At 63.8% G+C, this 170,078-nt stretch carries 154 protein-coding genes, 1 tRNA gene and 1 pseudogene; 99 read left to right on the top strand and 57 right to left on the bottom strand.

Annotated features, from left to right (window positions below; translation table 11 throughout):
- Window positions 1-248: 248 nt before the first annotated feature.
- From GGD61_RS32645 to GGD61_RS32635, 3 genes are all read right to left on the bottom strand, one after another.
- On the bottom strand, window positions 249-1,460 hold the full coding sequence (locus GGD61_RS32645; RefSeq protein ID WP_183231887.1) for an acyl-CoA dehydrogenase family protein: 1,212 nt from the start codon (window positions 1,458-1,460) through the stop codon (window positions 249-251).
- Window positions 1,461-1,491: 31 nt separating this feature from the next.
- Window positions 1,492-2,604, bottom strand: coding sequence for a glycoside hydrolase family 172 protein (locus GGD61_RS32640; protein WP_092252524.1), 1,113 nt, complete (start codon window positions 2,602-2,604; stop codon window positions 1,492-1,494).
- 106 nt (window positions 2,605-2,710) lie between these two features.
- Window positions 2,711-4,336, bottom strand: coding sequence for a long-chain fatty acid--CoA ligase (locus GGD61_RS32635; protein ID WP_183231886.1), 1,626 nt, complete (start codon window positions 4,334-4,336; stop codon window positions 2,711-2,713).
- Window positions 4,337-4,512: 176 nt separating this feature from the next.
- Here GGD61_RS32635 and GGD61_RS32630 point away from each other — a divergent pair, with 176 nt between their 5' ends.
- From GGD61_RS32630 to GGD61_RS32565, 15 genes are all read left to right on the top strand, one after another.
- Complete coding sequence (locus GGD61_RS32630; protein WP_092252526.1) at window positions 4,513-6,372, top strand: NAD(P)/FAD-dependent oxidoreductase; 1,860 nt, start codon at window positions 4,513-4,515, stop codon at window positions 6,370-6,372.
- Between the two features lie 5 nt (window positions 6,373-6,377).
- On the top strand, window positions 6,378-7,184 hold the full coding sequence (locus GGD61_RS32625) for a shikimate dehydrogenase (RefSeq protein WP_092252528.1): 807 nt from the start codon (window positions 6,378-6,380) through the stop codon (window positions 7,182-7,184).
- A gap of 114 nt (window positions 7,185-7,298) precedes the next feature.
- The gene (locus GGD61_RS32620; protein ID WP_018319782.1) at window positions 7,299-8,117 is read left to right on the top strand and encodes a lytic transglycosylase domain-containing protein; all 819 of its coding nucleotides are present in this window, start codon (window positions 7,299-7,301) and stop codon (window positions 8,115-8,117) included.
- A gap of 141 nt (window positions 8,118-8,258) precedes the next feature.
- Window positions 8,259-8,480: a hypothetical protein gene (locus tag GGD61_RS32615; protein ID WP_018319783.1), complete on the top strand. Its 222-nt coding sequence runs from the start codon at window positions 8,259-8,261 to the stop codon at window positions 8,478-8,480.
- 12 nt (window positions 8,481-8,492) lie between these two features.
- On the top strand, window positions 8,493-8,915 hold the full coding sequence (locus tag GGD61_RS32610; RefSeq protein WP_092252530.1) for a hypothetical protein: 423 nt from the start codon (window positions 8,493-8,495) through the stop codon (window positions 8,913-8,915).
- Between the two features lie 387 nt (window positions 8,916-9,302).
- Window positions 9,303-9,749 carry a MaoC family dehydratase gene (locus GGD61_RS32605; RefSeq protein WP_018319786.1) on the top strand — a complete coding sequence of 149 codons (447 nt, stop codon included), beginning with the start codon at window positions 9,303-9,305 and terminating at the stop codon, window positions 9,747-9,749.
- Between the two features lie 91 nt (window positions 9,750-9,840).
- Window positions 9,841-10,341: a hypothetical protein gene (locus GGD61_RS32600; protein ID WP_183231885.1), complete on the top strand. Its 501-nt coding sequence runs from the start codon at window positions 9,841-9,843 to the stop codon at window positions 10,339-10,341.
- A gap of 304 nt (window positions 10,342-10,645) precedes the next feature.
- Window positions 10,646-11,797 carry a LuxR C-terminal-related transcriptional regulator gene (locus tag GGD61_RS32595; protein WP_092252534.1) on the top strand — a complete coding sequence of 384 codons (1,152 nt, stop codon included), beginning with the start codon at window positions 10,646-10,648 and terminating at the stop codon, window positions 11,795-11,797.
- Window positions 11,798-12,034: 237 nt separating this feature from the next.
- Window positions 12,035-13,000, top strand: coding sequence for an AraC family transcriptional regulator (locus tag GGD61_RS32590; RefSeq protein WP_177236939.1), 966 nt, complete (start codon window positions 12,035-12,037; stop codon window positions 12,998-13,000).
- 122 nt (window positions 13,001-13,122) lie between these two features.
- On the top strand, window positions 13,123-13,371 hold the full coding sequence (locus tag GGD61_RS32585) for a DUF6894 family protein (RefSeq protein WP_092252538.1): 249 nt from the start codon (window positions 13,123-13,125) through the stop codon (window positions 13,369-13,371).
- 43 nt (window positions 13,372-13,414) lie between these two features.
- Window positions 13,415-13,543, top strand: a complete 129-nt coding sequence (locus GGD61_RS41305; RefSeq protein WP_283806117.1) for a hypothetical protein — start codon at window positions 13,415-13,417, stop codon at window positions 13,541-13,543.
- Between the two features lie 145 nt (window positions 13,544-13,688).
- Entirely contained in the window at window positions 13,689-14,807 is a 1,119-nt protein-coding gene (locus tag GGD61_RS32580; RefSeq protein WP_092252540.1) for a helix-turn-helix transcriptional regulator, read from the top strand.
- Between the two features lie 104 nt (window positions 14,808-14,911).
- Entirely contained in the window at window positions 14,912-16,030 is a 1,119-nt protein-coding gene (locus GGD61_RS32575; protein ID WP_183231884.1) for a helix-turn-helix transcriptional regulator, read from the top strand.
- A gap of 232 nt (window positions 16,031-16,262) precedes the next feature.
- Complete coding sequence (locus GGD61_RS32570; RefSeq protein ID WP_183231883.1) at window positions 16,263-16,520, top strand: hypothetical protein; 258 nt, start codon at window positions 16,263-16,265, stop codon at window positions 16,518-16,520.
- 190 nt (window positions 16,521-16,710) lie between these two features.
- On the top strand, window positions 16,711-17,433 hold the full coding sequence (locus tag GGD61_RS32565; protein WP_183231891.1) for a sulfite exporter TauE/SafE family protein: 723 nt from the start codon (window positions 16,711-16,713) through the stop codon (window positions 17,431-17,433).
- Here GGD61_RS32565 and GGD61_RS32560 read toward each other — a convergent pair.
- Together GGD61_RS32560 and GGD61_RS32555 are read right to left on the bottom strand one after the other, a co-directional pair.
- A complete protein-coding gene (locus tag GGD61_RS32560) occupies window positions 17,430-20,630 on the bottom strand; it encodes an efflux RND transporter permease subunit (RefSeq protein WP_183231882.1) in 3,201 nt (1,066 codons plus the stop codon). The two genes, GGD61_RS32565 and GGD61_RS32560, sit on opposite strands and share 4 nt — an antisense overlap.
- Window positions 20,631-20,795: 165 nt before the next feature.
- Window positions 20,796-22,037, bottom strand: a complete 1,242-nt coding sequence (locus tag GGD61_RS32555) for an efflux RND transporter periplasmic adaptor subunit (protein ID WP_018319797.1) — start codon at window positions 22,035-22,037, stop codon at window positions 20,796-20,798.
- Between the two features lie 198 nt (window positions 22,038-22,235).
- On the opposite strand from GGD61_RS32555, the gene GGD61_RS32550 reads away from it, so the two are divergent.
- A complete protein-coding gene (locus GGD61_RS32550) occupies window positions 22,236-22,841 on the top strand; it encodes a TetR/AcrR family transcriptional regulator (protein WP_028145193.1) in 606 nt (201 codons plus the stop codon).
- Between the two features lie 33 nt (window positions 22,842-22,874).
- Here GGD61_RS32550 and GGD61_RS32545 read toward each other — a convergent pair whose 3' ends face one another.
- Window positions 22,875-24,356 (bottom strand): amidase, encoded by a 1,482-nt coding sequence (locus GGD61_RS32545; protein ID WP_183231881.1) that lies wholly within the window; start codon window positions 24,354-24,356, stop codon window positions 22,875-22,877.
- A 520-nt stretch (window positions 24,357-24,876) separates the two neighbouring features.
- Here GGD61_RS32545 and GGD61_RS32540 point away from each other — a divergent pair.
- The 4 genes from GGD61_RS32540 to rnz are packed head-to-tail and all read left to right on the top strand — an operon-like array spanning window position 24,877 to window position 29,458.
- On the top strand, window positions 24,877-26,112 hold the full coding sequence (locus GGD61_RS32540; RefSeq protein WP_183231880.1) for a multidrug effflux MFS transporter: 1,236 nt from the start codon (window positions 24,877-24,879) through the stop codon (window positions 26,110-26,112).
- Entirely contained in the window at window positions 26,109-27,506 is a 1,398-nt protein-coding gene (gene guaD, locus GGD61_RS32535) for a guanine deaminase (protein ID WP_183231879.1), read from the top strand. The genes GGD61_RS32540 and guaD overlap by 4 nt, the downstream gene beginning before the upstream one ends.
- 10 nt (window positions 27,507-27,516) lie before the next feature.
- Window positions 27,517-28,500: an antibiotic biosynthesis monooxygenase gene (locus tag GGD61_RS32530; RefSeq protein WP_183231878.1), complete on the top strand. Its 984-nt coding sequence runs from the start codon at window positions 27,517-27,519 to the stop codon at window positions 28,498-28,500.
- 52 nt (window positions 28,501-28,552) lie between these two features.
- Complete coding sequence (gene rnz, locus GGD61_RS32525; RefSeq protein WP_183231877.1) at window positions 28,553-29,458, top strand: ribonuclease Z; 906 nt, start codon at window positions 28,553-28,555, stop codon at window positions 29,456-29,458.
- Window positions 29,459-29,499: 41 nt separating this feature from the next.
- Here rnz and GGD61_RS32520 read toward each other — a convergent pair whose 3' ends face one another.
- Together GGD61_RS32520 and GGD61_RS32515 are read right to left on the bottom strand one after the other, a co-directional pair.
- Window positions 29,500-30,231, bottom strand: a complete 732-nt coding sequence (locus tag GGD61_RS32520; protein ID WP_018319804.1) for a DUF3750 domain-containing protein — start codon at window positions 30,229-30,231, stop codon at window positions 29,500-29,502.
- A gap of 134 nt (window positions 30,232-30,365) precedes the next feature.
- Entirely contained in the window at window positions 30,366-31,217 is an 852-nt protein-coding gene (locus GGD61_RS32515) for an IclR family transcriptional regulator (protein WP_245283258.1), read from the bottom strand.
- 104 nt (window positions 31,218-31,321) lie between these two features.
- On the opposite strand from GGD61_RS32515, the gene GGD61_RS32510 reads away from it, so the two are divergent.
- The 9 genes from GGD61_RS32510 (at window position 31,322) to GGD61_RS32470 (ending at window position 39,955) form a co-directional block, all read left to right on the top strand.
- On the top strand, window positions 31,322-32,242 hold the full coding sequence (locus tag GGD61_RS32510; protein ID WP_177236923.1) for a dihydrodipicolinate synthase family protein: 921 nt from the start codon (window positions 31,322-31,324) through the stop codon (window positions 32,240-32,242).
- A gap of 24 nt (window positions 32,243-32,266) precedes the next feature.
- Window positions 32,267-33,706 carry an FAD-binding oxidoreductase gene (locus GGD61_RS32505; protein WP_092252569.1) on the top strand — a complete coding sequence of 480 codons (1,440 nt, stop codon included), beginning with the start codon at window positions 32,267-32,269 and terminating at the stop codon, window positions 33,704-33,706.
- 2 nt (window positions 33,707-33,708) lie between these two features.
- A complete protein-coding gene (locus GGD61_RS32500; RefSeq protein WP_092252571.1) occupies window positions 33,709-34,815 on the top strand; it encodes a four-carbon acid sugar kinase family protein in 1,107 nt (368 codons plus the stop codon).
- A complete protein-coding gene (gene pdxA, locus GGD61_RS32495) occupies window positions 34,812-35,849 on the top strand; it encodes a 4-hydroxythreonine-4-phosphate dehydrogenase PdxA (RefSeq protein ID WP_092252572.1) in 1,038 nt (345 codons plus the stop codon). The genes GGD61_RS32500 and pdxA overlap by 4 nt, the downstream gene beginning before the upstream one ends.
- Window positions 35,806-36,993, top strand: coding sequence for an iron-containing alcohol dehydrogenase (locus GGD61_RS32490; protein ID WP_092252574.1), 1,188 nt, complete (start codon window positions 35,806-35,808; stop codon window positions 36,991-36,993). The genes pdxA and GGD61_RS32490 overlap by 44 nt, the downstream gene beginning before the upstream one ends.
- Before the next feature lie 60 nt (window positions 36,994-37,053).
- Window positions 37,054-38,025 (top strand): tripartite tricarboxylate transporter substrate binding protein, encoded by a 972-nt coding sequence (locus GGD61_RS32485; RefSeq protein WP_092252576.1) that lies wholly within the window; start codon window positions 37,054-37,056, stop codon window positions 38,023-38,025.
- Window positions 38,026-38,041: 16 nt separating this feature from the next.
- A complete protein-coding gene (locus GGD61_RS32480) occupies window positions 38,042-39,175 on the top strand; it encodes an acyltransferase (RefSeq protein ID WP_183231876.1) in 1,134 nt (377 codons plus the stop codon).
- 175 nt (window positions 39,176-39,350) lie between these two features.
- Window positions 39,351-39,424, top strand: a tRNA-Gln gene (locus GGD61_RS32475).
- Between the two features lie 168 nt (window positions 39,425-39,592).
- Window positions 39,593-39,955, top strand: a complete 363-nt coding sequence (locus tag GGD61_RS32470) for a DUF1428 domain-containing protein (RefSeq protein WP_026202257.1) — start codon at window positions 39,593-39,595, stop codon at window positions 39,953-39,955.
- Between the two features lie 210 nt (window positions 39,956-40,165).
- Here GGD61_RS32470 and GGD61_RS32465 read toward each other — a convergent pair whose 3' ends face one another.
- The 3 genes from GGD61_RS32465 to GGD61_RS32455 form a co-directional block, all read right to left on the bottom strand.
- Window positions 40,166-40,732: an invasion associated locus B family protein gene (locus GGD61_RS32465; RefSeq protein WP_183231875.1), complete on the bottom strand. Its 567-nt coding sequence runs from the start codon at window positions 40,730-40,732 to the stop codon at window positions 40,166-40,168.
- Window positions 40,733-40,798: 66 nt separating this feature from the next.
- Window positions 40,799-43,945 carry a multidrug efflux RND transporter permease subunit gene (locus GGD61_RS32460; RefSeq protein WP_092252580.1) on the bottom strand — a complete coding sequence of 1,049 codons (3,147 nt, stop codon included), beginning with the start codon at window positions 43,943-43,945 and terminating at the stop codon, window positions 40,799-40,801.
- Window positions 43,942-45,123 (bottom strand): efflux RND transporter periplasmic adaptor subunit, encoded by a 1,182-nt coding sequence (locus GGD61_RS32455; RefSeq protein ID WP_183231874.1) that lies wholly within the window; start codon window positions 45,121-45,123, stop codon window positions 43,942-43,944. Before GGD61_RS32455 ends, GGD61_RS32460 begins: the two co-directional genes overlap by 4 nt.
- Window positions 45,124-45,501: 378 nt before the next feature.
- On the opposite strand from GGD61_RS32455, the gene GGD61_RS32450 reads away from it, so the two are divergent.
- The 6 genes from GGD61_RS32450 to GGD61_RS32425 all read left to right on the top strand — a co-directional run bounded on the left by GGD61_RS32450 (window position 45,502) and on the right by GGD61_RS32425 (window position 51,317).
- Window positions 45,502-45,741 carry a hypothetical protein gene (locus GGD61_RS32450; RefSeq protein WP_092252584.1) on the top strand — a complete coding sequence of 80 codons (240 nt, stop codon included), beginning with the start codon at window positions 45,502-45,504 and terminating at the stop codon, window positions 45,739-45,741.
- Window positions 45,742-45,967: 226 nt separating this feature from the next.
- Entirely contained in the window at window positions 45,968-48,367 is a 2,400-nt protein-coding gene (locus GGD61_RS32445) for a TonB-dependent siderophore receptor (protein ID WP_092252586.1), read from the top strand.
- Between the two features lie 2 nt (window positions 48,368-48,369).
- On the top strand, window positions 48,370-49,059 hold the full coding sequence (locus GGD61_RS32440) for a Fe2+-dependent dioxygenase (RefSeq protein WP_018319819.1): 690 nt from the start codon (window positions 48,370-48,372) through the stop codon (window positions 49,057-49,059).
- Window positions 49,056-50,033 carry a tonB-system energizer ExbB gene (gene exbB, locus GGD61_RS32435; protein WP_092252588.1) on the top strand — a complete coding sequence of 326 codons (978 nt, stop codon included), beginning with the start codon at window positions 49,056-49,058 and terminating at the stop codon, window positions 50,031-50,033. The genes GGD61_RS32440 and exbB overlap by 4 nt, the downstream gene beginning before the upstream one ends.
- A gap of 3 nt (window positions 50,034-50,036) precedes the next feature.
- Window positions 50,037-50,495 carry a TonB system transport protein ExbD gene (gene exbD, locus GGD61_RS32430; RefSeq protein WP_092252590.1) on the top strand — a complete coding sequence of 153 codons (459 nt, stop codon included), beginning with the start codon at window positions 50,037-50,039 and terminating at the stop codon, window positions 50,493-50,495.
- A gap of 9 nt (window positions 50,496-50,504) precedes the next feature.
- On the top strand, window positions 50,505-51,317 hold the full coding sequence (locus tag GGD61_RS32425; RefSeq protein ID WP_028145170.1) for an energy transducer TonB: 813 nt from the start codon (window positions 50,505-50,507) through the stop codon (window positions 51,315-51,317).
- Here the strand turns inward: GGD61_RS32425 and GGD61_RS32420 are convergent.
- From GGD61_RS32420 to GGD61_RS32410, 3 genes are all read right to left on the bottom strand, one after another.
- Window positions 51,305-51,727, bottom strand: coding sequence for a hypothetical protein (locus GGD61_RS32420; RefSeq protein ID WP_092253054.1), 423 nt, complete (start codon window positions 51,725-51,727; stop codon window positions 51,305-51,307). The genes GGD61_RS32425 and GGD61_RS32420 overlap by 13 nt on opposite strands.
- A 64-nt stretch (window positions 51,728-51,791) precedes the next feature.
- Window positions 51,792-52,472: a site-2 protease family protein gene (locus GGD61_RS32415; RefSeq protein WP_092252592.1), complete on the bottom strand. Its 681-nt coding sequence runs from the start codon at window positions 52,470-52,472 to the stop codon at window positions 51,792-51,794.
- 75 nt (window positions 52,473-52,547) lie between these two features.
- On the bottom strand, window positions 52,548-53,411 hold the full coding sequence (locus GGD61_RS32410; RefSeq protein ID WP_092252594.1) for a LysR family transcriptional regulator: 864 nt from the start codon (window positions 53,409-53,411) through the stop codon (window positions 52,548-52,550).
- An 89-nt stretch (window positions 53,412-53,500) separates the two neighbouring features.
- Between GGD61_RS32410 and GGD61_RS32405 the strand changes: the two genes are divergently transcribed.
- Window positions 53,501-54,412, top strand: coding sequence for a DMT family transporter (locus GGD61_RS32405; protein ID WP_183231873.1), 912 nt, complete (start codon window positions 53,501-53,503; stop codon window positions 54,410-54,412).
- Between the two features lie 2 nt (window positions 54,413-54,414).
- Here the strand turns inward: GGD61_RS32405 and GGD61_RS32400 are convergent, their stop codons facing one another.
- From GGD61_RS32400 to GGD61_RS32380, 5 genes are all read right to left on the bottom strand, one after another.
- Window positions 54,415-54,807 carry a GFA family protein gene (locus tag GGD61_RS32400; protein WP_092252598.1) on the bottom strand — a complete coding sequence of 131 codons (393 nt, stop codon included), beginning with the start codon at window positions 54,805-54,807 and terminating at the stop codon, window positions 54,415-54,417.
- Window positions 54,808-54,814: 7 nt separating this feature from the next.
- On the bottom strand, window positions 54,815-55,561 hold the full coding sequence (locus tag GGD61_RS32395; protein WP_092252600.1) for an SDR family NAD(P)-dependent oxidoreductase: 747 nt from the start codon (window positions 55,559-55,561) through the stop codon (window positions 54,815-54,817).
- Between the two features lie 17 nt (window positions 55,562-55,578).
- On the bottom strand, window positions 55,579-56,310 hold the full coding sequence (locus GGD61_RS32390) for an SDR family oxidoreductase (protein ID WP_018319829.1): 732 nt from the start codon (window positions 56,308-56,310) through the stop codon (window positions 55,579-55,581).
- Between the two features lie 135 nt (window positions 56,311-56,445).
- Window positions 56,446-58,275, bottom strand: a complete 1,830-nt coding sequence (locus GGD61_RS32385) for an IlvD/Edd family dehydratase (RefSeq protein ID WP_018319830.1) — start codon at window positions 58,273-58,275, stop codon at window positions 56,446-56,448.
- 122 nt (window positions 58,276-58,397) lie between these two features.
- On the bottom strand, window positions 58,398-59,498 hold the full coding sequence (locus GGD61_RS32380) for a LacI family DNA-binding transcriptional regulator (protein ID WP_092252602.1): 1,101 nt from the start codon (window positions 59,496-59,498) through the stop codon (window positions 58,398-58,400).
- Between the two features lie 202 nt (window positions 59,499-59,700).
- Between GGD61_RS32380 and GGD61_RS32375 the strand changes: the two genes are divergently transcribed.
- The 14 genes from GGD61_RS32375 (at window position 59,701) to GGD61_RS32310 (ending at window position 72,539) form a co-directional block, all read left to right on the top strand.
- Window positions 59,701-60,768: an ABC transporter ATP-binding protein gene (locus tag GGD61_RS32375; RefSeq protein ID WP_091954325.1), complete on the top strand. Its 1,068-nt coding sequence runs from the start codon at window positions 59,701-59,703 to the stop codon at window positions 60,766-60,768.
- Between the two features lie 46 nt (window positions 60,769-60,814).
- Window positions 60,815-62,134 (top strand): ABC transporter substrate-binding protein, encoded by a 1,320-nt coding sequence (locus tag GGD61_RS32370; protein WP_018319833.1) that lies wholly within the window; start codon window positions 60,815-60,817, stop codon window positions 62,132-62,134.
- A 100-nt stretch (window positions 62,135-62,234) separates the two neighbouring features.
- Window positions 62,235-63,152 (top strand): carbohydrate ABC transporter permease, encoded by a 918-nt coding sequence (locus GGD61_RS32365; protein ID WP_177236940.1) that lies wholly within the window; start codon window positions 62,235-62,237, stop codon window positions 63,150-63,152.
- Entirely contained in the window at window positions 63,145-64,080 is a 936-nt protein-coding gene (locus tag GGD61_RS32360) for a carbohydrate ABC transporter permease (RefSeq protein WP_018319835.1), read from the top strand. Before GGD61_RS32365 ends, GGD61_RS32360 begins: the two co-directional genes overlap by 8 nt.
- A gap of 68 nt (window positions 64,081-64,148) precedes the next feature.
- Window positions 64,149-65,135: a D-erythronate dehydrogenase gene (gene denD, locus GGD61_RS32355; RefSeq protein ID WP_092252606.1), complete on the top strand. Its 987-nt coding sequence runs from the start codon at window positions 64,149-64,151 to the stop codon at window positions 65,133-65,135.
- A 24-nt stretch (window positions 65,136-65,159) separates the two neighbouring features.
- Window positions 65,160-66,134, top strand: a complete 975-nt coding sequence (locus GGD61_RS32350; protein WP_092252608.1) for a sugar kinase — start codon at window positions 65,160-65,162, stop codon at window positions 66,132-66,134.
- A gap of 26 nt (window positions 66,135-66,160) precedes the next feature.
- The gene (eda, locus tag GGD61_RS32345; RefSeq protein WP_092252610.1) at window positions 66,161-66,811 is read left to right on the top strand and encodes a bifunctional 4-hydroxy-2-oxoglutarate aldolase/2-dehydro-3-deoxy-phosphogluconate aldolase; all 651 of its coding nucleotides are present in this window, start codon (window positions 66,161-66,163) and stop codon (window positions 66,809-66,811) included.
- A 61-nt stretch (window positions 66,812-66,872) separates the two neighbouring features.
- A complete protein-coding gene (locus GGD61_RS32340) occupies window positions 66,873-68,042 on the top strand; it encodes an acetyl-CoA acetyltransferase (protein ID WP_092253057.1) in 1,170 nt (389 codons plus the stop codon).
- Window positions 68,043-68,165: 123 nt separating this feature from the next.
- Window positions 68,166-68,372 (top strand): hypothetical protein, encoded by a 207-nt coding sequence (locus GGD61_RS32335; RefSeq protein ID WP_018319840.1) that lies wholly within the window; start codon window positions 68,166-68,168, stop codon window positions 68,370-68,372.
- Between the two features lie 126 nt (window positions 68,373-68,498).
- Entirely contained in the window at window positions 68,499-69,698 is a 1,200-nt protein-coding gene (locus GGD61_RS32330) for a CaiB/BaiF CoA-transferase family protein (RefSeq protein ID WP_092253059.1), read from the top strand.
- 10 nt (window positions 69,699-69,708) lie between these two features.
- The gene (locus tag GGD61_RS32325; protein ID WP_092252612.1) at window positions 69,709-70,845 is read left to right on the top strand and encodes a thiolase family protein; all 1,137 of its coding nucleotides are present in this window, start codon (window positions 69,709-69,711) and stop codon (window positions 70,843-70,845) included.
- Window positions 70,842-71,201, top strand: coding sequence for a Zn-ribbon domain-containing OB-fold protein (locus GGD61_RS32320; RefSeq protein ID WP_092252614.1), 360 nt, complete (start codon window positions 70,842-70,844; stop codon window positions 71,199-71,201). Before GGD61_RS32325 ends, GGD61_RS32320 begins: the two co-directional genes overlap by 4 nt.
- A 481-nt stretch (window positions 71,202-71,682) precedes the next feature.
- The gene (locus GGD61_RS32315) at window positions 71,683-72,210 is read left to right on the top strand and encodes a carboxymuconolactone decarboxylase family protein (protein WP_018319845.1); all 528 of its coding nucleotides are present in this window, start codon (window positions 71,683-71,685) and stop codon (window positions 72,208-72,210) included.
- A 26-nt stretch (window positions 72,211-72,236) separates the two neighbouring features.
- The gene (locus tag GGD61_RS32310) at window positions 72,237-72,539 is read left to right on the top strand and encodes a nucleoside triphosphate pyrophosphohydrolase family protein (protein WP_028145149.1); all 303 of its coding nucleotides are present in this window, start codon (window positions 72,237-72,239) and stop codon (window positions 72,537-72,539) included.
- Between the two features lie 6 nt (window positions 72,540-72,545).
- On the opposite strand, the gene glsA is transcribed toward GGD61_RS32310, so the two are convergent.
- The 4 genes from glsA to GGD61_RS32290 all read right to left on the bottom strand — a co-directional run bounded on the left by glsA (window position 72,546) and on the right by GGD61_RS32290 (window position 78,288).
- Window positions 72,546-74,393 (bottom strand): glutaminase A, encoded by a 1,848-nt coding sequence (glsA, locus tag GGD61_RS32305; protein WP_092252617.1) that lies wholly within the window; start codon window positions 74,391-74,393, stop codon window positions 72,546-72,548.
- A gap of 21 nt (window positions 74,394-74,414) precedes the next feature.
- Window positions 74,415-76,490, bottom strand: coding sequence for a TRAP transporter permease (locus GGD61_RS32300; RefSeq protein ID WP_183231872.1), 2,076 nt, complete (start codon window positions 76,488-76,490; stop codon window positions 74,415-74,417).
- Window positions 76,491-76,731: 241 nt separating this feature from the next.
- Window positions 76,732-77,898, bottom strand: a complete 1,167-nt coding sequence (locus GGD61_RS32295; protein WP_092252621.1) for a TAXI family TRAP transporter solute-binding subunit — start codon at window positions 77,896-77,898, stop codon at window positions 76,732-76,734.
- A gap of 168 nt (window positions 77,899-78,066) precedes the next feature.
- Window positions 78,067-78,288, bottom strand: a complete 222-nt coding sequence (locus GGD61_RS32290; RefSeq protein WP_091954359.1) for an acetyl-CoA carboxylase biotin carboxyl carrier protein subunit — start codon at window positions 78,286-78,288, stop codon at window positions 78,067-78,069.
- A gap of 94 nt (window positions 78,289-78,382) precedes the next feature.
- Between GGD61_RS32290 and GGD61_RS32285 the strand changes: the two genes are divergently transcribed.
- From GGD61_RS32285 to GGD61_RS32275, 3 genes are all read left to right on the top strand, one after another.
- Window positions 78,383-79,357: an IclR family transcriptional regulator gene (locus GGD61_RS32285; protein ID WP_092252623.1), complete on the top strand. Its 975-nt coding sequence runs from the start codon at window positions 78,383-78,385 to the stop codon at window positions 79,355-79,357.
- Window positions 79,287-80,846, top strand: a complete 1,560-nt coding sequence (locus GGD61_RS32280) for an acyl-CoA carboxylase subunit beta (RefSeq protein ID WP_092252625.1) — start codon at window positions 79,287-79,289, stop codon at window positions 80,844-80,846. Before GGD61_RS32285 ends, GGD61_RS32280 begins: the two co-directional genes overlap by 71 nt.
- Window positions 80,847-80,953: 107 nt before the next feature.
- On the top strand, window positions 80,954-82,651 hold the full coding sequence (locus GGD61_RS32275; RefSeq protein ID WP_092252627.1) for a GMC family oxidoreductase: 1,698 nt from the start codon (window positions 80,954-80,956) through the stop codon (window positions 82,649-82,651).
- A 997-nt stretch (window positions 82,652-83,648) separates the two neighbouring features.
- Here GGD61_RS32275 and GGD61_RS32270 read toward each other — a convergent pair.
- Window positions 83,649-85,124 carry an FAD-binding oxidoreductase gene (locus tag GGD61_RS32270; protein ID WP_092252629.1) on the bottom strand — a complete coding sequence of 492 codons (1,476 nt, stop codon included), beginning with the start codon at window positions 85,122-85,124 and terminating at the stop codon, window positions 83,649-83,651.
- Between the two features lie 281 nt (window positions 85,125-85,405).
- Between GGD61_RS32270 and GGD61_RS32265 the strand changes: the two genes are divergently transcribed.
- The 6 genes from GGD61_RS32265 to GGD61_RS32240 all read left to right on the top strand — a co-directional run bounded on the left by GGD61_RS32265 (window position 85,406) and on the right by GGD61_RS32240 (window position 90,311).
- Window positions 85,406-86,002, top strand: a complete 597-nt coding sequence (locus GGD61_RS32265; RefSeq protein ID WP_210189089.1) for a TetR/AcrR family transcriptional regulator — start codon at window positions 85,406-85,408, stop codon at window positions 86,000-86,002.
- A gap of 4 nt (window positions 86,003-86,006) precedes the next feature.
- The gene (locus tag GGD61_RS32260; RefSeq protein WP_092252634.1) at window positions 86,007-86,582 is read left to right on the top strand and encodes a peroxidase-related enzyme; all 576 of its coding nucleotides are present in this window, start codon (window positions 86,007-86,009) and stop codon (window positions 86,580-86,582) included.
- Window positions 86,583-86,638: 56 nt separating this feature from the next.
- Window positions 86,639-87,853, top strand: a complete 1,215-nt coding sequence (gene acdA / locus GGD61_RS32255) for a 3-sulfinopropanoyl-CoA desulfinase (protein ID WP_092252636.1) — start codon at window positions 86,639-86,641, stop codon at window positions 87,851-87,853.
- Between the two features lie 56 nt (window positions 87,854-87,909).
- Complete coding sequence (locus GGD61_RS32250; RefSeq protein ID WP_177236926.1) at window positions 87,910-88,716, top strand: CoA transferase subunit A; 807 nt, start codon at window positions 87,910-87,912, stop codon at window positions 88,714-88,716.
- Window positions 88,713-89,459, top strand: a complete 747-nt coding sequence (locus GGD61_RS32245) for a CoA-transferase (protein WP_092252638.1) — start codon at window positions 88,713-88,715, stop codon at window positions 89,457-89,459. Before GGD61_RS32250 ends, GGD61_RS32245 begins: the two co-directional genes overlap by 4 nt.
- Window positions 89,460-89,816: 357 nt before the next feature.
- Window positions 89,817-90,311: a hypothetical protein gene (locus tag GGD61_RS32240; protein ID WP_092252640.1), complete on the top strand. Its 495-nt coding sequence runs from the start codon at window positions 89,817-89,819 to the stop codon at window positions 90,309-90,311.
- A 52-nt stretch (window positions 90,312-90,363) separates the two neighbouring features.
- Here the strand turns inward: GGD61_RS32240 and GGD61_RS32235 are convergent, their stop codons facing one another.
- The 5 genes from GGD61_RS32235 to GGD61_RS32215 all read right to left on the bottom strand — a co-directional run bounded on the left by GGD61_RS32235 (window position 90,364) and on the right by GGD61_RS32215 (window position 94,799).
- Complete coding sequence (locus tag GGD61_RS32235) at window positions 90,364-91,131, bottom strand: amino acid ABC transporter ATP-binding protein (protein ID WP_092252642.1); 768 nt, start codon at window positions 91,129-91,131, stop codon at window positions 90,364-90,366.
- 23 nt (window positions 91,132-91,154) lie between these two features.
- Window positions 91,155-91,847, bottom strand: coding sequence for an amino acid ABC transporter permease (locus GGD61_RS32230; RefSeq protein ID WP_018319862.1), 693 nt, complete (start codon window positions 91,845-91,847; stop codon window positions 91,155-91,157).
- Window positions 91,844-92,638 (bottom strand): amino acid ABC transporter permease, encoded by a 795-nt coding sequence (locus tag GGD61_RS32225; protein WP_183231871.1) that lies wholly within the window; start codon window positions 92,636-92,638, stop codon window positions 91,844-91,846. The genes GGD61_RS32230 and GGD61_RS32225 overlap by 4 nt, the downstream gene beginning before the upstream one ends.
- Before the next feature lie 62 nt (window positions 92,639-92,700).
- Window positions 92,701-93,609 carry an amino acid ABC transporter substrate-binding protein gene (locus GGD61_RS32220; protein ID WP_092252646.1) on the bottom strand — a complete coding sequence of 303 codons (909 nt, stop codon included), beginning with the start codon at window positions 93,607-93,609 and terminating at the stop codon, window positions 92,701-92,703.
- A 29-nt stretch (window positions 93,610-93,638) separates the two neighbouring features.
- Window positions 93,639-94,799: an aminotransferase class V-fold PLP-dependent enzyme gene (locus GGD61_RS32215; protein WP_177236927.1), complete on the bottom strand. Its 1,161-nt coding sequence runs from the start codon at window positions 94,797-94,799 to the stop codon at window positions 93,639-93,641.
- Between the two features lie 234 nt (window positions 94,800-95,033).
- On the opposite strand from GGD61_RS32215, the gene GGD61_RS32210 reads away from it, so the two are divergent.
- Window positions 95,034-95,801, top strand: coding sequence for an IclR family transcriptional regulator (locus tag GGD61_RS32210; RefSeq protein WP_092252650.1), 768 nt, complete (start codon window positions 95,034-95,036; stop codon window positions 95,799-95,801).
- 321 nt (window positions 95,802-96,122) lie between these two features.
- Here GGD61_RS32210 and GGD61_RS32205 read toward each other — a convergent pair whose 3' ends face one another.
- The 3 genes from GGD61_RS32205 to GGD61_RS32195 all read right to left on the bottom strand — a co-directional run bounded on the left by GGD61_RS32205 (window position 96,123) and on the right by GGD61_RS32195 (window position 99,213).
- On the bottom strand, window positions 96,123-96,398 hold the full coding sequence (locus tag GGD61_RS32205; protein ID WP_018319867.1) for a DUF3303 domain-containing protein: 276 nt from the start codon (window positions 96,396-96,398) through the stop codon (window positions 96,123-96,125).
- A 155-nt stretch (window positions 96,399-96,553) separates the two neighbouring features.
- Window positions 96,554-96,979 carry a DUF4440 domain-containing protein gene (locus tag GGD61_RS32200; RefSeq protein ID WP_244550601.1) on the bottom strand — a complete coding sequence of 142 codons (426 nt, stop codon included), beginning with the start codon at window positions 96,977-96,979 and terminating at the stop codon, window positions 96,554-96,556.
- A 1,058-nt stretch (window positions 96,980-98,037) separates the two neighbouring features.
- Window positions 98,038-99,213 (bottom strand): patatin-like phospholipase family protein, encoded by a 1,176-nt coding sequence (locus tag GGD61_RS32195; RefSeq protein WP_183231870.1) that lies wholly within the window; start codon window positions 99,211-99,213, stop codon window positions 98,038-98,040.
- 198 nt (window positions 99,214-99,411) lie between these two features.
- Here GGD61_RS32195 and GGD61_RS32190 point away from each other — a divergent pair, with 198 nt between their 5' ends.
- The 3 genes from GGD61_RS32190 to GGD61_RS32180 all read left to right on the top strand — a co-directional run bounded on the left by GGD61_RS32190 (window position 99,412) and on the right by GGD61_RS32180 (window position 102,718).
- Window positions 99,412-100,191, top strand: a complete 780-nt coding sequence (locus GGD61_RS32190; protein WP_092252657.1) for an acetoacetate decarboxylase — start codon at window positions 99,412-99,414, stop codon at window positions 100,189-100,191.
- 109 nt (window positions 100,192-100,300) lie between these two features.
- Window positions 100,301-101,317 carry a transporter gene (locus tag GGD61_RS32185; RefSeq protein ID WP_092252659.1) on the top strand — a complete coding sequence of 339 codons (1,017 nt, stop codon included), beginning with the start codon at window positions 100,301-100,303 and terminating at the stop codon, window positions 101,315-101,317.
- Window positions 101,318-101,371: 54 nt separating this feature from the next.
- Window positions 101,372-102,718, top strand: coding sequence for a carbohydrate porin (locus tag GGD61_RS32180; RefSeq protein ID WP_409362479.1), 1,347 nt, complete (start codon window positions 101,372-101,374; stop codon window positions 102,716-102,718).
- Here GGD61_RS32180 and GGD61_RS32175 read toward each other — a convergent pair.
- The 3 genes from GGD61_RS32175 to GGD61_RS32165 all read right to left on the bottom strand — a co-directional run bounded on the left by GGD61_RS32175 (window position 102,715) and on the right by GGD61_RS32165 (window position 106,231).
- Window positions 102,715-104,010 (bottom strand): MFS transporter, encoded by a 1,296-nt coding sequence (locus tag GGD61_RS32175; RefSeq protein WP_092252663.1) that lies wholly within the window; start codon window positions 104,008-104,010, stop codon window positions 102,715-102,717. The two genes, GGD61_RS32180 and GGD61_RS32175, sit on opposite strands and share 4 nt — an antisense overlap.
- A gap of 114 nt (window positions 104,011-104,124) precedes the next feature.
- Window positions 104,125-105,321 (bottom strand): acetyl-CoA C-acyltransferase, encoded by a 1,197-nt coding sequence (locus GGD61_RS32170; protein ID WP_092252665.1) that lies wholly within the window; start codon window positions 105,319-105,321, stop codon window positions 104,125-104,127.
- A gap of 139 nt (window positions 105,322-105,460) precedes the next feature.
- Window positions 105,461-106,231 (bottom strand): enoyl-CoA hydratase, encoded by a 771-nt coding sequence (locus tag GGD61_RS32165; protein WP_092252667.1) that lies wholly within the window; start codon window positions 106,229-106,231, stop codon window positions 105,461-105,463.
- A gap of 153 nt (window positions 106,232-106,384) precedes the next feature.
- Between GGD61_RS32165 and GGD61_RS32160 the strand changes: the two genes are divergently transcribed.
- On the top strand, window positions 106,385-106,918 hold the full coding sequence (locus GGD61_RS32160) for a PaaI family thioesterase (protein ID WP_018319877.1): 534 nt from the start codon (window positions 106,385-106,387) through the stop codon (window positions 106,916-106,918).
- A 64-nt stretch (window positions 106,919-106,982) separates the two neighbouring features.
- Window positions 106,983-107,600, top strand: coding sequence for a TetR/AcrR family transcriptional regulator (locus GGD61_RS32155; protein ID WP_092252669.1), 618 nt, complete (start codon window positions 106,983-106,985; stop codon window positions 107,598-107,600).
- A gap of 110 nt (window positions 107,601-107,710) precedes the next feature.
- Here GGD61_RS32155 and GGD61_RS32150 read toward each other — a convergent pair whose 3' ends face one another.
- Complete coding sequence (locus GGD61_RS32150; protein WP_092252671.1) at window positions 107,711-108,619, bottom strand: LysR family transcriptional regulator; 909 nt, start codon at window positions 108,617-108,619, stop codon at window positions 107,711-107,713.
- 102 nt (window positions 108,620-108,721) lie between these two features.
- On the opposite strand from GGD61_RS32150, the gene GGD61_RS32145 reads away from it, so the two are divergent.
- The 8 genes and pseudogenes from GGD61_RS32145 (at window position 108,722) to GGD61_RS32110 (ending at window position 118,043) form a co-directional block, all read left to right on the top strand.
- Window positions 108,722-110,218, top strand: a complete 1,497-nt coding sequence (locus GGD61_RS32145; protein WP_018319880.1) for a CoA-acylating methylmalonate-semialdehyde dehydrogenase — start codon at window positions 108,722-108,724, stop codon at window positions 110,216-110,218.
- Between the two features lie 22 nt (window positions 110,219-110,240).
- The gene (locus GGD61_RS32140) at window positions 110,241-111,386 is read left to right on the top strand and encodes an isobutyryl-CoA dehydrogenase (protein ID WP_092252673.1); all 1,146 of its coding nucleotides are present in this window, start codon (window positions 110,241-110,243) and stop codon (window positions 111,384-111,386) included.
- Complete coding sequence (locus GGD61_RS32135; RefSeq protein WP_092252676.1) at window positions 111,383-112,450, top strand: enoyl-CoA hydratase/isomerase family protein; 1,068 nt, start codon at window positions 111,383-111,385, stop codon at window positions 112,448-112,450. The genes GGD61_RS32140 and GGD61_RS32135 overlap by 4 nt, the downstream gene beginning before the upstream one ends.
- A 6-nt stretch (window positions 112,451-112,456) precedes the next feature.
- Window positions 112,457-113,365 (top strand): 3-hydroxyisobutyrate dehydrogenase, encoded by a 909-nt coding sequence (gene mmsB, locus GGD61_RS32130; protein WP_312012759.1) that lies wholly within the window; start codon window positions 112,457-112,459, stop codon window positions 113,363-113,365.
- 128 nt (window positions 113,366-113,493) lie between these two features.
- The gene (locus GGD61_RS32125) at window positions 113,494-115,209 is read left to right on the top strand and encodes an AMP-binding protein (protein ID WP_092252680.1); all 1,716 of its coding nucleotides are present in this window, start codon (window positions 113,494-113,496) and stop codon (window positions 115,207-115,209) included.
- Window positions 115,210-115,689: a MaoC family dehydratase gene (locus GGD61_RS32120; protein WP_092252682.1), complete on the top strand. Its 480-nt coding sequence runs from the start codon at window positions 115,210-115,212 to the stop codon at window positions 115,687-115,689.
- A 221-nt stretch (window positions 115,690-115,910) separates the two neighbouring features.
- A pseudogene (locus GGD61_RS32115) lies at window positions 115,911-116,826 on the top strand (SDR family NAD(P)-dependent oxidoreductase).
- Window positions 116,823-118,043 (top strand): TIGR03862 family flavoprotein, encoded by a 1,221-nt coding sequence (locus GGD61_RS32110; RefSeq protein ID WP_092253061.1) that lies wholly within the window; start codon window positions 116,823-116,825, stop codon window positions 118,041-118,043. The pseudogene GGD61_RS32115 and the gene GGD61_RS32110 overlap by 4 nt, the downstream one beginning before the upstream one ends.
- A gap of 96 nt (window positions 118,044-118,139) precedes the next feature.
- On the opposite strand, the gene GGD61_RS32105 is transcribed toward GGD61_RS32110, so the two are convergent.
- The 3 genes from GGD61_RS32105 to GGD61_RS32095 all read right to left on the bottom strand — a co-directional run bounded on the left by GGD61_RS32105 (window position 118,140) and on the right by GGD61_RS32095 (window position 121,603).
- Window positions 118,140-119,219: a D-TA family PLP-dependent enzyme gene (locus GGD61_RS32105; protein ID WP_092252684.1), complete on the bottom strand. Its 1,080-nt coding sequence runs from the start codon at window positions 119,217-119,219 to the stop codon at window positions 118,140-118,142.
- A gap of 67 nt (window positions 119,220-119,286) precedes the next feature.
- The gene (locus tag GGD61_RS32100; RefSeq protein WP_092252686.1) at window positions 119,287-121,098 is read right to left on the bottom strand and encodes an ABC-F family ATP-binding cassette domain-containing protein; all 1,812 of its coding nucleotides are present in this window, start codon (window positions 121,096-121,098) and stop codon (window positions 119,287-119,289) included.
- A 1-nt stretch (window position 121,099) separates the two neighbouring features.
- Window positions 121,100-121,603, bottom strand: coding sequence for a YaiI/YqxD family protein (locus GGD61_RS32095; protein WP_092252688.1), 504 nt, complete (start codon window positions 121,601-121,603; stop codon window positions 121,100-121,102).
- 104 nt (window positions 121,604-121,707) lie between these two features.
- On the opposite strand from GGD61_RS32095, the gene GGD61_RS32090 reads away from it, so the two are divergent.
- Window positions 121,708-122,505: a hypothetical protein gene (locus GGD61_RS32090; protein ID WP_092252690.1), complete on the top strand. Its 798-nt coding sequence runs from the start codon at window positions 121,708-121,710 to the stop codon at window positions 122,503-122,505.
- A gap of 175 nt (window positions 122,506-122,680) precedes the next feature.
- Here the strand turns inward: GGD61_RS32090 and GGD61_RS32085 are convergent, their stop codons facing one another.
- Window positions 122,681-125,053, bottom strand: coding sequence for a xanthine dehydrogenase family protein molybdopterin-binding subunit (locus GGD61_RS32085; RefSeq protein WP_092253063.1), 2,373 nt, complete (start codon window positions 125,051-125,053; stop codon window positions 122,681-122,683).
- 209 nt (window positions 125,054-125,262) lie between these two features.
- Between GGD61_RS32085 and GGD61_RS32080 the strand changes: the two genes are divergently transcribed.
- The 3 genes from GGD61_RS32080 to GGD61_RS32070 all read left to right on the top strand — a co-directional run bounded on the left by GGD61_RS32080 (window position 125,263) and on the right by GGD61_RS32070 (window position 128,191).
- Entirely contained in the window at window positions 125,263-126,336 is a 1,074-nt protein-coding gene (locus GGD61_RS32080) for a Ppx/GppA phosphatase family protein (RefSeq protein WP_018317671.1), read from the top strand.
- Between the two features lies 1 nt (window position 126,337).
- Complete coding sequence (locus GGD61_RS32075) at window positions 126,338-127,018, top strand: RlmE family RNA methyltransferase (protein ID WP_092252692.1); 681 nt, start codon at window positions 126,338-126,340, stop codon at window positions 127,016-127,018.
- 84 nt (window positions 127,019-127,102) lie between these two features.
- Complete coding sequence (locus tag GGD61_RS32070; RefSeq protein WP_143109016.1) at window positions 127,103-128,191, top strand: hypothetical protein; 1,089 nt, start codon at window positions 127,103-127,105, stop codon at window positions 128,189-128,191.
- Window positions 128,192-128,686: 495 nt separating this feature from the next.
- Here GGD61_RS32070 and GGD61_RS32065 read toward each other — a convergent pair whose 3' ends face one another.
- Entirely contained in the window at window positions 128,687-130,177 is a 1,491-nt protein-coding gene (locus GGD61_RS32065) for an MFS transporter (RefSeq protein WP_092252696.1), read from the bottom strand.
- 452 nt (window positions 130,178-130,629) lie between these two features.
- Here GGD61_RS32065 and guaB point away from each other — a divergent pair, with 452 nt between their 5' ends.
- The 3 genes from guaB to GGD61_RS32050 all read left to right on the top strand — a co-directional run bounded on the left by guaB (window position 130,630) and on the right by GGD61_RS32050 (window position 133,860).
- Window positions 130,630-132,123 (top strand): IMP dehydrogenase, encoded by a 1,494-nt coding sequence (gene guaB, locus GGD61_RS32060; RefSeq protein ID WP_018317668.1) that lies wholly within the window; start codon window positions 130,630-130,632, stop codon window positions 132,121-132,123.
- Window positions 132,124-132,367: 244 nt separating this feature from the next.
- Entirely contained in the window at window positions 132,368-133,390 is a 1,023-nt protein-coding gene (locus GGD61_RS32055; RefSeq protein WP_092252698.1) for an NADP-dependent oxidoreductase, read from the top strand.
- 170 nt (window positions 133,391-133,560) lie between these two features.
- The gene (locus tag GGD61_RS32050) at window positions 133,561-133,860 is read left to right on the top strand and encodes a hypothetical protein (protein ID WP_092252700.1); all 300 of its coding nucleotides are present in this window, start codon (window positions 133,561-133,563) and stop codon (window positions 133,858-133,860) included.
- 15 nt (window positions 133,861-133,875) lie between these two features.
- On the opposite strand, the gene GGD61_RS32045 is transcribed toward GGD61_RS32050, so the two are convergent.
- Together GGD61_RS32045 and GGD61_RS32040 are read right to left on the bottom strand one after the other, a co-directional pair.
- Window positions 133,876-134,718: a metallophosphoesterase gene (locus GGD61_RS32045; RefSeq protein ID WP_092252703.1), complete on the bottom strand. Its 843-nt coding sequence runs from the start codon at window positions 134,716-134,718 to the stop codon at window positions 133,876-133,878.
- A 69-nt stretch (window positions 134,719-134,787) separates the two neighbouring features.
- Window positions 134,788-135,402: an acriflavin resistance protein gene (locus GGD61_RS32040; RefSeq protein WP_177236928.1), complete on the bottom strand. Its 615-nt coding sequence runs from the start codon at window positions 135,400-135,402 to the stop codon at window positions 134,788-134,790.
- A gap of 170 nt (window positions 135,403-135,572) precedes the next feature.
- Here GGD61_RS32040 and GGD61_RS32035 point away from each other — a divergent pair, with 170 nt between their 5' ends.
- Together GGD61_RS32035 and GGD61_RS32030 are read left to right on the top strand one after the other, a co-directional pair.
- A complete protein-coding gene (locus tag GGD61_RS32035) occupies window positions 135,573-135,995 on the top strand; it encodes an MAPEG family protein (RefSeq protein WP_092252705.1) in 423 nt (140 codons plus the stop codon).
- Between the two features lie 32 nt (window positions 135,996-136,027).
- Complete coding sequence (locus GGD61_RS32030; protein WP_183231869.1) at window positions 136,028-137,329, top strand: RsmB/NOP family class I SAM-dependent RNA methyltransferase; 1,302 nt, start codon at window positions 136,028-136,030, stop codon at window positions 137,327-137,329.
- 212 nt (window positions 137,330-137,541) lie between these two features.
- On the opposite strand, the gene GGD61_RS32025 is transcribed toward GGD61_RS32030, so the two are convergent.
- From GGD61_RS32025 to GGD61_RS32015, 3 genes are all read right to left on the bottom strand, one after another.
- Complete coding sequence (locus tag GGD61_RS32025) at window positions 137,542-137,751, bottom strand: cold-shock protein (RefSeq protein WP_008141931.1); 210 nt, start codon at window positions 137,749-137,751, stop codon at window positions 137,542-137,544.
- Between the two features lie 266 nt (window positions 137,752-138,017).
- Window positions 138,018-138,350 carry a DHCW motif cupin fold protein gene (locus GGD61_RS32020; RefSeq protein WP_092252709.1) on the bottom strand — a complete coding sequence of 111 codons (333 nt, stop codon included), beginning with the start codon at window positions 138,348-138,350 and terminating at the stop codon, window positions 138,018-138,020.
- A 174-nt stretch (window positions 138,351-138,524) separates the two neighbouring features.
- Window positions 138,525-138,896, bottom strand: a complete 372-nt coding sequence (locus GGD61_RS32015; protein WP_092252711.1) for a nuclear transport factor 2 family protein — start codon at window positions 138,894-138,896, stop codon at window positions 138,525-138,527.
- 147 nt (window positions 138,897-139,043) lie between these two features.
- Here GGD61_RS32015 and guaA point away from each other — a divergent pair, with 147 nt between their 5' ends.
- Window positions 139,044-140,642, top strand: a complete 1,599-nt coding sequence (guaA, locus tag GGD61_RS32010) for a glutamine-hydrolyzing GMP synthase (RefSeq protein ID WP_092253065.1) — start codon at window positions 139,044-139,046, stop codon at window positions 140,640-140,642.
- A 309-nt stretch (window positions 140,643-140,951) separates the two neighbouring features.
- On the opposite strand, the gene GGD61_RS32005 is transcribed toward guaA, so the two are convergent.
- Window positions 140,952-141,962, bottom strand: a complete 1,011-nt coding sequence (locus GGD61_RS32005) for an NAD(P)-dependent alcohol dehydrogenase (protein WP_183231868.1) — start codon at window positions 141,960-141,962, stop codon at window positions 140,952-140,954.
- Window positions 141,963-142,252: 290 nt separating this feature from the next.
- Between GGD61_RS32005 and GGD61_RS32000 the strand changes: the two genes are divergently transcribed.
- The 4 genes from GGD61_RS32000 (at window position 142,253) to GGD61_RS31985 (ending at window position 147,400) form a co-directional block, all read left to right on the top strand.
- Complete coding sequence (locus GGD61_RS32000; protein WP_183231867.1) at window positions 142,253-144,244, top strand: NADPH-dependent 2,4-dienoyl-CoA reductase; 1,992 nt, start codon at window positions 142,253-142,255, stop codon at window positions 144,242-144,244.
- A gap of 53 nt (window positions 144,245-144,297) precedes the next feature.
- Complete coding sequence (locus tag GGD61_RS31995) at window positions 144,298-145,929, top strand: AMP-binding protein (protein ID WP_183231866.1); 1,632 nt, start codon at window positions 144,298-144,300, stop codon at window positions 145,927-145,929.
- Window positions 145,930-145,958: 29 nt separating this feature from the next.
- Entirely contained in the window at window positions 145,959-146,726 is a 768-nt protein-coding gene (locus GGD61_RS31990; protein ID WP_183231890.1) for a glucose 1-dehydrogenase, read from the top strand.
- Window positions 146,727-146,836: 110 nt separating this feature from the next.
- Entirely contained in the window at window positions 146,837-147,400 is a 564-nt protein-coding gene (locus GGD61_RS31985; protein WP_210311265.1) for a MarR family winged helix-turn-helix transcriptional regulator, read from the top strand.
- 27 nt (window positions 147,401-147,427) lie between these two features.
- On the opposite strand, the gene GGD61_RS31980 is transcribed toward GGD61_RS31985, so the two are convergent.
- A complete protein-coding gene (locus GGD61_RS31980) occupies window positions 147,428-148,627 on the bottom strand; it encodes an ABC transporter substrate-binding protein (RefSeq protein ID WP_183231865.1) in 1,200 nt (399 codons plus the stop codon).
- Between the two features lie 240 nt (window positions 148,628-148,867).
- Between GGD61_RS31980 and GGD61_RS31975 the strand changes: the two genes are divergently transcribed.
- The 4 genes from GGD61_RS31975 (at window position 148,868) to GGD61_RS31960 (ending at window position 151,935) form a co-directional block, all read left to right on the top strand.
- Window positions 148,868-150,034: an acyl-CoA dehydrogenase family protein gene (locus GGD61_RS31975; protein WP_183231864.1), complete on the top strand. Its 1,167-nt coding sequence runs from the start codon at window positions 148,868-148,870 to the stop codon at window positions 150,032-150,034.
- 52 nt (window positions 150,035-150,086) lie between these two features.
- On the top strand, window positions 150,087-150,896 hold the full coding sequence (locus GGD61_RS31970; RefSeq protein ID WP_183231863.1) for an enoyl-CoA hydratase/isomerase family protein: 810 nt from the start codon (window positions 150,087-150,089) through the stop codon (window positions 150,894-150,896).
- Between the two features lie 104 nt (window positions 150,897-151,000).
- Complete coding sequence (locus GGD61_RS31965; RefSeq protein ID WP_183231888.1) at window positions 151,001-151,639, top strand: AzlC family ABC transporter permease; 639 nt, start codon at window positions 151,001-151,003, stop codon at window positions 151,637-151,639.
- On the top strand, window positions 151,636-151,935 hold the full coding sequence (locus GGD61_RS31960; RefSeq protein ID WP_183231862.1) for an AzlD family protein: 300 nt from the start codon (window positions 151,636-151,638) through the stop codon (window positions 151,933-151,935). Before GGD61_RS31965 ends, GGD61_RS31960 begins: the two co-directional genes overlap by 4 nt.
- A 599-nt stretch (window positions 151,936-152,534) precedes the next feature.
- Here GGD61_RS31960 and GGD61_RS31955 read toward each other — a convergent pair.
- From GGD61_RS31955 to GGD61_RS31935, 5 genes are all read right to left on the bottom strand, one after another.
- Window positions 152,535-152,948, bottom strand: coding sequence for an MAPEG family protein (locus GGD61_RS31955; RefSeq protein ID WP_183231861.1), 414 nt, complete (start codon window positions 152,946-152,948; stop codon window positions 152,535-152,537).
- Window positions 152,949-152,994: 46 nt separating this feature from the next.
- Entirely contained in the window at window positions 152,995-153,480 is a 486-nt protein-coding gene (locus GGD61_RS31950; RefSeq protein ID WP_183231860.1) for an SRPBCC family protein, read from the bottom strand.
- The gene (locus GGD61_RS31945; RefSeq protein WP_183231859.1) at window positions 153,477-153,794 is read right to left on the bottom strand and encodes a helix-turn-helix transcriptional regulator; all 318 of its coding nucleotides are present in this window, start codon (window positions 153,792-153,794) and stop codon (window positions 153,477-153,479) included. The genes GGD61_RS31950 and GGD61_RS31945 overlap by 4 nt, the downstream gene beginning before the upstream one ends.
- Before the next feature lie 105 nt (window positions 153,795-153,899).
- Complete coding sequence (locus GGD61_RS31940) at window positions 153,900-154,724, bottom strand: nucleoside phosphorylase (protein ID WP_183231858.1); 825 nt, start codon at window positions 154,722-154,724, stop codon at window positions 153,900-153,902.
- Between the two features lie 20 nt (window positions 154,725-154,744).
- A complete protein-coding gene (locus GGD61_RS31935) occupies window positions 154,745-155,413 on the bottom strand; it encodes a metalloregulator ArsR/SmtB family transcription factor (protein WP_183231857.1) in 669 nt (222 codons plus the stop codon).
- A 73-nt stretch (window positions 155,414-155,486) separates the two neighbouring features.
- Here GGD61_RS31935 and GGD61_RS31930 point away from each other — a divergent pair, with 73 nt between their 5' ends.
- The 4 genes from GGD61_RS31930 to GGD61_RS31915 are packed head-to-tail and all read left to right on the top strand — an operon-like array spanning window position 155,487 to window position 159,004.
- Window positions 155,487-156,227: an MBL fold metallo-hydrolase gene (locus GGD61_RS31930; protein WP_183231856.1), complete on the top strand. Its 741-nt coding sequence runs from the start codon at window positions 155,487-155,489 to the stop codon at window positions 156,225-156,227.
- A gap of 4 nt (window positions 156,228-156,231) precedes the next feature.
- Window positions 156,232-157,491, top strand: coding sequence for an MFS transporter (locus tag GGD61_RS31925; protein ID WP_183231855.1), 1,260 nt, complete (start codon window positions 156,232-156,234; stop codon window positions 157,489-157,491).
- Complete coding sequence (locus tag GGD61_RS31920; RefSeq protein WP_183231854.1) at window positions 157,488-157,874, top strand: GFA family protein; 387 nt, start codon at window positions 157,488-157,490, stop codon at window positions 157,872-157,874. Before GGD61_RS31925 ends, GGD61_RS31920 begins: the two co-directional genes overlap by 4 nt.
- An 8-nt stretch (window positions 157,875-157,882) precedes the next feature.
- Window positions 157,883-159,004, top strand: coding sequence for a cysteine desulfurase family protein (locus tag GGD61_RS31915; RefSeq protein ID WP_183231853.1), 1,122 nt, complete (start codon window positions 157,883-157,885; stop codon window positions 159,002-159,004).
- 9 nt (window positions 159,005-159,013) lie between these two features.
- Here GGD61_RS31915 and GGD61_RS31910 read toward each other — a convergent pair whose 3' ends face one another.
- From GGD61_RS31910 to GGD61_RS31900, 3 genes are all read right to left on the bottom strand, one after another.
- Entirely contained in the window at window positions 159,014-159,634 is a 621-nt protein-coding gene (locus GGD61_RS31910; RefSeq protein WP_183231852.1) for a class I SAM-dependent methyltransferase, read from the bottom strand.
- Between the two features lie 1,097 nt (window positions 159,635-160,731).
- Window positions 160,732-161,559, bottom strand: a complete 828-nt coding sequence (locus GGD61_RS31905; protein ID WP_183231851.1) for a GIY-YIG nuclease family protein — start codon at window positions 161,557-161,559, stop codon at window positions 160,732-160,734.
- 9 nt (window positions 161,560-161,568) lie between these two features.
- Entirely contained in the window at window positions 161,569-162,294 is a 726-nt protein-coding gene (locus tag GGD61_RS31900; RefSeq protein ID WP_183231850.1) for a metallophosphoesterase family protein, read from the bottom strand.
- Between the two features lie 150 nt (window positions 162,295-162,444).
- Between GGD61_RS31900 and GGD61_RS31895 the strand changes: the two genes are divergently transcribed.
- The 3 genes from GGD61_RS31895 to GGD61_RS41500 all read left to right on the top strand — a co-directional run bounded on the left by GGD61_RS31895 (window position 162,445) and on the right by GGD61_RS41500 (window position 165,619).
- Window positions 162,445-163,698 carry an MBL fold metallo-hydrolase gene (locus tag GGD61_RS31895; protein ID WP_183231849.1) on the top strand — a complete coding sequence of 418 codons (1,254 nt, stop codon included), beginning with the start codon at window positions 162,445-162,447 and terminating at the stop codon, window positions 163,696-163,698.
- Complete coding sequence (locus GGD61_RS31890; protein ID WP_183231848.1) at window positions 163,676-164,707, top strand: hypothetical protein; 1,032 nt, start codon at window positions 163,676-163,678, stop codon at window positions 164,705-164,707. The genes GGD61_RS31895 and GGD61_RS31890 overlap by 23 nt, the downstream gene beginning before the upstream one ends.
- Window positions 164,708-165,418: 711 nt before the next feature.
- Window positions 165,419-165,619 carry a hypothetical protein gene (locus GGD61_RS41500; protein WP_312012758.1) on the top strand — a complete coding sequence of 67 codons (201 nt, stop codon included), beginning with the start codon at window positions 165,419-165,421 and terminating at the stop codon, window positions 165,617-165,619.
- A 311-nt stretch (window positions 165,620-165,930) separates the two neighbouring features.
- Here GGD61_RS41500 and mddA read toward each other — a convergent pair whose 3' ends face one another.
- The gene (gene mddA / locus GGD61_RS31885; protein ID WP_183231847.1) at window positions 165,931-166,710 is read right to left on the bottom strand and encodes a methanethiol S-methyltransferase; all 780 of its coding nucleotides are present in this window, start codon (window positions 166,708-166,710) and stop codon (window positions 165,931-165,933) included.
- A gap of 497 nt (window positions 166,711-167,207) precedes the next feature.
- On the opposite strand from mddA, the gene GGD61_RS31880 reads away from it, so the two are divergent.
- Complete coding sequence (locus tag GGD61_RS31880) at window positions 167,208-168,851, top strand: winged helix-turn-helix domain-containing tetratricopeptide repeat protein (RefSeq protein WP_183231846.1); 1,644 nt, start codon at window positions 167,208-167,210, stop codon at window positions 168,849-168,851.
- Window positions 168,852-170,078 lie beyond the last annotated feature (1,227 nt).

Here is a 170,078-nt window from a genome sequence, read left to right as displayed (position 1 = left end):
GAGGGCGAACACTAGAGACCTCGCTGGCAATTGCCGTGACCGCGCCCCTCTCTCCTCATGTCCTCAGCCTCCAAGACCGATAACGCAACAGGCCCCTTGTGGGAGAGGGCATCTCCGCTGTTGAGGCGCGTTCATTCGGGTGAGGGGTCTGTCTCCATGGATGCAGACCCCTCATCCGGCGCTTCGCGCCACCTTCTCCCACAAGGGGAGAAGGGAAGATGGCACCGTGCTCTCGGTGAGTAAGCGCTCTAAGCGTTCGAATATTTCTTCAGCTCGAACCGGGCGATCTGGTTCCGGTGGACCTCATCCGGTCCATCGGCAAGCCGCAGCAAACGCGCAGTGGCATAGGCCTGGGTCAAACCGAAATCGTTCGAGGTGCCGCCGCCGCCATGGGCCTGGATCGCCCAGTCGATGATCTGGCAGGCCATGTTGGGCACGGCGACCTTGATCATCGCGATCTCGGCCTTCGCGACCTTGTTGCCGACCGTGTCCATCGCGTAGGCCGCGTTCAGCGTGAGCAGCCGGGCCTGCTCGATCATGATGCGGGATTCTGCAATGCGCTCTTGCGTCACCGTCTGTTCGGAGACCGGCTTGCCGAAGGCGACGCGGCTGCGCACGCGGCGGCACATCTTCTCCAGCGTGCGTTCGGCAAGGCCGATCAGCCGCATGCAGTGATGGATGCGGCCGGGCCCCAGGCGGCCCTGTGCGATCTCGAAGCCACGGCCTTCGCCGAGCAGCATGTTCTCCTTGGGGACCCGCACATTGGTGAAGACGACTTCGGACGCCCGGTCGGGCACGCCGTAGAAGCCGAACACGGGCAGGGGACGTTTCACCTCGATGCAAGGCGTGTCCATCGGCACCAGGATCATCGATTGCTGCTTGTGGCGGTCCGGATTGTCAGGATCGGTCTTGCCCATGAAGATGCAGATCTTGCAGCGCGGGTCGGTCGCATTGGTCGTATACCATTTACGGCCGTTGATGACGTAATGGTCGCCATCGCGCAGGATCGAACTCTCGATGTTGGTCGCATCGGATGAGGCGACCGCAGGCTCCGTCATGGCGAAGCATGAGCGGATTTCACCTGCGAGCAGCGGCTTCAGCCAACGCTCCTTGTCCTTCTCCGAACCGTAGCGCTCCAGCACCTCCATGTTGCCGGTATCGGGCGCCGAGCATTTGAACACTTCGGGCGCCAGATGCGATCGGCCCATCACCTCGCAGAGCGGGGCATATTCGAGATTGGTCAGGCCTGCGCCATGGCCGGACTCCGGCAGGAACAGGTTCCAGAGGCCTTCCGCACGTGCCAGCGGCTTCAACTCCTCGACGACAGGATAGACCTTCCAGGGTCCCAGCTCTTCCGCCTCGCGATAGAAGCGCTCCTCGTTCGGGTAGATGTGCCGGTCCATGAAGCTCTCGAGCTTGCGCTTGAGCTCGACGACTTTTGGCGACATCGGGTAGAGCATCTCTGGTCTCCTTGATTGATCGGCGGCAGGATCAGCCGATTTCGAGATAATCCGGGCCGGGCAGTTTCGGGAAAGGCGCCGTCGGCAGGGTCTGATACCAGAACGCGACGGAGGCGATATCGTCCTGCAGCGGAAGGTATTTGGCTTCCTTGGTGCCCGGCAACCAGCCCAGCGCCTGGATCGTCACGCGCAGATCGGAGCGGAAGCGCACGGGATCGGGGATGTGCCAGCGATACATGCCGAAGCGTTGCTGCGATTTGTAGACGCCGTCGGGGCGGATCACCTGGGGCAGGCCGGCATAGGGCGTGGTGAATTCCTGGTAGCGCGATTGCTGGCCCTGGCCGGAATGGGCGACATAGGGATCGAAATTATAGGCACCGCAGAAATAGTCCTCGGTGCCGGTGCCGCAGATCGTCGGGAAGTCACCGTCGCCGTCGATGTAGAACTTGATTTCGCCTTCTCCCCACCAGCCGTTGTTGTTGACGCCCCAGGCCATGTAGGTGCCGACATAGTGGCCCGCGCCGCTGATGCCGTCGAGGATGGTATAGACCGCCTTGTAAGGCAGCGGGTTGGTGCGGCGGAACTGGGCATGGAAGTAGGCGCAATCCTCCGGCACGTCGGTCAGGGTGTAGTTGATCTGGTAGTAGACGGTGAGTTGCTCCTCGCTGCGGTTCTCCAGCGTGACGCGCGCGCGCTTGCGAAACGGCATCTCCCAATAGCAGTTGAAGGCGCGGCCGGGATTGACGCAGACCGCGAGGGAGGACACCTGCGCGAACTCCTCCCATCCGCAGGCGAAGAAATCGCCGGCCGGGCACTCGACGCTCGGCAGCGTTTGGTCGTCCCAGTAGATGCGCAGGATCGAATGCCGCAGCCGTCCGCGCGCCAGCGTCATCCAGATCTGCTGGATCGCGCCTTGCCCGGCGATGTCGCCGAGCGCGAAGGTCGTGCCCGGTTCGATGACGACATAGGGCGAGACCTTCCAGCCCTGTCCGAGATCGCGCGCCTGGCGGGCGGCGGGGCCATCGACGGACATGCCGCCCTTGCCCTTCTCGCCGGTGAAGTTCTCGGGGCTGATCGAACGCGTCTGCGCGTTCGACAGGCGCGACAGATTGCCGAGATGCAGGCCCAATCCGGAAAACGCCATGATGTCCTCGATGAGCGATTAGCGACGTTTCGCTATATCGCCCCCAAATCCACCAAAAGATGAAGACGATCGGATACGGAACGGCCCGCATGTGATCGCGTGCCGTTCATGCGACGCGATACTCCCTGAACTTCTCGCGCAGAGCCGATTTCAACACCTTGCCGGTCCCCGTCATCGGGAATTCGTCGAGGAATTCGACGGCGTCCGGCATCCACCAGCTCGCGACCTTCGGGCGCATGTGGTCGAGCAGCGTCTTGCCGTCGACGGTCGCGCCCTTCTTGCGGACGACGAGGAGGAGGGGACGCTCCTGCCATTTCTCATGGTTGATCGCGACCACGGCTGCCTGAAGCACATCGGGGTGAGACAAGGCGACGTCCTCGAGCTGGATCGAGGAGATCCATTCGCCGCCGGACTTGATCACGTCCTTGGAGCGGTCGGTGAGCGTGACGTGGCCCTGCGGGTCGATCACCGCCATGTCGCCGGTGATCAGCCAGCCGTCGCGGTCGAGACCTTCCTCCAACTTCATGTAGCCGGAGGCGACCCAGGGACCGCGGGCGCGCAAATGGCCGACGGACTTGCCGTCGCGTGGCAGCTCGACGCCGCTGTCGTCGACGATGCGAAGAGTTGTACCGAAACAGGCGCGGCCGGACACCTGGCGCCGGTCGAACTTCTCCTTGTCGGTGAGGTGCTCCGAGCCCGGCCGCAAGCCCGGCATGGAGCAGCCCAGGGCCTCGGTCATGCCCCAGGCCTGGATGTAGTCGATATTGTAGTCGCGCTTCAGCTTCTCGACCATCGCGCGCGGCGGCGCCGAGCCCGACGACAGCGTTGCCCGCAGCGTGGAGAATTTGTTGCCGGTGCGCCCCAGCCAGTCGAGCAGGATCAGCCAGAAGCTCGGCATGCCCGCCGACAGCGTCACCTTCTCGCCTTCGAGCAATTCGTAGAGCTTGTCGGGCTCGTAATTGCGGCCGGGCAGCACCAGCTTCGAGCCGGTATAGGGGGCGGTGAACGGCATGTTCCAGCCATTGCCGTGGAACAGCGGCGCCATCGGCATCATCACCTCGCGCACGCCTTCGACATGCCCCGGCAGGAAGTCGAAATTGCAGCACGTCATGGTCTGCAGGATCGCGGCGCGGTGCGAATAGATCACGCCCTTGGGATTGCCCGTCGTGCCTGAGGTGTAGCAGATGGTCGAGGCGGACTTTTCGTCGAACTCCGGCCAGACGAAGCCGGCGTCGTTCTCTTTTTCCAGAAGCTCCTCGTAGCAATGCACGTTGGCGAGCTTGGTTTCGGGCATCCGCTCGCGCGACGACATCACGACATAGGCTTCGATCGTCTTGAGCTGCGGCGCGATCGCCTCGACGATCGGCAGCGTGGCGCGGTCGATGAACAGCAGGCGGTCTTCGGCGTGGTTGATGATGTAGATGAGCTGCTCGGGAAACAGTCGCGGGTTGACGGTGTGCAGCACATAGCCCATGCCCGGCGCGGCATAGAACATCTCGAAATGACGATGCGTATTCCAGGCCAGCGTGCCGACGCGATCGCCGGGATTCATGCCGAGCCGCTTCAGCGCCAGCGCCATGCGCTTGATGCGCGGATGGGCGTCGGCATAGGTGTAGCGATGGATGTCGCCTTCGATCTCGCGCGCGACGATCTCGGCCTCGCCGTGATAGTCCGCGGCATACTGGATCAGGCCGCTGATCAGAAGCGGCATGTCCATCATCAATCCCTGCATGGTCTCCTCCACGGCCACGTCGTTGCGTGGCGTTGTGCTTGTGATTTGCGCGTGAGGTTAGCGGAACGTCGCGCGGCGTTCACGCAAAAAACATTGGACGCGATTGCATGCGTCACTTTTTCAGGGCTAACTGATCCGAGCTGCCGGCGAAGCAGCGTTCTCCGTGGAGGAAATGCATGTCAGCGGAAAGACACAAGACCGGTGCAGCCGGCGAACCTACCGTCGATATTGCAGCCCTCCGCGCGCGCTATCGCGACGAGCGCGACCGCCGTTTGCGTGCCGAGGGCAAGGCCCAGTATGTCGAGGTAACAGGGGAATTCGGCCGCTACCTCGACGACCCCTGGGCCGATCCCGGATTTGCGCGCGCAGCTGTCAGTGAAGAGACTGAAGTGCTCATCGTTGGTGGCGGCTTTGGCGGGCTTCTCTGTGCCGCGCGTTTGCGCGAAGCCGGCATCGATGATTTCCGCATCGTGGAAAAGGCTGCCGACTTCGGCGGCACCTGGTACTGGAATCGCTATCCTGGCGCCGCCTGCGATACCGAGAGCTACATCTATCTGCCGCTGCTGGAAGAGACCGGCTACATGCCGGTGCGCAAATATGCGCGCGCGCCGGAAATCTACGAGCACTCCCGCCGCATCGGCCGCCATTTCGGCCTCTACGACCGCGCGCTGTTTCAGACCGTCATCTCGCGGATGGCATGGCAGGAGCAGGAGGCGCGTTGGCTGGTCGAGACCGATCGGGGCGATCGCATCCGTGCGCGCTTCGTCATTCTCGCCGGAGGTCCGCTCAGCAGACCGAAGCTGCCGGGCATTCCCGGCATCGAGACCTTCAAGAGCCACAGCTTCCATACCAGTCGGTGGGACTACGCCTACACCGGCGGCAATGCGGATGGTGGTCTGACCGGACTTGCCGACAAGCGCGTCGGCATCATCGGCACCGGCGCCACCGCCGTGCAATGCGTGCCGCATCTCGGACGCGCTGCGAAGGAGCTCTATGTCTTCCAGCGCACACCGTCGGCGATCGGCGTGCGGGACGACCGGTCGACGGATCAAAACTGGGCGCAGAGCCTCAGGCCCGGCTGGCAGCGCGAGCGCATGGACAATTTCACCGCCGTGATCTCCGGCGAGCCGGTCGAATGGGACCTGGTGCAGGACGGCTGGACCGGCCTGCTCGGCGAGATCCTGCTGGCGCCGCGCCGTCAGCCGCAGCCGGTGACCTCGATGGAAGAGGCGCTGAAAGTCATCGAGCAGGCCGACTACCGCAAGATGGAGGAGATCCGCGCCCGCGTCGATGCGGTGGTCAAGGACACGGCGACCGCGGACGCGCTCAAGCCCTGGTACAAGGCGTTCTGCAAGCGGCCGTGCTTCCACGACGAATATCTCGATGTCTTCAATCGTCCCAACGTGCATCTCGTCGACACCAAAGGGCAGGGCGTCGAGCGCATCACCGAGAACGCCGTCGTGGCTGGCGGCAAGGCTTACGAGCTCGACTGCCTGATCTATGCCAGCGGCTTCGAGGTCGGCACCGATTACGCCCGCCGCATGGGCTTCGAGGTCTACGGCCGCGACGGCATGAGCCTGACCGAGCGCTGGCAGGGCGGCGTCAAGACGATGCATGGATTCTACAGCCGCGGCTTTCCGAACTGCTTCCTGATCGTTACGGTGCAGGCTGGCCAGAGCGCCAACTTCCCGCACATCATCGACGAGCAGTCGCAGCACATCGCCTATGTGATCGCCGAAGCGCGCAAGCGCAAAGCCCGAACGCTGGAGCCGACGCTGGCCGCGGAAAACGCCTGGGTCGAGGAGGTCGTCAAGGCCGCGCTCGGCCGCCAGACCTATCTCGCCGAATGCACGCCCGGTTACTACAACAACGAGGGCGTGTTCGATCCGATCGCGGCAAGAAACAGCCAATATTGGCGCGGGCCGGTGGCGTTCCTGCGGCTGCTCGACAAATGGCGGAAGGAGGGCAATCTGGACGGACTGGAGTTGACCTATGGGACCGCGGCGGAGGCAGGCGGCTCTCCGTTGTCGGCTTGAGCGGCATGATCCCGCCACCCGCGGGCGCCACGCGCCTCTATGTCATCGTCGGCGATCCCATCGCCCAGGTGCGCTCGCCCGCAGGCGTGACCGCAGCCTTCGCGGCCCGCGGCCATGACGGCATTCTCGTTCCGGTTCAGGTCTCGGTCGCGGATCTGCCGGATTTCCTCTCATTGGCACCGCGCCTGAAGAATCTCGACGGCCTCGTCGTGACCATCCCGCACAAATTCACCTGCTACCAGGCTTGCACGAGTGCGACGGAGCGCGCTCACTTCCTGCGCAGCGTCAACCTCATGCGCCGGCGCGCCGACGGCGCATGGCATGGCGACATGGTCGACGGCCTTGGCTTCGTCGGTGCCGCGCGGGCGAAAGGGGTCAACCCTGCGGGCCTGCGGGCGCTGCTCATCGGCGCTGGCGGCGCGGGCTCGGCCATCGCGCTCGCGCTGGTGGAGGCCGGCGTGAGCAAGCTCGCCATTCACGATAGCGCAACTGAGCGCCGCGACGCGCTGATCGGGCAACTCAACGGGCTCGGCAAGGCGCTAGTGCGGGCCGGCACCACGGATCCCACCGGCTTTGAATTTGTCGCCAATGCGACACCGGCAGGGATGAAAGAAGGCGATCCGCCGCCGGTCGATGTCGCTCGGCTTGCGCCCTCGGCCTATTGCGGCTGTGTCATCACCAAGCCCGAAATCTCGCCCTTCATCGCGGCGGCCCGACAGGCCGGCTGCGTGACCGGGACCGGCACGGACATGTACGAGCAGCACCAGGGGATCATGGTGGATTTCCTGCTCGGCCGTGGCGAAGGGCGGTGATCCGCCCGGATGTCAAGGCGCCCGTTGCGCTCCGCGGGGCTTGAGCGATCAAAGCCGACGTAGGATCATGCGCTCGCGCGAGCCGGTCGCGTATTTGAGGAGAGGATAAGAGGAATGACCAAGGGCAGGACCGTTGCGACGGCCATGATCGGCGCCACAGCGCTGGTGCTCTCTCTGGCGCCCCGCGCCGAGGCCGCCACCTGCGGCAACGGGCCGGGCGGGTTCGAAGCCTGGAAACGCGAGTTCAGCGCAGAGGCGCAGGGCAAGGGCATCGGCCAGACCGCGCTCTCGGCGCTGATGCAGACCAACTACGCCAGTGCCACCATTGCGGCCGACCGCGGCCAGCGCAGCTTTTCGCTGACGCTCGACCAGTTTCTCGCCAAGCGCGGCGCCACCACTATCGTCGCCAAGGGGCGCCAGCTCAAGCAGTCGCAGGCTGCCTTGTTCGCCTCCATCCAGCAGCGCTATGGCGTCCCGCCCGGCCCGCTGATCGCGATCTGGGGCATGGAGACCGGTTTCGGCAGCCAGCGCGGCAACCAGAACATGCTGTCGTCGATCGCAACCCTGGCTTATGACTGCCGCCGTCCCGAATTCTTCACCGACCAGCTCTACGCGGCCTTGAAGCTGGTCGACCGCGGCACGCTGTCGGGGGCGACCCGCGGCTCCATGCATGGCGAGGTCGGCCAGACCCAGTTCATGCCCAAGAACATCCTGGCCTATGGCACCGGCAACCTCGAGGTGGCCGCCAACGCGCTGAACTCGACGGCGAATTTCCTCAAAGGTCATGGCTGGAAAGCAGGAGCCGGTTACCAGCCGGGCGAGCCGAATTTCGCCGCCATCGAGGCCTGGAATGCGGCCGGTGTTTATCAGAAGGCGATCGCGCTGATGGGCCGGCAGATCGACGAGGGCGGCGGAGCGGCGGCCTCGCGCTGACGAAAACCCGTCCACTTCGCTCGAAAACGCTCTTGCTCAGCAAGGCGTGATAGGCCGGCATGAGAAAGTTGTTGCCATCAGGAACCGAGGGCACGAGGTTTGCTTTGATCAGATTCAGGGCTGGGCATGAGGAGACTCAACATGGCAACCCAGATCGTGATGGACCAGACTGGCGATACGCGCCACGAGTTTGATCCTGGCAATGCCGAAGCGCTGGCGCGAGCCGAACGGCGCTTTCGGGAGCTGACCGGAGCCGGCTTCACCGCGGCCCTTCGCAACGGACCCGGCGAAGTCACTCGTATCAGATCGTTCGACCCGACCGCGCAGGAAACCCTGTTCTATCCCCGCCTGGTCGGCGGTTGATCTGAGCTGCTCATGATTACGGCGGTTTGGCTCCGCGCGCCGGCGCGTGCGCGTCTGCATGCGCTGCGTGAACTGTACCGGCGCTTCTTCGGCGAGAACACGCCGGATGCCCGTGGCCGCCGGCTGCTCTTCGATTGGCTCTCGCCCGCACAGCGCGCCCAATTCGAAGAGCACCGGTATTTCGACGTCATCGGATGCGACACCGGCAAGATCTACCGCATTCACTACGGCACCGCCGCCAATGTCCACGAAATCGACGGCGAAGGCCGCGCGACGATGGGATGGTGCTTCGTCCCGTCAGGCTTCCTGGTGCCGGGCGACGTCATGCTGGCGCAGAAGATCGCGCTCGAGACGGATGAGACAGGCGCGCTCTCTCTCGCCAACCGCTTTCCGCCGGCAACGCATTCGGAGCACTTCTACCGGCGGCCTTTCTAGCGGCTGAAACAGCGAAGCGGTCGGTGGTTAGTGGTGCGTGGTGCGGTAGGCGTCCAGCGCGTGCGCCGCGAAGACACCGGCGCTGCAAAGGGCGAGCAGGCCCGAGATCAGCTCGATCATAGCTCGTCCTCCCGTAGTGAATGGGCAACGAGGTTGCGGCAGCAGGAATAGTCGTAGATCAGGTCGAGAAGGAATTGCATGGTAGCCGTCCCTGTATTTATTTTGACAACGACTTAAGCGGCGATCTGTTTCAGCGGTGTTTCGTCGCCTCGGGAAAGGGGTTTCGCGGGGAACCTCGGGGCTGGTTTTGTGCGCTGCGGTCCCGCTATTGCTGGAGCCCTTTGGCCGCCTCTTCGAAGGCGGCGCAAGACATTGCGAGGCAAAATCATGGCGCAGGTCGAATGGTTCGATGATCTGGCGATCGGAATGCGGTTTAGGTCGCCCGAGGTCGTGGTCACCGAAGCCGACATCAAGCGCTTCGCGGCCGAGTTCGATCCCCAGCCCATGCATCTCGACCACGAGGCGGCCAAGGCGACCCTGTTCAAGGGCCTTGCTGCATCGGGATGGCACACCGCGGCGATTGCCATGAACCTCGCGATCCAGACCCGCCCATTCGGCCCGCACCCGCTGATCGGCGCCGGCGTCGACGGCCTGCGCTGGACGATGCCGGTGCGGCCCAATGATCGCCTGCATCTGGTCGGGGAGGTCATGAGCCTGACGCCCTCGAAGTCGAAGCCGCAGGGTATCGCGCTGGTGAAATGGACCATGTTCAACCAGAGCGGCGAGGAGGTTTACACCTTCACCCCCATCGCGATCGTGCCGCGACGAGGATAGGCACAGGCGCCGCCGTTCTGTCCCGGGTAAGCCCTTGCGGCCCTCCCGCGGAGGTGGTCATCTCGGCCCGGGGAACGCGCTGGAGGCTGACATGAAACGATTCCTTCTTGCCGCTTTGCTGATCGCGACGGGCGCCTTAAGCGCCGGGCCGGCGCATGCGCAACAATCCAGGGTCGGCGACTGGACCATCGAAAAGCGCACGCAGGACACGCATTGCAATGCAAGCCGCGGCTACAAGGACAAGGATGACGAGAACCGCGACTACGTCATCGTGATCACCTATTCCGAGAAGGCGATCGTGATCGTGATGATCTACGATGGCTGGGAATGGGAGAATGTCGGCGAGATCCTTCGGGCCGATGTGGGCACTGATGATGCGGACATCATGAAGAAGGCGAAGTGGGAGGTCATGGACAAGACCACCGTGCGCGGCATCTTCGAGTACGACCAGTCGATGATGGACCGCCTGTCGAAGGCGAGGCGCCTGACGCTCGATTTCGAGGACGATGACGACGACAGTATCGAGATGCAGGTACCGCGTGCCGGCGAAGCGCTGGCGGCGTTGAAGTTCTGCGAGGAGAACCGGAAATAAGTTGCCGCTGCCGGCCGTGAAAGCGGCAGGACGTCGGCAACGAAGTAGGTGGCAACGAACCGGCGCGTGACTCATCGCACACAGTCCGCGCGCTGTTCGCATTTATCCTAGTCTTTGGCGAAACAGTCCAAGCCGCACCCTGCGGTTGACGTTACGCAAGGACGATGTTCGATATTCCAGCATCTGGCTGCAACGTTTTTTCCTCGTCGAAGGCGGCAATTGACCGGCCCGTCTTCTCCGTCAGTTCCCGGATCGCGAGCTCTCCGTCCCGGACGGGCCGCACGCTGATGGCGTCGTCCGTCCGATGACGACCCATCAGGCAAATCGGTTCTCGTCTCTGATCGGCGAGATCTACGACGCGGCGGTTGACCCCGCCTTGCGCAGCGGCGCGTTGGAGCAGGTTTCGCAGTTCGTCGGTGGTTGCGCCGCGATGATCCTGTCCAGGGACTCAGCGCGGCTTTCGATCGAGATTCACCAGCATTTTGGAACCGACGCCCGCTTCCGTCAGCTTTATCGCGACCGGTATGTGGAGCTCGATCCTCTGCTCGACCGTCATCTCACCCTCGCGCCCGAACAGACGATCGGCGTGACCGACATCATGCCCCATGCGGACTTCCTCGAGACGAGCTTCCACCGCGAGTGGGTGGAGCCGCAAGGGGCGATAGACCTTGCGACCGTCGCGCTCGAGAAAACGGCCGCGCGCACCACGATCCTGCAGGTGTTGCGCCATCGCTCCCGCGGAACCGTCGACGAGGCGATGCGCGAGCGCATGCGGCTGCTCGCTCCGCACATCCATCGGTCGCAGATCATGGGCCGTCAGATCAGGGCACGCTCGCATACGGTGGACGACCTTGCCGACGTCCTCGACGGATTGAACACCGCGATCTGCCTGCTCGACGCGGACGGCCGCGTCGTCCATGCCAATGCGGCATGCCGTCAGTTGTTCGCCGATGCCAATCTGCTTGCGATCGTCGGCGACCGGATCGTGGCCCGCAACACCCGAACCGACAAAATATTCCGCGGCCTGTGCGAATTCGATGAAGGCACACATTCCGCGGCTCGTCGTCAGATCGAACTTGCGACGTCGGCCGATGGGCAGCATTATCTGCTCCATGCTTTTCCACTGAAGCGGGATCGCAGCCTGCCAAGGGACGTTGCAGCCACGATGCTCTTCGTTCAAAGAGCTTCCATGCTGCCGCTGCTCGCAGCCGACGCGATCGCCGCAGCCTTCAGGCTGACGCCGTCCGAATTGCGCGTGCTGATGGCGATCATCGAGATCGGCGGTGTCCCCAACATCGCCGCAAAACTCGGCATCGCCGAGACGACGGTGAAGACGCATCTCGGTCGCCTGTTCGAGAAGACGGGCGCCGGCAGGCAGGCTGATCTGGTGAAGATCGCCGCCGGCTTTGCCGTGCCGTTCGCGCGGCGAACGAGCGGCGATGACGGCGCCGCGTGATTCATTTCACATGCCTCGATGTTACGTGCCGCGTTCTCAATCCATTGTGATGATCGGCGCTCGCGGGTCATCCGAATGCAGGACGCGAGTCATTCAGGACTTTCGTATATCGCGCTTCGGATAATTGAAGAGCAGCGAGCGCCGCGAAGCTTGCCACAACGGCACCGAACGCGCGTCTGAGGAAACGACAGCGTGTGGCCGGTCTGCTCGTCGGCTGGAGAGATTGCAGTGAGCAGCATGGTTGATTTTTCCGTTCTCAATGTTTCAACGAACGAAATTCCCGAAAACGAGCGCATCCCGTTGCTCCGCGATTTCTACTGCCGCGGGGTGCTGAAGGCGGAGGTCGAGGCAAGGGATGGAAAGCCGGCCGCGGCGAGCTTCACCTCTCATGTCTTGCCGGAAGCCCAGTTGTTGATCGGGGGCCTGTGCGGCGCGCGGGTCATTCGCACCAAGCAACTGGTGGCCGATGGCGACGACAGCCTCGCGCTGATCGTGAACAGGTCCGGCGTTCTCGGCATATCCGAGCGGGGGCACGATCTGAGGCTTCATGCAGGGGAGGCGGTGTTGACGAGCGCGGAGGACGTCACGACGTTCGAGCGGCTGTCGCTGGGAAGCTGCTTCTCGCTGCGCGTGCCGAGGCGCGTGCTGGCGCCGATGATCGTGGACGTCGACGATGCCGTGATGCGCGTCATGCCGGAAAGCTCCGCCGGACTGAGGCTGCTGGTCGACTATGCGGTGACGCTGGTACGGGAGAAGGCGTTCGTGACGCCTTTGCTGCGGCAGCTCGGGGTCGGGCATCTGCACGATCTACTGGCGCTCGTCCTCGGTGCCACCGGTGAAGCGCGGGAGCTGGCCGGACGGCGTGGCGTCAAGGCGGCGCGGCTCCAGAAGGCGAAAGTCTCCATCGCCAACAATTGCTGGCGGCAGGATCTGTCGGTGGCCTCGGTCGCCCAGGAACTCGGCGTGACGCCGCGCTATCTGCAGCGCCTGTTCGAGGCCGACGGCAAGACGTTCTCCTCATTCCTGATCGAACAACGCGTCAAGCGCGCGCATCGCATGCTGCGGGAGCCCGGATACGCCGAGCGAACGGTGAGTTCGATCGCCTACGACGTCGGCTTCGGCGATCTCTCTTATTTCAACCGCTGTTTCCGGCGGACCTATAACGCGACGCCGAGCGACATCAGGAGCGGCGAAATGTCGTGACCGCGCGCGACTGAATTGCAGCCAACTGCCGATTTCAGCCAGCAGACAGGGGTCCGACGTGATCCTTGATTGCGAAGCCATGACCCAAGCGTTGCGTGCGGCATCCGCAGCCGGAGTATTGAATGCGCCGTTTCTTTTTCGACCTCCTGGTCGGCAACATCGTGAAGATCGACCCGGGCGGCATGGTGTTCGAATGTGCGGAAGCGACATTCGTGGTGGCCAACGAGATGGCAAACCATCTGTTCGTCTGGCGTGATGATCTGCGTGACCGCGACGCCTGGATCCGCGTCAGGGACAACAGCGGCCGCGAAATCTATCGCGCCCCGGTCTGGTCGGAATGCGCGGAGAAGCGGGGCTGGGACCAGGCGTGAGCGCCGCTTCGGTGCAGCAACTCTGCACCAGTTCGACGCCGCGGTGGCCGGCCTCGGCTTCGACTACCGCACCGGGGCCAATTTGTCCGTGTTCGGCGCGGTCGAGGGCATGATGATGTCCGACCAGAGCCGCACCGGCACGGCCAAGGGTGGCGTTCGCGTCGCGTTCTGAGCCGGCATCAGCCCTGGCGGCTCGAACGCGATGCCCGCCGGCCGGGCTCCATCCGCCCGGCCGGCGCCTCCTCCGATCGGAGGATGTCGCATGCTACGGTTGTGTTAGGTTCGCCGGCATTGATCATTCAGTGCCATTTTGAGCCATGCACGGATCGCAAAAGCTGCCAGATCTCGTCGAGTCCATCTACGATGCCGGGCTCGATCCCTCGCTGTGGAATAACGCGGTGGCCGGCATCCGGGATTTCGTCGGGGGCCAGGCCTGCGGGCTGTTCTCGAAGGATTCGATCAGCAAATCCGGTGTCACGCATTACTATTGCGGAGCGGACCCGCACTACATCCAGCTCTATGCCGAGACCCATTCGAAGTTCGATCCGCTGACTGTTCTGCCGCCACACGGCAAGATTGTGAGCATTCCGGATCTCGTCAATTTCGAAGAGTACCGGCGCGGCCGCTTCTATCAGGAATGGATGCAGCCGCAGGGGTGCAGCGATGCGGCCAATGTCGTGCTCGAGATATCGAATGCGAGCTGCCCGGTGATGATGACCGTGCTGTCGGGCCGCCGCATGGTCGATCGGGGCATGAAGCAGCGCCTCTCGCTGCTGGTGCCGCACGCCAGCCGCGCGCTGCTGATCAACCGCGCCATGACCGCGCAACTGACGCTGGCGACGGCACTGGCTGACGTGCTCGACAGTTTGACGGTCGGGATCTTCCTGCTCGATGGCTTCTGCCGCCTGGTGCATGCGAATTCGGCCGGTCAGGTCCTGCTCGCGGCCGATGATATGGTCCGGTCCGTTGCCGGGCAACTCGTGACCGGCAGCGCTGAAGCCAATCAGATCCTGCGCAAGGCGTTTGCGGACCATCGCGACGGTGCAGTGCGTGCCGCAGGCGGCCATGCGATTCCACTGTTGTCCGCCACCGGCGAGCGTTACGTCGCTCACATGCTGCCGTTGTCGTCCCTGCTGCGCAACGGCAGCGAGCGCGTGGCCGACGCCGCCGGTGCGCTGCTTGTGCGCAAGGTATCGCTCGGCGGACAGTCCTGTGGCGAATTGATCGCGCGGACTTTCGAGCTGACGCCGGCGGAGCTTCGCGTGTTCCTGTCGATCGTCGACGTCGGCGGCATCCCCGAGACGGCGGCAGCGCTCGGTATCGCAGAGACGACTGCTAAAACGCATCTGCATCGCGTCTTTGCCAAGACCGGCGTGTCCCGGCAGGTCGATCTCGTCAAGCTCGCCGCGGGTTTTGCCAATCCGCTCGTCCACTGAAGCTCGCCGTCGGCGTTGAACCTTTTTCTCCCGCGACAGACTCACAGGAGCCGCCGGGCACGAAGAAATCCGCAAATCTTCGAATTTGACCATTGGCTCTTCCGATGCCCCGACTTCCAAGACATTCCGACCTGATCGAGAGCATCTATGATGCCGGGCTCCACCCTGAGTTGTGGACCGAGGTCGTCGTCATGCTCAATGCCTTCATCGGCAGTCAGGCCTGCGGCCTGATTTCGAAGGATACGGTCAGCAAGTCCGGGGCGACCCATTATTATTGCGGGGTCGATCCGCACTACATCCAGCTCTATTCAGAAACCTACTCCCGGTACGATCCACTCGCCCGGCTTCCTGGGTATGGCGAGGTGCGCAACATCCCGGACCTCGTGAATTTCGACGAGTACCGCCGGGGGCGATTCTACCAGGAATGGCTGCAGCCCCAGGGCTGCGTCGACGTCGCCAACGTGGTGCTGGAGCAATCGAAGTCGCCGTGCCCGATGTTGCTGACCGTCATCCCGGGCAGGGAGATGCTCGATGCCGAGCAGCGCGCGCGAATGCAGTTCCTGGTCCCGCATGCGAGCCGGGCGCTGATGATCAACCGCGCGATCGAGCGGAAGCAGCAACGCGCGACCGCACTGGCCGACGTCGTGGATCGCCTGAATGCCGGCGTCATCCTGCTCGATGCAGCCTGTCGGATCGTCCACAGCAATCCGGCGGCCGAGACGATCCTGGCCGCAGACGATGTCCTGCGCTCCATCTCGGGCCGGCTGGTGACGAGATCCTCCGAGGCCAATCTGGCCCTTCGCAATATCTTCCGCGATCCGGGAGAGGTGGCTCTGGCTGCGGCCGAAGGTCGAAAGATCCCTCTGACGTCGCACGACGGTTCGCACTACGTCGTGCACGTGATTGCACTGCCCTCGCTGCTCCGCGATGGTGCGACCGAGCGCACCTTGGCCGTCGGAGCCTTGCTGGTCTGGAAGGCGGAACTCGACAGCCGCTCATGTGCCGGCCTGATCGACCGCACGTTCGAACTGACGCCCGCGGAACTGAGGGTTCTGCAATCGATCGTCGAGGTCGGCGGTGTGCCGGAGACCGCGGCCGCCCTCGGGATCGCCGAGACCACGGTGAGGACGCATCTGCACCGTGTATTTGCCAAGACCGGCGTGTCCCGTCAGGCCGATCTGGTCAAGCTTGCGGCGGGATTTTCCAATCCGCTTCTGCACTGACGCGCACGCGCCTCGCGTCGCTCTTCGCGGCAGCACGCGGATAGGTTCAAACAGAGACATCATTAGAAAGTTATCGCGCGTCATTCGATCGAATGACGCGTTTTTTTGCGTTTCCTTCTACAGACGCGTCACACGATTTCTTGTTCGACGTATCAGACTTCTTTGTGAAGCAACTCACAGCAGGCTGGGGTGAATCTCACCATTCTCGCGCACAGGTTGAGAGGAAGTCGTCATGCGAAAGACGTCACTTGCGATGGCCGACAGGTTCCGCGACATCGTCGCTCGCGTCGGCGCCGTTTTCCGTGAGCAGCGCAAGATCGACGCGCAGCGCGCATTGCAACGCTATCACCACTTGCTGGCCCAGCCCGGCGAAGCATTGCCTTTGAACGAAATCATTCCGGTCAGCAAGCAAGAGGATGTTTCAGGAAATGCCCACGGATCTGATGCGCGCGAGCACGCCGCCGGCGAGCCCGCCTACGAGCGCGCTTAATTTCAACATCGTCGCGATCGCGCTGACCGCGGCGCTCGTCGCTCTTCAACTGGTCGGGCTGGCGCTTCTGGAACGATCCCACGCTCATGCGATGCAAATGTCGTTTTCGAGCGAGGCGGCCGCATGCACCGAGAGCCCGGATGCTGTCGTTCCGCAGATCCCCTATGATTGACCGGAGGACGGTCCGTGCCTGACGTCGACTCTGATTCTGCTTAGCGTTGCCGTATTCGCCGGCGCCTTCGTATCAGGACTCTCGGGTTTCGCGTTTTCGGCCGTCGCGGGCGCGATCCTGCTGCGGGTATTTCAGCCGCTCGAAGCCGTGCCGTTGATGATGGCGTGCAGCATCGGCGTGCAGGCGACCAATCTGTGGGCGCTCCGGCGCAGCATCCGCTGGGAAGGCAGTCTGCTGCTGATCGTCGGCGGATTGATCGGTGTGCCCATCGCGGTGTCGCTGTTGCAGAGCGCGGATACGCATCTGCTCAGGCGCGGCTTCGGCATCATCGTCGCGCTCTATGCGGCCTATATGCTGCTGCGGCCGACGCTGGTGACGGCAGGCGAGGCGGTCGGCCGGCACTGGGTGGCGCTGATCGGATTCGGAGGAGGGCTCGTCGGCGGACTCACCGCGATGCCGGGCGCGATCCCGACGATCTGGTGCGACATGCGCGGCATGCCCAAGAGCGAGCAGCGCGGCCTGGTGCAGCCCTTCATCGCGGCAATGCAGCTGTTTGCCATCGCACTGTTGGTCGGGCATCAGGACCTGTCGTCAAAGGTCTTCGTCGACCTTGCCGTCAGCCTGCCGGCGTTGTTCGCCGGCTCGGCGCTCGGCGTGATCGCTTTCCACCGGGTCAACGAGACGGTCTTTCGCAAGACCGTGCTCGTTCTGTTGCTCGTGTCGGGGATATCCCTGATTTAGTGTCCTTGGACTTCGTGAAGTCCTTGGACCGGCGCCGCGCTGATGTCGCTGCCGTGATGCACCAGCGGCTTGTTACCGGTCACGGTCCGCAGCAGCACATAGAACACCGGCGTCAGGAACAGGCCGAAAACGGTGACGCCGATCATGCCGGAGAACACGGCCACGCCCATGGCTCGCCGCATCTCCGAGCCCGCGCCGGTCGACAGCACCAGCGGCAGTACGCCCATGATGAAGGCCATCGACGTCATCAGGATCGGGCGAAGCCTTAAGCGGCTCGCCTCGATCGCGGCGCGGATCGGCGTGCGCCCGGCGAATTCGAGCTCACGCGCGAACTCGACGATCAGGATCGCGTTCTTGGCCGAGAGTCCCACGAGAACGATCAGGCCGATCTGGGTGAAGACGTTGTTGTCGCCCTTGGAGATCCAGACGCCGAACATGGCGGCAAGCAGGCCCATCGGCACGATCATGATGATCGAAAGCGGCAGGGTCAGGCTCTCGTAGAGCGCGGCCAGCACCAGGAACACCAGCAGGATCGCCAGCGGAAACACCCAGAGACCGGAATTGCCCGCGATGAACTCCTGATAGGTCAGGTCGGTCCACTCGAAGGCAAAGCCGGGTGGCAACGTCTCCGCCGCGATCCGGGTTGCTGCCTCCTGCGCCTGGCCCGACGAGAAGCCGGGCGCGGCGGCGGCGTTGATGTCGGACGACAGGAATCCGTTGTAGCGGATTGCGCGCTCCGGTCCCGCGCTCTGGCGGATATTGAGCAGCGCCGACAACGGCACCATGTCGCCCGAGGACGAGCGCACCTTCAACTGCCTGATGTCATCGGCGCGTGCACGGAACGGCGCGTCGGCCTGCACATAGACCGAATAGGTGCGGCCGAACTTGTTGAAGTCGTTGACGTAGTAGGACCCCAGATAAATCTGCAGCGTGTTGAACACCTCAGTCACCGGCACGCCAAGCTGCAGCGCCTTGGTGCGGTCGATGTCGGCGAAGAGCTGGGGCACGTTGACCTGGAAGCTCGAGAACACGCCGGCGATCTCCGGCGCCTTCTGCATCGCCGCCATGAACGCTTTCGTCGCTTCGTTCAGCGCCTCATAGCCGAGGCCGGCACGGTCCTCGATCTGGAGCTTGAAGCCGCCGATGGTGCCGAGGCCGTTGACCGGCGGCGGCGGGAACATGGCGATGAAGGCCTCCTGGATGCCGGCATATTTCTTGTTCAGGTCGGCCGCGATGGCATTCCCGCTCAGGGCCGGGCCCTTGCGCTCGTCGAATGGCTTCAGCGTCGAGAACACGATGCCGGCATTGGACGAGTTGGTGAATCCGGAGATCGACAGGCCGGGGAAGGCCACGGAGCTCTCGACGCCAGGCTGGGTCAGCGCGACGTCGCTCATCTTGCGGATGACCTCTTCGGTGCGGTCGAGCGTTGCGCCATCGGGCAGGCGCGCAAAGCCGACCAGATATTGCTTGTCCTGGCCCGGCACGAAGCCGCTCGGCACCTGCTGGAACAAGAGGGCGGTGAGGCCGACCAGGACCACGTAGAGCCCCATCACCGCGGCCTTGCCCGAGATCACCTTGGTGACGGTGCCGCTGTAATTGTCCGAGGAGCGCGTGAAGGCCTTGTTGAAGCCGCGGAAGAACCAGCCAAGGCTCTTTTCCATGACGAGCGTCAGCCGGTCCTTCGGCTCGTTGTGTCCCTTGAGCAGCAGCGCCGACAGCGCCGGCGACAGCGTCAGCGAGTTGACCGCCGAGATCACGGTCGAGATCGCGATCGTCAGTGCGAACTGCTTGTAGAACTGCCCGGTGAGGCCGGAGATGAAGGCCAGCGGCACGAACACCGCGATCAGCACCATGGCGATGGCGATGATCGGACCCGACACCTCGCGCATGGCCTGATAGGTGGCGTCGCGCGGCGACAGCCCGGCCTCGATGTTGCGCTCGACATTCTCGACCACGACGATGGCGTCGTCGACGACGATGCCGATCGCGAGCACGAGACCGAACAGGCTGAGCGCGTTGATGGAGAAGCCGAACACGTGCATCACCGCGAACGTGCCGACGATCGACACCGGCACGGCCAGCAGCGGGATGATCGAGGCCCGCCAGGTCTGGAGGAACAGGATCACCACCAGCACCACCAGCGCGATCGCTTCGAGTAGCGTGTGGATGACGGCCTCGATCGAGGAGCGTACGAACTGGGTGGGGTCGTAGACGATCTGGTAGGACACGCCTTCCGGCATGTTCTTCTTGATCTCGGCCATGGTGGCGCGGACGTTGTCGGAAATCTGCAGCGCATTGGAGCCCGGCGCCTGGAAGATCGGAATCGCGACCGCCTGCTTGTTGTCGAGCAGCGAGCGCAGGCCATATTGCGAGGCGCCGAGCTCGATCCGCGCGACGTCGCGCAACCGCACGACCTCGCCGCGCGTGCCGGTCTTGACCACGATGTCGCCGAACTGCTCTTCGCTGGACAGCCGGCCTTCCGCATTGACGGACAGTTGCAGGTCGATGCCCTGCACGTTCGGGGAGGAGCCGACGACTCCGGCGGCGGCCTCGACGTTCTGCGCCTGGATCGATTTGACGATGTCGCTCGCAGTCAGGCCGTGCTCGGCCGCCTTCTGCGGATCAACCCAGACCCGCATCGAATAGTCGCCGGCGCCGTAGAGCTGGACGTCGCCGACACCGTCGATCCGCGCGAGCCGGTCCTTGACGTTGAGCACCGCGTAGTTGCGCAAATACGTCATGTCGTAGCGGCCGTTCGGCGACAAGAGATGCACGACCATGGTGAGGTCGGGCGAGGACTTCTTGGTGACGATGCCGAGCTGGCGCACCACGGCCGGCAGGCGCGGCTCGGCTTGCTGCACGCGGTTCTGCACCAGCTGCGTCGCCTTGTCGGGGTCGGTGCCGAGCCGGAACGTCACCGTCAGCGTCATCGCGCCGTCGGTGGTCGCCTGGCTCGACATGTAGAGCATGTTCTCGACGCCGTTGATCTGCTCCTCGATCGGGGTCGCTACCGTCTCCGCGATCACCTTGGGATTGGCGCCGGGATAGGTGGCGCGCACCAGGACCGATGGCGGCACCACGTCCGGATATTCCGAGATCGGCATCGCGAACAGCGAGATCAGGCCGGCAAGGAAAATCAGGACCGACAGCACGCCGGCAAAAATCGGACGATCGATGAAGAACTTTGAGAGATTCATGGCTTTGCCCTGGGCAGTATCCTGCGTGTCTCCGCCAACTCACCCCGTCATTCCGGGGCGCGCGCTCAGCGCGCGAACCCGGAATTCGGAGGTGAGATGGATCGGAGTTTCCAAACTGCTGGATTCCGGGTTCGCGCTACGCGCGCCCCGGAATGACAGAGAACACTAGCGTTGCACGACGTCCTGGTTGCTGTGGTTCGAAGCCTGCTGCCCACGCGCGCCCATCGCTGCGACCTCCGTCTTGAGGAGGGCGCCGGGACGCACGCGCTGCAAGCCGTTGACGACGATACGATCGCCGGACTTCAGGCCCGAGGTGACGATGCGAAGCCCGTCGACGGCGCTGCCGAGCGTGATCGGACGGTAGACCGCGCGGCTGTCGTCGCCGACCGCCATCACGAACTTCTTGTCCTGATCGGTGCCGATCGCGCGCTCATCGATCATGACCAGCGTCTGCTGCTTCGGCTGGCCCATGCGCACGCGGGCGAACTGGCCGGGGATCAGACGCCCGTCCTCGTTCCGGAATACCGCGCGCACCCGGATGGTGCCGCTCTGGCCGTTGACCTGGTTGTCGATGAGCTGGATGTGGCCTTTTGCCGAGAGGCCGCCGGAGGTCGCCATCTCAACCGGGATCTGGTCGAGCTTGCCGCGTCCGCCCTTGGCGTCCGCGATCGAGTTCAGCGCACGCAGCACGACCTCTTCGTCCGCATCGAATGACGCATAGATCGGATTGACCGAGACCAGCGAGGTCAGTACCGGGGAGGCGGTGCCCGCAGCGACGAGATTGCCGACGGTGATCTCGATCTTGCCGACGCGACCGTCCACGGGCGCGCGCACCTCGGTGTAGTCGAGATTGAGCTTTGCGGTCTGGAGCGTTGCCTCGGCCGCCTTCACGCTGGCGATCGCTTCGCGGTTGGCGTTCTCGCGCTGGTCGAAATCGCGGCGTGTCACGACGGCGTTGCCGACCAGCTGCGCGCCGCGTTCGACCTCGCTGGTGGTGAACACCACGCGCGCCTTTGCGGCCTCGAGTTGGGCGTTGGCCTTGTCGACCTCGGCGGCGTAAGGCGCCGGATCGATCTTGAACAGCACGTCGCCAGCCTTAACCAGCGCGCCTTCGGTGAAGTTGGTGGAAAGGATCGCACCGGCAACGCGCGGGCGGAGCTCGACACGGTTGATGGCTTCCAACCGGCCGGAGAAGTCGTCCCACAGCGCCGTCTGCCGCGGCTCGATCATGGCGACGGTGACGGGCACCGCCTGTTCAGCCGCGGCGGCGGTTGCGGTTGCCTGGGCGGAACGAAGATAGTGGCCGGTCGCGATCGTACCGGCTACGGCGAGGGCGCCCACGATGGCGACGCCGCCAAGAAGGCGGCCAAGGCGGCCGGCGCGGGAGGTATTTTGGGAGGGGGGCATTTGCGCGCTCCAGATATGTAGTGTTCACTACAGATGTGGAGCTGGATGTCGCAGTGCAAGATACTTATGTACCATTCACTAAGAAAAATGTACGCCGATACCGCGACGATTGGAAGACACAAGAAAAAGAAAGCCAGAACAAATAGATAGGACCGGCGTTAAGTTGATACAGGCCGCCGATTCCGAGGAGACAGGCACATGCGCATGGGACGCCCCCGCGAATTCAACGCCGAAACGGCGTTGGACCAGGCGATGGAAGTGTTTTGGCGCCATGGCTATGAGGGCGCCACGATCGCGCAGCTGACCGAGGCCATGGGCATCAATCCGCCCAGCCTCTATGCCTGTTTCGGCAACAAGGAAGGTCTGCTGAAGGCTGCGCTCGATCGCTACACCAAGCTGCGCGGCGTCTGGATGGACGAGGTGGTGGCCGCGTCCACCGCCCGCGACGTCGCCGAACGGATGCTGATGGGCATCGCCGAGAAGCAGACCGATCCCGCCAATCCGCCCGGCTGCCTGCTCGTGCAGGGCGGCATCGCCTGCGGCACCGGCTCCGAAAACGTCCCGTTCGAGCTCGCCGCCCGCCGCGCCCAGAACGAGGACCAACTCCGGGACCGTTTTGTCCGTGCCAAGGCCGATGGCGATCTCAAGGAGAGCGCCGATCCCGCCGCGCTCGCGCGCTACGTCTCGGCCGTCGCGGTCGGCATGGGCGTGATGGCATCCTCGGGCGCAGATCGCGAAGCGCTGCGGCAGGTGGCGAGCGTCGCCGTGCAGGCGGTCGAGGCGCAGTCGGCCGACCGAACGTGATGGCCGTAAGCGCCGCCCGCGTCATCCCGCAGCTTATGCAGACAGCGCCGGCGGCGGCACGAAGCCGCCGAACTCGCGTTCGATCAGGTCGGCCAGCGCAATCGTCGTACGATCCTCCAGATAGGGCCCGATGATCTGGACGCCGACCGGGAGACCCGTCGCTGTGCGCTCGATCGGAACGGCGGTTGCCGGCAAACCGCAGGTCGACGCGGGGTCGGCCCAGATGAAGCACGCATCGGAGTAGTTGTAGAGCTTGCCATCGATGTCGAGCTGCCGTGCGTCGAACGGTTCGGAATGGTCATGCGGAAAGGCCGGCACGGCGGCGGCCGGGTAGATCACGGCGTCGAACTCACGGAATAGCTGCTGCCACCGTCGTTGCAGCTGCAAGCGCGCCGCATCGGTCGCGAGCCATTCGCGATGGATCATGCCCCAGCCGCGGGCGCGCTCGGCCTGCAGGCTGCGGTCGTCGGGGGAGAGTGCGGCGGCAGCTTCTTGCGCCTCGGCGAGGGCGATCGCTGTCAGGCGCGGGCTTCGCGCGGCGTTGAGCAGCTTCATGTAGAGCCGCGCAGACTCGGCGAGATCGGGCAGCAGCGTGCTCGAGCGTCCCACCTGCGCGCCCGAACTGCCGAGCCGCTCGGCCAATCGTCCAATGGCTGAACGCACGGCCTCGCCCGTCGGCATCAACGGGTGCGTGTCGACCACGAGGATCCTGAAATCCCCGAGATGATCATGGCGCGGGGCGGGCAGCGCAAGCCGATAGCCGATCCCGTCGCGCGTCTCGTCCGGGCCGGCAATCACGTCGAGCGCCAGCGCGAGGTCCGAGGCTGTGCGCGCCATCGGCCCAACGACCGCGAGATCGCCCTGGCCGGGGACGGGCGGTGCCGGCGGCAGGCCATATCCGCGCAGCGGGACCAGGCCGAGGCTTGGCTTGTGGCCGAACACGCCGCAGAAATGCGAGGGGACCCGGATCGAGCCGCCGATATCCGAGCCGATCGAGAGTGGACCGAAGCCAGCAGCCAGTGCCGCGCCCGATCCGCCCGAGGAGCCGCCGGGCGACCGGCCGAGGTCCCACGGGTTGTTGGTCGTCCCATAGATCTCATTGTAGCTCTGGAAATCCCTGAGGCCGATCGGGATGTTGGTCTTGCCGATGACGATGGCGCCGGCCGCCTTCAACCGCGAGACGACGAGGGCATCCTCCACCGGCTGGAAGTCCCTGAAATGCGGAAAGCCCCAATTCGTCGGCAGGCCGGCGACGTTGAACGGCTCTTTCATGGTCACGGGGATGCCGAGCAATGGCTGCCGCTCGCCGCGGCCAAGCGCGGCATCGGCAGCGCGCGCGGCCGCTCTCGCGCGATCGAAATCGCGCACGATGATCGCGTTGATCCGCCCGTCCAACGCCTCGATGCGCGCGATGGTGTGCTCGAGCAATTCCAACGCAGATATCTTGCGCGCGTGCAGGGCGCTCGCCAGTGCTCTGATCGAGCCGTAGGTCAAGTCAGCAGCATCTGCGGTCATCACGAACTCCAATGTATCTCATCGCGGTGTCGACGCTACCCCGCTGCAGATCGCTCGGGGCACCGAACATGCGATTTTGAAAGGGGGATGAGGAGGCGGCGCAACGGACATCAGATCTGCTTGCCGGGGGCACCGATGCGGAAGCTGGGCTTCGAAGCAGCTATGCCTTCCGACCCGTTAACGGACCGGCGCGCTGGCGGGATTCCCAATCGGCCATCAGGCGAGTCAGCGCCTGCTTTGCCCGACGTGTCAAACGTCCGCGCGGGCAGGCCTCGGCGACGTGCGGCGCGAAATTCTTCAATGATTTGTACTTTGCATGGGGTTGTTTTCGCGTTTTTTGTTTGGGCGTCCCCCGGGCCAGGGCATCAGCCGTCAAAGGCCGTCTCGATACGGGCGCTCCTAAGAATTCTTACACACAGTTCTGGCACGCTCCCGCGCGTCAAGTTCCGCAACCTGCATCGTCGCGTCTCATTGCGCGCACGAAAAGATGGGGCCCGCGGAGATCAAAGGGGCGTTGCTCATGATTGCATTTGCTTCGGACGCCGGTTGCGCGAAGCGGGGGATCGTGCCGATCCTGCTGTGCGTCGTGCCGTTCAGCCAAATTCCGCTCGATGCCTATACGCCCGGCCTGCCGCAGATGGTGGTGGATCTCGCCGCCGATCCCGCCTCGATGCAGAACACCGTCACCGCCTACATGCTCGGCATGAGTCTGGCGCTGGTGCCGGTCGGCATCGCCTCCGACACGCTGGGCCGCCGCAACGTCCTGCTCGCAGGCCTGTCGGTGCTGATCGCGATGAGCATCGCCTGCGCGCTCGCCACCAGCGCCTCGCTGCTGCTCGGCTTGCGTTTCCTGCAAGGGATCGGCGGCTGCACCTGCCTTGTCGTGGCCTATGCGGTTGCGGCCGATTGCTATCGCGGCCGTGAGCTCACGGCGATCTCCGGCCTGCTTGGCGCGGCCTGGGGGCTCGCGCCGGTGCTAGCGCCCGCGGCCGGCGGCTTCATCGTCGAGTTGACGTCATGGCGTGGTGTCTTCGTCATCATTGCGATTGCTGCGGTCATCGTTTATGCGATCGTCGTGTTTCTTCTGCCCAAGACGTTGCCGGCCGAGCGGCGCGCGCCGTTCGATCCGCGCCGCACCGCGGGTATCTTGCGCGAGGCGGTGGTCCGCCCTGGCTTCCTGGCTTTCGTGCTGGTGTTCGCTGCGGCCGCGAGCGCGCAGCTGGCATTCGGCGTCGTCGCACCGTTCTTCTACCAGACCGGCCTCGGTTACTCGGCGGCGATCTACGGCCTCGTCGCGCTCGGCCTTGGCGGGGTCAACCTCGCCGGCGAGCTCGGCTGCGCGCATTTTGCGCGCTTCATGCCGGCCCGCATGCTGGGCTTCGGCGCCTTCGCGCTGTTTCTCGCCGGCTCCGCGGTGCTGACCGTGACAGGCATGGCCGTCGGTCTCGATTTCGCGTCGATCACGATCGGCGGCGCGCTGGTGCTCGGCGGCTGCGGCGTGCTGTGTCCGATGATGTACGGCATGGCGCTCGGCCTGTTCGAACGCGACCACGGCCTGATCGGCGGCCTCATCAGCGCGCTCTGCTATCTCGCCGTGAGCGGCGCCATGGCGATCGCGGCGGTGTTGCCTGAAGCAACGCAGGCGCCGATCGGATGGCTCTATCTCGGCCTCTGCGCCATCGCGGGCACGCTGCTCGCGATCTCCTTGCCGTCAGTGCGCCAGCCAAACAGTCTTAAGGAAGGGACCCAATCATGACCACGGTCGGTATTCGCGGCACGTTCTTCGACTTCGTCGACGATCCATGGAAGCACGTCGGCAACGAGCAGGCCGCCGCGCGCTTTCATCACGACGGCCTCATGATCGTCACGGACGGCGTCATCAAGGCATTCGGTCCTTACGAGACGATCGCCGCCCGCCATCCGGGCGTTGAGATCACCCGTATCAAGGACCGGATCATCGTCCCCGGCTTCATCGACGGCCACATCCATCTGCCGCAGACCCGCGTGCTCGGGGCCTATGGCGAGCAGCTGTTGCCGTGGCTGCAGAAATGGGTCTATCCGGAAGAGCTCAAATACCGGGATCGCAACTACGCGCGCGAGGGCGTCAAGCGTTTCCTCGACGCGCTGCTGGCCTCCGGCACTACCACCTGCCAGGCCTTCACGAGCTCCTCGCCAGTTTCAACCGAGGAACTGTTCGAGGAAGCGGCCCGCCGCAACATGCGCGTCATCGCGGGCCTCACCGGCATCGATCGCAACGCGCCAGCCGATTTCATCGATACGCCGGAGAATTTCTATCGCGACAGCAAGCGGCTGATCGCAGAGTATCACAACAAGGGCCGCAACCTCTACGCCATCACGCCGCGTTTCGCCTTCGGCGCTTCGCCGGAATTGCTCAAAGCCTGTCAGCGCCTCAAGCACGAGCATCCGGACTGCTGGGTCAATACCCACATCTCCGAGAACCCGGCTGAATGCAGTGGCGTGCTGGTCGAGCACCCGGACTGCCAGGACTATCTTGGCGTCTACGAGAAGTTCGACCTGGTCGGGCCGAAATTCTCCGGCGGCCACGGCGTCTATCTCTCCAACAACGAATTCCGGCGCATGTCGAAGAAGGGCGCGGCGGTGGTGTTCTGCCCGTGCTCTAACTTGTTCCTCGGCAGTGGCCTGTTTCGCCTCGGCCGCGCCACTGATCCGGAGCATCGCGTGAAGATGTCGTTCGGCACCGATGTCGGCGGCGGCAATCGCTTCTCGATGATCTCCGTGCTCGACGACGCCTACAAGGTCGGCATGTGCAACAACACGCTGCTCGACGGCAGCATCGATCCCACGCGGAAGGACCTCGCGGAGGCCGAGCGCAACAAGCTCTCGCCCTATCGCGGCTTCTGGTCGATCACGCTCGGCGGCGCCGGGGGCCTCTACATCGACGACAAGCTCGGCAATTTCGAGCCCGGCAAGGAAGCTGATTTCGTCGCGCTTGATCCGAATGGCGGGCAGATCGCGCAAGCGTGGCACCAATCGCTGATCGCCGAGGGCGCCGGCCCGCGCACGATGGACGAGGCCGCGAGCATGCTGTTCGCGGTGATGATGGTCGGCGACGATCGCTGCGTCGACGAGACCTGGGTGATGGGCAAGCGGCTCTACAAGAAGAGCTGAAGCCGCCGCGATGAGCACATCTCCCGACACAGCCGGCAAGCCGGTCGCCCTCGTCATCCAGCGCCGCATCGCTGATGACGGCTTTGCCGCGTTCGCGCGGTGGAACGGCGAGGTGGGCGAGGCGCTCAAGGCCTGGCCCGGTTTCCTGGGGCAGGAGGTGGTGCCGCCACAGCCGCCGGCGCATGTCGACTGGGTGACGATCCTGCGCTTCGCCAGCCCGGCCGCCGCGCGCGCCTGGCTCCAGAGCGAGGTGCGGGCGAAGCTGATCGGAGAGGTGCAGCGCTTCTTCGTCGGTTCGGAGGATGTTCATATCCTGCCCGACACCGGCGTCCAGCGCGACAGCGCGGTGTCGGCCGTCATCTCCTTCAAGGTGCCGGATGGCCTGGAGGACGCGTTTCTGAAATGGCAGCAGCGCATCCAGGCTGCCGAGGCCGAGTTCAAGGGGTTCTTGCGCCACAAGATCGAGCGGCCGATTCCGGGCTTGCGCGACGAATGGATCGTCATCCTGTCGTTCGACAGCGATGCCAACCTCAATGCATGGCTGGGCTCGCCCGTCCGGCAGACCCTGCTGAAGGAGGGCGAGCGCTTTAACGCGGGCATGAACGTGAAGCGCGCAAGCTACGGCTTCAAATTTTGGTTTCCCGCCGGCAAAGCCCAGGCGCCGGAGCAGGGCCCGGCCCTGATCTGGAAGAGCAACCTCATCGTCCTCTTGGTGCTCTATCCCGTGGTCTATCTCTGGGGCACTTTCATCAGCCGACCGCTGATCGACAGTCATGGCGTGCCGATCTGGCTGTCGCTGTTCGTCGGCAATCTCGTCAGCACCCAGTTGCTCGGCTGGTGGCTGGTGCCCGCCGCCTTCAAGGCACTCGACTGGTGGGTCGCGCCGAAGGCGGCGATCAGTCGCCAAATCGCGGGCTACGCACTTCTTGCCGCACTCTACGCCGCGTCGATGGGGCTGTACGCGCTGTTGCTCGCGTGGCATTGGGGACGGTGAGACCGTTCACCGTACCGTCGCGGAGAGGGGCGGTCGCTGGACATCGACGACCATGTTTGCCCTGACATTCCTCGGCACCTCGGCGAGCGTTCCTTCCGCGGAGCGCAACCATCCGGCCCTGCTGATCGAGGCCGCCGGACATCGCATGCTGGTCGATTGCGGCGAGGGCACGCAGCGCCAGTTACTGCGCAGTGGCGCAGGTTTTCGACGGCTCGACCGCATTCTGCTGACGCATGCGCATCTCGATCATGTGCTCGGCATCCCCGGCCTGTTCTCGACGCTGCGCTTGCGGCAGAGCGCCGAGGTGATGATGGTTCATGGCGGTCCAGCGACGCTCGAGACGGTCATTCAGATGCTGGCCGGCTTGTGGGGTGCGGGCAGGGCGCCGCTTCCGGTGGAGTTCGCCTCGTTGGCCGCAGGACGGTTCGTTGACGCCGGCGACTTCACCATCGACTGTTTTCCGGTCCGCCATCGCGACACCGACAGTTTTGGATTCGTCTTCCAAAGCCCCGCTCGCCGCCACCTTCAGCCAAATCTGCTGGCGGCGCTGGACGTTCCCGACGGTCCCTTGCGCGGCGAGTTGGCCGCAGGCCGGGCGGTCGTGATCGACGGCGATCGAACGATCGATCCGGAAGATGTCCTGGGACCGCCGAGCGGCGGCAGGAACCTTGTCGTGATCGGCGACACCGAAACCACCGAGGGGCTGGCGCAACACGTCGTCGACGCCGACATGTTGGTGATCGAGGCAACGTTCCTCGATCGTGACGCCTCGACCGCGCGGGATTACGGCCATCTCACCGCGGCAGAAGCGGCGTCGTTTGCGGCAGCGCGCAATGTGAAGCAGCTCGTGCTGACCCATATGTCGGGACGCTATGAGGACGAAGAGATTCTCGCCGAGGCGGCGAGGATCTTTCCGAACACCCGGATCGCCGCCGACTTCGATCACATCGTGGTCTAGCCGTCGCTACGAAACATCGCCAGTCGCGGTCTCGTCCGGCGCTACAGACCGGCGGCAACACCGAGGCGGCCGATGCCCGGCAGCTTGACGGCGGGCCGGCGGATGTCGAGGCCGAGCACGGCGCCGAAGAAGTTGATCTCGAGGCCTTCGACCCAGCCGAGGGTCAGGCCGAGATAGCCGAAGAGCGAGGCATAGAAGCCGGTGCGCGAGGCGGTCAGCCCAATCCATTCCCCGGAATAGGGATAATCCTTGCCGATCGCGGTCGGTGGCAGAACCGCGCGAAGTTCCGGCACGGCATCAAGAGCGGCTTGAACGAAGGTGTTTGAATTCGGTCCCGGCCAGGCGCTGTAGTCGCCGTAGGTTCGAAACTTGTAGGTCTCGATCACAGTCCGAATCCTGGGAATGAGGAGCTCGGCCCGTGACCCATCTACCGCGACGACGGTTTCCGGCAGGGCGCCGAACCACCTTCCATCGGGAGCGAAGCCGTTGCTCCGGATCGGTTCGCCCCAGGCGGTGTAGTCGTATCGGCTGTAGCTGGTCGCATCCTTTTCCTTGACGACGATCCACGTGTGGACGGCGAAGATGCTTCGCCACCGGACCGTTCGGGCCGCATAAACCCGGATCAGGGCATCGGGATGGGAAGAAGCCGGCGGCAGCAGGCCTGCGCTGGAACGGTCAGCCGTCTGCCAATTGCCGCGGCCATCTCCAAGCCAATAGTACCGTGCGGCCGATAGGCCGATCGGCACGAACAGGAGCAGGAAGAAAATGAGCACGGCTCTTCGCAAGGGGAAATCGGGTTTCGGAAGGAAGCCTTGACGATATAGGTCGCGAAAGCGTTTTCACAATGATCTTCGGATGCAGATCGTCAGCTGTGACGTCGCACGGGACACGCCCGCGAAGAGATCGCTCAGCTCGTCAATCCCGACTTGATCGCGAGATCCTGTACCTGACTGGTCAGCTCCATCAGCCGCGGCAGCGCCTGGTCGCGGAAGGCCGCCATGTCCATGCGCATGGCATCGACCGTGATGCTCAATCCCCCGATCACCGAGCCCTGGGCGTCGAAGATCGGCGTTGCCAGCGTGCGCAGGCCGTAGGCGTTCTCGCCGTCGGAGACGGCATGGCCTTTTCTCTTCACCTGATCGAGCCGGGCGAGCAAGGCATCGAGATCGGTCAGCGTCCGCTCCGACAGTTTGACGCGAGGGCGCGATTCCAGTCGCTCGATCTGCTCGTCCCGCGCCAGATGCGCCAGCATGACGTGACCGAGCGCGGCGCTGTAGGCTGGAATGCGCGTGCCGGGCCGGCGATCCATCTTGTGGCGGTCGAGGCCCGCGCCGACGCGCGCGAGATAGACCACGTCGCCGCCGTCGAGGATGCCGAGCGAAGCCGCATCGCCGACATCGGGCACGAGATCGCGCAGCAACGGCTCGACCATTGGGCGCAACGACCCATGCGATAGCACGGTGTAACCGAGGTCGAGGCAGGCAACGCCGAGGCGGAACCGGCGGCTCTGCGGCACGGCCTGGAGATAGCCGATCTCGGTCAGGGTCTGAATCAACCGGAACGCCGTTCCGCGATCGAGATCGGCCCGTGCGGCAATCTCACTCAGGGTGAGCTCGAAGGCCTCGCTGCTGAAGCTCTTGAGCACGGCAAAGGCCTTGCCGACGGACGCCACATGATTCTTGGGGTTTTTCGGGGGCGATTCCGATTTGCGCTTTGTGGCCTTCTTTTCGACCTTGGCCATGCCCGAATGCCTTGCCATGACAGCCACCGCCCTTGACGCGGCGGCAAGCTGATTTTACGACTGGTCGAAGCCAATAACAAATGTTCGCATTCCGAACAACTGATTTGACGATCGGAGGAAGTTTGTCGACACCATCGCTGCACCCTCATGGCGTGTTTTCCGCCGCGCTGACCCCGCTCGACGCCCAGCTCGCTCCCGATCATGCGCGCTTCATCGCGCATTGCCGCTATCTCCTCGATGAGGGCTGCGACGGTATCGCGCTGCTCGGCACGACGGGCGAGGCGAACTCCTTCTCCGCGGCGGAGCGCATGGCGCTGCTCGAGGCGGTGGTGGCTGCCGGCATCGCGCCGCAACGTCTTCTGCCGGGCACCGGCGTGGCCGCGCTCAGCGAGACCATTGTCCTGACGCGCCACGCACTCTCGGTCGGCGTCGACACCGTCGTGATGCTGCCGCCGTTCTATTACAAGGGTGTCACGGACGACGGCGTTTACGCGTCCTATAGCGAAATCGTGCAGCGCATTGGCGATGCCAGGCTCAAGGTCGTGCTCTATCACATCCCGCAGATGTCGGCGCAGCCGATCTCGCATGCGCTGATCGAGCGGCTGCGAACGGCTTATCCGGCAACGTTCGTGGGTATCAAGGATTCCTCCGGTGACTTCGCGAACATGACCGCGATGGTCGAGCGCTTCCCCGGCTTTTCGGTTCTGGTCGGAGCCGATCCGTTGCTGCTGCCGCTGCTGCGCAAGGGCGGCGCCGGCTGCATCACGGCGTCCTCCAATCTGGTCGCGCGGGACCTTGCCTATGTCTACAAGCATTTTCGCGATAGCGACGACGACGCGGCGCTCAAGACGGCGCAGGCGCGCATCGTGAAAGCGCGCGAGCTGGTCTCGCGCTTCCCGCAGATGGCCTCGCTGAAGACATTGGTGGCAGAGCGCACTGGCCACGCAGGATGGCAGCGCCTGCGACCGCCGCTGGAGTCGTTGCCGCCCGAGCAGGTGAAAGAGCTGCTCGCGAATGCTGCGGCATTCGCAGCCGCTTTGTAGCCGGCGCGACGACGAGGCGATCCGATGTCGGACTCCTTCCAGGACGCGCTTTCCGGGCTTGCCGCGATCGTCGGCGACAAGCAAATCATCGCGTCCGGACCCGACCAGGAGCCTTATGTGGTGGACTGGCGCGGGCGTTATCACGGCCGCGCGGTTGCGGTGGTGAAGCCCGGCTCCACCGCCGAGGTCGCCGCCGTCGTCAAATTCTGTGCGGCACGGCAGCTCGCGATCGTGCCGCAGGGCGGCAACACCGGCATGTGCGGGGCGGCAACGCCGGACGATCGGGCCGGCAATGTGGTGATCCGGCTCGACCGGATGCGGGCCGTGCGCGACGTCAGCCCGCTCGCGAACACGATCACAGTCGAGGCCGGCTGCATCCTCGCGGAGGTGCAGAATGCGGCGCGCGAGGTCGATCGCTACTTTCCCTTGAGCCTGGGTGCCGAAGGCTCCTGCCAGATCGGCGGCAATATCTCGACCAATGCCGGCGGCACAGCGGTGCTGCGCTACGGGCCGACGCGCGATCTCGTGCTCGGGCTGGAGGTCGTGCTGCCCGACGGGCGAATCTTCAACGGCCTGCGCGCACTGCGCAAGGACAATACCGGTTACGCGCTCAAGCAGCTGTTCATCGGGGCGGAGGGGACGCTCGGCATCGTCACCGCGGCGGCGTTGAAGCTGTTCGCGCCGCCGCGCAGCTCGGCGCTGGCGCTGCTGAAATTGCAGGGCGTGGAGCAGGCGCTCGAGATCATGCAGCGTCTGCGCGGCACGGTCGGCGACCGGCTCGGCAGCCTCGAGATCATGTCGCGCGCGCAGATCGAGGCGATCGCAGAGTCCGTGCCGCATGTCACGATCCCCTTCGAGCTGACGACGCCGTGGTATCTGATCGTCGAACTGACCGACACGCTCGCCGGCGTCGACCTCGACGAGCCGCTCGCCACCGCGCTGGCGGAGGCGATGGAGGCCGGCCTTGCCGACGACGTGATCCTGGCCTCCAACCTCGCACAGGCGAAGGCGATCTGGGCTGTCAGGCACAGCGTGTCCGAAGGCAACAAGCGTAGCGGCTATGTCGTCTCGCACGACAGTGTCGTTCCGCTGGAGCGCCAGGCCGCCTTCGTCACCAATGTCGAGGCCCGGATCAACGCCGCGGTACCGCACGCGCGGGTCGTGATGCATGGCCACATCGGCGACGGCAACATCCACGTCATCGCCCTGATCGACCGCGCGCGTTGCCAGGATCCGGCGGCGACGGCGGCGCTGGTGGCCGAGATCAACGAGATCGTTGACGACGAGACCGCAGCGCAGGGCGGTGCGATCAGTGCCGAGCACGGCATCGGCATCACCAATCGCGGCCGGCTTGCCCGTGTTGCCGATCCTCTCGACGTCGAGCTGATGCGCGATATCAAGAAATTGCTCGATCCGAAGGGCTTGATGAATCCCGGCAAGATTTTTGGTGCGGGAGCGGCATAACCATGACGAGCGTCCGCCTGCTTGCCGACGATCTCACCGGTGCGCTCGACACCGCGGCGGAGTTCGTCGGCCTGTGCGGTCCGTTCGATGTCGTCTGGTCGGGCGCGCTTGCGCCGCTGGAGTCCGGGAGCCTGGCAATCGATAGCGGCACCCGTGAGCGGTCGAAGGCCGAGAGCGTCGAAATCGTTGGGCGACTGGCGTCCCACCTTCAGGGCGGGACGATCGCCTACAAGAAGGTCGATAGCCTCCTTCGGGGCGCGTGGGCGGCTGAGCTCGACGCCTGCCTGCGCAGCGGCCATTGGGCTTCTTGCGTGGTCGCGCCGGCGTTCGATTATCAGGGACGCCGCACCGTCGGTGGCCAGCAATTCGCCCGCACCGTGCATGGCGATTGGCACAGGGTCGGCGACAATTTGCTGGATCAGTTGCGGCAAGACGGCATCGAAGCACGACAGGGCACGGCCGAAACGCTCTCGCAAGGCGGCGTTCAGGTGTTCGATGCCGAGAGCGACCTCGACCTCGATCGCGTCGTCGAAATGGCGCGGCGCATGCCGGGGCCCGTGTTGTGGTGTGGCAGCGGCGGCCTGGCCGGTGCGCTTGCCCGCGGTCAAGGCGCCGCTGCGCCGTCGCAACTGAAGCGGCCGGTGTTGGGGCTGTTCGGCTCCGACCAGGCTGCCACCGCATCCCAGCTCGCGGCATGTGGTCACGCCACCATCGCGCTGGCCGAGGGGGAGGGCGGCGCGGGCGTTCGACGCAAGCTGGCCGACGAGGGCGTGGCGCTGGTCAAATTCGCCCTCGCTGACGGCTTGACGCGGGCCGAGGCGGCGCGGCGGATCGCGCACGAGATGACGCGGCTGATCGCAGCACTCGAACCACCGGGCACGCTGGTTGTTGCCGGGGGAGAAACACTGAAGGCCGCTTGCGTTGCCGTTGGCGCGCATGCGCTCGAGGTGACAGGACGTATCGTGCCCGGATTGCCGCGCTCGACCTTGCAAGGCGGCCGCTGGGCCAGCGTCGATGTCATCTCGAAGTCCGGCGCGTTCGGTCCCAGCGAGCTGTGGCGCGACCTGCTTCGGGATAATCATTTGCTCAGCAAGGGGAGTCCGACATGACCTCTCGTCATCTTGCCATCACCATGGGCGATCCCGCCGGGATCGGACCGGAGATCATCGTCAAGGCCTGCGTCGGGCTGAAGGACCGGATCGCGAAAGGCGATCTGCGGATCCTCATCATCGGCAACGGCGCGGCGCTCGATGGCGCGAAAGCCGCGCTCGGTGCCGGCATTGCGATTCCCGAAGTGCGCGCCGAGGATCGCGACTGGCCGAACCTCTGCTTCCTCCAGGCCGACATCGAGGGCGACCCGATCAAGCCCGGAGTGCTCAGCGCCGATGGCGGCCGCTTTGCCTACAAGGCGATCGAGCAGGGCGTGCGTCTGACGCAGGCGGGCCGGACCGCGGCGATCGTCACGGCGCCGCTCAACAAGGAAGCGCTCAACAAGGCCGGCTATCATTTCCCTGGTCATACCGAGATGCTGGCGCATCTCACCGGCGTGCGCGGCTCGGTGATGCTGCTCGCCCATGGCAACATGCGCGTCAGCCATGTCTCGACCCATGTGGCGCTGGAGGACGTGCCGAAGCGCCTGACGCCGGAGCGTCTGCGCATGGTGATCGACCTCACCAACGATGCCCTGCTGCGGCTCGGAATTGCCAAACCGAAGATCGCGATCGCGGCGCTCAATCCGCATGCCGGCGAGGGCGGCCTGTTCGGCCGGCAGGACATCGACGTGTCTGCACCGACGATCGCGAAAGCGGTCGCCGACGGCCTCGACGTCGTCGGGCCCGTGCCGGGCGATACCATCTTCGTCAAGCTGCGCGCCGGCCAGTACGATGCCGCCGTCGCAATGTATCACGACCAGGGGCACATTCCGGTCAAGCTGCTCGGCTTCCAGGTCGATCCCGCGACCGGCCGCTGGCAGGAATTGTCCGGCGTCAACATCACGCTGGGCCTGCCGATCATCCGCACCTCCGTCGATCACGGCACCGCCTTCGACATCGCCGGCAAGGGCATCGCCAACGAGCACAGCCTGATCGAGGCCATCGACTATGCCGAGCGGCTCGCCGCTGGCGCCTCCGTATCCAAATCATGAGTTCGAACGCACGATGACCAACGCCTTCACGCCCATCGAAATCCAGCGCCCCACCATCCTCGAGTTCGGCAACGGCACGATCGGGGCTGCGGCGCGCTACGCCGAGCGGATCGGCGCCAGGCGGCCGCTGGTGATCTCGGATCCGTTCAACGCACGCCGCGTCGACATGCTGGCGCTGCCGGGTGCGGTGAAGGTGTTCGGTGACGTCAAGCCCGAGCCGGACCTGCCTAATCTCGAGAAGGCGGTGGCGATGGCGAAGGACGTCAAGCCCGATCTCGTCGTCGGCTTCGGCGGCGGCAGCGCGATGGATCTCGCCAAGCTGGTCGCGGTGATGTGCACGAGCGACGTGCCCTTTGCCGACATCGTCGGGCCGGAGAAGGTGGCCGGCCGCAGCGTCGCGCTGATGCAGATTCCGACCACGTCGGGCACCGGCAGCGAAGCCGGCACCCGTGCGCTCGTCACCGATCCCGTCAGCCAGAACAAGCAGGCGGTGCAGAGCCGCTTCATGCTGGCCGACATCGCCATCGTCGATCCGGATCTGACGATGACCGTGCCGAAAGAGGTCACCGCGGCAACCGGGGTCGATGCGCTGGCGCATTGCGTCGAGGCCTATACCAGCCGCAAGGCGCATCCGACGATCGACCTCTACGCGCTCGAAGGCGCGCGGCTGGTCGGACGTTATCTCAAGCGCGCGGTGGCCGATGGCGGCGATCGCGAGGCGCGTGCGGGCCTCGCGCTGGCCTCGCTCTATGGCGGCTATTGCCTGGGACCGGTGAACACGACAGCCGGCCACGCGGTGGCGTATCCGCTCGGCACGCGGCACCACGTGGCACATGGCCTCGCCTGTGCGGTGATCTTCCCGCATACGCTGGCGTTCAACATGCCGGCGGTGGAAGCGAAGACGATCGCGGTGCTCCAGGCGCTCGGCCTGCCGGAGCAGGGCGATCCGAAGCTCGCGTTCGAGGCAAGCTACAAGTTCTGCAGCGATCTCGGCATCGAGATGCGGCTGTCCGCGCTCGGCGTGCCTCGGGACGATTTCGGCGTGATGGCCGACGAGGCGCACGCCATTCGCCGCCTGCTCGACAACAATCCGCGCGACCTCGGCCGGGATGCGATCCTGAACATGTACGAGGTCGCGTTCTGACCGTCTCCGCGGCTCGCGCGCGGCAACCAATCAACAACACGGAAAACAGAGGAAACTTCTATGAGATCGATGTGGCTTGTCCTTGCCTCAGCCTTGGTGCTGGCGGCCTCACCCGCAAAGGCGCAGGACGGCTATCCGTCCAAGCAGGTGACGGTGGTCGTTCCCTTCGCCGCCGGCGGCACCGCGGACATCTTCGCGCGGATGGTCTCCAACCATTTGCAGGCGAAGTTCGGCAAGCCCTTCGTAGTCGAGAATGTCGGCGGTGCCGGCTCGATCCTCGGCGTGACGCGGGTGGCGAAATCGACGCCGGATGGCATCACGCTCGGCCTTGCCAGCACGTCCGCGCTTGCGATCAACCCGTCGCTCTACGGGCCGAAGCTCAGCTACCAGCCGGACAAGGATCTGGTGCCGGTCGCCCAGATCAGCGTCGTGCCCAATGTTCTCGTCGTCAATCCCAACAAGATCAAGGCGCGTACCGTGCCGGAGCTGATTGCCTATCTGAAGGCGAATCCGGACAAGGTCTCGTTCGGCTCGGCCGGCGTCGGCACCTCGCAGCACCTTGCCAGCGAGCTATTCCAGCAGATGACGGGCACTAAGATGGTGCACGTGCCCTACAAGGGCTCCAGCCAGATGCTGACGGACCTGCTCAGCGGCCAGATCGATCTCGCCTTCGACAACGTTCCGCTGCTGCTGCCGCAGGTGAAGACCGGCCAGCTCGCGCTGCTCGCGACCGCAACGCCGAAGCGCGCCGCCTTCGATCCCGAAGCTCCGGCCGTGGCCGAATTCCTGCCCGGCTTCGAGGCGGTGGCCTGGCACGGTTTCATTGTGCCCGCGGGCACGCCCAAGCCGATCGTCGAAAAGCTCTCGGCCGAGATTCGCGCCTTCATGGCGCAGCCGGAGACGGTGCAGAAGATGGCCGAACTCGGTGCCACCGCGGTCGCCGTGGATTCCGAACCGTTCGCTGCCTACATCAACGCCGAGACGGCGCGCTGGAAGAAGGTGATCGAGGCCGCCAACATCAAGCTGGATTAGGGCGGCACGCGATGAGATGAGCCGGCCGCCGCATGCAGATGGGGCGGCCGCTTGTTCAGCGCCGGTCGTCGGTCTAAGTTCGCATCAGCCAACGGGTGCGGGGCTGATGGGGACTGTTCGTTTTCTGCTGGCGGCGATCGTCGTTGGATTTCATTGCCAATTTGGCGTCATTCACCAGACAATCGGAGGTTTGGCCGCTGTAGAAGTCTTCTACATCATCAGTGGCTTCTACATGGCCGCCGCCTATGAGCGGCACTATCCGGGACGGCCTGCTGCATTCTTCGCCAGCCGCTTCGCGAGGCTTTATCCGTTCTACCTCGCTGTCCTGGTAGCTACGTTCGCGCTACACCTGTGGAACCCGGCGAACGAGAGCGGCATCTTCAATTCCCTCCGAACGGAAGAGCGGCCCTATGTGATCAACCTGTCGCTGCTGGGTCTCGATCTCTATTCGGCCATGCACAGCACCACGTATCTCCTGGTTCCGCAGGCGTGGTCGATCAGCGCGGAGATCGTCTTCTACGCGTTGCTGCCTGCCTTGCTTCTCCTGAACAGAAAATGGCTCGCCGGGTTGGTTGTCGCCGCCTTCGCGATCAAGATGACCATTCTGCACGTCTACGAATGGAAATGGGCTTACTTCCCGTTTTACAGCCAGATCGGCTATTTCGGCACCGGCGTTGTGCTCTTCTCGTTGCGAGATCGCCTGACATGGTCGACGCGTGCGGGCTACTGGCTCGCGGCTCTCTACTGCCTCTATCTCCTCGCCGACGTCTATGCCGACGTCGACTATCACGGGGGCATCGTTCAGGGCGTGCCGCTGCTTATCGCAACCTGCATCGTTATTCCGACGCTCTTCTCAAGGATCAACGGACCCCTGTCGACCGCGTTGGGCGATGCCTCCTATGGCGTCTATCTCTCGCATTTTCTCTTCATCCAGATCGCGATCAATCTGCAGGTCTTTGATCCGATCACGCTGACCAATCCGCACATTGTGAGCCATTGGCGAATTCTGTTTCAGACCTTGGGCATCCTGCTCGCATCCACGGTCGTCGCGCTCGCCTTCGAGTTCACGGTGCAGCGATGGATCGATCGGGCGCGCCGATCGCTGTTCTACAACCGCAAAGGGCCGCAGGATTCCTTCGGGAAGGCTTGAGACAGTCCGTCTGTCGGTGCGAACGCAGCCAGAACAAGCCGAGATGTTCACAGAAGGGCTGGACCGCGAAGGTCAGCGCGGCTATATGAGCGGCCTGCGAGCCGCTGATTTGCAAAGCTGTCAGCCCGCCCTCGCAGAACTTCCGAAGAAAGCTTAGCGATTTCAAGCGCTTCGGTGGGGAATGGTGTAACGGTAGCACAACAGACTCTGACTCTGTTTGTCTTGGTTCGAATCCAGGTTCCCCAGCCAGTTCCGGGCATGCCCAAAAGTCCAGATCTTCAGGTCCTTCGGTGACAGTGACGGTCCACGGGCCGCGCCGCCGGTCGCGACCGTTTGCCTCATCTGAAATCGCATTTCCCCGGTCGGATCGCCGTGGTCTGCATCGTCCTTGGGTCACACAACTCAAGGAGATTCCTGATGCCCTATGTCGATGGTTTCGTTCTGGCTGTGCCGAAGGACAAGATCGAGGCCTACAAGACGCTGTCGACGACCGCCTGCGCGCTCTGGATGGAGCACGGCGCGCTCGATTATGTCGAATGCGTCGCTGACGATGTCCCCTATGGCGAGCTCACCTCGTTTCCGCGCGCGGTGATGGCGAAGGAGGACGAGGTCGTGGTGTTCGCCTGGATCGTCTACCGCGACCGGGAGACCCGCGATGCCGTCAACAAGAAGGTGATGGAGGACCCGCGGCTGAAGATGGAGGGCATGCCGTTCGACGGCAAGCGCATGATCTATGGCGGCTTCACGACCTTGCTCCGGGCGAGCGACGTCGTCAGCTGACAGGCGGGGGAGAAAGCCTATCTCGGAGGCGCGCGGTCGACTTCGGCCTGCAGCAGCAGCAACAGGCAGCCGGCGAGCCGCGCCTCCATCACCGAATACACGCTGCTGATCGACGGGGCTGCTGCACGCCGTCACCATCACAATGACCAGCGGCTCGATGGCGATGCCGTCGGCAACGCGCAGATGGCGAGGCAGTAACGGGGACTTGCGTTACTTGATCTTGTCGTAAGCGGAAGCGAAATCGCCCAGCGGCATCGGAATCGCGATCGTCTCCTTGGCCATGTTCTGGAAGGAGACTTTGAGCTGCTTGCCCGACCGCAACGCGGCAAGCAGATCCGGCGCGATCGGCGCCGAGGCGTAGCAGCCGCGGTTCTCGCAGGTCTGGATCTGGAGATCGACCGTCTTGCCCTCGTCGACCTGGAGCTTGGCGCCGATGGGAAGGTTGAGGCCGAGCGGCAATTGCAGCAGCGCCACCGGCGTGCGGGTGTCGGGCGCGATGCGGATGTTGATCAGCACGATGGTCTGGCCGGTCTTTGTCAGCACCGCGTTCTGCTCCATCGCACATTCGAGCGGCGCGTCACGGCTGGCGCTGGTGCAGCGCACGATCCAGCCGGGCTGTTGCGCCGGCGCGCCGTCAGCCTGTGGCTGCGTCGGAGCCGGTGCCGGCTGCGCCGCAGGAGCGGGAGCGTTCTTCTTGGCGGCTTGTTGGGCAGGCGCGGCGCCCAAGGGCAACAGGACAGCTGCGGTGAGGGCGACAAGTCTGGATTGCATGAGCATGGCGAAACCGCGTTGGCGTGAACCGGGGGCCTCGCTGTAGCGTCGCCGGAAGCGCCGTGCAAGCCGCTACTCGGCAGCTTCCTTAACGGTGCCGTGCTCCACCGCCTCGCCGCCTTCGCCGTCACCCGAACGGCCCCAGCCCGAGAACCAGTTGTTGAGCTCGTCGAGATAGAGATAGACCACCGGCGTGGTGAACAGCGTCAGCGCCTGGCTGACGATCAGGCCGCCGACCATGGCGTAGCCGAGCGGCTGGCGGATCTCGGCGCCGGTGCCGTGACCGAGCATCAGCGGCACGCCGCCGAGCAGCGCGGCCATCGTCGTCATCATGATCGGGCGGAAGCGGAGCAGGGCGGCCTGGCGGATCGATTCCGCCGGCGTCTTGTGCTCGTCGCGTTCGGCGGCGATGGCGAAGTCGACCATCATGATGCCGTTCTTCTTCACGATGCCGATCAGGAGAATGATTCCGATCAAGGCAATGAGGCTGAAGTCGAACCCGGCCGCCATCAGGATCGCGAGCGCGCCGACGCCGGCCGAGGGCAGCGTCGACAGAATCGTGATCGGATGGATATAGCTCTCGTAGAGGATGCCGAGGATCAGGTAGACCACGACCAGCGCCGCAAGGATCAGCAGCGGCACGGTGCCGAGCGATTGCTGGAACGCCTGCGCCGTGCCCTGGAAGCTCGAGTTCAGCGTCGGCGGCGCGCCGAGCTCGGCCATCGCCTTCTGCACGGCTTCCGTCGCCTGGCCGAGCGCGACGCCCTGGCCGAGGTTGAAGCTGATGGTGATCGCCGGGAATTGGCCCTGGTGGCTGATCGAAAGCGGACGGACCGGATCGGTGGTCCAGGTCGCGAAGGTCGACAGCGGCACCTGGTCGCCGGTCAGCGGCGACTTCAGATAGAGCTTGTTCAGGCTGTCGAGATTGCCCTGCATCTCCGGCAGGATCTCCAGGATCACCTTGTAGGTGTTGAGCTGGGTGAAATACTGCGTGACCTGTCGTTGTCCGAAGGCATCATACAGCGTGTCGTCGATCAGCTGCGGCTGGATGCCGTAGCGCGCGGCGGTGTCGCGGTTGATCTTGAGCTGGACCGTGGTGCCCTGGGTCTGCTGGTCGGTCGCGACGTCGCGCAGCTCCGGCAGCGTCTGCATCTTGGCGAGGATTTTCGGCGCCCACTCGTTGAGCTCGGCGAGGTCGGCGTCCTGCAAGGTGAACTCGAATTGGGTGCGCGTCGGCCGCCCGCCGAGCCGCACGTCCTGGGCCGCCTGCATGTAGACGCGGGCGCCCTCGACCTTGTCGAACTGCGGACGCAGTCGCGCGATGATCTGCTGAGCCGAGGCATCGCGCTTGTCGCGAGCCTTCAGCGTGATGAATATGTTGCCGTTGTTGCCGGCGCGGCCGCTGCCGCCGATCGACATGGCGACGCTGGCAACATCGGGATCGGCGAGGATGATCTTACCGAGCTGTTCCTGACGCCGGGTCATCTCCTTGAACGAAATGTCCTGCGAGGCTTCCGAAGTCGCCGTGATCAGGCCGACATCCTGCTGCGGGAAGAATCCCTTCGGGATCAGGACGAACAAATAGATCGACAGTCCGAGCGTGGCGAAGAAGATCGCCAGCGTGGTGCGCCGCCAGGCCAGGGCGTGATCGAGAACGTATTCGTAGCCGCGCAGCATCGCATCGAAGGCGCGCTCGCTCCATTGATAGAAGCGACCGTGGCGCACCTCGCCATGGGCGCGCAGGAAGCGCGAAGCCATCATCGGCGTCAGGGTCAGCGACACGAACATCGAGACGAAGATGGTCATCGCCAGCACGACGGCGAATTCGCGGAACAGGCGCCCGATGATGCCGCCCATCAAGAGCAGCGGGATCAGCACCGCGACCAGCGAGATGCTGATCGACACGATGGTGAAGCCGATTTCCTTCGAGCCACGGAAGGCAGCCGCCATCGGCGATTCGCCTTCCTCGATGTAGCGCGTGATGTTCTCGAGCATCACGATGGCATCGTCGACGACGAATCCGACCGCGATGGTGAGCGCCATCAGCGACAGATTGTCGAGCGAATAGCCGACGACCCACATCAGCGCGCAGGCGCCGAGCAGCGCCAGCGGAACCGTGATGGCGGGAATGACGGTGGCCCAGAAGCTGCGCAGGAAGATGAAGATGACCATGACCACGAGCGCGATGGTCAGCAGCAAGGTGAACTGGACGTCCTCGACCGCGGCGCGGATGGTCGTGGTACGGTCGCTGATGAGCTCGATCTTGATGGCGGGCGGGATCGCCGCCACGAGGCGGGGCAGGGTCGCCTTGATCCGATCGACGGTCTCGATGACGTTGGCGCCCGGCTGCTTGAAGATCACCAGGAACACGCCGCGCTTGCCGTTGGCCCAGGCCGCCTGCTTGGCGTCTTCAGCGGCGCTGACCGCTTGGCCGATGTCGCGGATTCGCAACGGAGCGCCGTTGCGATAGGCGATGATGACGTCGTTCCAGTCCTTCGCGTGCGTGAGCTGGTCGTTGGCGTAGATCGTGTAGGCGCGCTTCTCGCCGTCGATATTGCCCTTCGGACTGTCGACCGTGGTGATCGCGATCTGGCTGCGTACGTCCTCCATCGACAGGCCCTTGGCGACCAGTTTCGCGGGATCGACCTGAACGCGGATGGAGGGTTTCTGCTGGCCGCCGATGAAGACCTGGGCGACGCCGGAGAGCTGGCTGATCTGCTGGGCGAGCTGGGCGTCGACCGCGTCGCTGACGCTGGTCAGAGGCAACGTCTCCGATGTCGCCGACAGCAGCAGGATCGGCGCATCGGCCGGGTTGACCTTGCGGTAGGTCGGCGGCGAGGGAAGATTCTTCGGCAACTGGCCGCTGGCGGCGTTGATGGCACCCTGCACGTCATTGGCAGCACCGTCGATGCTGCGGTTGAGATCGAACTGGATGGTGATCGACGCGGTGCCCAGATAGCTCGTCGAGGTCATCTGCGCGATGCCGGGAATCTGGGCGAACTGCCGCTCCAGCGGCTGCGCCACCGACGAAGCCATCGTCTCGGGACTGCCGCCCGGCAAATTGGCGGTGATCTGGATGGTCGGGAAGTCGACCTGCGGCAGCGGTGCGACCGGGAGCAGGGGATAGGCGACGAGACCGACGAAGAGGATGCCGGCCATCAGCAGCGAGGTGCCGATGGGATAACGGATGAAAGGTGCCGAAATCCCGCCCTCGGTCATTCCTGTCGTACCTTGTTCTGGGCGTTCTGGGCCGGGTTCGAACTCGCCACCGCCGTCGAGACGAGGCTTCCGGGCTGCACCTTGAACTGGCCGCCGGTGATCACCTGCTGACCGGGGCTCAGCCCTTCTTCGATGACCGAATGTCCATCGATAGCGTAGGTGACCTTGACCTTGTGCACCTCGGCCTTGTTGTCCTGATTGACGGTATAAGCGTAGAGGCCGTTGGTCGAATGCTGGACCGCGTCATCCGGAACCACGGTCGCATCCTTCAGCGTCCGCACCAGAAGCCGCGTCGAAACCGACTGGCCCGGCCACAGCGTGTGGTCCCTGTTGTCGAACACCGCCTTGAGCCGGATCGTTCCGCTGCTGGTGTCGACCTGGTTGTTGATGACCGCAAGCTTGCCCTCGGCCAGCGTCTTCTTGCCGTCGGTGGTGAAGGCGATCACCTTGAGCGCGCCGCTCTTCTGGCCTTCGGTGATATAGGGCAGCTGGTCTTCCGGCGCGGTGAAGATCACGGAGATCGGCTCGACTTGCGAGATCGTGACGATGCCCGTCTGCGTCGAGGCGTTGACGATGTTGCCGATGTCGACCTGGCGCAGGCCGGCGACGCCGGTGATCGGCGCCTTGACCTGGGTGTAGTCGAGCTGGGTCTGGGCGTTGGCGATCGCGGCGTCATCGGCGGCGATCTGGGCGGTGAGCTGGGCGACGGTCGTGCGCTGGGTGTCGACCCGCTGGGCGGTCGCGAATTCGCCGAGCTTCGTGGCGCGCTGAAGTTCGAGATTGGCGTTGGCCAGACTAGCCTCGTCCTGCGCCTTCTTGGCCTTGGCTTGGTCGAGCGTGGCTTGATAGGGACGGGGATCGATCGAGACCAGAAGCTCGCCCTGCTGGACGATCTGGCCTTCGCGGAAGGCGAGCTTGTCGATCTGGCCATCCACGCGGGTGCGGACTTGCACGGTGTTGAACCCCTGAACCGTGCCGAGACCGGTCAGATAGACCGGGAAATCGACCTTCTGGACCGGGGCAACGCTGACGGGGACGGCGGGCGGGCGGGGTGGACCCTTCTGGGCGGTCTGGGTTTTTCCAGCCTGGGAGGCGTCGAATTTCTGCCAACCATAGTAACCCGCGGAGGCCACGGCCGCGATGATCAGAATCCAGAGGATCGGCCGGGACTTTTTCATATCGTCTCGTGTCGGCTCTTGTGCCCTCAGCTACGAATTATTGGGGCAATCGTAGGGTTCCAGAGCGTTTGTATAATACACGCCAAGTTCCAGTGTAAACAGCACTATCAGTTGAGAATCCTAAACAATTGGAAAGCTTTGCACCGTCTGGGCAGAGGTCTGGCGCGGCGGTGTGCAGTGCTGCATTTTCCCGGCAGGCGCGATCGGCGAACACACCTCAAGCAGCACTCCCGGACGGTGTGCTCGGGCCGAATGGCGCCGGGTCGAGCCGCCGGTCGGTATCGGTAACAAGAATGGTTCTAAGTCGGGCGGAAGCCGTTTCGGTTGTCAGGGATTTCAGCATCGTCCATATCGGCGCCGCCACAACGGGAGCGCAGGATGGACGAGCTGAACGGCAAGCTGATCGCGTGTCAGATTCTGATCACGGGATTGATCGCGCGTGTCGCCAATGAGCAGCGTGATCCCTTGCGCTTCCTCACCGACTTCCGGGACGAGATCAAAGCGGTCGTGAGCGGCGTCAACATCGCCGGCATGGACTCAACCGATCGCGTGCGCGCTGTTGCGCTGAAAACCGTCGACGAATTGTTTTCGCTGATGAAGCCGCCGAGCAGCGATTGATGCTGTGAGCGAGCCATCGATTGCCCGGCCTTCGGTGCGCTGTTTTTTAGAACGAGTCCAATATCAGTTTAGAACGATTTCAAACTGTAATTTAGAATTGTTTTGAACTGGACCGATTCAAGGGTTCTTGCGAGGCGCTCGCATTGACCCGCTATTTTGCGGCCGATACCAACAACTCATCGTTCGTCAAAGTGAGTGAGCGAACAGGAAGATGGGGCGTTTGGTAATGGGGCAGGTGGTCGCACCGAAGTCGTTGCGTTCGGTCGCAGCATTCGGTCTGGTGGATGAAAAGTTCGCAGGTGTTTCCGGCAAGAAGGTCTCGGCAGTTGCGAGCTTGATCGCGGTGGCGTCGGTGTCGAGTGGCGCGCAGGCGCAGCAGTCCAACCTGCCGCCGGTAACGGTCGATGCTCCCGTCGAACGTCCGCGTCCAACGTCGTCGAAGCCTTCGCCGGAGCAGGTCCGCGCCCGCAATGCGATTCGTCGCGCCGCGCAGCGCGAGCAGGCGGCACAGCAGACGGCGCCGACCACGCCGTCAGGCGCTCCCGACGGCAATCCCTATGCCGATCCGGCCGCGCCCTACAAGGTCGACCACGTCCAGGCCAGCGGCAAGTTTCCCGAGAAGATGCTGAACACGCCCAAGTCGATCACGGTGCTCAGCAAGGAAGTGCTCGAGGACAAGAACGCGACGACGCTGAAGGAGATCGGGCGCTCGACCGCGGGCGTGACGCTCGGCTCGGGCGAGGGCGGCAACGCGTTCGGCGACCGTTTCTTCATCCGCGGCTTCGATGCGCGCAACGACGTGTTCATCGACGGCATCCGCGATCCCGCGGTTTCCATCCGCGAGAACTTCTTCACCGAGCAGATCGAGATCCTGCGCGGGCCCGCATCCTCCTACGCCGGCCGCGGCACCGCCGGCGGTGCCATCAACATCGTCACCAAGCAGGCTGGCGACGTCAACTTCAAGCGCATGGACTCCGAGTTCGGCACCGATCAGACCAAGCGCGTCACGCTCGACGTCAACCAGGTCATCGACCCGACCTTCTCGGTGCGCACCGGCGGCCTGTTCCAGGATGCCAACGTCGCCGGCCGCGACTACGTGACCGACAATCGCTGGGGCACCTTCATCTCGACCAAGTACACCCCGACCAACGACATCAAGATCACCACGAACTACGTCCACACCGACCTCAGCGGCCTGCCGGATTTCGGCGTACCCTATTACAAGCAGGGCAATGTGCCGGTGACCTCGGCCGGCATTCCGCGCGGCAATTGGTACGGCTTCCTCAATCGCGACTTCCAGACGGCGCGGCAGGATTTCGGTACCGGCACGATCGAGTACAAGGTCAACGAGGCCATCACGCTGACCAGCAAGGTGCGCGGCGAGCACTCGGTGCTCAACTATATCGGCACGCTGCCGCAGAATCCGAATACGACCAGCCCCAATCCGCTGCTCTGGACCACGACGGCGAGCGCGCAGAGCCGCTACCAGACCGTGGACGTGTGGGCCAACCAGAACGAGGCCACGTTCAAGCTCGACACCGGCGGGGTCAAGCACACCGCCGTGTTCGGAGTCGAATATTCGAACGAGAACATCTCGATCGACCGCTATGCCGGCCTCGCGTCGGAGCTGTCCGGCTCGCCCTTCACGAGCAACGGTGCCGTGACAGGGGTCAATCTCTACTCCCCGCAATACACCAACATTCCCTTCGGCATTCCGTCACTCCTCGGAAACCCGACGCGCTACGGCGTCAACACCAGCAGCGTCTATGTCATGGACACCGCGAACTGGCAGGACACGATCATCGTCAATGGCGGCGTGCGCTACGACGGCTACAGCCAGAGCGCGTCGAACAATTCGAGCTTCGTGAAGCAGAACGCGGATCTCGTGAACTACAACGTCGGCCTGGTCTACAAGCCGATGTCGATCGGCAGCATCTATGCAGCCTATGCGACCTCGGCCAATCCGTTCGGTTCGGAGCTTGACGCGACCGGCACCGATTACGGCGGCGTTCCGCCCAACTCGACCCTCTTGCTCGGGCCCGAGCGCAACAAGGCGATCGAGCTCGGCACCAAATGGGAACTCGCCGACCGCCACCTGCTGGTGACCGGCGCGCTGTTCCAGACCACCAAGGACAACGCGCGCGAGACCGTCAACGGCCTGCTGACCTCGGGCGCTGCCTACAGGATCCAGGGCATCGACATCGAAGCCGAGGGCAAGATCACCGATCGTTGGAGCATCTTCGGCGGCCTGGTGCTGATGCAGTCCAAGGTCACCCAGAGCGGGGTTGCCTCCAATCTCGGCCTGCAGCTCGCCAACATTGCCCACCAGTCGTTCAGCATGCTGACCAAGTACAAGTTCGATGACGGCTGGGAGCTCGGCGGGCAGGCGGTGTACCGCTCGAAGGTTTACGGCGGCACGTTCGCGGCCAACACCAACGAGCTGCCGAGCTATTGGCGCTTCGATGCCTTCGTCGAGAAGAAGATCGACAAGAACTGGACCATGAAGTTCTACGCTCAGAACCTGACCAACAAGCTCTATTACGACTCGTTCTATCGCAGCAACGTACCGTTCGTAGCGGTCGCGCCCGGGCGCGCGTTCTATGTCGTGACGACAGCGAAGTTCTGATCATGTTGACGTGCCTGCCAGGCGTTCTCAGCAAGGATGATGTGGCGGATTTCCGCCGCATCATGGACGCCAGCGAATGGGAGGATGGCCGGTCCACCGCCGGCGCGCAGTCGGCGATGGTCAAGCGCAACGAGCAATTGCCGCCCGATAGCGAAGTCGCGCGAAAACTCGGCAACCGCATCATCTCGGCGCTGACATCGAACCCGCGCTTCATCGCGGCGGCTATACCGCTCCAGATCTTCCCGCCGCTGTTCAACCGCTATGCGGCGGATAGCGGCCACCATTTCGGCCTGCATGTCGACAATGCGATCCGCGGCGACCGTCTGACCGGCCTTCGCATCCGCACGGACCTCTCGGTGACGCTGTTCCTCGCCGAGCCGGAAGAGTACGACGGTGGCGAACTTGTGATCGAGGACACTTACGGCTCGCACGAAGTCAAGTTGCCAGCCGGCGACTGCGTGCTCTACCCCTCGACCAGCCTCCACCTCGTCACGCCGGTGACCAGGGGAACACGGGTTGCGTCTTTCTTCTGGCTTCAGAGCATGATACGGGACGATCAAGCCCGGAGCATGATCTTCGACCTCGACACCGCGATTCAGGCGCTGGTGGACCGGCTCGGGCGTGACGATCCCGAAACGGTCAAATTGACGGGTATCTATCACAACCTCATTCGCTACTGGGCCGAAGTATGAAGACCATGACCTTCCAAGCAAGCCTTGCCGCAGCCTTGATGCTGGCGGCCGCCTGGCTCGCATCCCCCGTTTCCGCCCAGACACAACCCCCCTCGGCACCGGCGCAGTCGACGGCTCAGCCGGCCCCGGTCGCTCCGGCTCCGGCGGCGCCCGCGGCGACCACGCCTGCGGTCCCGGCGCCTTCGGCTTCGACGGCAGCCACCCCGGTTGCTCCGACGGCGCCCTCCGCGGCCGCCGTTTCGACCACCGCCAAGCCTGATGCCGCGGCTGGCATCGCGCCGGCGATGAAGGAATTGTCGCCCTGGGTGATGTTCATGTCGGCGGACGTCATCGTGAAGGCGGTGATGATCGGGCTCGCCTTCGCATCGCTGATGACCTGGACCGTCTTCATCGCCAAGTCGATCGAGCTGTCGGTCGCATCCTCCAAGCTTCGTTCGGCGCTGAAGAAGGTTGCGGAGACGCGCTCCCTCGCCGAAGCGCAGATGGCGCTCGGAGCCAAGGAGGGTATCCTGCCGTCGTTCCTGACGGCGGCCCTGCGCGAGGCGCGGATGTCGGCCGGCCTGTCCAGCGACGCCGGCATCAAGGAGCGCGCAGCCTCCAGCTTTTCCGAGATCGTGCGCGCCGAGGCGCGGCGGATCCGCATCGGCATGGGCGTGCTTGCGACCATCGGCTCGACCTCGCCCTTCGTCGGCCTGTTCGGCACGGTCTGGGGCATCATGAACAGCTTCATCGGCATCTCGAAGTCGCAGACCACGAACCTCGCCGTCGTCGCGCCCGGCATCGCCGAAGCGCTGCTCGCCACGGCGATCGGCCTCGTCGCCGCCATTCCCGCCGTCATCATCTACAATCACTTCTCGCGCGTGACGAAGGGCTATCTCGAGCTCGTCAGCCGCGCCTCGGGTGCGGCGGCGCGGCTGCTCTCGCGCGATCTCGACCGCAGCCACGGCAGCGTGCATTCGCGCGCAGCGGAGTGAGCCATGGGCGTTTCGCTCGCAGACAACGACGGCGACGACGACGATTTCTCGGAAACGCATGACATCAACGTCACGCCGTTCATCGACGTCATCCTGGTGCTGCTGATCATCTTCATGGTCGCAGCGCCGCTCTCCACGGTCGACCTGCCGATCGATTTGCCGACGTCGAGCGCGACGCCGCAGAAGAAGCCGGACAAGCCGACCTATCTCAGCATCAAGCCCGATCTGACGCTTGCCCTCGGGGAGAACCCCGTTCACCGGGCCGAGCTGATCGGGACGCTCGACGGACTGTCCGACATGAGCAAGGACAAGTACGTCTTCCTGCGCGCCGATCGTTCGGTGCCGTACGGGGAGTTGATGGGCGTCATGGAGCTCCTGCGCTCAGGCGGCTATACGCGGGTGAAACTGGTGGCGCTGGAAGGCGCACCGGGAGCGCCTGCGGCAGGCACCGCTCAGCCTTAGAGGCCCGCTATGTCGGACGAACACAGACCATCCCGGAAGCTCTGGATCCTGGCGGCGGTGGCCGCGCTCGTGCTCCATCTGGGCGGTGCTGCGCTCGCGCTGGCTCATTTGCGTGCTGACGACGACGGCGATGGCCTCGGTGCGAACGGTGCGGAATTCGCCGTGGAGATGGCATCGCCCAAGGCGCCCGAAACCGATCTGCCGCCCGGGCCCGACAGCGAAGCGATGCAGGAGCAGCAGGCGCTTCCCGAGCAAAAGGCCGAGACCAAGGAGACGGAGCTTCCGAAGGACCAGTCGCAGCAGGTCGAGGATCCCGATCGCGTCGTGACCGAGAACAACGCGAAGAAGCCGACGGAAGACGATCCGAAGATTCAGGCGGTCGAAACGCCGGCCGCCGAGGCCTCGCCGAAATCGGTTGCGACGGCACGGCAGACGCTCGAGGAGGACGCGCGCGAGGCCGAGAAGGCGCTGGCGCCCGTCATCGGCATCGGCAAGGACATCCTGAAGCTGACCGCCGACTGGAACCGCAAGATCAGCGCGCATTTGTCGCTGCACAAGATCAATCCGGAAGGCAAGCAGCCCAATAACCAGAAGGTCAAGGTGAGCTTCGCGATCAACCGGAAGGGCAACGTGCTGTCGGTGGATGTCGTGGAGTCATCCGGGGATTCAGCCTACGACGCGGCCGCGGTCTCGATTGTCCGCAAGTCCGATCCGATCCCGCAGCCGCCTGCCGGGCTGACCGAGGATCGGTTCGAGCGGACCGTCGATATCATCTTCACGCCGGCCGACGCGAAAAAGAAGAAGACGGCTCAGCGCCAGTAGAGCCGGATCCCGACATAGACGACGACGAGGCAGGCGAAGATCAGCGCCACCGGGAGCGGCCGTTTCTGGGTTCCAGCTGCCGCGCCAGCCCCGAAAAAGCTGGTCGTCTTTGGCTTCGGCGCCGGGCGGCGGAAAGCGGTAACATTGTCCGCCGCTGCTTCAGGCGGGCGAGGGCGGACGTCGGGTGCCGTTCCCGCGCCACCCATCTCGGCATAATAGGCCTTGTAGATCGCACCGATGGTCGCCTCGGTGGCCTCGCCCTCGCTCATCTGCGCCAGCAGGTTCTGGTAGCTCGCCAGAAACTCCTGGGCCTCCGGTGGGAGCGCGGACGCCCCATTGAGCTTGGCCATCATCTTCCAGGTGGCAAAATCGGCGCGGGCGCGGGTGTCCGCGCGTCGCGCGATCAGCATATCGGCAGCTTTGACCAAGTCGGCCTCTGGCCCTTCGGCTTAAAGTTCGGGTGCGGTTGTTCAACTACGCATTGCCGGTCAGGAACAGAACAGCCTGAATCACATAACCGGTCAACGTTCGCAGTATTGCTGAAATAACATCAAGATTTAGACCGAACTGGGAACCTGCAAGGGGCAGCAGGATCAACAGGCCGATCAGGATCAGCATCCCGAATGGCTCGAGCCGGGCCAGTGGCATGGCGAGCGGGCGCGGCAACAGCCCGACCGCAACGCGCCCGCCATCGAGCGGCGGGATCGGCATCATGTTGAAGACCGCGAGGATGGCGTTGATGATGAGCGCATTCTTGAGGTTGTCGGCGACCCATTTCGCCGAGCTTGCGGGGACAAGGGGCAGGGCGTGGAAGGCGAGGGCCACTGCAAGCGCCAGCAGGATGTTGGTGACAGGCCCCGCCAATGCCACCCAGACCATGTCCAGTTTGGGGTTGTTCAGCTTGCGGAAGTTGACCGGCACCGGCTTGGCATAGCCGAACAGGAACGGCGAGTGCGCGAACAGCAGCATCGCCGGTAGGATCAGGGTGCCGAACGGGTCAATATGCCTGATGGGGTTGAAGCTGACGCGGCCGAGCTGTGCGGCTGTGTTGTCGCCAAGCCGGTCGGCGACGAAGGCGTGCGCGGCCTCGTGGAAGGTGATGGCAAGCACCAGCGGCAGCACCCAGACGGAAAGGTCATAAAAGGAAATGTTCACGGCTCGTCCGTCCTGGTTTGCCTGCGCGCTTCGCAAAGCAGGCCGTATAGGGCCACAATCCTTCACGATCTAGCGTTATATGGCGCCCAATTCCGAAATTGCCCGTTGCAAATGATCTGCAAGGAGGGCGCCTGCGGTCGACAGGTCGTTCGCGCGGTGGAGGCGGATCTCCGCCGCCGGCAACGGCGGCATGCCGTCACGATCGGACAGCGCACGAAGGCTCGGCGGCAAGGTCCCGGCCTTTACCACCGTCACTGCGAGACCTTGAGCCGCGATCGTCTCGACCGCAGCGAGCGTCCGGCTGACATAGGCGAGACGCCAGGGCAGGTCCGCGGCGTCGAGCGCTTCCGCAGCCCACTGGCGAAACAGACAGCCCGGCGGGTAGAGCGCCATGGGAAGGGGACACTGCGCCGCTGTCCGATAGGATGGGGCGGCGGCCCAGACCGCCTGTTCGCGCCTCAATAACTCGCCATCGCCGCATCCTTGTGGATGCATGGCGATGACGAGGTCGTAGGCCTCGCCGAGCCGCGCCGGCATCGTCGCGGTCAATCCCGTCTCGATCTCGACCCTGACCAGTGGATGGTGCCTGGCAAAGCTCGCCAGCAGGGGCGGAATGACGATGGTGCCGTAATCGTCCATCACGCCGAGACGGACGACGGCGTCGGCCTTGCGTGCGCGGAGCGCCCCGACGGCCTCCGCGTTGAGTGCGAGAATGCGCCGCGCATAAGCGCGCAACTCTTCGCCCGTCGCGGTCGGCACGACCCCAGCCCTGGTGCGCTGAAACAGCTTGGTGCCAAGCCGCTCCTCCAGCCGCCTGATCTGGACGCTCACCGCCGATTGCGTGCGATTGAGCACATCGGCCGCGCGCGTGAACGAACGATGCTCGTCGACCGCGAGAAACGCCTTCAGCAGCTCGGGATCGAGATCGGGTGCGCTCATGACGAAAACTTATCCCAGCATCACGGAAATTCCATTCCCTGTTTCGGCGTGCCTCGTATGCTGCCTTCGAAGTATCGACGGGAGGAAGCGTGGGCGAAATCTCCGGCGTTCTGGCCGCCATGCTGTCGAGCGGTCTTGGCGGCACCTCGATCGGCGCCACGCGCTATCTCGTGAGCAACCTCGACCCGCTGGCGATCGGTTCGTTCCGCTTCGGCATCGGCTTTCTCCTGCTGTTACCACTGACGCTGCTGCGCGCAGATCGCTGGCCACTGCGAGGGGACTGGGCCGCCGCAATCGGGCTCGGCATGCTGTTCTTCGTTTTGTTTCCGATCCTGTTCAATGCATCGTTGATCTTCACGACTGCCGCGCGCGGGGCGCTCGCCTTATCCACGCTGCCGCTGTTATCCCTCGTGATCGGCGCCGCGCTCGGTGCCGAAGCGCTGACCTGGCGCAAATCGATCGGCGTGGTGATTGCGACATTGGGTGTTGCTGTAGCGCTTCTCTCCGACCTGACCTCGGCACCGCCGGGCGCCTGGCGCGGTGATCTCCTGATGATGGCGGCCGCACTGTGCATGGCACTGTATGGTATCTGGTCGAAGCCACTGATCCGGCGCTCCAGCCCGATCGCCTTCACCACCATGAGCATGGCGGCGGGCGCTGCCTGCCTCATCCTGCTCTCTTGGATCCGCGGTAGCTTTGCGCCGGTCGCGGGCTTCGGCGCGCCGCAATGGCTGGCGGCTCTCTATCTCGGTGCATTCGGCGCGGCGCTGACCTTCTATCTCTGGGCTTTCGCGCTGGAGCGGACGACGCCGACGCGTGTCGCGATCTCGGTGACGGTCAACCCGATCACGGCGTCGCTGGTCGGCGCTTGGCTGCTGAACGAGCCGTTGCGCTGGAATCTGGCGGCCGGCATCGTCGCGGTGTTTGGCGGGATCTGGATCGCGACGACAACGGGCCGGCGGGCGCCGGCGGCAAGCGCGTCTGCGTCAGGCCAAGCCTGACATCACGCCGGGATCGTTCCCGGATATTGCACCAGGCCGTCGTCGAGCTTCAGCCAGATCGGCTTCTCCGAGACCCAGATGTGCTCGGTCGGCGCGAAGGCATTGCGATCATCGAACACGGAGAGGGCGACGCCCGCGAGCGTGCCGTTGCGCCGCCAGGCGAACAGGCGGGTGCCGCAGCGTTTGCAGAACACGCGGTCGATCGCCTCGGACGATGCATAGCGCTCGGTCTCGCCTTCGACGCTCAGCGCGCGCTGGTCGAACTGCGCGCGGGCGAAGAAGGGCGAGCCCATCGCCTTCTGACAGTTGCGGCAATGGCAGACGCGAACGTTGAGCGGCTCGCCCTCCGCCTTGAACCGGACCGCGCCGCACAGGCATCCGCCTTCCCGGATCATGCTGCCCTCAATAGGTTGCGCGTCCGCCCGAGATGTCGAACACCGCGCCGGTCGAGAAGGCGCAGTCCTCGGACGCGAGCCAGGCCACCATCGCGGCGAGCTCTTCGACCAGCACGAAGCGCCCCTTCGGGATCTTCGACAGCATGAAGTCGATATGCTGCTGCGTCATCTGGTCGAAGATCGCGGTCTTGGCCGCGGCCGGCGTCACCGCGTTGACGAGGATGTCATGCGCGGCGAGCTCCTTGCCGAGCGACTTTGTCAGCGCGATCAGGCCGGCCTTGGACGCCGAATAGTGCGAGGCGTTCGGGTTGCCTTCCTTGCCGGCGATCGAGGCGATGTTCACGATGCGCCCGTATTTCTGCTTGAGCATCGCGGGCACGATGGCCTTGCAGACGATGAAGGGACCGTCGAGGTTGATGCGCAGCACCTTGCGCCATTCATCGAGGTCGGTTTCCCAGACCGGCTTGTTGACGCCGGCGATGCCGGCATTGTTGACGAGGATGTCGATCTTGCCGAACGCGGCGAGCGTCGCATCGCGCGCCTGCTCGACGGCCGCGGTGTCGGTGACATCGACCTTGAAGACCTTGGTCTTGCCGCCGATCTCTTTCGCCGTCTTCTCGGCCAGCGCGGAGTCAAAATCCCAGATCGCGACCTTGGCGCCGGAGGCGGTGAGGCGCTCGGTGATGGCGCGGCCAAAGCCCTGCGCGCCGCCGGTGACGATGGCGACGCGGCCGTTGAGGTCGATCTTGTTCATGCCGGGTGCCTCTGGGATCAGAGCATGTAGCCGCCGTCGACGACGAGGTCGACGCCGGTGGTGAAGGCGCTCTCGTCGCTGCCGAGATAGACCGCCATGGATGCGATCTCGTCGGCGGTGCCGAGCCGGCCCATCTTCTGGCGGGAGATGAACATCTCCTTGCCTTGCGGTCCCTGCGCGGCGGCGCGGTCGAGCATCGAGGGCGTCTCGACGGTGCCGGGGCAGATCGAGTTGCAGCGGATGCCCTTGGTGATGAAATCGAGCGCGACCGCACGCGATAGCAGCGACACTGCCGCCTTCGACGAGCTGTAGACGTAGCGGTTCGCCGGCGGCCTCAAGGCCGCGCAGGAGGAGATGTTGACGATGCTGCCGCCGCCGCCCGCGATCATGTCGGGCAGGAAGGCCCTGATGGTCCGGTGCATCGATTTGACGTTGAGGTCGAACGAGAAATCGAAATCCTCTTCCGAGCATTCCAGGATGGTGCCGTGATGCACGAAGCCGGCCGCGTTGAGCAGGATGTCGATTTTGCCGATACGCTTGGCGAAGGCGTTGACGTCGGCGGTGTTGCGGACGTCGAGCTTTGCGACCTCGGCGATGCCTTCCTTGGTCAGGCCGGCGATGCCGGCTTCATTGATGTCGGTGGCGATGACGGTTGCGCCTTCACGCGCGAATGCGAGGGCGCATGCGCGCCCGATGCCGGCGGCCGCAGCCGTGACGACGGCGCGTTTGCCCTTGAGGCGGTCTGCCATTTTCTTGTTCTCCTCGATTTCTTCATTGCCGTGACGCCGTAGCCCGGATGGAGCGCCAGCGTAATCCGGGATCCTGCGTTCGCGGATGGTGAACCCGGATTTCGCTACGCTCCATCCGGGCTACGGGTGCCCAGTTCAGTGATTATCCCGCGCCACACCAAACGTGCCGGCGACGTTCTGGTAGCGTGTGGCGAGTTCCATGCAGGCGCCGGTCGATTGCTGGCCGACAGTGTTGCGATAGATCTCCTGCCACGGCGTCTGGTTCTGCGGATGCTTGAAGCCGCCATTGGCCTTGAGCTCGGCGTGACGCTTCTTCAGCTCCTCGTCCGAGATCAGGATGTTGGCGCTGCCCTTGTTGAGGTCGACGCGGACCTTGTCGCCGGTCTTGAGGACCGCAAGCCCGCCATTGGCGGCAGCTTCCGGCGAGGCGTTCAGGATCGAGGGCGAGCCCGAGGTGCCGGACTGGCGGCCGTCGCCGATGCAGGGCAGGGACAGGATACCGCGTTTGATCAGCGCTGCCGGGGGCTGCATGTTCACGACCTCGGCTCCACCAGGATAGCCGATCGGCCCGGTGCCGCGGATGAACAACACGCAGTGCTCGTCGATATCGAGCGAGGCGTCGTCGATCCGCTCGTGATAGTCCTCCGGACCCTCGAACACGATGGCGCGGCCCTCGAATGCGTTGGGGTCTTTCGGATTGCTGAGATAGCGATCGCGGAATTCCTTGGAGATCACTGAGGTCTTCATGATCGCGGAATCGAACAGATTGCCCTTCAGCACCAGGAAGCCGGCGTCCTTCACCAGCGGCTTGTCGTAAGCCCAGATCACGTCGTTGTCGGGGACCGGCGCGTCCTTGCAGTTCTCGCCGATGCCGCGGCCGTTGACGGTGACGGCGTCCTCATGGATGCGCTTGTGCTTCATCAACTCGCGCACCACCGCAGGTACGCCGCCGGCACGGTGGAATTCCTCGCCGAGATAGAAGCCGGCCGGCTGCATGTTGACCAGGAGCGGCACGTCGTGGCCGACCTTCTGCCAGTCCTCGATGGTGAGCTCGACGCCGATGTGGCGGGCCAGCGCGTTGATGTGGATCGGCGCGTTGGTCGAGCCGCCGATCGCCGAATTGATCACGATGCAGTTCTCGAACGCCTTGCGGGTCAGGATGTCCGAGGGCTTGAGGTCTTCCCAGACCATCTCGACGGCGCGCTTGCCGGTTTCGTAGGCGATCTGGCCGCGCTCGCGGTAGGGGGCGGGGATCGCCGCGCACCCCGGCAGCGAGAAGCCGAGCGCTTCGGCAAGACCGTTCATGGTCGAGGCGGTGCCCATGGTGTTGCAATGGCCGACCGAGGGTGCCGACGAGGCCACGATCTCCATGAACTCTTCATAGTCGATCTCGCCCGCGGCGAGCCGCTCGCGCGACTTCCAGACGATGGTGCCCGAGCCGGTGCGTTCGCCGGCATGCCAGCCGTTGAGCATCGGGCCGCCCGACAGCACGATCGCGGGCAGGTTGACGGTCGCAGCCGCCATCATGCAGGCCGGCGTGGTCTTGTCGCAGCCGGTGGTGAGCACGACGCCGTCGAGCGGATAGCCGTAGAGGATCTCGACCAGGCCGAGATAGGCGAGGTTGCGGTCGAGCGCGGCGGTCGGGCGCTTGCCGGTCTCCTGGATCGGATGGGTCGGGAATTCCATCGCGATGCCGCCGGCCTCGCGGATGCCCTCGCGGACGCGGTGGGCCAGCTCGATATGGTGGCGGTTGCAGGGAGAGAGGTCGTTGCCGGTCTGGGCGATGCCGATGATCGGCTTGCCGGATTGCAGCTCGGCACGGGTGAGGCCGTAATTGAGGTAGCGCTCCATGTAGAGCGCCGTCATGCCCGGATTATGCGGGTTGTTGAACCATTCCTGGGAGCGAAGGTGGCGTCGGGAGCCGTTGCCGGCGGGCGCATGCCCATTGGTCGGTTTTTTTGTCATTGGTTTCTCCTGCAATGCAAACGCACTGGCGTCCGTCCTAGGGTGTCGGCTTGTGCGATGCCCAACGGCGCGAATGACGGATCGCTGGCCCGCTGGCGGGTCGTTTCCTCACAAATGCGATACTAGTCATGGCTACTTGGTAACGCTACCATTTTGTTCGCCGTGCCCACGCCCGAGACAGTCGGCCGGCTGTCTGAATGGCGCGGCGACGAGCTTTGCCGCTCGATCACCCGGAAGCCGAGATCGAGCACCGGCTGCTCCGGGCGCCGTCCGTCGATCGCCTCGATCAGCATGGTGGCGGCCGTTTTGCCCATCTCGTAGCGGTTGGTGCGCACGCTGGTAAGGGTGGGGACGGCGGAGGCCATGAATTCGAGGTCGTTGAAGCCGACGATCGCGATCTGCTCGGGGACAGCGATCTCCCGGCGCCGGCATTCGAACAGCACGCCGAGCGCAAGGTCGTCATTGGCACAGAACACCGCATCGAGATTCGGCTCGCGCGCCAGGAGATCGGTGAACAGGGCGCCGCCCAGCGTCACGGAGGTCGGTGTCGCCGTGGTGACGACGAGGCGCTGCTCGAACAGTGCGGCATCCTTCATCGCCGAGACATATCCGTCCAGCCGCCGCTGCACCCGCGGGTCCATGCGCGCACCGACGAAGCCGATCTTGCGGCGGCCCTGCTCGAACAGGTGCGCAACCGCTGCGCGGGCTGCATCATAGTGCGAAAAGCCGATCATCATGTCGACCGGGTCGGGGCCGATCTCCATGATCTGCACGATCGGGCAATCGGCGGCCTCCAGCATGGCGCGCGATTCCGTGGTCTGGTCGATGCCGGTGACGATCAGCCCGGCCGGCTTCTGCGCCAGAAACAGTCGCAGCAGCTTCTCTTCCTGGAGGATGCTGTAGCGCGTGTTGGACAGCTGGATCGAGTAACGGCTGCCTTCGGACGCGTCGTAGATGCCGCGCAGCACGTCCGAGAACACGTTGTTGGTGAGGGAGGGGATCAAGACACCGATCACCTCGGTGCGTTGCGAGGCCAGCGCGCGGGCCGCAAGGTTCGGCACATAGCCGAGCTCCTTGGCGGCGCTCTCGACCCGTGTCCGCTTGGCAACCGAGAGGGCCTCCGGATTACGGAAGAAGCGGGACGCCGTAATCGGGCTGACGCCGGCAAGCTCGGCGACTTCCGCCAGCCGGATCTTGCCTGACTTGGTGCGTTTTCGACCCATTTGCTGCTCTTAACACAGTCAGTCCCGCAAACAAAGGAACGTTGACAGCGCTACCAGCAACGACTAACCAAAGACAAATTGCCAAAACCGCACAAACTGCCGACAATGTTGCCCGCTAAGATCGGGCCGAGTTCGGTGAAGTCTGAAAAAACAAGACGGTCGCGGCGCTCGAGGCGCCGTGGACTTTCGAGGAGGGAGCTAGATGTCGTCTGTGCAAATCCGCGACGTGCGGAAATCGTTCGGCAATTTTGAAGTCCTGCACGGCGTGACTGTACCGATTGAGGACGGCCAGTTCGTCGTTCTGGTCGGCCCCTCCGGCTGCGGCAAGTCGACGCTTCTGCGCATGCTCGCCGGTCTCGAGAACATCACCTCCGGCACGATCTCGATCGGCGACCGCGTCGTCAACAATGTCCAGCCCAAGGAGCGGGACATTGCGATGGTGTTCCAGAACTACGCGCTCTATCCGCACATGACGGTCGCCGACAACATGGGCTTCTCGCTGAAGCTGCGGAATGCGGGCGCCGACGAGATCAACAAGCGCGTCAAGCGCGCCGCCGAGATCCTCGCGCTGTCGCCGCTGCTCGATCGCTATCCGCGCCAGCTCTCCGGCGGCCAGCGGCAGCGCGTCGCGATGGGCCGCGCCATCGTGCGCGACCCGCAAGTCTTCCTGTTCGACGAGCCCTTGTCCAACCTCGACGCCAAGCTGCGCGTCGCCATGCGCACCGAGATCAAGGAGCTGCACCAGCGGCTGAAGACGACGACCGTCTACGTCACCCACGACCAGATCGAAGCCATGACCATGGCCGACAAGATCGTCGTCATGCATGACGGCATCGTCGAGCAGATGGGCACGCCGCTCGAGCTCTATGACAAGCCCGACAATCAGTTCGTTGCCGGCTTCATCGGCTCGCCCGCGATGAACTTCCTGAAGGGGCATGTGCGCGTCAACGGCGTTGCGACCTTCGAGGGACCGAACGGTGTCAAGCTGCCGCTCAAGACCGCGCCCGCGGCGTCCGACGGCCGTCCCGCGGTCTATGGCGTGCGGCCCGAGCATTTCACCATTGCCGACGACGGCGCCGAAGCCGAGATCATCGTGGTCGAGCCGACCGGCTCGGAGACGCAGGTGTTTGCCAAGATCGGCGGCGAGCAGGTCGTCGCGGTCTTCCGCGAACGCCACCAGTTCAACCCGGGCGACAAGGTCCGGCTGAAGCCGGACCCGTCACTGGTGCATCTGTTCGACGAGGCGACGGGAAAGCGCCTGAACGCGTAGCGTAAGTTTAAGTCAAGACAATAAAAAGCATCACAGGGAGGACGACATGCAAGACTTTACCCGCCGGACTCTGCTTCAAGGCGGAACGGCACTGGCTGCGACCGGCATGCTCACCGGGCCGGCACTGTTCGATTTCGCCAAGGCCTGGGCGCAGAGCGCGCCCTGGAAGGCGGAGCCCGGTGCCAAGCTGACCGTGATGCGGTGGAAGCGCTTCGTGCCGGCTGAGGACGATGCGTTCAACGCAATGGTCGCGGCGTTCAAGGCTGCCACCGGCACCGAGATGAACGTGTTCAGCGAATCCTTCGAGGACGTGCAGCCGAAGGCTTCGGTTGCGGCCAATACCGGCTCCGGGCTCGATCTCGCCTGGGGCCTGCACACGCTGCCGCAGCTGTTCCCCACCAAAGTGCTGAAGATGAACGACGTCGCCGATTATCTCGGCAAGAAGTACGGCGGCTGGACCGATGCGGCCGCCAAGACCTGCAAGCAAGGCAATGACTGGCTCGGCATTCCCGTCGCGACCAACGGCGGTTACATGACGTACCGCAAGTCGGCGCTCGACAAGGCGGGGTTCAAGGAATTCCCGAAGGACTTCCCCAGCTTCCTCGAGATGTGCAAGGCGCTGAAGGCGAACAACACGCCGGCCGGCTTCGCTCTCGGGCACGCCTCGGGCGACGGCAATTCGTGGCTGCACTGGGTGCTGTGGGGCCACGGCGCCTACACGGTCGACCAGAACGACAAGATCATCATCAATTCGCCGGAGACGGCAAAGGCGCTTGAATATTGCAAGTCGCTGTACGATGCCTTCATCCCGGGCACCGCGTCCTGGAACGATTCCTCCAACAACAAGGCGTTCCTCGCCGGCGAGCTCTATTGCACGGCGAACGGCATCTCGATCTACGTCGCCGCCAAGACCGATGCGAGCAAGAAGGAGCTCGCCGAGGACACCTATCACGCGCTCTGGCCGGTCGGGCCGGTGGGCAAGCCGACCGAGCTGCAGCTTGCGCTGCCGATCCTCGCCTTCAACTTCACCAAATATCCGAATGCGGCGAAGGCCTTCGTCGCCTTCATGCTGGAGAAGGAGAACTACGAGAAGTGGCTGGACGGCGCGCAGGGCTATCTGACGCAGACCTTGAACGCTTATGAGTCGGCGCCGATCTGGACGGCGGATCCCAAGAATGCCGTGTTCTCGCAGGCCTCCAAGCGCACTTTGCCGGCGGCCGGTATCGGTTCGGTCGGCGAAAAGGCGGCGACGGCCATCGCCGACTTCATCGTCGTCGACATGTTCGCCAACTACTGCACCGGCACCAAGGATGCGAAGGGCGCGATGGCGGAAGCCGAGCGCCAGCTGAAGCGCATCTACCGCTGAGCGTCACGGGGCGGGCGGCCATTCGGCCGCCCGCTCGTCAACATTTCGATCAGGGATATCGGGCATGGCTGATGTCGCAATTCCCCGGGCCAAGCCTCAGATGAGCGAGGACAGCGCCTGGACCCAGCTCAAACACAATCGCAACTGGCTCGGCTTCTGGTTCATGGTGCCGGCCATGGCCTTCCTGATCTTTTTCCTGGCTTATCCGCTGGGCCTAGGCATCTGGTTGTCCTTCACCGACACCCGCATCGGCAGGGTCGGGCATTTCGTCGCCACCGAGAACTATGAGTGGCTGTGGGACGATTCCATCTTCTGGCTGTCGGTGTTCAACACGCTGCTCTACACCTTCATCGCCAGCGCCCTCAAATTCGCGATTGGGCTTTATCTCGCGTTGCTGCTGAACGAGAACATGCCGTTCAAGGCGATGCTGCGCGCGATGGTCCTGATCCCCTTCATCGTGCCGACGGTGCTCTCGGCGCTGGCGTTCTGGTGGATCTTCGATTCGCAATTCTCCATCATCTCCTGGTCGCTGAGGCATCTCGGCCTGATCGACCAGAACATCAACTTCCTCGGCGACACGACCTGGGCACGCATTTGCGTGATCTTCGCCAATATCTGGCGCGGCGTGCCGTTCGTCGCGATCACGCTGCTGGCCGGCCTGCAGACGGTGTCGCCCTCGCTCTATGAAGCCGCAACGCTCGACGGCGCCACGCGCTGGCAGAATTTCCGCTTCATCACCTATCCGCTGCTGACGCCGATCATCGCCGTCGTGATGACCTTCTCGGTGCTGTTCACCTTCACCGACTTCCAGCTGATCTGGGCGATGACGCGCGGCGGACCGGTCAACGCCACCCATCTGATGGCGACGCTGTCCTACCAGCGCGCGATCATCGCCGGGCAGCTGGGCGAGGGCGCCGCGATCTCGAGCGCCATGATCCCGTTCCTGCTCGCCGCAATCATGGTCTCGTGGTTCGGCCTCCAGCGCAGGAAATGGCAGCAGGGAGAGAACAATGACTGATCTGCCCACCAGGTCCGTTGATCTCAAGGCCGTGCTATCGGGATCCTCTCCGACGGTGGCGAAGGACGATCACAGCGAGGGCATGAGCTATCTGCAGTCGGTGCCGCGCCGGATGGTGACGCTGTACCTGCCGCTCGCGATCATCGTCATCGTTCTGCTGTTCCCGTTCTACTGGATGGCGCTGACCTCGGTGAAGCCGGACGAGCAGTTGCTCGATCTCGACAGGTACAACCCGTTCTGGACCTGGAATCCGACCTTCAAGCATTTCCACAAGCTGCTGTTCGAGAGCTACTACCCGTACTGGCTCTGGAACACGATGTACGTGGCCGTCTGCGCGACGGTGCTTTCGATCATCGCGTCGGTGTTGGCTGCCTACGCCATCGTGCGCTTGCGCTACAAGGGCGCCAATCTCGTCGGCGGGCTGATCTTCCTCGCTTATCTGGTGCCGCCGTCGATCCTGTTCATCCCGCTCGCCACCGTCGTGTTCCAGTACGGGCTGTTCGACTCGCCGCTGGCGTTGATCCTGACCTATCCGACCATCCTGATCCCGTTCTCGACCTGGCTGCTGATGGGCTATTTCAAGACCATCCCGTTCGAGCTCGAGGAATGCGCGCTGATCGACGGGGCGAGCCGCTGGCAGATCCTGGTCAAGATCGTTCTGCCGCTCGCAATCCCCGGCCTGATCTCGGCCTTCATCTTCTGCTTCACGCTGTGCTGGAACGAGTTCATCTACGCGTTGACCTTCCTGCAGTCGACCAGCAACAAGACGGTGCCGGTCGCGATCGTCAACGAGTTCGTGGACGGTGACATCTACCGCTGGGGTTCGCTGATGGCCGGAGCCTTGGCCGGCTCGCTGCCGCTCGTCATCCTTTACGCCTTCTTCGTGGAGCATTATGTGTCCGCGATGACCGGCGCCGTGAAGGAATAATCGCGGGGTCTGCCACGGGAGCGCGCCGGAGGCTGCGCGCTCGGGCCAATAACCAAGGAGTTAAGCTCTTGCACGTTCTGGTTCTGGGCGCCGCCGGCATGGTCGGCCGCAAATTGTGTGAACGGCTGTTGCGTGACGGCCGGCTGGGCAAGAGCGACATCACCAAGCTCACCATGCATGACGTGGTCGAGCCGAAGAAGCCGGAGAAGGCCGGTTTTCCCGTCGAGACGGTGTCGGGCGATTTCGCGGTGCCGGGCGCTGCCGAAAAGCTGATCGCCGGCCGCCCGGACGTGATCTTCCATCTCGCCGCGATCGTCTCGGGCGAGGCCGAGCTCGATTTCGACAAGGGTTACCGCATCAATCTCGATGGCACGCGAATGCTGCTCGATGCCATTCGGTTGGTCGGTGGCGGCTACAAGCCGCGCGTGGTGTTCACGTCCTCGATCGCGGTGTTCGGCGCGCCGTTCCCGGATGCGATTGGCGACGAGTTCTTCCACACCCCGCTGCTCAGCTACGGCGCTCAGAAGGCGATCGGCGAATTGCTGCTGGCCGACTATTCGCGCCGCGGCTTCCTCGACGGCATCGGCATCCGGCTGCCGACCATCTGCATCCGGCCCGGCCTGCCCAACAAGGCGGCATCAGGCTTCTTCTCCAGCATCCTGCGCGAGCCGCTGGCCGGCAAGGACGTGATCCTCCCGGTGTCCGAGGACGTCCGCCACTGGCACGCCACGCCGCGCTCGGCCGTCGGCTTCCTGCTCCATGCCGGCACCATGGATCTTGCCGCGGTGGGCCCGCGACGCAATCTGACCATGCCGGGACTTTCGGCAACGGTCGGCGAGCAGATCGCCGCCCTGAAGCGGGTTGCGGGCGAGAAGGTCGCCGCGCGCATCAAGCGCGAGCCCGATCCCTTCATCGTCGGCATCGTCGGCGGTTGGCCGCGCAATTTCAATGCGAAGCGGTCGCTCGAGCTCGGCTTCACCACTGCCGAGAAGACCTTCGACGACATCATCCGCATTCACATCGAAGACGAGCTCGGCGGCAACTTCGTCGCATGATCTCCGACTGAGCGGGCCCTGGTGATGGCGAGCGTTGCTTGCATCGGCGAATGCATGGTCGAGCTCAGGCAGGCGCAAGGCGGCGCGTCTGCCGGGCAAGGGCAGGGCGGCGGGCTGTATTCGCGCGGCTTCGGCGGTGACACCCTCAACACCGCCGTCTATCTGGCGCGGCTCGAGGTCAAGGTCGATTATTTCACCGCGCTCGGCGATGACGGCCTCAGCGACGAGATGATCGCGGCCTGGAACGCGGAGAATGTCGGCACGAGGCGTGTCATGCGGCTGGCCGGCAAGCTGCCCGGCCTCTACATGATCCAGTTGGATGCGAAGGGCGAGCGTCAGTTTTTTCACTGGCGCGACAGCGCGGCGGCGCGGCAGCTGATGAGCCTGCCAGAGACCGATGAGCTCCTCAACTCGCTGATGAGCTACGACATCGTCTATCTCTCCGCGATCACGCTCTCGATCTACGATGCGCCCGGCCGCGAGCGGCTGTTCGCGGCAATCAAGCGCGCACGCCTGCTCGGCACTCGCTTCGTGTTCGACACCAATTTTCGCGCGCGGGGGTGGCCGGACCGCGACGTCGCGCGCGAGGTATTTGCGGCTGCTTTCACCGCCGCCGACATCGTGCTGACCTCCACCGAGGATCTGCTCGCGCTCTATCCCGACGAGAGCAACGATCAGCTGATGGCACGTATCCCGACGCCCGAGCTGGTGTTCCGGCTCGCCGAGCCCGTGAGCCTGCTGCGCTTCCCCGGCGGAACGAGCGAGGTCCGTGCCGAACCGATGACCAAGCCCGTCGTCGACACCACGGCGGCCGGAGACAGCTTTGCCGCGGCCTATATCGCGGCCCGGCTCGCCGGTTCCGATCCGGTCGAGGCCGCCCAGGCCGGGCATCGCCTCGCCAGCCTCGTGATCTGCTATTCCGGTGCCATTATTCCGGGCTATGCCATGCCGCCGAAGAAACGACACCGGCCGGCGACCTCCCGCCAGGCGACCAAGTAGAAGCGACCAAGTAAAGATCGAGACCTATGACCACGACTGCCCAACAGAACCATCTCGCCGCGCTGTTCAAGGCAGCGACCGTCATTCCCGTGCTCACCATCGAGCGCATCCAGGATGCCGTGCCGCTGGCGCGCGCGCTGGTTGCCGGCGGCGTCCGCACGCTGGAGGTGACCATGCGCACCCCGGTTGCGATCGAGGCGGCGAGGGCGATGATGGCCGAAGTCCCGGAGGCGGTCGTCGGCATCGGCACGATCCTCAATCCGGCCGACTTCACCCGTGTCGAGAAGCTCGGCGTCGCCTTCGGCATCAGCCCCGGCCTGACCCCCGATCTCCTGAAGGCCGCCGCCCACAGCTCCCTGCCGTTCGCGCCGGGCATCGCCACGGCGTCCGAGCTGATGCTGGCGCTGTCGCACGGCCTCGACGTCGCAAAATTCTTCCCGGCCGAGCAGGCCGGCGGCATCAAGGGCCTGCGTTCGCTCGGCGGACCGTTCCCGAACGTGCGGTTCTGCCCGACCGGCGGCATCGGTGAGGCCAACGCGGCGAGCTGGCTCGCCGAGCCCAACGTGGTCGCGGTCGGCGGTTCCTGGCTGTGCCCGACGGCCGAGATCAGGGCCGGGAACTGGGCCGGCATAACTGCCATCTGCCAGCGCACCCTCAAGGCCCTGAAACCTGCGTGAAGTCTTGCCATCCCTGCGCTAAGACTTAGCTCAGGAAGAGAGACCCCAGGGAGACATGACCATGACCGCCAGCATCGTCGGATGGGCGCATACGCCGTTCGGCAAGTTCGACACCGAAACCGTCGAAAGCCTCGTCACCCGCGTCGCCAATGAGGCGATGGCCGATGCCGGCATTTCGGCCGGCGATGTCGACGAGATCGTGCTCGGCCATTTCAACGCCGGCTTCTCGGCGCAGGATTTTACCGCCTCGCTGGTGCTCCAGGCCGACCCGAAGCTGCGCTTCAAGCCGGCGACCCGTGTCGAGAACGCCTGCGCCACCGGTTCTGCCGCCGTGCACCAGGGCCTGCGCGCGATTGCCGCAGGCGCCGCCAAGATCGTCCTGGTCGTCGGCGTCGAGCAGATGACCCGCACCCCGGGCGCCGAGATCGGCAAGAACCTGCTGAAGGCGTCCTACCTGCCCGAGGACGGCGACACCGTCGGCGGCTTTGCCGGTGTGTTCGGCAAGATCGCCAGCTCCTATTTCCAGAAATACGGCGACCAGTCCGACGCTCTGGCGCTGATCGCGGCCAAGAACCACAAGAACGGCGTCGCTAATCCCTTCGCCCAGATGCGCAAGGATTTCGGTTTCGACTTCTGCCGCGCCGAGAGCGAGAAGAACCCCTACGTCGCCGGCCCCCTGAAGCGCACCGATTGCTCGTTGGTCTCCGACGGCGCCGCCGCGCTGGTGCTGGCCGACGCCGAGACCGCCAAGGGCATGGCCAAGTCGATCGGCTTCCGCGCCACCGCGCACGCCCAGGATTTCCTGCCCATGAGCAAGCGCGACATCCTCCAGTTCGAGGGCTGCACCGTCGCCTGGCAGCGTGCGCTGGAAAAGGCGGGGGTCACGCTGTCCGATCTCTCCTTCGTCGAGACCCATGACTGCTTCACCGTGGCCGAGCTGATCGAATACGAAGCGATGGGCCTGACGCCGCGGGGGCAGGGCGCCCGCGCCATCAAGGAAGGCTGGACGCTGAAGGACGGCAAGCTGCCGGTCAATCCGTCCGGCGGCCTCAAGGCCAAGGGCCATCCGATCGGCGCCACCGGCGTCTCCATGCACGTGATGACCGCGATGCAGCTCGCAGGCCAGGCGCCCGAGGGCATGCAGCTCAAGAACGCCAAGCTCGGCGGCATCTTCAACATGGGCGGCGCCGCGGTCGCCAACTACGTCTCGGTGCTGGAGCCGCTGAAGTAGGCTCTCGTAGGGTGGGCAAAGGCGCGAAGGCGCCGTGCCCACCATCTTCCTTGCGTTAGATCATGGTGGGCCCGCTTCGCCTGGCCCACCCTATGGCTCCTGATTGATTGGCGGAAGAGCATCATGAGCACTGACTACGAAGACTCGCTGTCGATGGACGCACTCAACGGTCGGATTGCGATCCTCGAGGACAATATAAGGCAGCTCATCGAGCAGGCCGCGGCCGCTTCAGGCGAGCAGAACGAGTCGCGCATCGCCGACCGGATCAACCAGCAGAACGAAGAGCTCGACCGGCTCCTCAAGATCCGCGAATCCCGCCAGAAGAAATAGCCGCCGATATCACCGCACGGCGCATGCGGCCATACGCCGGCCGCCCTTGTGCGCGCGGCTTTGCTGCCTTTAGCTGGACCGAAATCGCGGGGCCGCGCCTGGCCCCCGCGCAATCGGGAGCCAATGATGGGGCCACTAAAGGGCATCAAGGTCATCGACATGACCACCGTGCTGATGGGGCCTTATGCGACCCAGATGCTCGGCGATTACGGCGCCGACGTCATCAAGGTGGAATCGCTCGATGGCGACGTCACCCGCCTGATCGGCCCGATGCGCCACGCCGGCATGGGCCCGGTGTTCCTCAACACCAACCGCAGCAAGCGCTCGATCTGCCTCGATCTGAAAAAGCCGGCGGGCCGCGAGGCCGTGTTGCGACTGCTGAAGGACGCCGACGTTCTCGTCTACAACGTCCGCCCGCAGGCGATGGCGCGGCTTCAGCTCGGCTACGACGTCGTCTCGAAAATCAACCCGCGCCTCGTCTATGCCGGCGTGTTCGGCTTTGGCCAGGATGGCCCGTATGCCGCAAAGCCCGCCTATGACGATCTGATCCAGGGCGCCACCGCGCTGCCGGCGCTGATGGCGCAGACCGGGGACGGCGTGCCGCGCTATGTGCCGAACGCGCTGGTCGACCGCATCGTCGGCCTTACCGCCGTCGGCGCGATCTGCGCCAGTCTCGTGCATCGCGACCGCACCGGACGCGGCCAGCGGGTCGATATCCCGATGTTCGAGACCATGGCCGGCTTCGTCATGGGCGATCACATGGGCGGTCTCACCTATGAGCCGCCGCTCGACAAGGGCGGCTATGCCCGCCACCTCTCGCGCGACCGCAGGCCGTACAAGACCTCGGACGGCTATCTCAGCGTCATCGTCTACAACGACAAGCAGTGGGACAATTTCTTCAAGGCGACCGCGCGCGACGACCTCCGCGCCGATCCCAGATTTGCGACCTTCGCCGGCCGTGCAGCCAATATCGATGTCGTCTATGCCGAGCTCGCGCGCATCTTCGAGACGCGCACGACCGCCGAATGGATCGATCTGCTGACCAAGGCCGATGTCCCCGTGATGCCGATGCACGACCTCGCCTCGATCCTGCACGACGAGCATCTGGAGGCGACGAATTTCTTCCCCGTCGTGACCCATCCGACCGAGGGCCCGATCCGCAGCATGAAGGTGACGGCGACCTGGTCGGAGACGGAGGCCGAGCCGGTGCGGCTGGCCCCGCGTCTCAACGAGCACGGCGCGGAGATTCTTCGCGGGATCGGATACTCCGCCGACGAGATCGCCGCCATGGTGCGAGACGGTGTTACGCGGTCGGTGCCGGAGTAGGGGAGGCACCATGAGCTTCATCACCGGCGTCGGCCTCACATCCTTCGGCAAACATGAAGGCTCGTCCTCGCTCGACCTGATGAGCCAGGCCGCGCAAGCCGCGCTCGACGATGCCGGGCTGAAGCGTGCGGACATCGACGGCATCCTCTGCGGCTATTCCACCGTCTCGCCGCACATCATGCTGGCGACCGTGTTCGCCGAGCACTTTGGCATTCGCCCGTCTTACGCCCACGCCGTGCAGGTCGGCGGCGCCACGGGGCTGGCGATGACGATGCTGGCGCATCACCTCGTCACCTCGGGCGTCGCGCGCAATGTGCTCGTCGTCGCCGGCGAGAACCGCCTCACCGGGCAGAGCCGCGATGCCTCGATCCAGGCGCTGGCGCAGGTCGGCCATCCCGATTACGAGGTGCCGCTGGGGCCGACCATTCCCGCCTATTACGGCCTCGTCGCCAACAGGTACATGCACGAATACGGCGTCACCGAAGAGGATCTCGCCGAATTCGCCGTGCTGATGCGCAGCCACGCCTGCACCCATCCCGGCGCGCAATTCCACGAGCCCATCACGGTTGCCGACGTCATGGCCTCGAAGCCGGTGGCGATGCCGCTCAAGCTGCTCGACTGCTGTCCGGTCTCCGACGGCGGCGCCGCCTTCGTCATTTGCCGCGAGCGGACCGGGGAGGCGGGCGTGCGCATCCGCGGCTGCGCGCAGGCGCATACCCATCAGCATGTCACGGCCGCGCCCGCGCTCATTGAACTCGGCGCCGAGATCTCCATCGCCCGCGCCAAGAAGGCCACGGGCCTTGCGATCTCCGACGTGCGCTACGCCGCGATCTACGACAGTTTTACCATCACGCTCGCGATGCTGCTGGAAGACCTCGGCCTTGCCGGCCGCGGTGAGGCCGCAGCCCGCGTGCGATCAGGCCATTTCAGCCGCGACGGCGCGATGCCGCTGAACACGCATGGCGGCCTGCTCAGCTACGGTCATTGCGGCGTTGGCGGCGCCATGGCGCATCTGGTCGAGGCGCATTTGCAGATGACGGGGCGGGCGGCGAGCCGCCAGGTGCGCGACGCCTCGATTGCGCTGCTGCATGGCGACGGCGGCGTGCTGTCGTCGCATGTGAGCATGTTCCTGGAGCGAGTGCGATGAGTGGGCGTCTGGCAGACTGGACCAAGGGCGAAGCGGCCATCACCTACCAGACCTGCAACTCATGCGGGCATGTGCAGTACTTCCACCGCGCCTTCTGCGCGGCTTGTGGCGAATCGGATCCGCGCGAACAGCGCGCCAGCGGCAAGGGCAGGGTCTATGCCACCTCGCTGGTCTGCCGCGCCGCGACGCCCGAGACGCGCGCACACGTGCCCTACAACATCCTGCTGGTCGATTGCGCCGAGGGCTTTCGCATGATGGCGCATGGCGACAACGGACTCGCCATCGGCGACTCGGTCGTTGCGAGCTTCAAACCGTTCGCCGGGGAGCTCGTGCCGTTCTTCACGAAGGAAATGTAACGGGATTCGTCATTCGGGGGCGGTCATGGACCGAGCCTGGAACGGGTATTCTGGGCCTGGCCTGTGCGAGGGGCCACCCCGGAATGACGAAAACTCTAGAACTCCAACTAACGCCCGTAGAACAAGATGCTGGCGATGACGAGCATCGCCGTCACCGCCAGCATATGCGCGATCGCTCCCGAGGCCGCCCCCTTGGTGGCTTCCTTCATGCCTTTTTCTCCCTAGACTTGGGCGTGACTCATCGTTGTGCGGCTAGCGCACCCGATGGCCAATTGTTTTACTCGGAACACCCCATTTGCGAGTACTCACCGCGATTTGTCCCCACGCGGCGAATATCGACTGTGTCAGGGTCGATCAGCAATGCGGCGGCAATTTGACTCGATAATGTTGCTCCTGCGTCCTCGCGCGAATAGAGTCTTTGGGAACTTGCGCGGACGACGACAAAAAGCATCAAAAAATCAGGGAAAACTTCAGGAAAATCATGGCCCGCATCAGCTACAGCGACCCGTCCAAGGCATCCGACCGCACCCGCGAAATTCTCGACAAGAACCGCAACGCCAACATCTTCCGCATGATGGCGCACTCGCCCAGCTATTTCGAGCAGTACTGCCGCTTGGGGGGCGCCATCCGTCACAAGGGCGAGCTCGATCCGGTCGTGCGCGAGCTTGCGATCACCCGCACCGGAATCTTGTGCGAGGCGCCGTACGAGATCGTCGCGCACAAGCGGATCGGCAAGAATGTCGGCGTCACCGACGCGCAGAACGAGGCGCTCGAAAACTGGCAGGCGGCGACGTGCTTCAACGAGGTGCAGCGCGCCGCGCTCGCCTTCACCGACGAGATCGTGAAGCTCAGGAAGCCGACGGATGCGACCTTCAAGGCGATCGCAGCGAAGCTGACGCCGGCCGCGCTGGTCGAGCTCCAGCTCTCGGTCGGCTTCTACATCATGACCTCGAAATTCCTGGAGACGTTCGAGATCGATCTCCAGCCCGTCACCGAAGTGGTGGGCTGATCGAAGCACCGCGGCGAGGGATGCCAATGACGATCGATGAATATGCGGCCTGGGCCGCGAGCGTTGCGAAAGTCGATGAACATCCGTCCAACGAGCGGCTCTCCTATCTCGGTCTCGGCCTCGCGGGCGAGGCCGGCGAGGTGGCCGAGCACATCAAGAAGCTGTTGCGCGATGACTGGCTCGACAAGGCGGGCCTCGTCGATGAGCTCGGCGACGTCATCTACTACTGGGCCTGCCTCTGCGCGACGACCGGCCAGAAACCGTCCGAGCTGCTCGAAAGGAGCGCGGCAAAGATCAAGCGGCGGCTGAGCGAGGCGGCGAGCCGGTAGGCTCGCTCACGTCGACGTCAAGATATCCACCTTCGCGTTCGCCACGATCAGGCGATCGGCGAGGAGCTGGGCGAGATTGCGCATGATGCGCTCGCTGGCGTGCGGGTGCTGCTGGCGGAAGCGTTCGAATTCCTGCAGCGGAGCCTCATAGGCGGTCGCCGCCATGTCGGCGAAGACGTCGGCCGAGCGCGTGGACTCCAGCAGTGCCATCTCGCCGAACGCCATGCCCGCGGTCAGCGTCGCGAGCCGCACGCCGTCGGGTAGCGTGACGTGCACGGCGCCGCTGCGCAGGAAGAACAGGGAATCGGCGCGATCGCCGGTGGTGAGAATCTTCGCGCCGGACTGATAGGTGCGGATGGTGCAGATCGAGGCGAGATCCGCCAGCTCGTCCTCGCCGAGGCCCTCGAGCAGCGGCTGCTCGGCAAGCTCGGTGGTCTCATGAAAGTCGATCGAGCCGCCGTAGCGGTAGACGATCTGATCTTCGGCCCATTCGATCGCGGTGTCGAGCAGGTAGAAGTCGCGGACGTTCTTCAGCTCGGCCGTCCATTCCCGCAACGTGTCCCACTCCCTGGATGCGCGCCTGACGCCCGACAGCACCACCGTGACATTCAGAGCGGCGAGCTCCTCGAACGCTTCGGCGACCAGCCGCGCGCCGGCGCGCGTGGTGGAGGTGACGCGATGCAGATCGAAGATCACGAATTGGGGGCGGGGCCGGGCAGCGAGCCGCCGGGAGACGTAGTCGACCGCGGACAGCGACAGCGTGCCGACCAGCTCGATGATCCGCACCTCCTGCTCATGCGCGGCGAGAATCTCGCGCTCCTGCGGCCGGCGCACGCGGCGTGACGGGCTCTTGCCGATATCGTAATCGGCGATGACGGCGTTGCGGGCATCGTCGCTGCGGTTGAGCATGTGCAGATCGTAGTGCGAGGACAGCGCCTCGCAGACCTTGATGCCGCGCACGCTGTTGCCGTGCTTGTCGAGCTTCGGCGAATAGCTGCCGAGCCCGAGGCGGGCGGGGAGCGCGGCGAGGATGCCGCCTCCGACGCCGCTCTTGGCGGGAATGCCGATCCGGTAGATCCATTCGCCGGCATAGTCGTACATGCCCGACGAGGTCATCACCGAGAGCGTGCGCGAGATGGCGTAAGGCGTCAGCACCTGCTCGCCCGTGACCGGATTGACGCCGCGATTGGCAAGTGTCGCCGCCATCACCGCGATGTCGCGTGCGGTGACCAGCACGGCGCATTGCCGGAAATAGACGTCGAGCACGGCTGCAACGTTGTCGGAGATCACCGCGTTGGTCTTGAGCAGATAACCGATCGCGCGGTTGCGGTCGCCGGTCTGGCTCTCCGAGCCGTAGACGGCCTCGTCCACGGCGAGATCGCGGCCCGCGAAGCGGCTCAGCGCGAGCCGAATTTGCTCGAAGGCATCTGCGCCCTTGCTGTCGTAAATCAGCCCGGTGCAGGCGATCGCGCCGGCATTGACCATCGGGTTGAACGGGTGGTTCTCGGAATTAAGCCGGATCGAGTTGAAGGGATCGCCCGACGGTTCGACGCCGATCGCGCTCTCGACCCGGCCTGCGCCCAGAAGGTCCAGCGCCAGCGCGAACACGAACGGTTTTGACATCGACTGGATGGTGAAGGGCACCCTGGAGTCGCCGACCTCGTAGACGTGGCCGTCCAGTGTCGCGAGGCTGATGCCAAAATAGGCAGGATCAGCCTTGCTCAGCTCGGGAATGTAGTCGGCGACGCTGCCCGAAGTTTCGGCGGAGAATTCGTTGAGGCAATTGTCCAGAAACCGCAGCAAGGGCGGCTTCGAGCGGGTCCAGGCGGCGGCGAGAGGCGAGAGCGGGGTCATCGCCTCTCTTGTGCAACGCAATCAGGGCTCGCGCAACCCGTTCGGAACCACGGTCTGCCGCCGGACCAGCAGCAGGGCGAGCAAAGCCGTGGGCACAAGGATGGCAAGGCCCAGTAGCGCCACCTGCATCTGCGACAGCGGCATGATCCCGCCGCCCGGTGTCGCCACCACGAAGCCGCCGATCACCAGAAGCACGCGGATCGGCCATTCCAGCGCGCCGGCGCGGCGGAGGTCACCGACGAAGGGCTGATAGCCCTGGATGCCGCCGCAGATGAAGAGCGTGCCGAACGCCGCAAGTCCCATCAGGCCGAGACCGGCGAGATACGGGCTCGGCCCTTGCAGCACCAGCGCCGGATTGAGCACGAAGAAGAACGGGATGAAATAGATGATGCTGCCGACCCACATCGACTCCCAGCCCGTCTTCATCGCCGGCGAGCCGGCAATGCCTGCGGCCGCGAAGGACGCGATCGCGACCGGCGGGGTGATCGAGGACAGCATGCCCCAATAGAAGATGAACATATGCACGGCCATCTTGTTCAGCCCGAGCTTCTCCAGCGCTGGCGCGACCAGGATGGCGAGGAAGATGTAGCAGGCCGTCGTCGTCAGCCCGAGGCCGAGGATCAGGCTGGTGAGCGCACACATGCCGAGCAGCAGGAAGGGATTGTCTCCGGCAATATGCAGGAGGTCGTTGGCGAGGCTCGACACCACGCCGGTCATCGAGAACGCGCCGATCAGGAGACCGCAGCCGGCGAGGATGCCGACCAGCTCGACGAAGGTGCGGCCGTTGACCTCGAGGAATTTGCCGATCGTCGCAAAGGTCCAGCGCGTGTCCTTGGAGAAGAACTGGTTGAGCACGAGCAGCAGCGCGGTCGCGTAGAACGGCGCATGGCTTTCGCGCTTGAAGTAGAGCAGCATCACGATCAAGAGCGCGATCACGAAGACGTAATACCAGCCGTCCTTGATCGTATCCATGATGCGCGGCAGCTCGGCGCGTGGGATGCCTTTCAGCTTGTGGCGGGCAGCATAGGCGTCGACCTGCATGAACAGGCCGATGTAGTAGAGCACAGCCGGAATGATCGCGGCGAGGGCGACGTCGGCGTAGCTTACATTGAGGAACTGCGCGATCACGAACGCGGTCGCGCCCATCACCGGCGGCGCCAGCACCGCACCTGTCGAGGCGCAGGCTTCGATCGCGCCGGCATAGGAGGCGCGGAAGCCGCTCTTCTTCATCACGGGGATGGTCATGGTGCCGGCGGTCAGCACGTTGGAGATGATCGAGCCCGACATCATGCCGAACAAGCCGCTGGCGAAGATGCAGACCTTGGCCGCGCCGCCGCGGAAGGTGCCGCACAGCGCGAAGGCAAGGTTTATGAAGAATTTTCCGGCGCCGGTCATCATCAGCGCGGTGCCGAACACGAGGAAGCCGATCACGGTGTCGGCGAAGGCCTGGATCGGAATACCGAGCAGGCTCTCGCCCGACAGCACGTGATAGGCGGTCGCCTGCTCCAGCGTCGATTGCGTGCCGCGGAACGGGCCGAGCCAGCTGGATTCGGCGAACAGCGGATAGACGGTGAAGGGAAGCACGCTCAACAGCAGGCTCCAGCCGCCGGTGCGGCGCAGTGCCTCCATCAGCATCGCCCACATCACGAGGCCCGCCGCGATCGCGTTGTTCGGCGCGCCGCCGAACTCCCAGCCGGCCTCCGCCGCCTTGCGCACGTTCGACATCAGCAGCAGCGCTGCGGCGAAAGTCGCGACGAACAAGACGAGGTCGTACCAGGGGATCCGGTCGAGCGGGGCGCGCTCGGTGCCGGGAAAGATCAGGAAGGTGAAGGGAAGCATCAACGCGATCAGGAGATAGAAATACTCCGTGTTGAGCTGGGTGTAGCCGATGAAGAAGCGCAGCGAGAACTGCTGGTTGATGCAGAGCAGGATCGTTGCCGCGGTCGCTGCGACCAGCGTCCAGCGCCAGACGCCGCGCAAGGTGCGCACGCGCGTGACTTCGGCCTCCTGCATGTTGCCGGCCGCGCCATGGGGATCGTCGAACACGATCCGCTTGGTCTCGTCTTGCGGGGCAGTGGAGGTGGAAACAGAAGACATCGTCGACCCCGCGCGTGGGCTGGTAACTAACTAAGCGAATGGCCGTTGGTTGAATCGATCAAGCCGCGGGCTCCTCAACCTTTCCCGCTTGCGGGAGAGGTCGGCGCGTAGCGCCGGGTGAGGGCTGTCTCCTCTGGGGGAATCCCACTGCGGAGATGCCCTCTCCCCCAACCCTCTCCCGCAAGCGGGAAAGGGAGCGCACTTCTCGCGCGGCGGCCATCAAGCCCAACAACATCGCGCTTCAATCCTCGAACCCGTTCGGCATGTCGGCTTTCGCAAGCGCTGTTGCGCGAGCCTTCATCCAGCCGTCGAGGAACGCCTTGTCGTCCGACGGCGGGTTGGACTTGCCGTAATCGGCCCACGCGGCTGCCAGCACCTCCTGCCGCTTGATCAGCTTGTTGTTGTGCACCTCCTGCGCGTCGCTCCACTGTCCGACTTCCTTCAACGCCTTCACCGAGCCAGGATGCACCGGCACCACCCAGTTCTTGGTCTGGCGGTCGGCCGCGAGCCCGCCGGCACCGGGCGCCGAATCCTTGTAAGCGTCGTAGTTCGTGATCATCGCCTTGGTGATCGCATAGACCTGGTCGGCCGGCTGCGAGGCATAGGCGACGAAGATCGGGTAGGGGTAGTTGCCGAGCTCGACCGGCTTGTCCGGCGAGATGCCGGCCCCGCAGGTCGCCACTTGTGGGAAGAAGAACGATCCGACCTTCTGCATTCGCGCCCAGCCTTCCTTGTCCTTGGCAGGCAGCGGCGGCCAGATCAGGCCGCGCGGCGAGGTCTCGGCTTCCTTGGCGGGGCCGGTGATGGTGGTGCCGAATGCGGCATCGACGTCGTTGTTGATCAGCCCTTTCCACATCGCGCCGTAGCTTGCGAATTCGACGGCCTTGATGTCTTTTTGCGTCAGCCCGGCGAAGGCGAGCACGGCGAGCGAGTTCTGGTTCAGCGCGGGTGAGCCGACCACGAAGCCGACACGCTTGCCCTTGAGGTCCTTCAGCTCCTTCACGCCGGTGTCGGCGGCGACGCCGAGCGATCCGCAATTGCAGTCGACGCTCGAAAGCAGGATCTGAAGCAGCTGCGGACCCCATTCCTTCGCGCCGAACTCGAACATGCCTTCCTGCGCGAAGTAGGTGCCGGATCCCATCGCCGAGGATGCCGCGCGCTTGGCGCGCAGCGGCGCGAGACGGGCAACGTCGTTGCCTGCGGGCAGCACGCGCACGTCGGTGCCGTATTTGTCCTTCATCATCTTGCCGACGCCGACCGCGATGTTGAAGCCGGCGGTTCCGGTGTCATAGGCGGTAAACGTCAAAGTCGCCGGCAGCTTGATGTCTTCGGCGAACGAATAGCGTGTAGACGCAAAAGAGATGCCCGCCACCAAGGCAGGCGCGAGCACGAGCAGCCCACGAAGCATGTTTCCCTCCAATGATCTTTCGCGTTTGCCGCGAAGATTTTCGTTCTTTGTTTGAAACAGAGTTTTGTTTGCGATGGATCATGTCACCCGCGTCAGGCGATGGCAACGCCGTACCGCGCATGCGGGAACACAACTGACAGATTGCCGCGGAAGCGACGGATAACGCTGTCAGCACGCGACAATCGCGACCGCCTGTCCCTCCGCAACGACGTCGTCGAGCTTGACGAGAAGCGATGTGATCGTGCCGCTTGCAGGCGAGAGCACCGGTATTTCCATCTTCATGGCTTCGACGATTACAATTTCATCGCCATCCGCAATGGTTCCTCCAACTTGCACGGGAGTTGCGCAGACGCGCCCGGCGACCTCCGTGACGATCTTAATTTCTGGCATGCCATCCCTTTTTGTTGTCGTCGCAAAATGCCTGAGGTAGCGTCGTCTGCAAGTGGAATTTAATTCCGCAGAGCGGAACAACGGTAGGGAACACATGGGACGACGATCGGAGCGGTTGAGTAGGCAAGGCGTGCTCGCTGGCGATGCCGGTGAGGGTGATGTCATCCAGGTGGTCTCGCGCGCGTTCGACGTGTTGCGATGCTTCGAGGGCCACGAGGCAAGGCTCGGCAATCTCGAGATTTCAAATCGCTGCGGCTTGCCGCGCTCGACGGTGTCGCGGCTCACGCATACGCTGACGCGGATGGGCCAGCTCGTCTATCTGCCGCGCGATCAGAAATATCGCATCGGCCCGAGCGCGGTTGCGATGAGCGCTTCGATGATGAAGGGCGCGCAGCTGCGCAGCATGATCCGCCAGCGGCTCCAGGAAGTCGCCGAGCAGCTGCCGGGCACGGTGGGGTTCGTCGTGCCCGACCGCTTTCATCTGGTCTATCTCCAGTTCGCACGCTCGCCCTCTGCGCTGGGCCTGCATGAGGGCACCGGCAGTCGCATCTCGATGGCCTCGACCGCCGCGGGCGCGGCCTACACCGCAGCGCTCGCGCCGGAGATCGGCGATGCCTTCATCGCGGACTTCGAACGGGAGGCGCCCGAGGCCGCGAAGATCCTGAAGCCCCGCATCGAGGCCAACCGGCAGATGTTGCGAGAGCGCGGCTATGTCGTGGCCTGCGGCTTGTGGAGTCCGCACATCAACGGCCTCGCGGTGCCGATCTGGTCGCCGCAGTACCAGACCTTCGTGGTCATCACGATCGGCCTGCTCTCGGCGATGTATGACGAGCAGCGTCTGCATGACGAAGTCGCGCCGCTGATGCTTACGCTCGGTCGCTCGCTCGGCAGCCTGATGGAAGGCTCCGAGGGCGACGCCTTCGCCAACCGTATCCCGCGTAAACCGGTCGCAATGGCCGTGCATAACAATAACAAGCCGATCCATTCGGAGGGAGTGAATGAACTGGAAGCCGGAACTCGACGAGCTCGCCCGGCGCGAAGCCTTCGCGCGGGAGATGGGCGGCGTTGACAAGGTCAAGCGACAGCATGACCAGGGCCGGCTGACTGTTCGGGAGCGTATCGACAAGCTGATCGACAAAGGCAGCTTTCACGAGATCGGTGCCGTCTCCGGCATCGGAGAGTACGATTCCAGCGGCGATTTGAAAAAGCTCACGCCGGCGAATTGCGTGTTCGGCCGTGCGCGCGTCGACGGCCGCACCGTGGTCGTGGTTGGCGATGATTTCACGGTGCGCGGCGGTTCGGCTGATGCGTCGATCTCGGCAAAGCCGTTGATGGCGGAGGAGATGGCGCACGATTTCCGTCTGCCCATCGTCCGCATCATCGAAGGCTCCGGCGGCGGCGGCTCGGTCAAGACCATCGAGACCAAGGGCGCGGCGAATCTGCCTGGAGGCATCGGCGGCACGCGCTGGTATCGGTTCACGACGGAGAATTTGTCGCGCGTGCCGGTGGTCGCACTCGGCCTCGGCTCGGTCGCAGGCCTTGGCGCCGCCCGCCTTGCCGCCAGCCACTATTCCATCATGACCCGGAAGTCCGCGATGTTCGTCGCGGGGCCGCCGGTGGTGAAGGCGCTGGGGCAGGACCTCTCGAAGGAGGAGCTCGGCGGCGCCGACATCCAGACCCGCGCCGGCGCGGTCGATCATGCCGTCGACACGGAAGAAGAGGCCTTTGCCTGCGCGCGGCGTTTCCTGTCTTATCTGCCGTCGTCGGTCTACGAGCTGCCGCCGACCTTGCCCTGCACCGACAATCCGGAGCGGAGCGAAGAGGCGCTGATTAATGCGGTGCCGCGCAACCGCAAGCAGGTCTACAAGATGCGCCCCATTATCGAGTCCGTCGTGGACAAGGGCTCGTTCTTCGAGATCGGCAAGAATTTCGGCAAGCCTGTCATCGTCGGCCTTGCGCGGCTGGAGGGCAGGGCGGTGCTGCTGCTTGCCAGCGACAGCTTTCACTATGGCGGCTCCTGGACCGCGGATGCCTGCCAGAAGGTGGTGCGCTGGGTCGACTTCGCCGAGACCTTCCATCTGCCGGTCGTCTATCTCATGGATTGCCCGGGCTTCATGATCGGTCTCGATGCCGAGAAGGCGGCCACGATCCGCCACGGCGTTCGCGCCATGGCTGCGGTGAACCAGACCACCGTGCCCTGGTGTACCGTGATCCTGCGCAACGCGTTTGGTGTTGCAGGTGTCGTGCATCAGCCGGCCGACCGCTTCTCGATCCGCTACGCTTGGCCGTCGGCCTATTGGGGCTCGCTGCCGCTCGAAGGCGGCATCGAGGCCGCCTATCGCGCCGACATCCACGCGGCCGAGGACAAGGCGGAGAAGCTCAAGGAGATCGAGGTGCGCCTCAACAAGCTGCGCTCTCCGTTCCGCTCGGCCGAAAAGTTCTGGGTCGAGGAGATCATCGATCCCCGGAAGACGAGGTCGCTGCTGTGCGAGTTCGCGCGCCTCGCCGAGCCGCTGCGAAAGCCGGGGCCGCCGGAGAACTTTTCGATCAGGCCTTGATATTGGCCATCGCTGCCGCGCGACAATCTTGTCGCGGCTGCGATGGCGTGACCTCAAAACAATTACGCGCTACGTTCCCCGAACAAGAACAAGAGGACGCGCCAATCGTGTATGACTTCATTATCGTGGGCGGCGGCTCGGCGGGGTCCGTGCTGGCCCACCGGCTCTCCGCGAAGAGTGCCAACAAGGTCCTGCTGTGCGAAGCCGGCCAGGACACGCCGCCCGGTAACGAGCCGGCCGAGATCAGGGACAGCTATCCGGGCACGGCCTATTTCGATCCGCGCTTCCACTGGACCGAGCTCAAGGTCACGACGCAGGTCGTCAGCCACAACAACCCACACGTGGGCCGGCCTCCCTTGCGCAAATACGAGCAGGCGCGCGTGCTCGGTGGCGGCTCGTCGATCAACGGCCAGATGGCCAACCGCGGCGCCCCCACCGATTACGACGAATGGGACGCGCGCGGCGCCGAAGGGTGGACCTGGAACGACGTGCTGCCCTTCTTTAAGAAAGTCGAGCGCGACCTCGATTTCGACGGACCGTACCATGGCAAGGATGGCCGGATCCCGGTCCGCCGCATCCCCAGGGAGCACTGGACGCGGCATTCGCAGGCCTTCGCCGATGCTTTCCAGCAGGCCGGCCACCGATTCCTGCCGGACCAGAACGGCGAGTTCGTCGACGGCTTCTTCCCGGTGACGCATTCGAACCAGGCCGAACAACGCGTCTCCGCCGCGATGGGCTATCTCGATCGCGACACCCGCCAGCGCGCCAATCTCACCATCTCCACCAACACGCAAGTGCGCGAGCTGCTGTTCGAGGGCACGCGCTGCGTCGGCGTCAAAGCGATGGTTGACGGACGCGAGCAGGAATTCCGCGGACGCGAGATCATTCTGTCCAGCGGCGCCATCCATTCGCCGGCGCATCTGTTGCGCGCCGGCATCGGGCCGGTCGGCCACCTCAAGGATCTCGGCATTCCTGTGCTGATGGGACTGCCGGGCGTCGGCCAGCGCCTGATGGATCATCCCTCGATCTCGCTGTCGTCCTTTGTCCGCCGCGGCGCGCGCATGAACGAGCACACCAGGCGCCACATGCAGCTGGGCCTGCGCTATTCCTCCGATCTCGCAGGCGTGCCGAAGGGCGACATGTTCGTCGTCCTGCTCTCCAAGTCGGCCTGGCATGCGGTCGGCGAGCAGATCGGCTCGCTGCTGACCTTCGTCAACAAGACCTATTCGGAGACCGGACAGGTCAAGCTCGCCTCGCGCGATCCGTCGGCAGAGCCGGTCGTCGAGTTCAATCTGTTGTCCGACCGGCGCGATCTCGATCGCCTGATGAGCGGCTTCCGCAAGATGGCGGCGGTGCAGATGAGCGACGTGGTCAAGGCGGTGACGGACAAGCCGTTCCCGGCCGCCTATACGGACAAGGTCCGCAAGATCGGCGTGGTCAACACCAAGAACAGGATCTTGACCAAGATCGCCGCGACGCTGATGGACGGGCCGGCGGCGCTGCGCCACTACATGATCGACAATTTCGTGGTCGAAGGTTTCACCTTCGATCAGGTGATGAACGACGACGAGGCGCTGGAGGCCTTCGTGCGCAAGGCGACGATCGGCGTGTGGCACGCCTCCTGCTCATGCCGCATGGGCCGCGCCGACGATCCGATGGCGGTGGTCGACAATCAGGGCCGCGTCAAGGGCATCCAGGGCCTGCGCGTCGTCGACGCCTCGATCTTTCCGGTGGTGCCATGCGCCAACACCAATTTTCCCGTGTTGATGTCGGCGGAGAAGATCGCGGCTGCGATGATGCAGTGAATAGCGGCGTCGTGCCGATCAGGGGCAGCGCAGTGACGGGGAGAGCTTGCTGCAGAAGCCTCGACCATTGCGAACTGGACTTGGTTGCATGCAGTGCGTTGAACGCGCGGAGCGCTCATTCGTTCTCTGCGAGTTAATCATTTCGCTCGCTATTTGTAGGCTATGATGATTGCAGACAGCGTCGCGCAGATGCAGCCATTTTCAGCCGCTCTTTAGGCCCATTTCAGCCAAACTGTTATTGGTTTCTCGTTGCCTGGGGCAGGACCACTCTATTTTGGAGTCCTGCAATGTACAGGCTAGTAATTTCTGCGTACCTCTTCGTTGTCTTGAGCTCTATCCCTTCGGAAGCGCGACCTTATCGCATTCATCATGCTTCCGAATGCAATGTCACCATGCCCTGCGACTTCTCGTATTCGCAGATGCAGCGCGAGCGGACTTCCAGGTCCTCACTAACTTCCAGATACTCACTAGCTTCCAGATCCTCACTGAATTCCACGCCGTCACTGCAAGCGTACCGCTCGACGCAGCTGACAGTGACTGACGCAGGGGGCGCCGCCACGCCGGCGACCGTCTCCGGTGTTTCCGGGGCTCGCGTTGTCGGCGGTCGTCCGGCAGGCTGCCCTTCGTCCTTCTGCGGCTGCGGCGCGGCTCTGCGCGTGTTCGGTCGTATCGTGCCGGAATTGAATCTTGCGGCCAATTGGCTGCGCTTTCCGCGGACATCACCCGCGCCGGGAATGGTTGCTGCGCGCCGAGGACACGTTTTCGTTCTGGAGCAGCACCTCGGAGGCGATGTCTGGATGGCCTATGACGCCAACTCGGGCGGACACGCTACGCGAATCCACGCACGTTATTGCGAGGGTACGCGATCGTGAATCCGCGCGGCGGTTCGGCGGCTTGAGGGCCGCGGACACCACTCTCGACAAGATCGCGGACGGGTCGCAACATCGTTGCGACCTGCCCACGCTCGACCAATCGTTGACGCGGGGCGCAGCGTCGGTCACAGCCGCAGCACCTTGCCGGGATTCATGATGTTCTGCGGATCGAGCGCGCGCTTGATGGTCCGCATGATGTCGAGCTCGGTCTTCGAGCGGTAATGGCTGAGCTCGTCGAGCTTGTCGATGCCGATGCCATGTTCCGCCGAGATCGAGCCGCCCATCGAGGTGACGAGATCGTTCACGGCCCGAGTGATGGCGCCCTTGTATTGGGTCAGCGTCTGCTGATCCATGCCGGTCGGCCCCATGAACGAAAAATGCAGATTGCCATCGCCGATGTGCCCCAAAGGATAGGGCCGGATGGTCGGGAGAATGTCGAGCACCGCCGTGGTGCCCTTGGCGATGAACTCCGGAATCCCTGAGATCGCCACCGACACATCGAAGCTGAGCCCCGGACCTTCGGCCCGGGAGGCCTCGGCGACACTTTCGCGGATGCGCCACATGTTGCGCGATTGACTGACCGTGTGAGCGATCACCGCATCGAGCACGCGGCCGGCCTCGAGTTGATCGGCGAGAAACTGCTCCATTTTCTCGGACATGCCCTCAGTGCCGTCCTGGCGCGCCCGCGAGGACGACCATTCCAGCAGCAGGTACCACGGCGTGTCGGCCTTGAGAGGATCCTGGGTGCCGGGAATATGGCGCAGCACCATGTCGATCGCGCTGCGGCTCATCAGCTCGCAAGAGCCGACATTGTCTCCGGATGCCGCGTGCGCTTCCGACAGGATCTCCAGGGCCGCGCGTGGATCGCGGATCGCGAGCCATGATGTAGAGACGTCCTTCGGCGCCGGCCACAGCTTGAGCACGGCCTTGGTGATGATGCCCAGCGTGCCTTCAGCGCCCATGAAGAGGTGCTTGAGGTCATAACCGGTGTTGTCCTTCTTGAGCGCGCGCAATCCGTCCCAGACCTCGCCGTTTGCCAGGACGACTTCGAGCCCCAGCACGAGATTGCGGGCATTGCCGTAGCGCAGCACCTGCACGCCGCCAGCGTTGGTCGACAGATTGCCGCCGATCATGCACGAGCCCTGGGCGCCGAGGCTGAGCGGCAGGAACCTGTCGTGCCGGCTTGCCGTCTCCTGAAGCGTCTGCAGCACGCAGCCGGCCTCGACCGTCATCGCGTAGCCGACGGGATCGACGTTCAGCACGCGGTTCATGCGGCCGAGCGACAACACGATGCCGGTGTGTGCAGGCCAGGGCGTCGCCCCACCCATCAGGCCGGTGTTGCCGCCCTGCGGCACGATGGCGACGCCGTGCTCATGGCAAAGCCGGACCACTTTCGAAACTTCCGCGGTGCTGCCAGGACGGACGACGGCGCCGGCACCGCCAACCAGCAATCCCCGCCAATCCGTCACGAACGGTTGCTTGCCGTGCTCATCCTCGATGAGGCCCTTGTCACCCACGATCGCGCGCAACGCATCGCGCATCTCGACAGTCAAGGGAGTGGTTGGAATAGCGGGTTCGGACGACGGGAAGGCAGCCGGCATTTTCGTTTCCCCTGGCGCATCTTGGTGTGCACTGCGCACGTGACGTGCCTGGGTATTGTCCACGTTTGGCGCAGGGAGTCTAACGGCAAGATGTCTCGAACTGCAGCCGGTGACGAAGGCGCTCCGCGAGAGATCTGAGCCTTGGGAGGAAGAGGGTTGATTTGACAAGACGATCGGTCTAATAAACCTTCATGAACAGAGCAGCCTCGGTATCAGAGCCGCGCCGACGGGGCCGTCCTCCCAAGGACCAGTCGCAACCGAATGCGCCGCGCGCGCGTCTGTTGCGCACGGGCGTTGCGATTCTGACCGAAAAGGGATTCAGCGCCGTCGGCGTCGAGGAGATCCTGGACTCCGCCGACGTGCCGAAGGGTTCGTTCTATCACTACTTCGGCAGCAAGGAGGCTTTCGGCCTCGAACTGATCGATGCTTACGCCGCCTATTTCGCCCGCAAGCTGGATCGATGGTTCGACGATGCAGCGCGGGCTCCGCTGGACCGCCTGCGCGATTTCATCGCGGACGCGCGGTCGGGCATGGCGCGCTACGGCTATCGACGCGGCTGTCTCGTCGGCAATCTCGGGCAGGAGATGGGGGCGCTGCCGGAGCCGTTTCGAAAGCGCCTCGCTGCCGTTCTCAGGGATTGGGAAGCCCGGACCGCCCGCTGCCTCCACGCGGCGCAGCAGGCGGGCCACATTCCGAAAGACGCCGATTGCGACAGCCTCGCGCATTTCTTCTGGATCGGCTGGGAGGGCGCGGTGCTGCGGGCGAAGCTGGAAAGACGCCCCGACGCACTCGACGTCTTCGCGCGAGGATTTATCGCGATGATCCAGGCCAAGGAACGCGTGATCGTACCAACTTCCATCGACGAGTACCGAGGATAACGCCATGACCCAGGCACTTGCAGTCAGCCGCTTCCCTGTCCCTGATCTGGCCGACATGCCAGACGACATCCGCGCCCGCATCGTGGCGGTCCAGGAGAAGTCCGGCTTCATTCCGAACGTCTTTCTCGTGCTGGCGCACCGGCCGGACGAGTTTCGCGCGTTCTTTGCCTATCACGACGCGCTGATGGACAAGCCCGGCAACCTCAGCAAGGCCGAGCGGGAAATGATCGTGGTTGCGACCAGCAACCTAAATCAATGCCAGTATTGCGTTATCGCGCATGGCGCGATCCTGCGCATCCGCGCCAAGGATCCGCTGATTGCCGATCAGGTCGCGGTCAATTACCGCAAGGCGGATATCACCGACCGGCAGAAGGCGATGCTCGACTTCGCCGTGCGCGTTTCGACCGAGGCCTACAAGGTTTCCGAATCCGATTTCGCCACGCTGAAATCGCACGGGTTCACGGAAGACGACATCTGGGACATTGCCGCGATCTCGGCCTTCTTCGGTCTCTCCAACCGGCTTGCCAACGTCACCAGCATGCGTCCGAACCCGGAATTCTATAACATGGGACGCGGCTGATCGGGCTGACTGACCTGTTCGGCAAGCACGCTCGTCCGCGGACATGGAGAACGGACATGGAGCTCTCAACCCAGCAGCTGGCGCTGAAGGAGAGGGCTGCTGCGCTCTCCAACGAGACGATCCGCAAACGTGCCGCCGACATCGACCGGTCGCGTGAATATCCATGGGACGTCGTCGAGGCGCTGAAGGTCGAGCGCTTCATGGGAATGACCATTCCGGTCGAATATGGCGGCCAGGGTCGGAGCTTCCTCGACACGGTGCTGGTCATCGAGGAGATCGCCCGGTCCTGCACCGTGTCTGCGCGCATCGTGGTCGAGGCCAACATGGGCGCCATCTCGACCGTGATGGCCTACGGGACCGACGCGCAGAAAAAGCGCGCGGCCGATCTCGTCCTGGATGGCGACAAGCCGGCCATCTGCATCACGGAGCCGGATGCGGGGAGCGACGCGAGCGGAATGACGACGCGAGCCGACAAGCGCGGCAACCGCTATGTGCTCAACGGCAGGAAGCATTGGATCACCGGCGCCGGGGTGTCTCGTCTCCATTTGATCTTTGCGCGCGTGTTCGACGAGAGCGGAGAGGAGCTGGGCGTCGGCGGCTTCCTGGCGGTGCGCGGCGAGGCGGAAGGGCTCCGCGTCAGCAAGCGCGAGACGACGATGGGGCTGTGCGGCATGCCCGAGGGCGAGCTCGTGTTCGAGGACCTCGAGATCACGCCGGACATGGTGCTGCTGCCGCCGTCGGGCTTCAGGCGCGGCTTCGCCGACCTCATCAATGCCTACAACAGCCAGCGTGTCGGCGCCGGCACGGTCGCCATGGGGATTGCGGCCGGCGCACTGGAGCACGCCATCGCATGGGCCAAGACGCGCGAGCAGTTCGGCCGGCCGATCGGCGAGTTTCAAGGTCTGCACTGGATGCTCGCCGATATGCAGACGCAGCTGACCGCATCGCGCCTGATGCTGCACGCGGCGGCGGCTTCACGGGGGCCGGGCGGCAGCGCATTCCCCGATCCCATGCTTGCCGCTCAGGCGAAGATCTTCGCCTCGGAAGCCGCCATCAAGATCGTCAACGACGCGCTGCAGGTGTTCGGCGCCCGCGGCTATTCGCGCGACTTTCCGCTCGAACGGATGGCGCGCGATGTCCGCATGTTCACGATCGGCGGCGGCACGGCCCAGGTGCTGCGCACCTTGGTTGCCAGCAAGGTCCTGGGCTGGAAGCTGCCGCAGACGCGCGATGGCTACGTCGTGTCAAGGGACCTTGCGGCAAAGGACTAGGGCGCTATCGTACGCGACACGGCGTGTTGATGGGGACCCGAGGGAGAGGTGAAGACATGACAGACTTCGTAACGCCGCGAGAGATGGCGGAGATGATACCCTCCGGGTGCAAGCTCGGCCTGGCGCCGGACGACTACGCCGCGGCCCCCGGACTGGTCCGGATGCTGATCGATCGCGGCATTCGCGATCTTCATGTGGTCTGCGCGCCGATTGGCGGCATGCAGGTCGATATGCTGATCGGCGCCGGCGCCGTGGCGACGCTGGAGACGAGCGCCGTCAGTCTCGGCGAAGCGGGCGGCGCGCCTTGTTTCAGCCGGGCTGTGCGCGACGGATCCATCCGCCTCCGTGATGCCACTTGTCCGGCGGTGTTCGCAGGGTTAACGGCCGCGGAGAAGGGGGTGCCGTTCATGCCGATCCGCGGCATCATCGGCAGCGACGTCCTGGAGAAGCGCGACGACTGGAAGGTGACGTCCAATCCGTTCGATGACGCTGAGAAGATCGTCGTGGTCTCGGCGATCCAGCCCGACATCGCCTTGTTTCATGCACCTGAAGCGGACCGGTTCGGCAACGTCAGGCTCGGGCGCCGGCGCGAAACGATGCTGCTGGCCCATGCGTCGAAGAAGGCTTTTGTGACCGTCGAGCGCATCTCCGAAGTGTCGCTGCTCGACGACGAGAAAATGGCAGCGGGCGTGCTGCCCGCAATCTACGTGAGCGCGGTGGCGCAGCTCGAGAAGGGTGGGTGGCCGACCGGGCTCTACGCCGAATATCCCAGGGACGGGCAGGAAATCGAGAAATACGCGCGCGCGGCGCGCTCGCCGGAAGGCTTCCAGGCCTACGTTCGGGGCCTGGGGAGCGCGGCATGAGCGAGGCGTGCACCAGCCGTGAGTTGATGATCTACACGATCTCGCGGCTGCTGAAGGGCGTGCGGCATGTTGCGGTCGGTCAATCCTCGCCGATGCCGGCGGCGGGAGCGATGCTTTTGCGTGCGCTCAACCAGCGTGACGGATTGGAGCACGTGCAGGTCTCGATCCTGGGGTCGGTCAAGCACAATTCCTTCACCGGCGGTGCCGAGGAGCTGTTCGATTGCGCCGCGCAGGGACGTCTCGACGCCTTCTTTCTCGGCGGCGGCCAGATCGACGGCCGGGGCAACGTCAACCTTGTTGGCACCGGCGACTATCCGAACAATCCGGTCAGATGGCCCGGCTCATTCGGCTCCGCCTATCTGTATTTCCTGGTGCCGCGGGTCATTCTGTTCCGTGAGGAGCACAGCTTGCGATCCCTGGTGGAGCGCGTGGACTTCGTCTCTGCGCCTGGAGTTACCGACGAGACGGTCTATCGGCGAGGCGGTCCTCATGCGCTGCTGACCAATGCGGCGCTGTTTTCCTTTGACCGGGAGGCGGGACGTTTTCGCCTCGAGAGCACCCATCCGGGATATGGTTGGCGCGACATTCGAGGCACAACCGGCTTCTCGTATGACAACGAGCAATGCGAGGTCACGACGCCCTTGCCGGACGAGGCGACGTTGTCCTTGATCCGGGGCCGAATTCGCGAGGAGCTGCGGGAGTGCTATCCCCAGTTCGCGGGCAACATGCCCGGTCCGGGGTGAGGCGGGTTTCGCTCCGATCTGCCGCGACTCTCTCCCGCTTGCAGGCAGGGCAAGCGCATTTGGCGACTTCTCTGTGGCCATCCTTCGAGACGCCCGCCGTTGGCGGGCCCTCAGGATGAGGACGGAGTGTGCGGCAGCACTCTTAACGAGCTCCGATGCCGCTTAGCCTCATCCTGAGGAGACCGCTGAAAGCGGTCGTCTCGAAGGGCGAGGCGCGCGCTCAGGTCGCCAAGTACCAAAATGCCGATTGCGGCAACGTTCGGACAATCTCTGCAACGTTTCTATACATCTTCGACAACTTCCCGCGACTGTTCGGGCGTAGAACGCGCTCGGACTTTTCAGATCGGGATTGATGGAATGCGATTGAAGTTTTCGGCGGCGCGCATGGGCATCGGCGCGGCCTGCCTCGTGCTTGGCGGCGTCAGCCCATTGTGCGCAGAGCCGGTGTTCGACAGCCTGGCCGGTGCCTGGTCGGGCATCGGCACGATGAAGCCGTCGGACGGTCCGCGAGAGAAGGTTCGCTGCAAGGTGGCGTACAACGTGACCAGGCCGGGGCGGTCGTTGACACTCGACCTGCGCTGCGCGAGCGATGCGTACAAGATGGTCCTGTCCGCGAACATCGAGCAGAGCGGGACGGAGCTTTCCGGCAACTGGTTCGAGAGCGAGTACCGGCAGGGCGGCAAGGTCTACGGCACCAACAAGGACGGCCTCATCGAGGCGCGAATAGAGGGAAATACGGTGGCCGCGCTGGTGACGATCCAGACCAGGAGCAACCATCAGTCCTTCCTGATGGAGGCACCGGGCTCTTGGATGGCGGAAGTCGCGATCGAATTGAACAAGGATGTGAAGTAGCCAAACACCAAATCAAAGCGCGATGACGATTCATCCTGATCTCATCGCGCCTTTAGTGGATGATCTGGTTCAGAAAGCCCTTCGCTCGCTCCGTGCGGGGAGCCCGAAAGAATGTTTCCGGATCTGCCTCCTCGACGATGCTTCCGCGATCCATGAAGACCACACGGTCGGCAACCTCGCGGGCGAAGCCCATCTCGTGTGTCACGCAGACCATCGTCATTCCGTCCCGCGCCAACTCGACCATGGTGTCCAGCACTTCCTTGACCATCTCGGGATCGAGCGCGGATGTCGGTTCGTCGAACAGCATGATCTTGGGCTGCATGCACAGCGCTCGGGCGATGGCAACGCGTTGCTGCTGACCGCCTGACAATTGTGCAGGATATTTGTCCGCCTGATCCTGAATGCGAACCTTCCGCAGCAAGCCCAGTGCGCGATCGCGGGCATCTGCCTGCGAAATGCCGCGAACCTTCATCGGGGCCAGCATGCAGTTCTCGGCGACCGTGAGGTGCGGAAACAGGTTGAAACTCTGAAACACCATCCCGGTTTCGCAGCGCACGCTGTTGATGTCGGCGAGGCGGTTGCTCAGTTCGGTGCCGTCCACGATGATCCGGCCTCCGTCGTGCTTCTCGATATGGTTGATGCAGCGGATCAGCGTCGACTTGCCGGAGCCCGAAGGTCCGCACAGCACGATCTTCTCGCCTTTGCCGACGCTGAGATTGACGTCGTTCAGCGCGGTGAATGCGCCGAACCGCTTCACCAAGCTCTCGACGACGACGATCGCACCGGACTGTGCGGCATTGCTGGAGGTCTCTCGATGCATGTTCGTCTCCCGGACTAGAGGCGTTATCGCGATGTGGCGAGCGCGTATCGTTTGCGAAGGACAGCGACACACTGGGAAGCTGCCGAGCTGATGGCGAGATAGGCCACTGCGACGACGAGGTACATTTCGACGAGGCGGCCGTTGAGCTGTGCAAGCTTGGAAGCGGCACCCAGAAGATCCGTCAGGGAAAGGACGTAAACGAGCGAGGTGTCCTGAAAGAGGATGATCGTCTGGCTGAGGATGATCGGACTGGCCACGCGCAGGACCTGCGGGAGGACGATGTGGCGGTAGGTGTCGTAGGTGGACAGCGCGAGCGCTTGGCAGGCCTCGAACTGGCCCTTGTTCACCGCTCGCAGCCCGACACGGATGATCTCGGAGTAGTAGGCGGCCTCGAACAGGCCGAAGGTGATGAAGGCCGTATAGGTGGCGCCGATCGGAATCGGGCGGCCGTTGCCGCTGAGATGCCCAAGCACGATCGGCACCAGGAAGAAGAACCAGAACAGGACGAGGATCAGCGGAATCGATCGGATGACCGCAACGTAGCCGCGGATGATCTGGGCGAACACCGGAATCTCGAAATGCTGAACGAGCGCCAGGCAGGTTCCGAGAACCATGCCGATGACGAATGCGGCGGCCGTGAGCGCAAGCGAGAAGAGCAGGCCCGACCAGAGATAGGGCCACGATTGCGTTACGATCGAGAAATCGAGGGTGTTCATTTCACGACCTCCATGGCGTTGGGCACGGCGCCGCCTTGCCGCATCTCAGTGGCCAGATCCTCGTCAGTCCCGGGCTTGACGGGAGCGCTGCCCGGAATGCGGACGGCTTTGTCGATGAGGGTCATGGCCTGATAGGCGACCAGCGCCAGACAAAGGTAGATGATCGTCGCTGCGCCAAATGCCGTAAATGTCTGGAACGTGGCCTCGCTGATCTGGCGCGCCTGGGCGGTCAGCTCCATCAAGCCGATCGTGAAGGCGACGGAGGTGTTCTTGTAGATGCCCATCACCTCGCTGGTGAGGCTCGGCACGATGAGGCGCAAGGCCTGCGGCACGATGACGTATCGATAAGTGAGATAGCCATTGAGGCCGAGAGCGTTGGCCGCTTCGATCTGTCCCCTTGGGAGCGCTTCGATGCCCGCCCGGACCTGCTCGGCTATTCGGGACGCCGTGTAGAGTCCCAGGCAGAGGAGCGCCGGGAAAAACGACGCCCAGGGTGGCGGGATCTGCTTGATGGCATCGCCCAGCGCGCTGGGCACGACCTCCGGGAAGACGAAGTACCAGAGGAACATCTGCACCAGGACAGGGATGTTCCGGAATATCTCGACATAGAGCCGGGCCGGGACGGAGAAGAAGCGATTCTGCACCGTGCGGCCTACGCCGACGACCACACCGATGCCGAAGGCGATCCACCAACCGAAGAAGGCCAGGGCCAACGTCCAACCGAGACCCGACAGAAGCCAGTCGATATAGCGCTGGCCGTCCGCCGTCTGTTCAAAAAGCACTCCGAACATCGCGAGCCCTCAGGTTGCAGGTGCGAACGAGGATTTCCGTGCGGGACGGTCAGCTCCGTCAATCAGTCGACAGCATCGCTGGGATGCGCGATCCGCGCCATCAACTCGTCCGTGAGGGGGAATGCGAGGTTCTCACCCTTGGGCGGAATCGGCTTGGTGAACCATTTCGCGTAGGTCTTCTCGAACTGGCCGGATGCCATTTGCTTGGAGAGGACGTCGTCGACGAGGCCCTTGAAGCCGGCATCACCCTTCGTGAACATCAATCCATAGTAGATCTTTGCGTAGCCCTCGGGAAGGAACAGGAGCGCGTCCGGATTTGGCGCGGCGGCCTTGAGCCCGGCGAGGAGGATATCGTCCTCCATGAAGGCGGCCGCACGGCCGGTGTTCAACATCAGGAAGGATTCCGCATGGTCCTTGGCCTGGACGATGTTGAGGCCGAGTTGCTCCCTAGCGTTGACGCTCTGCGCGAAACCGACTGCGTTGGAGCCTTGGGTGACGACAATCGTCTTGCCTTTCAGGTCGCCGGCGGTCTTCACGCCGCTGGTGGCCTTGACGAGCCATCGCGGTTGGCTGACGAACGTCGCGACCGAAAACGAGACTTGTTCCTGCCGCTTCTTGTCGTTCGCGGTGCCGCCGCACTCGATGTCGACGGTCCCGCTCTGGATCAGCGGAATCCGGTTCGAGGAGTTCACTGGCGTGTAGTTGACTTTGAGGTTGGGCAACTTCAGCTCCTCCTTGATGCGATCGACGATCGCCGCGCAGAGATCGAGCGAGAAGCCGATGGGCTTCTGATCGGGCCCGAGGTACGAGAACGGTATGGAAGCCTCGCGGTGGCCGATCGTGATTGCGCCGCTGGATTTGATCTTATCGAGCGTCGGGCTGTCGGCTGCCGCGGAGGGACTTGGGCTGACGGCCAGGAGGACGGCCAGGAGTCCTGAGAGGCGTCCGAGCATCTGAACAAGCGTCTTCATGGTTTTTCCCTTCCCATCGGTTCTCGAGGTCAAGCTGCGGCGGAAGGGCGTCCGAGCCCTCGCCGGCGGATGACGTCGATCAGGCGATCGATGTCGGTGGCGGTGTTGAACATGCCGAGTGAGACGCGAATGCCATCCCGTTCGGGCGACACGCGCACACCGTTCTCCTCGAAATGGCCAAGCCAGTCCGATGCCGGCAGGGCGATGACGTAGATGTGCGGAGCGCGATGCTTGCGCTCGCGCGGGCCAACGAGGCCGACGCCCAGCTCGTCCAGGCGCGTGATCAGGTGATCGCCGAGGTCGAAGCAGTGGTTCTGGATGTTCTGGATCCCGATCTGCTCGATCATGTCGAGCGAAGCACTCAGCGCATGGACCGCGGGCAGATTGAAGTTGCCGAGCTCAAAGCGCCTGGCGGCGGGCGAGGGCGCCATTCTGTCGGCACGCGCGATGAGATCATCAGGGACCTCGGCGAGGCTCGCGGCCGCCAGATAGGCCGGCTCCAGCTCTTTGAGCGTCTTGTCCCAATAGAGAAGCCCGAGTCCTTGCGGAACCAGCAATCCCTTGTGGCTGCCGGAGCCGATGAAGGTTGCGCCAATCGCCCTCGCGTTGACCGGCACCACGCCGATTGCCTGCATCACGTCCACCACGAAGTAGAGCTTCTTCCTGCTGCACATCGCGCCGACGCTCTCGATGTCAAAGCGGTGACCGGCGTGGAAGGTCACGTGCGACATCGAGATCGCACGCGTGTTCTCGTCGATGAAGGGCGCAAAGCTGTCGGCATCGACGACGTCAGTCATCGGGATGAAGCGGACCTCGACGCCCTTCCGTTGCAGGTGGAGGAATGCGTAGGCGTTGTTCGGATGATCGCCGTGGATCATCAGGACATTGTCACCGGCCCGGAGCGGCAGTGCGTTTGCCGCGACATTCATGCTTTCCGACGTGTTTTTCGTGAAGGCGATTTCATCCGCCGTCACGCCGAGGAAGCGAGCGACCTTGGCGCGGGTCTGCTCCACCCGGTCGAGCCAGACGCTCTTCGGTCCGGCCGTCTCGAAGCCCTCGCGAAGGAAGAGCTCGATCGCGGCCTTCACCGGGCGTGCAAGCGGGGTTTGAAACCCGGAGTCCAAATAGACCATCCGCTCGACAGCGGGGAATTCCTTCCTCACGGCGTCCACGTCGTAGTGACGAGACATGCACATCTCCTGTTGGCGCCCCGCCAGCGACTTGGCTCTCGGCCAAGCGGCGGAGCGAGATTCTGGGAACGGCGAGACTGCGTTGCACAATTTCTGGTCAGTCACCGGCCGCGCCGAGAATATGAGCTTTAGGAGTTTCGACAAACTTATTTTTCGATTTTCAATATCTTTCATTCCGAAAAATGATAATATCATGCGAAATCTTGATTTCGCTAGCTAATTTGGCCGGGGGCAATGACGAAGCGCATTCAGAAGGACGGGCCATTGGATCGTGCTTTCGCGATCGTTCGGCACGTCGCCGACCAGCGCAAAGCCGTCTCGGCGGCCGAGATCGCAAAGGCTCTCTCGCTGCCGCTGCCGACGGCGCACAGGTTGATCGGAAATCTCGAGGACCGCGGACTGCTTCAGAAGGCGTTGGGGACCAAGCGTTACGTTGTCGGAAACCAGCTCGTCACACTGTCCGCGACCGTCATCGGAGCGGCCTTCCGCACCGCGCGACGGCACGCGGTGCTTCGGGCGGTTGCGGGAGAGATCGGCGAACAGTGCGAGATTGGCGTCGTCCGCGACAATGTCGTTGCCTATGTCGACAGCGTTCGCGTTTCGGAGCCGCAAGGCCTTCAGTTCAATCCGGGAGAAGCGGCGCCGCTACACTGCACGTCGACCGGAAAGATCTACATGAGCAGACTGCCTGAGCGGACGAGGGCGAATTTGTGCCGCGCACTCCCTCTGACCAGATACACGGACACGACGATCGTCGATGTCCACGGACTGATGAAGACCCTCGAGGACACGCGGCAGAAGGGCTGGGCCAAGACAAACGAAGAATACGTCAAGGGCGTTGTGGGGTGCGCCGTCCCCATTCTGTCACCCGATCGAGAATTGATCGCTTGCCTGGGCGTCTCGGTGCCGGTGGCGCGCGTGAGCTTCGTCGAACTGGACCGGTTCATCGCGCCGCTTCAAAAGGCAGCCGCCCTGTTGTCGGAGACCATTCTGCAGGATTGAGGACGAAGATGGCGCAAGTGCCCAATGATGGCATCAGCGGTCTCGCTGGCGCGCCGGTTCTCCTCATGATCTGGCTGGGCCAGCACGAACGGCCGCGCGCCAATCGACCGCTCGAGCGATGGGAGATTCGGCCCCTGTCTGAGCGCTAAAGCATGAGTCGGAAAAGTGCGCAGCGGTCTTCCGAAAAGATCATGCTCAAACAACAACTCAAAGCGCGATGACGAATCATCCTAATCGCATGCGCTTTAGCGGCGACTTCACCACGGTTGAACACGTCACCACCGCCGGTTTCAGCGGCGGCAGCGACGTGAGTATTGATGATCAACGCTTGGGGAGCGACGCCATCACCTCGCCCGCGTCCCCGTCCTCGAGGCAGGGCGTGACGGTCAACGGGAGCAGGTCAGACCATTGCGCGAGCCAACGATACATGGCTTTTGGATCACTCGATTCAGAGATCGCAAATCCCTGTCCATTCATGCCATGCCAGCGACCCAGCATCTTGACGCCCTCGGGTGGTGCGCCACCGGTCTCGAGAAAGCGGGCGACGGCTGCATTGAAGGTGCCTTGAGGTACGCTCCAGGTGGTTATGAATTTCATGCGATTCTCCCATGACTAGAATTATCGGATGAATGTCGCGGCTGCGCCGCATGCGCACGATAGCGCCTGCGTATCGAATGACAACGGCGAATGAACACGCGCGTCGGTTTGATCACTCCTGCTTCTGCGCAAGCGCTGGCTTGGAGGTAAGACGGCTACTTGCCGTCGTTCCAGATGTCGGTGGCGAGCTTCCAGTCGTTTCCGACCTTCTCCCAGACGACGACATACTTTCCGGTCACGTCCTGCGGTGTCGATCCCTTGGTCTTCAGGACGAACGTGCCGATCTCACGGGCCGCGGAAGAACCGAGTGACTTGACATCCACCGTTGTGAGCTTCGGATCGCTCACTTGTTCAGCCATGCTTTTCCACATGACCTCGATGGCTGGTCGGCCCTGCACCATCGCGGAGCCGGGCGGGAGCGCGGTCGCATCGGCACTGTAGAGGGACGCAATCCCGGAAAAATCTCCCTTGTTGAACATCTCTATCCATTTCGCGTTGTTTGCTTCGATCTCGGCCTTCTGAGCCAAAGCCGGCGCGCTCAACGAGATCACGATTGCAATCGCCGATGCAATGTTGCGCATGATCATCTCCAGACTCAATGTACGATACAGATACAGGGGCAGTCGTCTGTCTCGAAGTGGATGCATTGAATGGTCCATCCCAGACCGGGGAAGACGCAACAGCAATTCCGGAGAATTACCGTCAGCACCGTTGACGAAGCTGCGCAGTGGAAATTGACGGGCAATTGACCTGACGAGTACTCCATGTCGCGGCTCGAACGCTTGACCAGGCGCGCGCTCGCCGCCCGTCGGGCAAAACACCCCTGTCAATCCCTCGACGCAAAAACATTCCTATTTACCGAATTTCGGATATGTCGTATCAATGGCCCATCCCGCCCGTCGCAAGGGGCGTTTCGCGATCGTCACGAGACGCGGGCCGGGAGGCGGTGGCCGCGACGGCGTCGGCGCGCTGGGCTGGCTGCAGGGCGGGAATCCCGTGAGCAGCAGCACGCGCGATACGACACGGCGCTGACGGCGTCCTCGGTTCGGCCTCGATGGTGAGCGCACGCAAGCCATCGGGGACAGGAACGGGGATGTGCGCGGACGGCAAAATCGTGTGGTCCTGACGCCCGGGGTCTGTGCGTCAAGTGTTGCGGTGATGTTGCGGCCCAACCGGGTTCGTACATCAGTCATCCGCAAGGCGACGGGGGCAATAGTGCATCGCTCCCCGGGGAGAGCGCGACATAAGCCGTAAAGCCATTCGCGCAGGGAAGGCCGGTCGCACGGCTACACCTGTAGTCCACCCCGTGCGCGTCTTGTTCGCACACGGGACCGCGGGTGCCAGCCGGCGCCCGGCCTTCCCTGCGCCCTTTCTGAACAAGAAGGGCAACGAAGAGAGCAAAGCTCAGGCGAAATGAGCCGCGAGATTGCGACAGTGTGTCTTCTGAATGGATCATGTTTTATGGGCAGTCTCGTGCCCCGGACGTAGCGCGGCGTCCCCCTGGCGATGCAAAGCATCGTCCAGAACGACGATGCGGCTGCAGAGCCGGGGCCTATGTTGCGACGGATCGCGCAGTGTCTGGGTCCCGGCTCTGCGCAGCAATGCTACGCATTGCAGCGCGTCCGGGACACGAGGGCTCCTACGCGCTCTCCGTCTCCCGGTGCACGTCGTGCACCACGAGGCCCATGCCTTCCTCCGGCATCTTGATCCAGTCGCGGCGCTTCAGGGTGCGCTTGGTGTCCTCATAGCCGCTGGTCCAGTGCTCGCGCATCGAGGTGCCCGAGAATTCGTGGTCCTTGGCGTCGCCCTCATAGGCCTTCTGCTGGTAGATCAGATGCAGGATCGCGATCTCCGGCATGTGGCACAGGCTCGCCTTCAGCTTGCGCTCCTCGTCGGACAGCTGCTCGTCCGGCAGCTTCGCCAGCGCCTTGTGGAGCAGGACCTTGAGATTGTGGGTGCGGCGATAGACGTCCGTGTTGTGGCGCGTGCGCGAGGAATACATGATGTCCTTGTGGCGGGCCATCACGTCCTGGATCGAGCGCGGCAGCACGCCGCGCGCGCTGAACAGGTCGACCTGGAACACCAGCGAGTTGAGCGCATCCTCCTGGTCGAGCAGATGCTGCAGCGGTGTGTTGGAGACGATGCCGCCGTCCCAGAAATGATCGGTGCCGATCCGCACCATCGGCAGCGCCGGGGGCAGGGCGCCGGAGGCCATGATGTGCTCCGGCTCGATCTCGTCATGGGAATTGTCGAAATAGATGAAATTGCCCGAGAGCACGTTGACTGCACCGACCGCGAAGCGGACCCTTTTCTCGTTGATGAGATCGAAGTCGACCAGCTCGAGCAGGCTCTCCTTCAGCGGCATCGTGTCGTAATAGCTGGTCGCGGTGCGCGCGCCGACCGGGCTGAACCAGGGATTGACCTGGTGCGGGGTAAAGAAGCCGGGCTGGCCCATCGCCGAGGTCATCCAGGCGCTGGTGAGGTTGCGCCACTGGCGGAAGACGTCGCCGTCAGGGGTGTAGTGCCAGATCTTGCGGTTGGTGATGCGCTCCCAGAAGATGCGCAGCGCCTCGAGCCGCTTCTCCGGCTTGTTGCCGGCGATGATGGCGGAGTTGATCGCGCCGATCGAGACGCCGCAGACCCAGTCGGGCTCGATGCCGGCCTCGTGCAGCGCCTGATAGACGCCGGCCTGGTAGGCGCCGAGCGCGCCGCCGCCCTGCAGCACCAGCGCGGCGCGATCGCAGCGCTCGGGCCGCCAGCCCCGCGAGGGCGCCTGATGTGTCTGATATGTCGGTTGCGACGTGCGGGCGTCCATGGCGATGCCTCCTGCTTGCGCCAGACGATTGCGTCCCGTGGTGACGGCGTGATGACAAGGCGGCACCGATGCAGCGCCGGCAACGCAGACCGACCACGCTGCAACGGCAGGGGTCGTGCGGCTGACGGAAAAGCTTCACATCGCAGTCAATGAGGATCGCTAGCAATTGCCGCCGATCAGGATCACAGGAGACCTGCGATGCGTAGCGAAGACGTGCTGAGACTTCCGTCCATGCCGGCGGCGGGGCCGAGCTATCCGGCCGGGCCGTATCGGTTCGTCAACCGCGAATTCCTCGTCATCACCTACGAGACCGATCCGGAGCTGATCCGCGCCGGCCTGCCCGAGCCGCTGCAGCCGATCGACCAGCCGATCGTGCATTACGAATGGATCAGGATGCCTGACTCCTCCGGCTTCGGCAGCTACACCGAATCCGGCCTCGTCATCCCCGCGCGCCTCAATGGCGAGGAGGTCAATTTCGTCTCGCAGATGTATCTCGACGACGATCCGCCGATCGCCGCCGGCCGCGAGATCTGGGGCTTTCCCAAGAAGTACGCACATCCCAAGCTCGAGATCGTCAAGGACACGCTGACGGGCACGCTGGAATATGCCGGCCAGCTCGTCGCCATGGGCACCATGGGCTACAAGCACGAGAGCATGGCCGGCAACGGCGATCTCACCCGCGCCACGCTGTCGAAGACGCAGATCAATCTGAAGATGATCCCGGGCGTCGACGGCCGTCTCGAGGTCTGCCAGCTGGTCGCGATCAACCTCGTCGACATCGTGCCGAAGGGCTCCTGGATGGGGCCGGGACGGCTGCATCTGGTGCCGCATGTCAACGCGCCGGTCGCGGATTTCCCGGTGCGCCGCTGCCTCGGCGCGCATCACTACATCGCCGATCTGACGCTGCCGTTCGGCCGCGTCGTGCACGACTACATCAGGCAAGCCGAGGCGGCCGCGACCGGGCTGGCGGCGGAATAGGGCGGCATCATCAAACTGTAACACTGGCGTAATTGAGTACCGCCTGGGTCCGGAAGATGCCGTCAGCCATCGTCCGGAATGGGGCAGTTGTTGGCGGTTGGGGTTGGCCATGGCTGAGCCGGCAAAGCTTGTCAGCGCCTTATCGAGCACTGATCCCGCCATTCCCGGCCTGGTCTGGGCCTTTCGCCTGCACAGCGACGGCAGTGCCGAGGCGCTGCCGATCGACCAGCCGATCGAGTTCAGCCATGACGGCCGGCTCTGGCTGCATTTCAACCTGACTGACGCGCGGGCACGGCCTTGGATCGGAGCGTCGCAGCTGCCGCCGCTGGCGCGCGAGCTGCTGCTGTCGAGCGACACCTTCCAGCAGCTTCACGTCATCGACCACTGTGTCTACGGCGTATTCTCCGACCTCGTACGCGAGATCGACAGCGCGACGGAGGAGACCGCGTTCCTCCGCTTTGCCATGACCGAGCGGCTGCTGGTCTCCGGCCGCCACCAGGCACTGTGCTCGGCGGACGCCACGCGGCGGGTGCTCGAAGGCGGCTACCGCGTCGACAACGTCGCTCATCTGCTCGAAAAGATCGTCGACGAGGTCGCCGACACGCTGGACCGGATGGCCGACAAGCTCGGCCAGGAGATCGACGATATCGAGGAGCGCATCCTCGCCGATGACGCCAGGCCCGAGATGCGCCGCAACCTCGGCCGGCTCCGCCGCACCTGCGTGCGGCTGCATCGGCAGCTCACGGGATTGCGCACGCTGTTTCACCGTCTCGATCAGAAGAACACCGATCATTTGTCGCCGGCGTTGCGGATCCAGGCCGGCAAGCTCGCGCAGCGGCTCGATGGCCTCGATCACGACATCGTCGAGCTGCGCGAACGCAGCCGCCTGCTCGAGGAGGAGCTGCGGTTCAAGAACGAGGAGGAGAGCAATCGCCATCTCCACACCCTCTCGATCGTGACCTCGCTGTTGCTGCCGCCGACGCTGATCACCGGCATCTTCGGCATGAACACCAAGGGCCTGCCGTTGACCGAGGTCGAGAGCGGATTCCTCTGGGCAGCGGTGCTGATGGCCTCCTCGGTTGCTGCGGCCTATCTCTTCATGAGGCGCACCGGTATCTTCAAGTAGCGTGTGTCGATGGTGAGTTGGGCGACCCAAATATCCGTAGCGGCCGCGATTGCGATGGCCTGCACGGCGACGAGCGCGCGCGCCGGCGCCAAGGACGAGAGCGCGGCCGCATGGCTGTTTCCCAAATGGTTCAACGCGTGGCATGACGGCCTTGCCGGCAAGGGCCTGAATTTTGGCGCCACCTATATCGCAGACAATATCGCCAATGCCGCCGGCGGCGTGAAGCGCGGCGCCATCCATTTCGGCCGGCTCGATCTGTCGGTCGATGCCGACCTCGACAAGCTGGTCGGCTGGACCGGTGGCCGCTTTTACGCCAATGCCTTCATCATCTACGGCCAGGGCCTTTCCCGCAACTACGTGATGAACCTCGCCACCATCAGCGAGATCGAGGCGCTGCCGGACCAGCGGCTCTACAATGCCTATTTCGAGCAGAGCTTTTTCAATGACCGCCTGAACATCCGGGCCGGCCAGCAGGCCGCCGATGTCGAGTTCTTCGACAGCCAGACCGACGACCTCTTCGTCAACGGCACCTTCGGCTGGCCGGCGATCAAGGCCAGCAACCTTCCGGCCGGCGGCCCGGCGCCGCCGATCGCGGTGCCCGGCATTCGCATCAAGGCCGCGCTGACCGACAAGATCACCGCTTATGGTGCGGTGTTCAACGGCGATCCGTCAGGGCCCGGCGATGTCGATCCGCAGCTGCGCGATCATCATGGCCTGGCATTCCGCATCAACGATCCGCCGTGGGTGATCGGGCAGGTCCGCTTCAACTACGCCATCGATATCGGCGGCCGCCCGCTCGCCGGCAATTTCACCCCGGGTGCGTGGAAGCATTACGGCTCGTTCGACAGCCAGCGCTTGACGGCGGAGGGGATGTCGATCGCCGATCCCGGCGGCAGCGGTATTCCTGCAAGGCTCAAAGGCAATTACGGCATCTTCGCCGTGATCGAGCAGGTGCTCTATCGCCCGCCTGAGGTCACCGAGACCAGCACGTCGGCCTCGCTCCCCGGCATCACCGCGTTCGGCCGCATCGCCTACAGCCCGCCGGACCGCAATCTGATCGATCTCTATATGGACGGCGGCATCGGCTTCGTCGGCTTCACGCCGGGCCGTCCGCTCGACCGGTTCGGCGTGGCGATGGCCTACATGCGGATCTCGAACACTGCGCGCAATCTCGACGTCGATACGCAGGCCTTCACCGGCATCCGCAGCCCGGTGCGCAGCAACGAGACACTGATCGAGATGATCTACGAGGCGCACGTCAAGCCGGGCTGGTTGATCGCGCCATACTTCCAATATGTGTTCCGCCCCTCGGGCGGAATTCAGAACCCGAACGATCCCAGCGGTGTTTCGCGGATCGGTGACGCCGCGGTGTTCGGCGTCACCTACACGATCCGGTACTAGGCCGAGGCCGCCGCCGGCTGTAGTTTCGGCTGCCGCGACAGCGCCAGCACGATCAGCGAGGCGAACACGCAGAGCGCGCCGGCGATGAAGAACGCGGGCAGGTAGCTCTCATAGACCGTCCGCGAGAGACCAGCGCCGAAGGCGGCGGTCCCGGCGCCGAGCTGGTGGCCCGCAAAGATCCAGCCGAACACCAGATTGGCGCGCTCGGGCCCGAACTTTTGCGCGGTGAGGCGCACCGTCGGCGGTACGGTTGCGATCCAGTCGAGACCGTAGAACATCGCGAAGATTGACAGGCCGTAGAACGAGAAGTCGCTGAAGGGAAGGAAGATCAGCGAGAGCCCGCGCAGGCCGTAATACCAGAACAGGAGATAGCGATTGTCATAGCGGTCCGACAGCCAGCCCGACATGATGGTGCCGAAGAAGTCGAAGATGCCCATGGCCGCAAGCAGGCTCGCGGCCTGCACTTGCGGGATGCCGAAATCGAGGCACATCGGGATCAGGTGCACCTGGACGAGGCCGTTGGTGGAAGCGCCGCACACGAAGAAGGTCGCAAACAGGATCCAGAATGCAGTCGACTTCGAGGCGTCGCGCAGCGTGCCGAGCGCCACGCCCGTGATCGAGCCGTGGCTCACAGGCGGGGCGGGCAGGGGCTCGGTGCCCTCATCGCCGAACGGACGCAGACCGACATCGCTCGGCCGGTCGCGCATCGCGAGCAGGACGGCCAGCGCGGAGACGGCGAGCATGATGCAGACGAAGCCGAGCGCGAGCCGCCAGCCATAGCGTTCGGTGAGGCTTGCGAGCAGCGGCAGGAACACGAGCTGGCCGGTGGCGACGCTCGCGGTCATGATGCCGACGACGAGGCCGCGCCGTGCCGCGAACCAGCGCGTGGCAATGGTTGCGCCGAGCACCAGCGCGGTCATGCCGGTGCCGATGCCGATCACCACGCCCCACAGCGCGACGAGCTGCCAGACCTCGGTCATGCCGAGCGAGAGCACGAGCGCCGAGACAACGATTAGCTGTGCCGCCAGCGTGACGTTGCGCAGGCCGTAGCGGTTGAGCAGGGCGGCCGCGAATGGCGCCATCAGTCCGAATAGGATGAAACGGATCGACAGTGCGGAGGAGATCTGCGCCGTGCTCCAGCCGAACTCCTTTTGAAGCGGAACGATGAACACCCCGGGCGCGCCGACCGTGCCGGCGCTGATCAGCGCGGCGAGGAAGGTCACGCCGACCATCACCCAGCCGTAATGAATGTTGCGGCGGGACAATGCTGCCGCGAGCCAGTTCGAGATCATTGGGCCTCAATGTGGTTTGGCGAGCCCGGGTCGGACTCGCGTCATGGTTCCAGTCTGGCATGGGGAAGGGAAGTCTGAAATGACAGACTTCCCTCTATTTCGGACACCCGCGCGTCAGCGCGCCAGCCGCTCCACCGCGATCGCCGTGGCTTCGCCGCCGCCGATGCAGAGCGCGGCGATACCGCGCTTGAGGTTGTTCGCCTCGAGCGCATGCAGCAGCGTCACGATCAGCCGCGCGCCGGTGGCGCCGATGGGATGCCCGAGCGCGCAGGCGCCGCCATTGATGTTCAGCTTATCTCGGGGAATGCCGAGATCGCGCTGTGCCGCCATCGCCACCACGGCAAAGGCCTCGTTGATCTCGAACAGATCGACGTCGGAGGCAGCCCAACCGACCTTGTCGAGCAGCTTGCGGATCGCCGGGATCGGCGCCGTGGTGAACCATTGCGGCTCCTGGCTGTGGGTGGCGTGGCCCTTGATCTCCGCGAGAACGGGCAAGCCGCCCCGATCGGCGAGCGAGCGCTTCGCCAGCACCAGCGCCGCGGCGCCGTCAGCATTGGCGGAGGAGGCGGCCGGCGTGATGGTGCCGTTGGCGCGGAACGCCGGCTTCAGGCCTGGGATCTTGGCCGGATCGACCTTCAGCGGATGCTCATCATTGGCGACGATGCGGGGACCGGCCCTTTCCGCGAGCGTGATCGGCGCAATCTCAGCCTTGAACGCGCCGCCCTCGACCGCCTTGCGGGCGCGGCTCAGCGTCTCCATCGCATAGGCGTCCTGGTCCTTGCGGGTGAACTGGTACGTCTCCGCGGTGGCCTCGCCGAAATCGCCCATGGAACGGCCGGTCTCGTAGGCGTCCTCAAGGCCATCCATCATCATGTGGTCGATGATGCGGTCGTGGCCGACGCGGTAGCCGCCGCGCGCCTTGGCGAGGAGATAGGGCGCGTTGCTCATGCTCTCCATGCCGCCGGAGACGACGATGTCGGCCGAGCCGGCGCGAATGATGTCGTGCGCCAGCATGGTTGCCTTCATGCCGGAACCGCAGACCTTGTTGACCGTGGTCGCGCCGGTGGCGTCGGGCAGCCCGGCCGCGCGCGCCGCCTGCCGCGCGGGCGCCTGGCCCTGGCCGGCCGGCAGCACGCAGCCCATGAAGACCTCGTCGACTTTCTCGGGCGCGAGTCTTGCGCGCTCCAGCGCCGCGCCGATCACGTGTGACCCGAGCTTGTGCGCGGGAAGAGGCGAGAGCTCGCCCATGAAGCGGCCGAGCGGGGTGCGGGCGGCGGAGACGATGACGACGGGATCGGCGGCTTCGGCCATGATGGGACTCCCTGGCGATGATGTGTAGGATTATGATCATCATATGATGCGCCGCAAAAAATGCAACCGCGACGGGGATGAGAAATTGTCTGGGCTCGGATGAGATTTGGTCGTGCGGTTGAGGAGGGGTGGCGCGCTCCTACCGCTTCCTGTTCACGAACGCCTGCATCAGCCGCGTCGGCTCGTCCGTGAGGAACGACTCGCCGAACACCTTGACACTCAGATTCACCGACTCCGTTAGCGGCAGCTCCTCCCATTGCCGAAGCAGCGCCTTCTGCGACCGCAGTGCCTCGGGGCCGCATGCGAGCAGTGCGTTCACGAGATGCTCGATCTCGGCATCCAGTCCGCCCTCAAGTGCCACCTTGTCGACCAGCCCCCAGGCGAGCGCGGTGGCTGCGTCGATGTTCTCCGCCGTCATCACCAGCCAGCGCGCTCGGGCCCAGCCGATCAGGCGCGGCAAGAGCGCTGCGTGGATCACCGAGGGGATGCCGACGCGCACCTCCGGCATGCCGAAATGCGCATCATGCGCGGCAATCCGGAAATCGCAGGCGGCCGCCACTTCGAGGCCGCCGCCGAGGCACCAGCCGGGCATGCGGGCGATCACCGGTGCCGGGAATTGGCGCACCGCTTCGCAGAGATCGCGCAGGCGGCTGATGAAGGCCTCCGCCGATTTCTGCTCGAGCTTGGCCATCTCCTTGATGTCGGCGCCGCCGATCATGCTCTTCTCGCTCTGGCCGCGCAGCACCACGACGCGGATGCTGCGGTCGGATGCAAGCCGATGCAGGCCTTCGCGCACGGCGTCGGTCACCGGCGAGCCGAGAATATTGAGCGGGCCGGCGTTGCAGATCGCGACATGAACGACCCCGCGCGTATCGCGCGTCACGCCGCAGTGGTGGTTGAGCATTTCCATCGTGGCATCTCGAAGGTTTCGTGGACCGGCGCGAGGCGCGCGGGTCGGTGCCACTTCCGGGCCGAAACGTCCTTGTTGTCAAGCGGGGTGGGGGCGAGTTGCAAGTGCGAAGTCCGTCGCATAGTATGACATATATCATACAAAAGGGATCCCATGACTGAAGCCGACCAACTCGAACTGTTTTCGCCCGCGCAGCGGCGCGAGCGCGTGGTGGACTGGCAGGTGCCGGCGCCGGTCGCGAAAGTCGCGATGGGCCTGTCGGGCATGGACGCCATGCTGGGCATTCGCGACGGCCGGCTGCCGCCGCCGCCTTTTGCAAAACTGATCGGCTTCAATGTGGGGGTGGTCGAGCCGGGTCGGATCGTCATGGAACTGGAGCCGCGCGAGGATCTCGAAAACACCATCGGACTGATTCACGGCGCGACCGCAGCTGCGCTGCTCGATACCGCGATGGGATGCGCGATCTCGACCCGGTTGGAAGCCGGGCAGAGTTCCGTGACGCTCGACCTGAAAATGACCTTCCTGCGTCCGCTCTCGGTTCGCTCGGGCCTGATCTCGGCCGAAGGCAGGGTGATCAAGCTGGGGCGGCAGACCAGCTACACCGAAGGCTTCGTCCGGGACGGCAAGGGCGCCCTTGCGGTGCACGCAACTGCAACGTTTTCCATGATCGGAAGCAACTTAACATGAATTAATGCACCCTTTTCGTCATTTGCGTGTTATGAGATGACCATCGACATTCAATGAGAACCGCATGCGCTACTCCCGGGAACACAAGCAGGAAACCCACGACCGCATCGTGAGGAAGGCCTCCGTGCGGCTGCGCGAAAAGGGCGCCCATGGCATCGGCGTCGCCGACCTCATGAAGGAGGCAGGCCTGACCCATGGCGGCTTCTACGCGCATTTCGATTCCCGCGAGGCGCTGGTGATCGAGGCGTTCGGTTATGCGATGGACCGCTCGATGGAGCACTGGCGCAAGATCACCGACGAGGTTTCGCCGGACAAGCGGCTGGCGATAATCGCGGAGGCCTACCTGTCGGCGCTGCATCGCGACAATCCCGGCCATGGCTGCTCGATTCCCGCTCTCGGTGCCGAGATCGCCCGCGAGAGCCCGAAGGCGCGAAAGGCATTTGCCGGCAAGCTCGACGAGATGATCGAGCAGCTGGCGGACAACATTCCGAACATGCCGCGCAAGGCCGCACGCAAGCAGGCGGTCGCGACGCTGGCGACGATGGCCGGCACCATGCTGCTGGCCCGCATTGCCGGGTCGAGCGAGCTGTCCGACGAGGTGTTGAAGGTGGGCCGGGACAGTGCGCTGGAGGGCACGAAGCGCGAGCCGAAGGCGGCGGCGATGAAGAAGGTGAAGACCTAGGCGAGGTGCCGTAGGGTGGGCAAAGCGAAGCGTGCCCACGACTTCGTCGCTATCGAAGAGAGATGGTGGGCACGGCGCTTTGCGCCTTTGCCCACCCTACGGGACCGTCGCTACCGCCCCGCAAACAGCGCCCGTTCGCGCTCGACGATCTCGCCGATGTAGTCCGCCACCGCTCTGATCCGCGCCAGATCCTTGCTGTCGGCGTGCATCAGCATCCAGAACGTCCGCGTGATCGAGATCTCCTCGGGCAGCACCGGCACGAGTTGCGGATAATCGCTCGCCATGAAGTGCGGCAGCACTGCGATGCCGAAGCCCGAGAGCGTGGCGTTGAGCTGCGCAATCAGATTGGCGCTGCGGAAGCGCGCGGAGATCCGTGGCGACACCTGCGGCAGATAATCGAGTTCCGGCGTGAACAAGAGCTCTTCGATGTAGCCGACGAAGCGGTGCTGCGGCAGATCCTGCCGAGAGGTGATCGCGGGGAAGCGGTCGAGATAGCCAGGTGCGGCGTAGAGGCCGAGGCGGTAGTCGAGCAGCTTGCGGCCGACGATGCGGCCTTCCTTCGGCATGGTCAGGCTGATGGCGATGTCGGCCTCGCGCTTGGAGAGACTGAACAGCCGCGCGGTGGCCACAAGTTGCAGATCGAGATCGGGATACCGGTCGGCGAAGGGGGCCAGCCGCGGTGCCAGGAAGGCCGTGCCGAACCCGTCGGGCGCGCCGATCCGCACCGTCCCCGTCAGACGCGCCACCGAGCCGCCGACCTGCTCCTGGTTGGCGACGATGGTCGATTCCATGGCTTCCGCGCTGTCGGCGACGCGCTGGCCGGCCTCGGTGAGGAGGTAGCCGGTCTTGCGCCGGTCGAACAGCTTGGCCGACAGGTGCTTTTCCAGCCGGTCGACGCGGCGGATCACCGTGGCATGGTCCACTCCGAGCTGTTTTGCCGCAGCCGACACCGAGCCGCCCCGCACGATGGCCAGCACGAAGCGAAAGTCGTCCCAATCGATAGCGCCTTGATCCAGCATTTTCGCACATCTATGGTGCATTATCTCAGACTTGAATCCTATAAAATGCAGGTCGATAGGATTTGTCAAAGCGTTCAAGCTCGGCCTCAAGGAGATCATTCCATGCGTTCAGTCGGACATTTCATCGGTGGCAAGGAAGTAAAGGGCACCTCTGGCCGCACCGCCGACGTTTTCGAGCCGATGACCGGTGACGTCCAGGCCAAGGTGGCGCTGGCGTCCAAGGCGGAGGTCCGCGCCGCCGTCGAGAACGCCCGCGCGGCACAGCCCGAATGGGCCGCGACCAACCCGCAGCGCCGCGCCCGCGTCATGATGAGATTCGTCGAGCTGGTGCAGCGCGACTACGACAAGCTGGCCGAGCTGCTGGCCCGCGAGCACGGCAAGACCGTGCCGGACGCCAAGGGCGACATCCAGCGCGGCCTCGAGGTCGCCGAGTTCGCCTGCGGCATCCCGCATCTGATGAAGGGCGAATACACCGAAGGCGCCGGCCCCGGGATCGACATCTATTCGATGCGCCAGGCACTCGGTGTCGTCGCCGGTATCACGCCGTTCAACTTCCCGGCAATGATCCCGATGTGGAAGTTCGCGCCCGCGATCGCCTGCGGCAACGCCTTCATCCTCAAGCCCTCCGAGCGCGATCCCGGCGTGCCGATGCTGCTCGCCGAGCTCATGATCGAGGCAGGCCTGCCGGCCGGCATCCTCAACGTCGTCAACGGCGATAAGGAGGCGGTCGACGCCATCCTGGACGATCCCGATATCAAAGCCGTCGGCTTCGTCGGCTCCACGCCGATCGCGCAGTACATCTATGAGCGCGCCGCCCAAACCGGCAAGCGCTGCCAGTGCTTTGGCGGCGCCAAGAACCACGCCATCATCATGCCGGATGCCGACATGGACCAGGCGGTCGACGCGCTGATCGGTGCGGGCTATGGCTCGGCGGGCGAGCGCTGCATGGCCGTCTCGGTCGCGGTCCCCGTCGGCAAGTCCACCGCCGACCGTCTCATGGAAAAGCTGATCCCGCGGGTCGAGAGCCTCAAGATCGGCACCTCGATCGATCCGTCCGCCGATTACGGCCCGCTGGTCACGCGCGAGGCGGTCGAGAAGGTCAAGGGCTACATCGACATCGGCATCAAGGAAGGCGCGACGCTCGCAGTCGATGGCCGCGGCTTCAAGATGCAGGGCTACGAGAACGGCTTTTATCTCGGCGGCTCGCTGTTCGACAACGTCACCAAGGACATGCGGATCTACAAGGAAGAGATCTTCGGCCCCGTGCTCTCGGTCGTGCGTGCGCACGACTACAAGGAGGCGCTGGCGCTGCCGTCGGATCACGACTACGGCAACGGCGTTGCCATCTTCACCCGCGACGGCGACGCCGCCCGCGACTTCGCGGCCAAGGTCAATGTCGGCATGGTCGGCATCAACGTGCCGATCCCGGTGCCGATCGCCTATTACACCTTTGGCGGCTGGAAGAAGTCGGGTTTTGGCGATCTCAACCAGCACGGTCCGGACTCGGTCCGCTTCTACACCAAAACCAAGACGGTGACCTCGCGCTGGCCGTCCGGCGTCAAGGAAGGCGCGGAGTTTTCGATCCCGCTGATGAAGTGATCCCCTTGAGAGCGAGGCTCATATGCAGTTCGCTCTGAACGAGGATCAGATCGCGGTTCGCGACATGGCGTTGGCGTTTGCGGCGGAGAAGATCGCGCCGCACGCGCTGCGCTGGGACGAGGAGAAGCATTTCCCCGTCGACGTGATGCGCGAGGCCGCGACGCTTGGCATGGGCGGCATCTACATCCGCGAGGATGTCGGCGGATCCGCGATGACGCGGTTCGACGCGGCGCTGATCTTCGAGGCGCTGGCGACGGGCTGTCCGACCACTTCGGCCTTCATCTCCATCCACAACATGGCGAGCTGGATGATCGATGCCTTCGGCAGCGACACCCAGCGCCACACATGGCTGCCAAAACTCTGCACCATGGAGCTGATCGCCAGCTACTGCCTGACCGAGCCGGGCGCGGGCTCGGATGCCGCGGCGCTGCGTACGCGCGCCGTGCGCGATGGCGATCACTACGTGCTCAACGGCCAGAAGCAGTTCATCTCCGGCGCCGGCGGCACCGATCTGCTGGTCGCGATGGTGCGCACCGGCGGCGATGGCCCGGGCGGCATCTCGACCCTCGTCATCGACGGCAAGACGCCGGGCGTCTCCTTCGGCGCCAATGAGCGCAAGATGGGCTGGAACGCGCAGCCGACCCGCGCCGTGATGTTCGAGAACGCCCGCGTGCCGGTGGCCAATCGCCTCGGCGAGGAAGGCATCGGCTTCAAGATCGCGATGGCGGGCCTCGATGGCGGCCGCCTCAACATCACCGCGTGCTCGTTGGGTGGTGCGCAGACCGCGCTCGACAAGGCGCGGGCCTACATGAAGGAGCGCAAGGCGTTCGGAAAGCGTCTCGACGAATTCCAGGCGCTGCAGTTTCGCCTCGCCGACATGGCGATCGAACTGGAAGCCGCGCGTACCTTCCTGTGGCGCGCCGCTGCGGCGCTGGACCGCAAGGACCCTGATGCCACCATGCTGTGTGCGATGGCAAAACGCTTCGGCACCGACGTCGGCTTCGAGGTCGCCAACCATGCGCTGCAGCTTCACGGTGGCTACGGGTACCTCAGCGAATACGGCATCGAGAAGATCGTGCGCGATTTGCGTGTGCATCAGATCCTCGAAGGCACCAATGAAATCATGCGGCTCATCGTGGCGCGCAAACTGATCGAGGGCGCGCGATGAGTTCAGTGGAAGAGGGCGATCTCGTTGCCCGCGTCGAGGGCGCGGCCGGCGTGATCAGGCTCAATCGTCCGAAGGCCATCAACGCCGTCACGCTGGAGATGTTTCGCGACATCGACAAGGCGCTCGACCGCTTCGAGGCCGATCCGGCCGTCACGGTGATCGTGCTGGAAGGCTCCGGCGAGCGCGGCCTCTGTGCCGGCGGCGACATCCGCACGCTCTGGGAGAGCTCGAAGGTCAACGGCGACCTCGGCAAGATACTCTGGCGCGAGGAATACATCCTCAACGCCCGGATCAAGAAATTCCCAAAACCATATATCGCCTTCATGGACGGCATCGTGATGGGCGGCGGTGTCGGGCTCTCCGCCCATGCCAGCCATCGCATCGTCACCGATCGCACGAAGCTGGCGATGCCCGAGGTCGGGCTCGGCTTCTTCCCCGACGTCGGCGGCACCTATCTGTTGTCGCGTTCGCCGGGCGAGGTCGGCACTTACTTCGGCCTGACCGGCCAGACCATGAACGGGCCCGACGCGATCCACGCGAAATTCGCCGACGCCGTGGTGCCGGCGGCGAAATGGCCGGCGCTGCGCGAGACGCTGACCAGGCTCCGTCAGGGCGTGACCGCGGCTGAGGTGACCAAGCTCATCAACAGTTTTGCGACCGGCGAGACTGCGGGCCCGGTCGCTGCAAAAGAGCCTGCTATCGACGCATTGTTCGGCTTCGACCGCATGGAAGACATCTTTGCTGCCCTGAAACGCGACGGCTCCGAATTCGCGCTGGCGACGCTGAAGACGCTCAACGAGAAATCGCCGCGCGGCATGGTGGTGACGCTGAAACTGTTGCGACTGGCGCGCGAGGCGTCGAGCCTGGAGGAATGCCTGGTGCGGGAATACCGTGCCGCGCTGGAGGTGTTTCGCAGCGATGATTTTCGCGAGGGCGTGCGCGCGGCCGTGATCGACAAGGACCGCAACCCGATCTGGTCGCCGCCACGAATTGAGGATGTGACGCCGCAAATGCTTGCACCGTATCTCGCAGAGATCGGCGCCGACGAGCTGAAGTTCAACTAATCAACGATTGAAGCGGAGGAAACGACAATGGCCACGATCGCGTTCATCGGTCTCGGCAACATGGGCGGCCCTATGGCGGCCAACCTCGTGAAGGCCGGCCACAAGGTCGTCGCGTTCGACCTCGTCGAAGCCTCGCGCGCGCAGGCCAAAGCCGACGGCGCCAGCATCGCCGACAGCGCCGCGGGCGCGGTGAAGGGCGCCGACGTAGTCGTCACCATGCTGCCGGCCGGCAAGCATGTGCTCGGCGTCTGGAACGAGGTCCTTCCCGCGATGACCAAGGGCGCGCTGGTCATCGACAGCTCCACCATCGACGTCGAGAGTGCGCGGCAGGCGCATGCGCTCGCCGGCAAGCACGGTGTGCTCTCGGTGGATGCGCCGGTCTCCGGCGGCACCGGCGGCGCCAAGGGCGCGACGCTCACCTTCATGTGCGGCGGCGAGGAGAGCGCATTCGCCGCGGCAAAGCCCGTGCTGGAGAACATGGGCAAGAAGATCGTGCATTGCGGCGGCGCCGGCGCAGGGCAGGCGGCCAAGATCTGCAACAACATGATCCTCGGCATTTCCATGATCGCGGTGAGCGAAGCTTTCGCGCTCGGCGAGAAGCTCGGCCTCTCGCACCAGGCGCTGTTCGACGTCGCCTCGACTTCGTCGGGCCAGTGCTGGTCGCTGACGACCTATTGCCCGGTGCCGGGCCCGGTGCCGACCTCGCCGGCCAACAACGACTACAAGCCGGGATTCGCCTCGGCGCTGATGGTGAAGGATCTGACGCTGGCGCAGGACGCCGCGAAGGCGGCCGGCGCGGCGACGCCGCTCGGCAAGCATGCGCAGGAGATCTATCAGTCTTTCGACGCAGCCGGGCAGGGCGGGGTGGATTTTTCCGGAATTATCAAGCACGTTCGCAGCCTCGCTGGAAAATAGCGAGGCTTCGTAGCCCGGATGGAGCGAGGCGAAATCCGGGACAGCTGCTTCCAATGGCGTAGCCGGCCCCCGATTGCGCTTCGCTCCATCCGGGCTACGTTCGAAGATCAATTCGACGGGCCCGGAACATGACGACATTTCAGGACGCGCGCGCGTTTCTGCTCAAGCACCGCACGGATTACGAGGCCGCGGTCAAGGGATTCCGCTGGCCGGATCCGGTTCCCTTCAACTGGGCGCTCGACTGGTTCGACGAGCTGGCAAAGGACGCCGAAGCCAAGGACCGGCCCGCGCTCTGGATCGTCGATGCCGCGCAGGATCGCCAGACAAAACTGTCCTTTGCGGCGCTCTCGAAGCGCTCGAACCAGGTCGCGAATTTCCTCCGCGCGCAGGGCCTGAAGCGCGGCGATCATCTCCTGTTGTTGCTCGGCAATGTGGTTCCGCTGTGGGAGACGATGCTGGCGGCGATGAAGCTCGGCGTCGTCGTGATCCCCGCGACCACGCTACTCACCGCGGATGAGCTGCGTGATCGCCTCGATCGCGGCAAGGCGAGGGCGGTGGTGGCCGCCGAGGACCAGGTCGCGAAATTCGCAAGCCTTGGTGCCGAGAACATCGTTCGCATCGTGGTCGGCACGGCTCACGACGGATGGCTCTCCTATGATGAGGCCGCAAAGGCCCCGGAGAGTTTTACCGCCGATGGGCCGACTAATGCCGACGACCCGATGCTGCTCTATTTCACCTCGGGGACCACTGCAAAACCAAAACTTGTCCGGCACAGCCAGCGCAGCTATCCGGTCGGGCATCTGTCGACCATGTACTGGATCGGGCTGCAGCCCGGCGACGTCCATCTCAATATCTCATCGCCCGGCTGGGCCAAGCATGCCTGGAGCTGTTTCTTCGCGCCGTGGAACGCGGGCGCCACCGTGTTCGTGGTCAACCAGCCGCGCTTCGACGCCAAGAGCCTGCTTGCCACCATCGGCCGCTGCGGCGTCACCACGCTGTGCGCGCCGCCGACGGTGTGGCGGCTGTTCATCCAGGAGGACCTGGCGTCCTTCAAGGTGAGCTTGCGCGAGGTCTGCGGCGCCGGCGAGCCGCTCAACCCTGAAGTGATCGACCAGGTGCGGGCCGCCTGGGGGCTCACCATCCGTGACGGATACGGCCAGACCGAAACCACGGCGCTGGCCGGCAACTCGCCGGGCCAGAACATCAAGATCGGCTCGATGGGCCGGCCGCTGCCTGGCTATCGCGTGCAGATCAGCGATGCCGACGGCAACAAGGCGAAGGAAGGCGAGGTCACGCTGGTGCTCGGCGCCGAGCGGCCCGCCGGCCTGATGCAGGGTTATCAGAGCGACGACGGCAAGCTCGCCGGTGCCGAAGGCGAGCTCTATCGCAGCGGCGATGTCGTGTTCGAAGATGACGAGGGCTATCTTACCTTTGTCGGCCGCTCCGACGACGTGTTCAAGTCGTCGGACTACCGAATCAGCCCGTTCGAGCTGGAGAGCGTTCTGCTCGAGCACGAGCTGGTGGCCGAAGCCGCGGTGGTGCCGAGCCCGGACCCGATCCGGCTCGCGATCCCCAAGGCGTTCGTCCTGCTGACCTCGGGCGCGGAGCGGACGCCTGAGACCGCGCTGTCGATCTTCCAGCACCTGCACACGCGGCTCGCCCCGTTCAAGCGCATCCGTCGCCTCGAAATCGTCACCGAGCTGCCGAAGACGATCTCTGGCAAAATCCGCCGGGTGCAGCTACGCAGGCTGGAGCGGGACGATGATCGCAACGATCCGCTGCGCGGCCGGGAATTCCGTGAGGAGGATTTTCCGGAACTGCCGAAAACACGGAGTGAGACCTAAGTGAACGAAGTCTGGAAGAAGCCGCCGATTTCCTTGGAAGCCTACCAGGCCATGGTCGGCAAGGAGATCGGCGTATCGTCGTGGCACCTGATCGATCAGCCGCGCATCGACACCTATGCCGACGTGATCGAGGATCACCAGTTCATCCACGTCGATCCTGAACGCGCCAAGAAGGAGACCGCCTTCGGCACCACCATCGCGCACGGCTTCCTGACGATGTCGCTGCTGTCGATCATGTCCTATGAGGTGATGCCCGTGATCGCGGGCACCACGATGGGCGTCAATTATGGCTTCGACAAGCTGCGCTTCATCTCGCCGGTGCGCTCGGGCAAGCGCGTTCGCGGCCGTTTCGTGCTGGCCGAAGCCAAGCTCCGTAAGGCCAATGAATTGCAGTCCCGCACCAATGTCACCGTGGAGATCGAGGGCGAGGACAAGCCGGCGCTGGTCGCGGAGTGGCTGGGTCTGATCTATTTCGCGTAGGCCGGGCCGGGCTTGACCCGGCCAGCCATCGCTGCTCAAAAAGGCAACCCAGAGCGGGGTTTTACCCTCTCCCCTTGTGGGAGAGGGTGCCTCGCGGAACGCGAGGCGGGTGAGGGGTCTCTCTCCGCGAGCGCATCTGTCGAGAGAGACCCCTCATCCGGCGCTGCGCGCCACCTTCTCCCACAAGGGGAGAAGGGAAGAAGAAATAGAGACCTTCACTCATGGCAATCAGGTTCGACGGACGCGTCGCCATCGTCACCGGCGCGGGCAATGGTCTCGGCAAGGCGCATGCGCTGGGATTGGCCAGCCGCGGCGCCAAGGTCGTGGTCAACGATTTCGGCGGCGCGCGTGACGGCACCGGTGGCTCGCTGTCGCCGGCCGAGACCGTGGTCGAGGAAATCCGCAAGGCCGGCGGCACCGCGATGGCGGATGGCGCCGACGTCTCCAATTTCGAGCAGGTCACCGCCATGGTCGAGCGCCACCAAGGAGTGGGGCAGCGTCGACCTCTTGTGCGCCAATGCGGGCATTTTGCGCGACAAGTCGTTCGGCAAGATGGAAGCGGCCGACTTCCAAAAGGTGCTCGACGTGCATCTCGTCGGCACCTTCTATTGCTGCAAGGCGGCCTGGGCCGGCATGCGCGACCGCAACTATGGCCGCATCGTGCTGACGACGTCGTCCTCCGGCCTTTACGGTAATTTCGGCCAGGCCAATTACGGCGCGGCCAAGTCCGGCATGGTCGGCCTGATGAACGTGCTCGCCGAAGAAGGCCGCAAGTCCGACATCCGCGTCAACATCATCTCGCCGACGGCGGCGACCCGCATGACGGAAGAGCTGTTGCCGCCGCAGGCGCTGCAGCTGATGAAGCCGAACGCGATCACGCCCGCGGTCGAGTACATGCTCAGCGAGGACGCGCCGACCCGCACCATCATGGGCGCCGGCGCAGGATCGTTCGCCGTGATCAAGATCGTGGAGAGCGAGGGCATCAACCTGCCGGAATCCGAATGGACGCCGGACGCCGTCGCCGCGCATTTCGCCGAGATCAGCGACATGTCGAAAGCCAAGGCGCTGACCGGGGCGTTCGAGCAGACCCAGAAATACGTGGCGCAGGCGGCGGCACGGGCGGGGATCAAGCTCTGACCGACGTCGCCGTCATCGGGGCCGGTCCCGCCGGGCTGATGGCGGCGGAGATGCTGGCGCAGGGCGGCGCGCGCGTCACCGTGTACGACGCGATGCCGTCCGCGGGCCGAAAATTCCTGATGGCCGGCCGCGGCGGGCTCAACCTCACCCACAGCGAGCCGCTGCTGGATTTCATGGCGCGCTATCGCGAGGCCGCACCGAAGCTGCAGGCGGCGGTCGAGGCGTTTTCGCCGGACGCGCTCCGTGCGTGGAGCGACGCGCTGGGCGAGCCGACCTTCGTCGGCACCAGCGGGCGCGTCTTTCCGAAGGCGTTCAAGGCCTCGCCCTTGCTGCGCGCGTGGCTCCGGCGGCTCGATGCGAGCGGCGTGCGGTTTGCCTTTCGTCATCGCTGGACCGGCTGGGACGGTGAGGGGCGGCTGGTGTTTCGAGCGCCCGATGGCGCAGCGGCCGTCACTGCCAGCGCCACCGTGCTCGCGCTTGGCGGCGCCAGTTGGCCGCGGCTGGGGTCGGATGGCAGCTGGGCCGACATCCTTGCCGCGAAGGGCGTTGCCATCTCAAAGCTGCGGCCAGCCAATTCCGGCTTCACGGTCGCCTGGTCCGATGTGTTCCGCGATCGTTTCGAGGGCCAGCCGCTCAAGGGCGTGGCGCTGACGATCGGCGCGCATACGGTGCGCGGCGAAGCCATGATCACCCGTATCGGCATCGAAGGCGGCTCGATCTACGCGCTGTCGGCGGAGTTACGGGAGGAGGTGCTCAGTCTCGGGCAGGCGACGCTTTCGATCGCATTGCGGCCCGACCTCGACGCCGCCGCTCTGACCACGCGGCTATCGGGGACGCGCGGCAAGCAATCGCTCGCGAACTTCCTGCGCAAGGCGGCGCAATTGTCGCCGGTCGGAATCGGCCTGATGCAGGAGGCCGCCATCGTGTCCGGCCGGCCACTGGCCGCGTTCTCGCCGGCCGAGCTTGCGCATCTGATCAACACCATTCCGGTGCAGCTCACGGGCGTTGCCCCGATCGATCGTGCGATCTCGACGGCGGGTGGAATTGGCTTCGACGAGCTCGACGACCACTTCATGCTGCGCAAGCTGCCCGGCGTGTTCGCCGCCGGCGAGATGCTGGATTGGGAGGCGCCGACCGGCGGATATCTCCTGCAGGCGTCGTTTGCCACTGGCGCTGCGGCGGGCAGGGGCGTGCTGAGCTGGCTCAAGAAATCGTAGGGTGGGCAAAGGCGCGAAGCGCCGTGCCCATGATCTTTCGCAGTTACGACGAGAGGTCGTGGGCACGCTTCGCTTTGCCCACCCTACGGTGCTCGCCTACCGCAGCTTGCCCCGCGCCGCCACCGGCAGTGTGCCGATGATCTCCTCGCCACGTACCATCACCACTTCGTCCATCATGTTGACGACGACGCAGACATGGTTCGGCACGATGCGGACGACGTCGCCGACATTGGGCCGCGTGTTGCTGCGGGAGAGATCGAGGAAGCCGTGCTCCTCGGCGAAGCGCGCGATCTTGGCTTCGGGATGCTCCAGGATCAGGCCGTGTCCGTCGAGACCGCCGGTATCAGTGGTGAGCGTCTTCGAGCCGGCATCGAGGATGCCGCGCTCGGGCGCGGCGCGGCTCACCACGGTCGAATAGATGTGCAGCGCGCAGTCGTCCCAGGTCGCGGAGCCCGCCGCGACCTGCATGCGGTCGTTGTAGATGTAGGTGCCGAAGCGATGCTCGGTACCGCCCTTGAGCTTGCCGATATTCTTCAGGTTCGGCGTGCCGCCGGTCGAGACGATTTTTGCGTCCAGCCCGTGCGCGCGCACGCCGACCAGCGCCTCGTCGTAGAATTTCTGCGCGTCCGCCCAGCCGGTCTCGGTCGGATACAGCATGAAGCCGGCGAACCGCAGCCCCTTGGATGCGGCGATCTCGCGCGCCAGCGCGATCGCCTCCGCCGGGGTCTCGACGCCGGCGCGCTTGCGCCCCGTATCGCATTCGACCACGACCGAGAGCGGACGGCCCGACGCCGCAGCAGCCTTGGGCAGGCCGGCGACGACGGTCGAATTGTCGGCGGCCACCGTCATGTTGGCCTTCGCCTGCAGCGCGCCGAGCCGCGCCATCTTCTCTTCGCCGAGGAGGTTGTAGCTGATCAGGATGTCGTCGATGCCGGCGTTGGCCATGATCTCGGCTTCGCCGAGCTTCTGGCAGGTGATGCCTTTGGCGCCGGCCGCAACCTGCATCTTGGCGATGGTCGGGTTCTTGTGGGTCTTGATGTGCGGACGGTTGGCGACACCGGCCTCGTCGCAGGCTTTCTGGATCCGCGCGATGTTGCGCTCGACCCTGTCCATGTCGATGACGGCGCAGGGTGTGCCGTATTCGCGGGCGATTTTTGCAGCGAGGGGAGTTGTCATGAGAGTCGTCTCTTAGTTGGCGCGCATTCTGATCGCAAAACTGGTGCCCACTTTTGCGGAATGCGCGCTAGGCCTGCTCTATTTCTTCCCGAAGCATTTCAAGTTCGAGCCAGCGCTCTTCAGCGGCAGACAGTTCATCGTGCGCCTTGGCGATAGCGGCGGAGGTGTCGTCGAATTTCTTGCGATCTTTCGCATAGAGATTGGGATCGTCGAGCACGCGCTGCAGTTTTGCAATATCGGCCTGCAGCGTTTCCATTTTCTTCGGCAGCGTTTCCAGCGCGTGTTTCTCGTTAAAGCTCAGCTTGCGTTTCGGTGCGGAGGCGGGAGCAGCGGCGCGCTCCTCCCGCTTCTCCGCAACCGGCTGGGCCTTCGTCGTCTCGCGCTTCAGATCCGCACCGCGCTGGGTCAGCATGTCGCTGTAGCCACCGGCATATTCGGTCCACTTGCCGTTGCCCTCAGGCGCGATCACCGAGGTGACGACGCGGTCGAGGAAGTCGCGGTCATGGCTGATCAGGATGACGGTGCCCTCGTAATCGCCGAGCATGTCCTCGAGGACGTCGAGGGTTTCGAGATCGAGGTCGTTGGTCGGCTCGTCCAGCACCAGCAGGTTCGAGGGTTTTGCCAGCGCGCGCGCCAGCATCAGCCGACCGCGCTCACCGCCCGAGAGCACTTCCACCGGCGTGCCGCGCTGCTCCTGCGCGAACAGAAAGTCCTTCATGTAGCCGACGACGTGCTTCGGCTTGCCGCCGACCATGATCTGGTCGCCACGACCGCCGGTCAGTGCTTCGGCCAGCGTCGATTTGGGATCGAGGCTTTCGCGGTGCTGATCGAGCGTCGCTATCTCCAAATTGGCCCCGAGGCGCACCATTCCGGAATCCGGCTCTGCGCCGCCGGTGAGCAGATTGACCAGCGTGGTCTTGCCCGCGCCATTGGGGCCGATGATGCCGAGCCGGTCGCCGCGCTGGATGCGGGTCGAGAAATTCTCGACGATCTTGCGCTCGCCATAGGCCTTGGTGATGCCCTTGGCCTCGATCACCAGCTTGCCCGACTGCTCCGCTTCGGCCGCCGCGAGGCTGGCGGTGCCGGCCGTGCCGCGGTAGTTGCGGCGCTGGTCGCGCAGCGTGTGCAGATTGGCGAGGCGCTTGACGTTGCGCTTGCGCCGGCCGGAGACGCCGTGGCGCAGCCAGTGCTCTTCGTCGACGATCTTGCGGTCGAGCTTGTGCTGGTCGCGCTCTTCTTCCGCCAGCACCTCGTCGCGCCAGCTCTCGAACGAGGCAAAGCCGCGGTCGATCTGCTTGATCTTGCCGCGGTCGAGCCACGCGGTGGCGCGCGAGAGATTGGTGAGGAAGCGGCGGTCGTGGCTGATGATCACCAGTGCGCCGCGCCTGGAGTCGAGCTCCTGCTCCAGCCATTCGATGGTGGCGAGATCGAGATGGTTGGTCGGCTCGTCCAGCAGCAAAATGTCCGGCGAGGGCGCCAGCACATAGGCCAGCGCCGCGCGGCGGGCCTCGCCGCCGGAGAGATTGTGCGGTTTCTCGTCACCGGTGAGTCCGAGCTGCTCCAGCAGGTAGCGCGCCTGGTGCTGGTCGTCGCCGGGGGCGAGACCGGACTCGACATAGGCCAGCGTGGTCTTGTGCTCGCCGAAGTCGGGCTCCTGCGGCAGGTAACGCACGGTGGCGCCGGGCTGCACGAAGCGCGCGCCGCCGTCGGGCTCCACCAGGCCGGCCGCGATCTTCAGCAGCGTCGACTTGCCCGAGCCGTTGCGACCGATCAGGCAGACGCGCTCGGATGGCGCGACATTGAGCTCGACGCCCGACAACAGCGGCGTGCCGCCAAAGGTCAGCCTGATGTCTTTCAGTTGGATCAGCGGCGGCGCCATGTCAGCCCTGACTCAAATTCTGGCTCGTCGCGGCCTGATCGGCGCGGCGGCGCTGGATCCGGCGCAGCGTCTGGTCGAGCGCCGAGAGGAAGGCGGAGCGGTCGCGCGGCGAGAACGAGCGCGGGCCGCCGGTGACTTCGCCGGCCGAGCGCAGATCCGTCATCAGATTGCGCACCGCCAGCGTCATCCCGATCGACTCCTCCGTGAACGGCTTGCCGTTCGGCGCGATCACGTCGGCGCCAGCCTTGACGCAGCGGCTCGCCAGCGGAATGTCGGAGGTCACGACGACGTCGCCGGGCTTGACGCGTTCGACGATCCAGTCGTCGGCGGCGTCCATGCCGGCGCCTGCGGCGATGCGCTCGATCAGCGGATCGTGCGGCACGCGGATGAAATTGCCGGCGACCACGCTCACCGGCACGCCGTGCCGGAGCGCGACGCGATAGATTTCGTCCTTTACCGGGCAGGCGTCGGCGTCGACATAGATGCGGGTGGGGGTGTCAGTCATTCGCCGCGTGGTACCCCATTCGGGCTGCAAAGGCGAGGGGATTGACCGGTGTTCCCTGGGGCCTACGATCCGCCCGAAACAACAAGAACAGGGAAGATGACCCCATGCCGAACCGGCTCGAAACCTGGCGCGTCGAGGCCTACAACACCGCCAAGCAATCCGAAAACAAGATGCATGACGACACGGTGGCGCGCCGCTTCGGCTTTTCCGGCGGGCTGGTCCCGGGCGTCGATGTCTTCGCCTACATGATGCACGTGCCGGTGGCGCGCTGGGGCCGCGATTTCCTGTCCCGCGGGCTGGTCGAGGCCCGCTTCATCAAGCCGGTCTATGACGGCGAGACCGCCGATGTCGATGCGACCGAGCACAACGGCTTGCTGACGATCGAGGTGTTCAGCCGTACCGAGCTCTGCGCGACAGGCACGGCCTCGCTGCCGGCGGCCGCGCCTGTGGTGTCGCCGAGCGACTATGTCGCGATGCCCGTGGTGGCCGAGCGCAAGCCGGTCAGTCCCGCGACGTTCGAGATGGGCAAATGGCTGGGCACGACGCCCCGGCGCTGGGCCGGGCAGGATGCGGCTGACTATCTCGCCGACATCAGGGAAACCGATCCGATCTTTGCGCGCGAAGGACTCGGCCATCCCGGCCTGATCCAGCGCGTCATGAACCGCGTGCTGGTCGACAACACCATTCTCGGCCCGTGGATCCATGTCGGCAGCCGCATGCAATTGCTGTCGGCGGTACGCACCGGCGACGAGATCACCGCGCGGGCGAAGGTCACGGCCAATTACGAGAAGAAGGGCCACCGCTTCGTCGAGCTCGACGCGCTCGTCGTCGCCAACGGCACCACGCCGCTCGCCCACTGCCAGCACATTGCGATCTACCAGCCGCGCGAGCAGGCGGTGTAGGGTCTTCGCCTCGCCCCGCTTGCGGGGAGAGGCCGACGCACGGAACGCGCGGCGGGTGAGGGGGAGTCTCCGCAAGGACGATGAAAGTTGGACTCGCGGAGAGTCCCCCTCACCCGAAGCCTTGCTGCGCTCCGGCTTCGACCTCTCCCCGCAAGCGGGGAGAGGTGAACGACGACTACGCCGCCTTCGCCTTACCATCCTGGATTGCCCGCCACACGCGCTCCGGGGTCAGCGGCATGTCGATGTGCTTCACGCCGTAATCCGAGAGCGCGTCGAGCACCGCGTTCACCACCGTCGACAGGCTGCCGGCGCATCCCGCTTCGCCGCAGCCCTTGCTGCCGAGCGGATTGGTCGTGGCCGGCACCGGGTGATCGCCGACCGTCATGTTGGGAACGTCCTCGGCGCGCGGCAGGGCGTAGTCCATCAGCGAGCCCGTGATCGGCTGGCCGCTCTCGTCGTAGCGGATGTGCTCCATCAGGGCTTGCCCGATGCCCTGGACGACGCCGCCATGGAGCTGGCCTGCGACCAGCAGCGGGTTGATCACCGTGCCGAAATCGTTGACCGCGCTGTAGCGCACGATCTGCACCACGCCAGTCTCAGGATCGATCTCGACCTCGGCGACGTGACAGCCGTTCGGAAACGCCGAGGCGACCGGTTCGCTGGTGTGATCGACGTCGAGGCTATCGGGCACGCCTTCCGGCGTCTTGCCGTCGTGCAGCTTCTTGGCGAGCTCCATGATGTCGATGCTGCGGTCGGTGCCGGCGATGGTGAAGCTGCCGCCTTCGAATTCGATGTCAGCTTCGGACGCCTCCAGCATATGCGCCGCTGCGCGCTTGCCTTTCTCGATGACGAGCTTGGCAGCCCCCGCGATGGCCTGGCCGGTTGCCGTGATCGAGCGCGAGCCGCCGGTTCCGTTGCCGGTGTGGACGATGTCGCTGTCGCCCTGCACCAGCTTGATGCTCTCGAAGGGAACGCCGAGCTGCTCGCTGAGCACCTGCGCGAATGGCGTGGCATGGCCCTGGCCGTAATCGAGCGTGCCGGTGATGAGCTGCACGGAGCCGTCAGCGTCGAACACGATCTTGCCGAGCTCAGGGCTCGGCGGCGCGGTGACCTCGAGATAGGAGCCGACCGCGATGCCGCGCAGCTTGCCGGCCTTCTTGCTCTCTTTCTTGCGCTTGGCGAAATTCTCGTGGTCGGAGATCTCGAGCGCCTTGTTGAACACGGCCGGGAAGTCGCCGCTGTCATAGGTGACTCCGGAGGAGGCCGCGAACGGGATCTGGTTCGGCTTGATGAAGTTGCGCTTGCGCAAGGTCAGCCGGTTGACGCCCATCTCGTCGGCGGCGCGATCGATCAACCGCTCCATGTAGTAGTTCGCCTCCGGCCGGCCGGCGCCGCGATAGGCGCCCATCAGCGTGGTGTTGGTCAGCACCACCTTGATGTCGACGGCCATCAGCGGCGTGCGGTAGACGCTGGAAAAATTCTTGCCGGTGTTGAGCGAGAGCGGCCCCGGCGCGACGCCGGTGATGTAGGCGCCGAGATTGCCGTAGCCGGACAGCTTGGCCGCGAGGAAATGCCCCTCGGCGTCGAGCGCGAGCTCGGCATGGATCTTTTGCGCACGTCCATGGCTGTCGGAGAGGAAGGCAGTCGAGCGCTCGTCGAGCCATTTCACCGGGCGGCCCAGCACTTTCGCCGCGTACAGGATGCACATGTACTCGGGATAGTTGATGTTCTTCATGCCGAAGGAGCCGCCGACATTGGCGGTGAGGATGCGCACCTTCTCGTTCGGCACTTTCAGGTTCTTGGCGAGGTTGGCGCGGTTGCCGGCGACGCCCTGCGTCGGCACCTGAAGCGTGTAGCGCTCGGTTGTCTTGTCGTAGGAGGCAAGGCCGACGCGCGGCTCCATCGAGACCACGGCGACGCGGGTGTTCTCGATGTCCATCCTGGTGACATGGGCGGCGCTGGCGAAGGCCGCGTTGACCTTGTCCATGTCGCCATAATGGTAGTCGAGCGCCACGTTGTGGGGAATGTGCTCATAGAGCTGCGGCGCGCCGGGCTTGGCAGCTTCTTCAGGGTCGGTCACAGCCGGCAGCGGCTCGATATCGAGCTCGACCGCCTCGGCGGCGTCGCGCGCCTGCGCCAGCGTCTCGGCCACGACGAAGGCGACGGGATCGCCGACGAAGCGGACCTTGTCGGTCGCCAGTGGCTGACGGTTGGTCTGGAGCAAAGGCGAGCCGTCGCGGCTCTTCAGCGGCAGGCCGCAGGTGAAGGGGCCATAGCCCGCGGCATCGAGATCCCTGCCGGTCCACACGCCGAGCACGCCCGGCATCGCCTTGGCGGCATCAATGCCGATGCCGCGGATGGTGCCATGGGCGTGGGTGGAACGGATGACCACGGCATAGGCCTGGCCGGGTAGGTTGAAATCGTCGGTATAGCGGCCCTTGCCGCGCACCAGCGTGTCGTCCTCCTTGCGGCGGACGGGCTGCCCGACGCCATATTTTTGCAGTGCAATAGCGTTTTCGAGCGTGGACGATTTGGTGTGTTCTTGCATGGAATTGACCTGAAAAGCCGGCATTTGCGCATTTTCGCGGCAGCGGGGCACCGGATCCCCTTGAGATAACCCACCACCCCGTTCACGACAACGCACGAATGGGCATGGTCCCATGTGATGCGTTGTTGCGCAGGCCGGCTGCGCTGCTAATGTTTCAGGCGAAAAATCAATTCCAGACCGGCCCGACCGGCCGCGGAAAGACAGTTTGTATGAATGACCACACGCGGCTCCGCGACGGCCATGCGCCGCACGGTGAGCTGGAGGGGTCGATGGCGGCGGTGGCGTTGGCCACCGAACCGGCTGTCGGCGCGCAGGCGTCGGGAACCGGCGTCTATGCGGCGCTGGACCTCGGCACCAACAATTGCAGGCTGCTGATCGCCTGTCCGACCCAGGACGGCTTTCGCGTCGTCGATTCCTTCTCGCGCATCATCCGGCTCGGGGAGGGGGTCTCGGCGACCGGCTGTATCAGCGAGGCCGCGATCGAGCGTGCCATCGCCGCGCTCAGCATCTGCCGTGACAAGATCAATTTGCGCAAAGCGCGCCGGTTGCGGCTGATCGCGACCGAAGCCTGCCGAGCCGCGTCGAATGCGGAGGGGTTCCGCAGCCGCGTCGCGGCCGAAACTGGCATCGAGCTCGAAGTGATCGACCGCGAGACCGAGGCCGCGCTCGCCGTGCTCGGCTGCTCGCCGCTGGTCGATCCGCGGGGACGCGGCGCGATCCTGTTTGACATCGGTGGCGGCTCGACCGAGCTGGTGCGGATCGAGCGCGACGCGGACAATCCGGAGCCGCGGATCAAGGCCTGGATGTCGATCCCGTACGGTGTGGTCACGCTCGCCGAGCAGTTCGGCGGCCGCGACGTGACGCCGGAGATCTACGCCGCGATGGAGCAGGAGGTCGCGAACCACGTTGCGCCGTTCGCCGAAGTCCACGGCGGCGATCTCGCCGACATGCATCTGCTCGGCACGTCAGGCACTGTGACGACGCTCGCCGGCATCCATCTCAATCTCGCGCGCTATGACCGCCGCCGCATCGACAGCATCTGGATGAACGATTCCGACATCACCGCGACCATCAACAAACTGCTCGGCATGAGCTACGAGGAGCGCGCCGGCAACAGCTGCATCAGCGTCGAGCGCGCCGATCTCGTGCTCGCCGGCTGCGCCATCCTCGATGCTATCAGGCGCGCCTTTCCGCTGCCGCGCCTGCGCGTTGCCGACCGGGGCCTGCGCGAGGGCATGCTGGTCGAGATGATGCGCGAGGACGGCGCGCTCAGGAGCTGGTGAGATGGCCAAGGACACCACCGGCCGCTTGCACGTCCAGGTCAAGACCGGCGGCAAGCGCAAATTGTCGTCGAAGCTGTGGCTGGAGCGTCAGCTCAACGATCCCTATGTCGTGAAGGCCAAGGCGGTGGGCTATCGCTCGCGCGCCGCGTTCAAGCTTCTGGAGATCGACGACAAATTCCGGCTCTTGAAACCCGGCATGGCCGTGGTCGACCTTGGCGCGGCGCCCGGCGGCTGGAGCCAGATCGCGGCCAAGCGCGTCGGATCGGTAGAGGGCAAAGGCAAGGTCGTCGCCATCGACCTGTTGGAAATGCCCGAGATTCCCGGCGTGGATTTCGCGCAGCTCGACTTCATGGCCAACGATGCGCCAGACAAGCTGACCGCGATGCTGGGCGGCGGCGCCGATTTCGTGATGTCCGACATGGCCGCCAACACCACCGGCCACCGCAAGACCGACCAGCTCCGCATCGTCGGCCTGGTCGAGACGGCGGCCGCGTTTGCCTGCGACGTGCTCAAGCCCGGCGGCGCGTTTCTGGCCAAGACGTTCCAGAGCGGCGCCGACGCCGATCTGCTCGCCCAGCTCAAGCGCGATTTCGCGACGGTGCGCCATGTCAAGCCGGCGGCGAGCCGGCAGGATTCCTCGGAACGCTACGTGCTGGCGACGGGATTTCGGGGCGGGTTGTAGCGGGTTGCAACGTCCCGTTTTGCACTAGTGCTGCAACGCATTGTTCGGCTAGTTTCATCGCGGGATTCCCGGGGTGAGGCCAAAATGAAGTTTCGAGCATTTTCGAGCGTTGCGGCAGCAGCTTTCACACTGATGGTGGCGCAGCCGGCCGCAGCGCAGTCCGGCGGCATCAGCATCTATCAGGAAATCAACAACAACGTAGTGCAGAACATTCTGCAGAACGTTCGTGACCAGTTGCGCCGGCGAGACATTGTTCTGCCGTCCTCCGGCAGACTCGCGTTCGGTGTAGGCGGATCGGATTTCGACAACCGTGATCCGTTCGCTGCCCGTGGTGTCGATGATCCCTTCCGGGCTCTTGCTTACGCGAAAGCGCCGGGCGCGGTCCCTGCTGTCGCTTCAGGCTGGCTCTACAGCGGCAATTTGATCGGCGGCGTAGACCGCTCCATGACCGCTGGCATCGTGACCGACACCTCGTCAGTCACCGGAGCATTCGATGTGACGAAGATCGGGATTTTCGCCGGTGACGACGCGCTTACGTTCATCGGGACGGGGGGTGGCTCCTGGTCCCACCAGGGCGGTCTGTTGACGGTCGACACCACCGCACCTTCGACCTCGGTCACGGTCGCATATCTGAGGGGAGGCCTTTCCGCCGATCTGACCAGCTTCGTCGGCTGGACTAGAAGCACGCTGTCAGGCTCCGGATTCGCCCCAGCGGTCATTGAGGGCAACTCGCTCGGCTTCACCGGAAACGTGCAATACCGGTTTGATTTTCCCTTTTCGGTGTTCATCGAGCCCGGGATCGGAATGACCTACTCCGAAGGCTACTCGGAGAACTTCGGGACCAAAATTTCCGATACGACGGAGGTGCACGGCGGGGCCCGGTTCGGTACCCAAATGAGATGGATGGATTATACGGTGCAGCCATCCGTCTCCTTGTTCGCCTATCAGATCACCGACTCGAGCGCGCTCGGAGTTGTTGGGCCAATCATTCCCACAAGTGCAATCGGCTATCGCGGGTCCGGCAAGATTGCCGTTGTCTGGAGCCCGAGTTTCACCTCCTATATCGAGGTGCACGCGATCGGACCGGCCAGCGGTCCCAGCAAGCCGCTCGCAGGATACAGCCCGACCCAGACCACGGGAGTTCAAGCCGGCCTCCGCTACACGTGGAATTGAGCAGCCATCGCGTCTGGAGCACGGCCCCAAGCCCTTGATCGGCCTCGAGGGGTGTGCTCCACTTTAGGTCGAATATTTTGAGGATAGCCACAATGCATATCGGAACGCTTTCCCGCGTAGCTGCGACGCTTGTACTCGGCACCGTCCTGATGCCCGCCTTGGCAAATGCCCAGAATGTACAGAGGCCCAACGTCGGGACCGGCGTGACGTCCCGCACATTGCCCAACCCCAATACGCCAAGGGTTCAGCCTCAGGGATTGCAGACCGGAAGCTACGCCAATCCTGCCGCAAACCGTTTCAACACTCCTCCGTCGCAACCGGACTTTGCCTTATCCGGTCCTTATGTGGGAATGAAGTATATCGGGAATGTCCGGTAGAGGTTTGTTCTCCGGCTTCTGAACCTGGCGTCCGCGCTGTTCTCGCCGCCGCGGCGAATGCTGACGCGCGGGCGCAGTTTGAAGTCACGATGCTGTGCATGACATCGCGAGCCTCTGATTATCCAAGCCGCTGATCCCGCACGTCCTGCGTATCCTCGCTCGCCGCCTTGACCGCCGCCTTCTCCGCACCCTTGCCGGCGCCCTTGCGGCTTGCGATCTCAACCGCCTTGCGGCCGGAGATCTCGTGGCCGGCGTCGACGGGCATCTGCCAGAAGAACCAGCTCGATGCCGCCGAGGTCAGCGCGACCACGAGGAAGGCGGGGGCGAACACGGTGGCGTCGATTTCGCTGACATGGTTGAACCACATCGTCGTTTCCACGCAGGCCGCGCCGACGGCGACGCCGGCGGAGACGGCGAGCTGCTGGTTGACGCTGACGAGGGTGGTGGCGCGGCTCATCTGCGCGGTCTCGACGTCGGCATAGGCGACGGTGTTGATCGCGGTGAATTCGAGCGAGCGGAAGAAGCCGCCGATGACCAGGATGACCATGATGATCAGCAGCGGCGTCGTCACCGTGAACAGCGCGCAGACGGCGAGGAAGAACGCGCTGACGATCGCGTTCACCGTCATCAGGTTGCGAAAGCCGAAGGTGCGGATGATGCGCGCGGCAAGCGTCTTCATGCCCATGGCGCCGAGCGAGGAGGCGAAGGTGACGAGGCCGGAATGGAACGGCGACAGGCCGAAGCCGATCTGCATCAGGAGCGGCAGCAGGAACGGCAGCGCGCCGATGCCGAGCCGGAACAGGAAGCCGCCGAACACGGCCGCGCGCAGCGTCGGCAGCTTCAGGAGCGAGAAATCGAGCACCGGCGAGCCCGTGCGCCGGGCGTGAATGGCGTAGAGCGTCATCGAGATCGCGCCGCCCGCGATCAGTGCGGCGACGGTGCTCCACGGCAGCAGGTTGAGACCGGCAACCGACAGGCCGAAGGCGATGCCGGCAAGGCCAATGCCCGCCAGCACCATGCCGTAGAGGTCGAACGGCTCGCGTTCCTCGCTCTTGATCGGGTCGATGAACTTCAGCGCCATGAAGATGCCGAGCAGCCCGATCGGAATGTTGATCAGGAAGATCCAGTGCCACGACGCGTAGGTGGTGATGAAGCCGCCGAGCGGTGGTCCGATCACAGGACCTATGAGGGCAGGGACCGTTACCCACGCCATGGCGTTGACCAGAGCGCTCTTGTCCACTGACCGCAGCAGCACGAGGCGCCCGACCGGTGTCATCATCGCGCCGCCCATGCCTTGCAGGATGCGCGCGAACACGAAATCGGTGACCGAGGAGGAGAGCGCGCAGCCCACCGAGCCCACCATGAACACGCCGACCGCGATCGCAAACACCATTCGCGCGCCGAACCGGTCGGCGGTCCATCCGCTCGCCGGGATGAACACCGCGAGCGACAGCAGATAGGATGTGATCGCGAGCTTCAGCGTCAGCGGGCTGGTGCCGATGTCGGCCGCTATCGCCGGCAGCGAGGTGGCGATCACCGTCGAGTCCATGTTCTCCATGAAAAGCGCGGTGGCCACGATCAGCGGAATGATGCGTTGCTTGTCGACCATGACGGATTGGTAATGAAAATCGGAAGAGGGGTGGAGTTGCGGCTTATCACCGCCACTGGTCCCCGACCATTGCGGATCGACGCATAGCACCTAAGTCCCGCGTAACAACGGTGTGACCCTCCGCCACCGTCATTCCGGGGCGCGCCCCTCGGCGCGAACCCGGAATCCATTCGGCCGCAGGGCCCGCTGCGCGATGGATTCCGGGTTCGCGACTTCGTCGCGCCCGGGGAATGACAGTGGGAGGGTGGGCTACCGCTCGGCTGAATCGGCCAAAAAAGCCTGTGCATGGCTGGCCAGCGGTCCGAATTGCTTTGATTCGTCACGCGGCCGTGCTATCGACCCGCGTCAACCCCACCGATGGGCTCCGATTCTCAAGGCGATGCCGCAAGGTACGCCGAGGGCGGCGCTCATCCATTAGCATTTGCGGCAAGGCCGCAGGAAGGAGTTGGCAAATGGCCACGGTGCAACTTCAGGGCATCCGCGAAGCCTTTACGTTCGACGACGTGTTGCTGAAGCCGGGCCTGTCGGACGTCATGCCGGGCGAGGTCGACATCCGCTCGCGCGTCACCCGCGCCATTCCGCTCAACATCCCGATCATGGCCTCGGCCATGGACACCGTCACCGAGGCCCGCATGGCGATCGCCATGGCGCAGGCCGGCGGCCTCGGCGTCATCCACCGCAATTTCGACCCCGAAGGGCAGGCCGCCCAGGTGCGGCAGGTCAAGCGCTACGAGTCGGGCATGGTGGTGAACCCGCTCACCATCAGCCCCGAGGCCACGCTCGACGACGCGCTCAAGCTGATGAGCGATCACGGCATCTCCGGCATTCCCGTCGTCACCGGCGCCGGCAAGAATACGCCGGGCAAGCTGGTCGGCATCCTCACCAACCGCGACGTGCGCTTTGCCACCGACCGCCGGCAAAAAGTCTCCGAGCTGATGACGCATGAAGGCCTCGTCACGGTGCGCGAGAATGTCAGCCAGGACGAGGCGCGGCGGATGCTGCATCAGCATCGCATCGAGAAGCTGCTCGTGGTCGACGAGCAATATCGCTGCGTCGGCCTCATCACCGTCAAGGACATGGAGAAGGCGGTCGCCCATCCGCTCGCCTGCAAGGATGCGCAGGGGCGCCTGCGTGTTGCCGCCGCCACCACGGTCGGCGACACCGGCTTCGAGCGCACCGAGCGGCTGATCGATGCTGGCGTCGATCTCGTCGTCGTCGATACCGCGCACGGCCATTCCCGTCACGTGCTGCACGCCGTCAACCGCATCAAGCGACTGTCCAACTCCGTGCAGGTCGTCGCGGGCAACGTCGCCACCACCGAGGGCACGCAGGCTTTGATCGACGCGGGCGCGGACTGCATCAAGGTCGGCATTGGCCCGGGCTCGATCTGCACCACGCGCATCGTCGCCGGCGTCGGCGTGCCCCAGCTCACCGCGATCATGGATGCGGTGGAAGCTGCAAAGAAGGCCGACATCCCCGTCATCGCCGACGGCGGCATCAAGTTCTCCGGCGACCTCGCCAAGGCGCTCGCCGCCGGCGCCGACATCGCGATGGTCGGCTCGCTGCTCGCCGGCACCGACGAGACACCAGGCGAAGTGTTCCTGTGGCAGGGCCGTTCCTACAAGGCCTATCGCGGCATGGGCTCGGTCGGCGCGATGGCGCGCGGCTCGGCCGATCGCTACTTCCAGCAGGACATCAAGGATACGCTCAAGCTCGTCCCCGAAGGCATCGAGGGCCAGGTGCCCTACAAGGGCCCTGTCGGCAACGTCATGCACCAGCTCGCCGGCGGCTTGCGCGCCGCGATGGGCTATGTCGGCGCACGCGACATGAAGGAACTGCACGACAAGGCCCAGTTCGTCCGCATCACCGGTGCAGGCCTGCGCGAAAGCCACGTCCACGACGTCACCATTACGCGCGAGAGCCCGAACTATCCGGGCGGAGGTTAGTCTCGCTCCGATCTCGCGAGCGCGTGAGTTTCGACGCGCTTGCCTCAACGACGGTGTCATGCCCCGGCTTGACCGGGGCATCCAGTACGCCGCGGCTTCTCGGCTCAATTACGACCGTCTCTGGAATACTGGATCGCCCGATCAAGTCGGGCGATGACAGCGAGTGTGTGGCTCCGCCGCTTTTGTATTGACGCGCCTCGCTCCCTCCGCTTCCGTTCATGTCGAAAAACAATCGGAGGAAGCCATGTCCCAAGCCAAGCGCATCGTTCTCGCCGCGCGTCCCGTCGGCGAACCCAAAGCATCTGATTTTCGCCTGGAGGAATTCGCGGTCCCGACGCCTGCGGCAGGCGAGGTCCTGCTGCGCACGATCTGGCTGTCGCTCGATCCCTATATGCGCGGGCGCATGAGTGATGGTCCGTCTTATGCCGCGCCGGTGCCGGTTGGCGGCGTGATGGAAGGCGAGGCGGTTAGCGAGGTCGCGGTCTCCGACAATCCGGATTTCGCCAAGGGCGACATCGTCCGTGCACGAACCGGTTGGCAGTCTCACGCGATCTCGAACGGCAAGGGCCTGATCAAGGTCGATCCGAAGCTCGGTCCGATCTCGACCTCGATCGGCGTGCTCGGCATGCCCGGCATGACGGCGTATACGGGCCTCCTCGACATCGGCAAGCCGCAAGCAGGCGAGACCGTCGTCGTTGCCGGCGCCTCCGGTGCGGTCGGCTCGGCGGTGGGGCAGATCGCCAAGATCAAGGGCGCACGCGCGGTCGGCATCGCCGGAGGCAAGGACAAGTGCGCCTACGTGGTGAAGGAGCTCGGCTTCGATGAGTGTCTCGATCATCGCGAAACTGATTTTCCGGCCAAGCTAAAATTCGCCTGCCCCAAAGGGATCGACGTCTATTTCGAGAATGTCGGCGGCGCCGTGTTCGAGGCGGTGTTCCCGTTGCTCAATCCGTTCGCGCGCGTGCCGGTTTGCGGCCTGATCGCGCACTACAACGACACCGAAGCCAAGGCGCCGAAATGGGCGGCCAGCATGATGCGCGCGACGCTGACCAAGCGGCTGACCTTCCGCGGCTTCATCGTCTCCGACTTCGCCTCCCGCCATGGCGACTTCCTGCGCGACATGTCGGGATGGGTCCGCGACGGCAAGGTCAAGTACAAGGAGTTCGTCACCGAAGGCCTGGACAGCGCGCCCGGCGCCTTCATGGGCCTCTTGAAGGGCGCCAATTTCGGCAAGCAGCTGGTCCGCGTCGGGCCGGACAAGGCCTAGCGCGACAGAGACTTGGACTCACGTGGTTACAGAGCCACAGGCCTCGTGGGGATAGTTAAGAAAGAGTCACCAAATGGTCACACCTGCCCGCAAAAGCCGCAGGTGTGACCGGCTGTTCATTGACGGGATCGCGAAGGCATTGAATCATCGGGCATATTTTAGGTGCTGCGATGTTAGAGATCAGTGTTTTCTGCGTTATCCTGCTTGCTGCCGGCTATTGGCTGGCCATGTTCGTCATGGGCCGCCACGACGACGTCATCCATGGCAAGTTCGTCCATGTCGACGAGGAGGGCGATCTTGCTCGCCCCTCGATGCCGGCGCCGCCCCCGCCGTTCCCGAAGCGCCCGGTCAAGGCCGCGCAGCCTGTCAGGCAGCCGCCTGCCAATGATCTCGCGGCCAAGCCGGTGAACAGCGAGGCGCTGCAATCCTTGCTCGCCGCGATCCAGCAGGACCTCAAGAGCGTCGCCTGAGCCGATCGGCGCGCCTTAATGCTCGCCGCCCATCTGGGCGAGCAACTCCTCGATGTCGACATCGACCTGGCCCGCGGCCCTGACGTGGCGGACTTCAAAACTGTCGGGCCGGAAGCGGTATTCCACCAGCCCGACCTCCTTGATCGCGATCCGGTCCTGGCGCTGATCGTTGATGACGAAGCCGGCCGACGGCGCCCAGACATGGCGGGTATGGCAATAGGTGAAGTCGCGCCGCTGGTGCACGTGGCCACTGGCGATGAGGCGCAGATCGATCGTCCCGAGCATCTCGATCAGCCGGGCCCGGGCCGGCTGCGGCACGTAGCGGATCGCGGTCTCCGGCGTTTCGGGATCGTCAGGCAGGTTGAGAAATAGCGGCTTGTGCAGGAACAGCGCGACCGGTCTGCCCTTCGTGCGAGATATCTCCTGCGACAGCCAGTCGAACTGCTCGGCCTCGAAGGCGAGCCCGGAGTTCATCACCAGCGAGTTGAGGCCAATGAAGCGCCAGCCTCCAGCCTCGAACGCCCAATGGTCTTCGCCGATCAGGTCACAGAATTGCCGGCGATGCGCTTCCGTGACCGGCGGCTTCGGCGCCGGGCCGACCGCGGTCGGATTATCGCCGATGTCGTGATTGCCGGGGAGGTAGCGGCAGGCGACGGGCAGGGCGTCGTGCAGGTCTTTTGCGAAGACGACATCGTCGCGGCCGGTCGGCCCGTCGAAGGCGACATCGCCGGTGTTGATCACGAGGTCGGGCCGGTTGCCGTCGATATGCTCGCTGATCGCCTGGAAGTTGGCGATCAGGCCGGGGAAGCGCCGGCCGAGATGGGTGTCGGAAATCTGCGTCAGGCGAAATTCGGGCATGCGATCATCGTACCCGTGCTCGCGCGTCGGAACGATGACGGCGCGGGCATAGATCGCAACGAACAAAGTTTAAAGCACGCGGTAGCGGATCGTGTAGGCGTCCTGCGGCGCGACGGTGTCGGCGAGCGGCGAGGCGATGCGGTCGGCGAGGTGCCAGGGGCCGAACTCTTGGGAGCGATGCGGCTCGGCGGGCAGACGGAGGCGGAACTCGAAAATGCCCTTGCCGGGCAGGTTCACGACCAGCACGCGATCCGCGGTGCGGTGGTTGAGCGCGACCGCGCCGCGCAGCAGCGCGCGGCCGCCCGAGAGGTCGCGCACGCCCTCGACCAGCGCCAGCGTCTGGTTGCGGTCGGTATGCAGCTCGATCTGGCTGTCGGTCACCGCCGTCAGCATCGCCCGGGGCATGCGGATTTCGAACTCGACGGCGGGCTTGGACGGATTGAGACCGAGATAGGCGAGCGCGGCGTGGCGCATGTCGTAGGCGGCAAAGGCGAACAAAGCCGTCGCGGCCAGAGCGGCGAGGCCATGCCTGACGACATCGCGCCAGGTTCGGTAGCTCAGGCGAAAGTAAACCGTCATCGCCAGCGCGACCGCAAGCGCCATCGCGATACCCGAGAGGGCCGACATCAGGATACCGAGCCGGCCGTCGGCGGATTCGCTCCAAAGGCTGGACAGGGTGGTCATGGCGCCATCTCGCCTCGATCTCGCCTTGGGCCCGAAAAGGGGCCGAAATCGCTTTAACTATCGGTGGTTGGTCGCGAGAGCGGGAACGCCGGTTCAACTCGTTGATTGTCAGGACGAGGAGCGGCAGCTAATGGACGGTCCGGCGCCGCCCGCCGGATGGGAAAGTTCCGATGTCCGTTCAAATGGTCTTGCTGCCGGTCTTCGTCCAGATCGGCCTCACCTTCGCGCTGCTGATCGGCATGGTTTTCGCGCGCCGCAAGACGCTGGTCTCCGGCGAGACCAAGATCCGCGACATTGCGCTCGGCGAGCCGAACTGGCCGAAGGGCGCCACGCAGATCGCCAATTGCTACCGCAACCAGTTCGAGCTGCCGGTCCTGCTCTACGTTCTGATCGCGCTGGCGCTGCCCCTGCGCCATGCCGATCTCTTCATCGTGCTGATGTCCTGGGTGTTCGTGGTGACGCGCTTTGTCCATGCCGGCGTGTTCGTCTCCTCGAACGATCTCGGCCGGCGCTCCACGGTCTGGCTCGCCGGCGTGCTGGTGCTGCTGGCGATGTGGATCTACTTCGCGCTGAAAATGCTGTTGCTGATCTAGGCGCATCCGCCAATGCCATCTGAAAGATTCAAATGACTCCCGCTGCCCGGCTCTCCGCAGCCATCGAACTGATCGACACCATCGAGAAAGACCGCGTGCCCGCGGCCAAGGCGCTGAAGGAGTGGGGTACCGCGCACCGCTTTGCCGGCTCGGGCGACCGCGCCGCCATCGCCGGCCTCGTCTGGGACGTGCTGCGCCGCTACGCCTCGAGCGCGTTCCTGATGGATTCCGATACCGCGCGTGCCAGGCTGATCGGCATGCTCCGGCTCGAGCGCGACATGGACACGGCCACCATGGGCGCCTTGTTCGACGGCAGCCGCTTTGCGCCGGCGCCGCTGACCGAGGCTGAGCAGGCGGCGCTCAGCCAGCGGTCCCTGAAGGACGCGCCGGCCGCGATCGCCGGCGACTATCCCGAATGGCTGGATCCGCACCTGGCCAAAGTGTTCGGCGAGGACCGCGCCGCGGAGGCGGCCGCGATGGCGAGCCGGGCGCCGCTCGACCTGCGCATCAACACGCTAAAATCCAATCGCGACAAGGTGCTGCAGTCGCTTGCTCATCTTCATGCGAAACCGACGCCTTGGTCGGCAACCGGCCTGCGCATCGCGCTTTCGGCCGATGCGCGCAACCCCGGGATCCAGGCCGAAGAGGATTTCATCAAGGGCGGGATTGAAGTGCAGGATGAGGGTTCGCAGCTTGCGGCCCAATTCACCGCGGCAAAACCCGGCGAGCAGGTGATCGACCTCTGCGCCGGCGCCGGCGGCAAGACCCTGGCGCTCGCCGCCCTGATGCAGGGCAAGGGCCGGCTGATCGCGACCGACAGCGACAAGCGCCAGCTCGCGCCGATCCACGAACGGCTGTCGCGCGCGGGCGTGCACAATGCCGATGTCCGCACGCCCAAGGGCGAGGCCGATCCGCTGGCCGATATCCGCAGCACCGCCGACCTCGTCGTGATCGATGCGCCGTGCGCGGGAACCGGAACCTGGCGGCGTAACCCCGACGCCAAATGGCGCATGCGTCCCGGCGCGCTGGAGATTCGCCTGCGCGACCAGGCCGAGGTGCTGGAGCGCGCGGTGCCGCTGGTGAAGCCGGGCGGCCGCATCGCCTACATCACCTGCTCGGTGCTGTCGGAAGAAAACGGCGAACAGGTGAGGGCGTTCGTCGCGCGCCACCCCGAGTTCGCGCCCGTGCCACCCGAGCAGACCGCGAGCGTGCTGTGGGACAAGGCGGAGGCGTTTGGCGAGGCCGCGCTGCAATCGCCCGAGGGCTTGCTGATGACGCCGCGGCGGACCGGGACGGATGGGTTCTTCGTCTCGATCCTGAAAAAGGTCTCGTAGGGTGGGCAAAGGCGCGAAAGCGCCGTGCCCACGACCTCTCCGTGGTTGCGATTGAAATGGTGGGCACGCTTCGCTTTGCCCACCCTACGGCACCGCATCTGCCGCGCCACAGTTCCCCCCAAAACAAAAACCCCGCAGACCGGATCCCGGTCGCGGGGTTTTCTAACTTGACGTTCTGCCGGTACGTCCGTGGTCAGAACGGTGCGCGGGCGTTAGCCGACGCGGAGATTGTCAGCCGAGGACTTGCCGCTGCGACGATCGGCGACGATGTCGAACGAGACCTTCTGACCCTCGTTGAGGGAAGAGAGGCCAGCGCGCTCGACGGCGCTGATGTGCACGAACACGTCCTTCTGGCCGTCATCCGGCTGGATGAAACCATAACCCTTTTGGGTGTTGAACCACTTCACGGTGCCCATAGCCATGGGAATTTCCTTTAGTTAGTTAGATTGAGTACGCACGCGGACCGGTACGCAGCATTGCGCCCATAGTCCCTGATGAGTCGATGTTTGGAGAATTCATCTGAAGCGTGCGCGCCCGTCAGCAACGAAGCGAAGCGGCCCAGTCGTTCGGCCAAGTATCGATGATCACAATATAGCGAGAATTTGGGGCCAGTTCAAGGCACCACCCGTGACCCGGCGCGTCGCGCGACTTTGCTATTTTGCGGTGCAAATTAACCGCCCGGCGGATCTCAGTCCACGATGAAAAGGGTCGCCCCGGTCGCGGTCGAGGACCGGTGCGGGGCGTCGCCGTAGTCCGAGACCTGGTAGCTCATCCCCGCGGTGAGCTTGAATTTGCGCCCGTCGCGCAGCTCGCTGTCGAGCTCGCCCTTGAGCACGTAGAGCACGTGGCCGCGATCGCACCAATGGTCGGCCAAATAGCCCGGCGAATACTCCACCATCCGCACCCGGAGCTCGCCGATATCGAGCGTGCGCCACAACGCCTGCCCGGTCTCGCCGGGATGCGTGGTCGCCTCGACCTTGCTCCAGTCGGTGACGGTAAAGGGAGAGGCGGGGAGTTTCATGGGGAAGGTCCTGTTTCAGAGCCGGCAGTCTCGTAGGGTGGGCAAAGCTTCCGCTCGAGGAGCGAAGCGGATGCGTTCCCACCATATCTCGCGATCTTGAAAGAGATCGTGGGCACGGCGCAAGCGCGCCTTTGCCCACCCTACGAGAGCTGCGCTCGCAATGACGAGGATGGGCTAGTGGGGCAAATGGTTCGCCGAGCCCTGCACGATCAGGCCCGCGTCATTCACCCGCAGATATTCGCAGATCTTCTTGCCGCGCTCGTTCGCGTAGAACACCACGACGCTATCAGGGCTGACGAACAATTCGATCAGCGAAAAATGCAGCTCCGGCACCAGCCCGAGCGCTTTCCCCCAATAGGCGCGCAAAGCGTCCTTGCCGCGCACGGTGCCGCTCGCGTCGAAGCCCAGCATGGGGATCCGGTCCGAGGTCATCAATGCGGCCTCGTCATAGAGCGCGAGCACGCGCTCGAGATCGCGCGCGTTCCAGGCCTCGACCCAGGTCCGGCCGAGGGCGGCAAGCGTTGATGGCTGATGATGCTGTGGCATGGCGTTCTCCCTGATCTGCCCATGTTTGAGAGTGGGCATAATAGGTCAATAATACTTACCTATATCGATTTGTCCATGCCCAAAGAAGCATGTGGGCGCGCCGCCACCGCGGTTGCGGCTGGCCCGCGCGTCGCGTATCTGCTGGCCATGACAGCAGCACAGAACGACCGCTCCGCGTCGACGCCCTCGGTGGCCTCGGCGCACGACAAGATTCTCATCGTCGACTTCGGCAGCCAGGTGACGCAGCTGATCGCGCGTCGCGTGCGCGAGGACGGCGTCTATTGCGAGATCGTCCCTTTCAACAAGGCCGAAGCCGCCTTCAATGAGATGAAGCCGAAGGCGGTGATCCTCTCGGGCGGCCCCGAGTCGGTCCACGAGGCCGGCTCGCCTCGCGCCCCGCAAGCGATCTTCGATTCCGGCGTGCCCGTGATGGGCATCTGCTACGGCCAGATGACCATGGCGGCCCAGCTCGGCGGCGAGGTCGAGGGTGGCCATCACCGCGAATTCGGCCGCGCCGATGTCGAGGTGAAGGCGCCGAGCAAGCTGTTCGAGGACGTCTGGTCATCGGGCGGCAAGAACCAGGTCTGGATGAGCCACGGCGACCGCATCACCAAGATGCCGCCGGGCTTCTCGGTCGCCGGCACCTCGCCGAACGCGCCGTTCGCGATCATCCAGGACGAGAAGCGCAAATATTACGGCCTGATGTTCCACCCCGAAGTGGTGCACACGCCCGACGGCGCAAAACTCATCCGCAACTTCGTACGCAAGATCGCAGGGCTCACCGGCGACTGGACCATGCGCGCCTTCCGCGAGGAGGAGATCGCCAAGATCCGCGCCCAGGTCGGCAAGGGCAAGGTGATCTGCGGCCTCTCCGGCGGCGTCGATTCCGCGGTCGCTGCCGTGCTGATCCATGAGGCGATCGGCGACCAGCTCACCTGCGTCTTCGTCGATCACGGCCTGCTCCGCCTCGACGAAGCCAAGACCGTGGTCGACCTGTTCCGCCACCACTACAACATCCCGCTCGTGCACGTGGACGCCTCGAAGCAATTCTTGGGCGAGCTCGAAGGCGTCACCGATCCCGAAACCAAGCGCAAGACCATCGGCCGCCTGTTCATCGAGGTGTTCGAGCAGGAAGCCAAGAAGATCGGCGGCGCCGACTTCCTCGCGCAAGGCACGCTCTATCCCGACGTGATCGAGAGCGTCTCCTTCACCGGCGGACCTTCAGTCACCATCAAGTCGCACCACAATGTCGGCGGTCTGCCCGAGCGCATGAACATGAAGCTCGTCGAGCCCTTGCGCGAGCTGTTCAAGGACGAGGTGCGCAAGCTCGGCCGCGAGCTCGGCCTGCCCGAAATCTTCGTCGGCCGCCACCCGTTCCCGGGCCCGGGCCTCGCCATCCGCTGCCCCGGCGACATCACCCGCGACAAGCTCGACATCCTGCGCAAGGCCGACGCCGTCTACATCGACCAGATCCGCAAGCACGGCCTCTACGACGAAATCTGGCAGGCCTTTGCCGTGCTGCTCCCGGTCAAGACGGTGGGCGTCATGGGCGACGGCCGCACATATGACTATGTGGTCGGCCTGCGCGCCGTCACCTCCACCGACGGCATGACCGCGGACTTCTACCAGTTCGACATGAAGTTCTTAGGGGAGACCGCCACGCGCATCATCAACGAGGTGAAGGGCGTGAACCGGGTGGTGTACGATGTGACGAGCAAACCGCCCGGGACGATTGAGTGGGAATAGCACTGCAGGCTACCATCGCGCAGTTTGTCGTAGCTTGGTGAGCCTTCATTGGTTTCTTTGTGGCAAGGCGCCAGGCACGTTGAAGCCCTTGTAGTTCAAATCGAGCACTGAATTCTACTGTGCCTTTGCCAAAGCAGTGGTGCAGCGCGAGCGAGCGCGCCACGGCGTGAAAAAGGCTAAGAAGGGGCCCACTGTATTTGAGCTGGGCGACGGTGACGAACATCGCCTAGGCGGTTCAGCTCACAGAAGCCTTCCTAAAGTGATGCCAAGATCGAGCCTATTTGGTTCGCTCATCGCGCTGTCAAAGAATCAGATTGCGATGGCCACCTTTCCGAAGTGGGCGCCGGTGGCCACATAAGCGAATGCCTCCCTGGCGTCGTGAAACGAAAACGTCCGGTCGACGATGGGCTCAAGCCGGTTAAGCGAAATCGCGTCGCACATCGCCTGCAGATCTTCGATGGAGCCGACAGTGACGCCCTGCAAACGCTGCTGCTGCATCACCATCAGGGGCAGCCGTGAATTGGCGGGAGGTGGTCCGGCCAGCACGCCGATGAATGCGATCGTACCGCCGATCCGAGTAGCGCGGATCGATTCGTTCAGCGTTCCGACGCCACCGACCTCGACGACGAGATCTACGCCGTTGCCCGCGATTTCGCGTGCCTTCTTTCCCCAGTCCGGCGTGGTCCTGTAGTTGATCGTGGCATCCGCCCCAAGCGTCTTCAGTCGCACGATCTTGGTGTCACTCGACGAGGTCGCAATCACGCGGGCGCCGCACATCTTCGCGAACTGAAGAGCGAACAGCGAAACTCCACCGGTCCCTTGCGTGAGGACCGTTCTGCCGGGCAGGACTCCGCCGAGCTTCAGGACCGCGCTCCATGCGGTCAGGCCCGCGCAAGGCAGCGAGGCGGCCTGTGCGTCGTCCAGATGCTCGGGAGTTCGAACCAGCGCGTGTTCGGGAAAGAGACGATATTCGGCGAGAACGCCGTCTACCGAGCCTCCGAGAGCGGCCTGCATTTTCGTCTCGTCCGGCTCACCGTCACGCCAATTTTCGAAGAAACTGCCTACGACGCGGTCGCCTGCGGCGAACGACCGGACGCCAGCACCGACGGCTTCGACTACTCCGGCGCCGTCCGAAAGAGGGATCAGCGGAAACTTCTGGCGCGAGCCGTACCCGCCTTTCACGGTGAGCAGATCGCGATAGTTCAGCGTCGCGGCTTTGATCCGGACGAGCACCTGGCCAGTGGCCGGCTCGGGCACCGGTCTGTCGACGAGCTTTAGACCCTCAGCGCCATCCGGGCCCTGTAGTTCGTAGCATTTCATTCGGGGTTCCTCCGCCGCTTCGATGTCTCGATCGTTCTGACAATAGCTGCCAAGTCATCGACTTGCCAGTTCGTAACAATATATTGTCGGAGGTGCGTCGGGAGCCGCCCGCTGCGCCTGAAGGCGGTCCATTCGATCGGAGCCAGAAAATTACAGTATTTATCGCTAGATCGGCGTCACCATCAGAAGTGATATAGCGACTCAGAACAAAATAATATGCAAACATATTGACATATATGGCGACCGGAGTCATAAGGCCGAGATACAGATAAACGCTCGGGAGGATGTCCATGGATTCCAGATCAGTTCTTCTCGATCCGATCCGCGTCGGTACGGCGACGTTAAAGAGCCGGATCGTCATGGGATCGATGCACACCGGTCTGGAGCATCATCCGGAGCGCTTCGACGAGTTGGGGCGTTTCTATGCTGAACGGGCCAAGGGCGGCGCGGGTCTGATCGTCACCGGCGGCTTCGCGCCGAACTTCGCCGGTCGCATGAAGAACGAGCCGGGCACTTTCGAGCGCCCCGAGCAGGTCGCCGACCACAAGAAGATCGCGGGTCCGGTCCGCGCCGCCGGCGGGCGTATCCTGCTGCAGATCCTGCACGCCGGGCGCTACGGCTATCATCCGGCGGTTGTCGCGCCGTCGCCGATCAAATCGCCCATCAACCGCGACGTGCCCGCCGAGCTGACGGACGAGCAGATAGAGGAGACGATCCGCAATTATGCGACGACGGCACGGCTGGCGATGGAAGCTGGGTATGACGGCGTCGAGATCATGGGCTCCGAAGGTTATCTGATCAGCGAATTCCTCGCGCCCCGGACGAACCACCGGACCGACCGCTGGGGCGGCTCTCTTGAGAACCGCGGACGCTTCCCGATATCCGTCGTAAAGGCCGTCCGCGCCGTCATCGGCGACGGCCTGATCTCCTACCGCATCTCCGCGCTAGAGCTGGTCGAAGGAGGCTTGACGCAGGACGAGACCCTCTGGCTGGCGAAGGAGGTCGAGAAGGCGGGAGCCGATTGCATCTCCACCGGCATCGGCTGGCACGAAGCCGCCGTGCCGACGATCGCGGGTCCGGTCCCGCATGTAGCGTTCATCGACTCGACGCGCCGGCTTAAGGGAGCCGTCAAGATTCCCGTGACGGCGAGCAACCGCATCAATCTGCCTGAAGACGCCGCTCAGATCATCGCGGAAGGCTCGGCCGATCTCGTCTCTATGGCGAGGCCGCTGCTGGCCGACGCCGAGTTCGTCAACAAGGTGGCGCGCGGACGTCCCGATCTCGTCAACGTGTGCATCGCCTGCAACCAGGCCTGCCTCGACCACTACTTCACTGACCAGATCATCACCTGCCTGGTAAATCCGCGCGCAGCGCGGGAGAACGAATTCGCCGACGGGCGCGCTACGTCCGCCAAGCGCGTCGCGGTCGTCGGCGCTGGCGTCGCCGGCATGGCCGCCGCGCTGGAGGCCGGCCGCCGCGGTCATCACGTGACGCTGTTCGAAGCCGCTCCGCGCATCGGCGGGCAATTCGCGCTTGCCGCCGTCATCCCTGGCAAGGAGGATTACGGTCTTTCCCTGAAGAGCTACGAAGCGCAACTGGCGGAAGCCGGCGTCGATATCAAGACGAATACTGCGGTCGATGCCGAGGCGCTCAAGCGCGAGAACTTCGACGAGGTCGTGGTCTCCAGCGGCGTCAATCCAAGGCTAATCGATATCCCGGGCGGGGACGATCCCCGCGTCGTGCGCTACGACGATGTCCTCAGCGGCAAGGTCAAGGCGGGCCAGCGCGTGATCGTGATCGGCGGTGGCGGCATCGGTCACGACGTCGCGCTTTTCCTCGCCATGGACACCAACGGTCGTCGTCAGACGCGCGAGGAATTCTTCGAGCGTTGGGGCATCGACGGAAAGCCGGTGCATCATCAGCCGAAGCGGCAGATCACCATGGTGAAGCGTTCGGCCGGCGCGTTCGGTCGGACTCTCGGCAAGAGCACGGGCTGGATCCTGCGGCAGGAATTGAAGGACCTGAAGGTCCGCCAGATCGCCGAAGCGCGGTATCTCAAGATCGACGCCGACGGTTTGCACATCGCGCTGCCGGATCGCAACGAGACCCTTCCGGCCGACACCATCGTGGTGTGCGCTGGACAGGAATCCGACCGCGCCATTGCCGACGTCATCGCCGCCAATGGTCAGTCCGTCCACGTCATCGGTGGTGCGCGCCTGGCCGGCGAGCTCGATGCAAAGCGCGCGATCTACGAAGGCGCGATCCTCGGAAACCGCATCTGACAAGCAGCCGCGTCGAAGAAGCGCGGGACGAACCAAGATCGAGGGAACACGCGATGCCGATAGATCTCAGTGCCGACTTTCTCCAGCGACGACCGGCGAACTTCCGCCCGATGACGCCGCTCCAGTTTCTTCGCCGGGCGGCTGACGTCTTTCCCGATCGGACGGCGGTGATCCACGGCGAGATGACCTTCACCTGGCGCGAGCACGATCGCCGTTGCCGTATGCTGGCGTCCGCGCTCAAGGGTGCCGGCGCGGGCGAGGGTGATGTCGTCGCAATCCTGTGTCCGAACACTCCGGCAATGCTCGAGGCCCATTTCGGCGTGCCGATGGCGGGCGCGATCCTCAACACGCTCAACACACGTCTGGATGCGGCCGCGATCGCCTTCATCTTGGAGCACTCGGAGACGAAGGTGCTTATCGTCGATCGGCAGTGGAGCGATGTCGCTTCCGCCGCACTGGCGAAGCTCAAGAGCCGTCCGCTCGTCGTCCACATCGACGATCCCTACGCCGAGGGCGGTGAACTCATCGGGGACCTCGACTACGAAACTTTCATCGGACGCGGAGATCCGGACGGCGAGGGGACCTGGCCCAATGACGAATTCGACGCGATTACGCTGAACTATACGTCTGGCACCACGGGCAATCCAAAGGGGGCGCTGTACCACCATCGCGGCTGCTATCTGAATACGCTGAGCCAGATCGTCCATCACGAACTCAATAGCAATTCGGTCTATCTCTGGACCCTGCCGATGTTCCACGTGAACGGATGGTGCTTCTCCTGGGGCATGGCCGCCATCGGCGGCACGCACGTTTGCTTGAGAAGAGTGTTGCCGGCCGAAATCTTCGCTTCGATCGACAAGCATGGCGTCACACACATGTGCGGCGCACCCACCGTCTTGGGCATGCTGATCGAGGGGGCAGCCAAGACCGGCATCAAGCTCCAGACCCCGGTCGCGATCATGACCGCGGGCGCGGCTCCGCCGGCGCCGATTCTCAAGGCGACGGAGGAACTCGGTTTCACGGTCCGGCATGTCTACGGGATGACCGAGATGCACGGCGTCGCCGCTCTCTGTGACTGGCATCGCGAATGGAATTCGCTGTCGGCCGAAGAGCGCTCGAAGCGCATGGCGCGTCAGGGTGTTCGCAACGTCGTGACAGACGACATGATCGTCGGCAACCCCGTGACGCTCGCACCAGTGCCGCATGACGGCGCCACGATCGGCGAAATTTTGTTCCGGGGCAACAACGGCATGAAGGGGTACCTCAAGAACCCGACCGCCACTGACGAAGCCTTCGCTGGCGGCTGGTATCGGACCGGAGATCTCGCGGTCACCCACCCGGATGGCTACATCGAAATCAAGGACCGCTCGAAGGATATCATCATCTCCGGAGGCGAGAACATCTCGTCGATCGAAATCGAGGAGGTTATCTTCCAACATCCGTCGGTATCCTACGCCGCCGTCGTCGCCATGAAGGACGAGCGCTGGGGCGAAACTCCCTGCGTGTTTGTCGAACTCAAGGAAGGCCACGACGGTCTGGTGTCGGCGGACGAGATGCTCGATTTCTGCCGGGCGAGGCTCGCCAAGTTCAAGCTGCCGAGAAAGTTCGTCTTCGGCCCGATCGAACGCACTTCGACGGGCAAGGTCCAGAAGTTCAAGCTTCGCGACCGCGCCCACAGCGCATGAACGCCAACAGGATGACGGAGCAGAAGAACATGAGAGGTCTTGAGAAACGCGTCGCGATCGTGACCGGCGCTGCGGGCGGCATCGGTCGCGAGATCTGCCGGCGCTTCTTTGAAGAGGGGACGAACGTCGTCGCGCTCGACGTCAACGCCGATGCCTTGAAGAAGTTGGCCGCGGACCTCGGCGCCGGCGATGAGCGCCTGCTCTGCATCGCCGTGGACATTACGGATTTCGCCAACGTTAAAGCCGCGGTCGACCGTGGGCATGCGCACTTCGGCCACCTGGACATCCTCGTCAACAACGCCGGCTGGGACGTTGCTTCACCGTTCCTGAAGACCGAACCCGACCTTTGGGACAAGATCATCGCGATCAACCTCAAGGGGCCGTTGAACCTGCACAAGGCAGCACTGCCGCACCTCATCGCCGGCGGCGGCGGGAAGGTCGTCAACGTGGCTTCCGACGCCGGCCGCGTCGGTTCGTCCGGGGAATCCGTGTACTCCGCATGCAAGGGCGGTCTGATCGCCTTCTCCAAGACGATTGCGCGCGAGACCGCTCGCGACAACGTCCGCGTCAACGTGGTCTGCCCCGGCCCGACCGACACCGCGCTGCTGCGGTCGTTCGTGGGCGAGGGCGAGTACGGCCAGAAGATCTACGACGGCCTCAAGCGGGCAATTCCACTGAAGCGGTTGGGCCAGCCCCAGGACATTCCCGGCCTGGTCGCGTTCCTTTCCAGCGACGACGCGGACTTCGTGACCGGACAAGTGATCAGCGTCTCCGGCGGCCTGACGATGAACGGTTAAGGAGTATCCAGAGTTTCTTCACATAAGCGGCCGCAAAACGTTGCGTTGCCGCCGTTCTCATGCTCTTTCGAGGCAGAAACGCGCAAATCTTGTCGGAATCGGTCAGCCGGATGGCTTCCACTAGGAACTCGCAGAAGGTCGTCGAGATGCCCAGCGAGCAGGCGGAGTCGCCGCTTTTAGGCAGCCCGGAGCGCGTCGCGGACCATCTAAACAACCGGATCTTCTTCCGGCTCTTCCAGGTCGCGAACACGCTGCAGAAGCAGGCTGTGAAGGAACTGGGCGTCACCACCGTCCAGTGGGCGGTGCTCGGTGCGCTCTCCGACCCGCGGCCGACCTACGGCGTGTCCGTCGGTACGCTGGCGGACTTCCTGGTCGTCAGCCGTCAGAACCTGGACGGCGTCCTGAAGCGCCTCGAGCGCGACGGTCTCGTCGAGCGGGTGACTGATCCGGAGGACAAGCGCGGACGGGTCGTCAAGCTCACGACCGAAGGGTTCGCGTTCTGGAACGACCTCCGTGAGCGGATCTTCCAGTTCTACGACCAGGCGGTAAGCAGCTTCAAGTTCGACGACCGCGTCGCCTTAGCGCACTATCTCAACTCGCTGCAGGGACTGTTGACCAAGGTGAGCCTCGAGCAGCCGCGGCGCGAGCGCAAGAAGGGTAGGAAGCGCCCCTGACGGTTTCCGTCAGGAGCGCCTCGGCGTCTACTTCTTGACGAGCGGGCAGGTGCTTTCGGACAGCGGGCGGAAGGCGTCTTTCGCGGCGATCTTCGAGATGAGCTTGTAGTAGTCCCAGGGGCCCTTCGACTCCTCGGGCTTCTTCACTTCGAACAGGTACATGTCGTGAAGCTGGCGACCGTCCTCGCGGACCGAGCCTTGGCCGAACACGACGTCGTCGGTCGGTAGCTTCTTCATCTCCGAAACGACCGCCGCACCCGATTTGTTGGCAGGGGCAGCGGCGATGGCCTTCAAATAATGCAGCGTTGCCGAGTAGGCGCCCGCATGAATCTGCGAAGGAACGCGTCCGGGCGCCTTTTCCGCGAAACGCTTGGCGAAGCCGCGCGCGCCGTCGTTCAGGTCCCAGTAATAGGCCTCCGTCAGCACCAGGCCGTGCGCGGCCTTGAGGCCCAACGAGTGCACGTCGGTGATGAAGAACAGGAGCGCTGCCAGCTTGGTGTTCTCGGTGATGCCGAACTCGCTCGCCTGTTTGATGGCGTTGATGGTGTCGGCGCCGGCGTTTGCCAGGCCGATGACCTTCGTCTTGGCCGCTTGCGCCTGTAGCAGGAATGACGAGAAGTCGCTGGTGTTTAGCGGATGCTTCACGCTTCCGGCGACCTTACCGCCGTCCGCGACGACGACCGAACTGGTGTCGCGCTCCAGCGCCTGGCCGAATGCGTAGTCGGCCGTGAGGAAGAACCAGGTGTCGCCACCGGCCTTCACCAGTGCACCCCCGGTACCGTGGCTGAGTGCGTAGGTGTCGTAGGTCCAGTGAACCGTGTTCGGCGAACACGCCTTGCCGGTGAGATCGGACGTCGCCGGGCCCGTCCCCAGGAAGACCTTGTCCTTGTCCTTCGCGATCTGGCTGACGGCAAGCGCGACGCCCGAATTGGCGACGTCGATGATCGCGTCGACGCCTTCCTGGTCGAACCACTTCCTGGCGATTGCGCCACCGATGTCCGGCTTGTTCTGATGGTCGGCGGAAACGACCTCGACCGAGATGTCCTTGTGCTGCGACTTGAACTCCTCGACGGCCAATTGAGTGCCGACGATAGATCCCTGACCAGACAAGTCGGCGTACGGACCGCTCAGATCAGTCAATACGCCGATTTTCACCGTGGTTTGCGCTCGGACTGTGGGTGCGAGCAACAGCGCCGCGGAAAAAACGGCGATGGAAAAAGTCTTCATGATCCCTCCCTTTGGGCTTGCCATTTATAACAATATATTGCTATATCACGGCGCTTCACACGAACCAACTGCGGCTTTTGGCCTAGGTCGAAATATCCGCATGTGTGCGTAAAAATGGTCCGCATGCGCGGGTGCGCGCGGCGAAATCGTTTCGTCGGCCGTGACGCGAGACGCGCCTTTTACGCAATACATTGACATACAATGCGAGCGTCATGTCTCGCGGCGAGGGAGGATTCCGCCATGAAGTCGTTCGAACGTTTCGACAGATCGCGCGATTGGACTGCCGAGGAGACGCTCGTTATCGAGCAGGTCTCCCGCCTCGCGAGCGAGGCCATCGCGCCGCGCACCGAGGGGTACGACGAGCGCAAGGAATTCCCCTGGAAGAACATCGAGGACCTGCGCGCCATAGGGCTCGCGGGCATCTTCGTGCCCGAGGAGTACGGCGGAACGCCCGTGACCTATCGCTGCTACCTCGAGGTCGTCCGGATCATCTCCGCAGCCTGCGCGGCGACCGGCATCATCTTCGGCACCAACAGCGCCACGGCGAAGCCGATCATCGAGTTCGGCGACGAGGAGCAGAAGAAGCGCTTTCTGCCCCGATTCGCCGAAGGCGCGCTCGGCGCGCTCGCGATCACCGAGCCGCACGCGGGATCCGACGCTGCCAACGTGCGTACGAAATTCCGTCCCGACGGCAACGACATCGTCATCGACGGGGAGAAGATCTTCATCACGACCGGCGACGTCGCCGACTTCGTGCTGCTGTTCGGCAAATGGACCGAGATCGAGGATTCGCCCAAGGCGGTCAGCGCGGTGCTCGTGGAGAAGGGGACGCCTGGCTTCGAGGTCCTGCGCCTCGAGAAGAAGATGGGGACCCACGCTTCGTCGACCGCCGCGCTGACCTTCACCGGATGTCGCGTTCCAAGGTCGAACCTGCTCGGTAAGCCCGGCGACGGCATGAAGGTGATGATCGCGACCCTCAACAAGTCGCGGCCCAGCGTCGGCGCGCAGGCGCTCGGCATCGCATCTGCGGCCTTCGACGACATGCTCCGCTACACGAACGAGCGAATCCAGGGCGGCAAGCCCGTCGTGCTGCATCAGGCCAACACCTTCATGATGGCGGACCTGGCGACCGAACTGCTTTCGGCGCGCCTGCTGCTGGACCACGTCGGGCGCCTGGTCGACGAGGGCGAAAAGGACATCGGCGTCGAGGCTTCGATGATCAAGATCAAGGCCAGCGATCTCGCCATGCGCCTCACCACGGAGGCCGTGCAGATGTTCGGCGGCCATGGCTACACACGCGAGCACCGCGTCGAACGCCTGATGCGCGAGGCCAAGATCACGCAGATATGGGAAGGTACGAACCAGATCCAGCGACAGGTCATCGGACGGGATCTTGTCGCGCGCTGATCGCCGCGACCATCATGGAAAATACCATACCATCGGAGGAAAGGACCCGAGCATGAACTATGCCGACTTCCAGTTTCTGAAGTTCGATCCGAAGCCCAACGGGACGATGCTCGTCACGCTCAACCGGGCGGACGCGATGAACGCGACCAACGCGCGCATGCACTGGGAATTGACCAAGGGCTGGGACGTCTTGAACGACGATCCCGAAGTTCGCGTCGTCGTGGTGACCGGCGCCGGCGACCGGGCCTTCTCCGCGGGCGGCGATCTGTCGTGGATCGGCGAGACCGTCGGCAATTCGGACAAGGTAGCCGACACCCTGAAGGAGGCCGGCGACATCGTCTTCAAGATGCTCGCTTGCGAGAAGCCGATCATCTCGGCCATCAACGGCGTCGCCGTCGGGGCCGGGCTCGCCGTCGCGCTGATGGCAGACATCTCGATCATGGCGGAAGAAGCCAAGATCACCGACGGGCACGTCCGGATCGGCGTGTCCGCCGGCGATCACGCAGTGATCCTGTGGCCGCTGCTCTGCGGCATGGCGAAGGCCAAATACTATCTCATGACCGCCGACTTCGTGGACGGCAAGGAAGCCGAACGCATCGGCCTTGTCAGTCTCTGCGTGCCGCGCGCGCAGTTGTTGGACAAGGCGATGGCGACCGCGGACAAGCTCGCCAACGGCAGCCAGATGGCGATCCGATACACCAAGCGTTCGCTGAACAACTGGATGCGGACGTCGCAGCCGGCGTTCGACGCCTCGCTCGCGCTCGAGATGCTCTGCTTCCTCGGCGACGACGCCAAGGAGGGCGTGGCCGCGGTAAAGGAGAAGCGCGAGCCGCGGTTTCCTTCGGCGCAACGGAAGCCGTAAGGGTGCGGACCGAGTGCAACGAAGCCGCCGCGATCGTCGGGAGCGGAGCGGACCGTTCTCGACGTGACGAGGTGCTGCGGGGCCTCAAGGCCGCGTTGCCGGTCATGATCAGCTTCGTGCCTTTTGCTCTTGTGTTGGGCGCGCAAGCCACGCGGAAGGGCATCGACGGGGCGGTGGTGCCGATGATGACGGCGCTCAACTTCGGCGGCGGATCGGAGTTCGCCGCCGTCGAATTGTGGACGTCGCCGCCTCACGTCGCCCTGATCGTCGCCATCACGCTCCTGATCAACAGCCGCCACATCCTGATGGGCGCCGTGCTGTCTCCGTACCTGCGGACCCTCCCGCGACATCGCGCGCTGTCGGCGCTGTTCTTCATGTGCGACGAGAGCTGGGCGATGGGGCTCGCCGACGCCAGGAAGCGCTCGGACCGCTTCAGCGTTCCTTACTATCTGGGCGTCTCCTTGGGCCTATATTTTACTTGGGTCTCGTTCACCGCGGCGGGCGCGGTGCTAGGTCCGGTCATCGGCGATCCTACGACGTTGGGATTGGACATGGCCTTTCCGGCTGTCTTCCTCGTCATGCTGCGGGGGATGTGGAAGGGGCCCGTGGCCGCGCGTTCGTGGGCGGTCAGTCTCTTCGCCGCGGTCGGGACCTACCTGATGGTGCCGGGTGCCTGGTACGTCGTGAGCGGTGCGCTCGCCGGCGTCGTCGCGGCCTATCTCCTGCGGGAGCGGGTTCGATGATCGACGCGAAGGTCGCCATGACGGTCGTGCTGATGGCCGCTGCCACCTATCTCACTCGTTGCCTGGGCTACCTCGTCATGCGCGACCGGGAATTCGGGCCGGGGGCGAGGGCAGTTTTCGATGCCGCGCCTGGCTGTGTCCTGCTAGCGGTGATCGCCCCCGCGTTCGCCTCGCCTCGGCCCGCCAACCTTCTCGCCTTGGGAATCACTGCACTTGCCGCTTTGCGGCTTCCGTTGCTCCCGACAGTAGTTATCGGCGTGTCAGCAGCTGGACTCTTGCGCCACGCGCTAGCTTGAATAGATGGTCCCTCAAGCTGCTGGCCGGATACTTGGGGGCTGATGACGGTTGACGGTATCGTGCGGAAAGGGTGAGGAGTGTGGGTGGCCGTTGTGCCTTAGCTCACACTCTCGCATTGCCGATTGACTCCGATACTTGGCGAAGAGCCAGCATTTCCAAACCACGCAAATTTTACTGTGAATTCAAGAGCGAATAAATGCGGCAGGTATACCGTCGGCATTTGTCCGTCAGACTTGTAAAATTATGCATGTGAATCAACGGCGAAGCTTATCTCGAAATAATAGAGTGGGAGTAGGGGGAAAGACTGCTACGGCGTGGTTTGGCGTAGATTGGGCGGGGCAGTTCTCCACTTCATTTCATCGCCGGGCACTGTCCGAAGTTGTGACCTCCACTTACCTGATCGCGCTCGCACCTTCATCCTGCTTTCGCCAAGTGGGTATTGCGGCGCATTGCAGCGCGCAGAAAGGTCGGAGCTTGGTAGGCCCAAACATCGGTTGAAGGAAGGTGGCTCAAACCAGGCGCTCGGCCGGTCCGGCATATCTCAGAAGGACCAAAAGCCGAAATGATAACCATCGTCAGACGGCTCGGTGTTGATGCCCTAGTGAATAGCTGCCGCCGCGGTTACGGCAATGAGAACGATCGTTACGAGCGCACCTGAAACATAGAGAATGGTTCTGACGCTGCCGCCTTTGGCGGCGTTGCCGCCACGTAAATAGACCGCAAGATGGATCAGACGTATTGCGACATAGATCCAGACGAGCGTTGCAAGTGTGGCGGGTCCAACCCCCACCACCATAGCCAACACAGCCGGTACCACAAAAGGCGTCAGCGCCTCCACCGTGTTCATGTGAACGCGATCGATCCGGTACAGCAAGTTGTCGTCGTCTAACGGCAGGACGGGTCCGGAGAGTGCCCTGGCCCTGCCTTTGGACGATCCTGAATAGACCGCCAGCCCAATTGACAGGAGGCAAAGGAAGAGCACTCCGACAATGCTTAACGAGTAGGCTGCCATACTGAACTCCGCAAATTGCGCTCACGTCGCATGAGACACGCGAGCATCATGCCTCGCGGGCAATACGCTCGGCGTATCGTTTCAGATAGAGCGGCCAACCCTGATCACCCTCAACGCCGTCGCGCACGCCTTCCCAACCCTCGCCATGACGTTCGAGGTGGCGATGCTCCAGCTCCAATCGCGTCCGGCTCGCCGTCTCGGCGATGAACCGCACCTCCCATTCACTGGTTTTGTCGGGATCGGTTTCGATTTGCCAGCGCGGGCTGATGTCCCAGCTTAGAAGGACGCGATTCGGCGGCTCAAAAGCCAACACGCGCGCCCAGCGGCACTCGCTGCCGTCGACACCCCGATCGTAAACGTGACCACCGACCCGAGGTTCGAACACGGTCTCTGCGATGGGGACGGAGAGGAGATTGTGCTCGCGAGGCTTGAAGCTCCCGAAGTCTTCAGTGAAGACTTTGAACGCGCGATCGATAGGCGCCTCGACCACGATGGATTGTTTTACGGGCGCGGCCGATACACGTTTATTCATTGCTGGTCCTCCACTGATTTTTCGACGGCCACTTTGTAGGCTGCCAGTGTGCTGCTCCAGAACCGGTCAAGCCAGGCGCGCATCTGGCCGAGCCCCGCCGGATCGATGTGATAAATGTTGCTGGCCCCCTTGGGCTCGGCGCGAACCAAACGAGATTCGCGCAGAACCTTCAGATGCTGGGAGACGGCTGACTGGGAGACCGTCAGCTCTCGAGTGAGTTCAACGACAGTCCGAGGCCGCGCGCCTACCAGTTCGAAAATTCGTCTGCGAGTGGAATCGCCCAGAGCGGCCAATTGCACGCTGTCTTTAGCCATGGCTGGCCGACGTCCGATCATTAGTAATAACTAATGATTAGCGTAGACTGATGGTTGCGTCAAATGGAGATGTGGCCAAACTTTCGCATACCAATCACAGGCAGGTCATGCCCCGGAACTTCGCCACCCCCGCCCCGCGGCGGCAACGACGGCAAGCGTGGCCTTGGCGCCATCCGCCTCGCCCTTCTCGAAGTCGCCTTCGGTCTGCGCCATCGAGTTTGTGACGTGAGCGAAGCAGACGATCGAGTTGCCGCTCGTTGTGCCGAAAGCGTAGAGGGCCGCGGCCTCCATCTCCACGGCGAGCGTCCCCAGATCGCGCGCTCGCGCGATCGCCGCTTCGGTCTCGCGATAGGGAGCATCCGTCGTCCAGGTCGAGCCTCGATGCAGTTTCTCCGGCAGCGAACGGCCCGCCCGCTCGACGCGATTCAGAAGCGGCAGGTCGGGTGCTGCGGCGAAAGCCGAGCCAGGTATGTAGTGATAACTCGTCCCCTCGTCGCGCAGCGCGCGGTCGATCAGGACGAAATAGGGAGTCGGTCCGATGGGATTGATCTGGCCCGCCGAGGTGACGCTTACGAGCAACCGACAGCCCGACGCGAAGAGCTGCTCGGCAACCAGGACGGCGAAAGGGGCGCCGACCGCGCAGCCGACGATCCCAACCTCACCGATGCCGTCGAGATCGAAGGCAAGAAGCTCAGTGTGGTAGCAGCCCCAACCTTCGTGGATGCGGCCCGCGCCGGTCCGCTTGAGATGGCGGACGACGTCACCGTCCGGATCGAGCACGCAGATTTCGGGCACGGCGACGAGCGGCAACTGCCTCTGCCGGCGCGCCTCCCTCAACAGGGATTCAGGCCGGAACACCGAGGGCGCCTTGTGATCCTTGATGCCGACGATTGGCCACGCGGGTTCCGCGCGATGAGGCTTATCATCCATGATGCACCTGACGAGTTCTCTCAAGCCGCGGATTCGATCGGCAGGCCTGCGGCCTTCCACTCCGGGTAACCGTCCTCAAGACGGCGAATGCGATAACCGCGCGCCCTCAGCGCCGCCACGGCCTCGAACGAAAGCACGCAATAGGGCCCGCGACAGTAGGCGATCACTTCACGGCCTTTCGGCAACTCTCCCAAACGTTTTTCCAGCTCGGCCAGTGGAATGTTGAGCGCCCCCGGTAGATGGCCAAGCGCGAACTCATCCTCGGGCCGCACGTCGAGCAACGTAACCAGGTCGTCCCGCAATCGCGCGACCAGATCGCCACGCGAGACGGGCTCAAGCGCATCACGGGCCTGGAAGTAATCGATCACAACACGACCGATCTCGGCGACATTCCGTTCACCGACGCGCCCCAGCGCTTTGATCAGCGTGACCACTTCGGCATCGCCGGCGAGACGATAGAGGATGTGCTTGCCGCGACGCTCGGTCTCGACGAGACGCGCGCGCCTCAGGATCTGCAGGTGCCGCGACGTGTTGGCGAACGTCAGATGTGCCCGAGCCGACAGCTCCTCGACGGTGCGTATCCCCTGCGCAAGGTGCTCCAGGAGTTCGAGCCGGTGGGCATGGCCAAGCGCCTGCGCCACTTGGGCAAGGTTTTCATAGATCGCCTGTTTCGGTCCCGAGCTTGACACGGCGCCTCTTCAATATATCATTAAGCAGATCGATTGAATGTATCTAGCGTTTCTCAAGAGGGAGTGCAAGTCCATGATTCTCCGCCAGTTCTTGCATAGCGATCCAGTCGGTATCTCCTACCTTTTCGGCTGCGGCGGCAAAGCCGCCGGCGCGGTCGTCGATCCGGTCGGCGATATTCAGCCCTACCTTCAGGCCGCCGACAATGCCGGCATGCGGATACACTACGTCATCGACACCCATGTCCATGCCGATCACCTATCGGCAGGCAGGGCACTCGCGGCGGCAGCGGGAGCCGAGTACGTGCTCTCGACGGAAGCGGGCGTATCGTTTCCCTACAAAGGCGTGCGCGACGGCGATGTGCTTCCGCTCGGCAACGTCTCCGCCACCGTGCTGCACACGCCCGGTCACACGCCCGAGCACATCTGCATCCTTGTGACGGACCGCACCCGCGCCAACGAACCTTGGTTCGTCTTCACCGGTCACACGCTCATGGTCGGCGATCTCGGACGCACCGAACTTGCGGCGAGCGCGGAGGAAGGCGCGAGGCAATTGTTCAAGAGCGTGCGAAAGCTGAAGGAGCTTCCTGACTACGTCGAGGTACTGCCGGGCGCCTATGCGGGCTCGGTCTGCGGCCGCCGCCTGAGCGGCAAGCCATCGTCCGCAATCGGCTTCGAGAAGCGGCACAATCAGGCGTTCACAATCGCGGACGAAGCTGAGTTTGTCCGGTTCATGGTCGCCGAAATTCCACCGGCACCACCGGAAGCCGCGAAGATCAGGGCGGCAAACTCAGGCACGGCGGCGGCTGTGGCCTGATCTCATGACCGAGGCTGTAAGCGGTCCACAGACTGCGTCGTCTGTCCGGCTGGGGCTAAAAGAGAACTGGCCGCAGTTCGCGTTGCTCGTCCTGATCAACGCGTTCGTAGGTGGAATGGTCGGAATCGAGCGGACGGTCGTGCCACTGATCGGCTCCGAGGAGTTCAAGATCAGTTCGACGACCCTCGTCGTTTCCTTCATCGTCAGCTTCGGCGTCGTGAAGGCGTGCGCCAACCTGGTCTCCGGTCAGCTCGCGGACGCCTGGGGACGCAAACGTGTTCTGATCCTCGGCTGGCTCGTCGGCCTGCCGGTGCCGTTCATGATCATGTGGGCGCCGAGCTGGGGATGGGTCATCGCAGCAAACGCCCTTCTCGGCATCAACCAAGGTTTGGCATGGTCGATGACTGTGATCATGAAAATCGATCTCGTCGGCCCCAAGTCGCGCGGGCTTGCCGTTGGCCTGAACGAGTTCGCCGGCTATCTCGCGGTCGGAGTGACCGCGTTCCTCACGGGGTATCTTGCCTCGAAGTACGGACTGCGGCCGGCGCCGATCTACCTCGGCGTAGCCTACGCCGTCTTCGGCGCCGCGCTCTCGATCCTGCTGGTGCGTGACACACGCGAGCACGTTCGCCTGGAGACCGCAGCGCATCCGCGTCAAGCGTCCCCGATCAGCTTCAGGGAGATATTCGTCCTCACGTCGTTCGGAGATCGCAATCTGTTCGCCGCGTCGCAGGCTGGGCTCGTCAACAATCTGAATGATGGGATGAGTTGGGGAATCTTCCCGCTGTTCTTCGCTTCGTTCGGCCTCCACGTCGATCGGATCGGCATACTGAAAGCCGTCTATCCAGCCACCTGGGGCATCCTGCAGATCGCCACGGGCCCTCTTTCCGACCGTTGGGGCCGCAAGGGCTTGATCGTGGCCGGCATGTGGGTACAGGCCGCAGGCCTGTTCCTGACCGCCGCAACAAGCCATTTCGAATGGTGGCTGGTCGGCAGCCTGCTTCTCGGACTTGGCACGGCCATGGTGTACCCGAGCCTGATCGCCGCGGTGTCCGACGCCTCGCATCCAAGCTGGCGCGCACGCTCGCTCAGCGTCTACCGCTTCTGGCGCGATCTCGGTTACGCGATCGGGGCGCTGTCGGCCGGCATCATCGCCGACCTGTTCGGCATGGCCTGGGCGATCGGAGCGATCGGCGCGCTCACATTCCTTTCGGGCGCGATAGTATTCGTCGCCATGGAGGGCAGGCCCGGAGCACGACCATGAACGAGACCTTTTCAGGACGGTGCCTTTGTGGGGCGGTGCGCTTCGAGGCCCGAGGGCGGCCGAAGGGAGTCTTCTGGTGCCACTGCGATAGCTGCCGCCGCCATTCCGGAGCCCCCGTCAGCGTGTTCGTCGGGTTCGACAACGACGCCGTCAGGGTGATCGAGGGCACCATCACCACGTTCAAATCATCGCCGGGAACCACGCGCGGCTTCTGCTCCCGCTGCGGATCGACGCTGACATGCGCTACTGTACATTTTCCGACGGAGACGCACTACCACGTCGGCGCCTTCGACCGGGCGGCGGAGTTGCAACCGAGCAAGCACTTTTTCGCCAATGAGCAACTGCCCTGGCTGCAGCTTAATCACAACGAACAACGCGAGTGACTGCGACGATGCCGCCGATCTATCTCGACTACAACGCAAGCACTCCGGTGGATCCTGCAGTGGCGGCCGCCATGCGGCCATTGCTGGAGGAAGCCTTCGGCAACCCATCGAGCGGACATTGGGCGAGCACGCCGGCCAAGGCCGCCCTGGAGCGTGCCCGCGGCCAGGTCGCCGCGCTGATCGGCGCTGCACCAGAGGAGATCGTGTTCACAAGCGGCGGCAGCGAAGCAAACAACCTCGCAATCAAGGGCACGTTCTTCGTGCCCAACCGCCACGGGGCGCACATCATCACCTCGGCAATCGAGCATCCGGCTGTTCTTGCTCCCTGCCGGTTTCTCGAACGGTTCGGTGCTTCTGTCACGTACGTTCCGGTGGACGGGACAGGCCTGGTCGATCCGGAGGACGTGCGGCGCGCCATTACTCCGCAGACGCTGTTGATCAGCATCATGCACGCCAACAACGAAGTTGGCACCATACAGCCCATCGCGGAAATCGCCGCAATCGCGCGGCAGCACGGGATCCGTTTCCACACCGACGCTGCTCAATCGGTCGGAAAAATTCCGACCAAGGTGGACGAGCTCGGTGTCGATATGCTGACGATCGCCGGTCATAAGCTCTACGCCCCAAAGGGCGTCGGCGCGCTGTATGTCAGGCGAGGCCTCGAGCTTGAGCCGCTGATCCACGGCGCCGGTCACGAATCGGGCCGGCGCGCCGGAACTGAGAGCGTCCTGCTGGCAGTCGGGCTTGGGACCGCCTGTGCACTTGCCGCGGATCTTGCACCCATGGACAAAGTCCAGGTTCTGCGCGAGCGTTTATGGCAGGCGCTGCAAGACAGGTTCGGTGAAGGCGTCGCGCTCAACGGCCATCCCACGCATCGCTTGCCCAATACCCTCAACGTGTCGTTCGTTGGCAGAATAGGCGCGGACATCCTGGCGCAGCTACGCGATGTCGCAGCGTCGACAGGTTCGGCGTGCCATTCGGGACAGATCGAACTCTCACCGGTTCTCGCGGCCATGCGCGTGCCCGAAAGGACTGGAATGGGCGCGATCCGCTTCAGCCTGGGAAGGCACACGACGGTCGACGAGATCGACCAAGTTGTCGCACGCCTGTCTACGAGCGCGGCGGTCTGATCGTTTCACCTACCGCTTCGTCGCCAGCACGAGAGCTGGCTGGTTTGCGCTATCGTCCGCAACGAGGATGTCCATGCCGGCATGTTCGAGCGCTGCGGATACGTCCACCAGCGCGGGGAAGCTGTAGATGTCCCGTGGGAACGAGGCGATCGCTTTCGGGTCTGCGTTCGTCCGGAACAGTAACGCGAGACGGCCGCCCGGCTTCAGCACGCGGGCGATCTCGCCCAGGGATGTTTCCATATTTTTCCAGAAATAGAGCACGTGGATACACTGGACTTTGTCGAACATGTCGTCGGAAAAAGGCAGCATTTCCACGCTCGAACGAATGACGTCCACGCGAGGCGTTTCGATCAGGCGCCGGTTTCGCTTCTTTGCGATCTCGACCATCAGCTCAGAAGAGTCCACCCCGACGATGTGGCCCCGAGGAGCTCGCGCGGCCAATTCCGTGAGGCTGCGGCCGTGGCCGCACCCCACGTCAAGAACATGATCGGCCTGCTCGATGCGGAGCGCATCCATCACGCGCAAGTTCTGGCGCCAGGTTTCGCGGGCCATGATGAAAGCAATGAACCGGCCCAACAGGCCGTGAGCATTCCGAGCGTGCTCGGCAATAAAGTGAGGACGACGCATCATCGACTCCGTGACTCAGCATCCAGACTGATGCTTGGCTCTGAAAAGTGCCTTGAATCCGGGGATCTGGCTCGCCGAAAATGAAAGGCCAATCGCCGTTTCCGAAAATGTAGCGATTTTTCAGATCTTTGCCCGGCTGAGCAGCAAGCTGTAACATTGAGGAGCAGCCGGTTGCCCTCGTTAGCAGTCCTACACTTTGGGCAGGTCCGCTAGGGGGCACGAACCGAGCTGACGGAGAGAGCGGCTTTTGAATGCGGAGCGGACATGCATGGCTGCCGCACAGCAACGGGAGGAACGGCGCCGGGACCAGGTCTCCTCTTGATCTTTGACGGTATCGGAAGCTCTGTGCCAGTGCGAGCCGTGTCAGTCTTGATTGCGCACGCGGCGCGTCGCCCAGTCGATAGACTCCGATAGCAGCGGAATTGCCAGTGCTTCGTGAAGAGTAATTTTTTCTGTGAATTCAAGACCGAAAACTTGCGGCGGGTATACCGTCGGCATTTGTCCGTCAGACTTGAAAGTTTGTGCTTGTAAATCAACGACGAAACGTCGTTCGAAATGATAGAGTGGGACTGGCGCGGCTGCTGTCTTGGTCGTGTTGTTAGCGTTAGAGCTCTGACTGTAGTCCTGAGCCTGACTTAATCCCGGTCGAGGTTAGGAAGCCACCGTGTTTGGGCTGACGGAGTAATGCAGCGTGCTTGATCGTACAGAAGGGCTGGGCGTCCAAAGCTCCAGCTCCGAGCATCTGCTGGTTGCAGATCACCGCTCCTCCGCATTCAAATTGATAAGCCATTGGAGCATCGCCAATTTCTGATAGTGCGGGCTAGGCGCTCGTGAGTAGCTACGGAGACAAACTACGAATCGATCCGGGTGGGCATAGGAAGCGGCCTGGGCCGAAAGCCCTGCTGTTACCGGATGGAAGCGCTACCCATTGAGCGTACTGACTGAAACCTCGTGAACTGGCTTTGTCTGTAAGCATGAACAGACAAATTCGGTGCCCCTTGCCATGTAGAACGACGTTGTCCTCAGTCTTCGGAATGATACGTCCGTTCTCCGCCAAGTAACTGATCGCTTGAGCCGTGGCGGCGACGGATGCAATGTTGCTAACGCGCGAGCTTAGCGAAATCGACGCCGAATGATTTCTCAAGAAAAGCCTTTGTCTTCGGTTGCCCGTCCAGCGAGGCGCGCACATGTGTTGTCGTGAACAGGTCCTTGCCGGAAACGCTCTTCGCCTGATAGTAGGAGAATGTCTTTACCCAATCTACCAAGGCGACGTATTCGCAAAGCTCGTCCGATTCAACGTTGCGGTCCATCCTTCTGCTGGAGAGCTCAAGGCTCAGTAGTGGTTTGTTCTTGATTTTGACATCGCGAACCGGTTTTGCGCGCGCGACTATCTGCCCTATGCCCACGTATCCTCGCCCTTTGAGGTAGGCCGCGATGATGTCGCCTTCACTGAACTGGCAAATAGCGTCTCGCCAACGCGCACCTTGCCCAGCCGAGATAAAACCGAACTCTACGAAATCCGACCACTTGCGGACGAGCCCATGGCCTACGTTGTAGTAGTAAACGCCCGCGTTGTAGTCGAAGCCAGATAGCTCCAAATGCAGCTTATCGTGAGGACGAAACTTGCTGGCGAAATGCCCAGACGCGATGTTTGTAAGTTGTTTTCCCAACTTCCAGAGCAGAGTGCGCTCAACAAGCAGCGCTTCTTGTTCGGTCAGATTGCGCGCGATTACCCGGATTATCGGTTTAAGTCCGGCTGCGTGGATGGCCTTTATCCGTCTGGACTTTTCGCTGTCGGTGGTATCTACAAGATGCGCGAGTTTGCGCGATCCTTTGCCTTTCCCGTAGTAAAACTCCTCGTAATTGCGAGGGTCGATATAGACATAGACGTAGTAACTCGTGGGGCTGGCTAGCCGCGACTGGGTCATTTCTCAAGCTCATAAAGGAGTTCGCCGTGTTGCCGGCTCGGACTTCGATTCAAACTTCAAGCCGTCGCTGTTGAGAAAAAACAGGGGTCCTGACTGTATCGGACTAAACGCTGCAGCAGTAAGGGGTCCCCCGAAACAGGCTCCCGTATCGAGATTGACGCGATTGGCTTGAACGTCGGGAACGCGCGTCGTCGTTGGGGTATGGCCGTGCACCACAAGAACACCGTGCCAAAGCTTCGACGACAGGAACGGTTCACGTATCCACAATATGTCGTCTTTGGATTGGGCCTCCAAGGGAACGCCTGGCCTTACTCCGGCGTGAACGAACAACCTGTGCTCGTCACGAACTTGAAGAGGCAGCGCTCTCATCCACGCGAGGTGCTCTGCCGGGAGATCAGAGGGGTCGTCGATGCCGTAAGCATCCAGCGTCTCCTCGCCGCCGTTCGCCCACCACTGAATGAGGTCGGCATCGGAGCGGCTCCGATCCGCGGCGAGGCAAAGCATATGGTCGTGATTCCCCAGGAGACAGTGGAATCGCGATGGGGCGATGGCCTGCTCTCGCATCAGATAGGCTATCACTTGGTCGGAGGCAGGCCCTCTATCGACATAGTCGCCCAGGAAGAGGAAGTCGTGCTCGATGTCGCCCGCGCTCTTTCGGCAGGCGTCGAGCAGAGACCTGAGCTCCTCGAAGCATCCGTGGATGTCTCCAACTGCGAAGGTCATGCGTTCGTTCATATTGACCGCCCATTGCAAATCAATCTAGTTGACATCAGCAGGGGGGCTTCGCCACGCAAATATTTTTTGTAAATGTTCCATAACGTGTAAATTTCTCGAGGTCTCGATTGAATATAGGGAGATCGGAATGAGCGGGGGCGAGGTCGCATAGTGAGATTGCGAATCCATCGGGGTACGCGGGAGATTGGCGGCACTTGTATCGAGTTGGAGAGCGAGGGGGCCCGAATCCTGCTCGATCTCGGTCTTCCGCTGAACGCCAAGGACCTTGCTTCAACACCGCTGCCCGAGGTCGAAGGGCTTTCCGTCCCCAGCCCCAGCCTTCTCGGTATCGTCCTATCTCATGGTCATCGCGACCATTGGGGCCTGGTGCCGAAGGCGAATCCTACGATTCCGCTCGTGATGGGGCAGGCGACCGAGAGCATCATTCGGGCGGCCGCCGATTTCGTTCCCGATGCCGTGGCTCTGAATGCAAGTCATCACCTCGAGCATCGCAGGCCGATCCAGCTTGGCCCCTTCACCATCGTGCCCCGCCTCGTGGATCATTCGGGCTTCGATGCCTATGCCATGGAAATTTCGTCCGGCGGCAAGCGCGTGTTCTATTCCGGCGATCTGCGCGCCCACGGCCGCAAGGGCAAGCTGTTCGACGCGCTGATCGGCGATCCGCCCCGCGACATCGACCTCATGCTGATGGAAGGATCGAGCCTCGGCCGCCTGGCTGACGATGCGACGTTTCCGTCCGAGGCGGACCTGGAGGAGGCGTTCGTCACGCGCTTCGAGCAGACCGTAGGCTTCGCCCTAGTCGCCTGCTCGGCCCAGAACATCGACCGGGTGGTCACCATCTATCGCGCGGCGAAACGAACGGGCCGCAGCCTCGTCATCGATGCCTACGCCGCCGAAGTGTTGAAGGCCACGGGGCGCGACAGCATTCCTCAGCCCGCGCCGGGGTGGTCGAATCTCGCAGTCTACATTCCGCAAAGACAGCGCGTTCAATTGAAGGCCAAGGGGATCGCGGCGTTGGTCGATGGTTATCGCGGCTTCCGGATTTGGCCTGGACAACTCGCCGGGAGCGCCCCGCGCTCGGTCATGCTGCTTCGGGGCTGGATGATGTCCGATCTGGCGCAGGCCAACGCGCTCTCGGGCGCGAGAGTGTTCTGGTCGCAATGGGACGGCTATTTGGGCGAGGGCCAAGCGGGGGCAGCCTTGAAGGCCGATTGTGAACGCCGCGGCATCCCGTTCGAAACTGTCCATACCTCGGGACACGCCGGTCCGTCCGACCTGAAGCGCCTTGCCGCCGCCGTGGCGGCGAAACGCCTGATCCCCATCCACACATTTGAACGGCTTCGATTTCCGGATCTCTTTAGCAATGTGGAATTGGCAAACGATGGCGAATGGATCGACGTCTGAACTGAACTTCCTCAAGCGCGGTCTCTCCAGTCCGCAAATCGCCGGTTTGAAGGGGCTCGCGGCGAGCCTAGCGGACAATTGGTGGAAGGAGGTTCTGGAGAGCAAGGATCTGTTGCTTGCAGTCCGGAACGGATACCTGAACGCATATGTCAAAGGTCAAAGCGTCTTCAAGATTGCCTTCGACCGAGGCGGCAGCGCTGTCAGTCAGCCCCGCCTTGCGATCCATTACAAGTATCTGGTGAAGCCGGACCTTGAGAAAAAGGATCCGTATGTGTCGTTCGATGGAAAGACCTTCGATCTCAAGCCCGCCGACATCGTGAATACCGAGTATCAGTCCAAGCTCACCTTGCCGCAACTCATCAGGACGGCAGCGCGATTTGCCGGGCCCGAGAAAACCGGCGTGCACAAGATCGCCAGGAAAGAGCCGAAGGTCGTTGATCTCGAAATTGCCTTCACGAAGGCTGGAGAGGACGGCGATCTGTCTGCGCCGCGGATGGACATCGCCGTATTGGTGCAAGTGAAGCCGGGCAAGGCCGAGCTGGTCTTCTGCGAAGCGAAATGCGCGGACAATCCAGAATTGTGGGGCCTGGAAAAGCTTCCCAAGGGAACAAAAAGCCTTTCTCCTCCGGAGCGTTTGATAGCCGTGATCGCTCAAGTCAGGAAGTACGAGCAGTTCATTCAGGCCAAAGAAATCCAAGAAAGCCTGATTGAGAGCTACGTCAGGGTCTGCAGAAATCTGGTGGAAATCAGCAGACAAAGCCGGGGCAGGCGGGTCGATGATCTCGTCAAACAGGTCGCCGAGGGGACGCTCGAGCTGTCGATTCATCCCCACGTTTATCTGCTGATCTACGATTTCGGCGAGGATGAGAAGAAAGGCCGGATCAAGAACAAGCGGCTGGAGCTCAAAAAGGCGGGAGTAAGGACCATCGCAAAGGGCGATCCCGGCGCCTTCGAGCTGGCGAATGACGTCTTGCGGGCGAGGGCGGAATGGACTGGTTCGAGCGACTGACGAGGCTTTCGCGAGAGCAACTACGCCGACAGGAGCGCCAGGATCAAGGTGGAGGACGTCTCACAAGACGGAGGCTCGCGGCAGCAACTCCTGCTAGCTCGCGCGAAGCCGTTGCTAGTCTCTCTGGGGGATATCCACTCCCCCAAACGGGAACGGCGAAGGCATTGCTTAGTCTGTAATTTTCGGCAGGCGGCCTAAGAGTCGCGTGAGTAGCCACGGTGAGAAGCTACAGATTTTGCGCGGCCGCGACCACCGTGATTAAAGAGCAGGGCACTTCGCAATGCGTCAAATGGCAACAATTGGCTGAACGCCTTCGATGCGGCCGGCAATCGCAAGCTTTCCGCTAGAATAGGACCGGTTTGCCATCCGCTTCGGCGACATTGAACGGACAGATCGCGTCGTCAGTCTGATTAGCACCAAGGCCGACGAGCGCTACAATGGCGTGCTTCGGATGGAAGTTTCCATATCTTTCATGGCACTCCCCCCTAGGAACACCATATCGTCCGTTTTAGAACATTCGCAAAACGCTCGCCTCCCGGGACCACACTCATAAGGACCCTCGACGGCGTTCGCCGTTTGGCAGGTTTTCAAGCAAAAGTCGCGAGCGTTGCCCATTTGCAACCCGCGCAGCCGTTTGGAGTTGTAAGCTCATCGACAGAATGACCGAAGCATATTTCGTATTTGCTTTGACAATCGCAGCGGGGGCGAAAAGTGTTTGATGTCTATCGCAATGGGAAGCGCGATTTGCTCGTTCTAAACACAGGGTCTGCGATACCCGGGGCTTACTCTCCAAATAAGTGGCGCAAGCGCAGAAAAAGAATTCTCAAAGTAAGCGACGAGATTAGGTCAACCGTTCAGCGACAAGGGTATTACGTTCGTCGCTTGCACGTCACGAAGAACGGTTCGGTTTAGTTCGAACGCATCGGGCCGAATCTGCTGATTTATAGAGCTGTACTGGGTCCGCTACGAACGCGAAATCGGTCAGCCTGGGGCCGCTTTGGGCAAGTGCGTCATCCTGCGGCTTTAACTTCCGATCGGCCGCGCCCAGCGGACACTCTCAGCGTGCAGTGGAGGGCTCAAATGGGCCAGGAGCAGACACCAGCTGACCGCCTTCACGACAGACACGAGAAGAAATTAATACGTCCCGTCGCGGCTTTTTTTACGTTTGGTTGAATGCCGAACGGCCCGCCGATGCGCGGACCGTTCGCAGAAATATCGGTCGATCAAAAGAGACCAGGGAGCAGCATTGCGACTCGCTCGCGATACTTGCGGTACTCGTCTCCAAAGAAGGCGACCAAATCCCTTTCTTCCAGCCAAATTCCCAGGAAGATGTAACCCGTGGTGACCGATGCGAAGAGGAAGTGGCCGACCGTCATTAGCGGTGTGGACCAGAAGGCAATTATGAAGCCGAGATAGATCGGATGCCGAACCAAACGGTAAAGTCCCGGAGTCTTGAACTTGATGGGTTGGGCAACCCGCCCCATGAAGTGCGTGATCACCTGTGTCAATCCGAACAGCTCGAAATGGCTGATCAGGAACGTACTGTACAGCACGATGATCCAGCCGATCGCTCCTCCCGCGGCGACTGCGCCGGCGAAGACCGGGCCATCGATCTTCCACACAACGCTGGATAGCGGTTGCCACTGCCAGAACAGCAAGATCAAGCTAAGACTCGCGAGCAGGACGAAGGTACTGCGCTCGACGGCCGGAGCAAAGAAGCGCGCGAAGAACGACTTGAAAGCACGTCGTGCCATCCCGCTATGCTGCACGGCGAAGATCGACATCAGCGCGAGATTGATTGCCAGGGCCGTACTCCACGGCGCGGTCCTGCCGTCGTCGATTGTCTTTGGCACTAGGACCCCCGAAACGAAGCCGATGGCGTAAATGAACGTGCCAAGAAAAACAGCATACGAGAGCAGGCCGTAGACGAGGGCGAGCAATCTTGTCCTGCGGGAGGGAGTAGCCAGATCAAAATTTCGGTCGGAATGCAGTGGCATAGTCATGTCAATCTCCATCGCAATCGAAAAGGTTCGGGATACGTGCATTTTAAAATCGTCGGCCGCGGCCCAGCCGTGCTGTCGCCCAAGCGATCAGCTGGTCGAGGGGGCTGTAGGGAGTTGATCTTTGAACGAGTTGCGAACTCGCGGCGAGTCGCTGCTCCCTCAGCGCAAATTTCATCTGTTCGGCGATTGCGGCCGCAATCGCCTCGTTCGTCACCCGCCTTAGCCGAGCGGCCACGACCAGAACGCGGCGTGACAGGGAGAGCTTTCCCCTGAAACGAAAGGCAAGCAAAGACGACGCAAGTCGGTCAGGTCGCTTCACGCGGTGCGAAAGACGGGTGTGAACCTGAGGTAGGACGGTCATATGGCTTCTCCTGTTGAACGCCATTTCACCGGTCTGTAGATTGCGCTTGTCCGGACTGCTTGGCGGACTCCTTAAGGAAACTCTTATTTTTCCTTTACTTGATCGTTCGTCCGCCTTGCATTAAGGGGCGCTGGTAATGAAATACCGTTTCGCGGACTTCGAAATTGATCTCGGGCAGCATGAACTGCGCCGGCGCGGCTCGACCGTTCATGCCGAACCGCAGGTTTTCGACCTAATCGTTCATCTGCTGCGAAACCACGATCGGGTCGTCAGCAAGGATGAGCTGATCGACAACATCTGGAACGGCCGGATCATCTCGGAAGCCGCGTTTTCGAGTCGCATAAACGGGGCCAGGCGCGTGCTCGGCGATAGCGGTACTCAACAACGCTTCATCAAGACCTTGCATCGCCGCGGCTTCCGCTTCATAGGCGAAGTCGAAGAAGTGCCGAGCTTGGACGCCGATGCCGTTGGGCTTGTGCCCAGCGAAGCCGTCGATCTGGAAAGTCCGCCGAATAGTTCGGTTAAGGTCGAGATTTCTCGCTTGGATGACGTCGTTTCGGAAGCAGTCAAGGCCGAGGCGATCACCCGACCTTCGATTGCCGTCCTTCCGTTCGCGAACATCTCGGACGATCCCGAAAACCAATACTTCAGCTATGGGCTCACTGAAGACATCATCCGGCTTCTCGCCAGAAACCGATGGCTTTCCGTGATCTCCCGCCATTCCACAATCGGCTTCCTGGGCACGACCGTCGACGCTCGCAAAGTGGGCGCCCAACTTGGTGCGACTTACGTCATGTCAGGAAGCGTTCGGAAGACTGACGACTCGGTGCGTATTGCCACGGAGCTCGCGAGGGCCGCAGACGGACAGCAGCTCTGGTCCGAAAAGTACGAATTTCAGCTGCTGAACATCTTCGATATTCAGGAAGAGATGGCAAGACAGATTGCCGCCACCATAGAGCCCGAGCTGTCGAAAGTGGAGCAGCAGCTGGCGGCTCGCAAGCCGCCGGAAAGCCTTGATGCTTGGGACTGCTACCAGCGCGGCCTCTGGAATCTGTGGCGGTTTACGACGCCGGGTTTTGACATTGCGGAAGAATACTTTCAGAGGTCAATCGCCGCTGATCCGCGTTTCGCGAGAGGACACGGCGCGCTTAGCTATGTGAATATTCAACGTTCTCTCTACGATGCGCCGGAAGCCAGGGGCCCTCGGCTCAAAACCGCTTTGCACCAAGCTCGAACCGCCGTATCTCTCGACGAGTTGGATTGCTTCTGCCATTGCGCGCTGGGACGCGCTCTATGCCTCACTCGGCAGAACGAGGAAGCGTTCGCCGCGATCGGCTTGTCGTTGGAGCTCAATCCCAGCTTCGCACAAGGCTATTTTGCGCAAGGCTTCAACCTTCTATGGTGCGGACGCGAGATCGAAGCGGAAACACTGCTGGACCAGGCCACGATCTTGAGTCCACGCGACAGCCATCTGTGGAGCTTCCACCACACCCGTTCATGGGCACACTTCTCCCTTGGAGAGTACGACGTCGCTGCGGAATTCGCCCGCAGAGCGACGCGCCAAGCGAACGCGACGTATCGGGCCTTTGCGACCTTGGCCGCTTCGCTAGGACGCCTTGGTGACGAGGCGCAAGCAAGCGCCGCTTTTTCAGATTTGATGGAGCGCAAGAGTGATTACACGACCGGAACTACCCGGAGAGAGCTCTTCTTCTGTAGGGACGCCCGATTCTTGACCAAGTACACTGAAGGACTGCGCTCGGCCGGCGTTCGCGACGACTAGTTGCTACGCATTAAGTTGCGGCACGGACCTCAACGCACCCGATGTACCTGACTTGTCCAGGTATTCGTTCAAAGTGAAAGACAAAAATATGCGTGGGTGATCCGCTCGGCAACGATCGCGGGGGGAGGCTTGATCGTCTTGTCTGTCCGGGTTCAAAGAGTCCCCTCGTGGCCGGCATGAACTTGGTCCGGTTAGCCGACGGAGACGGACACGCTCGCGCTCTGGGTTAATGTCAGCCAAGGGCCACAAGCGGACACCCGCGTCCTCATTCCCGTCGTTGGTCACCCGCGCCGCTCATCCTTAGTTGCGCTTTCCCTTGCGAGACCAACATGGATGAAGTGAACCAATTCCGCCTGGTGATCGTATTGGATGTCCCTAAGCACCGTGATGACTGCCTCGACCCCGTTAGGTGCAGATGCCGCGACAGTTACCGCACGAGATGTATCTTCGTGCCACGACTTGCCCGGCGTGGAGAAGCAGACATTTATCTCGAATTGCGGCATTACCCGATGCTGCGGTTTGCATCCCGTAATGGCTGTAAGTTTTGGAAGCTACAACACCTGGTGTCGTGAAGGGATAGTTGATGCCACCGAACGTCCGCGATCTTGATCGGTCCGTTGAAGGGCCCGTAATGGGTCAATCGCGCCGGTTCTGCGCGATCAAACCCGCGTCCGGCTTACCCTCATTGCCGACATCAAAGCGTCCGACCGAGTTTGTCGCTTCGGGCCTAAAGGGGAAGCAAGGTATTCTAAAATGAAAGAGGCCGCCAACTGGGGCGGACTTAATTCATCTTGCGGCGGAGTTTCCGAATGATCTCGCGGAGGTCTTCTACGTACTCCTCAATAAGGCGACGTGCGTCGTCGAGCCGTGACGGCTTGGCTTCCTTGCCCTCAGTCTGTTTATCGGGCGCGGCCATGGCCCGACGATCTGGCGTGGCGCTATGCGCCGCTTGAGATAGATCAAGGGGGCTAACTGAGGCGGCCTTACCGCCACGCCGGATCGGTGAGGCGGATGGCGCGAACGTTGGGACTGCTGTTGAAGATTTAGCCCCGGGCGATCTTCAGCGCAGCGCGGCTGACCTACAGCCCAAAGCCCGGTCGCGGCGAGCTGGCCTGCATTCGCGCGGAACTAGTTAGATCGTTTGAAGAAATATCATCCCGACGACGGTCACAATAAAACCGATTGCCGTCACTGCGGCGAAGCACCGCTCTACGCTATCCATGAACG

Source organism: Bradyrhizobium sp. SBR1B, from assembly GCF_014198205.1.
In the GTDB taxonomy this organism is placed as follows: domain Bacteria; phylum Pseudomonadota; class Alphaproteobacteria; order Rhizobiales; family Xanthobacteraceae; genus Bradyrhizobium.
Note: the sequence above shows the minus strand (reverse complement) of the source record. Positions and strands in the feature narration are given on the sequence as shown.

What these genes read in the sequence shown, in the direction of transcription:
- GGD61_RS32645 (WP_183231887.1), bottom strand. Translation starts at nt 1,460, where the DNA reads ATGCTCTACCCGATGTCGCCAAAAGTCGTCGAGCTCAAGCGCAAGCTC.
- GGD61_RS32640 (WP_092252524.1), bottom strand. Translation starts at nt 2,604, where the DNA reads ATGGCGTTTTCCGGATTGGGCCTGCATCTCGGCAATCTGTCGCGCCTG.
- GGD61_RS32635 (WP_183231886.1), bottom strand. Translation starts at nt 4,336, where the DNA reads ATGCAGGGATTGATGATGGACATGCCGCTTCTGATCAGCGGCCTGATC.
- GGD61_RS32630 (WP_092252526.1), top strand. Translation starts at nt 4,513, where the DNA reads ATGTCAGCGGAAAGACACAAGACCGGTGCAGCCGGCGAACCTACCGTC.
- GGD61_RS32625 (WP_092252528.1), top strand. Translation starts at nt 6,378, where the DNA reads ATGATCCCGCCACCCGCGGGCGCCACGCGCCTCTATGTCATCGTCGGC.
- GGD61_RS32620 (WP_018319782.1), top strand. Translation starts at nt 7,299, where the DNA reads ATGACCAAGGGCAGGACCGTTGCGACGGCCATGATCGGCGCCACAGCG.
- GGD61_RS32615 (WP_018319783.1), top strand. Translation starts at nt 8,259, where the DNA reads ATGGCAACCCAGATCGTGATGGACCAGACTGGCGATACGCGCCACGAG.
- GGD61_RS32610 (WP_092252530.1), top strand. Translation starts at nt 8,493, where the DNA reads ATGATTACGGCGGTTTGGCTCCGCGCGCCGGCGCGTGCGCGTCTGCAT.
- GGD61_RS32605 (WP_018319786.1), top strand. Translation starts at nt 9,303, where the DNA reads ATGGCGCAGGTCGAATGGTTCGATGATCTGGCGATCGGAATGCGGTTT.
- GGD61_RS32600 (WP_183231885.1), top strand. Translation starts at nt 9,841, where the DNA reads ATGAAACGATTCCTTCTTGCCGCTTTGCTGATCGCGACGGGCGCCTTA.
- GGD61_RS32595 (WP_092252534.1), top strand. Translation starts at nt 10,646, where the DNA reads ATGACGACCCATCAGGCAAATCGGTTCTCGTCTCTGATCGGCGAGATC.
- GGD61_RS32590 (WP_177236939.1), top strand. Translation starts at nt 12,035, where the DNA reads ATGGTTGATTTTTCCGTTCTCAATGTTTCAACGAACGAAATTCCCGAA.
- GGD61_RS32585 (WP_092252538.1), top strand. Translation starts at nt 13,123, where the DNA reads ATGCGCCGTTTCTTTTTCGACCTCCTGGTCGGCAACATCGTGAAGATC.
- GGD61_RS32580 (WP_092252540.1), top strand. Translation starts at nt 13,689, where the DNA reads ATGCACGGATCGCAAAAGCTGCCAGATCTCGTCGAGTCCATCTACGAT.
- GGD61_RS32575 (WP_183231884.1), top strand. Translation starts at nt 14,912, where the DNA reads ATGCCCCGACTTCCAAGACATTCCGACCTGATCGAGAGCATCTATGAT.
- GGD61_RS32570 (WP_183231883.1), top strand. Translation starts at nt 16,263, where the DNA reads ATGCGAAAGACGTCACTTGCGATGGCCGACAGGTTCCGCGACATCGTC.
- GGD61_RS32560 (WP_183231882.1), bottom strand. Translation starts at nt 20,630, where the DNA reads ATGAATCTCTCAAAGTTCTTCATCGATCGTCCGATTTTTGCCGGCGTG.
- GGD61_RS32555 (WP_018319797.1), bottom strand. Translation starts at nt 22,037, where the DNA reads ATGCCCCCCTCCCAAAATACCTCCCGCGCCGGCCGCCTTGGCCGCCTT.
- GGD61_RS32550 (WP_028145193.1), top strand. Translation starts at nt 22,236, where the DNA reads ATGCGCATGGGACGCCCCCGCGAATTCAACGCCGAAACGGCGTTGGAC.
- GGD61_RS32545 (WP_183231881.1), bottom strand. Translation starts at nt 24,356, where the DNA reads ATGACCGCAGATGCTGCTGACTTGACCTACGGCTCGATCAGAGCACTG.
- GGD61_RS32540 (WP_183231880.1), top strand. Translation starts at nt 24,877, where the DNA reads ATGATTGCATTTGCTTCGGACGCCGGTTGCGCGAAGCGGGGGATCGTG.
- guaD (WP_183231879.1), top strand. Translation starts at nt 26,109, where the DNA reads ATGACCACGGTCGGTATTCGCGGCACGTTCTTCGACTTCGTCGACGAT.
- GGD61_RS32530 (WP_183231878.1), top strand. Translation starts at nt 27,517, where the DNA reads ATGAGCACATCTCCCGACACAGCCGGCAAGCCGGTCGCCCTCGTCATC.
- rnz (WP_183231877.1), top strand. Translation starts at nt 28,553, where the DNA reads ATGTTTGCCCTGACATTCCTCGGCACCTCGGCGAGCGTTCCTTCCGCG.
- GGD61_RS32515 (WP_245283258.1), bottom strand. Translation starts at nt 31,217, where the DNA reads ATGGCAAGGCATTCGGGCATGGCCAAGGTCGAAAAGAAGGCCACAAAG.
- GGD61_RS32505 (WP_092252569.1), top strand. Translation starts at nt 32,267, where the DNA reads ATGTCGGACTCCTTCCAGGACGCGCTTTCCGGGCTTGCCGCGATCGTC.
- GGD61_RS32500 (WP_092252571.1), top strand. Translation starts at nt 33,709, where the DNA reads ATGACGAGCGTCCGCCTGCTTGCCGACGATCTCACCGGTGCGCTCGAC.
- pdxA (WP_092252572.1), top strand. Translation starts at nt 34,812, where the DNA reads ATGACCTCTCGTCATCTTGCCATCACCATGGGCGATCCCGCCGGGATC.
- GGD61_RS32490 (WP_092252574.1), top strand. Translation starts at nt 35,806, where the DNA reads ATGCCGAGCGGCTCGCCGCTGGCGCCTCCGTATCCAAATCATGAGTTC.
- GGD61_RS32485 (WP_092252576.1), top strand. Translation starts at nt 37,054, where the DNA reads ATGAGATCGATGTGGCTTGTCCTTGCCTCAGCCTTGGTGCTGGCGGCC.
- GGD61_RS32480 (WP_183231876.1), top strand. Translation starts at nt 38,042, where the DNA reads ATGAGCCGGCCGCCGCATGCAGATGGGGCGGCCGCTTGTTCAGCGCCG.
- GGD61_RS32470 (WP_026202257.1), top strand. Translation starts at nt 39,593, where the DNA reads ATGCCCTATGTCGATGGTTTCGTTCTGGCTGTGCCGAAGGACAAGATC.
- GGD61_RS32465 (WP_183231875.1), bottom strand. Translation starts at nt 40,732, where the DNA reads ATGCTCATGCAATCCAGACTTGTCGCCCTCACCGCAGCTGTCCTGTTG.
- GGD61_RS32460 (WP_092252580.1), bottom strand. Translation starts at nt 43,945, where the DNA reads ATGACCGAGGGCGGGATTTCGGCACCTTTCATCCGTTATCCCATCGGC.
- GGD61_RS32455 (WP_183231874.1), bottom strand. Translation starts at nt 45,123, where the DNA reads ATGAAAAAGTCCCGGCCGATCCTCTGGATTCTGATCATCGCGGCCGTG.
- GGD61_RS32450 (WP_092252584.1), top strand. Translation starts at nt 45,502, where the DNA reads ATGGACGAGCTGAACGGCAAGCTGATCGCGTGTCAGATTCTGATCACG.
- GGD61_RS32445 (WP_092252586.1), top strand. Translation starts at nt 45,968, where the DNA reads ATGGGGCAGGTGGTCGCACCGAAGTCGTTGCGTTCGGTCGCAGCATTC.
- GGD61_RS32440 (WP_018319819.1), top strand. Translation starts at nt 48,370, where the DNA reads ATGTTGACGTGCCTGCCAGGCGTTCTCAGCAAGGATGATGTGGCGGAT.
- exbB (WP_092252588.1), top strand. Translation starts at nt 49,056, where the DNA reads ATGAAGACCATGACCTTCCAAGCAAGCCTTGCCGCAGCCTTGATGCTG.
- exbD (WP_092252590.1), top strand. Translation starts at nt 50,037, where the DNA reads ATGGGCGTTTCGCTCGCAGACAACGACGGCGACGACGACGATTTCTCG.
- GGD61_RS32425 (WP_028145170.1), top strand. Translation starts at nt 50,505, where the DNA reads ATGTCGGACGAACACAGACCATCCCGGAAGCTCTGGATCCTGGCGGCG.
- GGD61_RS32420 (WP_092253054.1), bottom strand. Translation starts at nt 51,727, where the DNA reads ATGCTGATCGCGCGACGCGCGGACACCCGCGCCCGCGCCGATTTTGCC.
- GGD61_RS32410 (WP_092252594.1), bottom strand. Translation starts at nt 53,411, where the DNA reads ATGAGCGCACCCGATCTCGATCCCGAGCTGCTGAAGGCGTTTCTCGCG.
- GGD61_RS32400 (WP_092252598.1), bottom strand. Translation starts at nt 54,807, where the DNA reads ATGATCCGGGAAGGCGGATGCCTGTGCGGCGCGGTCCGGTTCAAGGCG.
- GGD61_RS32395 (WP_092252600.1), bottom strand. Translation starts at nt 55,561, where the DNA reads ATGAACAAGATCGACCTCAACGGCCGCGTCGCCATCGTCACCGGCGGC.
- GGD61_RS32390 (WP_018319829.1), bottom strand. Translation starts at nt 56,310, where the DNA reads ATGGCAGACCGCCTCAAGGGCAAACGCGCCGTCGTCACGGCTGCGGCC.
- GGD61_RS32385 (WP_018319830.1), bottom strand. Translation starts at nt 58,275, where the DNA reads ATGACAAAAAAACCGACCAATGGGCATGCGCCCGCCGGCAACGGCTCC.
- GGD61_RS32380 (WP_092252602.1), bottom strand. Translation starts at nt 59,498, where the DNA reads ATGGGTCGAAAACGCACCAAGTCAGGCAAGATCCGGCTGGCGGAAGTC.
- GGD61_RS32375 (WP_091954325.1), top strand. Translation starts at nt 59,701, where the DNA reads ATGTCGTCTGTGCAAATCCGCGACGTGCGGAAATCGTTCGGCAATTTT.
- GGD61_RS32370 (WP_018319833.1), top strand. Translation starts at nt 60,815, where the DNA reads ATGCAAGACTTTACCCGCCGGACTCTGCTTCAAGGCGGAACGGCACTG.
- GGD61_RS32365 (WP_177236940.1), top strand. Translation starts at nt 62,235, where the DNA reads ATGAGCGAGGACAGCGCCTGGACCCAGCTCAAACACAATCGCAACTGG.
- GGD61_RS32360 (WP_018319835.1), top strand. Translation starts at nt 63,145, where the DNA reads ATGACTGATCTGCCCACCAGGTCCGTTGATCTCAAGGCCGTGCTATCG.
- GGD61_RS32350 (WP_092252608.1), top strand. Translation starts at nt 65,160, where the DNA reads ATGGCGAGCGTTGCTTGCATCGGCGAATGCATGGTCGAGCTCAGGCAG.
- eda (WP_092252610.1), top strand. Translation starts at nt 66,161, where the DNA reads ATGACCACGACTGCCCAACAGAACCATCTCGCCGCGCTGTTCAAGGCA.
- GGD61_RS32340 (WP_092253057.1), top strand. Translation starts at nt 66,873, where the DNA reads ATGACCGCCAGCATCGTCGGATGGGCGCATACGCCGTTCGGCAAGTTC.
- GGD61_RS32335 (WP_018319840.1), top strand. Translation starts at nt 68,166, where the DNA reads ATGAGCACTGACTACGAAGACTCGCTGTCGATGGACGCACTCAACGGT.
- GGD61_RS32330 (WP_092253059.1), top strand. Translation starts at nt 68,499, where the DNA reads ATGGGGCCACTAAAGGGCATCAAGGTCATCGACATGACCACCGTGCTG.
- GGD61_RS32325 (WP_092252612.1), top strand. Translation starts at nt 69,709, where the DNA reads ATGAGCTTCATCACCGGCGTCGGCCTCACATCCTTCGGCAAACATGAA.
- GGD61_RS32320 (WP_092252614.1), top strand. Translation starts at nt 70,842, where the DNA reads ATGAGTGGGCGTCTGGCAGACTGGACCAAGGGCGAAGCGGCCATCACC.
- GGD61_RS32315 (WP_018319845.1), top strand. Translation starts at nt 71,683, where the DNA reads ATGGCCCGCATCAGCTACAGCGACCCGTCCAAGGCATCCGACCGCACC.
- GGD61_RS32310 (WP_028145149.1), top strand. Translation starts at nt 72,237, where the DNA reads ATGACGATCGATGAATATGCGGCCTGGGCCGCGAGCGTTGCGAAAGTC.
- glsA (WP_092252617.1), bottom strand. Translation starts at nt 74,393, where the DNA reads ATGACCCCGCTCTCGCCTCTCGCCGCCGCCTGGACCCGCTCGAAGCCG.
- GGD61_RS32300 (WP_183231872.1), bottom strand. Translation starts at nt 76,490, where the DNA reads ATGTCTTCTGTTTCCACCTCCACTGCCCCGCAAGACGAGACCAAGCGG.
- GGD61_RS32295 (WP_092252621.1), bottom strand. Translation starts at nt 77,898, where the DNA reads ATGCTTCGTGGGCTGCTCGTGCTCGCGCCTGCCTTGGTGGCGGGCATC.
- GGD61_RS32290 (WP_091954359.1), bottom strand. Translation starts at nt 78,288, where the DNA reads ATGCCAGAAATTAAGATCGTCACGGAGGTCGCCGGGCGCGTCTGCGCA.
- GGD61_RS32285 (WP_092252623.1), top strand. Translation starts at nt 78,383, where the DNA reads ATGGGACGACGATCGGAGCGGTTGAGTAGGCAAGGCGTGCTCGCTGGC.
- GGD61_RS32280 (WP_092252625.1), top strand. Translation starts at nt 79,287, where the DNA reads ATGAACTGGAAGCCGGAACTCGACGAGCTCGCCCGGCGCGAAGCCTTC.
- GGD61_RS32270 (WP_092252629.1), bottom strand. Translation starts at nt 85,124, where the DNA reads ATGCCGGCTGCCTTCCCGTCGTCCGAACCCGCTATTCCAACCACTCCC.
- GGD61_RS32260 (WP_092252634.1), top strand. Translation starts at nt 86,007, where the DNA reads ATGACCCAGGCACTTGCAGTCAGCCGCTTCCCTGTCCCTGATCTGGCC.
- acdA (WP_092252636.1), top strand. Translation starts at nt 86,639, where the DNA reads ATGGAGCTCTCAACCCAGCAGCTGGCGCTGAAGGAGAGGGCTGCTGCG.
- GGD61_RS32250 (WP_177236926.1), top strand. Translation starts at nt 87,910, where the DNA reads ATGACAGACTTCGTAACGCCGCGAGAGATGGCGGAGATGATACCCTCC.
- GGD61_RS32245 (WP_092252638.1), top strand. Translation starts at nt 88,713, where the DNA reads ATGAGCGAGGCGTGCACCAGCCGTGAGTTGATGATCTACACGATCTCG.
- GGD61_RS32240 (WP_092252640.1), top strand. Translation starts at nt 89,817, where the DNA reads ATGCGATTGAAGTTTTCGGCGGCGCGCATGGGCATCGGCGCGGCCTGC.
- GGD61_RS32235 (WP_092252642.1), bottom strand. Translation starts at nt 91,131, where the DNA reads ATGCATCGAGAGACCTCCAGCAATGCCGCACAGTCCGGTGCGATCGTC.
- GGD61_RS32230 (WP_018319862.1), bottom strand. Translation starts at nt 91,847, where the DNA reads ATGAACACCCTCGATTTCTCGATCGTAACGCAATCGTGGCCCTATCTC.
- GGD61_RS32225 (WP_183231871.1), bottom strand. Translation starts at nt 92,638, where the DNA reads ATGTTCGGAGTGCTTTTTGAACAGACGGCGGACGGCCAGCGCTATATC.
- GGD61_RS32220 (WP_092252646.1), bottom strand. Translation starts at nt 93,609, where the DNA reads ATGAAGACGCTTGTTCAGATGCTCGGACGCCTCTCAGGACTCCTGGCC.
- GGD61_RS32215 (WP_177236927.1), bottom strand. Translation starts at nt 94,799, where the DNA reads ATGTCTCGTCACTACGACGTGGACGCCGTGAGGAAGGAATTCCCCGCT.
- GGD61_RS32210 (WP_092252650.1), top strand. Translation starts at nt 95,034, where the DNA reads ATGACGAAGCGCATTCAGAAGGACGGGCCATTGGATCGTGCTTTCGCG.
- GGD61_RS32205 (WP_018319867.1), bottom strand. Translation starts at nt 96,398, where the DNA reads ATGAAATTCATAACCACCTGGAGCGTACCTCAAGGCACCTTCAATGCA.
- GGD61_RS32200 (WP_244550601.1), bottom strand. Translation starts at nt 96,979, where the DNA reads ATGCGCAACATTGCATCGGCGATTGCAATCGTGATCTCGTTGAGCGCG.
- GGD61_RS32195 (WP_183231870.1), bottom strand. Translation starts at nt 99,213, where the DNA reads ATGGACGCCCGCACGTCGCAACCGACATATCAGACACATCAGGCGCCC.
- GGD61_RS32190 (WP_092252657.1), top strand. Translation starts at nt 99,412, where the DNA reads ATGCGTAGCGAAGACGTGCTGAGACTTCCGTCCATGCCGGCGGCGGGG.
- GGD61_RS32185 (WP_092252659.1), top strand. Translation starts at nt 100,301, where the DNA reads ATGGCTGAGCCGGCAAAGCTTGTCAGCGCCTTATCGAGCACTGATCCC.
- GGD61_RS32180 (WP_409362479.1), top strand. Translation starts at nt 101,372, where the DNA reads ATGGCCTGCACGGCGACGAGCGCGCGCGCCGGCGCCAAGGACGAGAGC.
- GGD61_RS32175 (WP_092252663.1), bottom strand. Translation starts at nt 104,010, where the DNA reads ATGATCTCGAACTGGCTCGCGGCAGCATTGTCCCGCCGCAACATTCAT.
- GGD61_RS32170 (WP_092252665.1), bottom strand. Translation starts at nt 105,321, where the DNA reads ATGGCCGAAGCCGCCGATCCCGTCGTCATCGTCTCCGCCGCCCGCACC.
- GGD61_RS32165 (WP_092252667.1), bottom strand. Translation starts at nt 106,231, where the DNA reads ATGGAAATGCTCAACCACCACTGCGGCGTGACGCGCGATACGCGCGGG.
- GGD61_RS32160 (WP_018319877.1), top strand. Translation starts at nt 106,385, where the DNA reads ATGACTGAAGCCGACCAACTCGAACTGTTTTCGCCCGCGCAGCGGCGC.
- GGD61_RS32155 (WP_092252669.1), top strand. Translation starts at nt 106,983, where the DNA reads ATGCGCTACTCCCGGGAACACAAGCAGGAAACCCACGACCGCATCGTG.
- GGD61_RS32150 (WP_092252671.1), bottom strand. Translation starts at nt 108,619, where the DNA reads ATGCTGGATCAAGGCGCTATCGATTGGGACGACTTTCGCTTCGTGCTG.
- GGD61_RS32145 (WP_018319880.1), top strand. Translation starts at nt 108,722, where the DNA reads ATGCGTTCAGTCGGACATTTCATCGGTGGCAAGGAAGTAAAGGGCACC.
- GGD61_RS32140 (WP_092252673.1), top strand. Translation starts at nt 110,241, where the DNA reads ATGCAGTTCGCTCTGAACGAGGATCAGATCGCGGTTCGCGACATGGCG.
- GGD61_RS32135 (WP_092252676.1), top strand. Translation starts at nt 111,383, where the DNA reads ATGAGTTCAGTGGAAGAGGGCGATCTCGTTGCCCGCGTCGAGGGCGCG.
- GGD61_RS32125 (WP_092252680.1), top strand. Translation starts at nt 113,494, where the DNA reads ATGACGACATTTCAGGACGCGCGCGCGTTTCTGCTCAAGCACCGCACG.
- GGD61_RS32105 (WP_092252684.1), bottom strand. Translation starts at nt 119,219, where the DNA reads ATGACAACTCCCCTCGCTGCAAAAATCGCCCGCGAATACGGCACACCC.
- GGD61_RS32100 (WP_092252686.1), bottom strand. Translation starts at nt 121,098, where the DNA reads ATGGCGCCGCCGCTGATCCAACTGAAAGACATCAGGCTGACCTTTGGC.
- GGD61_RS32095 (WP_092252688.1), bottom strand. Translation starts at nt 121,603, where the DNA reads ATGACTGACACCCCCACCCGCATCTATGTCGACGCCGACGCCTGCCCG.
- GGD61_RS32090 (WP_092252690.1), top strand. Translation starts at nt 121,708, where the DNA reads ATGCCGAACCGGCTCGAAACCTGGCGCGTCGAGGCCTACAACACCGCC.
- GGD61_RS32085 (WP_092253063.1), bottom strand. Translation starts at nt 125,053, where the DNA reads ATGCAAGAACACACCAAATCGTCCACGCTCGAAAACGCTATTGCACTG.
- GGD61_RS32080 (WP_018317671.1), top strand. Translation starts at nt 125,263, where the DNA reads ATGAATGACCACACGCGGCTCCGCGACGGCCATGCGCCGCACGGTGAG.
- GGD61_RS32075 (WP_092252692.1), top strand. Translation starts at nt 126,338, where the DNA reads ATGGCCAAGGACACCACCGGCCGCTTGCACGTCCAGGTCAAGACCGGC.
- GGD61_RS32070 (WP_143109016.1), top strand. Translation starts at nt 127,103, where the DNA reads ATGAAGTTTCGAGCATTTTCGAGCGTTGCGGCAGCAGCTTTCACACTG.
- GGD61_RS32065 (WP_092252696.1), bottom strand. Translation starts at nt 130,177, where the DNA reads ATGGTCGACAAGCAACGCATCATTCCGCTGATCGTGGCCACCGCGCTT.
- guaB (WP_018317668.1), top strand. Translation starts at nt 130,630, where the DNA reads ATGGCCACGGTGCAACTTCAGGGCATCCGCGAAGCCTTTACGTTCGAC.
- GGD61_RS32055 (WP_092252698.1), top strand. Translation starts at nt 132,368, where the DNA reads ATGTCCCAAGCCAAGCGCATCGTTCTCGCCGCGCGTCCCGTCGGCGAA.
- GGD61_RS32050 (WP_092252700.1), top strand. Translation starts at nt 133,561, where the DNA reads ATGTTAGAGATCAGTGTTTTCTGCGTTATCCTGCTTGCTGCCGGCTAT.
- GGD61_RS32045 (WP_092252703.1), bottom strand. Translation starts at nt 134,718, where the DNA reads ATGCCCGAATTTCGCCTGACGCAGATTTCCGACACCCATCTCGGCCGG.
- GGD61_RS32040 (WP_177236928.1), bottom strand. Translation starts at nt 135,402, where the DNA reads ATGACCACCCTGTCCAGCCTTTGGAGCGAATCCGCCGACGGCCGGCTC.
- GGD61_RS32035 (WP_092252705.1), top strand. Translation starts at nt 135,573, where the DNA reads ATGTCCGTTCAAATGGTCTTGCTGCCGGTCTTCGTCCAGATCGGCCTC.
- GGD61_RS32030 (WP_183231869.1), top strand. Translation starts at nt 136,028, where the DNA reads ATGACTCCCGCTGCCCGGCTCTCCGCAGCCATCGAACTGATCGACACC.
- GGD61_RS32025 (WP_008141931.1), bottom strand. Translation starts at nt 137,751, where the DNA reads ATGGCTATGGGCACCGTGAAGTGGTTCAACACCCAAAAGGGTTATGGT.
- GGD61_RS32020 (WP_092252709.1), bottom strand. Translation starts at nt 138,350, where the DNA reads ATGAAACTCCCCGCCTCTCCCTTTACCGTCACCGACTGGAGCAAGGTC.
- GGD61_RS32015 (WP_092252711.1), bottom strand. Translation starts at nt 138,896, where the DNA reads ATGCCACAGCATCATCAGCCATCAACGCTTGCCGCCCTCGGCCGGACC.
- guaA (WP_092253065.1), top strand. Translation starts at nt 139,044, where the DNA reads ATGACAGCAGCACAGAACGACCGCTCCGCGTCGACGCCCTCGGTGGCC.
- GGD61_RS32005 (WP_183231868.1), bottom strand. Translation starts at nt 141,962, where the DNA reads ATGAAATGCTACGAACTACAGGGCCCGGATGGCGCTGAGGGTCTAAAG.
- GGD61_RS32000 (WP_183231867.1), top strand. Translation starts at nt 142,253, where the DNA reads ATGGATTCCAGATCAGTTCTTCTCGATCCGATCCGCGTCGGTACGGCG.
- GGD61_RS31995 (WP_183231866.1), top strand. Translation starts at nt 144,298, where the DNA reads ATGCCGATAGATCTCAGTGCCGACTTTCTCCAGCGACGACCGGCGAAC.
- GGD61_RS31990 (WP_183231890.1), top strand. Translation starts at nt 145,959, where the DNA reads ATGAGAGGTCTTGAGAAACGCGTCGCGATCGTGACCGGCGCTGCGGGC.
- GGD61_RS31985 (WP_210311265.1), top strand. Translation starts at nt 146,837, where the DNA reads ATGGCTTCCACTAGGAACTCGCAGAAGGTCGTCGAGATGCCCAGCGAG.
- GGD61_RS31980 (WP_183231865.1), bottom strand. Translation starts at nt 148,627, where the DNA reads ATGAAGACTTTTTCCATCGCCGTTTTTTCCGCGGCGCTGTTGCTCGCA.
- GGD61_RS31975 (WP_183231864.1), top strand. Translation starts at nt 148,868, where the DNA reads ATGAAGTCGTTCGAACGTTTCGACAGATCGCGCGATTGGACTGCCGAG.
- GGD61_RS31970 (WP_183231863.1), top strand. Translation starts at nt 150,087, where the DNA reads ATGAACTATGCCGACTTCCAGTTTCTGAAGTTCGATCCGAAGCCCAAC.
- GGD61_RS31965 (WP_183231888.1), top strand. Translation starts at nt 151,001, where the DNA reads ATGATCAGCTTCGTGCCTTTTGCTCTTGTGTTGGGCGCGCAAGCCACG.
- GGD61_RS31960 (WP_183231862.1), top strand. Translation starts at nt 151,636, where the DNA reads ATGATCGACGCGAAGGTCGCCATGACGGTCGTGCTGATGGCCGCTGCC.
- GGD61_RS31955 (WP_183231861.1), bottom strand. Translation starts at nt 152,948, where the DNA reads ATGGCAGCCTACTCGTTAAGCATTGTCGGAGTGCTCTTCCTTTGCCTC.
- GGD61_RS31950 (WP_183231860.1), bottom strand. Translation starts at nt 153,480, where the DNA reads ATGAATAAACGTGTATCGGCCGCGCCCGTAAAACAATCCATCGTGGTC.
- GGD61_RS31945 (WP_183231859.1), bottom strand. Translation starts at nt 153,794, where the DNA reads ATGGCTAAAGACAGCGTGCAATTGGCCGCTCTGGGCGATTCCACTCGC.
- GGD61_RS31940 (WP_183231858.1), bottom strand. Translation starts at nt 154,724, where the DNA reads ATGGATGATAAGCCTCATCGCGCGGAACCCGCGTGGCCAATCGTCGGC.
- GGD61_RS31930 (WP_183231856.1), top strand. Translation starts at nt 155,487, where the DNA reads ATGATTCTCCGCCAGTTCTTGCATAGCGATCCAGTCGGTATCTCCTAC.
- GGD61_RS31925 (WP_183231855.1), top strand. Translation starts at nt 156,232, where the DNA reads ATGACCGAGGCTGTAAGCGGTCCACAGACTGCGTCGTCTGTCCGGCTG.
- GGD61_RS31920 (WP_183231854.1), top strand. Translation starts at nt 157,488, where the DNA reads ATGAACGAGACCTTTTCAGGACGGTGCCTTTGTGGGGCGGTGCGCTTC.
- GGD61_RS31915 (WP_183231853.1), top strand. Translation starts at nt 157,883, where the DNA reads ATGCCGCCGATCTATCTCGACTACAACGCAAGCACTCCGGTGGATCCT.
- GGD61_RS31910 (WP_183231852.1), bottom strand. Translation starts at nt 159,634, where the DNA reads ATGATGCGTCGTCCTCACTTTATTGCCGAGCACGCTCGGAATGCTCAC.
- GGD61_RS31905 (WP_183231851.1), bottom strand. Translation starts at nt 161,559, where the DNA reads ATGACCCAGTCGCGGCTAGCCAGCCCCACGAGTTACTACGTCTATGTC.
- GGD61_RS31900 (WP_183231850.1), bottom strand. Translation starts at nt 162,294, where the DNA reads ATGAACGAACGCATGACCTTCGCAGTTGGAGACATCCACGGATGCTTC.
- GGD61_RS31890 (WP_183231848.1), top strand. Translation starts at nt 163,676, where the DNA reads ATGGCGAATGGATCGACGTCTGAACTGAACTTCCTCAAGCGCGGTCTC.
- mddA (WP_183231847.1), bottom strand. Translation starts at nt 166,710, where the DNA reads ATGACTATGCCACTGCATTCCGACCGAAATTTTGATCTGGCTACTCCC.
- GGD61_RS31880 (WP_183231846.1), top strand. Translation starts at nt 167,208, where the DNA reads ATGAAATACCGTTTCGCGGACTTCGAAATTGATCTCGGGCAGCATGAA.